We start from the raw sequence: 226,470 nt of genomic DNA, 5'->3' as shown, positions 1-226,470 counted from the left end.
TCACGCGGCGTAACGGCGTCTTGAAAGCTCCCAGTCTGGGGTGACGAAGGCGGGGATGGTGTCGCACACCCCGCGAGAGACATTGCGAGAGTGGCGAAAACCGCTGCGCAACGTCTCATCATTATCCCTACTCCGTCAGCCTGAAGGTCACGGGCGTGGCCGCTTCGGCGCCTGATGACGGCGCGATCCACAAGCGGAACTCGCCCGGCTCCCAGCCATGCGACATGTCGCCGCGGGTGAAGGCAAGGTCTGCGGGCTTCAGGGTGAAGCTTACGGTCCGGCTCTCGCCCGGCTGCAGGGCGATCTTTTCAAAGCCCTTGAGCTCCTGCACCGGCCGGGTGACCGACCCGACCAGATCGCGCACATAGAGTTGGACGACTTCCTCGCCCGCAACGTCGCCCGTGTTGGTGATGGTGGCGCTGGCAGTGATCGAACCGCCTGCCCCCATGGTCGGCGCGCTGAGCGTAGCCGGCGAGTATGCGAAGCTCGTGTAGCTCAGCCCGTATCCGAAGCGGTAGAGCGGGTCGTTGGAGGTATTGAGATAACGCGAGACGTATTTCGCGCCCGGCTCGCCCAGCTCGATCGGGCGGCCGGTATTCTTCATGTCGTAATGGATCGGCACCTGGCCGACCGTGCGCGGGAAGGTGACCGGCAGCTTGCCCGAGGGGTTGTAGTCGCCATAGACCACATCGGCGACCGCATGCCCACCCTGCGTGCCCGGGTACCAGGCGTGGAGGATCGCAGGGACGTTGTCGTTCGCCCAGGTGACCGAGTTGGGTCGACCGCTCATGAGTACCAGCACCACCGGCTTACCCGTGGCGACCAGCTTCTCGAGCAGCGCCTGCTGGTTGCCGGGCAGGTCGAGCGAGGTGCGGCTCGCCGCCTCGCCGGTCATGTCCCACTTCTCGCCCATCGTAGCGACGATGACATCCGATCGCTCGGCCAGCGCCAGCGCTTCGGCGAAACCGTCGGTCTTGCCTTCGTCGGCGAACTCGTAGCTCGCGCCCTTGGCGTATTCGACGCTCACGCCATCGCGCGCATTGGCCTGCATGCCTTCGAGTACGGTGACCGGACGCGTCCCGCGGTCGCCCGCTGCGGCCCAGCTGCCGATCATGTCGGGCTTGCTGTTGCCGAGCGGGCCGATCACCGCGATCCGCTTCGCCGAGGCGGCGAGCGGCAAGGCGTTACCCTCGTTCTTGAGCAGGACCATCGACTTGCGCGCCACGTCGCGCGCCGCTTCGAGGAATTCGGGCTTGTAGAGAGTCGCCTTCTCGCGCGCTTCATCGGCGTAGCGGTAGGGATCTTCGAACAGGCCCAGCCGGTATTTCATTTCGAGGATACGGCGCACCGCCCGGTCGACGGCGGCCATCTCGACCTTTCCGTCGGCGACCGATTGCGCCAGATGGTCCATGAACACCGCGCCCTGCATGTCCATGTCGACGCCCGCGTCGAGCGCCTGTTCGCCGGCCTGCTTAAGATCCTTCGCGTAGCCGTGCGGGACCATCTCGTTGATCGATGTATAGTCGGTCACGACGAAACCGTCGAAACCCCACTGGTCGCGCAGCACGTCGGTCAGCAGATAGCGGCTGCCGCTGGCGGGAACGCCGTCATATTCGTTGAAGGCGGTCATGAAGGTCGCGACGCCCTCGTCCACCGCAGCCTCGAAGGGCGGCAGATAGACGTCGCGCAGGGTCCGCTCCGAAATATCGACCGTGTGGTAGTCGCGGCCCGCCTGCGCGGCGCCGTAGCCGGCGAAATGCTTGGCCGTGGCAAGGATCGTGTCGGTCGCGCCCAGATCGTCGCCCTGATAGCCGCGAACCCGTGCGCGGGCGACCTGCGAGCCCAGATAGACGTCTTCCCCGGCCCCTTCGGAAATACGGCCCCAGCGTGCATCGCGCGCAATGTCGACCATCGGTGAGAACGTCCAGTGCAGGCCTTCCGCCGATGCTTCCAGCGCCGAAACGCGCGCGGCCTTCTCCACCGCCGTCATATCCCAGCTCGCCGCTTCGCCGAGCGAGATCGGGAAGATCGTGCGATGGCCGTGGATGACATCGTATCCGAACAGCAGCGGGATGCCGAGCCGGGTTTCCTCGACGGCCAGACGCTGCAATTCGCGGGTGTAGGCCGACGTATAGGCATTGAAGATCGCACCCACACGGCCCGAGCGGATATCCTGCTTATAGGTATCGCGCATCGTTGGCCCGGTCGATTCCCAGTCGCTGGTCAACAAGGTCAACTGGCCGACCTTGTCCTCGATCGTCATTCGCGCCATCAGCGCGTCGATGGTGCGGTCCATCTCCGGGTCGGGTGCGGCCCAAGTTGGCTCTGCAGGTTCGACCGGAACAACCTGTCCGCGCGCCTCTGTCGCGGCAGTCACCGGCGACGCTTCCATCGCAGCGGTCGCACATCCCCCCAGCACCGGCAACGCTGCAAGGGCCAGAAGCCGTACGCCAATAAGTGTCATCGTCTCTCCCATCTGTCGCCTGTTGGCGATCCTGTTGCGGCGCTCCGATCCAGGCAAGCGCCAATCCATTCAAGTGCTCTATACAGGCAAGATGAAACCGGTTACAAGACCGTTCGATTCGACCCACAGTATGGGCGAATGCGAAGGCCCTCGATTTGAGGGTAGCATGGGGGAGAGAGTATGACCTCGAAGGTTTCGAGCTGCGATTCGTTTGATTCGTTCCGGCTGCGGCGGCTCGCCGCAGCATTGGCATTCACCACTGCCGGCTCCGCGCTTGCGGTAGCGATGGCGGTGCCGGTCCACGCCCAGGAATCCACCGCTTCGCTGCGGGGTTCGGTTAGCGGCGCAACCCAGATTACCGCGGTCGACGTGGCAACGGGTTCGCGGCGCACCCTGGATGTGTCCCAGGATGGCCGATACAATTTCCCGCAGCTGCGCCCGGGGATCTATTACCTCGAAATCACCGGTGCCGACGGCCAGGTGCGGCGCACCGACGAATTCACGCTCCAGATCGCGCAGAACGCAGAACTCGACTTCGACGATATCGCGCAGGAGGAGACCGTTGCGGATCCGTCCGGTGCGCCGGGCGCAGAGAATGTCATCATCGTCACCGGTGGCCGGCTCGTCACCGACGAAGGCGGCGAGGTCGGTGCCAATATTTCGCAGCGCGAAATCGAAACTCTTCCGCAAAACAACCGCAACTTCCTGTCCTTCGCCGACCTGGCGCCGGGCGTTTCGGTCGAAAACCCCGATGGCCAGTCGCGCATCCAGGGCGGCGGCCAGAACAGCCGCACGGTCAACGTCTATATCGATGGCGTCGGCCAGAAGGATTACGTCCTCAAGAACGGCATCACCGGGCAGGACAGTTCGCAAGGCAACCCGTTCCCGCAGCTGGCGGTGGGCGAATATCGCGTGATCAGTTCGAACTACAAGGCGGAGTTCGATCAGGTCAGCTCGGTCGCCATCACCGCAGGGACAAAGTCCGGCACCAACGAGTTTCACGGTACAGCCTTCGTCGATTACACCGACACCGGTATGCGCGAAGAGACGCCGCTGGAAAAGTTTGGCGGGCGCGAGAAGGCGGAAACCAAGGATATCCAGTTCGGTGGCGCGCTTGGCGGACCGATCATCGAAGACACGCTTTTCTTCTTCGCAACTTACGAAGGCAAGCGTCGCCGTCTGCCTGTGGTGATCGAACCCGGCGCCGACTTCCCGGTCAGCTTTTTCCCCGCGGAGCTGCAGGATCTTTTCGGACCGACCCAGCAGGAATTCAACGAAGACCTGTATTTCGGCAAGATCAGCTTCCTGCCCACCAGCCGTGACGTGTTCGAAGTCTCTGGCAAGTATCGCAACGAGTCCGGGGTTTTCCTCGGGAATGGCAGTTCGGCGGTGGAAACGGCAGCGTCGCAGGATGTGGATGAGAAGCGCTTCCTCGTTCGTTGGGAACACAGCGGCGATGATTTCGTGAACGACCTGAAGGGGACTTACGAAAGCGCTTTCTGGTCGCCGCGTCCGCAGAACTTCACGCCCGGCCAAATCTATACGTTTGGCGGGGTCAGCCCTGTTACGGGCCAGAATCTTGTCCGCCCGCAAATTCTCCGCATTGGAGGAAGTGCGAACTTCCAGGACAAGGGCCAGGAAGGCTACGCGATCCAGAACGATTTCACCTGGACCGGTTTCGAGGACCACACGATCAAGGTGGGCGTGAAATCGAAGTGGGTGCGGCTCGACCGGGTCGAGCAGAACTTCTTCAATCCGCAGTATTCCTACAACGTGAACCTGACGCCGGGTGGCTTCAACACGACCATTCCCTATCGGGTTCAATTCGGGGCCGGCACCGGTCAGGGCACGCCCTCGGTCATCTCGGACAACTGGCAGTTCGGTGTGTACATCCAGGACGACTGGTTCGTGACCGATCGTCTGACGCTGAACCTCGGTATCCGCTGGGATTACGAGGAAACACCTTCCTATCTCGACTTCGTCACCCCGCCGGAAGTCGTCGCCGCCGTTTCGGAGGCAAACTATCCCAATATCTACCAGCCTGGCGTCGAATACGATATCAACGACTACATCTCGGACGGCACACAGCGCAAAGCCTTCACCGGCGCGTTCCAGCCGCGTATCGGCTTCAGCTACGAGATTCTGGAGCTGGGCAAGCTGACGGTCTTCGGCGGCTACGGACGCTCCTACGACCGTAACCAGTTCGATTTCATCGCGCAGGAAGTGAGCATCAACGCGTACAGCACACGCGAGTTCAACTTCATCACCGGCGATCCGAACAACACCTGCAACCCAAGCCCGACCTGCGTTCCGTGGGATCCGGTCTATCTGACCGAAGCGGGCCGGCAGCAACTGCTCGACAACGCAGGCGTCGGTGCTGGGCGCAGCATTCGCCTGATCAACAACGATCTGAAGGTCCCGTATTCGGATCAGTTCAGCCTCGGCCTGCGCAGCGATTTGAACCGGCTGGTAAACGTCGAAGTCGGCTACCGGCATATCAAGAGCCGCGACGGGTTCGCCTATCTTCTCGGCAACCGTCGACCGGACGGCTCGTTCTTCACGCCGGCTCCGGCCACTCCGGGCTCGCCGTTCGGCTTCGCCCCTCCGGGCTGGGGCTCGATCATCATCGGCACCAACGGTCTGAAGACCGATGAAGACGCGTTCCACTTCAAGCTGGCAAAGCGCTATTCTGCGGAATCTCCCTGGAATCTGGCCGCGACCTACACTTACACCGACGGCACCGAGAACCGGGCCTTCGGCGAGTATTTCTCGTTCGATTTCCCGACCCTGGACGATTACACCGTCAAGACTTCCAGCGGCCTGCGCAAGCACCGCCTGGTTATCGCCGGTGCGGTCGACCTGCCGACCGAAACGACGATTTCCGGCAAGTTCGTGCTATCGTCGCCTCGGTACCTCAACACCTTCGTCCGGACGCCCGGCGGCACGCCGCCGGTCGAGGTCGTAACGGTCGAAACCGCGGGCAATGGCGATCGCTGGGGCTTCCGTCAGCTCGATCTGGCGATCACCCAGAACATTCCGCTGAATTTCCTGGGCGACCGGACACGGGTCTATGTGCGTGCCGATATCATCAACGCATTGAACGACCGCAACTACAACAGCTTCAATTCGGTGACGGGTGAGCGCAATCCCAATGCCCTGGGCACCGACGGTCCGCCGCGGACGATCAAGCTCTCGGCCGGCTTCGAATTCTGATCCTTTATCCTGCGCCGCCGCTTCCTTAGGGAAGTGGTGGCGCTTTTCTTTTGTTCTCGGGTGATCGCCATTTCCCTTCGTATCGCTCTGCTCGCCCTCTCTCTGTCCGGATGCGCAAGTGCGCCACTCGCTGCGCCCCGTGCTGCCACCGATGCTTCTACCGCGTTAGGACAGGCAGCATTTGCCGAGGACCTGACCAAGCGGACCTTCGCGTATTTCTGGGAGACCACCGACACGGAGCGCTGTCTCGCGCCCGACCGCTGGCCATCCAACCCGTTCTCCTCGATCGCGGCGACCGGCTTCGCGCTGACCGCCTACGGGATCGGCGCGGAACGCGGATACGTATCCCGCGAAGACGCGGCCGCGCGCACGCTCGATTGCCTCGAATTCTACTGGAACGCGCCGCAGGGCCCGGCGGTCGAAGGCGTTTCTGGCCACAAGGGCTTTTTCTACCACTTCCTGAAAAACGCGGACGGCACGCGCTTCGGGAACACCGAACTTTCGACGGTCGACACCGCGCTTCTGCTTGGCGGCGTGTTGTTCTCCCAGAGCTATTTCGATCGCGACAATCCGACCGAAGCCGCGATCCGCGATCTCGCCGAACGGATCTACGCACGGGTCGACTGGACCTTCGTGCAGCGCGAGAACAGCGCCATTCCTTCGGCAAATGGCGGAAGCGGCAAGGCGATCGCGATGGGCTGGTATCCCGAACGCGGCGCGGGCGGCGATTTCGGGACCCACGACTGGGTCGGCTACAACGAGGGCATGCTGGTTTACATCCTCGCTGCCGGGTCGCCCACGCACCCGATCGGCAAGGAAGCCTGGGACACCGGCTGGGCGGCCAATCTGGAGAAAGACTGGGCCTCTTACTACGGGTACGAGTTCCTGCAGTTCGAGCCTCTGTTCGGCCACCAGTACAGCCATGTCTGGGTCGATTTCCGCGGCATCCAGGACGAGTTCATGGCGTCCAAGGGTATCGACTATTTCGAGAACAGCCGCCGCGCGACGCTGAGCCAGCGCGCCTACGGTGCGGACAACCCGAATGACTGGGTCGGCTATTCCGATCAGCTATGGGGATGGACCGCATCCGACGGACCGACCGCGGCCGCCAACGGTCGCGAGGTGAATGGCCAGCCGCGTACCTTCATGGGTTATTCCGCCCGCGGCGTCAGCGCCGAACGCGTCGTCGACGACGGCACCATCGTGCCCACGGCGGCAGGGGGTTCGATCGCCTTCGCGCCCGAGGTGACGCTGCCCGCCCTGATGAACATGCGTGCTGCCTATGGCGAGCGTCTCTATACGCGTTACGGTTTCAAGGACGCGTTCAATCCCAGCTACGTGTTTGTCGATGTGGGCAGCAGAAGCGGCACGGTGGACGCGCAATCCGGGTGGGTCGCGCGCGACCATCTCGGCATCGATCAGGGGCCGATCCTGGCCATGCTCGAAAATCATCGGAGCGAGCTGGTCTGGCGGACGATGCGAAAGAACCCACATGTCCGGCGCGGGCTCGAACGGCTCGGATTTACCGGCGGCTGGCTGGAACAGCCGGGCCCAAAGTAAGCCGGAGCGACACCAGGACCGGGTAATGGTCCGACGGCAATCGGCCGCCCCAGTGCTGTGTTACGACGGCGTGGCCGGTAACGGTCCAATCCGAGGTCGCGAAGATATGGTCGATCGGCGCGGCGGCGTTTCGCATGATGTCGAAGCCGGTGAAGGTCCCGGTCGGGCCATAGGGCGGAGACACGCTCGTCTCGCGCGTGTCGGTCAGTCCCGCCGCTTCGTGTCCGACAAGCCGCCGATAGGGCTCGCTTGCGGGATCCGAATTGAAATCGCCCATCACGATCGTCGGCAGGCCGGCCCCGGGTCCAGTCGCGACCCAGTCGGCGATCAGGCCGGCGCCTTGCGCCCGCGCTTCGCTGCCGACATGGTCGAAATGCGTGTTGAGCGCGCGAATATCCTGACCGCTTTCCCTATCGTGCAGGATCGCCCAGGTCGCGATGCGCGGAAGCGCGGCGTCCCAGTCCTTGCTCGGCTCGCCGGGCGTGAGCGAAAGCCAGAACGTGCCGGATTGCCGGAGCTCGAAGCGGTCTTTGCGGTAAGCCAGCGGGGAGAATTCGCCCGCCTCCTTCCCGTCGTCGCGCGCCACGCCCACCATCGCAAGGCCGGGCAGGGCCGATGCCAGATCGTCCTTCTGTTCCAGCAGCACTTCCTGCATGCCGAGGATGTCCGGCGCTTCATGCTCGATCAACGCCGCAACGATCGCCTTGCGATGGCGCCAGGCATTGTCTCCGTCTGCATCGGTTGCCAGTCTGATGTTGAACGTCATGGCCCGAACCGTCGTCGCTCCCGGCTGAGCAGCTGCAGGCGGATCGACTTGGTTCGAGGCGCAACCGGCCAGCGCCGCTAGAAGCAGCCCCGCAAAGGCAAGGGGCAGGAAGCGCAAGGCGGGTCTGCCGCGAGCCGTAGTCACTGTTCGGACGTCCGGCGCTGCTTGAGGAGCCAGAGATACAATTCCGCCTCTTCGTAAGCCGGATCCCACGAATTATGGCCCAGGTCCGGATAGATCGTGAGGCGCGACATCCGCCCGCCACAGGCCCGGATCGCGCGCGCCATCGCGAAGCTGCCCTCCGGCTCGACCACGTCGTCGCGATCGCCGTGGAAGGCCCACACGGGAATATCGGTTAGCGCGCAGGCCGTCGCCGTATCGCCGCTCCCGGCCACCGGTGCCAAGGCCGCAAAGCGACCCGGGTCCGCCGCGCCCCACCGCCAGGTCGCACGGCCGCCGCGGCTCAGGCCCGTCAGATACACCCGGTCCGGATCGATCGGGAGTGTCGCGAGCGCGTGGTCGAGAATGCGTTCGAGCTTCGCGATGTCCCAGTCCTGATCCGCAGGCAATAGCGGGGAGATCAGGATGAACGGAAAGTCCGGGTCACGGTCGGCGTGCTTGGGTGGCCCGTGGCGCTTGACCGCATCCACGTCGTCGCCGCGCTCGCCCGAGCCATGCAGGAACACCATCAACGGCCATTTCCGTTCGGGATCGGCGCTCGAGACCGCGCGCGGCACGAACAGCTGGTACGGATAATTGTCCTCATCGACGGCAGGTTGTGCGTGCTGCCCCGCTTCGGGTTCGGCCGCTGCGACCGGCTGTCCAGCTGCAGCCAGCGCGAAGCACGCGGCGACGACGACATGGCGTAGGACGAGAATTGCGCGCGGTTTCATCGGAGCTACTCCTTGATGTAATCGGTTTCATTGCCAGTCATGCCCGATCCCGGCTCCCGACGATACAATTGATCTGCCGTTTCAGTCCCGCTTCTCTCGGTCGATTTTGCAGGTCGACCCCCGAACGGCCAGCGTAGGCTTAATGACCAGGCTGTCTGTCGGCCCCTTTTGCTCGCCTCCCATCGCCTGCAGCAGAAGGCGGGCGGCCGAGGAACCCAGTCGCATGATGTCGGAGTGGGCCGTGGTGAGTTGCGGCGTGACATAGCGAGCGAGAGGAATATCGTCGAAACCGGCCACCAGAATGTCCCGCCCCGCCTCGATTCCGGCGTCGCGCAATTCCGCCATCAGGCCGACCGCCATCATGTCGTTACCTGCAAACACAGCATCGTATTCGAGCTCTTCGTGAAGCAATCGCCGGGCTGCTTCACGCCCCGCCTCTTCGTGAAAGTCGCCCGGCAGGACCAGTGGCTCATCCTGCCCCAGACGCGCGCGCAAAACGTCGCGAAAGCCTCGCTCGCGTTCGCCCGCATCGCGGTTGCTCTGAGGACCGGCGAGATGCAGGATCCGGCGTGCGCCGCAATCGATCAGGTGTTCGGTGACAAGCTTGGCGCCCGCGTAATTGTCCACCGTAACGAAAGGGATGGTCCCATTCTCGGCCCCCGCGCTGAGCAGCACTGTGGGAATGTCACGCAGCAGCGCGTCGGGGATGGTCTCCGCCGAGGAATCGGGCGGCATCACGAGCAACCCGTCGACCCGTCCGCGCATCGTTCGCAGGGCCTGCCCGGTTTCGACGGCGCTGCCATGCATATTGCCCAGGAGAAGTGTCTTGCCTGCTGCATGCACAACCAGATCGATCCCGCGGATCATCTCCGAAAAGAACTCTCCAAAGAGGTCGGGCAGGACAACCCCGATCGTATCGGTGCGCTGCCGCGTCAGGCTTCGCGCGCCGCTATGCGGGACATAGTCGAGCTTGCGCGCCGCCGCTTCGATCCGCTCGCGCGTGGGCCGGGTGACATTGGTCATCCCGTTCAGCGCACGCGATGCGGTCGCGACAGATACCCCCGCGGCTTTCGCAACGTCTCTGATTGTCGTCATCCCAAGCCCTGTTTTGATTCGCCCCCGAGCGCAGCCTAGCGCCGCGCGACGGTCGCCAGCAAGGCCGACTCGGTAATTGCCGTTCCCGCGAGAGAAGGGGGAACCAGCACGGTGCGCTCATCGGCGCCCGTAATCCGTCGAGTTCGACAGGGATGACGGGTCAGCAGCGGTGGACAAGCGACCTTACAGAGCGAGAGGCGGGCGCCTAGAGTCCGCCGAACCGGCCCGCTTGATAGTCGCGGATAGCCTGCGCGATCTCCGTCTCGCTGTTCATCACGAAGGGACCGCGCGCCACCACCGGCTCGCCGATCGGGTCCGCGTGGCCGAACAGGATCCGGCAACCGCCATCGCTCGACACCTCGACGCCATCGTCGTCGTCGCTAACTTGCGCTAGCGTATGCTCGGGCACGCTCTGGCCGTCGATCTTCGCCTCGCCGCCAATCGTGTAGAAGAACACGTTGCGCCCGGCAGGTGCGGGCAGGGCGGCGCTGCCGCCGGGATCGACCGAGACGATCGCCAGCATCACATCGGTCAGCGAGTGGATCGGCGCTTCGTCGGTGCCGGATACCGCGCGCATCGTCGCACCTTCGCCAAGCTCTGTTTCGGGGATGTCCGACGCCGCCACCGGGACATAGGCAGGGTCGGTCATCTTCAGCCGACCGGGCAGGTTGACCCATAGCTGGAGGATTTCGAGCGGACCGCCGGTGCGCTTGAACGCCTCGGGCGAAAGCTCGGCATGGACCAGCCCGCTGCCCGCGGTCATCCATTGTACACCACCCGCCTCGACCACGCTGGCGCCGGAGCCGCTGTCGTGATGGGCGAGGCTGCCCTCGAGGATGAAGGTCACCGTCTCGAAGCCGCGATGCGGATGCGGGCCGAAGGGCAGTCCGTGATTGTTCGGCAGGTAGGTCTGCGGTCCGTGATGGTTGAGGAACAGGAACGGGTCGACTTGCGACAGTCCCGGCCCAGGCACGGGCCTGCGCGTCACCAGATCCTGGATATCGTCGCGCATCGCGCGGTGGAGCGAGACCATTTGGCGGCTGCTCATGCCGGCATCCCCGGAACCAGCGGCTCGGGCCCGGCGGGCACGATGCCGTTCGGATTGATCCGCTCGTGGCTCTCGTAATAGTGATGCCTGATGTGGCGGAAATTGACCGTCTCGGCGATTCCGTCGAGGTCGTAGACCCGGCGTGTCAGCGCGGCGAGGTTCGGGTAATCCGCGATGCGGCGCAGATTGCACTTGAAATGCGTGTGGTAGACCGGATCGAACCGGATTAGCGTAGTCCACAGGCGGATATCCGCCTCGGTCAGCCTGTCGCCCACCAGCCAGTCATGGCCTTCGAGCCGCTCTTCCAGTTCGTCGAGCACGGCGAATAGCGGGGTCACCGCTTTATCGTAGGCATCCTGCGTGGTCGCGAAGCCCGCCTTGTAAACGCCGTTGTTCACGGCATCGTAGACCCGGTCGTTCAGCGCATCGATTTCTTCTCGCAAGTCTTCGGGATAAAGATCGAGATCGTTGGCGCCGCACCTGTCGAACGCGGTGCCGAGCATGCGCAGGATGTCCGCGCTCTCGTTGTTGACGATCGTTTCGGTCTTCGTGTCCCACAGCACCGGGACGGTGACATGGCCCGAATAGTCGGGCTTGGCGTGGGTGTAGAGCTGATGGAGATGATCCGCGCCGATCGCGGGATCGCCGGTCACGCATTCGCCCTCGCGGAACGACCAGCCGCCCTCCTTCATCAGCCAGTGCACCACGTTCAGCTCGATGGCATCGGTCAGCCCCTTGAGGTGCCGCGCGGCGTTGGCGCGGTGTGCCCATGGGCAGGCGAGGCTGATATAGAGCCGGTAGCGCCCCGGCTCGGCGGGGAACCCGCCATCGCCGGTCGGGCCGGGCGATCCGTCGGGCGTGATCCAGTTGCGAAACGCGCTTTCATCACGCTCGAACTCGCCGCTGTCCTCGTCGTTATGCGCCCATTCGTCGTGCCAGGTGCCGTTCTTCAGGAAGCCCATCGCTTAAAGATCCTCTGCCGAGAAGGGAAACTGGCGCTTGCCGTGCTGGACCGAGATCCAGTGCGTGGTCATGAAGGCCTCGATCGCCCAGCGCCCGTTGAACCGCCCGACGCCCGAGTTCTTGACTGCGCCGAAGGGCGCGAAGGGGCTGTCGTTGACCGGCTGGTCGTTGATGTGCGTCATCCCTGCTTCGATCTGCTTGGCAAAGGCGAGCGCGCGGCCCTCATCGCGGCTGAAGACCGAACTCGACAGGCCCATCTCGGTGTTGTTCGCAAGCTCCAGCGCATGCGCTTCGTCCCGCGCGCGCTGGATCGGTGCGACGGGGCCGAAGATTTCGTTCGCGACGAGGCAGTTGTCCTCGCCCACATCGGTGAAGACGTGGGGCGGGATGACGAGGCCGTCGGGCTCTCCGCCGAGCGCACAGGTCGCGCCCTGATCCTTTGCCTTGCCGATCATCTCCATGATCCCGTCGAACTGGTCGCGGTTCGCGACGGGTCCGATGAAGCAGTCCGCCGCATCGCGCTTGCCGACCGGCAGCTTCTTCACCCTTGCCACGAACTTCTCGACGAATTCGTCATGGATCGCGTCTTCGACGACGATGCGGTTGGCGATCATGCAGATCTGGCCCTGGTGCATGAACTTGCCCCACACGCTCGCCTCGACCGCGTAGTCGATATCCGCATCGTCGAGCACGACGATCGGAGAATTGCCGCCAAGCTCCAGCTCGAGCGACTTGATCCGATCGCCGTCGAGCGCGGCCTTGCCGACGCCGCGCCCCACGGGTGTGGAGCCGGTGAAGCTGACCACCGACGGAATCGGGTGGCGCACCAGCGCATCCCCGATGTCGGAACCGCCGCCGGGCAGGACGGAGACGAGGCCCTTGGGTAGGCCCGCTTCTTCGCAGATCGCGGCGAAGATCGTGCCGCCGGTAACCGGCGTGTCGCTGGCGGGCTTGAGGACGACGGCGTTGCCCAGCGCGAGCGCCGGGAAAAGCGTGCGAGAGGTCAGCTGGAGCGGGAAGTTCCAAGGGCTGATCAGCGCGACCACACCCGCCGGCTGGCGATAGGCGCGGCTTTCCTTGCCCGGAATCTCTTCAGGCAGGATCGCGCCTTCGACCATGTAGGGCAGGGCCGCCGCTTCCTGCCGCGCGACCTGGGTCACCAGCATCAGTTCGAGCGCGGCCTTCACCTGCGTCCCGCCGACCTCGCGCACGATCCACTCTGCGATCTCGTCCTTGCGTGCCTCCAGGATGTCTCCGATCGCCAGCATCTTGGCCGCTCGCGCGGATGGAGGCAATTCGGCCCATTCGCGCTGGGCTTCCGCGGCGGCATGGCAGGCCTCGCCGACGTCTTCCGGCTGGGCGGTCTTCATCGAGAAGATGACGCTTTCGTCCCACGGGCATATGTTTTTCAGCGTGTCGCCTTTTCCGGTGCGCCATTCACCGGCGACGAAAACGCGGTCGAGTTTTTCATAGGGTTTGGACATACGGGACGAACGGGCAGGGCCCACATTCGTTTCGCGCCGCGCTCGCGAAATCTGCCGTGATTTGTTCGGTGCCCAATGAGCTCCCTCAGACAAGAGAGACGACGTTGTGGGGACAGAGGACCGGCTGCTTGCGCACCAGACCTTCAACGCACTCGCACACTCAGGCACTTAGAAACGCGGGCCCACTCGATACCCACGCAAACCTTCCACCAGTTGCATTCAACCCGAGATTGAGCCGTGCTGCCCTACTTAGACCCTGGTGAAAGTTCAGCCGTGCATGCCTGCATCGACAAAGCAGCCGAATAAAAATATCATATCGCATGCTTTCGGACCGAACCTAGGCGGTGGCCCTTAAGAACGGGCGCTCGACTGGTGGTTGTTCTGGCTTGCGGGCGTGGAGGATCCATCCCCTGAAAAGGTGAAGCAATACCAGGGCTGGCGAGGTTGCGCGAGCAGCAGCAGAACGTCTTGATGCAGCCCCGCCCACCCTTGCTGGATTGGCGTTCGGATCCCGTTCCCGGAACGGCACAGCCGCCGATACTCGATGACACGCCCGCGGTACGGGATAAGTAATCCAAAGGACCCTCCAGTTAATCCGCTGTTCGGACACTCCTCCGCTCTCATGCCTTGGCGATAAACGCGACCGACGGCGCGTACGGCTCGGAAGGCGCAGCAGGCCCGTCCAACGCACAGTGGCATAGCCTAGCCGACGGATCGCGCCCACTAGTCTGCGCGGGAAAGCCGGACAGGCAGAAGCGGCTCCAAAAGCGGCTTGAACGGTCTGCGCAAATTACCCGGAAGGAAGGCTTCCCACTTGATGCCCACACAGCGAACACGCCGAACGCCAATTCGCTCAATCGCGGCGCAGGACAAACCTGGGAGAGGTGGTGCCGCTTACTGGACTCGAACCAGTGACCCCATCATTACGAATGATGTGCTCTACCAACTGAGCTAAAGCGGCGCCCGTTGGAGCGCGGGCCAATAGCGTCGCGCCGGGCGCTCGGCAAGCGCAAAGCGGGTTTCATGCAATCTATGGTTGACCTTGCTGCCCGAACGCCTATTTGCAGCTGCACTGTAACAATGTGCTGTAACGCTGTGACCGACCCGATGATCTCCGAATTGCCACCCGTGTTGCCCAGCCGCGACGAAAGCGATCTGCGCGCGGGGCTCGCCGATGCACTGCTGGTGCCGGAAACGCAGGCCGATATGCTCGCCCTGCTGACCGATTTGTGTACTCCGGCCGAATTGCATTCGCTGGCCGAGCGCTGGCATGTCGCACAGCTGCTCGACGGGACCGACCTGTCCTATCGCGACATCGCCGAAGGCACCGGCGTCTCCCCGACGACCATCACCCGCGTCGCGCGCTTTCTGAGGACCGAACCCCACCAAGGCTATCGCGCCACCATCGACGGCCTGGCCGCAAAGGAAATCCGCAATGTTCGCTGACCGAGACCGCTTGCACATCGCGCTGCAGAAATCGGGCCGCCTGTCCGACCGCAGCCGCGACCTTTTGAGCCGCGCGGGCCTGCGCATTCAGGACGGCAAGAACCGGCTGACCGCGCGGGTCGAAAATTTCCCGATCGACCTGATGTTCGTGCGCGACGACGACATCCCGACGCTGGTAAATGACGGCGTCTGCGAATTCGGTGTAGTGGGCGAGAACGTACTGCGCGAATTCGAACTCGGCCGCGAGACCATGCGGATCGAGACGGTGGCAAAACTCGGCTTCGGGAGCTGCACGCTCAAGATCGCGGCGCCGATCGGGTTCGACTACGCCGGGGCGCAGTCGCTCGCCGGACAGCGCATCGCGACGTCCTATCCGCGCATCACAACGCAATGGCTCGCCGATCAGGGCGTCGAGGCCGAAGTGGTGGAAATGAACGGCGCGGTCGAGCTCGCGCCCAAGCTTGGCATCGCCGGGTTCATCTGTGATCTCGTTTCCACCGGGCAGACCCTCGAGGCGAACAATCTTGCCGCAGTCGATCTGGTGATGGAAAGCGAGGCCGTGCTGGTGCGCGCCAAGCGCGAATTTCCGGCAGAGATGGAAGAGCTGTCCGAGAATATCCTCACCCGGATCGACGGCGTGCTCGCCAGCGCGGGGTCGAAATACATCCTGCTGAACGCGCCAGGAGAGGCGCTGGGCGAAATCCAGCGAATCCTTCCCGGCGCCGGCAGCCCCACCGTCACCCCGCTGCACGGCAAACCGGGCCAGTTCGCGGTCCACGCCGTGTGCCAGGAATCGGTGTTCTGGGAGACATTGCAGGAGCTGAAAGCCGCCGGTGGCTCGGCGATCCTGGTCATGCCGATCGAAAAGATGATGGCCTGATGCGAAGGATCGTCTGGAACCAAGCCACAGCGAGCCAGCGCGCCGACGCGCTCGCGCGGCCGGACCTGCGCGCCGATCCTGCGATGCGCAGGCGGGTGACCGCGATGCTCGATGCGGTGGCCGAGGGCGGCTGGGACGCGGTTGCGACGCTCGCGCGCACGATCGACGGAGCTGCGCCCGAACGTGTGAGTGTTGCGCCGATCGCCGCGCAGGCGCGTGCGGAACTCGATGCCGAGGCGGTCGCCGCGATCGAACTGGCGGCGAGCAATATTCGCACCTTCCACGAAGCCTCGCGCCCGCAGGACATCGCCGTCGAAACGATGCCGGGCCTGACGGTGCGAAAACTGTGGCGCGCGATCCCGCGCGTCGGCCTCTACGTGCCGGGCGGCGTGACGCCGCTATTTTCCAGCCTGCTGATGCAAGCGCTTCCGGCGCGCGCTGCCAGGGTGGAGGAACTCATCGTCGTGACGCCGCCGCGCAAGGATGGCGGCCTCGATCCAGCACTCGCGCTCGCTGCCGAGCTATGCGGCATCGACGCGGTGTGGACGCTGGGCGGCGCGCAAGCCGTGGCCGCGATGGCATTCGGTGCGGGTGAGATACCTGCCTGCGACAAGGTCTGCGGGCCGGGCAATGCCTGGGTCGCCGAAGCCAAGGCGCAGATCGCGGCACGCGGCATCGCGATCGATCTGCCCGCCGGACCCAGCGAATTGATGGTGATCGCCGATGCGGGTGCCAACCCGCGCGTTGTCGCTGCGGACCTGCTGGGGCAAGCCGAACACGATGCCCATGCGCAGGTCCTGCTCGCGACCGATAGCGCCGAACTCGCACAGATGGTCGAAGCCGAGGTCGAACGGCTGCTCGAAGAGCTGCCGCGTGCCGATCAGGCTCGCGCCGCGATCGACAATTCGCGCATCGTCCTTGTCGAGACGCTGGCTGACGCGGTGGGTATCGCCAACGACTACGCGCCCGAACATCTGTCGCTCGCCGTCGCAGCGCCCGACGCGCTGATCGACGATATCGTCAATGCCGGTGCAGTGTTCGTGGGCTATCAGGGTGCGGAGAGCTTCGGCGATTATTGCGCCGGATCGAGCCATGTCCTGCCGACCGATCGTGCCGCGCGGGCATGGGGCGGCATCTCGACCCACACTTTCATGAAGGCGATCAGCGTGCAGCACATCACGCCCGAACGCGCCGCCGCGCTTGCCGCGCCGACCGCAGCGATGGCGCGCCTCGAAGGGCTCGAAGCGCATGCCCGTTCGGCCGAGATGCGGGGGAACGTCTGATGAGCGGTGTGTCCTCGCTAGCAGAGCGCCTTGCGCGCCCGGAAATCCGCGCCCTCGCACCCTTCGATATTGCCGATACCGGCCCCGATCCCGATGCGATCCTGCTCGACAGTAATGAGAGCCCGTTCGCGCCGCTCGCAACGACCAGCGCGGTCAACCGCTATCCCGAGTCGCAGCCTGCGGCGCTCCGCGCGCGGATGGCAGCGCTCTATGGGGTCGAACGCGAGAACCTGTGGGTCACGCGCGGCGCCGACGATGCGATCGAATTGCTGATCCGCGCCTTCTGTCGTCCGGGAGAAGATGCGGTGGCGTATTCGTCGCCGACCTTCACCGCCTATGAGCGGTTCGCCGCCGTGCAGGGCGCGCGGGTGCTCGACGTGCCGCTCGATGACAATTTCGATTTGTGCGTCGACGCCTTGGCCGAAGCGATCGAGGCCGACGGCAAGGTCAAGCTCGTCTTCGTCTGCTCTCCCGCCAATCCGACCGGCAATGTCGTGCCGCCGGAAACGATCCGCGCGCTGGCCGATCGCCTGCCCGAAACGATCGTGGTGGCGGACGAGGCCTATATCGAATTCGCCGATGTCGAGAGCCTCTCGGGCGAAGCGGCGACGCGCGAGAATCTCGTGGTGCTGCGAACCTTGTCCAAGGCCTACGGGCTGGCGGGCGCCCGGATCGGCGCATTGGTGGGGCACCCCGATACCGTTGCGATGGCCTCGCGCTGTTCGCCTTTCTACCCGCTTCCGGTGCCGAGCATCGATGCGGCGCTCGCCGCTTTGGCGCCGTCGCGCCGGGCGTTGCACGAGCGACGGATCGCGGAACTGCTGGACGAACGCGCGCGGCTCGCCGCAGCGCTCGAGAATGCGCCGGGTGTTGGGTCGGTCCGCGTCGACGGAGGCAATTTCCTGTTTCTCGAAGTCGCCGATCCGGACGCGCTCGCCGATACCCTGCGGTCGCGTGCGATCCGGGTCCGCTTCCGGCCGCAGGCTGCACCTGGCGGCGTAAGGCTGACCGTCGGCACGCGCGAAGAAAACGACGCGGCATTGGCTGCGTTCGGAGTTTCGGGGTCGGGCGCGGGGTCTCCTTCAAGGCGTGCCGAAGTTGTGCGCGAAACGAAGGAAACCAGGATCGCACTCGCGCTCGACCTCGATTCCGATGGCCCGCGCCGGGTCGATACCGGCAATGCGTTTTTCGATCACATGCTCGATCAGATCGCCGCGCATGGCGGCTTTGCGCTCGATCTTACATGCCAAGGCGATCTGGATGTCGATGCGCACCACACGGTCGAGGATTGCGCCATCGCATTGGGCGAGGCGTTGCGGACGGCACTCGGCGACAAGCGCGGGATCGGGCGCTACGGCTTCGCGCTGCCGATGGACGAGGCCGAGGCAAAGGTGCTGATCGACCTGTCGGGTCGCCCCTACGCCAAGTGGGAAGGCGATTTCTCCGCCAGCCATATCGGCGACTATCCGACAGAAATGACGGCGCACATCTTCCGCAGCCTGGCGGATTCGATGAAGGCCGCGATCCATGTCGAGGTCGAAGGCGACAACGATCACCACAAGACCGAGGGTGCGTTCAAGGCTTTCGGGCGCGCGCTGCGACAGGCGATCCGGCTCGAGGGCGACACCCTGCCCAGCACCAAGGGCATGCTGTGAGGCGGCAATGAGACTGGCAATCATCGATCTCGATTACGGCAACATCGCCTCGATCCGGCACGCCTTCGCGCGGCTGGGGGTGGAGGCGGACGTGACCGCCGATCCCGACGCGCTGCGCGCCGCGAGCCATGTCGTGCTGCCCGGCGTGGGCGCTGCTGGGCACGCGATGGAGCGCCTCGAAGCGCGCGGACTGGTCAATACAGTGCGCGGACTCGATCGGCCGGCGCTGGGCATCTGCCTCGGCATGCAATTGCTGTTCGCAGCCTCCGACGAAACCGATCGGGCCTGCCTCGGCATCCTGCCCGGCGCCGTCGGCGCGATCGAACCCGGTCCCGATCGTCCGGTGCCGCATATGGGCTGGAGCGCGCTGGCCGTTACCGACGATGGCCTGGGGCTGGCCGAGGGCGACTATGTCTATTTCGCGCACAGCTTCGCCTGCCCCTCGGCGGAAGCGACGGTTGCCACCGCGCAATACGGCGCGACCACGATTCCCGCTGCGATCCGCCACGAAAACTGGTGGGGCGCGCAATTCCATCCCGAACGTTCCGGCGCGGCCGGGGCGCGTTTCCTTCAAGCCTTTGTGGACTGGCAGCCATGATTCTCTACCCCGCCATGGACCTGATGGACGGCGCGCCGGTGCGCCTCGAACAGGGCGATTTCGACGCACGCACCGATTATGGTGCCGATCCCGCCGCGACTTTGGCCGGCTTTGCCGAGGCCGGGGCCCAGTGGGCGCATGTGGTCGATCTCGACGGAGCGCGGGCGAAGGAACCGCGCCAGCATGTTCTGATCCGCACACTCGCCAAGGACGCGGCGCTCAAGCTCCAGGTGGCGGGAGGTTTCCGCTCGATCGAAGATGTCCGCGCGATGCTCGATGCCGGCGCGGCGCGCGTCGTTATCGGGAGCCTCGCGATCCGCGAGCCGCGTTCGGTCAATCGCATGCTCGACCTGTTCGGGCCCGACGAGATCGCGCTCGCGCTCGACGTCAAGCTGATCGATGGCGAACCGATCGTCGTCACCGCCGGATGGACCGAAACCAGCGGCGTGACGCTGTGGGATGCCGCCGCGCGCTTCCCCGCCGGACGCCATCTGCTGCTGACCGACGTGGGTCGCGACGGAATGTTGCAAGGGCCCAACTTCGAACTGCTGGCCGAGGCGGGCAAGCGCTTGCCAAGCTGGAAGATCCAGGCCTCGGGCGGGGTCGCCACGCTCGACGATCTGCGCGCGCTGGCAACCGATGGCGCGGTGGTGGGCAAGGCTTTGTGGGAAGGCCGTTTCGGCCTGTCGGAGGCGCTCGATGCCTGCGCGTAGGATCATCCCGTGCCTCGATGTGAAGAACGGCCGCGTGGTGAAGGGCGTGCAGTTTCGCGACCACCGCGATGTCGGCGATATCGTCGAGAATGCGACCCGGTATTCCGCCGAGGGGGCGGACGAGCTGGTGTTCTACGACATCACCGCCAGTCCCGAAGGGCGCAGCGTCGACACCGGGTGGATCGAGCGGGTCAGCCGGGTGATCGACATTCCCTTCGCGGTTGCGGGCGGGATCCGCGATCTCGCCACCGCCGGGGCGGTGCTCGACGCGGGGGCGGACAAGGTGTCGGTCAATTCGCCCGCGCTGGCACGCCCCGATCTGATCGACGAACTGGCTGCGGCCTTTGGCGCGCAATGCGTCGTGATCGGAGTCGATTCGATGCGCGGCGAGGGCGGCTATCGCGTCTGGCGCAACACCGGAGACCCGGATCGGGCGGACGAAACTGTCAATCATACGCTTGATTGGCTGCGCGAAGCGTCTGATCGGGGCGCAGGAGAAGTGGTGCTCAACTGCATGAAGCAGGACGGTGTGCGCGACGGCTACGATTGCAAGCATCTGGCCGAAGTCGTCGAGGCGGTCACGGTGCCGGTGATCGCCAGCGGAGGCGCGGGCGCGCCCGAGCATTTCCGCGCGGCGTTCGAACACGGCGCGAGCGGCGCGCTGGCGGCGACGGTGTTCCATGATCGCTTGATCGCGATCCCCGACCTGAAACGACAATTGCTGGCCGACGGCATCGAGGTGCGACCATGACCGAGAACGACATCGACAATCTGGCGTGGGACAAGATGGATGGCCTGTTGCCCGCCGTGGTGCAGGACGATGCCACCGGGCAGGTGCTGATGGTCGGCTATATGGACCGCGCCGCGCTCGCCGCGACGCTGGAGAGCGGAAAGGTCACCTTCTTCAGCCGCTCGAAGCAGCGCCTCTGGATCAAGGGCGAGACGAGCGGGAACGTACTCTCGCTCGTCTCGGTCATGCCCGATTGCGACGCCGATGCGCTGCTGGTGAAAGCGACCCCGGCGGGGCCGACCTGCCATCTGGGCACGCCCTCCTGCTTTGGTAACGAAGGGGCGACGGGCCTCGCCTTTCTCGCTCAGCTATCGCGCGTCATCGATGCGCGAGCCGGGGACTCGCCCGAGGGCAGCTACACCGCGCGGCTGCTGTCCGGAGGGCGCGAGAAAATCGCCCAGAAGATTGGCGAGGAGGGCGTGGAAGTCGCGCTCGCCGCCGTCACGCGGGACGATGACGGGCTGACCGACGAACTTGCCGATCTCGCCTATCACATCGCGGTGCTGCTCAAGGCGCGCGGCCTCGGCTGGGACGATATCGGCGAACGCTTGCGTCAGCGCCACGAAGCGTAACGCAACGAAGCCTAGGCGGCTTCGCTCTCGGTGCTGTCGTCGAGCTCGTGTTCGAGCCGCCCGATCATGTCGCGCGGACAAACCTGCCAGAATTCGCCCAGTGCATCGTCCCAGCGATCGAGCAGGTTGGCGGCGCGGGTGCTGCCGGTCAGCTCGACATGCCGGGTGAGGTGGTCCTTCAGGCGCTCGGCCCAGTAGTTGCTCGCCACGCGTTGCCACAGGATCGATTCGGGGTTGGCGCGCCCTTCGAAACCGCCGTCGCGATCCCACACGAAAGCCATGCCCCCGGTCATGCCTGCGCCGAAATTGCGCCCGGTGGATCCGAGGATGACGACGTCGCCGCCGGTCATGTATTCGCAGCCATTGGCGCCGCAGCCCTCGATCACCGCGCTCGCGCCCGAATTGCGCACCGCGAAGCGCTCGCCTGCCCGACCCGCGACATGCAGGCGACCCGAGGTCGCGCCATAGAGCACGGTATTGCCGACCAGCGTGTCGTCGCGATCGCTGCCGTTCGCGTCTTCGGGCGATCGCACCGCGATGGTGCCGCCCGAGAGGCCCTTGCCGACGTAATCATTGGCGTCGCCCCGCACGGTCAGGCGGATGCCGGGCACCAGGAACGCGCCGAGCGACTGCCCTGCGCTGCCGGTCAATTCGATGTCGAATGTGGCATCGGGCAGACCGTTCGCACCGTGATGTTCGAGCACGGCGGAAGACAGCCGTGTGCCGACCGCGCGATGGGTGTTGCGCACCCGGTAGCGCAGGCTTGCCGCCTCTCCGCCCGGGAGGCGCGACCCGAGATCCTGCACGATCGCGCCGTCGAGCCCTTCGGGCACCGGGTTGCGATGCTCTTCGATCGCGAAGATATTGCGACCCGGTTCGAGCGGGATTTTCACCAGCAGCGGGTTGAGGTCGAGATCGTCGAGATGCTCGGCCCCGCGGCTGACCTGGCGCAGCAATTCGGTGCGTCCGACGAGGTCGGTCAGTTTGGCGACGCCGAGCCGGGCGAGTGTCTCGCGCACGTCGCGGGCGAGGAAATCCATCAGCGCGACGACTTTTTCGGGCGTGCCGCCGAACTTGGCGCGCAAGGCTTCGTCCTGCGTGCACACGCCCACCGGGCAGGTGTTCGAATGGCACTGGCGCACCATGATGCAGCCCATCGCAACGAGGCTCATCGTGCCGATGCCGAATTCCTCGGCCCCCAGGATCGCACCGATCACCACGTCGCGCCCGGTCTTGATGCCGCCATCGACGCGCAGCTTTACCCGGTGGCGCAGTCCGTTGAGCGCGAGCACCTGATGCACTTCGGCGAGCCCCATTTCCCATGGCGTGCCGGCGTATTTGATGCTGGTCTGTGGGCTGGCCCCGGTGCCGCCATTATGGCCCGAAATCAGGATCGTGTCGGCATGGGCCTTGGCAACGCCGGCGGCAACCGTGCCGATCCCGGCCGCGCTGACCAATTTCACGCAGACCCGCGCACGCGGATTGATCTGCTTCAGATCGTAGATCAGCTGGGCGAGATCCTCGATCGAATAGATGTCGTGATGCGGAGGGGGAGAGATCAGCGTCACCCCCTCGGTCGAGTGGCGCAGCCGCGCGATCGTTGCGTTGACCTTGAAGCCGGGCAATTGCCCGCCTTCGCCGGGCTTGGCCCCCTGCGCGATCTTGATCTCGATTTCTTCGCAGGCGCGCAGATATTCCGCCGTTACGCCGAAGCGGCCGCTGGCGATCTGTTTGATCGCGCTGTTGGCGCTGTCGCCGTCGGGGCGCGGGTGATAGCGCTCGGGCGCTTCGCCACCTTCGCCGGAGACCGCTTGCGCGCCGATCCGGTTCATCGCGACCGACAGCGTCTCGTGCGCTTCGGGCGACAGCGCGCCCAGGCTCATGCCCGGCGTGACGAAGCGCTTGCGGATCGCATCGGTCGGCTCGACCGCTTCGAGCGAAAGCGGCTCGTCGGGCAGCGCGAAGCCGAGCAGGTCGCGCAGGTAGAACGGCGGCTGGGCTTCGAGGCCCTGGGTGAACTTGCGATACAGTTCGAACTTGCCGGTGCCGCAGGCGCTTTGCAGCAGGTGCATCAGGCGGGCCTGCCAGACATGGCGTTCCTCGCCGTCGCGCTGGCGATAATAGCCGCCGATCCGCAACCGCGCGGAGCCCTTGGCATAAGCGGCGCGGTGCCGTTCGGTCAGGTTGAGGTGGAGCGAGGCATAGCCTTCGCCCGAAATCTTGTTGGGCATGCCCGGAAACAGATCGTCGGTGATTGCCCGGCTTAGGCCCACCGCTTCGAAATTGTAGCCCGCACGATAGCTGGAGATCACCGAGATCCCCATCTTGGCCATGATCTTGAGCAGTCCGTCGTCGAGCGCCTTGCGGTAATTGCCGATCGCCTGTTCGCGCGAAACTTCGCCCAGCAGGCCGCGTGCATGCAGATCGACCAGCGCGGCTTCGGCGACCCACGGATTGACCGTGGTCGCGCCGACGCCGATCAGCACCGCGCAATAATGCGTGTCGAGGCATTCGGACGAGCGGACATTGACCGAGGTGAAGGATCGCAATCCGACCCGCGTCAGATGCGTATGCACGGCAGCGGCGGCGAGGATCATCGGCACCCCGATCCGATCGGCCCCGCAGGCCTCGTCGGTCAGGAACAGCTCGGAATGGCCCGCCCCCACGGCGGCTTCGGCCTCTTCGCGGATGCGGGCGATCGCGGCGCGCAGATCCTCCGCGGTGCCGTCGGCCGGATAGGTGCAGTCGATCGACGCCTGCGACGCGCCGAAGCCCGCCCGCAGGCGCTGCCAGTTCGCGCTCGAAAGGATCGGGCTTTCGAGCACCAGCACGTGATCGTTCTGGTCATCCTCTTCGAGGATGTTGGCCAGATTGGCGAAGCGCGTGCGCAAGCTCATCACATGCCGTTCGCGCAAGCTGTCGATCGGCGGGTTGGTGACCTGCGCGAAATTCTGGCGGAAGAACTGGCTGAGCAGGCGCGGACGGTTCGAGATCACCGCGAGCGGCGTGTCGTCGCCCATCGAACCGATCGCTTCCTTGCCCTCGGCCCCCATCGGCGCGAGGATCAGCTCCATATCCTCTAGCGACATGCCCGCGGCGATCTGGTGTCGCGCCAGCACATCGTCGGCGGGAAGCTCGACCGAATCCGCCGGAGGATCGGGGAGATCGGAGAGCGTTCGGAAGCCGCCGACCAGCTCGTCATAAGGGGCTTCGGCGGCGATCCGGCGCTTGAGCGCCGCGTCGTGCAACAACTCGCCGCGCGCGAGGTCGATCGCGATCATCTCGCCCGGGCCCAGACGTCCGCGCTCGGCCACCCGATCGGAGGGCAGATCGACCATGCCGCTTTCGGAGCCGACCACCAGCAACCCGTCATCAGTGCGGGCATAGGCGAGCGGGCGCAGCGCGTTGCGATCGAGCCCGGCAACTGCCCATTGCCCGTCGGTCATCGCCAGCGCGGCGGGGCCGTCCCACGGCTCCATCACCGAGGCCATGTATTTGTACATCGCCCGGACATCCTCGGGCATGTCGGGCGCGTTCTCCCACACTTCGGGGATCAGCATCGATTTCGCGGTCGGCGCTTCCTTGCCCGATCGCATCAGCAATTCGATCGCCGCATCGAGCGAGGCGGTGTCCGATGCGCCGACCGGGATCACCGGCTTGATGTCACGCTCGACCCCTTCGAAGGCGAGGCTCGCCATCTTGATCTCGTGCGTGCGCATCCAGTTCTTGTTGCCGCGGATCGTGTTGATCTCGCCATTATGCGCCATCGTTCGGAAGGGCTGGGCCAGCCACCATTGCGGGAAGGTGTTGGTCGAATAGCGCTGGTGCAGGATCGCGACGCGGCTGGTGAAGCGCGTGTCCAGCAGGTCGGGATAGAACTGCGTCAGGCTCTCGGCCAGGAACAGGCCCTTGTAGACGATCGAGCGGCATGACAGCGAACAGATGTAGAAATCGCGCAACTGGGCCGCGACGATGCGACGCTCGATCCGGCGGCGAACGAGATAGAGCTGCTTTTCGAACTCGGCGCGCGATTGCTCGTGCTCGCGCGGGCCCGCGATCATGACCTGTTCGATCCCCGGGCGGGTCTCCTGCGCCTTGCGCCCGATCACCGAGATATCGACCGGCACCTGCCGCCAGCCATAGACGGTATAGCCGGCCGCGATCAGCTCGGCCTCGACGATCGTGCGGCAGGCATCCTGCGCGGAAATATCGGCGCGCGGAAGGAAGATCATGCCCACCGCCAGCCGTCGTTCGCGCACGCGGTGGCCGCTGTCGCGGATCGCCTCGGCGAAGAAATCCGTCGGCAGGTCGAGCATCAGGCCCGCGCCGTCGCCGGTCTTGCCGTCCGCGTCGACGGCACCGCGGTGCCAGACCGATCGCAGCGCCTCGATCGCGGCATCGACCACGCGGCGCGAGGGTTTGCCCGAAATTTCGCCGATCAGGCCGACGCCGCAGGCATCGCCTTCGAATTCGGGACGGTACATGCCCTCGGCGGCGAGCCGGGCGGCGTCTTTGCGATGATCGGTCATGCTGCTTCGGCGTCCGTCCGGTTGGCCGTCAGATAGGCCTGCATCGTTTCGGCCACATCGCGTCCGTCGCGCACCGCCCAGACGACGAGGCTGGCCCCGCGCGCGATGTCGCCCGCGGCGAACACCCCGTCGAGCGAGGTCATCATCGTATCGGACGCGCATTCGAGCGTGCCCCAGCGATCGACCGCGAGATCGTCCGCCGCGAACAGTTCGGGCAAGGGCTCGGCTTCGAAACCGAGCGCGAGGATCACGAGATCGGCATCGAGCGCGAAGCTGGTTTCGGGATCGACCACCGGGCGTCGCCGCCCGCTGGCATCGGGCTCGCCCAGCGTCATGCGATCGGCGTGGACGCGTTCGGCCCGGCCATCGCCCTCGATCCGCGCGGGGCCGGACAGCCACAGGAATTCGACGCCTTCCTCTTCGGCATGGGCGACTTCGGCGCGCGAGCCGGGCATGTTGTCGCGATCGCGGCGGTAGAGGCATTTGACCGAGGCCGCGCCTTGCCGGATCGCGGTGCGCACGCAATCCATCGCGGTATCGCCGCCGCCGATCACCACCACGTCCTTGCCTTCAGAGCCCAGGGTGCCGTCGCGATGTTCGGGCACATCGTCGCCATAGCCGCTGCGGTTCGAGGCGGTGAGATAGTCGATCGCGCGGACCACGCCGGGCAGGTCGGCACCATCGACCGTGAGCGCGCGCGACTGGTAGACGCCGGTCGCGATCAGCACCGCATCGTGGCGCTTGCGCAGCTCTTCGAGTGAAATGTCGCGCCCGATATCGACCCCGCGATGGATTTCGATCCCGCCCTGTTCGAGCCGTTCGACCCGGCGATCGACCACCGTCTTGTCGAGCTTGAAGCCGGGAATGCCATAGACCAGCAAACCGCCGGGGCGATCGTGGCGATCGTAGATATGCACCTCGTGCCCGGCCTCGCGCAGATACTCGGCCGCGGTCAGCCCCGCCGGTCCGGCACCGACCACGCCGACGCTTTGCCCAGTGGGGGCGGCAGGTTCGAGCGGCGCGACCCAGCCTTCGGCCCAGGCCGTATCGCCGAGGAATTTCTCGACGCTGCCGATGGTGACCGCATCGTGGCCGGTAAACTCGAGCACGCAATTGCCCTCGCAGAGCCGGTCCTGCGGGCAAATCCTCCCGCAGATTTCGGGCATGGTCGAGGTGCGGGCGGAAAGATCGTAGGCCTCGCGCAACCGACCCTCGGCGGTCAGGCGCAGCCAGTCGGGGATATGGTTGTGCAGCGGGCAGTGCGATTGGCAGTAGGGCACCCCGCATTGCGAACAGCGGCTCGCCTGTTCGGCGGCTTCGGATTCGCGCCAGCGCGCGGTGATTTCCTCGAAATCCGCACGGCGCGCGATCGCATCGCGCTTGGCCGGGTAACGTTGTTCACGATCGACGAAACGGAGGGTGGAATCTTTAGCTATGGGTGTTTCCTGCGAGTTGAAATAAAATTACACAAAAGCGGTCGCGCACGTTCACTTAGTGTTTCAGCATTGGGGCGGTCGCGTCAATCCAAAATGCTGCAAATGCGAAGGTATGCGATGCTGGTTGGCGCCTCACACCGCTTCGGTCGTCGCCAATGACGCTAGGGCCGGCTATGTCTCGAGCGCGCTCGCTGCGAGGCATGCACGCAGGAATTTCGTCACGGCAGAGATCGCGGCGGTCCGATAGTTGTCGGCGTGCTGGACGAGCCATACCGGTTGACGCATCGCACCATCGCCTACCCGGTCCAGGCCGTCGGCGAGGAAGGTCGGCAGGGCCGCGAGCCCCGCTCCCGCACCAGCGGCGGCGAGCTGGCTTGCGAGTGATGTGGCGGTGATCGCGACACGCGCTTCGGGATACAGCCGCTTCAGCCACTGCGACGCTTCCAGGTCGAGATGGCCGTCATCCCACGCGATGAGCGTGTCTTCGGTGTGCTCACCGGCAAGGTAGCTGTCGGATGCGAACACTCCGCTTTCCATGGTCGCAACGCGTGAAACGACATACGGCCCGGTCTTCGGGCGGACGAGGCGCAACGCAATATCCGCCTCGCGCCGGCTGAGATTGGCGGTGCGTATGTCGGTCACGATTTCCAGTCGGAGGCCGGGATAGCGATCGAGGAACGGGCCGACCATGGGCAGGATCAGGCTGTTGGCGAAGTTCTCAGCCGTGGCGATGCGAACGCTGCCGGTCGCCGCCTGATCGCGATCGCGGCCCATCTCGGCGAAGGCGCCGATCGCGCGTTCGGCCTCCTCGGCGCGCACCAATAGATCGCGTGCTGCCGGGGTCGGCAGATAGCCCCTCGGCGTACGTTCGAACAGGAGCGAGCCGAGTCGGTGCTCGAGGCTCTCGATCTGGCGCGAGACCGAGGATGGCACCACGCCCAGCGCCCGCGCCGCGCCACTCAGCGTACCGGCGCGCATCAGAGCGAGGAACACCGGCACGTTGCTCCAGTCGAGCGCTTTCGATTTTTCGAAAGGCGCTTCGCGTTTCATCCCGTCTATTTCCATAATTCGAAATGGTACCGTCTCGCGCAATACAATCAACCCAAACCCAATCCCGGACCAATCAATGCAGACGAGGTACCACCATGACCAAAGCAGCCATCGGACGCCGTGAACTCTTCGCCATCGACGGCGCACGCGGCGATCAGACCGAAGCGTGGATCCGCGCGGCATCGCCGGCATTGGCCGATACGCTGATCGAACACGCATTCGGCTCGATCTTCGCCCTGACCACGCTTTCGCGGCGCGAGCGTGAAATGGCATCGGTCGCGATCCTTGCGGCCATCGGCGGCGCGGAACCGCAATTGCGCCTTCATGTCGAAGCCGCGCTGCGTGTGGGCGCCGATCGCGACGAGATTGTCGCGCTGGTCGAGCATCTGTCGGTCTATGCCGGCTATCCGCGAGCCATCAACATGCTGCGCATCGTGACCGAGGTGTTCGAGGAGCAGGCGATCCCCGCGGCGCTTCCCAGCCGTACGGTCACAATCGGAAACATGACGACGCGCATGTTCGACAGCGGCGGTGACAAGCCGGTGATGGTGCTGGTGCACGCGCTGGGTCTCGATTGGCGGATGTGGCGCGACGTCATCCCGCCGCTTTGCGACCGCTATCGCGTCGTCGCCTACGATCTTCGCGGCTTCGGCGGTGCGGTGGAGGCCGAACCGGCGAGCGGGGCCGCCCACTACGCCGCGGATCTTGCCGAACTGATCGAAAGCCTCGATGCCGGGCCGGTGAGCGTGGCGGGACTATCGCTCGGCGGAACGATCGCATTGGAACTGGCGCTCGCGCGGCCCGAGCTGGTGCGTGGGCTTGCCATCATAGCCGCCACAGCATGGCCGTTTCCCGCCTTTGCAGAGAGAGCGGACGCCGCGCGCGATCACGGGGTTGCCGCACAGCTTCGATCGACCCTGACGCGGTGGTTCAATCCCGCCGACCTGGCCGAAAACGACTGGTCCGTACGCTATGCGCGCGATTGCGTCTTGCGGGCGCAATTGCCCGGCTGGTGCGCGGGCTGGAACGCGCTGGATAGGCTCGACATCGCCGATCGGCTCGGAGAGATCACGTTGCCGACGCGCGTTATCGCGGGCGAATGCGATGCGTCGACCCCGCCCGGACTGATGGAGAAGCTGCTGACCATCCCCGGAAGCCGGATGGACGTTATTCCCGGTGCGCCGCACATGCTCGCGCTCACGCACGCCGCGCAATTGTCTGCGCTGCTGCTCGACCTGGAGAACTAGGTCGAAGGCACTTCCAGGCGCTCAAACAGGCGTCTGGAAAGAGTGGAGGCCCGAGCCGGAATCGAACCGGCGTGCAAGGATTTGCAGTCCTCTGCGTAACCACTCCGCCATCGGGCCTCAGGGGTGGTGAGGGCGCGCACTAACCGAGCGCCGCGATTATGGCAATCGCCTATTGGCGCGCCCGGCAGGCGACGTCGTGGACGCTGTGGCGGGCCGGACAGTCGGGGCATCCCGGATATGACGGACCCGTTTCGGCATCGGAAAGGATGCGGAGCAGTTTGGCGACCGGGCGGGGAACGCCGATTCGCCCGTCGAGCCACAGGCTGACGGTCGAACGATCGACGCCGATCGTCTTGGCCAGCTCGGTCTGCGTCGAGAGGTTCATCCGCGCCATTGTCGCGCGCAGTTCGGTTGGGTGCATGGAGGCAAGGGCGGGGTCGTTCACTGGCTGTCCTTCCCTTCCTCGTTCAGGCGGTCGCGCTGCGTGCGGTGCAGCATGAGGTCGGCAAAAGGACCGGCATGAATATTTCACGCGTACATCGCGACGTGGGATCGAAAACAGAATGCTTATTTAGCAATGACTTAACCCCCGTATTGGTTAACAACGACCCTGATTGACGAAACCTTTCCCGTTGTGCGATGCACAATAAATGACAAATCGGTTACGATGCAAGCGACGTTTTCGTTCGCCCAAGTGCCGTGTTGTTGAAATTTAACTGCGCAAAGGGGGGTGCATGAAACTGCTCATCGCAATCGTGAAGCCGTTCAAGCTGGAGGCGGTGCGCGAAGCGCTCACCGAAGCCGGTGCCAAGGGACTGACGATATCCGAGGTCCAGGGCTACGGCCGCCAGCGGGGCCATACCGAGATCTATCGTGGAGCCGAATACTCGTACGACTTCGTGCCGAAGATCCGCATCGAATCGGTCGTGCCCGACGATGTCGCGCCCGGCGCGATCGAAGCGGTGATCGCCGCCGCCCAGACCGGATCGATCGGCGACGGCAAGATCTTCGCGCTCGATGTCGCCTCCGCGGTTCGCATCCGCACCGGTGAAACCGACGAACACGCACTCTGAGAGGGGCCAGACATGATGTTTAGCTTGAGAAAAATTGCTGCCGCCGGGTTTGCCGCATTGGTGGCGACGCCCGCCTTTGCGATGGAGGCGCCTGCGGATACCGGCCCTGCCGTGGCTGCAGCCGAAGCCGCAGCGAGCATCGCCAAGGGCGATACCGCATGGATGATCGTCGCCACCGTATTGGTGATGGCGATGATCGTGCCCGGCGTGGCGCTGTTCTATGGCGGCCTCGCGCGGACCAAGAACATGGCGTCGGTGCTCACCCAGGTGCTGGGCGTCGCCTCGCTCGCGATGCTTATCTGGGTGACCTATGGTTACTCTCTGGCATTCGGCGGCGACAGCCACGTGGTCATCTCCGACTTCAGCAAGGTGTTCCTGAACGGCGTGACCGCGGATTCGGGGGCGGCGACCTTCAGCGACGGGGTCGAGATCCCCGAATACATCTTCATCGCCTTCCAGATGACCTTCGCCGCGATTACCGCCGCGCTGGTCGTGGGCGGCACGATGGAACGGGCCAAGTTCTCGACCATGATGGTGTTTACCGCCATCTGGCTGACGATCGTCTATTTCCCGATTGCGCACATGGTGTGGGCGACCGGCGGCCTGATCTTCGAATGGGGCGCGCTCGACTTTGCGGGCGGAACGGTGGTCCACATCAATGCCGGCGTCTCGGCGCTGGTCGGCTGCCTGATCCTGGGCAAGCGCGTCGGCTACCAGAAAGAACCGATGCCGCCGCACTCGCTGACGATGACGCTGGTCGGCACCGGCCTGCTGTGGGTGGGCTGGTTCGGCTTCAACGGCGGTTCCGAACTGGAAGCCGACGGCGTGGCCGCGCTTGCGGTGCTCAACACCTTCGTCGCGACCGCTGCGGGCGTGCTGTTCTGGATGCTGGGCGAGAAGCTGACCGGCCACAAGGGTTCGCTGCTGGGCGGCTGCTCGGGCGCGATCGCGGGCCTCGTCGCGGTGACCCCGGCGGCGGGCAATAGCGGCCCGTTCGGGGCGATCCTGATCGGCGGGATCGCAGCACTGGTGTGCTTCTGGTTCGTCACCAGCATCAAGCCCAAGCTGGGCTTCGACGATACTGCGGACGTGTTCGGCATTCACGGGCTCGGCGGGATCGTCGGTTCGCTGGGCACCGCGTTCACGATGCTGCCGGCGCTCGGCGGTCCGGGCGATGCCGATTACGCTGCCGGTGCGCAGTTCGTGATCCAGCTGCAGGCCGTGCTGGTCGCGATCGCCTGGGCCGGCGTGGGGGCTGCCATAGCGTTCTTCATCGCCAAGGTCCTGACAGGCGGACGCGTGCCCGAAGATGTCGAGCGCGAAGGGCTCGACCTCGGGGAGCATGGCGAACGCGCCTACAATTACTGACCGACGGGAATGGCCGCGATCCCGGCACAGACCGGGACGCGGCCCCAGGGGGCGGAGAGGAGACGATACCGAAAACAACAGGAGTAGCGTTATGCGTACGGGAAATCTCTTCGCCTCGAGTGCCCTGGCAGTCTGTGCCAGCCTTGCCCTGGCCGCACCGGCCGCGGCCCAGGATGAGGACGAGAGCGATGCCAGCGATCTGACCATCAGTGGCAGTGTCGACCTGGTCTCCGATTACCGCTTCCGCGGCGTGTCCTTTTCCGATGAAGATCCGGCGATCCAGGGATCGATCAATCTCGAACATTCGAGCGGTTTCTACATCGGTACCTGGGCATCCTCGCTCGAAGACAGCGGTTTGTATGGCAGCATCGAAGTCGATCTCTATGCCGGTTACGCCACCGAAATCGCGCCCGGCACGGGGCTCGATATCGGCCTGCTCTATTACGCCTATCCCAATGGCGACAGCGCATTCGGTGACGCCGAATATTTCGAACCCTATGTTTCGCTCACCCAGGCTCTCGGACCGGTCGACGCGACGATCGGTGCTGCCTATGCACCGAGCCAGGATGCGCTGGGCAATGCCGACAATATCTATCTCCATGGCGGGCTCGACGCACCGTTGCCGGGGACCCCGATCAGCCTGTCGGCGCATGCCGGCTATTCCGATGGCAGCCTCGCCTATGTCGGAAGCTATTGGGACTGGTCCTTGGGCGCGAGCGCGGACATCGGCCCGCTGACGGTCGGCATCGCCTACATCGACACCGATCTGCCCGACGTGCCCGGGCAGGATACAGCCGTGGTCTTCTCGATCAGCGCGGGATTCTGATCGCCTAACATCTTGTAACGGCGGCGGCGGACCGGCATGTGGGCCTCCAAACAGGAGACCCGAAATGAAAACCCGCGCCGCCGTCGCCTTCGAAGCCAAGCAACCGCTCGAGATCGTCGAACTCGATCTCGAAGGGCCCAAGCCGGGCGAAGTGCTGGTCGAAATCATGGCCACGGGCATCTGCCATACCGATGCCTACACGCTCGACGGGCTCGACAGCGAAGGCCTGTTCCCCAGCGTTCTCGGTCATGAAGGCGCCGGGATCGTGCGCGAGGTCGGCGCAGGCGTGACGAGCGTGAAGGAAGGCGATCACGTCATCCCGCTCTACACGCCCGAATGTCGCCAGTGCAAAATGTGCCTGTCGGGCAAGACCAACCTGTGCAGCGCGATCCGCGAGACGCAGGGCAAAGGCCTGATGCCCGACGGGACCACGCGGTTCAGCTACAAGGGCAAGCCGATCTATCACTATATGGGCTGCTCGACCTTCTCGAATTTCACCGTTCTGCCAGAGATCGCGGTCGCCAAGATCCGCGAGGACGCGCCCTTCCACACCAGCTGCTATATCGGCTGCGGCGTGACGACGGGCGTTGGCGCGGTGGTAAACACCGCCGATGTGCGCCCCGGCGACAATGTCGTGGTCTTCGGCCTCGGCGGGATCGGCCTCAATGTGATCCAGGGCGCGCGCATGGCGGGTGCCGACCGGATCGTGGGTGTCGACATCAACCCCGACAAGAAATCCTATGCCGAGCACTTCGGGATGACCGATTTCGTCAATCCGAAGGACGTCGACGACATCGTCGCCTATCTCGTCGACCTGCTTGATGGAGGGGCCGACTATTCGTTCGATTGCACCGGCAACACCGATGTCATGCGCCAGGCGCTAGAATGCTGCCACAAGGGCTGGGGCACCAGCATCGTCATCGGCGTGGCGGAAGCGGGCAAGACGATCGAGACCCGGCCGTTCCAGCTGGTGACCGGCCGCAACTGGCGCGGTAGCGCGTTCGGCGGGGCCAAGGGCCGCACCGATGTGCCCAAGATCGTCGACTGGTACATGGACGGCAAGATCCAGATCGACCCGATGATCACCCACGTGCTGAAGCTGGAAGAGATCAACAAGGGCTTCGACCTGATGCATGCGGGCGAAAGCATCCGTTCGGTCGTGGTATACTGATGACCTCGGCGGCGACGCCCAGGAAGGTCAATCTGGCGGAGAAATTCGCCAGGTTCGACGATCACTGGGCGCCGCGTATTGCAGGCAGATACAACAGCAACGAAATACGCCTCGCCAAGGCGGCGGGTGATTTCCAGTGGCACAGCCATGCCGATACCGATGAGATGTTCATCGTGATCGAGGGCACGCTGCGGATGGAATTTCGCGACCACGTTGAAACGCTGGGGCCGAGCGAGTTCATCGTCGTTCCGCGCGGGGTGGAGCATTTTCCGCGCGTACCGGAAGGCGAGGCGAAGCTTGTCATCATCGACCCGGCGGACACCGCCAATACCGGCGATCCGGCCACAGCCTATCGCCCTACCGACATTTGAGGAGAGACCCATGTTCAATCACATCATGATCGGCACCAACGACATCGAGAAATCGAAGGCCTTCTACGAAAAGGTCCTCGCCGTGCTCGGCGTCGAGACGACGTTCGAGAACAGCGCCGATAGCGGCCACAAGCGCGTGTTCTTCAGCCATGACGGCGATATCCTGGCGCTGAGCGAGCCGATCAATGACGAGATCGCGACCTGCGCCAACGGGATGACGATCGGCTTCAAGTGTTCGTCGGCCGAGCAGGTCAAGGAACTGCACGACGTCGCGATTGCCAATGGCGGCACCAGCATCGAAGACCCGCCCGGCCTGCGCGAGACCAGCATCGGCTCGGCGCATCTGAGCTATTTCCGCGATCTCGACGGACACAAGGTCTGCGGGATCTATCGTCCGAAATGAGCGCCGATGTGACCATGGAAACCGTCAGCGAGAACAAGGCCTTCGGCGGGACGCAGGGCGTCTATTCGCACGCTTCCGAAGAGACCGGGACCGGGATGAACTTCGCGGTCTATGTCCCGCCGCATGCCGACGGCGCGAAGCTGCCGGTGCTGTGGTTTCTCTCGGGCCTCACCTGCACCCATGCCAATGTCATGGAGAAGGGCGAGTATCGCGCGGCCTGCGCCGAGCACGGCGTGATCCTGGTCGCGCCCGACACGTCCCCGCGCGGGGACGACGTGCCCGATGCCGAGGATGAATACGATTTCGGCAAGGGCGCGGGTTTCTATGTCGATGCGACCGAGGAGCCGTGGGCGAAGCACTACCGCATGCGCTCCTATATCGAGCGCGAATTGCCCGAACTGATCGCGGCTCGTTTCCCCGCCGATATGGACCGGCAGGGCATCACCGGCCACTCGATGGGCGGCCACGGCGCGCTCACCATCGGCTTGCGCAATGCCGATCGCTTCCGCTCGGTCAGCGCCTTCGCCCCGATCGTCGCGCCGAGCCAGGTGCCATGGGGCGAGAAGGCGCTCGGCCGCTATCTGGGTGACGATCGACAGGCATGGCGTGAATACGATGCGGTCGCGCTGATCGAGGACGGCGCGCGGGTGCCGGAATTGCTGGTCGATCAGGGCACGGCAGACCAGTTCCTCGAGGAGCAGCTCAAGCCCGAATTGCTCGCGGCGGCTTGCAAGGATGCGGGCATCGAGGCCACCATCCGCATGCAGGAGGGCTATGACCACTCCTACTATTTCATCTCGACCTTCATGGCCGATCACGTCGCGTGGCATGCGGCGCGGCTGGGATAGCCATGCATCTGGAGCACGATCCCGCCAATCCGGCGGCCGAGACCATCGCGTTCGACGATTTCCTCAAGGTCGATATCCGTGTCGGCCGGATCGTCGCGGTCGAGGATTTTCCCGAAGCGCGCAATCCGGCGTTCAAGCTGACGATCGATTTCGGCCCGGCGATCGGACACAAACGCTCCTCCGCGCAGATCACCACGCTTTACGATCGTGAGGCGCTGGTCGGCAGGCTGGTGGCTGCGGTGGTCAATTTCCCGCCGCGCCAGATCGCCAACATGATGTCCGATGTTCTGACGGTCGGCTTCCCGGACGAAGACGGAAATGTCGTCCTCTTCGCTCCGGATCGGGACGTCCCGCTGGGCGCGCGGCTGTTTTGACCTCGCCTCAGGCGATGTACCGCGCGTAGATGATTCCCAGAACGACTGCATTATGCACTGCGTGGGCAGCGATCGGCGCGGCGAGTTTGCCGGTGAACACGAACAAGCCGGTATAGATCAGTGTCGGGATCAGGATCGTGATCCAGTCGAACCCGTTTTGCGGCAGGTGGCCGACCATGAACAACACGATCGATAGCGTCGCGGCGACCCAAAGGCCGAGGCGTTTGTCATCGAACACCGCACGCAGCACGTTGATGGTGAAACCGCGATTGAAGATTTCCTCGGTGATGCCGCCGCCGATCACGCCCCACACGAGGTAGCCGACCAGACCGATCACCTGGCTGTCGATATTCTCGATGATCCGCGCGACATTGGGCTCTTCCGCGCCGCCATGGGAGGGGATCAACACCAGCATTTCGAACAATGCCCAAGCGAGCCCGATTGCGCCGCCGATCGCAAACTGGCGCGGCCATTCGCTGAAATCCCACCCGATCGAGCGGAACGAGCCTCCGAGGCTGCGCACCGCCCACCACACCAGCGCGGTGACGCTTGCCAGCTGGAACAGCCCCACCCAAGCGAGGTTTAGCCCGGTCAGTCCGCCGCCCACCTTGAAGATTCCGAAAAACAGGTTGGGCGCGATGAACAGCGCATAGCCGCCGATCAGCACGGCGATATAGGTTAGCAGAATACGGCGCTTGCTCGCGGTGAAAGGCATCGGTTTTCCTCCCTCGGTGTATTGCAATAGTAATACAGCGCACGGAGGCCGGTCAAGTCGGCTGTGCCGTTCTGTCGGTTAGTCCTCGAACTTCCCCTTTCGCTTCGCCATCTGGCTGGCGACGGCTTCCATCTGGTTCTTCGTGCCCATCAGCCGTTGCTGGCGGACCGATTCCTCCATCAGGATTTCGTCCGGCGTATGGTTCAGGTAGCTGCCGAACAGGCCCTTGGCCTCGCGGATCGCGTCGGGGCTGCGATCGGCGATGGTGTGGGCGAGTTCGGTCGCGCGGGCGAGTGGCTCGTCTGACACCTCGGTCGCCAGGCCCAGCTTCAGCGCCTCCTCGCCGGTGAATTCTTCATAGGTGTAGACCAGCTTGCGCAGCACGTCGTCGCGCACCGTGCCCTGCCACAGGAGAAAGCCACCCATATCGGGCACGATGCCCCATTTCAGTTCCATGATCGCCATCCGCGTTTCGGGATGGGCGATGCGGATATCGGCTCCGCTGGCGATCTGAAGTCCGCCGCCGAAGCACACGCCGTGGACCGCCGCGATCACCGGCATCGGCAGCTTGCGCCAGCCGACCGAAACTTCCTGGTACTTGTTGGCATTGCCATAGGTGCGTTCGGTGATCGGCGTTATTTCATTCTCGCCGACCGTGGCCATGCTCGCGAGATCCAGGCCGGCGCAGAAGGCGCGCCCTTCACCCGAAAGCACCACCGCGCGCACGCCTTCGGATTTGGACAGCGCGAATTGCGCACGCAGGATCGCTTCGAACATGTCCGGATCGAGCGCGTTCATCTTGTCGCCGCGCACTAGGCGTACCTGCGCGACGTGGTCTTCCACCTCGATCGTGACGCGTTCGTTGTTATCGTAAGACAGTTTCATCGGGCATGCTCTCCTTGCCCGTACTCTCGCCCAGCCATGGTCCCGCGTCCAGACCCTTCAGCCGGTATCGACCGCTGCGATCGGTCTGGAGCATCGCGTCGAGGGCGTGGTGGCGGAGCTTCGCCCGGATGCGAAAGGCGTGGACGGCAACCGAATTGGTCTCGGGCTCGTGATGGACGTCCCACACCTCGCGCAGAAGCTCGGTACGGCTGGCCCCGACATCGCCGACTTTCGCCAAGTGCCACAACATCGCAAATTCGCGCGGATGGAGCACGAGTGCAGCAGACCCGACGAAACCGTCGCGGCGCTCGAGATCGAGTGTGAGCCCGCCGACCCTGCGATAGCGGGGCAGGCTGCAGGCCCGTTCCAGTGCGAGGCTTGCACGCGCCGCCAATTCGCCCAGCGATGTTTCCGGACTGAGCACATCGCCAAAGCCCCGGCGCAGCAATTGCGCACGATCCGGCGAGGATGCGACGCCAACCAGAACAGTGCAGGCGCGCGGATGGGAGATACGGCATTTGCCAATGAAATGGGCATCATCCGCCAGGATCACCGATCGATCCGATTCGGTGCCAGGCGGTTTGTCGCCATCGCTTGCCCAGCCGCAGCGTCGCAAGTCCCATTGGTGCGGCAGCGCGCGCGGCGAAATCCAGAGAAACGCTGCCCTTGAGCGGGGCGGAAGGAGGCGATCGTTATCGTCCAACGACCACGAACCATAGCCGTCGAAACGCGATCGCTAAGCGATAACGGGTCCGTTTCGGACCTCTCGCGAAATCGGCCTCAGCTCGCGAGGAATGCCTTGAGGTTGCGCGCGGCCTGGCGGATGCGCTGCTCGTTCTCGACCATCGCGATGCGCACGAAGCCTTCGCCGCGCTCGCCATAACCGACACCGGGAGCGACCGCGATCTTGGCTTCCTTCAGCAGCAGCTTGGAGAATTCGAGGCTCCCCATGTCGCGATATTTCTCGGGCAGCGGAGACCAGGCGAACATCGAGGCGGGCGGCGGCGGCACATCCCATCCGGCTCGCGAGAAGCTCTCGACCAGCACGTCGCGCCTTTTGTGATAGATCGCGCGGGTCTCGGCCGCGTAGTCGTCGCCGTGGTTCAGCGCCGCCGCGCTCGCCGCCTGGATCGGGGTGAAGGCGCCGTAATCTAGATAGGATTTCACCCGTGTCAGCGCCGCGATCAGCTGATGGTTGCCGACGGCAAAGCCCATCCGCCAGCCGGCCATCGAATAGGTCTTCGACAGGGTGGTGAATTCCACCGCGACATCCTTTGCGCCTTTGGCCTGCATGATCGAAGGCGTCGGATTCCCGTCGTAATAAAGCTCGGTATAGGCAAGGTCGGAGAGGACCCAGACCCGGTTCTCCTTCGCCCAGTCGACCAGCCGCTGATAGAATGCGGCATCGACCACTTCGGCGGTCGGGTTCGAGGGGTAGTTCACCACCAGCACGGTCGGCCGCGGCACGGTGTGCGAGATCGCATTGTCGAGCGCGCGCCAATATTCGTCGTCCGCCGTGGTCGGCACCGCGCGGATGGTCGCGCCGGCGATCAGGAAGCCGAAGGTGTGGATCGGATAGGAGGGATCGGGCGCCAGCACCACGTCGCCAGGCGCGGTGATCGCAGTGGCGAGGCTGCCGAGCCCTTCCTTCGAGCCGAGTGTCACCACGATCTCGGTCTCGGGATCGAGCTCGACATCGAAACGGCGCTGGTAATAGCCGGCCTGCGCTTTCCTCAGCCCCGGAATGCCGCGCGATTGCGAATAGCCATGCGCCGACGGCTTGCGCGCGACTTCGCACAATTTGTCGATCACGAAATCGGGCGGTGGCCGATCGGGATTGCCCATGCCCAAATCGATCACGTCCTCACCGCCCGCGCGCGCGGCGTGACGCATCGCGTTGACCTCGGCGATCACATAGGGCGGCAGGCGGCGAATGCGGTAGAAATCGTCGTTCATCCCTCCACCCATAATCGAAACTCGCGCCGCCCGGAACGGACTTTGTCGCGACGCACTGTTTCTATAAGAAGCACGGTTGAGGGGGAGAGGAGCGCGTATGTCGGGGAACGATACAAAGGGTAGCAAGGGCGATAGCGGGGACGAGACCGGCTTCGGCAGCGATCCGTTCGGCATGGACGGCTTTGCCAAGCTGATGCAATTCCAGGCCGAGGCCGCGCGCGACATGTTCGGCCAGTTCCTGCCCGGAGCCGGGGCCGAGCCGCCCAAGGTGCCCGACATAAACCACTGGACCGAGCTGGGCGGGCGGGTCAACGCGATGTGGACCGACTTCCTCCGGCACCAGACCGACAAGGCGCGCGATCAGGCCGCAGCGTTCGATCCCGCGCAGTTCGCCACGCTGATGCAGGGGTGGGCGAAGTCTCTGCCGACGGTCGATATGAAAGCCCAGCAGAAAGCCTGGGGCGAAGGCCTGGCGATCTGGGACAGCGTGATGAAGGGCTTCACCGGTCGCGGCGACGAGGCCGGCGAAGCGTCCGAAATGCCGAAGACAGATCGCCGCTTTGCCGATCCGGCATGGCGCGCCCACCCTGCCTATGCGCTGCTTCACCAGATGTACCTGATGCTCAGCGAATACTGGCTCTCTACGGTCGACAGTATCGACGGGCTGGATCGCGAACAGCGCGAGAGCCTGCGCTTCGCGACCCGCGCGATGACCGATGCGATGAGCCCCGATCATTTCCTGATGACCAATCCGGTGGTGCTGGAAAAGACCATGGCGACGGGAGGGGAGAACCTCGTCAAAGGTCTGCGCAATTTGATCGAGGATCTGAAGAAAGGACAGCTGACCCACACCGATCCCGATGCCTTTACCCTGGGCGAGAACATCGCGACCACGCCTGGCAAGGTCATCCACCAGACAGATCTGTACCAGCTGATCCAGTATTCGCCTTCGACCGACAGCGTGCTCGAAGTGCCGCTGGTGATCTTCCCGCCATGGATCAACCGTTTCTATATTCTCGACCTGACCGCGAAGAAGAGCTTCATCAAATGGGCGGTCGACCAGGGGATCACGGTGTTCGTGGTCAGCTGGAAATCGGCCGACGAAAGCATGGCCGACGTGGTGTGGGACGATTACATCCGCGCCCAGATCGAGGCGATCGATCATGTCCGCGAACGGCTCGGCGTGCCGGCCGTCCATACGATAGGCTATTGCGTCGCCGGGACGACGCTGGCCGCGACGCTGGCGATCCTCGCGCGGCGCGGGGAGGCCGACCGGGTCAAGAGCGCGACCTTCTTCACCGCGCAGGTCGATTTCGAGAAATCGGGCGAGCTCAAGAATCTCATCGACGACCAGCAATTGGAAACGGTCGCCAAGCTTTCGCCGCAGGGTTATCTCGATGGGCGCTATCTCGCCGCGACCTTCAACATGCTGCGCGGCAAGGACCTGATCTGGAATTACGTCCTCAACAACTACCTGTTGGGCGAGGACTATCCGGCCTTCGACCTGCTGCACTGGAACGGGGATGTCACCAACCTGCCGGCGAAATGGCACGGCGACTATCTGCGCAATCTCTATCGCGACAACAAGCTGGTGGTGCCCGATGCGCTGCGCGCTGACGGCACCCCGATCGACCTCACCCGGATCGAAACCCCGGTCTACATCCAGGCGGGGCGCGAGGATCATATCGCCCCTGCCGAAAGCGTCTGGCGATTTACCCGTCACCTCAAGGGCGACACGACCTTCCTGCTTGCGGGCTCGGGCCATATCGCCGGGGTGATCAACCATCCCGATGCGGGCAAGTACCAGTACTGGCTTGGCGATAGCGGCGCCGACACGTTCGACGATTATGTCGACGGTGCCGAAGAGCATCCGGGCAGCTGGTGGCCGCACTGGGTTGAATGGCTGCGCGCAATCGACGATGCCGAAGTCAAGCCTGCCGGAAAGCGCCGGCCCGGCGGCAAGGGCGACAAGGCAATCGAGGATGCGCCGGGCAGCTATGTGAAAACACGTTAGGGACCGAAATCTGATGAAACCTGCATTGTTCGCGCTGGTCGCGGGCGCGATCTTGCCTCTTCCCGCTGCGGCGCAGGAGTTTCGCGACAGCCCGTTCCTTGCCTTCGAATGGGAAGGCAAGCTCACCGCCGACGTCACTCTCGCCGATATCGACGGGGACGGCGATCTAGATGTGCTGGCGGCCAATGGGCGTCACTGGGCGCAGCAGGACTGGGCCTATCTCAATCTGGGCAATGGCCGCCTGCTCGAAGCGTGGCCGATCGGCACAGGCCTCGGCGCGAGCTATACGGTGGTCAGCGGCGACTTCGATGGCGATGGCGATCCCGATCTGGCGGTGGTGCGCGATAGTTTGCCCGTACTGGTCTATGCCAATCGCAGCGCGGAGGGCTTCGTCGAAGTCCAGTCGGTGGCCGGCACCGGCGGGGCCGCGCGCGGGGCCGTGATCGCCGATGTCGATGGCGACGGGAACGAGGACATCGTCGTGTTCCGCCGGCGCGGAGCCGATCTGCTGCTTCGTGGAATGGGCGACGGACGCTTCGCCGAAGCCGAGGAGATCGACGGATCCGGCGACGGGACGACCGGGGGTGATGCGGTCGATCTCGACGGCGATGGCGATATCGACCTGGTGCTTGCTTGCCGCGACGATAACGCAACGCAGGTGCTCGAAAACACCGGCGGAGGTCGCTTCACCGTCCATACGCTCGAAGGCAGCACGGGCGATCACCGCAAGGCGCTGGCGCGCGATTTCGATGGCGACGGTATCATCGACATCGTGCTCGGCGGCGCGGACGGATTGATCGAACTGTTCGTGGGTCGTCAGGGCTTGCGCTATTCCGCTCCTGCCACCGTGTTCGCGGGCGAGGGTGCTGTCCAGGCGCTGGCCGTTGCAGACTTCGACGGCAATGATGCGCCGGACCTCGTCATCGGGCGCGAGGGCATCAATGTCCTGCTCTCCGGCGATGGCAAAGGCGGGTTCACGGCCACGGAGTTGCCCGGCGGCGACGGCGACACATACGGCCTCGCGCTCGGCGACATGAATGGCGACGGGAAAACAGATATCGTGGTCGCCAATTCTGAGTCCGAAAACGCAGTCATTCTAGCGCGATAGGTCATTCCTCACCGGTTATTGTGCACTGCACAAAAACCTTGACTCGGGCCGCCTCAACCATTATTGTGCAGTGCAACATAGACGTTCGGAATGTTTCCGGGCGTATGCACTTAATCAGTAAGCGAGGCACCATGGCCGACCACAACACCACTGCCGAAACCCCGATCGCCGACAAGGTGGCCGAGGCCGTTGCGGCCGACGTTCCGGCCCAGGCCAAGGCTGACAAGCCCGCTGCAAGCAAGATCGCCGCCGCCGTAGAAGCGGCGAAGCAGGAGAAGGCAAAACCTGCGAAACGCAAAGCCGCTGCCCGGAAAAAGGCCGCGCCGAAGAAAGCCGTGAAGAAGGCGGCGCCCAAGGCGAAGAAGCCGGCAGCCACCAAATCCAACGAAACATCGAAGAAAACCAAGGAGCCGACAATGGCTACGAAGAAAACCACCACCAAGACCAACGCCGCCGATCAGATGACCGGCAAGGCCAAGGAAATGTTCGCCGACCTGTCGACCCGCGCCCAGGGCGCTTACGACAATGCCCGTGAATATGCCGGCGAAGCCGTCGAATTCTCGAAGGGCAATGTCGAAGCCATGGTCAACAGCGGCAAGATCCTCGGGGAAGGCCTCCAGGGCATGGCCAAGGGCGCCGTCGGCACCGGTCGCGACGCGGTCGAAACGATGACCGCCGACGCGAAGGAATTCGCCGCCGTGCGCAGCCCGAGCGAACTGGTCCAGCTCAACAGCAAGATCGCCTCGCGCAATTTCGACGCCATGGTCGCCCAGACGTCGAAGAACGTCGAAGCGTGGACCAAGCTCGCCACCGACGCATTCGCGCCGATCCAGGATCGCGTTTCGATTGCCGTCGAAAAGGCGCGCAAGGTCGCCTGAACCATTCGTTCGGACCCAAGCCGGTCCGAAACAGGTTAGTGCGGCCCGTCCGGCGACTCCTCTCCCCGCCGGTCACCGCATGAACCGCAGGCCGGGTAGCGCAAGCTGCCCGGCCTGTTTGCGTTCCGGTATGGCTCGGCCGTGACCGCTGCGGTGCCCGTTTGGAAACGCGCAAGGTTTCCCTGCGAAAGTGTCACCACTTGTTTTTCGCCGCTTCGATAAGATATTCTCACCACCGATGATCCAGACCATCCCCCTCTACGCGGCCAGCAAGCCGCCCAAAGGCCCCGATACCGACGACGAAACCGGTATCGCGACCAAGACGCGTGCGAAGCCCAAGCGGCCGAGCCAGTTCAAGGTGCTGCTGCTGAACGACGATTACACGCCGATGGAATTCGTCGTGATGGTGCTCAAGCGGTTCTTCAACATGGATATGGAAGAAGCGACGCGAGTGATGCTGCATGTCCACCAGCGCGGCGTCGGGGTATGCGGCATCTTTCCTTATGAGATCGCCGAAACGAAGGTCAACCAGGTGATGGACGCGGCGCGTGAGAACCAGCATCCGCTCCAGTGCACGCTCGAAAAGGCCTGAGCCACGCATGTGTAGGCGATCGGTTTCGTCTCCCCCTAGTGACGAAGCGCAAATGAGGTTCTAGGGAGACACTCACTCCTCCCTGCTACGGGCTCCCCTTGTTCAATTTCATCCCCGCCCTCGACCGTTATATATTCCGGCTGGTGTTCTGGCCGATGATCGGCGTGTTCGCGCTGGCGGCCTCGCTGCTGACGCTCGACAAGATGCTGCGGCTGTTCGATTTCGTCGCCAGCGAAGGCGGGCCGGTGTCGGTGGTGTTCGAGATGCTGGCGAGCCTGATGCCCGAATATGCCGGACTCGCGATTCCCCTGGGCGTGTTGCTGGGCATCCTGCTCGCTTTCCGCAAGCTGGCGATCAGTTCCGAGCTCGATACGATGCGCGCGGTGGGCCTGTCCTATGGCCGCCTGCTGCGGATGCCCTATGCGATCGCGCTGGCGATGATGGCCGTGAACCTCGTCGTGGTCGGCTGGCTCCAGCCTCTGGCGCGCTACAATTTCGAAGAGCTCGAATACGAATTGAAATCGGGCGCGCTCGGCGCGTCGATCAAGGTCGGCGAGTTCACCACGATCGAGGACAAGACCGCATTGCGCATCGAACGCAGCGAAGAGGACGGACGCCGTCTGCTCGGCGTGTTCGCCCGTGTGCGGAGCGATGAGGGCGATCTCACCATCTCCGCGACCGAGGGGCGCTTCCTCCGGCTCGACGAAAACCCCAACACGATCGTGCTGCGGCTGCGCGATGGGCAGATCATCCAGGAAGTCGAGGGAGGGAGCCCGCGGGTGCTCAACTTCTCGCTCCACGACCTGCCGATCGACCTTCCCGCGCTCGAGCGGTTCCGCGAACGCGGCGGCCGCGAGCTCGAATACGTTCTACCCGAATTGCTCCGGCTCGGCTGGGCCCCGGACACCGACCAGCAGACCCGCGACGAGATTCGCGCCAATTTCAGCTACCGGCTGGTCGAGGTGATCATGATGATCTTCCTTCCGCTGCTGGCACTCGCTTTGGCGATCCCGCCCAAGCGATCGACATCGGCGCTCGGCGTGTTTGTCGCGGTGGTGATGGTGGTCGCCTATCACAAGGTGAACGAATGGGGCGCCGGGGTCGCCGCACTGGGCCGGATCGATCCGTTGCTCGCATTATGGCTCCCATGCGTGCTGTTCGCATTGCTGATCTGGTGGATGTACTGGCGCACCGCCCATGTTCCGGGCGCGCAGGCTATCGACGGGCTCGAAGTGGTGTTCGCCAAGTTCGTCAAATGGCTGAAGTCGAAATTTCGCCGCCGCCGCAAATCGGATGCGATGACGCGCAACGACGCCCGCTTGGCCGAAGGCGACGAGGCTACCCATGCAGTTTGATTTCTTCCCCTCGAAAACGCTGACGATCTATCTCGCGAAGCTTTTCGTGGTCCGCGTCCTCGCCGTGCTGCTGATGCTGGTGCTGGTCCTGCAGGCGCTCGATCTGCTGTCGCAAAGTTCCAAAGTACTCGCCTATGAGGGCAACGGACAGGCCGAGCTGCTGCGCTATATCGGCTATCGCATGCCGCAACTGGTGGCACGTTTCCTGCCCTATTCGGTGCTGCTGGCGACGATCGTCACATTGATGACGCTCAACCAGAACTCGGAAGTGGTGGCGATGAAGGCGGCGGGTCTGTCGGCGCATCAAGTGCTTGCGCCGCTCCTGTTGGCCGCGATGGTCGTCTCGGCGGTGAGCTTTGCTTTCAACGAGCGGATCGTGACCCGTGCCTCTGCCGCGCTGAGCGCGTGGCAGGCGGTGGATTACGGTCCGGTGCCGGAGGAAAGCGGCGTGCGAACCAGCGTCTATTTGCGCGATGGCGACAATATTCTCGCCGCGCGGACACTGTCCGGCGAAGGCGATGCCATGCGGATGGCGGGGGTCGAGTGGTTCCGCCGCGATGCCGAAGGCCGGGTGGTCGAGACGATCTCGGCTCCGCGCGCGACCTACGCTTCGCCCGGATGGCTGTTCGAGGAGCCGCTGCGCTTCGATGTCGCCAGCGCGCAGCAAGTGCCGATCGACCCGGTCCTGATCGCCAAGGGAGTATCGCCCAGGCAGGCCGAGCTCGGCAAGATCGATCCGGAATCGATGTCGATCACCCAATTGGGCGCGGCGATCGACGAACTGTCGGATTCGGGCCGCAGGACCGCTGAACTCGAGAGCAAGTGGTGGCACAAGCTGGCCGGCCCGCTTTCGGCCTTGCTGATGCCGCTGCTGGGCGCGATCGCGGCTTTCGGGCTCGCGCGTTCGGGTCAGCTGTTCATGCGCGCTATCATCGCGATGCTGCTCGGTTTTTCCTACTTCGTGGTCGACAATGCTGCCTTGGCGATGGGCAATTTCGGAGCTTATCCGCCCTTCGTTGCGGCATGGGCCCCGTTTCTGCTGTTCCTCCTGATCGGCGAGACCGTACTCGTCCGCACCGAAGAGTGACCGACTGGGCGCTCCGCTTGGCGCGTCCCGGCGATGCGGCTGCCTTTCCCGATGTCGAACGCAGCGCAGCCCGCGCCTTCGCGACGGTGGAGGGGCTCGAAAGCCTGGTCGATGCCTGGCCGATGCCCGAAGAACGGCATCGCCTGCTGATCGCCAAGGGGCACTGCCTCACGGCGCTGGTCGACGAAGAGGTCGCGGGGTTCCTCGCCGGCGAACGGTTCGGGCGGGCCTTGCACATCTGGGAGATGTCGGTCGCCGACCCATTCCAGCGGCGCGGTATCGGAGCGGGACTGGTGCGAGCCTCGACCATCGATGCTGCGAATGTCGGCTGCCAGAGCGTCACCCTGACGACTTTTGCCGATGTGGCTTGGAATGCGCCGTTCTACAAGCGGTTGGGGTTCGAGCCGATCGATGACCTTGCTACGTGGCCGCGGCTCGCCGGGCTGCTCGCGGACGAGCGCGCCAGTTTCGGCGCGGTCCATGAACGGGTGGCGATGGTTCGCTTTTCAGGCCCCTAGGAAGCGCTGCGAATTCAGGGCCGCGGGCGCATGGTCGAGCGCGAGAGGCGAACGACCAGCGGACGCAGTCCGGGATAGTTCGCACCGTGATAGCTCGAATCCACCTCGAGACCTTCCTTCAACCGACGATGGGCCTCTCCCAGCGAATGATAGGGCATCGATGGCATCAGGTGGTGCAGCGCGTGATAGCGCAGGCCGACCGGCGCCCACAGCACCGCGAGCGGAGAAGGCGGCGGAACGTTGACCGAATCGAGATATTGCGCGGTCACTGTCATCGCTTCGCCATCGTTCTCCCACAGATGCGCAACCAGCGTGCGTATCTGGTTGGCCAGAGCGACGGCCGAAAACACCCCGAGCGCGACCAGCAGCGGCTTCCAGCCCAGCCAGAACGGGCTCGCAAGGACGAACCACGACCACAGCGTGCCGCCGATTTCCTGTTTGAGGACGCGTGGCTTGAGATCGCCTTCGGGCGGGCGGCGGCGAAAATCGGGATTGATCGAAAGCGCGGAAAAGCGCTGCCACACGATCTGGCGCAGCGGCGGGAAAATCACGCTCAGCGGGTTGAGCACCGCATAGCGGAACAGCAGCGCAACGGGGGCCAGCAACGCGACCAGCACGAAGACGGGCAGCGACCACCAGTTCATCAGCGCCAGCGGCAGGTATTCCGGATCCTCGATCGTCCCGTACTGCGTGCGCTTGTGGTGCAGCGTGTGGACGCCTTCATACATGAAGGACGGAGTCAGCAGCGGCACGCCGATCAGCCAGTTCCAGGCGGTGCGGAAGCCCGGCAGGGCGTTGCGATGGAGGTGGCTGATTTCATGGATGAACATCAGCGCACGGTAGATCGCCAGCATCGAGACTATGCCGAATGCGATGGCCGCCCAGAGATTATCGACCAGGATCGCACCGGCCAGCGCGGCATAGCCCACTGCGACCGAGGCCAGCATGTCCGGCCAATAGATGCGCGGATTGGCCGTGCCGAGGTCCTTGGTGATCGCCATGGCCGCGCGCAGCATCGGTTTGTCGTCGGCGATCCGTTCGCGGACCGGCGCGGCATCGCGCGGCAAGGTGCCTCGAGCGGCAAGGGGGGTGGTGGGTTCGCTGGCCATGTGCAGATCCGTCAATTGCGTGGGTGCGCCGTTCGCGCTCGCTTGACAAGCGAGCCTTCGCATCAGCAGGGCTAACCCAGGCTGAACGAGAGGGCTCGAATGAGCGACCAGATAAGGATCGAAGCGGTTTCGGGCAAGCGCGAGCTCTCCGCATTTATCGATTGTGCCTATCGGCTGAATGCATCTGACCCGAACTGGATCGCGCCGTTGCGCAGCGAGATGGTCGAGTTGCTGACGCCGGGCAAGAACCCGTTTTTCGAGCATGCGCGGGTGCAATTGTTCCTCGCACGCCGGGGCGGCGAAGTGGTCGGCAGGATATCGGCGCATATCGACGAGTTGGCGCTGGGGCAGCCTCCGGAGCAGGGCATGGGGCCGGGTACCGGCAATTGGGGGCTGTTCGAAGCGGTCGACGAGACGGTCGGCGCAGCTCTCATCACGCGTGCGGAGGAGTGGCTTCGCGAGCAGGGCATGACGCGCATTCTCGCCCCGATCTCGATGTCGGTGTGGGAAGAGCCAGGCCTGCTGGTCAAGGGGAACGACCATCCCCCGACGGTAATGATGGGGCATGACGATGTGCGTTACCAAGGCTGGATCGAAGCGCTCGGGTATGGTCGCGCGAAGTCGCTGCTGACCTATGAGCTCGACATCACACAGAAATTCCCGCTCTTGCTCCAGCGCATCATCGCCAGTGGCGAGCGCAACGAAAAGATCGTGATCCGCAAGGTCGACAAGTCGCAGTTCGAGCGTGACGCGCGGATCATCATGCACATCCTCAACGATGCCTGGTCGGACAATTGGGGATTCGTGCCCTTCACCGAGAAGGAGATTGCCTACACCGGCAAGAAGCTGAAACCACTGGTGTTCGCGGATCTGATCATGATCGCTGAGCTCGAAGGCGAGCCGGTGGCGTTCATGATGACCCTGCCCGATGCCAATGAAGTGATCGGCGGCCTCGACGGATCGCTGCTTCCCTTCGGTTGGCTCAAGATGTTGCGCTGGCTTCGCAAGCCTCGGGTCAAGACGATGCGGGTGCCGCTGATGGGCGTGCTCAAGAAGCTGCAGAGCTCGCGGATGGCGAGCCAGCTCGCTTTCATGATGATCGAATATATCCGCCGCGCATCGGTCAGCGAATACGGAGCCACTCGCGGTGAGATTGGCTGGATCCTCGAGGACAACAAGGGGATGATCGCGATCGCCGAAGCGATCGAGAGCCGGGTAAATCGCGAATACGTGATCTACGACAAGGCACTTTAGCAGCTTCGTTGCGGGAACGAAGCCGCGCGACCCGGCGTTCGGAAACAAAGCGGTATGGGGCCGCTGAAGGTTCGGGATTCGCGCTGCTCATGGGAAAGCCTGCTGCTTCGGGAAAAACTGCACGACTGGGTTCGATCCTGGTGGTGGAGGATGATCCCGTGCTCGCTTTGAACCTCGAAGCGGTGCTCAAGGATCGCGGTGCCAAGCAGGTCATGATCTGCCAGACCACCCAGCAAGCGCTCGAGGCGCTCGACGAGGCCTCGTTCGACGCGATCGTTCTCGATGTCCATCTGGCCGATCGCAGCGATGGATGGACCGTGGCCGAACTGGTCTGCGAACTCGGGCCGCGCCCGCCCGCTTTCATTTTCGCGACCGGCGCGCCCGATGCGATCCCCGATGAAGTCGCAGAACTCGGCATCGTGTTGGAAAAACCCTATGAGCCGCACGCCTTGGTCGACGAGATCGAGCGGCAGCGCAATTCGGGCGGCGTCCTCTCGCGCCTGCGCGATATTATCGCGCGGCGTTAGAAATCGACCGCACAGGTCACTCAAATGCATTATCGAAGCTTGAGCAGCACGCTGTGCTGATTGGCGCGCCAATACCGGCGTTGTCTGATCTAGAGTTCGGGAAAGACCGCAGGACGGAAAAAAAGGCCTCCATTCTCTTGGAATGGAGGCCTTTCGGGATCGTATCACCAGCCGCTTGGACGGGAGGGGGGTCTCGGCGGTGACATGAGGATAATGAGCGAACGCGAGAGGGGTTCCCGGCGGGCCCGAATTTTCGCGGAAAAATGAATTAAGTGCCTTTAGTCAAGCGCTTACAGGTAGGGGCGAGGCGCCCCGTTTAGTCCGTCGAACTTGGCGTAGTCGCAGGCGGCATCCATATCCTCGATGATGATCGTGTCGCTGTCCCAGTGCAGCAGGTTCGATTGTCGCAGCGCCTGCATGGTGCGGTTGGTGTGGACCAACGACAGGCCGAGCATATCGGCGATCTGCCTTTGCGTGATCGGGATCGACAGCCGCGCTTCTCCATTGTCTTGCGCGAGGCCTGTCTGGATGCCGCGCTGGACGAGATAGACCGCAAGATAGGCGACGCGTTCATGCGCGTTGCGTTTGCCCAACGCCACGAGATGGCTTTCGAGCGCGGATTCTTCTTTTGCTGCAAGCCAGATCACGTCGTAGGCGAAATGCGGCTGCCGGGCGATCAGATCGCTGAACTTGTCACGCTGGAACACGCAGAGGGTAGCATCGGTCAGCGCCTCGACCGAATGCTCCATATTCTGGTCGATTGCCGCCTGGAGACCGACGAGGTCGCCGGGGAACATGAAATTGACGATCTGGCGACTGCCATCCTCCAGCTTCACCTGCCGCAGCAGAACACCATCGAGCACGGTGTAGATATGGGGGCTTGGCGCACCCTGGTTGAGGAGGGCGGCATTGCGGCTGAGCTGGAGCTCGCCTTCCTTGAATTCCTGCAGGATGGCGACGCGATCCGGATCATGGGGGCGCAATCCCTCGCATGTTTCGAGCGGACACGCATTGCAGGGGACCCAACGCGATCGGTCGGACTTGATCGTATGCACGCTGTTAGCTTCCCCCTGCTTTGCAACGACCGAAGCCAACCGCTATTGATCCGTCAAGGAAAAATGGCTCCGGATTTCCGCGTTGGCGCAAGGGCTTTCCACAAAGTGCGCTAATCGCTACGCGGCGGGAACGCCCGTGCGCGAGGCGCGTTCAACGGGCGGACAACACATGCCCGGGAAGGGACTATACGAATATGACGATTGGCGAAGAAATTGCCGCCCACCTGCCGTACCTGCGCCGCTACGCCCGCGCACTGACCGGATCGCAAGCGACCGGCGATGCGTTCGTTCGCGCGACGCTCGAAGCGGCGCTGTCGGACGACGATTTGCGGGATTCGCTGCAGGGGGGCCGGGTGCCGCTTTATCGCGCATTCAACAAGGTTTGGGCGAGCGCCTATATCGACGATCGCGATGAAAGCGCGTCGGATGCGGATACCCGCGAAGGCGCGGTTCAATCGAGCCTAGCTGCGGCCACGCCGGTTAGCCGACAGGCCCTGCTGCTCACCACGCTGGAGGATTTCTCCGACGAGGAAGCGGCCGAGATCATGGACATGGACGAAGCCGATGTCCGCCGACTGGTGCAGGAAGCGATCGACGAAATCGATCGCGAAAGCGCGACCAGCGTGCTCATCATCGAAGACGAGCCGCTGATCTCGATGCAGCTCGAAGATCTGGTGAAGAACCTCGGTCACGATGTTTGCGGCACCGCCGCGACGCGCACCCAGGCACAGGAAGTCGTCGCCGAAAAGCGTCCCGGCCTCGTTCTGGCCGATATCCAGCTGGCCGATGGCAGTTCGGGTCTCGACGCGGTCGACGATATCCTCGCGCTGGGCGATGTTCCGGTGATCTTCATTACCGCCTATCCCGAGCGCCTGCTCACCGGCGACCGGCCCGAGCCGACCTATCTGGTGACCAAGCCGTTCAAGGAATCGACCGTGCGCGCGGCGATCAGCCAGGCGCTGTTCTTCAACGACAACGACGACGACTAAGCGCCAAGCGAAAACGCCTCACGGAGATTGGAAATTGGAAAAGGGTCGGTGCACTGCGGTGTACCGACCCTTTCTATTGCATGGGTCGCGCTGGAGTTACTTGCCTTCGGCAGCAGGCGGCGCTGCGGGAGTGCGCGGGGCGCGCAGTCCGAACTCGGCCGGTGTGCGGACCGGCACGGTAAGCGTACATTCGACACCCTCTGGCTCGAACCGCAAATCGACAGGGTTGCGCAATTCATGTGCGACGATCTTGCTTATTAGCTGGGTGCCGAACCCGCGCGCGCGGGCTTCGTCCTGCGGGACGGCAGGGCCGCCGCATTCGCGCCAGTGTACCCGGACCAGATTCTTTGCAACCAGCTCCCACGTAACGTCCAGCTCTCCATCGGGGACGCTGAGCGAACCGTATTTGGACGCATTGGTCGCCAATTCATGGACTGCAAGACCGAGCGAGAGTGCATCGTTGGGCGCGAGTTCGACTTCGGGGCCGTCGAGCCTCAGCTGTCCGCCCTTTTCCTGTCGGTAGGGCGCGATCTCGGCGGCGATCACCGCGCCGACGGGGGTGGTTCCCCAGTCGGATTGGGTCAGCAAATCATGGGTCGCCGAAAGCGCGCGGATCCGTCCGCCGAGGCTCTCGGCAAATTCGTCGATGTCTTCGGCCCGGCGGCGGGTGAGGGAAATGATCGACAGCACATTGGCCAGGGTATTCTTGACCCGGTGGTTCAATTCGCGGGTGAGCGTGTCGCGAATCGCGTTCTGCTCTTCGAGCCAGGTCAATGCTTCGCTGTCTTCGGTCGCCTGCGCCGTCAGGAGGCGCGCGATCGCAACGATCAGGATCGATGCCAGCAGCCCGAATAGCAGCGTCGCTAGCGAGAGGTTGGACAGAGCCCGCGTCGCGGGAGTCGAAATGTGCAGACGCCATTCTCGCGCTGCCACGAACAGCGTTTCGCTGGTGATCTCGAGATCGGCTTCCATGTCGACCGCGCCGGCGCGCGCCAGCAACTCCGGCTGCGGACCGCTTTCGTCACTCAGTTCGACCGATACCCCGTCAAGCGCTTCGCTTTCCAGCGCATCTTCAAGGAAGCCGCGTGCCTCGAACGGGCTGAACACATAGCCGGTCAGCTGGCGGTAGCCGAACTCGCTATCATAGACCGGCATCACCAGCATGAAGCCGGGGCGCGCGTCCCCATCGGGAGTGTTGCCGAGATTGATCGGGCCGCTGGCGGTCGTGCGGCCGGTTTTCTCTGCACTTTCGAGCGCCGCGGAGATCTGGGCGTCGGAAGAAATGTCGTAACCGACGAGATTGCGGTTGGAGAGCGTGGGCGGATTGATGAAGCGCACCGGCACGATATAGCCGTCGGCGTCGTCGCGCGGACGCTCGACCATGAAATCGGAGCGCCCACCATCGCGCACGGCATCCTGAAACGCCTCGATATCGTTGATTGCCACCCGCGGTGCCCAGCCGATACCCACGACGCCGCGATAGCGCGCATCTTCGCGCATCTCGGTGAAGAATTCTTCGAACCCCTGCGCCTCGAGCTCGTCTTCGGCGCCGACATAGGCGGCGCCTGCCCGCAGGTAGGCGACAGCGGTGAGCGATTGCGCTTCGAGCGCCGCGCCGAGCGCCTCTGCGGTCTGCTCGAGTTGCGCGCGATCGCGCTCCTTTTCGCTTTTCTCGATCGCGAAAACCGACATCAGCGATACAGCCAGAATGACGAGAAAAATCCCGATTGGGGCCGCGCGCGGAAAGCGCACATACCATCTCGCGGCGCGTCGCCCAGGCTTTATGAAAGGATTGCTCGCCGCCATCGATTGTTGTTTCTTGTATCCCGAATAGCCGACGCGCCTCCGTTTGGCGCACAGTTAACGTGTGGTTCGGGAACCGCGAAGCTTGCTTTTCGTTCCTCAAGTCACCAGTTAGGCGCCAAGAAAAGCGCCGCGCTGGCGAGTGAATTGGGATAGGCGCGCACTAGCGCCAAGGGAACAGGACGGACCACGCCGGATATGGCATCCAAGGATACCAAGCCTTCAGGCAAGTCGCACGACGATAAAGCGGGCGACGACAAAAAGGCGCGCGATGAGCAAAGCGGGCCCGAGTGGGCGCGCGGTCTGCGCGATCTTTACGACGACGTGGTCGAGGAACCATTGCCCTCCAGCTTCCATGATCTGCTCGCTAGGTTGGACGAACCCAAGAAATGAGCGAGCGTACCGCACAAGACGCCGCGGACTTCAAACGCGAACTGACCGAAGTCATCCCGCATCTGCGTGCGTTTGCACGCGGCCTTTGCGGACGGCCCGACATGGCCGACGATCTCGTGCAGGAAGCGCTGATGAAAGCCTGGGCGGCCCAGGAACGGTTCGAGCCGGGCACATCGATGCGGGCGTGGACCTTCGTGATCCTGCGCAATGCTTATCTCACCGACATGCGGCGCAATCGTTTTCGCGGCGATTACGACGACAAAGTCGCCGAACGTATTCTGACCGCCCCGGCCGGACAGGAAGACCCGCTGCACCTTTCGGACATGCATCGCGCGCTGCTGACCCTGCCGCCCGAACGGCGCGAGGCGCTGTTGCTGGTGGGCGCAGGTGGCTTTTCCTACGAGGAAGCGGCTGAAATCTGCGGATGCGCGATCGGCACGATCAAAAGCCGTGTGGGCCGTGCCCGCGCCGCGCTCAATTCGATGCTCGCCGATGGCGATATTCCCAATCGATCGATCGATGATGCCGGCGCACACCGCGCGATCCTCGAAGAGCTTGACGATGTCGCCGCCGGCGACGGCGTAACCGGCCGCAACTAGGCTATTGGACCGCGGTTAAGGTTCCGGCTTGCAAGCGGAACCCGCGCCGCGCATTGGTGGCGTTGGGCGTAACACGGAGGCGATCGCCAGATGGCCGGAGAGACGGTGAAACCGGGGAGCAGAGAAGAGGGCACACCCTCGGGCCAGCAACCCGCGTCCGCGTCTCCGACGAACCCTGCGCCTTCACCCACACGCCGCCTACTCGCCGAACAGGAATTGCGCCTGATCTCGACGCTGGTCGTGATGCTGGGCGTCGGGCTGTTTCTCGCCCTGCCATTCGTGCTGTCGATCGGCTCGGTGGTGTTCCTGCCGATCACGACGGCCTTAATCCTGACGATCATCCTTTCCCCGCTGGCCGACAAGTTCGGCGAGTGGGGTGTGCCCAACGTGCTGTCCTCGCTCCTCTCGATCACGCTGTTTCTTGCGCTCCTTGTCGCCGCGCTGCTGACCGTGCTGCAACCCGCGCTCGACCTGATCGACCAATTGCCCGCTTTCCTCGCGCGGATCGGCGAGCGCATCATGCAATTGCGTGGCGCTTTCGCCTGGATCGCCGATGCCGCGGCACAAATGGAACGCGTGCTCGGCAGCCCCAACGATCGCGAAGTGGTGGTCGCGTCGCCATCGCTGATCCAGCAACTCGCGCTCGCCACGCCTAGCGTGCTGGTCGAGACGCTCGTCACCTTCCTGATGGCGTTTTTCATGATCGAGGCGCGCGGGCGCTGGCGGCGGCAATTGCTGCTGGGCCGCACCGATTACGGCGCCAGCCTCAAGGCGGCGCGCGTGCTGCGCGACGTGCAGGATCGGGTGGCCCAGTATTTCGCGACTGTCGCTACGATCAATTTCGTCATTGGAGTGATCGTGTCGATCGGCGCCTGGAGTTTCGGCATGACGGCCCCGCTGATGTGGGGCGGGCTCGCCGGGCTGCTCAATTTCCTGCCCTATCTCGGGCCGATGGCGATGACGGTGTTCCTGACGCTTTATGGCCTGTCGAGCGACGGCAATGTCGCGGTCGCGCTGATCCCGGCTTTTGCCTATATCGGCCTGCACACGATCGAGGCCAATGTGGTGACACCCTCGGTGCTTGGCGTGCGCTTCACGATCAACCCGGTCGTGATCCTGATCGCGATCAGCTATTTCGCCTGGATCTGGGGCGTGGTCGGCGCGCTGCTGTCGGTGCCGATCGTCATCACGCTCAAGGCCTTGTTCCAGCATATCGGCAAGCCCAACCTGCTGGGCTTCGCTTTCGGCGAGACGCTGTTTCCGCAAGCGGCCGAGCGCGTCGATCCCGCATAGAAAACGGCGCGCCGTCCGGTGGGACGACGCGCCGCTTGAAGTTCGGTTGGGTGATCAGCCGGGGTAGGGCCAGGTTTCGCCGCGGGTCAAATTGCCGGCCGCGAATTCCCAGTTGAGGTGGTTGTCGACCACCGCGTCGAGGTAGCTCGGGCGCGCGTTCTGGTGGTCGAGATAATAGGCGTGCTCCCACAGATCGATAACGAGCAGCGGGTTGCCGCCCTGATCGGCCACTGTGTCGGCATCGTGGCTGTCGACCACTTCGAGCTTGCCGCCCTTTTCGACCAGCCAGACCCAGCCGCTGGCGAAATGGCCGGCGCCCTTTTCCTTGAGCTTCTTCTTGAGCGCATCGAGCGAACCGAAGGCTTCATCGATCTTGGTGGCGAGATCGCCGGTAGGATCGCTGCTCTCGGGCGTCAGCGAGTGCCAGTAGAAGCCGTGGTTCCAGGCCTGGGCCGAGTTGTTGAACAGCCCCTGGTCGCTGCCACGCGCTGCGGCGACGATCTCGATCAGCGACTTGTCGGCGTGATCGGTGCCTTCGATCGCGGCGTTGGTCTTGTCGACATAAGCCTTGTGGTGCTTGCCATGGTGATAGGAAAAGGTTTCGGCCGAGATGGCGGGGGCGAGCGCGTCGTCGGCGAAGGGAAGGGGGATAAGGTCGAAAGCCATGAGATCTCCGTCTCTTTACTGGTGTTGATCGCGGGATATTCCGTTTGCGACGGGCGCGATCGCGCTCGCCACTCATGTCCCCAACGCATGAAGCGCGCGAGGGTTGCAAGATGAATCCACCAGACGGGTGACATCCATGGCAAAACCGCGCATGGGACGCGGCATGCGGGTTTGCGCAGCCAAGGATAGAGACAGGCAAAGGCCGGATATGACACGACAATATTTCGGGACCGACGGCATTCGCGGTCGCGTCAACGCCGACAAGATGACGGCGGATATGGCGATGCGCGTAGGCCAGGCGGCGGGCTGCCATTTCCTGCGCGGCGGCCACAAGCACCGGGTGGTGATCGGCAAGGATACGCGCCTGTCGGGCTACATGATGGAAAGCGCGATGGTCGCCGGTTTCACCAGCGTGGGCATGGACGTGGTGATGACCGGGCCTTTGCCGACGCCCGCGATCGCGATGCTCACGCGCGAGATGCGCGCCGATCTCGGGGTGATGATCTCGGCCAGTCACAACCCCTATGAGGATAACGGCATCAAGCTGTTCGGCCCAGACGGGTTCAAGCTTTCGGATGAGGACGAGGCCGCGATCGAGGCGTTGCTGGCCAAGGGATGCCAGCTTGCCGACGCGGCCAATGTCGGACGCGCACGGCGGATCGACGATGCCCGTGGACGCTATATCCACGCGGTGAAGGGCTCGCTGTCGAGCGCGATCCGCCTCGACGGGCTCAAGATCGCGGTCGATTGCGCCAATGGCGCGGCCTATCATGTCGCGCCCTCGGCCTTCTGGGAGCTGGGCGCGGAAGTCGTCACCATCGGGACGAGCCCGAACGGCACCAATATCAACCTCAATGTCGGCTCGACCCACCTTGCAACGATCCAGTCGGCAACCGTTGCGAGCGGGGCCGATATCGGCATCGCGCTCGATGGTGATGCCGACCGTCTGATCGTGGTCGACGAGAACGGCAAGGTGGTCGACGGCGATCAGATCATGGCGCTGATCGGCAGCGAGTGGGCTGCGGACGGGCGCTTGCGCGGCGGCGGTGTGGTCGCGACCATCATGTCCAATCTCGGGCTCGAGCGCTCTCTCGCCGGCAAGGGGCTGGACCTCGTGCGGACCAAGGTCGGCGATCGCCACGTGCTCGAGACGATGAAGGCGCGCGGCTACAATGTGGGCGGTGAACAGTCGGGCCATATGATCCTGCTCGATCACGCCACCACCGGCGATGGCACCGTCGCCGCCCTCCAAGTGCTGGCCGCGCTGGTGCGATCGGGCAAACCGGCGAGCGAATTGCTGCATCAGTTCGATCCGGTCCCGCAATTGCTCAAGAACGTTCGCTACGCATCGGGCAGCAAGCCGCTCGAGGCCGACGCCGTCCAGTCGGCGATCTCGGCGGGCGAGGAGCGTCTGGGCGAGAACGGCCGCGTGGTGATCCGCGCATCGGGCACCGAGCCGGTGATCCGCGTGATGGCCGAAGGTGACGACGACACGCTGGTCGAGGATGTGGTCGACACGATCTGCGGCGCGGTGGAAAAGGCGGCGGGCTGATGCTCGCCATGCGGCCCGATTGCGAACGCTGCGGGGCGGACCTGCCCGCGCATCTGGGCGGCGGGTTCATCTGCAGCTTCGAATGCACCTTCTGCGCTTCGTGCGCCGACGAGCTCGACGAGCAATGCCCCAATTGCGGCGGCGAACTGCTCGACCGGCCCACCCGTGCGCCCGACCTGCTCGAACGGTATCCGGCCAGCACCGAACGAAAGCACCAGGCATGAGCGACGCGCCTCCGCGCATTCTGATCATCGCCGGGTCCGACAGTTCGGGCGGCGCGGGTATCCAGGCCGATATCAAGACCGTCACCATGCTGAACGGCTATGCGATGACGGCGATCACCGCACTGACCGCGCAGAACACCCAAGGCGTCCGCGCCGTCGAGCCGGCCTCGCCCGGTTTCGTGCGTGAACAGATCGCGGCCTGCGTCGAGGATATCGGCGTCGATGCGGTGAAGATCGGCATGCTGGGCGGCGCGGAGATCGCCGGGGTCGTCGCCGATGCGCTCGCCGAGATCGATGCCCCGATCGTGTTCGATCCCGTCATGGTCGCAACCAGCGGCTCGGCGCTGGCGGACGAGGCGACGATCGCCCAGTTCGCCCGGCTGATGGAGGTCGCCACACTGGTCACGCCCAACCTGCCCGAGCTGGCCGCGCTGACCGAAATGCCGATCGGCACCTCGGTCGAGATCGCGGAGGCCGCCGAACTTCTGCTCGACCGCCATGGCTGCGCGGTGCTGGCGAAGGGCGGCCACGGCGAAGGCGAGCAGATCAAGGACATCCTCGTGACCGAGGAACGGGCGGCCAGTTTCCAGGATCACAGGATCGACACTCGCCACACCCACGGCACAGGCTGCACGCTGTCGTCTGCGATCGCCACGCTGCTGGGGCATGGCCAACCGCTGGAGCATTCCGTCCAGCTTGCCCGAAAATTCGTGCGCAAGGCGATCGCGGCTGCGCCCGGTTTCGGCGCCGGACACGGCCCGCTGGGTCAGCAGGCGGTGCGCCGACTGGACGACTAGGTGGACCACCGACCGGGGGGTTTTGCAAAACTCCGCCATCACGCTTTCGCTGCTTCCGCCCGGACCGACGCCACGATCGCATCGTAGCGGCGGAGGACCCGCAAAAGCGCGGAATTGTCGGGTTTCCGGCGGATCGCGGTGAAGCGCCCGGCATAGATCACCGGCTGCACCCAGCCGGTTTCAACCCGCTCGACCAGCGTAGGATTTGTAACCTTCCGCCAATCGGTTCCGGGGCGCGCGATTTTCCCCCTGCCGGGCGGTACGAAGATATAATCCCAGGCGAAGGCGAAACTCTCCGCCCCTGCGCGACGCCGCAGCCGATAGGCGCCCATCCGCGACACGCCGACGCGCCGCGCTGCGACGGTCACCGACCCTGTGCAATACAGCTCCGCCAGGAACGCACATTGCCGCAACTCGCTCCACCCGTCGCGGCGATGCCGCAGCGGAACGGGGCGAAAGAACGGCGGCTTGCGACGCACTCGATGGGCGGGGGCTTTAGGCATGCGCCGAAGCTACGTCCGGCGCAGGCGTGTAGGAAAGTGGTTTTGGAGAGATGGCTGCTCGTAGGGTGGAAAGCGGACCTAGTTCGGTGCAGCAATGTCCTGTCGCCAAGTGACCCTATCGCCCCAAAGGCGGATAGTTCTTGGCTCATCGTCCAAGCGCAGTTCAAACCAGAAAACGTCGCCCCAGAGGACCTCACTTCCGTTTGTCATGCCCCTAAAACTAAGCCTGCATCCGTATCGATTTCAACGTTCAGAACGTCCCAGAGCATTTGATGCCCATGAATGGTGGTTTGGATTTGGCCGTCCCAGTCATCCAAAGGACGAAACTCTAGTTTGTACCGACCTTCAGGCGGTCGAACCACTGCTCAAAGGGTGGAGGAACTTTCGCTCGCATGGGAAGACCAATGCCGGTCAATTCCAGTGTCCGCAATGGGGTCGAAAGCGGACATGGCCTTATCCGTTAATCTCGCGACACGCCCGAACCGCTTGCCACGCCTCGTCAGCCATTTCGCACCAGTTGATGCGATCACGCCTGAAGATCGAAATCGAGATCGCACGGAACTGGTCAGGCGCGCGCTCGCGTGGCAAAGGCCTTGGTGAGAGGTCCGATGTCGCGTTTGATCCTGTTCAACAAACCCCATGGCGTGCTGTGCCAGTTTACCGACCGCGGCACGCAAGGGTCGAAGCGGCCGACCCTGTCGGACTTCATTGCCATTCCCGATGTGTATCCGGCCGGGCGGCTCGATCGCGATAGCGAGGGCTTGCTGCTGCTGACCGATGACGGGCGGCTGCAGGCGCGGATCGCCGAACCCAGATTCAAGATGCCCAAGACCTATCTGGTGCAGGTCGAGGGCGATGTGGCTGAAGACAGTCTCGACCAGCTGCGCAAGGGCGTGCGCCTGAAGGATGGCATGACCCGGCCGGCGGAAGTCGAACGGATCGAAGATCCCGACCTCTGGCCGCGCGATCCACCGGTGCGCTACCGCAAGTCGGTGCCCGATTGCTGGCTCAAGCTCACCATCCGCGAAGGCAGGAACCGCCAGGTGCGCAGGATGACCGCAGCGGTGGACCACCCCACCCTCAGGCTGGTGCGCTGGTCGATCGGGGACTGGTCGGTCGACGGATTGTCGCTGGGTGAGTGGCGCGAGATCAGCGTACCCTGACGACGGGCCCGACGCGCTAGTCTTCGCTTTCGAAAGCCAGACTGCCCTGGTCGAAAAGCGCCTGGAGCAGTTCGAGTACAGGCTGCGAAGCTACCAGCTCGCGGTCGAGTGTGAAGCGTTCGTTGGCGCAGAGCAGTTCGGCGAAAGAGGCTACCTCGTCCGAACATTCGAAGCTCTGCCCATCGACGAACAGCGACACCGAACTGGGGCCGCGCCGGACGAAGGAAAAGCGGCTGGCCGGATTGCGGATCAGCGGCAATCCTTCGGCAATCGCGGAGCGCAATGCTTCGAGCGGGGTAGGCTCGTCCGGTTGCCAGTCGATATCGGGATATTTGGGCGTCGTGGTGTAGCGGCCGAACCAATCGGCAAAAGCGGCGGGATCTAGCATCTTTTCGGCGATCATCGCATTCAGCCGCTTGAGCGCGGCCTCGGGAATCTCGCCTTCGTTGGCTTGCCGCTCCAGCCCCGGATCGCGGTACCGGGAATCGTCCCGCAGATTGGCGAGCACATCGTCGCAATAATGCGCGATCAGTTCGCTGCTCGAAGGCGCGCGAAAGCCGATCGAGTAAGTCATGCAGTCGTCGCCCACCGCCACGCCATTATGGGCAATACCCGGCGGCACATAGAGAATGTCGCCAGGCTCCAGCACCCATTCCTCGCTTGCCTCGAAATGGGCGAGCAAGCGCAAATCGTCATGCGGGAGCAGTTCGGTGCTGGAGTCGCACATCGGGCCAATCTGCCAGCGGCGCTTTCCCGCCCCCTGGATCAGAAACACGTCATACTGATCGAAATGAGGGCCCACGCCGCCACCGTCGCTGGCGTAGCTCACCATCACATCGTCGATCCGCCAATTGGGGATGAAACGAAACGGGGTGATGAGCGCGGCGACCTCGGGCACGTGGTGATCGACCGCCTGCACGAGCAGCGTCCACCACTGGTTTTCGAGCTGGTCGAAACGCGATTCAGGCAACGGGCCATGTTCGACATTCCAGCCGCCCTGCGGCGCGACGTTTTCCTGCCGGATCAGGCGCGCTTCGATACCTTCTTCGCAAGCGAGGCCGGCCAGCTCATCCCCTTCGAGCGGGTTGCGCCAATGGTCCCACGGATTGCGGATGAGCAATGGCTTGCGCTGCCAGTAATCGCGCAGGAAACCGTCGATGTCGAAATCTCGAAATTGCATAATTGCTCACGTGGAAAATCGCATCCCGACGGTTGTGCGACCAGGATGATCCCGCCGAAAGCGGCGGGGCGCGCCACCTTATGCGCGCTTTCCACGCGAAAAGCAGCCCCTCGGTGACGATCCGCGACGTCGTTGCCGCAGTGTACGAGCGGGCTCCTGAAGGAATTCACGGAAATGAGTTGATGACGCTGACCGGGCTGAAGTCCGCCTCGCTCTGTCAGCTTCTGATACGGATGAGTGATCGCGGCTTGCTCGCCCCGAAATGGGCGGCGGCGGCGCCGCTTCGAGAAGCGCAGGTGGACCACCGACCGGTGGGTTTTGCAAAACTCGCGCGTCATGCTTGCGCCGCCCGGTTATCGTCCGCTCCCGCGATCGCGTCGCAGTGGTGGAGGACCCGAAAAAGTGCAGAATTGTAGGGTTTCCGGCGGATCGCGGTCAGCTTTCCGGCATAGAACAGCGGCTGCACGAACCCGGCCTCGACCCGCTCGATAACCGCAGGATCCGTAACCTTCCGCCAGTCGGTCCTAGGCCCAGCGCGTTTGCCCAAGCCGGGCACGACAACGATGCGGTCCCATGCATGCGCGAAAATCTGCGCCCCCTCGCGCCGCCGCAGCCGATAGGCGCTCATCCGCGACATCCCCACCCGCTGCGCGGCAGCCGTCACCTATTCGGTCAGATAGAGCTCGGCGAGGAACGCGCATTGCCGCACCTCGCACCGCCCATTGCTACGATGGCGCACCGGTGCGGGCCGGAACCGCGGCGGCTTGCGCCGGACACGATGAGCAGGGGTTTTTGCCATGTGCCGAAGGTAAGCTCGGCGGGAGTGTGTAGGAAAGTTGTTTTGAGGAGGTGACGGCTATCGCGAGCAATTTAGATCATTGCCGAATGAACGGCTGTCCAGTGTCTTCCTCGTAATCGTATACGTTCCATGGCGCAGGCAATCCGGGCAAGTGAGCCTCAAAACACGCGATGTGGCACCACCATGTCTTGGTGACTTCGTTACGTGTTCCAACGGTCATGCTTGTCGGATCGACTCCCGAATAGTCGAGCTAGCCGCAAAAACAGCAGGGCGTGATGGGCTTCACTTCATCGCTCATCATCTGACTCTGATTTAGAGTTACATGCGTCGCAAGTGAGTATGACAATCGTAACCGAGTTGAAGCGGAATCAGCCGAAGACGAAGCCACGCTAGGATTATCCCTGCAGCAGTCGCTGATACCTTACCTCGTCATTGCGAGGAGCCGGAGGCGACGCGGCAATCCATCAACCGGCATTGCATTATTCGGCGCCGGTAGATGGATTGCTTCGCTACGCTCGCAATGACGAATTTATATCTCGTAGAACTCGGAAATCGCCGCCCACGCTTCGTCGGCGGTTTCGCACCAGGTGATGAGGTCGAGGTCCTTTTTCGAGATCGTACCTTCATCGGCCAGCGCTTCGAAGTTCACCACGCGGTTCCAGAAGTGTTCGCCGAACAGCAGGATCGGCATCGGCTTCATCTTGCCGGTCTGGATCAGGGTGAGAAGTTCGAAGAATTCGTCGAACGTGCCGAAGCCGCCCGGGAACACCGCGACCGCCTTCGCGCGCAGTAGGAAGTGCATCTTGCGCAGTGCGAAATAGTGGAAATTGAGCGACAGATAGGGCGTCACATACGGGTTGGGCGCCTGCTCGTGCGGCAGGATGATGTTGAGCCCGATGCTCTCCGCCCCCGCCTCGCTGGCGCCGCGATTGGCGGCTTCCATGATCGACGGGCCGCCGCCGCTGGTGATGACGAACTGGCGCTTGCCATCCTCGATGATCGCCTTTTCGCTGACCATCTTGGCGAGCTTGTAGGCCTCGGTGTAATACTTGCTCTTGGCGACGAGGTTCTCGACCACGCGGCGCTCGTCCTCGGGCAGGTCCTTCGCACTTTCGAGCGCTTCTTCGGCGGCTTCGGGCGGGGGAATGCGGGCGGAGCCGTACATCACCAGCGTCGATCCGACACCGGCTTCGTCGAGCAGCATTTCGGGCTTCAGCAGCTCGAGCTGGAAGCGGACCGGGCGCAATTCCTCGCGCAGCAGGAAGTCGGTGTCGCGGAAGGCAAGGCGATAGGCCGGGTGCCGCGTCTGCGGTGTGCCCGGCACGGCCTTGTCGGCGAATTCGGCTTCCTGCGAAGCATGGTAGAACTTGTCGTTCGAAAGTTCGGACTGTTTCTTTTCTTCGTCTGTCATGCCCTTCGCCCTAGGCAGGCGCGCGCCCGGCGACAAGCGGCAACGTCTCTTGCGCGCGGCCAAACGACATGCGCGCGCTTGAGGCGCGGCGCGCCACGTTCTAGGCTTGCACCAAAGGAGAGAGGATCATGGCAACCGCAGCTAAAGCGCAGGACAATTGCAGCCCCGAGGAATGGGAGGCGCGCGTCCAGCTTGCCGCCTGCTATCGGATTTTCGAGCATCTCGGTTGGTCGGAATCGATCTACAACCACATCTCGGTGAAGGTGCCGGGAGAGGATGGAGCGTTCCTGATCAATCCGTTCGGACTGCTGTATGACGAGGTGACGGCCTCGAACCTCGTGAAGATCGATGTCGAGGGCAACACGCTGTCGGGCAATTATCCGGTCAATCGTGCGGGCTTCACCCAGCATGCGCATTTCCATCGCAATATCGAGGATGCGCACGCGATCTGCCACGTCCACACCACCGCCACTATGGCGGTGTGCAGTATGGAAGACGGGCTGCAGCCCACCAATTTCTATGCCTGCAGCTTCATCGGCCAGATCGGCTATCACGATTTCGAAGGCGTCACGATCCGGCCCGAGGAAGGCGATCGGCTGCTCGCCAATCTCGGCGACAAGCGCATCCTGATGCTGCGCAACCATGGCCCGGTGGTGATCGGCAAGACGATCCCGCAGATGTTCCAGACGATGTGGGCGCTCCAGCGGGCCTGCGAAATCCAGGTCGCGACGCTCTCCATGGGCCAGCCGCTGCATGTCTCGCAGGACGTCGTCGACGTGCACCAGCGCGATATGCAGGTGATGCAGGGCGATAGTGGCGGCGGCGTGTTCGATTTTGGCGCGTGGATGCGCAAGATGGACCGGATCGACCCCGGCTACCGCGACTAGGCCCGGCTCCGACCGACCCGAATGGCCGCCGTTCCGCTCACCATCAACGACCGCCCGCTCGGGATCGACATGGATCCCGAGACCCCGCTGCTGTGGGCGCTGCGCGACGAGGCGAACCTCACCGGCACCAAGTATGGCTGCGGTAACGGGGATTGCGGATCCTGCATGGTGCTGATCGACGGCACCGCGCTCAGGTCGTGCCTCGTCACACTGGGAGAGGCCGAGGGGCGCTTCGTGCAGACGATCGAGGGCCTGTCGCGCGGCGGGCTCCATCCGGTCCAGCAGGCGCTGGTCGATGAAGGCGCGATCCAGTGCGGCTTCTGCACCCCGGGTGTGGTGATGGCGATCGTCGGCTTGCTCGCACGCAGCCCGCGGCCGAGCGAAGAGCAGATCGCCGAGGCGATCCCCAATATTTGCCGGTGCGGTACCTATCCGCGTATCAAGCGCGCTATCCTGCGCGCCAGCGGCCAGCGCATTCCCCGGGTCGAAGCCCGTCCTGCGCCAGCCGAAGCCACGCCGGACACCGCGCCTGCGCCTGGTTTCGAGATCGCGCCGGGCGAGGAGGCCTAGCTCTTCATTATCGCAAGGCGGGGCTGTCACCGCGCCTTTGGGGCTCGCTTCAACGAATTCTCTGGGGACCTAGAACCGGATCCGCGCGGTCACGCTGGCATTGAGCGGGCGCGCGGGCTGGATGTTGTTGTCGCCATGGGCCGAGGCGTAATAGGTCTCGTCGAACAGGTTCTCGACATTGGCCTGCAGCGACAAACGCTCGGTCGGGTTCCAGAACACCGCGAGGTCGACGCGGGCATAGCCGGGCAGCGTCACGGCATTGCTGAAGCTCGCATACTGGTCGGATTGGGCGATCAACCCGGCACCGAAGCCAAAATTGTCGGTCAGATCGTAGCGCGCCCAGGCCGCGACGTGATGCTCGGGCAATTGCTGGAGGCGCGTCCCGGCAGCGGCGAAATCGCTGTCGCTGGTGATCTCGCCATCGAGATAGGTATAGCCGAGATTGACCTGCAGCCGGTCGGCCAGCTCGCCCGCCACCGACAGCTCGACGCCGCGCACCCGGCTCGCACCGGTCGGCACGGTGACGGCCGGATCGGCAGGATCGGCGGCGCGGGTGTTCGAGCGATCGAGCTGGAACACGGCGGCGGTCACGAACAGGTCTGCCGCAGGTGCCCATTTCGCGCCCACTTCGATATTTTCGAACTTCTCCGGCTCGAGCGCGGCGGTGGTGGTCGACAGCGCGTAGAACTGGTCGCCCGATTGCGGGAGGAAGCTCTGCGCGTAGCTGGCATAGAGCGAGACGCCCTCTGCCGGGTGATAGACCACGCCTGCGCGCGGGCTGACCATCTCGTCCTCGCGCGCGATCGTACCGCCGCCGATCAGATCGGTGGTTTCGAGGTCGAAGCGATCGTAACGCAGGCCCGCGATCACTTCGAAAGCGCTCCCGATATCGAGCTGGGCCTGGGCATAGGCCGACTGGGTCGACAGATCAGATTGCCGGTTGCGGGTCAGCGGAGTGGTCGACACGGCGGGGATGGCCAGCGTCTGCGCCAGCGGTATGGTCACGCGGGAAACCGGGCCGGTGGCGCTGGCGAATTCAATCCCGTTGCGGCCGTTGCGGGTGTCCTGCCAGGCGGCCTCGACGCCGCCGAGCAGCATCAGCTCGTAGCCTTCACCCGCGATATCGTAGACGAGATTGCCCTGGCCGATCCAGTTGCGGCGCTCGGTCTGGTCCTGATAGCCGCCCAGCGTCACCGTGGTGGCGGTGGCGGAGGAGGGCACGACATTGGCGTAGACCTTGTCGAAGTCGGCGAATTTGAGCGAGGCATTGGCGGTCAGCGCGGGCGACAGTTCCAGATCGAGCCGGGCGCGGGCATTGTGGGCCTGCACTTCGGCATGGTTGAACTCGCGGCTTCCGAACAGCGTCTCGTCATAGCCTTCGATCGGGCGGCCGCCGAGCGAGGGGACGCCGCGATCGGTCAGCCGCTCATCGTCGTCATAGCTGTAATTCAGCGTCAGCGCGGCTCCGGTTCCTAGGCCGATGGTTGCGGTCGGCGCGATGCCGATGAAGCGGCCGCCGTAGAACTGGCGATGGCTGTCGAACTCCTGGTAGATCGCATTGACCCGCGCGCCGCTATCGGCGCCGAACGGCAAATTGGCATCGACCGCGCCATGGAAGGCGCCGAAGCTGTCGACCGATCCTTCGAGCCGGGTGAACGCATCGCCGCGATTGGCGACCTTGCTGACGCGGTTGACCACGCCGCCGCCGCCGCCGCGGCCGAAGATCAGCGCGTTAGGACCCTTCAGCACTTCGACGCGCTCGATATTGTAGAGCGGACGGTAATATTGCGCATCGTCGCGCAACCCGTCGAGATAGAAGTCGGCGCTGGTTTCCTGTCCGCGGATGAAGACTTCGTCGCGGTGGCCTTCGCCGGTTTCGAGACTGATGCCCGGCACGAAGCGAAGCGCCTGGTCGAGCCGGGTCGCATTCAGATCGTTCAGCAGGTCTTCGGTCAGCACATTGACCGTCTGCGGCACGTCGATCAGCGGAGTCGGCGTCTTGGTCGCGGTCGATCCGTCATCCTCGGCATAGGTATCGCGCTTGCCGAGGATGGTGAGGTTGCCCGGTGCGTAGTCGGGATCGCTGCCCGATTGGGCTGCGGGCGCGTCGGCTGACGGCTCGGCATCGCGCGCATGAGCGGCTCCGGACGCGAGCATGGCGGTAAGGGCGAGCGTCGAGGCGGCGGCGCGAAGGTACATTTTAGAGAGCCATTCCAATGATATCGATCCGCCCGATCGCGAATCGTTCGCCGCGCTCTATTGCGAGCGATTATCATGTACAAGCCCTTGCGGGCGACGATCGGCACAACCACGTGGCCGCCCCGATCGCCGCCCGCCTCGGTCTCAATAGTCTCCGTTCGCGCCCGCGACCTTCGCCGCGGCCGCAACGCCGGGCGCGGTGGCTTCGGTGATGAGTGTGCGTGCTTCGGCGATCGCGTCGGCCTCGCTCATCTCGCCCGCCTGGATCGCGTTGCCCATGGTCAGCAGGCGCCCGCTGATGACGGTGCCGGTCTGCGCTTCCTCGGCAATGGTGATGCCGCCATTGGCCGCGGCGACCTCGTCCCACATGCCGCGCACGGCTTTCCAGTAATCCCTGGTCGCCGCCCAATAGGCATCGGCGGCGCCGGTGTTGTAGCCATCGAAGCGGGTGTAGGTGTTGAGAACGTATTCCTGCACCACCGGGGCCAGCCCGTCTTCGGCATTGGCATCGGGCATCATCTTGGTGTTGTCCTGCCAGTGGATCCAGCCGGTGGGGGTCAGCTGATGGCGGTTGATCCCTTCATAGCGATCGTAGACCGGATCGCGCACCGCATCGCGGCGGGCGAGCGGCCGCGTGGTCCAGTTGGAGCGCCAGCGGCGAATGCCCTGGCTGTCCTGCCATTCGCCCCATCCGGCATAGCGGGGGCTGTCATCGACCTGATAGACGGTTTGCGACCAGCGCCCGTTGCGCAGCCGCTCGGGCATTTCGACCCATTCCCATGTGTCGGGCCCGGTATAGGTGAGGATCTTTTCCGGTTCGTATTCCCAGTCCTGCCGCCAATGCTTGATGACGAATTCCTCGCCCTCGTCGCCGACCACGAGCAGGTGCTGGAGAACGATCCTGGTTCCGGTATCCTCGATCACGCGGACAGATTCATAGCCGCCCGAAATCTTGCGATCGAGCGGTTCGTAGCCGTCCATCCACGGGGTCGATTCCTGCATGTCGAAGCGCACCTTGTAGTCGCCCGCCATGGCGAGGATGGTTTCGCGGTCGCGCTGGAAATGCGCTTGCTCGACCGCTTCGCCGCGATCCTTGATCGGACCGTCGGCCATGGCCGGCGTGCCGACCAGCGCGGTGGCAAGCAGCGCCGACCGGATGAGATTTTTCGTGAGTTTCATTGGTGTCCTCCCTTAGAACCGGAAACTGAGCGAGACGCTCGCATTGCGACCGGGCCGGGTGTAGGCGTCGGTCGTGCTGGATGTTGCCGACAGGCCGCGAACGTCCTGCCAGTAGGCGTATTTTTCATCGGTGATGTTGAAGATCCCGGCGCGCAGCTTCAGCGCATCGGTGATCGCGAGATAGGCCGTCGCATCGACGACCAGGAACGCACCGGGCCGGTAGCATTCGGTGCTGCAGGCATCGATCGTGTCTTCGATATCCTTGCGGGTGTGGTGGATGACGATCAGTTCGCCGCCGAAGCTTCCGCCGGGCGCGGCATAGCCGATCCCCGCGACGAGGTTCAGCGGATCGATCGAATCGAGCGGCCGCGGGTCCGAGCCCGGCGTGGTGATTTCGCCATCGGCATAGGCGATCGCGAAGCGCCCGTGGACGCCGTTGTCGAACCGCAGGCCGGCCTTGGCCTCGACCCCGCTGATCTCGACCGAATCGTAGTTCACATATTGGTATTGCGCCGGGTCGGACGGGGTGAACGATCCGCCGACCACCTGCTGGCTGATGAAATCCTCGTATTCGGCGGCGAACCCGACCACCTGGAGCGAGAGCGTATCGCCCGCATAGCGCACGCCGCCTTCCCAGCTTTCGCTCCGCTCGGGCCCCAGGTCGGGATTGGGCAGCGAGGTGTAGCCATAGGCCAGGTTCTCGAAGAAATTGTTGACCTGGAACGGCGTGGGCGCGCGGAAGCCCTGCGCGTAATTGCCGAACGCGACGACGTCTTCGGCGAGGCGTGCTGTCACACCCAGCTTGGGCGAAACGCGGCTGTCGCTTTGCGCCGCGCCGGCAAAGCCCGGCAGCAGCGGATCGTCGGTCGGATCGAGATCGTAGAAGTCGAACCGCAGTGCCGGGAAGATCGTCAGCGCTCCATCGAACAGCGCGAATTCGCTGGCCAGGAACACGCCGCCCAGCATGAAGTCGGTCGCCGGGAAGGCCCGGGTCGGATAGACTTCGCCCGCCGGGGGTTCGGTCCCGTCGCGCAGGCCTTCCTGGCGGGTGAAACTGACGTCTCCGCCCAGCGCCAGCGTGGCGCGGAACGCATCGCTGCCGAGCACGCTGCGGGCTTCGGCGGCAAGGCCGAAGACTTCGTTCTCGAACGTGTTGAGCCGCTCGCGATCGGGGCGCGGTGTGGCGCCTATGGGAGAGCGATCCTCGTCGGTGAACTGGACGTCCTCGCCGCTCTGGTAATAGGCGGCGAGATGGGCGTAATCGATCACGCCCTCGCCGCTCGCGGAGCCGGAATAGGTCCAGTCGAGCGACACCCTGCCACGCTTGGTCGTGTCGTGGGCGGTCAGGTCGTCGACGGTATAGCTCGGGCTGGGGCCGAACAGGAATTGCGGCCCTTGGCCAGACAACACATCGGTATCGACTTCGCTCTCGATATACTCGCCGGTCAGCCGGAGGCGGTGCGCGCCGCCCTCCCACACCAGCTTGCCGAGCACGGCGTTCGACTCGCCATCCTGCGGGTTGGGCAATGTGCGGCTTTCGCCGATGCCGCCGACCGTGCCCTTGTTCTCGAGCTCTGCAAAATCGCGGCGCGTATAGGCGAGCATGGCCGAGACATCGCCGAACAGGCCGGCCACTGCCGCCGTCTCGGCGAACTCCTCGTCGGCGCTCGAATAGGACGCGCGGGCGAAGCCGCCGATCGTGTTGCCTGCATCGACGAGGTCGACCGGATCGCTGGTGGTGAAGCTGATCGCGCCCGCCAGCCCGTCGCTGCCGTAAAGCGCAGAGGCGGGGCCGCGTAGAATCTCGACCGACTTGACCAGGCCGACATCGGTGTATCCACCGCGGCCCGCCTCCTGTGCGCCGAACGTGAAGCCCTGCGGGGTCCGGATGCCGTCGACTTGGATCAGCACGCGATTGCCGCCGATCCCGCGAATCACGAAATCCTCATTGCGGGCCCGCCCGGTGGTGCCGAGCGCGGCGCCGAAGCGGGCCGGGCGGCGCGGTACCGATACGCCGGGTTCGTAGCGCACCAGGTCCTTGATGTCGGTCACCAGCTCGTCGGCGATCTGTTCGGCATCGATCACGGTGACGGTCGCCGGAACGTCTTCGGCTTCGACCGGGGTGCGCGTTGCGGTGATCACGATCTGCGTATCGGATTCGGCACCCTCCGGCGGCGGAGCATCCTCCGCAGCGATGAGCGCGGAAGGCGACAAGGCGCAGGTCAGCAAGAGAGCGGTGCGGAGTGGGTGAAGGGTCATGGCATCCTGTTGCGAGTCGTTATCAATAAACCATCGGCTAGTGATAATGAGTCGCAAAAGCAACCCGCCAATCGCACTTGGCGTCGATCGGGCGTCCGGCTAGGGCGCGGGCACGGTTGGGATAGCCCATTTATGGAGAGCGAAAATGAAGGCGACGATCTGGCACAATCCGAAATGCGGCACTTCGCGCAACACCAAGGCGATCCTCGAGGAACGCGATGATGTCGAGCTGACCGTGGTCGAGTATCTCAAGAATCCGCCTACCCGCGAAAAGCTCGCCCAGCTTTATGCCGATGCCGGGATCACGCCCAATGAAGGCCTGCGCCTGCGCGGCACCGATGCCGAGGAACGCGGCCTGCCCGATGCCAGCGCCGACGAGGTGCTCGACGCAATGGTGGCGGAACCGATCCTGATCGAACGCCCGCTGGTCGAAACCGAGAAGGGCGTGCGGCTGTGTCGTCCGAAGGAAAAGGTCGAGGACATCCTCTGACCGGTCAGTCGTCGGCGTCGTCGAACACCTCGTCCGAGCCAATTCCGCGCCAGCCGAGCACCAGCACCGCGACGCACAGTCCGGCGATCACGCCGAAGCCGACCACCGGATCGTGGTTGTAGAGCCACACGCCGAGCGCCGGTGCTAGGATATAGGCCGCGCCGCTGAGCGAGGCGACGATGCCCGCGACTTGGCCTTGCTCGGCGCGCGATACGGCGAGCGAGGCTCCTGACGTAAAGCCGGGCCGGAACAGGCCGAAGCCGAGCGACGCGACCGAGAAGCCGAGCGCGATCGTGTGCAGGTCGTCGGCCACCGCGATGGTGAGTACCCCGACCAGCGCGAGCGCCATGCCCCACAGCGTCGATCCGCGCGGGCCGAGCGTCAGCATGGGAATCAGGCCCCATTGCGCCAGCAGCGTGGCAAACGCCCCGGCCATGAGGACGAGCCCTGTCGGTGCGGCACCGAGCTCGGGCGTGGCGCGCAGGCCCAACCGGTCGAGGATGAGAAAGCCGATCAGGCCCAGGATCGCCGCCTGCGCATGGCCGCCGATCAGGCCGGCGATCAGCCACGGGCGCAGCCGCCGGTCGCGCCACGAGAGCTTGGGCGGATCGGGATCGGGCACCACGCCAGCGACGACGCCGTCATACTCGTTGTCTTCCTCGCCCATTCGCGGGTTCGATCCGGCGCTGAACGGCGCGCTCACCACCCGGCTTTTGGCAGCATAGGCGGGATCGTCATTGGGCAGGCGGAGCCGCAGCAGCGCCAGCACCGCAATGCCGATCAGCGCGGAGGCGATGAACGGGCCGATCAGCCCGACCACCGGGAAGATCAGCAGCGGCGCGATCGCCGGGCCGATCACGGTGCCGAGGCCGAAGCTCGATGCGATCAGCGCCAGCACGCGCGTACGGTTGGCGCGGGGCGTGCGGCTGGCGACATAGGCCTGCACCGCCGGCGGCGCAGCCGAACCGAGACCGCCGTAGAACGAGCGGAACGCGGCGAACAGCAGCAGCGTCGCGGTCGCGCCGAGCCATCCGTTGAGGCCGAACCACAGGATGAGGCCGCACAGCGTGAAGCTGGCGATGAACCCGCCCAGGCCCAGCGCCATCATCGCCTTGCGTCCGCGCCGGTCGCTGCGCGAGGCCCAATAGGGGGCGGTCATGACCCACAACAGCGCCGACCAGCTATAGGCGAGGCTGATCCACACATCCTCGACACCCAGCGCGGTGCCGATCGACGGCATTACCGATTGCATCGCCGTATTGCCCGCCGCGGTGACGAGCATGACCATGAACAGCAGGGCCATCCGGTCGCGCGGAATCGCGGTGTGCGAGGCGTCGATGCCGGGGGAAGGGGTGCGGTCTGCCATGGGATTTCTGAGCTAGGCCGCGCAGCGCGACCTTGCAACGCTGGCGCGCACCTGCCAATCAGCCCCCGCAACGGGGTATGTGGGAGTTTATATGTCCGGTCGTGATGCCGCGCGCGAGGCGCCTATGGGTGGTCTGCGCCGCAAACTGGAACGCACGCTCGGCGCGTGGGGCGTGTTCTTCAAGGGATTCGTGCGCGAGCCGGTGATGGTCGGTTCGATCATTCCGTCGTCGCGCTTCACCGTGAACAAGATGCTCGATCCCGTGAAGTGGAACGAATGCGACCTGTTCGTCGAATATGGTCCGGGCGTCGGCACGTTCTGCCAGCCGGTGCTCGACCGGCTGAAACGCGATGGCACGCTGATCGTGATCGACACCAACCCGCTCTATATCGACTACCTGAAGCGCACGATCACCGACAGCCGTTTCCACGCGGTGCTCGGCTCGGCCGAGGATGTCGAGGCGATCGTCAAGGCGCACGGGCACGACCATGCCGATTACGTGCTTTCGGGCCTGCCGTTCTCGACCCTGCCCGATGGGGTGGGCGAACGCATCGCCGCCGCCACCGGCCGCGTGATCCGCAAGGGCGGCGCGTTCCTGGTATATCAGTTCTCGAGCGCGGCGCGCGACTTCATGGAGCCGCATTTCGACCGGATCGACAGCGGTTTCGAACCGCTCAACGTGCTGCCCTGCCGCCTGTTCTGGGGCTGGAAGGGCTAGGCCTTACTCGCCCGATTTGGGCACGCCCGCGGCGCTCGCCTTCGGCGCGGCAAGCTGGCGGTAGATCATCGCGACGCAGGCGATCACCACCACGGTCACGGCGCTTTCGAGCACCGCGACGACGATGGTCGTGAGGTTCTGACCGATATCCGCGCCCGCGATCGCGATGAAAATCAATCCCAGGATGCTGCCGACAACGGCCAGCGCGATCATCGCCCCGATGGCGATCAGGATGATAAAGAAGAAAATCCTGAGGCTGTTGCCCTTGGTGATCGCAAACGAGCGCTTCAGTGCACGAACCGGATTGAGATCGCCTTCCGCCATCAAAACCGGCCCGGCGAGCATCATGCGCATCGACAGCCAGATCGCGAACGGGATGGCGAACAGGACCAGCAATATGGCCAAGCCCCCTATGCCGAAAATGAGTCCGAACAGCAGACCGATCGGCAGGCCGACCAGAAGCGAGGCTGCTACCATCGGAAAAAACCCTCTCAGCGCATCGTGAAGCGCCCCGCTCACCGTCCGGTCGTCGCGCGAGGCGGCTAGCCGATAGATCGACAGCGATCCGAGCGTCGAAAGGATCAGCGCGATCAGGTTCACCCACCAGGTCTCGCGCCAGAACTCACCGATGATGTCGAGCTGTTGTTCGAGGGTCGCGCCATCCGGTATTTCAGGCGGCTGGTAGAGAACCCCGAAGATCGCCGAGGGCAGGAAGAAGGTGAGCCCGCCGATCACCATCAGCAGGCTGGCATTGTTGCGCACGAAGCGGACGCCCGCCTGCCATGCCTTGTCGAGATCGAGTTTCATGCACTTCCTTCCGTTTGCCCCTTGATAAGCGGTTAGAGCCGCGCCACGCAATCGGCGATGGAAGAGAATGCCGATATTGAATGGCTCGCCGAGCGGCAGCCCGTCCCCTATCGCGCGGCGCTGGCCGAGATGACCGCGCGCAATGCGGCGATCCGCGAGGAGGGCGCGCGCGAACTCGTCTGGCTGCTCGAGCACCCGCCGGTCTACACCGCCGGAACCAGCGCGGCGGAGGATGAATTGCTCGATCCGCGCTTCGAAGTCGTGACCGCTGGACGGGGCGGGCGCTACACCTATCACGGACCGGGGCAGCGGATCGGCTATGTCCTGCTCGACCTCACCAGGCGCGCGCGCGATGTGCGCGGCTTTGTCCACGCGCTCGAAGGCTGGGTGATCGCGACGCTGGCCGATTTCGGAGTCGAGAGCTGGCGCGCCGAGGGGCGGATCGGAATCTGGACGCGCGACGTTGACGGGGCCGAAGCCAAGATCGGCGCGATCGGCGTGCGGGTGCGACGCTGGGTCACGATGCACGGCTTTTCGGTCAATCTCGATCCGGACCTGTCGCATTTCACCGGCATCGTCCCGTGCGGGATTGAAGAATATGGCGTGACGAGCCTCGCCCGGCTTGGCAAAAGCGTTTCGGCAGAGGAATGGGACGCGGCGCTGCTGCGCCATGCCGACGAATTCCTCGCCGCGCTGGGCAAGCCGTGCCCGCCGACGCAAACCGGAGTGAACGCATGATCCGCTACGCCCTGCCACTGCTGGCGCTCGCGCTTGCCGCTTGCGGAGAGAAGGATACCGAGGTTGCGGAAGGCACGGCCTCAGGCGAGGTCCTGCCCGGCTCGATCAGCGACGACATGATCGCGCTCGACCAGCTGCGCAGCGAAGCGCCGTCCGATCCGACCGGGGAAAGTGTTCCGGATACGGGAAGCGACGATGATGCTGTCGAGGCGGACGATGTCGGTGGCGACGCGCCCGCTGCGCCGGCGCCTGCCGCCCCCGCGCCGGAACCATCGGCCCAACCACAGCCGAAGGCGCAAGCTCAGCCCAAAGCCGCGCCGAAGGCAGCCCCCAGCGAAGCGCCGCCGCCGCCGGTCTCGGTCCTGCCGAAGAAGACCGACGACAACTGAGGCTTCGCCCGGAAAATTATTCCGGTCTAGCTGTCCATCCCGAGAATGCGCCGCGCCAGCTGCAAATGCGGCTGGTCGAGCATCTTGCCGTCGAGCGACAGCGTGCCGACACCCGGCTGGCTGGCGAAGGCGGCGACGATACGGCGCGCGTCCTCGACTTCTTCCTCGCTCGGCGTGAAGGCGCGGTTGATCACTTCGACCTGCTTGGGATGGATCGCGAGCATTCCGGCGAAGCCATCGGCGCGGGCGTTGCGGGCCGCGTTTTCCAGGCCTTCGAGATCGGAGAAATTGTCCCACAGCGTGTCGATCGCCGGGATTTTCAGCGCATGCGCGGCAAGCAGCATTTGTGAGCGGACCATGCGGAACGCGTCGGTCCAGTTGCCGTCGGCATCGCGCTTGCGCGACGCGCCGATCGCGGCGGAGAGGTCTTCCGCACCCCAGGTCAGCCCGCCCAGGCGCGGCAATTGCGCGCTCGCATATTGCGGAATGCCGAGCGCGGCCTGCGGCGTCTCGGTCACCAGCGGGAGGATGCGCGTGGTGCCCTTCTGCGCACTGCCCGCCTGTTCGAGCTGGTAAAGCTCACCCGCAACCTGGCTGATGCTGTCGGGCCCGAGCGCCTTGGGCAGCACGATACCGGCAGGCGCCCCCGGCATGACCGCGCGCAGATCCTCGGCCCACCACTGGGTGTCGAGCGCGTTGATGCGGATCCAGCGTTGCGGCGCCTCGGGGGCTTCGGCCTGGGCGTGGGTGCGTTCGAGCCAGTCGCGCGCCATCTGGCGACCCATCGCCTTGTTTTGCGGCGCGACCGAATCCTCGAGGTCGACGATGATGACATCGGCCCCCAGATCCATCGCCTTGCCCAGCTTCTTCTCGCTGTCGGCGGGGACGAACATCCAGGAGCGGTGCTGTTTCATCAGGCGGCCTCTTCGTTGAGCGTGGGGTAATCGATATAGCCTGCGGGGCCGGGCAGATACCAGCTTTGCGGCACGTTGACGTTCTCGGCCAGATCGGCGCCCTTCTCCAGCCGCACATCGAGATCGGGATTGGAGATATAGGGGCGGCCGAAACTGATCGCGTCGCAGCGACCCAGCCGCACGTCGCGATCGGCATCTTTGCCTGCATAATCGCTGTTGAAGATCAGCGGGCCGGTGAAGATGTCGCGGATCATTGGGCCCTGCTTGGGGACCCCGGTTTGGCCGAAGGTGCCATCGACGCCGGGCTGGCGCAATTCGAGATAAGCGATGCCCAGCTCTTCGGCGACGCCCGCCGCGGCACCGAACGTGTCGGCCGGGCTCAAATCGTCGCAGCCTTGCGTTTCGCCATTGGGCGAGAGGCGCAGGCCGACCCGGTCGGCACCGATCTCGCCGATCAGCGCGCCCAGCACTTCGCGCAGGAAGTGGGTGCGGTTTTCGGTCGAGCCGCCATATTTGTCATCGCGCAGATTGGTCGAGCGGCGCAGGAACTGGTCGACCAGATAGCCATTCGCGCCGTGGAGTTGCACGCCGTCGAACCCGGCTTCCATCGCGTTTGCCGCGGCCTTGGCATAATCGGCGACCACGCGCGCGACCTCGTCGGTACCGAGCGCGCGGGCGGGCTGGTAATCCTGCCGGCCGGTGGGCGTGTGGGCATGGCCGGGCGCGCAAGTGGCCGAGGCCGAAACCGGCGGTTCGCCGCCGAGGAAATCGGGATGGACCAGGCGGCCCATATGCCACATCTGCAGTGCGATCCGACCGCCTGCATCGTGAACGGCGTCGGTCACCATCTTCCAGCCTTCGACCTGCTCTTCGCTCCAGATGCCGGGCGCGGCGGGCCAGCCGAGGCCTTCGCGGGTAATACCGGTCGCTTCGGACAGGATCAGGCCCGCGCCTGCGCGCTGGCGGTAATAGGTCGCCATCATCTCGTTCGGGACCGAGCCGGGCAGGGTCGCGCGACCACGTGTCAGCGGGGCCATGAGGATGCGGTTGGGGATCTCGATCGCCCCGAGCTTGATCGGCTGGAAAAGACTGTCGTTCACGAGTGGCGGGTCCTTTTGTGACTTGGCTTCGCTTGGTGCTCGGCTACGGGAGCGAGATGGTCAATGCAACGCAGCAGACAAGGGCGGGATCGCAGGAGAGCGTGGCTGCCTCCTCATCGACCAGCCTCGCCTTCGCGGTCCTGCTGATCGGCAATGCGACGCTCGCTGCGGGGCCGTGGTTCGTGCGCATGGCCGACAGCGGACCGGTCGCCGCCGGGTTCTGGCGGTTGCTGATCGCCCTCCCTTTCCTTGCGCTGCTCGCCTGGCGAGAGCGCAGCGGAGAACCATTGCCGAGCCGTGCGATCGTGTGGCTGGTGGCCGCCGCGGGCGTGTTCTTCGCGCTCGATCTGGCGAGCTGGCATGTCGGGATCGAGCGCACCCGGCTCGGCAATGCGACGCTGTTCGGCAATTCGGGCAGCATCCTGATCATGGCCTGGGGCCTGATCCTGCTGAAACGCTGGCCGAGCGCCAAGGAATGCGCGGCGGTGGTCGCGGCGCTCGGCGGTGCCGCGATCCTGCTGGGGCGAAGTCTCGAGATCGATCCGCGCTATTTGACAGGGGACCTGTTCTGCATCCTCGCCGGGTTGTTCTACACCTTCTACATCCTGTTCCTCCAACGCGCGCGGGCCGCAGCGGGGAACTGGATGCTGCTCACCATCGTGAGCCTCGCCGGCGCGCCGATCCTGCTCGCCATCGCGCTGGCTTTGGGAGAGCCGGTGTGGCCGGACGATTGGTGGCCCAATATCGGGCTCGCGCTGTCGAGCCAGGTGATCGGGCAGGGGTGTCTGGTATACGCGCTCCGGTTCTTCCCGCCACTGGTGATCGGGATGGCGCTGCTGACCCAGCCCGCGATCGCGGCGGCCATCGGCTGGTTCGCTTTCGGCGAAGCGATCATGCCGGTCGATGCGCTGGGCATGGCCTTGGTGGGCGGCGCGTTATTGCTCGCCCGTTCGAGCAAGGCCGCCGATCCGGCGCGGATCGTCGATGAAGTCGTGTCCGATGAGGACGACGAGGATCGCTCACCCTAGGAGAAGGCGTGGTCGAACCTTGCATAGCGCGCTTCGACCGTTTCCAGTTCGGGGCCGAGCAGATGTTCGCGGGCCTGCCGCACCAGCAGTTCGCCTTCATCGCGCAGGATTTTCTCGCGGCTCTCGTTCTTGAGCGATCCGCGCGCATTGAGCAGCGCATCGAACATGGCGAGCGCGGCGATCCGGTTGGTCGCGACGCCAGAGCGGATCGAACCGAAGCCGCGGCGGACGTAATGCGAGAAATCGTCGTCGAGCGTGACGACGCGATCCTCATGCGGATCGTCGTGGCCGTTCACCCGGATGCGCAGGTCCCGCCCGCCCAGCTCTGCGGTGGCTGCGCCCAGCCAGTGTAGCGCGGTGATCGCGGTGAAAGGATCGTTGATCCCGGGGGAGAGCGCGCGCAGCCCGATCTCGACCAGTTCGTCGATCAGGAATTGCAGGTCCTGCCCCGGCGTACGGCGGCTGCCGAGCGCGAAACAGTCGCGCACTTCGCCATCGGGGCATTCCTCTTCGGCGTCCTCATCGCTCTCATCCGCCCAATAGGCGATGATCATCTCGTTATGGACGAAATCGCCGGTCCGCACCGCCATCACGATATGGCAATCGCGGTCGCCCGCGATCTGGTCGAGCGCATCATAGTCGATAATCTGGATATAGCCGGTGCCGTGGGCGCGGATCGGGATGCCTTCGGGCCGGTTCTCGGGCTCGATCCCGCTATCCTTGTCGGGGAACCGGTCTTTAACCTTGGCGATCAGCCGCGCGCCGATATCCTTGAGCACGGTGTTGATCCGGATCGAGGCGGGGATGTGGTTGAGGAAGAACACCAGCACGGCCACCGATAGTCCCATCAGCGCGTAGGCGACCAGCAGCGACAATTGCGGGACGAAGCCGGGAAGCGACGTTGCCACCGCATCTTCTATACTGGCGGCCGCCTCGTCCTCGGCGCGGACGGAGCGCAGCACGGTGATCGCGTAGACGAAGGTCGAGATGAAGATCGCGAGGCTGAACTGGTTGCCGCGATCCTCCATGAAATTGGTCAGCAGGCGTGGTCCGTAATTGCCGCTGGCATAGGCCACCGCCGCGATCGTGATCGAGAACACCGTTGCCGCAGTGCCGATCATGCTGCCGGCGATCACGGTCAGCATGTTCGATGCCCCTTCGGGCCGCGCGGGGATGATCTGGGGCAGGTCGGTCAGCCGTTCGGACCATCCGATCCGGTCGAGATAGATCGTGCCCAGTGCAAGGAACAGCGCGAGGACCGAGAACAACGCGGGCAGGAACCAGTAGCTGGCGTTGATGTCCTGCCACCACTGGCGAAGCTTGGTCATGCCGCCACCTTCAATGGCGATGCTTCGTCGAAACGGGCAAAGGCAGTTTTCACGGCGTTGCGGTCCTTGTCATGTTCGGCATTGTCCATTGCGTGCTGGCAGATCTCCTGCGCCCGCTGCTTGAGATAGTCGCGCAAGCCGCAAGGGGCGTCGTCGCGTTCGAGGAGGGCATAAAGCCGCCCGAAATTCTCGATCATGCGGATCGAGACCGAGGGGTAGTCGGCGGCGGCCTGGCGGAACTGGTCGAGCGGAGCATCGAACAACCCGCGGAAATCCTGTCCCGGCAGTTCGAACCGCGGATCGTCTACCCAGCAGGGCATCATCCCCTCGTCGATCCAGTTTTCCGCCTGGCCCGCCATGGCGGTGGCGAGCCGGTCGGCACAGGCGAGCGCGGTGTAGAAATCGTTGATCCCGGGTGAGAGTGCGCGCGCCGCGATCTCGACCAGCAGCCGGATTTCGAACACGGTAGACTGAGCCCCCGAACGGAACGCGCCGAGCGGGATCGCCTTGCTGATCGCGTTGACCTTGTCAGGTTCGCTTTCGAACATCGCGATTGGCTCGCCGCGCAGGACATGGCTGCCCGGTGCCGCACACAGGCGCGCCCTGGCACAGCTGCTGCCCAGCAGTTCGGCGATGCGTTCGAGGTCGATGCCCTCGACATAGCCTTCGCGTGGTGCGGGCAGGAAATAGCCCCATTCCCCCGAGTAAGGCGGATGGGGTTCGAGCTTCACGCTCACCTGCGCCGCAGCGGTGCCGATATGGTCGATCGAGCGATCGATGAACATCGTGCGCCCCAGATCGTGGATCGCGACGCCGAGCATGCTGATATTGACGAGTTGCAACACCAGCATCGTACCGAGTGCGAAATGCGGCAAGTCGATCACAGGGCTTTGCGGGTCGATCCGCGCGAGGACGAAGATCGAGAAGACGAGGCAGAAGGTCAGCCCGGCCATCGATAGCCGTACCAGGCCTTTCTGGAGCCAGCGATCGACCAGCCGCACGCCGAGATTGCCGGCAGCCAATGTCAGCACGATCAGCGTGATCGACCAATAGAGCGTGAGAAATGCCGCATCGACCCCGACGATCGCGATCGTGAGGTCCTGGGCAGTGTCGGAGGATGTCAGCAGGCCGAGGCCGCGTTCGTGCATCCACGCGCCCGCTCCGGCGCGATCGGCGACCAGCACCAGCGCGGCCACCAGCGGGGCGACCAGCACGGCGACGGCGGGCAACGACCAGTAATTCGCCACCAACCGGTGGAGAATCCATGCTCTCAGACCTTTGAGCGGTGTCCCGCCAGCCAAGCGTTGCTCCCCTGTTGCGTGCGCTTACCGGGGATGAACGCGCGGGAGGCTCAAGGGTTGCCTACTCGGTTTCGCTTTCGCTGCCGATCTCGCGATTGAGGAAAGCGAGCAGCATCGCCGCGCGCTTGGCATCTTCCTCGTGATCGGCACCGACCGAGTGGCCGCCTTCGCGATATTCGTGGAAGTAGAAGGTCTGACCGAACTGTTCGAGCTTGGCTGCAGCCTTGCGCGCATGGCCGGGATGGACCCGGTCGTCGAGCGTCGAGAGATAATAGAACACCGCCGGATAATCGGGATCGGGCTGCATATTCTGATAGGGCGACCATGCGCGCATGAAGGCCCAGTCCTCGGGCACGTCGGGATTGCCGTATTCGGCAATCCACGAAGCGCCGGCCAGCAGCTTGTTGTAGCGGCGCATGTCGATCAGCGGGCTGCCGCTGATGATCGCGCCGTAAAGGTCCGGCCGCTGGTTCGCGACCGCGCCCACCAGCACGCCGCCATTCGAGCGGCCCGAGGCGGCAATCCGGCCCGGCGTGGTCAGGTCTTGCGCCACCAGATCGTCGGCCACGGCGTGCAAATCGTCGAAGCTGTTCTGGCGCTTTTCACGCAGCGCTTCCTCGTGCCAGCGCGGGCCATATTCGCCGCCGCCACGGATATTGGCGAGGACATAGGCATTGCCGCTTTCGAGCCAGAAGAGGCCCAGCGGACCGCTGCGATAGGGTTCGGCGGTAAGATATTTGGGCGTCTGCGCCGCGCGGAAACCGCCATAGGCGTGGATCAGCGTGGGCAGCGGTCCAGCAACGCCCTTGGGGCGGAGGAGGTAATAGGGAACCTTGGTTCCGTCTTTCGACGTCGCGAATTTCTGTTCGACTTCGAATTTCGAGGGATCGAACTGCGCCGGTTCGCTGGCGATCGCGGAGGGCGTGCCGTCGCTCGACACCGCATAGAGCGTCGGAGGGGAGAGCATGCTTTCGACCGTGACGAAGGCGGTGTCGCCCTTGCCGCTGGTCTGCGCGATCTGGATCGTGCTGTTGGCCGGCAGATCGATGTCGCGCTGGGTCCAGCCCTGCGCGCCGGGGGTGATCTCGATCAGCTTGCCCGAGACATCGTCGAGCACCTTGACCCAGAGCTTGGTTTCGGAGGTCGCAACGCCTTCCACCGCCTGGCTTTCGCTGGGGCGGAACACCACCGTGGGCGTTGGCTTTTTGCCTGCCGCGATATCGTTGAGATCGAATGCCACCAGCGCCCCGGCAGGCGCGGACCAGCCCGCAGACGATGCCGCAACCGAATTGAGGCGAGCGATGACCTGCCCGTCCAGAACGGATTCGAACACCATGTCGTTGGTGAACGGCAGCCCCACCAACGTGCCGTCATCTTTCACCAGCGAATATTCGTTGGTCCAGAAGCTCGGGCTGCGATTGACGAAGCGCCAGCGCGTGTTCCCGTCGAGCACCGAGAAGCCGCTGATCGAGACATCGGCCTGCTCGCCTTCTGCGATCTGGGTCGCATCGGCGAAATCGGTCCCGCGTTTCCACACTTTGACGAGACGCGGATAGCCTGAATCGGTCAGCGATCCCTCGCCCTCGTCGGTGCCGACGAACAGCGTGTCCTCATCGAACCAGGCGACGTTGGATTTGGCCTGCGGCAGGGTGAACCCGCCTTCGACGAAGGTGCCGGTGGTGAGATCGAATTCGCGCACCACGTCGGCATCTGTGCCGCCGGGGCTAATCGAGACGAGGCAGCGTGTATATTCGGGCGCAAGGCAGTTCGCGCCATGCCAGACATAGCTCTCACCTTCGTCGCGGCCCAATTGGTCGACATCGATCAGCGTGCGCCATTCGGGATTGCCTGCGCGGTAGCTTTCGAGGCTGGCGATCCGCCAGATGCCGCGCGGATTGTCCGCATCGCGCCACAGATTGGTGACCATGTCGCCATAGATCGCGCTGGGCATGGCGATCTGGCGGGTGTCGTCGAGGATCTGCTTGGCCCACGCCTTGGCGATCGGATACTCCGGCTGCGCAGTCAGCACCGCCTCGGCTTCCGCATTCCATTCATCGACCTGTTCCAGCGCCCGCTCGCCCTGGATTTCCTCGAGCCAGATATACGAATCCTCGGCGTCGGTTTCCTGCGCGGCGATGGGGGTGGCGGCGCAAACAAGCGCGGTGGCGAGGGCTAGGCGTGCGATCATTGTGTGTTCTCTCCGGAAGTTATCCCAAGCGACTCTGAATTGCCGGGTGGCCTTTCGGGCCGTCTGCGACTCCGTCTGCGGCTCCTCGCGATGACGATTTGGGGATCAAGCCCTGCCCAGATCGCCCTTGCCGATCGTGCCACTGGCCATTTCGAGCATCTTGTCGAGGCTCTGCTTGGCCTTGAGGCGCAGCCCTTCCTCGATCTCGATGCGGGGTTCGAGGTCGCGCAGGCAGGTGTAGAGCTTTTCGAGCGTGTTGAGCGCCATGTAGGGGCAGATGTTGCAATTGCAGTTGCCGTCCGCGCCGGGCGCGCCGACGAAGTTCTTTTCCGGCAGCGCCTTTTCCATCTGGTGGATGATGTGCGGCTCGGTCGCGACGATCAGCGTCTCGCCTTCGAAAGTGCGCGCGAATTGCAGGATGCCGCTGGTCGAGCCGACATAATCGGCGTGGTCGACCACATGCGGCGGGCATTCGGGATGCGCGGCAACGGGGGCGCCGGGATATTGCGCCTTCAGCTTCAGCAGCTCGGTTTCGCTGAACGCCTCGTGGACGATGCACACACCCGGCCACAGCAGCATGTCGCGATTGTATTTGCGGTTGAGATAACCGCCCAGGTGCCGGTCGGGGCCGAAAATGATCGGCTGGTCCTCGGGGATCTGCGAGAGGATCGTCTCGGCGCTGGAGCTCGTCACGATCACGTCGCTCAAGGCTTTCACCTCGGTCGAGCAATTGATGTAGGTCAGCGCGATATGATCGGGGTGCGCCTCGCGGAACGCGCGAAACTTGTCGGGCGGGCAGCTGTCCTCGAGGCTGCAGCCGGCATCCATATCGGGCAGCACGACGATCTTTTCCGGGCTCAGGATCTTGGCGGTATCGGCCATGAACTTGACCCCGCAGAACGCGATCACATCGGCATCGGTCTCGGCCGCCTTGCGCGACAGCTCCAGCGAGTCGCCGACGAAATCGGCGAGGTCCTGGATTTCCGGGCGTTGATAATAATGCCCCAGGATCACCGCGTTGCGCTCTTTGCGCAGACGGTCGATCTCGGCGAGCAGGTCGTCGCCGGTGGGCAGTTTGGTGTCGATTGCGGTCATGTCGTCTTTTCCCGTCTGGCGCGGTGTGGCAGCCTCTATAGAGCCAACGGGGCGATGTGCGAGCAGGTTCCTGCGATTGGCAAATCCACGCCGTCTGCGCTATCGCGCCGATCCCCGCACGACGTGGCCGCATGATAAACGACGGAGAAAGCGTGAACGATCCAGTCCTGACCGAAGCCGAACTTCCCCCCAAGCGATGGCGGATGGACGTCAATCCGCCGGTATTCTTCATCTCGGCCGGGCTGATTCTCGCTTTCGCGATTTATGGTGCGGTGTTCTCCGAACACGCGGCCGCGCTCTTCACAAAGGTCCAGGCGTTCATCGTCGCCGATTTCGGCTGGTTCTACATCGCGGTGGTCGCGGGATTCCTGCTGTTCGTCATCTTCCTGATGGTCAGCCGTTACGGCGATATCCGCCTCGGGCCGGACGATAGCGAGCCCGACTACAGCTATGTCTCATGGCTCGCGATGCTGTTCAGCGCGGGGATGGGCATCGGCCTCGTTTTCTTCGGCGTGGCCGAGCCGGTGCTGCATTACTCCAATCCACCGGTGGGCGAGGGCGGCACGCTTGATTCCGCCCGCCAGGCGATGGTGCTTACCTTCGTCCACTGGGGCATTCATGCCTGGGCGATCTACGTCGTGCTCGGTCTAGCGCTGGCCTATTTCGCGTTCCGGCGCGGTCTGCCGCTGACGATCCGGTCGGCGCTCTATCCGCTGATCGGGCGCAAGATCGACGGGCCGATCGGCCATGCGATCGACATCTTCGCCGTGATCGGCACGATGTTCGGCGTGGCGACCTCGCTCGGGCTGGGCGTGATGCAGGTCAATGCGGGCCTTGCCGATCTCTTCGGGGCGCCGATCTCCGTCTATGTGCAGCTGGTCCTGATCGTGGTGATTACCTTGCTGGCGACGGGTTCGGTCTTCCTCGGGCTCGACAAGGGAATCAAGCGGCTGTCCGAACTCAACATCACACTGGCCATCGGGCTCTTGCTGTTCGTATTGGTGGCGGGATCGACGGTGTTCCTGCTTCAGGCCTACGTCCAGAACATTGGGGCCTATCTCGGCGCGGTCGTCCAGCGGACGTTCCGACTCTACGCCTACGAACCCAATCCCTGGCTGGGCAGCTGGACGCTGTTCTACTGGGGCTGGTGGATCGCGTGGTCGCCCTTCGTCGGCATGTTCATCGCGCGCATTTCCCGCGGTCGCACCATCCGCGAATTTATCAGCACCGTGCTGATCGTGCCGGTGCTGTTCACCTTCGCCTGGATGACGGTGTTCGGAAACACCGGCATCGAAATGGACATGGCCGGGGTCGCGCCGATCGCACAGGTGGTGAACAGTGACGTCTCGCTGGCACTGTTCGAAGTGCTCGGCCATTTGCCCTGGTCGACGATCACATCGGCAGTCGCAACCCTCCTGGTGATCACCTTCTTCGTCACCTCGGCGGATTCGGGCGCATTGGTGATGGACATGATCACCAGCGGCGCGGCCGAGAATTCACCGGTCTGGCAGCGCATGTTCTGGTCGCTCGCGGCTGGCGGTGTCGCCAGTGTGCTGCTGGTGGCCGGCGGACTGGAGGCACTTCAGACCGCAGCGATCGCCAGCGCCCTGCCGTTCGCAGTCGTGATGATCTTCATCTGTTATGGCTTGCTGCGCGCCTTGCAGACCGAAGGCGTGGCCAGCGCGGTGGATTTCGCCTCGATCCCGCCCGCGCCGCTCGATCCCGAAATGCGCTGGACCCAGCGCCTTCGGGCGATCACCCATTCGGCCCGGCGCGACGAGATCTCCGAGTTCCTGAAAGGGCCCGCGCGCGAAGCGCTCGAGAAGGTCTCGCGCGAGCTCGAAGAGCGTGGTCTGGTGCCGCAGATCGAGGAATCTGAAGGCTATCTCGGCCTGGTGGTCCCGCACGGCGAGTCCGGCGATTTCCGTTACGATCTGCGCTCCAAAAGCTATCTCACGCCGGAATTCACCTGGGCCTCTCCGCGCAAACCGTCGGACGATACCAAGAAGCATTATCGGGCGATGGCGAGCAGTTCGGAAGGTGAACATTCGCACGATGTGACCGGTTATTCGCAATCGCAGCTGATCCATGACCTGCTCAATCGCTACGCCCATTTCCGCCGGGTGTCGTTCCTGACCTGACCGGCGTGCCGGACGGCGGGGTGCGGCCTCAGCTCGAGCGCCACGCCTCGCCGTCGCGCGCGACCTCGCCGCGTCGTTCGAGATCGATCAGGTGGGCTTCGACCGATTTGCCCGCCGCGCCGACGAGCCGCTCGTCCAGCCCCTTGTACATCCTGGCGACCAGTTCGGGGATCGCATGGGGTTCGTGGGCCAGCAGCTTCAGGATCTGCCGCTCGCGCTGGCGGCGGTGGCCGATCATCCCGCGCACCAATTGCTGCGGTTTTTCGATCGCCGGGCCGTGGGCGGGGTAATAGACTGTGTCTTCGCGGCGGTAGAGCCGGTCGAGGCTTGCCATGTAATCGGTCATGTCGCCATCGGGCGGGATCACCACGCTGGTCGACCAGCCCATTACATGGTCGCCGGTGAACAGCGCGCCGCCTTCGTTCAATGCGAAGCACAGATGGTTCGAGGTATGGCCGGGCGTGTGGACCGCGGTGAGCGTCCAGCCTGCGCCGGACACCGTGTCGCCATCTGCCAGCACTTGGTCGGGCACGTAGCTCGCGTCGAACGGGGCATCGGCGCGGGGGCCGTCGCTATCGAGCACCAGCGGCGCGCAACCGATTATCGGCGCATCGGTCCGCGCCTTGAGCGGGATTGCGGCGGGCGAATGGTCGCGGTGGGTGTGGGTGCACATGATCGCCACCACTTTGGCCTTGCCGATCGCATCGACCAGCGCGGCGATGTGGTCGGAATCGTCAGGGCCGGGATCGATCACCGCGATCTCGGCCCCGTCACCGACGAGATAGGTCTGCGTCCCGGTATAGGTGTAGGGCGAGGGATTGGGCGCCAGCACGCGGCGCACCAGCGGCTCGATCTGCTCGGAGGTGCCGGTCGGCCAGGGCTTGGGAGGAATATCTGCCATGGCAGCGATATGAGCAAGCGAGGCGCGCAAGTCACGCTCCTCCCGCTTGCCGGAGCGCGCGGCGGTGGGCAGAGTGCGCTTCCGGCCCCCCCTAACCCCTCCCGCAACCGGTAGGGGATGGAGATTGCATGACCGACTATATTCTCGTGCTCGATGCGGGCACTACCTCGACCCGGGCGATGCTGTTCGACCGCAAGGGCGCGCTGCATCACACCAGCCAGCGCGAATTCGAACAGCATTATCCGCAGCCCGGCTGGGTCGAACACGATGCGGGCGAGATCTGGGACGAGACCCGCGCCTGCATGGGCGAAGCGGTGGATGCCGCCGGCGGAGCCGACAGGATCGCCGCGATCGGGATCACCAACCAGCGCGAGACGGTCGTCGCATGGGATCGTGAAACCGGCGAGCCGCTCGCCCGCGCGATCGTGTGGCAGGACCGTCGCACCGCCGAATATTGCGCCACGCTCAAGCGGCGCGGCGAGGAAAGCGCGGTCTCGGCGAAGACGGGGCTGCTGCTCGATCCCTATTTCTCGGCCACCAAGATGCACTGGCTGCTGAAGAACGACGATGCCGTCGCCGCGGCTTGTGGCGAGGGGCGGCTCGCATTCGGTACGATCGAAAGCTGGCTCGTGTTCAAGCTGTCGGGCGCGCATGTCACCGATGCGAGCAATGCGAGCCGCACGCTGCTGCTTGGGCTCGACGGGGCGGAATGGGACGACGATCTGTGCACCCTGTTCGAAGTGCCGCGCGAAGCCTTGCCCGCGATCGTCGACAATGCCGGTGCGCTGGCCGAATCCTCGGCCGGCCTCACCGGAACGCCGATCGCGATCTGCGGCCTGGCGGGCGACCAGCAATCGGCCACCATCGGCCAGGCCTGCCTCGCGCCGGGAGAAACCAAGGCGACCTATGGCACCGGGGCCTTCGTGCTCACCAATCAGGGCACGACGGTGCCGACGTCGACGCACCGTCTGCTCGGCACCGTGCTGTATCAGCTGGGTGGGCGGCGCCATTATGCGCTCGAAGGCTCGGTGTTCGTTGCCGGTAGCCTGATCCAGTGGCTGCGCGACACGCTGGGCCTGATCGGTAGCGCGAAAGAAACCGAAGACATGGCACGCTCGGTCGAGGATAGCGGGGGTGTGGTGGTGGTCCCGGCGCTGTCGGGACTTGGCGCGCCGCATTGGGATCCCGATGCGCGCGGGGTCATCGCGGGGCTCAGTTTCGCGAGTGGCCGCGCGCAGATCGTGCGCGCCGCGCTCGAAGCGATGGCGATGCAGACCCGCGATCTCGCCACCGCCTTCGCCGCCGACGGGGCGGAGTGGGAAACGCTGCGAATCGATGGCGGCATGGCGGCGAACGACTGGATCGCGCAGGACCTCGCCGATATTCTCCAACTTCCGGTCGAGCGCCCCGGCATGGTCGAAACCACCGCGCTCGGCGCGGCGATGCTGGCGGCGGTGGGATATGGGTGGTTCGAGACGCTCGAAGCGGCTGCGTCGGCGATGACGGGCCAGCGGCGGCGGTTCGATCCGGTGATGAAAGAGGCACGTCGCGAAAGGCGGATTGCGGCCTGGGACAAGGCGCTGCAGGCCGTCTGACGGACCGGTGTCAGGACGCCTTGCGGAAGGCCTCGGCGATCTGGCGCTGCATCGCATCGACGGCGGGGGGCGGGCCGCTCTCGGCGGCGTTCCATTGGGCCTGGAGCCGGAGCAGTCGATTATAAAACGCTTCGGTCTGCTCGACGAGCGCGCGCAATCGTGTCGGCAGCAGGGCAATCCGGTTCGGGTCACGCTCGGGCAGGCTGGTCAGCCCGCCGGTGCGGCGCAGCTGGAATTCCGACATTTGGCCGCGATGGAATGCGCGATTGTTGAGCAGCCAGGCCACCGCATGCATCATGCGCGTGGTCGCCCGCAGTGCTTCGCAGGAGAGGGCCAGCTTGTAGGGATCATCGACCGGCGCCGCGCGGGCTTCGGCGTCGCTCAGGTCGAAGCACTCGCGCACCACGTCCGACAGCTCGATCGCTTCGTGATAAAGCGTCTCGACAAGGCGGGGGCGGAAGGATGCGGCGGCGTGCATTCGGGCATCGTTACCGTGGGCGATCCCTTCCGTGCAAGCGCAAGGAGCCGTGTATGGGGCGCTCGCTGGCCGGTGTCCCGTTAAGAAACAATTTACCAATATTTTATCGGCTTGGGCTCAGGCGATGATGTCGGGCACCAGCGCGTCCTCGATCGCCGAAATCTGGTCTTTCATCGCCAGTTTGCGCTTCTTCAAGCGCATGATCCGCAACTGATCGGGCGTCGCGGAAAGCGCCAGCGCATCGATCGCCGCGTCGAGATCGCGATGCTCGATCCGCAATTGCTCGAGGCGTCGCCGCAGCTCTTCTTCGTCCATCGCCTCGTCGTCGCTCCCCTGGTCGCAGCCCGCTGTCCATTCGACGCGGGGCGAAAATTCATCGCTTGCAAGATATGTTTAATCTGCTTGCATGACAATCAGTCGCATCGCCCGAGGGCGAGTCGGAATACGATCATTCCTCGGGCGTCGGCAAACGTCGGCACGTGCATCCCGCACGGGCTGCCATGACGAGGAGTTATAACCATGGACACATCCCACGCATCAGCATTGCAGGCCAAGCACGCCCGGGTCGAAGCCCGATTGCGCGAAGAGCAAAGCCGCCCCATGCCGGATGACGCGGTGATCCATGACCTCAAGCGCAAGAAGCTCGCATTGAAGGACGAGTTGACGCGACACTAAGACGCTGTCGCATCTTGGCTTTCTAATCGTGTCGGCATTGGGCTAGTATCGGCCCATGCCGACATCCGCCGCCTCCTCCGCCCGATCGATCCTCACCCGCCTGCACGAGGTAATGGCCGGGCGCGACAGCGCCCAGGCCAAGCTCGACCGAGTGGTAGAGGTGATCGGCGAGGAACTCGATAGCGAAGTCTGCTCGATCTACCTGCTGCGCGAAGGCGAGCTAGAATTGTTCGCCACGCGCGGTCTCGACCAGAGCGCGGTGCACGTCACCCGGCTTGGCACCGGCGAAGGCCTGGTCGGATCGATCGCGGTCAATATCGAGACGCTCAATCTCGCCGAAGCCGCGTCGCATCCCGACTTCAGCTATCGCCCCGAAACGGGCGAGGACAAGTTCCACTCCTTCGCCGGTGTGCCGATCGTGCGCCGCGAACGCGCGGTGGGCGTGCTCTCGGTGCAGCATACCGATCCCCGCCGCTATGAAGAGGTCGAGATCGAAGCGCTCCAGACTGTCGCGATGGTGATGGCCGAACTGATCGACAATGCCGACCTCGTCGACGAGGAATCGGTCTCGCGCGAAAACGAGCATCTGACCGAACCGGTCCAGCTGTTCGGCCAGGCCCTGGTGCGCGGCCTCGCCGCAGGGCGCGCCGTGTTCCACCAGCCGCGCATCACCATCGAACACACCGTGGCCGAGGACACCGAGGCCGAACGCCAGCGGGTCTATGTCGCCTTCGACAAGATGCGCGAGCAGATCGACGACATCGCCAAGCAGGCCGAATTCGGCGTCGGCGGCGAACATGAAGAGGTCCTCGCGACCTACAAGATGTTTGCCTACGACGAAGGATGGGGGCGCCGTATCAACGAGGCGATCGACAGCGGCCTGACCGCCGAGGCGGCAATCGAGCGCGTGCAGCAGCGCACGCGGATGCGGATGCGGCAGATCGACGACCCGCTGCTGGCCGACCGGATGCACGACCTGGAGGATCTCGCCAATCGCCTGTTGCGGATCGTGTCGGGCCAGCTCGGTACCGCCGCGAGCCGGGGGCTGCGCGAGGATGCGATCCTGGTCGCGCGCAATCTCGGCCCGGCCGAACTGCTCGAATACGACAAGCGCAGGCTCAAGGGTGTGGTACTCGAGGAAGGCTCGCTGACCGCGCATGTCGTGATCGTGGCGCGGGCTATGGGGGTGCCAGTGCTCGGCCGGGTGCGCAATGTGCGCGGTCAGGTGCGCGAGGGCGACGAGATCCTGCTCGACGCCAACAACGCCACGGCCTTCGTGCGCCCGGCGCAAAGCGTGGTCGATGCGTTCGCAGCGCGGTTCACCAAGAACAAGGAGCGCCAGGCTGCTTACGCCAAGCTGCGCGATGTCGAACCGTTCACCCGCGACGGCACGCGCATCACGGTGATGATGAACGCCGGCCTGCGCGACGACATGCCGACGCTGGCGCTCACGGGGGCGGACGGGATCGGGCTGTTCCGCACCGAATTCCAGTTTCTCGTCTCTTCGACCCTGCCGGCGCGCGAACGTCAGCTGCGCCTTTATCGGGACGTGCTCGATGCGGCTGGTAACAAGCCGGTGATTTTCCGCACGGTCGATATCGGGGGCGACAAGGCGCTGCCCTATCTCCACCACGAAGACGTTGTCGCGGAGGAAAACCCGGCAATGGGCTGGCGCGCCCTGCGGATCGCGCTCGATCGCGAAGGTCTGATGAAGGCGCAGTCGCGCGCGCTGCTCGAAGCGGCGGCGGGCCGCACGCTCAGCGTGATGTTCCCGATGGTCTCCGAACCGTGGGAATTCGACGCCGCGCGCGAAATCTTCGAGAACCAGCTAAAATGGCTGCGCGAGCGGCGCAAGAAAGTGCCCGACGAGGTGCGCTATGGCTGCATGCTCGAAGTGCCCGCGCTGGCCGAATGCCTCGACGACCTGATCCCGCGCCTGTCGTTTCTCTCGGTCGGGACCAACGATCTGACGCAATTCCTTTTTGCGGCCGATCGCGCGCATCCGCGCCTCGCCGAACGCTATGACTGGCTGAGCCCGGCGATCCTGCGCTTCCTCAAGCGGATCCAGCTGGCGACGGTCGGTCACCAGATCGATCTGGGCGTATGCGGTGAAATGGGCGGGCGAAGGCTCGAGGCGCTGGCGCTGATCGGGCTCGGTTATCGCCGGCTTTCGATCACCCCGGCTGCGGTTGGTCCGATCAAGGAACTGGTGCGCCGGATCGATGTCGCGGCGATCGAATCGGCGATGGCGCAATGGCTCGCCAATCCGCCCGCCAGCATGCGCGATTCGCTCTCGCAATGGGCTGTGGAGCATGAGATCGACGTCGATTGACCCGTACAGGCCCGGCCCCGGGCCGAGTCGTCCGGTAATCCCAACCACTTGGCGCAGCGCCCGGGATGCGGCGTTGACTCTTTTTTATCCACAGCCTCTCATAGTGGCGGACGTATAACTTGGCGGGGACTCAATGACGGCGCAAAGCGCTCCGGATTTTCCGGAAAACGAAGGGGACGAACTTGTGACTGGCACCGCCGATGGCGGCGCTGCCGGCGCAGCGGGATTGCAAGCGCATGAGCGGCTGGTTGCCGCGCGCGAGGAGATGGGCGTCAGTCGAGACGACCTGGCCGAGTCTACCAAGATTCCGTCGCGCTCTCTCGTGGCGATCGAGGAGGGCGACTATGGCGCACTGCCTTCGCGCACGTACGCGATCGGTTTCTCGCGCACCTATGCACGGGCTGTCGGGCTCAACGAGAACGAGATTGCCGAGCAGGTCCGCGTCGAACTCGACGGGGCGGTGGCCTATGCCGCGTCGCAAAAGCAGGACAGGTTCGAGCCGGGCGACCCCGCCCGTGTTGCGAGCCCCAAAATCGCCTGGTTTGCCGCGCTGGCCGGTATCGTCATCGCGGTCGTCGGCGCGCTGACATTCTGGCGCAGCTATTTCGCCCCCGGTGCCGATTTTCCGCCCCTGCGCAGCGACGAGCCCACCGAGCAGGGCGAGACTGCGCAGACGGCAGATGCCGAGGGTGCGGACACACCCGACGGCCCGATTGCCGAAGACGATGCGGTGGTCTTCACCGCGCTGGCCGACGAGGTCTGGGTCAAATTCTATGATGGCAATGGTCGCCAGCTGATGCAGAAGATCATGAGCAAGGGCGAACGCTATACCGTGCCGGACGAGGCCTTCCGGCCATTGCTGTGGACCGGTCGACCCGAAGCTCTCGGCATATCCGTGGGCGGTCGCGAATTGCCGCGCCTTTCGGCCGAGCAGGTGACAATGAAGGACGTGCCGGTCTCGGCAATCGCACTCGGTCAACGGTTCGGGCAACCGGTCGATGCTCCGACCGCCTCGGCTGAAGATTCCACTACCGAGGGCTGACCGCCGCTCGACAGCGGCACCTGCTTTTGGTTACCCAATCGTTCATCGCGCGTTTGTCGTTCCTGCGGCATGATACGCCTTCCATTTTTGCGCATTCGAGGAACCGGCCATGATCCGCTTTTCCGCCTTCCGCACTCCGTTTGGCGCCGCGCTGGCGCTTGGACTTTCGCTGTCTGCCATGCCTGTCCAGGCGCAGGACGATGCCGAAGTCCGCATCCGCGCCCTCGAAGCGCAGGTCCGCGCCTTGCAGCGCACGGTATTTCCCGGCGGCGACGGGCGCTTCTTCGAACCGCAGGTCGATCGCGGGGGCACCCAGTCCACGCCGCAGGCCGGCACGCCGGCGACCGGCGCCGTGACCGATATCCTCGCGCGGCTCGATACCCTCGAATCCGAAATCGCGCGGCTGACTTCGCTGGTCGAGGAAGATCGCAACGATTTGCGCAATTTCGATAGCCGCCTGACCGCGCTCGAAACCGGCGCAGCCGCCGAAGCGCGCGAAGAACAGGCCCAGGAAACCGCGACGGCCGAAGCCACGATCGAGGAGCCCGAGGAAGAAGCCGTAGCGGCACCGTCTCCCGCGCGGGTCGCCGCCGTTGCTGCGGTCGTCAAGCCGCAGTCGAGCGACGCCGGTGAAGACGAATACACCTACGGTTTTCGGCTGTGGGATGCAGGCTTCTATCCCGAAGCGCGCCAGCAGCTGAAAATCTTCGTGCGCGATTATCCCGATCACCGCCTCGTCAGTTACGGACGCAACCTCATCGGGCGCGCCTATCTTGACGATGGCGATGCGGATCAGGCGGCGGCGTGGTTCGTTGAGAACTACACCTCGAACAAGGCCGGTGCGCGGGCGGGCGACAGCGTGCTTTATCTCGCCATCGCGATGATCGAGCGCGGCGAGACCGAACGCGCCTGCACTGCGCTGGGCGTGTTCTCGCGCGAATATGCTTCGGAAGCGGTCGGGCGCCTCGAATCGCTGTATGATTCGACCCGCGACCGCGTCACCTGCAGCTAGGGGCCAGCGCCGATTGATACGTCCGACCCCGCCCTCTTCGCTCGTTTTGCGGACAGCGTCCGCCGGTTAAGCGGCGGCGCCGACGGCGCGCTGGGCGTGGCCATTTCGGGCGGGCCCGATAGCCTTGCCCTCCTGCTGCTCGCCGGTGCCGCATTCCCGGGCAAAGTGCACTGCGCCACGGTCGACCACGGATTGCGGGCCGAGAGTGCGGACGAAGCACGCTTCGTAGGCGAGTGCTGCGGCGAACTCGGCGTGCCGCATGCAGTGCTTCCGGTTTCGATCGGCAAAGGCAACACTGCCGACCGCGCCCGCGCCGCACGCTACGAGGCGCTGGCTTCCTGGGCCTCGGACCGTGACATCGGCCGGATCGCCACGGCGCATCATGCCGACGACCAGGCGGAAACGTTGATGATGCGCCTCAACCGGGCGTCGGGTGTGGGCGGATTGTCAGGCATTCGCGAGCATGTGTCGATCGCCGGGGCCGAGATTATCCGGCCTCTGCTCGACTGGTCCCATTCCGAACTGGCCGCGCTGGTCGAGGCCCGAGGGTGGGCAGCAGTCGACGATCCTTCGAACCGCGATCCGCGTTCCGATCGGGCTCGCATGCGCGCGCAACTGGCGGATACTGGCTGGCTCGATCGACCGGCCATCGCGGCCAGCGCGGCGCATCTGGCCGAGGCCGACGCCGCGCTCGACTGGATGGCAGATCGGATCGTAGCCGACGATGTGTGGATGGATGGCGACCGCCTTGCCATGCAGCACGACCTGCCGCGCGCGCTGGCGCTGCGTGTGATCGAGCGCATCCTTGCTCGGGTGGGCGAAGGCAGGCCCGGGGTATCAGAGATCGCGCGATTGCATGATGCCTTGGTGCGTGGGGATGTGGGCACCTTGGCCGGCGTGGTGGCACGCCCCGGTCGACACGTCTGGCGGTTCGGAAAAGAAGCCTCGCGCGCAGACCACACGCGGGGAAACTAGACGAGCGGGTCGCCCACGCCGATACGCTTGCCGTCGGTCACGATGACCTTGTCGCCGAGCTTGGCGACCGAGAACAGCTTCTCGGCAAAGCCGTTGGGCGTGCCGACGCAGCCATGGCTGGCATAGCCGTTTTCAACCGGGCTTCCGTGGATCGCCACCCCGTCCCAGGTCAGTCGCATCATATACGGCATCTCGGCATCGTAGAGATTCGAGACGTGATCCTTGTTCTTCTGCAGGATCGGGAACACGCCCACGGGAGTGGGATGGTCGTCCGTGCCCAGCAGCACGGCGGCCGCGCCGATCTCGTAGCCGTCGCGGAACACCGAGATCACGCGGGCCTGCAGATCGACCGTGACCACCAGCGGCCCGTCGGGCACACCCTCGTCGTCCCAATGCCACTCGCCGTATTTGATCGGGCCGTTGATCGGAAGCACGCGCTTGATGACGAAGGAATCGTCCGGATAGACCTCGGGGGTCGGATCGGTTTGCTGGATCACGGGGGCAGAGGTCGGGGCCTCGCCCATCGCATCCTGATAGGGGATTTCCTGCGCGGCGGCATCTTCCCCTTCGGCAAGCAACACCGCACCCCCGGCCGAGATGCCGAGGGCTAGGACCAGTCCGCCGAAAGCGGCCAGCCGTTGGGAGGGCGAAAGGCTTGCCATAGGTGTGCTTCGAAGCACCATATAGCGACATTTGGTAAAAAATGTGAGTCGGTTGTCCGATGCGCTTGCACCGTCCGGACCATCGGCCCGGATCGTCGGCCAGTAGCGACGTCAGCCGCGCGTCACGGAAACGGTCTTGTCGCGCAAATTCAACTGCCCGAAGCTGGTCAGGAAACTGACGTCTGCGGCATCGCGGCCAACCCCGATCTTCACCATTTCCGCCGCTTCGACCATGCCCGTCGCATCGACCGGCTGCCATTCGCCGCCTTCGCCATCGTCGCTGGCTAGGAAAACTTCGGCGACAGCGTGGAAATCCTGCGGATCGACATCGGGTCCGTAGAGGCTGACATAGCGCGCCGGGATCATCGAGGCGCGGGCCATTGCAATCGTGACATGCGCATAGTCGCGGCACACGCCGCGGCGTTCGACGAAACTGTCGAGCGCGGTGGTGTGCGGCCCGCTGGCTCCGGGAACATATGCGAACTTGCGCGTCAGCCACTCGCGGATCGCCTCGACACGCTGGCCGCCCTGGCTGTCACCGAATTCGGCATCGACGAAGGCCTGGAAGCGATCGGCTTGGCAGTAGCGGCTGTCGAACAGGTAGGGCACGACTTCGCCGGGCAGCAGGTGGGTGGGCAGCGGGTCGAGCGAGGGGACGGGCGACAGGTCCCGACACGGCTCGACGCTTGCGCGGTAGTCGATCGACACTTCGCCCTTGGCGCGCATCCAGGTTCTTTCGCCGATCATGTCGTTCGCCGGAACGCGGGCGAAATGCTCGCCTGCGCTGTGGTCGAGCGAGCAGGAGAGGATCTCCTGCTCCGGGATATGGGCAGCTTCGATTTGCAGCAGAACATCGGTCGGCTGGTCGAGCGTGAACGTCAGGTGGGTTTCGATATCGAGCTTCATACCAGTCCAATGCGCAGAACCCCCGAAGTGTCCGGAGCCATGGACGAGATGCAATATTCAACGCCTATTGAATAAATTCGCGATCGGCTTATGTAGCGTCGTGCAAAGGACAATTCGATGACCGACAGGCGTGGCCGCGGACGGCCCAAAGACACAGAAACCGATACGGACACCAGCGCCGCGATTGCGCGTGCGGCGGTGCTGCGTTTTGCCGACAAGGGGTACGAAGCTGCCTCGCTGCGTGAGATCGCGAGCGATGCGAAGGTCGATGTGGCGCTGATTTCCTACCGTTTCGGCGGAAAGAAGGGGCTGTGGAAGGCGATCGTGGCGAAAGCGGCACTCGATCTTCTCGCGGCGCTCGATCGTGCGCTCGCGGATGTGTCGGACGCGAATCCGCACGACCGGTTGCGGCATGCGATGAAGGCCTATCTCGCGCACCTGCTCGCCTGGCCCGAAGTGCCGCGCCTGCTGCTGCGCGACATCACCGTCGACAGCGAACGGTCGCAATTTCTGCTCGAGGAGCTTTCGCAGCCCTTGCACGAGTTCTTCCTCGCTTTGGCGCAAGCGGCGCTGGAGGAATGCAAGGGCGAGGTCTCGCACCTCCAGTTCCGCATCGCCGATTTCATCTACTCGAGCGCCAGCAAAGTAGCGCGACGGGACCGGCTGGCCAAACTCGTCGCGGGCATGGAGGACGACGCAACGTTCGAAGCCGCGCTTCACGACACGCTGATCGACGGAGCATTTCGCTGTGGCTGATCACGATGTCCTGATCGACGAGATCGACGGCTACCGGTTCAAGCCGCACGAAATGCCGATCCTGCCCGGATCGCCTGCCAATCCCGATCACCCGGGCAGACGGCGCGCGGCCTATCTTGCGATTGGCGTATCCATGGGTCTCATCGGCGGGTCGCAGAACGGCTTTCTGCTCGCCAATAGCGCGGCGCTGCAAGCCGAGTTCGCGATCACGCCGGTCGAGCTCGGCTGGCTGACGGTCGCCTTCTACACGACCTATGCGTGCATGAGCATGATGCTGTTCCGGGTGCGCCAGGAATTCGGCATCCAGCCTTTCGTCCGCTGGGCGATGGCTGCGCTGGTGGCGGCCAATTTCGTCCAGATGCTCGAGCCGGGCTATTATCCCGAACTGGCCGCGCGGGCGGTAGCCGGGATTACCGCCAGCGGGCTGTCCGCGCTGGCGATTTATTACCTCATGCAAGGGCTACCCGCCGCGATGCGGGTGGCGGGCCTCGTGATTTCGATCGGGCTGTCGCAAATCGCGATCCCGCTCACCCGCGCGATATCGCCGGCACTGCTGGTCGATGGCGACATGGGCAACATCTTCGAGTTCCAGTTCGCGCTGTCCCTGCTGGGTCTCGGCATGGTCTACCTGCTGCGACTGCCACCCGGCGTGCGCAAGAACACATTCGAAAAGCTCGATATACCAAGCTTCGGCCTGTTCATCGTGGGCGTCGGTGCGCTTTGCGCTTTCCTGATCCAGGGGCGCATCCAGTGGTGGGACACACCGTGGCTCGGCTACGCACTGGTGGTTGCGATCATCGGCATCGGCGGCTGTCTGCTGATCGAGGCGCATCGTAAATCTCCGATGCTCGATCTCAGCTGGCTGTCGAGCCGCGCAATCCTGAAGCTCGCCATTGTCGGCGCGACCGTGCGCGTCCTGGTGGCCGAGCAGGGCTTCGGTGCAACCGGGATGTTCACCACGCTCGGCTTGGGCGGCCAGCAACTGGCATCCTATTTCTGGATTCTCGCCGGGGCGACCATGGGCGGGATGCTGCTCTCGGTCATCCGGCTCGATCCGAAGGACTTGACCCGCCCGGTGCTGTTCGCGGTGCTGGTCATCTGCATCGCCGCATTTCTCGATACGCGCTCCGGTGTGATGAGCCGGCCGCAGGATCTCTACTTCACCCAGGCTGCGATCGCTTTTGCCGCCGTGTTCAGCATGGGCCCGATCATGATGGAAGGGATGCTGCGGGCGCTGACCGCAGGGCCGAGCTACGTCATCAGCTTCATCGCGATCTTCTCGCTCTCGCAATCGATCGGCGGGCTCGGCGGCATCGCGATCCTCTCGGCTTTTCACAAGGTGCGGGTGAAGACGCACATGATCGATGCAGGCAGCACCCTGACCATGGGCAATCCGCAACTCGCCGAAGCGATGGCGAATGCCGGGCGCGGCGTGGCAGCGACGCAGGCCGATCCGGTCCTGCGCCAGCAGGCGGCGGCATCCAGCATATCGCAGGAAATTGGGCGCGAGGCTGCCGTGCTCGCCTTCAACGACGTCTTCTTTCTGATCGGCACGCTCGCCGCGATCACCTTCGTGGCGATTTGCGTGCCGTGGATCATCAACAAGATTCGCGGGCATAATCCGCTCGCCAAGGAACTGGCCTTCATCGAGGCCAGGCTCTCGAGGAACAGCCAATGACGAACCCTACCACTCAAACCGACGCCGAAGTCGAAGCGATCGAAGAACAGGAAGCTCCGCCCGCAGCCGATCATGGCAAGGGCTGGTCGCCCAATCTCTCGCGCCGCCGGATCGGCGTCGGCTTCTTCATCCTTCTGGCCGGCGTGCTGGCCGCCCTGTTCGCGTGGGGCCTGCCGCCGTTCGATGGCGGCGACCAGACCACCAACAACGCCTATGTCCGCGGCCGCACCACGGTCGTGAGCCCACAAGTGGCCGGGTATCTAGTCGAAGTGCCGGTGACCGACTTCCAGCGCGTGAAGAAAGGCGATCTGCTCGCCCGGATCGACGATGCGCCCTACCGCGAGAAAGTGCAGCAGGGGGCGGCCAACACCGCTGCCCAACGCGCCTCGCTGGCCAATAGCGCGCAGAGCCTGCGATCCGCCCGGGCGCAGCTCGAATTGCAGGATGCAGCCGTCGCCAGCGCACAAGCCGGTTTGCAAAAGGCGCAGGCCGACATGAAGCGGATCGCCGAACTGGTGGATGAAGGCTCGGTCTCGTTGCGCGAGCGCGATCAGGCGCGCGCGGCCTTGCAACAAGCGCAGGCAGGCGTGCGACAGGCCAAGGCCCAGCGCGCGATCGCGGACGAGAATGTCCGCTCGGTCAATGTCGGTCGCGGCGCGCTCGAGGCGCAGGTCTCCGGCGCCGAAGCTTCGCGCGGACTCGCCGAGTTCGAATTGTCGCGCACCGAAATCCGCGCGCCGCGCTCGGGTCGGTTGAGCGAAGTCACCGCACGCGTGGGACAGCTCGTCTCCGCCGGAACGCAGCTGATGTATATCGTGCCCGACGAATTGTGGGTGGTCGCGAATTTCAAAGAAACGCAGACCGCCAAAATGGCCGTCGGCCAGCGCGCGACGCTCTCGATCGACGCGCTGGGCGGGATCGAGCTGACCGGCCGTGTTCAGAGCATCGCGCCCGCGGCGAGCAGTGAATTCAGTCTGGTGAAGCCGGACACCGGGGCGGGCAATTTCGTCAAGGTGCCGCAGCGGATCGCGGTGCGAATCGTGCTCGACGAGGGTCAGGCGGCCGCCAAGCGGCTCGGTCCCGGCATGTCGGTCGTCGCCACCGTGCACACGAAGGAGTGATCGCCATGCGCAAGCCACTGACCATTGCTCTCTCCTCGCTTCTGATGCTTTCCGCCTGTGCGCCGGCCTTGCAGGAAGTACCTGCCGGCGTTGCGGTTGCGCCTCCGATCGAATGGCGCACCGATCTGGGTGTGACCGCGCCGGTCGACGCCCATTGGTGGGATGCGTTCGGCGATCCGCAGCTCACGGCGCTGGTCGAAAAGGCGCGCGCCAATAATCCCGATGTGCGGATCGCTGCCGCGCGGGTCGAGGAAGCGCGGGCCACCGAACAGGCCTCGCGCGGCTATCTGATGCCCTCGCTTGGCGTTGGGGCAGAAGGCGGCATCCGGCGAGAGGTGTCGCCTTTCGGCACGGCCCGCGAAGCCGTCGTTGCCCAGCCCGCCTTCCGTGCGTCGTATGAGCTCGACCTTTTCGGCAAGAACGCCTCGCGCATCGACGCCGCCGAGGCTGGCGTGGCCGCGAGCATGGCGGCCGAGGATGCGGCGCGGCTCGCCGTCACGGCCGCGACCGCCAGCGGCTACATCACGCTCCTGTCACTCGATGCGCGGCTCGGCGTGCTCGAAGACACGCTGGATGCGCGCGCCAAGGCGCTCAAATTCGCGCGAGACCGGGCCGAGGTCGGCTACACCTCGCAGCTCGAATTGCGGCAGGCGCAGGCCGAGTATCAGGCCACCGCGCAACTCGTCCCGCAATTGAAGGCGCAAATCGCAAGGCAGGAAAATGCGCTCTCGGTACTCACGGGCGAACTGCCCGGTGGTATCGAGCGCGGGGGGCGCTTTGAGGATCTGCGTGCCCCGGCAGCTCCCGCCACCCTGCCATCCGAGCTTTTGCGCCGCCGTCCGGACGTCGCGGCGGCGGAATTCCGCATTGCGGCTGCCGATGCGAAGATGCGCATGACACGCGCCGATTTCATGCCGTCGATCGATCTTGGGGCAAGTGCGGGGGTCGCGCTTTCTGACTTGCTGGCCGATCCTATCGGCGTCTGGTCGCTCGGCGCCAGCATCCTCGCCCCGATCTTCCAGGGCGGGAAGCTGGACGCCCAGCTGGCGAGTGCGACGGCGCAGCGCGATCAGGCGGCCTGGGCCTATCGCTCGACCGTGCTCGGCGCTTTTCGCGAAGTCGAGGACCGGATGGCGGTGTTGGCCCGGCTCGACGAGCAGGAGGCTGCCCTCCAGGCGCAACGCGATGCGGTGGCCGATGCGCTGCGACATGCGCGCAACCGCTATCGGGCGGGATACACGCCCTATATCGAACAGGTCGATGCCCAGCGCGCACTGCTTGGGGTCGAACTGTCGCTGGTCCAGAACCGGGCGGACGAACTGACCGCGCTGGTCGGGCTCTACCAGGCAGTCGGCGGGGCTCCGCGCTGATGAAGTGTGGCGCGGGGCTCTCATCCGTCCCCGGCCACGCCTCGCCGCTAAAGTGAGCGGGCGCAGGATAGGCCGCGGTGATCGCCCGTTGGGAAGGCAAACCCCATCAGGAGATTACCATGAATATTCTCGTCGCAGGCGCTGCGGGCGCCGTTGGCAACAAGCTCGTCCAGGAACTCGCCGATAAAGGCCATACGGTCACCGGGCTGGTCCACTCCGAAGACAAGATCGCCAAGGTCGACGCCGCGGGCGGCAAGGCCGTGTTGGCTGACGTTACCGACAAGTCGACCCTTCAGGATCCGGTGTCTGGGGCCGACGCCGTTGTCTTCGCAGCCGGATCGGGCGGGAAGGCCGTCGAAGCGGTCGACCGCGACGGAGCGATCAACCTCGTCGACTTGGCCAAGGAGAATGGTGTCGAGCGTTTCGTCATGCTGAGTTCGATGGCGGCTGGCGAGCCCGACAAGGGCCCGGACGAATTGCACGATTACCTGATCGCCAAGGGCAAGGCCGACGATTACCTCAAATTGAGCGGGTTGCGTCATGCGATCGTGCGTCCCGGCAGCCTGACCGACGATGGCGGCACCGGCCGCGTCCAGGTCGGCAATGCCGGCGATCTCGACAGCGGCGAGATCGCCCGCGCCGACGTGGCAAAAACGCTCGCAGCCTGCGTCGAGCAGGACTTCGGCCAGGATGTAGCGTTCGATGTCGTATCGGGCGAACAACCGATCGGCGAAGCGATCGCCAGCTTTCCAACTTGACGCAGCGGCTGAATAGCGGACTCGCGCGCTGCTGAATTGGCTGCGCGCGGGACGCCACGCATAATACAGAACCATGGATCGGTCAGGAACGTTCGTGTTCCTGACCGATCCTTTTTTCCGCGTGCACGATTTCGTCAGGCTCCACGACAGTCGGGCCAATTGGCGGGCGTTTTCAACGTTCTTAACAAAGTGGTAGCACTTTGTCTGGCAGACGTATGTCTGTGTTTATTATTGGAAATACCGGATCATGATCCTGGTCGTAGAGGATGAAGCCGACGTTCGAGAGGAGCTGGTCGAGATGCTCCAGCTTCGCCGTTTCGACGTTCGCGGAGCCGCTCGGGTCGCTGAGGGGCTGGATCGGGTGAGGAGCGCAAGTTTACCGCTCACCCTGCTCACCGATCTTCGCCTGCGGGAAGGCAGTGGGCTGGACCTGATTCGCGAGATCAAATCGGATGCTACACTCTGTCAGAAGGTAGAGCGTTCGATCCTGATGACGGGCCATATCGATCTGACCGAACAGGTTCAGCGGGACATCGCGAGGTACAATATCCCGCTTCTTTTCAAACCGGTCGATTTTGAAGAACTTCTGCCGTTGCTGAAACAGCATGCGGCAGCTGATGGGTGAGTCCATGTCGCGATATCCGGCAGTGGACTATACATCCTCAAGCCAAGTGTCTTTCGATCACATGACTGTGCGGGGGTGGCTTATGGCGTTGGCGTTTTTCGCCATCGCGATCGCCGCGAGTTCGTTCCGGATCGTTGTCGCGCCGGGATTCGAACTGTATCTCGGGCCGCTATTCTACCTGCTCGCCTACCGGCTGGGCGGCCTGCGCCTGGCGCTCCCGATGGTTTTGCTGACCATGGGAGCGACTTTCTTCTGGTGGGGCCACGTGTTCAGCATCATGGTGGCGATGGCGCACGTGCTGTTCATCGACCGGGCGCGATTTGCCGGTCGGTCGCTCGCGATCGCTACCGTCGTCTACTACGCGACGATCGGCGCGGCGGCGACTTACCTGATCCTCCATTTCCATTACAGCGCATCGACCACGATCATTTCCCTGATCATCATTCGAAAGCTTCTCAACGAAGTGCTGCTGGCGGCGCTTGTCGATCTTGCACTGTCGTTGCTGACGGTGGATCTGCACGCCGGGCGCGTGTCCAGGCAAAGGAGTATTAAACTTGCGGAGTTGCTCCCCGCCTCCATCACTCTGATCGTTCTCGCATCGGCGGTTGTACTTTTCGTCGGCAGCGTCAGCCGGTTTCCCAGAGATTTCGGAAACTTTCAGGCCGAAACGGCGCTCCAGGTGGAACTGCAAATCGGCCGTGGCCTCTACCGCCAGGAGCCGTTCATGGGCCCGGTAGAGCTGCGCAATGCGGGGATCGATCGCCAGAAAGTGCTGATATCGGACAAGGAGAGCAGACTGCGCTCGCCTGCCGCCATGGAACTGTTCGGGTGCAGGCGGATCGATGACGGATCGCAGGTGACCGGCCCCAATGATCGCAATACCTTCGACTACTGGGTTTCCGCATGCCAGCTTGCCGATCTGGAAATAGCAGGTGAAACCTATTTCTACTTGTACTCGACCCGCCCCCTCGCTGAGAGCGCGTACCGTGGGGTCTTGCTGCAGATGATCGGCCCGGGGCTGATCCTGACCCTCGCGATCCTGCTGCAACTGCTCGTCACCCGCTCCCTGAAGCGATCGCTGCGGGCCTGGAAAGGCGTCGCCGAGGGGTTCGGTCACCCCGGTCTTTCAGCCCCGCACAAACTCGCGTTCTCCGAATTCGAGCGCCCTATCGAAGCAATCGTCGCGGCCAACAACAGCTTTGCCGGGCTGGTCGAAGAGCGCAAGCGGATTGCCCGCACGGTGAACGAACTCAAACAGGAAATGGACCTGACCTTCGCGTCGAACATCAGCTTCGACGAACAGACGTGCTCCCTTCGTTTCGATGACATAGGCATCGACCGGGAGGCGGAGGCGCGATCCGCACAGGTGCATCCGAACGATTGCATGGCCTTCTCGGACGTGAGCCAGGCTGCCGACGCTTTCATCGAGTTTCGTTTTTCGGACGCAAACGCGGGCGACTGGTACCTGCTCGTGGCGAACGACCTGCTCGCGCCAGGCCATTGGCGTTCCGGCTGGATCGTGCGCCTGCGCCAGTCCAAGCTGGCTCAGAACCGGATGCTGCAGCAGGCAAGGCTGGTCGAGCTCGGCGGCATGGCTTCAGCCCTGAGCCACGAACTCAAGCAGCCGCTCTTCACCATTTCGCTGTGCGCAGAAAACAGCCGCCTGCTGCTCGATCAGGACGACGAAGAAGGCGCGGCTCGTGCGCGCGGCAAGCTGGATCGGATCAGCGAACAGGTCGACCGCGCGCGCGATATTATCGGCCGCATTTCGGGCTATGCACGCATTGAGGACAGCGACCCCGAACCGCTGGTTCTCTCCGAAGTGGTCAGCGCGGCGCTTTCCTTCATGCGCCCGTTGCTGGTGCAACACGATGTCGGCGTGAGGGTAGTGATGCCCGACGGCCCCGTCCTGCAGCTGCTCGCGCCGCGTGTCGGCCTCGAACAGGTGCTGGTCAACGCGATCCAGAATGCCATCGATTCGATCGCCATGCGGCGTGAAGCCGAAGAGCCCGGCCTGGCAGGAATGATCGAACTTGCCATCGAAGTCGTCGGGGGAGGTATCAGGATCAGTGTTACCGACAACGGCGGCGGGCTTTCGCTGGGCCGCTCTCAAGAGGCTTTCGACGCTTTCACGACGACGAAGGATTCCGATCGCGGAACGGGCCTTGGGCTCTATATCTCTCGCCAGATCGTGATGGAAATCGGCGGCAAGATCGACATCTCTTCGCGACCGCTGCCCGAAAGGGGAGCGCTACTGACAATCGATTTCCCCGAATTCGTCATCTTGCAGCCCGATGCCGCCTCTCTGGACGTGCCGGAGAAAGCAGCGCGTGCCTAGGCCATTGCTGCATATCATTGATGACGATGAGGAAATCTGCGCCGAGATATCCACTGCGTTGCGCGCGTCGGGATGCGATTGCTCCTGGTCGACGACCGCAGCATTGCGTCCACGATCGAAGGCATAGAGACGATGGCGCATCTCGATTATGCCGTCGCGCTCGGCGCTCAACGCGGACAGGGGTATTTCTGGGAGCGTCCGAGCCCGGTCGCGGGCTTATCAATGCAGCGACCGGGTGGGACATCAAGCAACGAAGTGATACAGTGAATTCGAACCGATTTTCCGAGTTAGAGCAGACGGCATGCGCAGCATCTACATAGTCGACGATGACAACGAGATCCGTTCGGAGCTCTATTCCCTGCTTTCGATCTATCCCGATACGGGTCTACGATCGTTCGGCTCCGGGGACGATTTCATCGCGGCTCTCGACGAGCTGCAAGCATCGGTCATCCTGCTTGATATGAACATGCCGGGGGCGAGCGGTCTCGATGTCCTTGAGGCCATTCGCGACCGGAAGGATCTGTTTCCGATTGTTCTGACCGGAGAAGGGGATACCCAGCTGGCCGTAAAGGCCATGAAAGCTGGCGCGACCGATTTTCTCGAAAAGCCGTGCGAACCCAAGTCCCTCCTGCGAACGATCGACCTCGCGTTTGAAACGCTCGAAGAAACCGAGCAGGTCATCGCCCGCACCGGCGAGGCACGCGACAAGCTGTCGCGTTTGTCATCTCGCGAACGGGACGTCCTGGAAGGGTTGATCGAGGGGAAATCGAACAAGGTGATCGGTTACGAACTCGATATCAGCCCACGCACGGTCGAGGTCTATCGCGGGAAGATGATGGAAAAGCTCGAAGTGCAGAGCCTGCCGGAAGCCTTGCGCATTGCGTTCGCAGCCGGCCTCATAGACGCTTAGGTAAACAGGACCGCGCCACAGCGCGGCCCTGAAATGCGTTTATCAGAAGCTGACGGTCACGTCCGAAACGATGTACCGCGTGTCGCCGGTGGCGGGTGCGTTCACAGCATCTTCGAGGAACCGTCCCTTGCTGAGGTATGCTCCGCCGAGACTGAGACGAACAACCTTCGGAACGACCCAGTAACCGACCGAGGCTTCGAATTGGGCGCCGGCAAAACGACCCGCGTTCCCCAAGGGATCCGATACGCCGGTTTTGGCGAAGGAGTCGCTGGCTGTCTGCAGCCACGCAAGGCGAACCGAAGCCGATCCGTCCACGCGCTTGTTCGGCTTTGCAGAAACCAGCAGACCCGGCGAAACGATGTTGGAATAGGAAAGCGGTCCGAAATTGGCAGTCTGTCCGAATGTGCCGCGGCGACCACCGAAGAGCGGATCGAAGCGGGTGTAGTCGCCACCTTGACTGTCGCCCGACCCGGCGTCGAAAACGGCTGCAATGCGTAAGCCTGCCTGCCCGCGCAGCGCGTGTCCGACCTCGGCGTGCAACATCCAGGCCGAAACATCCTGCCTGGCGGCATTGTCTGCCTTGCTCGTGCGGATCGTGCCAGACTGATAGGCAGCCTCGAAATCAAAATCGAACGTGCCTTCGCTTGGTTTTCGGGCCAGTCGCAGCCCCGGCGTGAAGAGATGCCGGTTGCGCGTTGCGCGATCTGAACGATCCTTTTCGGTCAGTCCGTAGCCATAAAGGTCGAGAGTTGCGCCAATTCCGTCCAGCCTGGTCTGGTAATAGGCGCCGAAGAACTGGAGGTCGCTTCCTTCGCGGTCGAGCTCGAACTCATTGTCGCGAATGGACGCGGCGTCACGGGGAAGCCGCTCCTGCGGCATCGTCCAGAAGGCGCTGATCTTGTCGCCGCTTGCGCTAGCGAGATCGACCCTGGTGCCGGTGAACGATGTCGGGACATTCGAAAATCCCACGCGGGTCACGAGGCGTCCCGAACCGTATTTCATGGTGAAGCGGCCCGCCTGCAGGCGGGTATTCCAGCCGTCCGCTACGTCGCCCAGATCGAATGCCGCATAGGCCTGGATCGGCTCGATTACGTTCACGGTGGATGTGCTCGCAGTCGAACCCGGGTCGATCCCGTAGGCCCGCGCGTCGAGCAGCTCGCCAGCCAAGCGCACGGGGCCGGTCGAATATTCGGCCTTCACCAGCGTACGGCTCGACCAGATCGTTTCGTCGGGAAGCTTGCTGGGACGAAATTCTTCTTCGATCCGTTCAACCCGCGCGCGAACGCTGCCTTCGACCGAGAGGCCGTCATCGTTTTCTGGTTCGTCCGCCGCCAGCGCAGAAACAGGCAGGGTAAGCAGCACGGCAATCGCAACGAGGGAGGCGTGACGATGGGGAAGTGCGCCGAAAGTCATAATCTACTCCAACTGAAACCTTTGCTGGTTTTATAGTTGGATCGAGCCTCTTCTGGTGCCCAACGGCGCTTATTTCCGTTGCGACGGGGGCTCGACTGTTATCCCGTTGGTCGTCGCAAAATTTAGCGTGCCCCTCGCGACCTCGTTTACTCCTCCTCGTCCTATAATGGACGCGGAACTGTCCGGTGTACTGCCGACAACAGAATGGAGTGAGACATAAATGCTTAGTCGCCTCAACGACTGGCCCCTGTCGCGCAAGATGATGCTCGCCTTTGGCGTGCTGTTCATCGCGTTCGCGTCTGTAGCCACAATTTCCTACATCGCCGAGAGATCCGCGCTGGATTACGCCGAGAATTCGAACAAGCGCGGCCTTGCCGCGACGACGGCGCTTGCTCGCGTGCAGGACCAGATCAAGCAATATCGCATCCTGGTATTCGCCCACGTCAACCGGATCAGCGAGCAAGACCGTATCAACACCGAAGAACGCATGGTCAAAGCGGGCAACACGCTGCGCACGGCGACGGCCGATTATGCGGAAGCTGCGGAACTGTCGGAGCGCGAGGGCGAGCAGGTGACACGCGACTTCGCACAGCTTGAGAGCGCGATCGATGAGCTTGAGTCCACGAACGCCGAACTGATCGCGATCAGCAGCGCCCAGCCACGGGCGGAAGCCATCCAATTCCTGCGCAGCGACGCCAAGGAAGCGTCGCATGCCGCCATTGAGGCTGTCGAAACCTTGTTCAGCGAAGTGATCGACGCCCGTCAGGCCGCCTTCGACGAAGCTGACGCATTCGGCAGCCGCATGCTGATGTTCTCGATTGTAATCTCCGTGTTGGGGGTAGGCGCGCTTGTCGGGATCTGGTTCGGTTTGAACCGGAGCGTTGCGGCACCATTGGCGACCCTCGCCGACACCACACAGCGTCTTGCCGATGGCAACGACCTTCCCGTTCCGTCGACGCACCGCTCGGATGAGGTCGGCAAGATCGCCCAGGCCGTCGACAGCTTCCGCATCGCTGCAGCAGAGCGCTCCGAAAGCGCGATCCGCGAGGCAGAGGAACAGCGAGTCGTGACCACCGCTCTCAGCGAGGGACTGACATCGCTGTCCGAAGGTGATCTGACAAGCGATGTGCAGGTCGACTTCCCGCCCGCCTATGCCGAACTCAAGACCAATTTCAACGAGGCCGTCGCGCGCCTGCGCGAGATGATCTCGGCCGTGGCAGACAGTGCCGAGGCGATCGGCACCGGCTCGCGTGAGATATCCCAGGCATCGGAAGATCTCGCTCGCCGCACGGAAAGCAATGCTGCCAGCCTTGAAGAAACCTCCGCCTCGCTCGCGCAAATCGACGAGCGACTGCGGGCAACTGCAGGGGCCGGTCAGAAGACCGTCGAGCGAGCCGATTCCGCGATCCAAACGGTCGCAGGCGGACGTTCGATCGCCGATGAAGCCGTCCAGGCCATGGGCCGGGTCAGCGAAAGCGCCAAGGGTATCGACGCGGTTATCGAAGGCCTCGACAAGATCGCCTTCCAGACGCGCGTCCTGGCGATGAACGCCGCCGTGGAAGCGGGCCGTGCCGGTGAGGCGGGGCGTGGTTTCGCGGTCGTCGCCGATCTGGTCAGTGCGCTGGCCATGCGCGCCGAGGAAGAAGCCAAGCTGGCCCGCGATCAACTCACCGTTACCCAGACCGACATCGGCACCGCTGTGAATGCCGTGGAGCGTGTCGACGGAGCGCTGGCGGAGATTACCGAGGGTGTGAGCGAGGTGCACGATCTGCTCGGCACGATGGCGGCCGACAATCAGACCCAGTCTTCGTCGGTAACCGAAATCACTTCGGCGATTTCCAGCATGGACCAGTCGACGCAGCAGAACGCGGCGATGGTGGAAGAGACCTCGGCCGCGGCTCGTAACCTGCTGAGCGAAGTCGGCTCACTGTCGGAGCGGGCCTCCCTGTTCCAGACCGGAAATGCAGCGTCCGCCAAGTCCAAGGTGAGCGTTACCGCGCCGGCCTCGAAGGCGCGTTCGCTCCCGGCCCCGGTCGACAAGCCGGCCAAGAGCTACGTCTCGCCGGTGCCGGCCCTTCCCGTGGACGGCGCAGTACAGAACGGCGCAGACGACTGGAACGACTTCTAGGTCGAGAGCTCCGTACACTCGGGCATGACGGGCCGTCGCTTCCAGACAAGCGGCGGCCCGTTGCGTTTGTCCCATGTCGAAGCTCGGGCTGGCTTGTCACAGGCTCAATGTGCCGGTTCGTCGTGCATGGCCGACGCTTGGGATGGGCCGCCTTTCGTGCAAAGGCGTGCCACCTTCTGCCGAACGCTGAGACGTTGCTGCCCGCAGGCATAAAAAAGGGAGCGACAGGCTGGCTGTCGCTCCCCGATTGCCTAAAATTGTGGGCGTCAGGCGTCTGCGAGGCGGTGCGTGGCGAGCCCTTCCATCACCGTGCGATTGACATCGATAAGATCTTCGATGCTCTCGCGACCGGCGATGACCTCGCTCGAAAAACGATCGACCCACAATGCTAGCGATATGAGCGAAGCGCGAAGCTGATCGGGAAGCTGGTTGCCGGGTGCAGCGCAATCGGCCGAGAACAAATTCCACATTTCGCGGTTGCGATGCAAGGGTTCGGCCAGTTGGGCCCCTTCCTTTTGCGCATCGCGAGCATTGATCATCTCTCCGGTGATCTGCCCCATCAAGCGATGCTCGGTATCGCGGGGCGCTTCGGAGAGCCGGCGAACACTCTGGTAAGCGGCAAGCGACATGAAAAACTCCTCTGGAGGTGTCTTCCTATTCTAGAGGGAAGACTGCTTTTGCGTGGTTTGCCGAGGTATTTTCCGCGGGTTGCCGCCTTCGTGCCCATCGATCCTCCTATAATCGAAACGTGCGAGCCGTTCGTACGAAAGAGAGGATTTTCGCCAATGGACCTGCCCGCCCACCCTCTCGCCGGTTTGCGGCTTGCGATCAGCGAGACGCTCGATACGGCCAGAGTGGACCGGGTCAGCGTTATCGGTCCCATCGACCCGATCACGAGCGACGTTCTCGCCGAGTTCGAGGAGTCGGGCGGCGCGCTCGAAATTCTCGATTGCGCTTGTGGCGCGTCGCCTTTTTCCACCGGCGTCGGTTTCCGCGCCTGGATCATGCCCACGGTCGCCAATTATTACGACGCCTATCGACTGCTGTACGGCATCCGCGCAATGTGCGTGACGCAATCGACGCCGTTCCTCGTCTTGCGGCCTCAACTGGCGAGCGCAAGCGCGCGCCGGGATTATTACGGCGGCATGCCTGAGGTTCCGAAGGCCTGGCGGCACTGCTCCGAAACCTGCCTGATACACGGAGAAGCAATCGAGCGCGCTACCGTCAACGGCGGTTTGCGCAACGGTGTCGTGACTGCAATCGAGGATTTCATCCAGGAAATGTGGGATGAAGGCACGGCGCTAGCCTACAGTTGCCTTCCCCCGATCGGCGGGTTTTGCGCGCTGTTCGATGTGGACGCCGATTGGGCAGCCGAACTCGCCTATCGGCTGACCAAGTTCGACCACAAGCCGAACATCGCTGCCATGAGTGAAAAGGACCTGAAGAACTACTTGGAGATCGTCGATCGGTCTCGCAGGCACACAAACGGGTCCGCGCAATAAACACCCACGGCAGTGCCCGGGGCCAGTCCGACTACCCTATAATTCACCACGTAGCTTCGTTCACGAAAGCGATGGAGAAACCATGCTCAACGGCATCGGCCTAATCATAATCCTGGCTTGCGTATTCGGCAGTTTTATTCTGGCCGGCGGCAAGATGGACATTATCGCACATGCCTTGCCGCATGAGTTGATGGCTATCTGTGGCGCAGCGATCGGTGCGTTTCTGGTCGGCAATTCGATGACCATCGTGAAGAAGGCCGGCAAAGGCCTCATCCGTTCCTTCAAGGGGCCGCGGTGGAAGGAAAGCGATTATCGCGACCTTCTGACGATGCTGTTCACGCTGCTGACCACGTTCCGCAAGGGTGGAGCCACCGCGGTCGAGCCGCATCTCGACGATCCCGAAGAGAGCCCGCTGTTCGGCCGATATCCGCGCATTCTCGCCGATCATCACCTGATCGAGTTCATCTGCGACTACCTGCGGATGATGACGGTCAATTTCGAAGACCCGCACCAGTTGACCGAGGCGATGGAGAACGACATCGAGCGACATCACCATGAGGAGATGGAGCCGCAGCACGCTCTCCAGGTGATGGCCGACGGCCTGCCCGCGATCGGCATTGTCGCCGCCGTACTGGGTGTGATCAAGACCATGGGCTCGATCGACCAGCCGACCGAAATACTCGGCGGCATGATTGGCGGCGCGCTCGTCGGAACGTTCCTGGGCGTTCTCCTGTCCTACTGTTTGGTCGGTCCGCTGGCGACCAAGCTGCTCGAAACAATCCAGGCCGACGCCAAGCCGTTCACCATCGCGAAGACAGCGATCATCGGCCATGCCCAGGGGCTGCCCACGCAGGTGGCCATCGAAATCGCGCGGCGCATGACACCTTCGGGTTTCGCGCCCTCCTTCCCACAGCTCGAGACCGCACTTGAGGAGGCGAACAGTGAACTCAACGCCCAACCCGCCTGAAGAAAAAACCGCCGCGCCCGCAGACAAGGAGCAGGCGCAAGGGCCGCTCAAGCTCCCTGCCAATGGTACCACCGCTTCTGCGGAGGAGCTTCGGATCCAGCTGGTTCTGCTCCTCGATGGAGAGGACGCGGAGGAAATCGACGCCAGCGAGGTGGACAACGCCGGGCAGGCCGTCCTGCAGCTGCTGGTCGCCGCACAGGCGGAAGCCCGCGAAGCCGGACGACCGCTGTCTTTTGTCAATCCGAGCGCAGCTTTTCGCGACCGCGTCGAACGCTGCCGACTGACCGACCAGATCGGCCTGGATCCTGAAGGAGTTGCCGCGTGACGAAGCGCATTCTGACTGTCGATGATTCTGCGAGCATGCGGATGCTCCTGAAGGCATCGCTGACCAAGCAGGGTTTCGCCATCGAAACCGCGGACGACGGAGAGCACGGGCTTTCGCGCATGTGCGAGCTGAGCCCCGATCTGCTGATCACCGACATCAACATGCCCAAGATGGACGGCTTCGAGCTGATCGAAGCGGTTCGCGGCATGCCGGAATTCCGTGGCACCCCGATCCTCGTCCTGTCGACCGAGTTCTCCGACGAGAAGAAGGCGCGGGCTCGCAGCGCGGGCGCGACCGGCTGGATCACCAAGCCTTTCGATCCTGACAAACTGGGGGCGGCAATCCGCAAGGTGTGCCCATGAGCGACGATCTCGACGACATCCAGGCAATCTTCTTCGAAGAATGCAACGAAGGCCTCGCGGTTGCCGAAGCCGGCCTCAGCACGATGGCCGACGGCGACACCTCGGCCGACGTGATCGCGGGCGTGTTCCGCGCGGTCCATTCGATCAAGGGTGGCGCGGGCGCCTTCGGGCACGAGGCGCTGCAGAGCTTCTCGCACATCTTCGAGAATCTGCTCGACGAAGTGCGCGCAGGCCGCATCGAGCCGACCGCGGACACCTGCAAGAACATGCTGCTGGCTTTCGACGTGCTTTCGGATCACGTGCAGGCGGCGCAGGGCTTCGTCGCCGTGCCCGACGATGCCGCGATGCTGGCCACGCTCGAAGCTCTGCTGGCCGAAGGGTCGGGCGACGCGCCTGCCGGAGATGCAGCCGCCTCGCCCGAAGCGAGCGCGCGCGCGGCCGAAGGCGAAGCGGACGAGTTCGGCTTCATGCCGGTCGTCGTGGATATCGAAGATCTCGACCAGGAACCCGATGCGTTCGTGGATCTGGGCGATGGCGACGCGCAAGAAAGCGCAGCCGATGCCGGCTGGTCGATCCGCTTCGCCCCCTCGCGCGATGCGATGGCCAATGGCAGCGAGCCCCTGCTGGTCCTGCGCGAACTCGAGCGGATGGGCGGCGAAGTCGTCGGCGTGGAAACCGCGCCGCTGCCGCCGCTGCGCGAGCTCGATCCCGAAGCCGCCTACTTCACCTGGTTCGTCAGCGTGCCCGCCACCGTGACGCGCTCCGACATCGAGGAAGCGTTCGATTTCGTCGCGCCGGATTCGGGTATCGATATCGTCGAAGGCGTCGCGCCGTCCGCGCCGGAGAGCGAGCCCGAGCTGCAGCCGGAGCCTGCGCCTGAGCCCGCACTCGAAGCGGACGAAAAATCCGCCGCGAGCGATGCTGCCCCCAGCACGCCCCCGGTCGAGAACATCCCGCCTGCGGCCGCCGCGAAAGCCGCACCGCCCGCCCCGCCGGCGGAGGCCAAGGCGATCGAGCCGCCACAGAACATTCGTGTCGATGTCTCGAAGCTGGACATGCTGCTCAACCTCGTGGGCGAGCTCGTGATCCGAAACTCGATCCTGGCGGACCGCCTCGATTCGGCGGACCAGCAGCGGGTCGAGCTGCCCGAACTCGCCCGCCTGACGCGCGAGATCCAGGACAACGTCATGTCGCTGCGCGCGCAGCCCATCCGCCAGGCCTTCTCGCGCGTGCCGCGAATGCTGCGCGAACTGTGCTCGGCCACTAACAAGGATGTCGTGCTCGAGGTGTCGGGCGAGGCAACCGAAGTCGACAAGAGCGTGATCGAGAAGATCGGCGAACCGCTGACCCACATGATCCGCAATGCCGTCGATCACGGGATCGAAGGCACGGAGGAGCGTGTCGCGAAGGCCAAGCCTGCCCAAGGCAATCTGAAGCTCTCCGCTGAACAGCGAGGTGCGCGGATCTTCCTGCGTGTGGCCGATGACGGGCGGGGCATCGATCGCGAACGCGTGCTCGCCAAGGCGGTCGAGAAGGGCATCGTGGCCTCCGACGCCACCCTGAGCGACGAAGAGATCGACAACCTGATCTGTGCCCCCGGCTTCTCCACCGCCGAAACGATCTCGTCCATTTCCGGACGCGGCGTGGGCATGGATGTCGTGCGCAGCAATGTCGAAGCGCTCGGCGGCCGGATCGAGATCAGTTCGACGCCTGGAAAGGGCACGACCTTCACGATGATCCTGCCGCTGACGCTGGCGATCCTCGACGGCATGGTCGTGCGCCTGTGCGGCCAGCGCTACGTGCTGCCGCTGTCCAACGTGGTGGAGACGGTCCAGCCCGAGCCCGGGCAGATGCGCCCGGTCGCCAACAGTTCGGAAGTGATCGACATGCGCGGCACCTACGTGCCCGTGAAGCGCCTGTCCGAGCTCTTCCAGCTGCCTCCCGCCGATCGGGAGGACGAGGATAGCGTGGTCATTATCGTCGAGACCGACGCAGGCAATGTCGGCCTGATGGTCGACACGATCGAGGACCGCCGCGAGGTGGTGATCAAGAGCCTCGACCAGAACCTCTACCCGATCCGCGGGCTGGGTGGTGCGACCATCCTGGGTGACGGCTCTATCGCGCTGATCCTTGATATCGAAGCGCTCGTGGCCTCGGCGAACTCCCCCAGCAAATTTGTCCTGAAAGGAATGGCAGCATGAATGTGAATGAAACCGCCGAGCTCAGCACGATGGCGGCCACGGCCGCAGCGGCGACCGAGACGGAGCATGTCGACGATACCGAGCGCAAGATCGTCACCTTCCTGCTCGGCAAGCAGACCTTCGGCATCGACATGTCGGCGCTGATCGAGATCCGCGAGTGGGAAGATCCCACCCCGCTGCCCAGCGTGCCGCCGTACATCAAGGGTGTCACCAACCTGCGCGGCCATGTCGTGCCGGTGGTCGGCCTCGCCGAGCGCCTCGGCTGGGAGCCCAGCGTGCTGCATGCCCGCTCGTGCATCCTGGTGGTCAACATCGAAGGCAAGCATGCCGGCTTCCTGGTCGACGAAGTGGCGGACATCGTGTCCGTCGCGGACAGCGCCATCCAGCCTGCTCCCGAGGTCGAAGTGACAGAAACCAGCGTGATCCGCGGTCTCGTGGAAATCGGCCAGCGCAGCAAGGAAAGCTCCGACCAGAAGGACCTGATCATGGTCTCGCTCCTCGACCTCGAAAAGCTCAGCCCCACCCGTCACATGGACCTGGTCGCCTGATGACGCTCGCGGCCTCCCACCCTGCTGGCAATCCATCGGCAGTTATGCCCGAAGAAGTGCGGCTGGATCAGCGCGATTTCGCGAAGGTCGCCGCCATCGTGGACCGCGAGGCGCGCATTGCGCTTCAGCCCACGAAGGCGACCCTCGTCTTTTCGCGCCTTAGCCGCCGACTGCGCGAGCACGGCCTGAGCTCGTTCCGCGATTACCTCACCCTGGTCGAGGCCGATGCCGTGGAACGCGCGGCGATGGTCGAGGCGCTGACCACGAACCACACGCACTTCTTCCGTGAGAGCCATCACTTCGACCACTTCCGCGAGAGCGTGCTGGGCGAGCTGCAGGAACGCGTTCGCGCCGGGCATTCCGTCCGGCTGTGGTCGGCCGGGTGTTCGAGTGGCGAGGAAGTCTATTCGCTGATCATGTGCATGTTCGGCACCTCGCGGTCCAAAGCACGCTGGGCGGTGGACGGCGACGTCAAGGTGCTCGCCACCGATCTGTCGGCGCGCGTCGTGGCGGCAGCGCGGAACGCGGTCTATTCCGAAGCGACCGTGAAGCCGATTCCGGACGCCTACCGGCGCCAGTGGCTGCGTGAAGAAGGCGCCGACTTCGCGGTCGTCGACGATGCACGCCGGATGGTCACCGCGCGCGAGCTGAACCTGTTCGGCGAGTGGCCGATGCGCCAGCAATACGACGTCATCTTCTGCCGCAACGTCATGATCTATTTCGACGATGCCGCGACCTCGGAACTGATTTCCCGGTTCTCGCGGCTCCTGCGCCCCGGCGGGTACCTGTACATCGGCCACTCGGAACGCCTGATCGGGCCCGGGGCCGAGGGTCTCGTCCCGTGCGGGCAGACGATCTACCGCAAGGAAGGGTCTCAGTGATGACCTCCCCGGTCCGAACACTGGTAGTGGACGACAGCGCCACGATGCGCTCGATGCTGACGGCCGCGCTCAACGCCGATCCCGGCATCAAGGTCGTCGGCGTTGCGCCCGAACCGCATACCGCGCGCCAGATGATGCGCGAGCTCGACCCCGATGTGGTCACGCTCGACGTCGAGATGCCCGGCATGGACGGGCTCTCCTTCCTCGAGAAGATCATGCGCCTGCGGCCCACGCCCGTGGTCATGTGCTCCTCGCTCACGACCCGCGCGGCCGAGGTCACGATCGAGGCGCTGCGCCTCGGCGCGGTCGACTTCGTCGCAAAGCCGACCGGGGTAGACGATGACATGGCCCGGGTGACTGCCGAACTGTGTGCTAAGGTCAAGGCAGCAGCACGCTCCAATATTCGGCAACGCCGCGGCGCGACGCCACCCGGTCCGGTATCCGCTGGCGGGGGCGCTTTCCCCGAAGATCGCGTGATCGCAATGGGTTCTTCCACTGGTGGTGTCGATGCGCTGTTCTCGATCCTGCCAAGACTGCCAAAGGACGCGCCGCCGGTGCTGGTGGTTCAGCACATGCCACCGACCTTCTCGAGCAATCTGGCACGGCAGCTGGACGAAACGTGCGCGATGAAAGTGGTCGAAGCGCATGATTGCGCGCCGCTCGCGCACGGAACCGTCTATATTGCTCCGGGAGGGGCGCACCACATGGTCCTTTCCGGCAAAATGGTTCGTCTGATCGATGGGCAACGGGTGTCGGGTCACCATCCGTCCGTGGATATGCTGTTCCGGTCGGTGGCACCTCTCGGCCGCAAGGCGGTCGGCGTCATCCTGACGGGAATGGGCGAGGACGGCGCGGCCGGCTTGCTGGCTATGCGCAAACAGGGTGCCCGCACCCTCGGCCAGGATGAAGAGTCCTGTGTCGTTTACGGGATGCCGCGCGCCGCCAACGAGCTGGGCGCAGTCGAACGAGAATTAAGTCTGTCTGCGATGCCGATGGCCATCATCGGCGCCTGCCGCAGCAAGTAAGGGGAACCATTATGCCGGCAGCATCCGCAATCAAGGTAATGGTGGTCGACGATCAGACCAGCATGCGCGCGATGATCCGTCGCACGCTTCAGGATTTGGGCTTTCGGGACGTGCGTGACAAGGCGGACGCCGCCGAAGCGCTCGACGATGTGCGCGTCAATCGCGTCCACCTTATCATCTCCGATTACAACATGCCCGACATGGACGGGCTCCAGTTTCTCCAGGAAGTCCGAAAGGATGCGGTGATCGGCAAGACCGTCTTCATCATGCTGACCGCCTCGGCGGAAAAGGAGATCGTGCAGAAGGCCGCCGAAATGGGCGTCAACAACTACGTCGTGAAGCCCTTCACCCCTGCAGCCCTCAAGGAAAAGATCGAACGCGTCTTCGGGGCCCTGACCTGACGCTATGCGCCGCGTCTCGATCATCCAAGGCCAATATCGGGTTCTTGCCGAGCCCGGCGTCATGCTGACCACCGTGCTGGGATCGTGTGTGGCCGTATGCCTGCACGACCATGTGGCGCGCATTGGCGGGATGAACCACTTCCTGCTCGGAGAGCCCAGCGCCAGCCAGAATGTAAGACCCGACGAAATGCAGCGCTACGGTGTGCATGCGATGGAACTGCTCATTAACGGTATGATGCGGGCAGGTGCTGTGCGCGAACGGCTATGTGGCCACCTTTACGGCGGTGCCAACATCATTGCAGGGCTCGGTTCGATCGGTAGCAGCAACGCCGCGTTTGCCCGCCAGTTTATGGAGACAGAAGGCCTGCAGGTCAGGCGTTGCGATCTGGGCGGGAACCGCGCGCGCAAAGTCGAATTCCTGCCGTTCGATGGCAAGGTGCGATCGGTCACCGTCAATGACCCACCGCCAGTATTAGAACGCCCGCAACCGATCCCGACCAACGATGTCGAGTTGTTCTGAGCGTCTTCGCCAGAACACCCGTCTGTCTTCCTATGGTGAACTATGGACATTCTCGAAAAACAAACTGCTGAGCTCTGTCGGGCCATCGCGGATGAAATTCGCCAGGTAAGCCTGTTGGTGGAGGAACTCGCCAAGGTGCTCGTGGACGACGAGGAGGTCGCGCTCAAGCACATCCACCGCCTGCAGGCGTTCGATCTGGTCATCCAGCGCGCCGGCGAAAGCGCGCGGGTTCTCGATCACCTGGCCGCCGGCGTGCATACGCATCAGGCTATCGATGCCGTCTGCCTCGAAGCGTTGCAGGATCGTCTGCGCGCGGCAACCCAGCTGAACTGACTATGCCGACCAAGGTCTCCGAACGGCCCATCGTCATCCGGCGGGTGAAGAAGATCGCGGACGGCGGCCATCACGGCGGAGCGTGGAAGGTCGCCTATGCGGACTTCGTAACGGCGATGATGGCGTTTTTCATGCTGCTGTGGCTGACCGCCAATCCCGACAAGGAAATGCTCAAGGGGCTGGCCGAGTACTTTTCGCCCGCGGCTGAAGGTGCGATCGGGCCGGGCAGCGACGGACCTGCTGCGGGCGCCGGCAATAGCCGCGCGTCGCAGTCGAGCCGGCAACAGCCATCCGGAACGCCGGCCATGGAAGCAGCGACCGCGGGCGCCGCCAGAGGGGGGACCGCGAACGTGCCCGATGCTTCGCTTCGCGTGCTGGCACAGGAACTGCGCCTCGCGATCGACAGCGGATCAGACAGCCGCGACGCTGACAACGTGCAGTTTGAAGAAGATGCCGATTCTCTGACCATCAGCCTGATGGACACAGCCAGGCGACCGATGTTCGGGGGGGGATCGGGCGAGCCCAATGCCTACGCTACCAACTTGCTATCGCGTATCGCGCGAAAGGTGGCCGGAACCGGGGTCAGCATTGCGCTGGAAGGGCATACCGACGCAGGCGGCGGGCTCAGCGAAGCGAATTGGAGGCTGTCTGGCAACCGGTCGCAGGCTGCCCGCAGGATTATGCAGGCCGCCGGCCTCTCGTCCGATCGCATCACACAGGTCTCCGCGATGGCGAGCACACGCCCCGTGTATCCCGACCAACCACTCCGGCCCGAGAATCGTCGTATCGCGATCATCATCAAGGCCGAAGGCTCCGCTTTGCCGCCTGACACCAGTTTTCAATTCTAGCGAGAGAGGGCCGATGCCGAATATAAAAAAGATGATCATGCCGGTCGTCCTGCTGGCAAGCGGTGCGGGGACCGGCGTCGGCGCAGCCTATGCTGCAGCCGCGATCCTTGGTCCCATCGGGGGCGAGAATAGTTCGAGGTCGAAGGGCACCACGCTCGTCGAAGTCAACGATGTGATGGCCCCGCTGGTGCTGCCCGACGGGCAACGCCTCGCAGGCTATGTATCGTTCGAGCTCGCGCTTCAGGTGCCGGAAGATCAGGCGGAAGACGTTGCTGCGCGTCTCCCGCTGCTGCGACACGAGATCAACATGCGGACCTATCGCAAGCCGATGGCGAGCGGACCCGATGGGACTTTGCCCACACTCGAGGTTTTCCGGGCAATCGTCCAGGAATCGGCGGACGCCGCGTTCGAAAAGGGCACCGTGAGCGCCGTCGCCATAGCCAGTGCAAGGCCCGCCTGACATGAAACTCACTCCGATCAAGTTAACCTCGCAGACCCAGCCTGCCGGTCTGTCCTTCGACCCGAACGCCAATGGTGGACGATCCGAGATAGCGCGCGTCGATCGCATGGTGACCTTGTTGATGCTCGGTCGCCTGGGGCGACGGGGCAGTGATACGATCTGCCGCATTCGCAACGTGTCGTCGGGGGGAATGGGCATCGAAACGATTTCTCCGCTCGAGAAGGGCGAGAGAATCGCGATCGAGGCGCGGAGCGGCGTATGCCTGGAAGGACACGTCGCGTGGACGAACGATCTTTCTGCGGGAATCGCTTTCGCCGGGCAAGTCGATCAAGAGATCCTTCTCTCCGCGCCTGTCGGTCCTTCGGGCGCTAGGCTGATCGCGCGAAGCCCGCGCTTCGCGGCCAGCGCTTCTGCACGCCTCGATATCGATGGTTGTCCGACCGAGGTGCATCTCGTCAATATCTCGCTCGGAGGCTGCCGGGTGGCGGCCGACTTTTCCATTCCGCGTCACGCGGAGGTCTTCCTCACTTTGCCAGGCATGGCGCCGCTTGCTTGCAGCAGTCGATCGAGCACGGACAACAATGTCGGACTGGTTTTCGCCAACAAGATCCAGTTTGCGAGTTTCGCGCAATGGCTTGAAAGCCCCGAGCTCCGATTTGGTGTCGCTCCGGCCTCTGGCATCGGAGCGCCCGACATATCGGCGAGTCTCGGCTGAACGAATGCCGTTCAGCCGCTGCCGAAGCTTCTGACCAGCGACCCCGCGACCAGCGCCCAGCCATCCACCAGCACAAAGAACACGATCTTCATCGGCAGCGAGATCGTGGGCGGGGGCAGCATCATCATACCCATCGCCATCAGTACGGCAGAAACCGCGAGGTCGATGATGAGGAACGGCAAAAGCAACAGGAAACCGATCTCGAAACCTCGCCGCAGTTCGGAAACCATGAATGCCGGCACCAGTGTCGCCATCGAGAGCTCCGCGCGGCTTAGCGCAGGCTCCCCCGACAGCTCGACGAACAGTTCGAGATCGCTTTCGTTCACCTGGCTGAGCATGAACTGTCGGAACGGCGCTGCGGTGCGCGTGAACGCATCTTCCTCGCTGATCTCTCCCTGTGTGTACGGCGTGACGCCGTCTTCCCAGGCTTTCTCGAAGGTCGGTGCCATGACGAAAAAAGACAGGAACAGCGCGAGACTGATGATCACCGGATTTGGCGGAACGCCCGGCGCCCCGATCCCCGTGCGCAGCAGCGACAGCGCTACGACGATGCGGGTGAAAGAGGTAACCGTCATCAGGATGCCGGGCGCAAGGCTCAGCACCGTCAGCATCAACACCAGCTGGATCACGCTTCCCGACATCGATCCGCCGCTGCCGAGATCGATCGTGGCGCTTTGTGCGAGAGCATCCTCCGGTACGAGCATTGTGGCCGCGGCGATTGCGGCGCGCAGGAGATAGCGAAGAGTCATGTCAGCGATCTCTCTTCGGAGGTCGGGATCCACCGCGTGGGCACGCACACTTGGCACCCGTCAGCTTGCGATCGAGAAGCGCGGTGAATGAGTCCGGAAGGGGCGGGATGTCTCGCCGGTCGCTTGTCTTCTGGCGGGCGCGCGCGTCCGGTGCGGGGCATGACAGCGTCTCCACCACGGTCTGGCCTTCCGGTGAGATGATCAGGAGGTGTTCGCGATCGTCGCGACGGATCAGGATCGCCGAGCGGCGCTGATCGATGCCCAGACGCTCGACCAGCTCCAGCCGCCGTTCGGATTGGCGAGCGACCGCGCCGGGAAGACGAATCTCGAACCGGCGAACGATCCATAGCGCTCCTGCAAGGAGGCCGATCAAGAGCGCCAGTGCTCCGAAGGTGCGAAGGAGAATGAGGCTGTCCATCCCTAGCGAGCCCGTTTCACCAGATCGGTGATCTCGAGCAGCATCTTTTCGTCGTCGACGAGAATCTGGCCCTTCGCGATTAGCTGACCGTTGATGAAGATCAGCGTGGGATCGTCCTCGTCGCAATCGAGCGGGATCGTGGCGCCGCGCGACAGTTTGAGAATCTGCTTGATAGGCAGCGTCGTCGATCCGAGCGCGATGGTGCATTCGACCGGAACGTCATTGAGTGCGGACATCGAGGGTTCCTCCTAGCCTGCATTCTAGGAACAAAAGTTCGCCCACCTGACCGCGGCTAGGCAAAATTTTCCTATCAGTAATCTGACAGCGCCAGCTGGCGCACCACAATTAGGGCCAGATCATGTCTCTTGAGAATTCGATTGGAGTTTCCGCAGCGGGCCTTCGCGCCCAATCGCTTCGCATGCGCGTCATCGCCGAGAACCTGGCCAATGCCAGCTCCGTGGCCGATACGCCCGGCGGCGATCCCTACCGCCGCAAGGTGCCGACTTTCAAAGCCGCGCTGGACAGGAGCACTGGGACGACGACGGTCGAGGTCACCGGAATCCAGGCCGACCAGTCCGAGTTCACCCGGGTTCATCAGCCAGGTAACCCGGCAGCCGACGCCGACGGTTACGTGAAGATGCCAAACGTCAATTCGCTGGTCGAAAGCGCCGACATGAAGTCGGCCCAGCGATCCTACGAAGCCAATCTCAACGCAATCGAATCCGCGCGCAGCCTGACCATGCGCACGATCGATCTGCTGAAGTAAGGAGCGGAAGATGTCGATCAATGCATATGACGCAGCGTCTGCCTATGGCAGCGGCTTCTCCGGAATCCCTGCCTCGAAGGTCAAAGGCCCGGCTGACACCGGGACGGCAAATAGCGCGGAAGGCGGCTTCGGAGCCCTCGTGTCGGGCATGGTCACCGATACGGCAGACAAGCTGCAAGCGGCCGAGCAGGCGAGCATCCGCCAGGTCGCGGGCAAGGGGGACCTCATCGACGTTGTAACGGCCATCGGCGCTGCCGAAACCGCTCTCGATTCAGTGGTTGCGGTTCGCGATCGCGTGGTCGGCGCCTATAGCGAAATCATGCGGATGCAGATCTAGGCAGATCCGGGGCAGCACCCATGACGTCCACCGATGCCATCCAGATCGCCCACGCGGCATTGATCGTGATCCTGACGATCTGCGGCCCCATGCTGCTTACCTCGCTGGTGATCGGTGTGGCGATCGGTCTGTTCCAGGCGCTCACGCAGATTCAGGAAATGACGCTCACCTTCGTGCCCAAGCTGTTCGTGATGGGGTTCGTCCTGTTGCTTTGCCTGCCGATGATCGGCGACGCGATGGCGAACTTCATGACGCAGATATCCGACCGGATTGTGGCTGGTTGAGGTCATGGAGCAATTGCCTGGTCAGGTGGAAGGTTTTCTGCTGGTTTTTGCGCGCCTTGGGGCCGTGATGATGATGTTGCCCGTTTTTTCGGACACCGCGGTCCCCGTCCGCATCCGCCTGCTGGTCGCGCTGGGCATTTCGCTTGCATTGTTCGGTCTGCTCGGACCGCAGGTCCCCGCAACCGGCAGCACCATGGGCCTGGCAGGGCTGGCTGCGGGCGAAATCCTGACGGGGCTGGCATTGGGCGCGATCGTGCGGATCATGTTCCTCGCCATCACCATCGCCGGCTCGATCATCAGTCTGCAAACTGGCCTGACCTCGGCGGTTATGCCCGATGCGGCGCTCGGCGGACAGCTGCCGGTGATGGCCAAGCTGGTGAGCGTGGCAGCGGCGGTGGTGTGCTTTTCGCTCAGCATTCATCACATGTGGATCGCGGCGATGGTAAACAGCTATCTTGTTTTTCCGGTTGGCGGTTTGCCGCCCGCCGCCGATTTCGCCCAACTCGCCATTGCCACGACCACCCTATCGATGGATCTGGGCTTTTCGCTTGCGGCTCCGCTCGTTGTCTACGGGATCGTTTTCAACGTCGCGCTGGGCCTATCGGCACGGCTAGCGCCGACTATCCAGGTCTTCTTCATCGCCCAACCGCTCAACATCCTGCTCGGCCTCGCGCTGTTCGCCGCAATCCTCGGGGCGGTGCTGATGGGTTTTGCGACGGCTATGGCGGACTGGCTCCAGCAGGGGTGGGTCTGACCGATGTCGCAATCCGATTCCGGCGAGAAAACGCACGACCCAACCGACAAGAAGCTGGAGGACGCCCGCAAGAAGGGCGAAGTCGCCAGTGCGCCCGAAATGCGCCATGCGAGCATGTTCGTGGCTGCCGTCGTGGTGATGGGAGGGATGGGAGCGTGGACGGTTTCGCGCATGCTGACGATTTTCGTCGGCTTGTGGGGCGGAGCGGACGATCTCGATCTTGCAGGGAGCGGGTTGAGTTTTGCGGCCGTCGTGATGGGCCAGGCCGCGCTGGCGCTTGGGCCGCTGCTGGGGATGCTGCTGATCTTCGCCCTGCTGACGATGTTCCTGCAGGGCCGTCCGACCCTGGCGTGGTCGCGGCTGAAGCTGAAATGGAACAAACTCTCTCCGGCTTCGGGGATCAAGCGGTTGTTCGGCAAGCAGGGGCTGGTGGAGTTCGTCAAGACACTCGCGAAATTCGGACTGGTCACGGGCGTCGCCCTGATCGTGGTGTGGCCGCACGCGCGGGGAATCGAAACGCTAGTTGGCGTCCCTTCGCACGAGGTTGGCAAGCTCGCGGCAGACCTGGTGTTCAGGATGATCAAGGCCGCGACGATACTGGTCGCGGCACTTGCGCTTTTCGACTTCGTCTACCAGCGGCGTGCGTTCATCAAGAAGATGCGGATGTCGCTTCAGGAGATCAAGGACGAGCACAAGAACACCGAAGGCGACCCGCAAATCAAGGCCAAGGTCCGCGCGATCGGGATGGAACGCGCCAAGCGCCGGATGATGACCAAGGTGCCGCAGGCCAGCGTCATCATTACAAACCCGACCCATTATGCGGTTGCGCTGCAATACGATCATGGCGCGATGGCGGCGCCGGTTGTGGTGGCAAAGGGGGTCGACGCGGTCGCCCTGAAGATCCGCGAGATCGCGGCAGGGCACGACATCCCGATCATCGAGAAACCGCCGCTCGCGCGCGCGCTGCATGCCAGCGCCAAGCTCGATCAGCCGATCCCGGCCGAGCATTATCTCGCCGTCGCCGAAATCATAACCTATGTGATGAAGCTGGCCCGGGGCGGCCGCTAAAAACGGGCATCGCCTCGCTCGCAGCGACGCAACGGGCGCTAGACCTCGATATCGAACTTCGCCAGCTCGACCCGAACGCGCAATTCGATGTCGGCAACGATGCTGGCGAGGACCGGATCCGTCGGCTGTTCGAGCTGCGCAACCCACTCGGCAAGCTCTTCGAGCCGATCCGGCGTGGCACCGCCGGTCGCCAATTCCACCTGCAACGCCTCGAGTTCGTCGAGACCTTCGGCTCCTTGCTCGGCCATCTTCCGCCGTCGCTCCTTGTCGGGATCGTAGGCGGCGAGGGTTACCAGCATCTGGACCGAGCCCAGTGGCGGGGTTGGCTGTACGGGAGCTGGCGGTGCGCTCTCGCCGGCCGCAGCCTGTCCTTCCCCTGCGCCCAGCAGCGCGGGTTTGCGGGTGATCGCCGCAAGTATGGCCGGGGCTGGCAACAACGTGCCGATCCGCACGATAAACTCCTACAAGAGTGCGATTCTCCTACCTCTCTATTCTATAAGAAAAGGAAGCCATTGGGGTAATCAGGAGCGAGAATATGCGGATCGTGACAATGCTATGTGCCGCTTTGGCGCTGCTTTTCGCAGCGCCGGCACAGGCGCAGGCAGGTTCGCGGATCAAGGACATCGTCGATGTCGAGAACGTGCGCTCGAACCAGCTGGTGGGATACGGGCTCGTGGTCGGTCTGGCCGGGACGGGAGACCGCACCCGCAACGTTCCGTTCACCGAGGAATCGCTTCAGGCCATGCTCGAACGCATGGGCGTGAGCGTGCGCGATATGCAGTTGCGCACGAAGAACGTCGCCGCGGTGTCGGTCACGGCTACCTTGCCGCCCTTTGCCCGTGCGGGCTCCAAGATCGACGTGCAGGTCGCGGCCATGGGCGATGCGACCAGCCTGCAGGGCGGCACACTGCTAATATCCCCGCTTCGCGCCCTCGACGGCGAGATCTATGCAGTGGCGCAGGGGCCGCTTGCCGTATCGGGATTCAAGGCGCAGGGCGCCGGTGCCAGCATCAGTCGCGGGGTTTCGACGTCGGCGAGGATTGCGTCGGGCGCGATCGTCGAGCGCGAGGTCCCGTATGCGCTAGGCGCTGCCGATACGCTCAAGCTGGCGCTGAAAAACCCGGATTTCACGACCGCCAAGCGCATTGAGCAGGCAATCAACCAACGCTTTCCCGGCGCGGCGCGAATGCTCGACCCGGCGACGGTCGAATTGAGCGGAGGATCGGGCTTTCAGGGATCGCTGGTCGAACTTCTGCCGCAGATCGAAAATCTCGCCGTCGATGTCGACCAGCCTGCCCGGATCGTCGTCAACGAAGCGGCCGGAACGGTCGTGATGACGGCGGACGTGAAGATCAGCCCGGTCGCGATCGCTCAGGGCGGCCTGACGATCAGCGTCGCCGAGAGCCCCATTGTTTCGCAGCCGGCACCGTTTTCCGAAGGGGAGACGACCGTCGTGCCGCGCACCCGGATCGAGGTCGATGACGGCGGGGGCGCGTCGCTTGCGATGCTGGACCAGGGCACCTCGCTCCAGTCGCTTGTCAATGGTCTCAACCGTTTGGGCGTCTCCCCGCGGGATCTCATCACCATCCTCCATGCGCTCAAAAGCGCAGGCGCATTGCAGGCGGAGATCACGATCCAATGACGACGTCCTTCGGCCTGTCCGCACCCTTGCCCAACCAGCCGGACCTCCCTTCGACCGCATCGCTGCCGGGCCAATCGCGCAGCGATATCGCCGAAACAGCGGAGCAATTCGAGGCGGTCTTCCTAGGCGAGATGTCCAAGCTGATGCTCGAAAGCGTCGAGCTGGGCGACGAGTTCTCCGGTGGCCATGCCGAGCAGATATTCCGTGGGCTCATGGCAGAGAAGCTGGGCGGAGAAATTGCCCGTCGCGGCGGCATTGGGCTCGCTCCGACGGTGATGGAACAGATGATCAGAATGCAGGAGGGTATGCAATGATTGCTACGATACTCGATATAGCCGGTTCGCTTGCGTCGATGATGAGCGAGGAGACCGTGTCGCTCGACGAACGTGGCGGCTATGTCGATCATGCAGAGATGGTCGGCGCGAAGCGTCGCCTGGTGGCGCAGATGGAAGCCGAGATTGCGCGGCTCAACCGTGAGGCCCCGAGCTGGTTGCAAGATCTGGACGAAGAGCAGGACGCGGCCTTGTCCGAGGCGATGGCCACACTGCGCGACGCGGCGGCGTCCAACGCTACCGTGGTGAAGCGCCATCTGGAGCTTTCCAGCGACCTTATCGACGCGGTGGCTTCGGAAGCGAAGCGGCTGACCGGCAATGCCGGGTGCAGCTATCGCGACACGGGTACGATGATGCTTCGCGGCGGCACTAGCCCGATCTCGGTCAACACCAGCCTCTGAGGCGAGGTGAGAAAAAGGGGGGGCGATTGCATTGCGCGATCGCCCCCCTTTCATATCGCCGATGTGCGAGGACTAGCCGTTGCCGCGCCCTGTTGCGCTTTTGAGCAGTTGCATCTGTTTGCGATAGAGGTTGGTGAGCGCCGTGAATTCCGATTGCACGGCACTGAGCTTCAGAACTTGTTCTTCCAGCGTGACGTTGTTGCCGTCGGGCTTTGTCTCGACGGTATTCTCGTCCAGCACGATGGCGCTCGAGGTCTGTGGCCGGGCGCCGAGTGCGCGCATTTCGGAACTGACCTGGACGGTCGGCCGCGCAACGCGCCTCGCGCCGCCTGCATCCACCATTCCCGCAAAGCTCGGCGCTTCCACTTCGCGCGCCTTGTAACCCGGCGTGTCGCCGTTGGCGATGTTCTGCGCGATCACCTGCTGGCGATCGGAAAGATGCCGCATGGCAAGACCGATGCCGCGCATCAGGACTGGAGTCGTATCACTCATATAAAGTTCCCTGCTCGGAGTTTCAGAAGAAGCCGCCGGAATTGAATCCTGCGGTCAGGCTGCTGATGCGCGCGAGCGCATCCTGATAGTTTGCGATCTGCGCCAGTTGGCGAGGGGACGCGCCGCCGGTGCCGGCAGCGCCGCCATTGACGATCGACGCTTTCCCCGTGTCCCAATAGAGCGAGCGATAGGCGGTCTGCGTCATCGAGATGGCGCTCTTGACCCGGCCCAAAGCTAGCGCGGCACCCTCGCGCGTCGAGATTTCGAGCGCATGCGTGAGGTCCAACCCGTAGCTTCCGCCCGGTACGACCTTCGGCGCACTTTTGTCGAAGGGCGGCGGCGCGACCAGCCGGGCGGCGGGCAGGCCCAGCTTGGACAGTGCATCGCGTCCCTCGCCGCCGCCGATCAGCTCGATCGTGTGCCCGGACTTCGCTGCAATGCTCAGCGTGCGCCCGTCATCGCCCGAAGGCGAGGTGATGGTCGCCTTCGTACCGGTGATCCGGCTCACCTTCTCAGACAGGGTGGCGAGCGTTTCGTCGGCATCGATGATGATCCGCCGGGCCACCCCGTCGTTCACCTTGATGGCGAACTGGTCGCCCGCGCGCAGGCTGGTCTGTGCGGTCAGCAGGGAGGAATCGGTATCGTCCAGTCGCCCGCGCTTCAACCCAAGTGCGCCGAGCACGGTGGAACCGCCTGTCGCCGCCGCAATGCGCACTGGCTCGGTGTTGCGGGTGGCAAGGCCGAACTGCTGGATATCGGCGATGGCTCCGGTGCCGGCATCGATCCGGGCGACGAAGCCATCGGACGTTCCGCGGCGCGTGCCCGAAAGATCCCCGGACGTCCGACCACCGGCGTAGATATTGCCGTTCATGAAAGTGATGCTGTCCACCCGGTCGTCCGCTCCGGTCGCGATGTAGCTGACGTCGCTGCTGGTGAGATCGGCGCTGACCCGCGCGACGAAACCGTCGCGTCCGCCGCCCGTGGCATTGACCTGATTGCCGTCGACCGCGCTGGAGGCCGATCCGCCGATCCCGATGGTCCCATCCGAAGCAACCGCCAGCGCGCGGGCATCTACCTGGCCCAGTTCGATCGAGCCGAGATCGTTGACCAGCGAGGCGCTGTCGATCCGTCGCAGGGTGCCCACGCCGCCTTCACTGGTGAGCGCCAGCAGTTCGCCATTGCTCCCGATGGCAAGCGCGTTGACCGTGTCGCTGCCGCCGCTGTCGATCCGGCGGCGTTCGCGCAAACTGCCGTCGGCATCGAGCCGAGCGATGAAGGCGTCACCGCCTCCGGTTGCGCCGCGACCGCCGACGAAGATCGAACCGTCCGCGGAGACGGCGAGGGCGTTGGCCGTGTCTTTCCCGACGGCGCGGATTAATGTCGAGGAAAGTTCCGCACCTTCGGCATCGAAGCGCGCGACGAGCATGTCGCCATCGGTATTGGCGCCATCGAAGCTGCCTTCGACGGTGCCGGCAACAACCACGTGCCCGTCGGGACCTAGGGCGACGGCTGCGCCGCTGGCAGATCCGCTCGCGCCGAGAGCGCGTTGCCAGACTACCTTACCCTCGCTGTCGAGCTTGGTCAGGAACAGGTCTTGCGAACCTGCCACCCGATTGGCGTCGAGGTCGCCCGCGGTGGTGCCGACGACGAAGCTGGAGCCGTCTGCTGCGGTGACGACAGATTGCGCGGAGGTGGTTGCGAAGCGCTCGAGCGAGGGTTTTTCGACACCTTCGATCGGCGCATATTTCGGCGCATTCAGTTCGGCGCGTTCGGTCGCGAGCCGGTCCAGGCCGGCAATCTGCGACAAGGTCGATCGCTCGGCTGTCCCGGCCGGATCGGATATGCGCATGACCTGCGTCGATGCCGGACTGTCCGGATCGGTCAGCCCGGTCACCACCATCAGCGCATCGGGCGCATCGACCTGATCGATCGACACTTCTTCCAGCCCCGGGTTCTCGATCTTAAAGCCCCAGCTGCCGGTGCTTTTGTCGGGCAGGAAGCGGACTAGCCAGCGGGGCACGGGATTGCCGTTCTCGTCGAGATTGACGCTGCCGTCGGGGCCGCGCAGCGGTACGGCGGCGATGGCGTCGTTGATCGAACTCGAGATGGAATCGAGCGTCGGCGGCTGCGGCCCTCCGGACAGATCAACGCTGATTGTGTCGCTTGCATCGCCGCGCTTGATCGTGATTGCGAAACGTTCGGTCCCCGACAGCTTCAGCAGCGGAGCATCGCGCGCTTCGGCCACGCCCTTGCCGGCGATAGTGCCGACAGTGCTTTCCGGTTTGATCGCGACAGAACGTACGGTGCTACTGGGCTGGTCGAAAGCCAGCGACAGCTTGTCGCGCGGCGAGGATGCCACGAAGGTCTCGAGATCCTGAAGCCCCTCGGCGAATACACCTTGAAGTGTTTCTCGCACGGAGGCGGTTGGCCCGGAAACCGCGGCTTCGGCCAAGGCACGCAGCCGGTCGAGAGCGCGGTAAGTGGTGAAGGCGGATGACACATCGTCGGGCAATTTGCGGCTGGTGATGGGCCCTGCATCGACGATAGAGGACAGCCGCCGGATGGCCGAGACCTGCGAAGACAGCGAACCTGCTTGCCCCGCCTGTTTCCAAGGCGGCGTGGTGTCGGGCGTGGTGAAGGCCGCCTTGGCCCGACGGACTGCGAGGGTCTCGAAAGCCGGTGTACCGCCCGAGAACAGCGAGAAGCTGTTTGTCCCGCTCAGCAGGCTGAGCCCTGCAAGGCTGCTGTTTAAATTGAGTGTCACCTTCTTGCTGCTTCCGTCCATCCGGCTGGTCTTGCCTCTATAATAGGACGAGCGCCGCCATCATGCGGTAGGGCGCAGGGATTTCTTTAGTGGGGAAACTGAAATGACGATCGCCGCCCATCTTGCGGAACCACCCGAGCTCAAGAAGTACTCGGGCCCGCAACGTGCTGCCGCGTTGATGCTTGCGCTGGGCGAGACATATGGAACGCCGATCTGGGAGCAGTTGAGCACCGACGAAATCAAGGATCTTTCTTCCGGAATCGCGCAGCTTGGACGCTTGCCCGCAGTCGCAGTCGAACACCTGCTGGTGCAGTTCAGCAGCGAAGTTTCGAGCATGGCGTCATTGCATGGCTCCTTCGAATCGGCGGAGCGTTTGCTCAGTGGAGTCATGGGCGTAGACAAGGTCAGGGAGATCATGGAGGACATCCGCGGTCCGTCTGGCCGGACGATGTGGGACAAGCTTTCAAATGTGAACGAGACGGTGCTCGCGGCTTATCTTCGCAATGAATATCCGCAGACCGTGTCGGTGATCCTCACCAAGTTGCGACCGGAACATGCTGCCCGGGTGCTCGCAGAATTGCCCGGCGACTTCGCGACCGATGTCATCCAGCGAATGCTGCGGATGGAGCAGGTGCAAAAGGAAATCGTCGTCGAGATCGAGCAGACGCTCAAGAACGAGTTCATGTCCAACCTGGCGCGTTCTCGAAAGCGCGATCCGCACGAGATGATGGCCGAGATGTTCAACGCGCTCGATCGGTCCGCCGAAGAAAGGATGCTCAGCGCGCTCGAGGAGTGCAACGTGGAATCGGCCGAGCGCATCCGCGCGCTGATGTTCACGTTCGAGGATCTGGGGAATCTTTTGCCCGCCTCCGTGGCAACTGTCGTCAAGAATGCCGACAAGCGTGAAATGGCGCTGGCGCTGAAGGGCGCGCCGGAAGAAATACGACGATTGTTCCTGGGCGCGATGACCGAGCGCGCTGCCAAGCTCCTGAGAGAAGATATGAGCGCGATGGGGCCGGTGCGGGCGCGCGAGTGCGACGAAGCGCAGACCGCCCTCGTTCGCCTGGCCAAAACGCTCGCGGATCGCGGAGAGATCATTCTGGTCGATCCCAAGTCTGACGAATCGATGATTTACTGATCCCATGACCATGCAAGACGATCTTCAGGTTCGCCCCTTCGACTTCGACCGCACATTCTCCTTTCCGCCGCGCGAGTCGGCAAGGCAATATCGGCGAAAGACGGATGCGGCCGAACTGGCGCGCGAGGCGGAGGCCTTGCGCGGCCAGATCGCCCGACTGCAACAGAACCACGAGGAAGAGCTGGCCCGAACCCGCACCGAAGCATTCGAAGCCGGGTGCAACCATGCGCATGAAGAGCGCGAGGAGGCGATCCTCTCGGCCGTCGATGCTGTCCAGGCATCGCTGGACGAGTTTTCCGAGCGATATGGCGAATTGCGCGCGCAGGCAGAGGCCGATGCCGTCGAGGTAGCATTGGTCGCGGCGGAAACCCTTGCCGGTCGTGCGATCGCCGAGGAGCCCGGCGGCGCCGTCGACGAGGCGATCGGGCGCGCACTGTCGCAAGTCGCACGGGGCCAGGAAATCGAAGTGAGGGTTCATCCCGAACTGGTCGAGGAGATCGAGGCTCGGATCGCCCAACGCCAGAGCGAGGATCGTCGACGTCTGGCGCTTATCGTGTCCGCCGATGCCGGTCTCGCACCCGGCGACGCCGTGTTGAAATGGGATCGTGGCGGCGTGAACGTCGACGCACAGAGCCGACGCCAGGCAGTGCTCGACGAGCTTGCTCCGCTGATGGCGCAGACGGCGGATTGAACGCTCCAGCGCATCCCGCTCGGCAGCGATATACGCACCCGGCAAAAATTTCCCACCGGCAGAAAATGCCGACCCTCCGGCCTCCTATAATGATCTCGAAAGCCGGCAATAATGCCGACGGTATCGGACGGGGTCACCTTGGAAGCACTGCGCAACTTTGCCGGACAACTCGGACCACGCCGGGTGCTGCTGATGGGAGGCGTCGCCTTTGCCCTGCTGGCGACGTTGGCGGCTGTCGCTATGAGCAGCGGCTCGTCCGACGAGATGGGCTATCTCTATACCGATCTCGATCCGACATCCGCCCAGACGATCACCGAAAAGCTGCGCGCGCAGAATGTACCGTTCTCGCTCTCGGGCGACGGCACCGCGATACTCGCGCCCGAGGATCGCCTCCCCGAACTGCGGATGAGCATGGCGGGCGAACAGCTGGGCGGTGCGATCGGCTATGAAGTGCTCGATACGCAACAAGCCTTCGGTGTTTCGTCCTCGCGCGAAAAGCTGAACGAGACGCGCGCGATCGAAGGCGAACTGGGGCGCTCGATCGCCAGCTTGCAGTCGATCGTGAATGCGCGCGTGCATATCGTCATGCCGGAGCGTGCCCTGTTCGCTCCAGAAGCACGCAAGGCCAGCGCCTCCGTAACAGTCAAGACACGCGGCAAGCTGTCGTCCGGCAATGTCGAGGCTATTCGCTATCTGGTGGCCGCCGCCGTGCCCGAACTCGCTCCGGAAGCGATTTCGATCGTCGATCAGACCGGCGCGCTGTTGGCACGGGCGGGCGAGACTGGGGAGGCAGGCGCCACCCAGGCCGACGAACGCCAGATTGCCACCGAAGCGCGCATCCGCAGCCAGATCGAAGCCCTGGTCGAACCGATCGTTGGCGTGGGCAAGGTGCGGGCGGAGGTGTCCGCCGAAATCGATCGCGACCACACGCGCGAGGAGGCCGAGGTCTTCGACCCGGATACACAGGTCATCGCGCGCCAGATCTCGGTCGAATCGGGCGACCAGAACCGCGAGAATGCAGGGGCAGACCAGGGTGTCACGGTCGGCGCGCAGCTGCCCGAAGGCAACGACATCATGGGGGGCGGGGGCGAGACCCGTGAAAGCGCCCGCAACGAGACCTCTGAAGACGTCACTTTCCAGAACAGCAGCCGTCGCACGCTGACCACGCGCTCGCCCGGCAAAGTTTCGCGCCTGACGGTGGCGGTCATGGTCGATGGTGGTGAGCAGGGCCTCCCCGACGAACAGGTTCAGCGCCTCACAAGGCTCGTGGAAAATGCCGTCGGCTTCAATGCCGAACGCGGCGACAGCGTGATCGTCGAAAGCATGGCCTTCGCGCAGCCCGATGAGCTTGCCGAAATTGACGAGGGGCTGTTTTCCGACCTTCCGTTCGGCTCGATTTTCGATTTCATCAAGTTGCTCGTGATTGGCGCTGTGGGCCTGATCGTCCTGCGCATGCTCCGGCCCAAATCGGAGCTGGTCGCCGGTGAACTGCCGGCTCCCAAACGAGACACCATCGAACTGACGCCCGAGCCCCATGAGGGAGAGGCGCCGAATGCCGAACGATCGGAAAACGATGGGCCCCCCTCACTTGGCGGTCCAAAGCTGGATGACGAGATCGCGCTCGCCCAAGTGGAGGGCAACATCAAGGCCTCCGCGCTGAAGAAGATCGGCGACGCCATCAATAGCAGTCCCAGTGAATCCGCCGCTGTCGTCCGCCAATGGCTCAGTGCTTAAAGGAGAGTTCCATGACCGAAGTGGGAAATGATGTTGCCGAGGCCCAGATCGAGCAGAATAGCGAGGCTTTCGTGGATCTTCCTTCGCTTGGCGAGACCGCACCGTCCGACGCGCGCGAGGGTTTGAGCATCAATGAAGACCATGGCCATGAGCTAGGACTCGACGCCGTTCACGATGTGCCGGTCAAGATGCAGGTTGTTCTCGGACGAGCCCGGATGACGGTCGCCGAATTGATGCAGGTCGCGCCGGGGCGTGTCGTCGAGCTCGATCGCAAGGTCGGCGAGCCAGTCGACATATTCGTGAGCAATCGTCTGATCGCCCGCGGCGAGGTCGTCCTCATCGAACGGGCACTGGGCGTGACGCTCACCGAGATCGTGCACGAAGAAGACTGATGACCGAATCGCTCTCCACCCCGGTGCGTATGACCCTGGTCGGCGCGCAGCATTCGATCTTTCGCCAGGCCGCGCAAATGGCGCGCGAGACGGGCGCTCTGGTCACCATGGCGGATGACGAGAAGGCCGCGCTGGAATCGCTTCGTCGCGCGGGCGGTGATCTGGTCATGATCGACGTGTCGCTGGACGTGCCAGGTTTCATTTCCGCGCTACGCGCCGAACGCATTGCGGTGCCGACCATCGCCTGCGGGATCGATGCGACCGCCGAACGGGCCGTAGCCGCAGTGCGGGGCGGCGCGCGCGACTACCTGCCGCTGCCTCCGGACCGGGATCTGATCGCCGCCGCGATACTGTCCGTCGCCCGTCCCTCGCGAGACATGATCGGTGCGAGTGAGGCGATGCGGCAGGTGACCGATTTCGCCAAGTCGATGGCCGCAACAGCCGCACCGATACTGATCCGCGGAGAGCCGGGTACGGGCAAGGAAGTCATGGCCCGGATGATCCACGCATGCTCCGGGCGTACGGGGCATTTTGTTACCGTCGAATGTCATGGCGTTGCGACGGCAATCCTTGAATCAGAGCTGTTCGGCCACGAGCCGGGAGACTTCCCCGGGGCAATTGCGCGACGTGTAGGCAGGATGGACGAGGCGGGAGGCGGCACGATTTTCCTGCGCGGTGTAGAGGCGCTTTCCCCGCCGCTGCAGGCTCGATTGCTCGATTTGATACAGGGCCAGACCGCTGAGAACGGGCTCCCGGCAACACTGCATCAAGGCGCGCGCCTGATCACCAGTTCCACGTCAAATCTGCATAGTCTCGTCGAGCAAGGCCGCTTTCGCGCCGACCTGTTGGCGCGTCTGGATCTTGCTGAAATCAGGCTGCCGTCGCTGCGGGAAAGGGGACAAGACATCTTGACCCTCGCCCATCATTTCGCCGCGCAATTCGCCACCCTTTACGGCACGCGCGAGCCCGATTTTGACGATGCGGCCGGCAGTGTTCTCGAGACCTATGTTTGGCCTGGAAATGTGAGCGAACTCGAGACGACCATTCATCGCGCGATCTTGCTTGCGCAATCACCCGTCATCGGCACCGACGCGCTGGTAAAGGTCGACGGCACCCCGCTGGAGCTATCTCCGGAAGACCAGGAAGATAGTATGCAGGTCGAGCCGCTGATCGGTCACACCGTCGCGGAAGTCGAGCGCGAACTGATCCTCCATACGCTTGAACGGTGCGGCGGAAATCGCACCTCGGCGTCCTCGATCCTGGGCATTTCAGTGCGCACCATGCGCAACAAACTGAAGAGCTTCGTCCAGGCGGGCATCAGCGTCGCTCCGTGCAAATAACGTCCTCGAACCAAGTCGGCACTCCCATGTCACAGTATCTTACAGGCTTTCTCGATCGTATCGGCGCCAATCGCGATCTCGCGCTCGCGATAGGGGTGATCGGCATCATTGCGATGCTGATCCTGCCGATGCCGGCCTGGCTCCTGGATTTCGGTCTGGCGATCTCGATCACGTTGTCGGTGATGATCCTCATGACCTCGCTGTTCATCGAGAAGCCGCTGCAGCTTTCGGCATTCCCGACAATCCTGTTGATCGCCACCATGCTGAGGCTGGGGTTGAACCTCGCTTCGACCCGGCTGATTTTGGGCCATGGGCACGAGGGGCCACAAGCGGCCGGAGGGGTCATAGCGGCGTTCGGGCATTTCCTGATCGGCGGTGAGACGGTCATCGGGCTGACCATCTTCATCATCCTCGTCGTCATCAATTTCGTTGTGATCACCAAGGGCGCGGGCCGTATCGCCGAAGTCGCCGCTCGCTTCAGCCTCGACGCGATGCCGGGCAAGCAGATGGCGATCGATGCCGATCTGGGCGCAGGCATGATAAGCGAAGAACAGGCGCGTTCGCGGCGGCAGGAGCTGGAAGCCGAAAGCGGTTTCTTCGGCGCGATGGACGGTGCCTCCAAGTTCGTGAAGGGTGATGCCATCGCCGGGCTGCTCATCACTGCGATCAACGTCTTGGTCGGGCTCGTGGTCGGCGTCGCGATTCACGGTGTCGCTTTCGGTGAAGCCGTCACCACCTACACGCTGCTGACGGTCGGTGATGGGCTGGTCAGCCAGATCCCGGCGCTGATCGTGTCGACCGCAGCGGGCCTCTTGGTTTCCAAAGGCGGCATGTCGGGCAAGACCGGCAATGCGCTGGGCGAGCAGCTGGGTCGATACCCCAAGGCTTTCGCCATGGTTTCGGTACTGATGGGTGCATTCGCACTGATACCCGGCTTCCCGTTCCTGCCCTTCGCCGTCACGTCGGTTGCGAGCGGCTATTACGCTTGGTGGATCAGTCGCAAGCACCAGGCACAGGAGGCCCATGAAAAGGCCGAGCAGGCCCAGGCGGAGATCGCCTCGGCCGAAGTCGAGGAACCCATCGCCAACACCATCGCAATCGACGCGGTGCGGGTGGAGCTCGGCTATGGCCTGCTGCCGATCATCAAGGGCTCGGCCGCCGAACCGCGTCTCGACGATCAGGTTCGCGCGCTGCGCCGCCAGATGGCGAGCGATTACGGCTTCGTCCTGCCCGCCGTGCGCATCATCGACAACATGACGCTGGGCGCGCACGACTACCGCGTCTTTATCCGCGAGACCGAAGTCGCCGCGGGCGAGCTGCGGCTCGACAAGCTGATGGTGATCAATCCGGGCGGCGGGGATGTCGGCCTACCCGGCGATCCCGCACAAGAGCCGGTGTTCGGCCTTCCGGCGCTCTGGATCGACCGCGAATTACGCGACGAGGCGGGGCTACGCGATCTCACGGTGGTCGATTGCGGAACCATTGTGACCACGCATCTGGCCGAGCTCGTCAAGGACAACGTCGCCGAACTGCTGTCGTATGCCGAAACCCAAAAGCTCCTGAACGAAGTGCATAGCGAGGCGGAGAAACTGGTTGCCGATCTGGTCCCTGCCAAGATCAGCATTTCCGGCATCCAGCGCATCCTGCAGAACCTGCTGGCCGAAGGCGTGTCCATTCGCGACATGGCCACTATTCTGGAAGCGATCGCGGAAACGGCACCGCTGACGCAGAACCTTACCCAGATCACCGAGCATGTGCGCGCACGCCTCGCGCGCCAGATCTCGGCTCAGCAGACCCGGGACGGCGCTATCCCGATCCTGACGTTGTCGCCCGATTGGGACCAGCAATTTGCCGAAAGCATTCTGGGCGAGGGCGACGATCGCCATCTCGCCATGGCTCCCTCGAACCTGCAGCGGTTCATCTCTCAGGTGCGCGAACTGTACGACACTCTCGCTGCGAAAAACGAGATTCCCTGCCTTCTCGTCAGTCCGACGATCCGCCCCTTCGTCCGTTCAATCATCGAGCGGGTGCGCCCGGCGACCGTCGTTTTGTCGCAGAACGAGATCCATCCGCGCACCCGAGTTCGCTCGGTCGGCAGTATCGGACAACAAACTGCGCTCGAAGCCCCGTAATCGCCACTCCGCCTATATAATACGTTCAGGCGCCCCCGAGGGCGAAAGGAAAGCATGAACCACCTCCTATCGCTCGCACCAGGCAAAAGCTCCCCCCTAGGCTTGTCCGGGGGCGCCACCCGATTTGCCGAACGCGGCCCCTCCTTCGCCGATCTGCTGAGCGCCCACGTCCCGCGAGGAGCCGCGCATCCGCAGTTGGCCGCTGGCGCGCTCGCGGCCGCACCATTTGGCGGTAACGAGGCGTCTGTTCCGCCGCGCAACGGTACGGCCGATACGGCCGCTGCCCTGCGCGCGCTGCTTGGCCAGCAGCCGAAGGCGGGACCAGAAACACCGACCCAGCACGTGCTGGGCTCGGTGAACCCAGCATCTCCGATCGTGAACGCAGATGCCGCGTCAACGCCATCAGAGGCCCTCGATGCGCCGTCGAGCGTGATCGAGGATTCGTCAAAAGCCGGGGGAGAGCTGCCAGGCGATCTCCCCGTACAGGCGGATGGCGAGAGTGTGCCGGGGCAATCGGCTTCGCGGGCGGTCGATGCGTTTGCGCGCGACACCACCTCGCCTGCCGAGCCTGCGGCACGGTTGTCCGACGCGTCTCAACCCGATACTCTCATCGAACCTATCGACCGGTCGAATGCGCAACAGAGCGGGGACGCCGCCGCCGATCAACCGTCAGACGACGAGCCCGGCAATGTGCCCGCTTTCACCCCAGCAGAGGCTACCGCTTCCATCGTCGGACAGGCACCAGTTCCCCCGCCCGGAAGCAATCCGGTGAGCGGATCCTCAGCGCTTTCAAATCGCGGCCCGGCAAAGAAGCCCGAAGCCATGCGGGCGGAACCCGTTACGCAGGCGGACAATGCCCGGGCGATGATACCGCGGGACAGTGAACCCCCTGCGGAGCTGCTTCCGTCACGCACGTCGGCGGGGATGCCATCTCCTGACGCCGGAGCGAGCGATTTCGGCAAGCTGATGCAAGCCGGCGCTGCCGAAGGGCCTGCGCCGGCGATCGACAATGCGCCGGCAATGGGTGAGCTTTTGCCTGCAACGCGCGCCGACTCCGCGAAGGTTTCGGCAGGTACGACCGGCAGCTCCGGTTCGGTGCCCGGAACCGTCTCGGCGCGGCCGGGAGAGATCGGACAGCAACTCGGCCTCGAGATCGTGCGGCAGGTCAAGGACGGAAAGGACGCCTTGACCATCCGGCTTGATCCGGCGGAAATGGGCGAGATCCGGATCAGGCTTCAATTCGATGATCGCGGCACCATGCGGGCCCACGTCGCCGCGGAAAGCAGTGTGGCGTTGGAAATGCTGCGCCGCGACAGCGCGGAGCTCGCTCGCGCGTTGGGCGATGCGGGCGTGCGAACCGATCCCCAATCGTTCCAGTTCGAAGCGCGCAGCCAGGGGCGTGGCGATCAGCAAGGCCAGCATGGCCGCCCGGAGACGCCGCAGCGACAAGACGCCACCCACGCTGAAACCGACGTCGATAATGACGAACCGTCGCCGCGTTCGAAGCTCCGCAACAGCGGCAGCCTAGATCTTTTTGCCTGAGGCCCAACTATGACAGAAATTTCCTCGATCACGCCCAATCTGCAGGGCAATACCGAAGCCAACCGGGCGGGCGCCGAGCTGAACGCCAATTTCGACATGTTCCTGAAACTGCTGACCACGCAGATGCAAAACCAGGACCCGCTCGATCCGATGGACACATCGGATTATACCCAGCAGCTGGTGCAGTATTCGCAGGTCGAACAGTCGATCCAGCAGACGGGCACGCTGAAGGACATTCTGGCCGCTCTTTCGACCCAGGATCTCGCCCAGTCGGCGAATTTCATCGGTCAGCGCGCCGAACTCGATAGTCCGACATCCGCCCTGTCCGATCAGAGGCCGGCGCAATGGTCATGGGAGGCCGAGCGCTCGATCGCGGCGCTGACGGCGACGATTACCGACGTTCGCGGGCGTGTGATCGAAACACGTGAGCTCGATCCGTCCAGTGCCGGCGAGATGGCCTGGGACGGTTCGCTTTCGGCCGGCGGTGGCACTGCGGCTGCCGGCGCCTACACCTTGTCGCTGAGCGCAACCGATGCCGCCGGACAGGAAGTGCCCGTCGCCATTCGCAGCACGGGAGTCATCGATGAGGTGGCGACACGCAACGGCACCGTTATGCTAGGTATCAACGGGCTCAACTTTCCCACCACTAGCCTGGTTCGCGTGATCGCCGAAAAATAATCGCCCAAGGCGCGCTCCGCGTGCCGATGCGGCTCCTATAAGAATATCAGTATCGGCGGTAAGATAGTCTCCCACCGCCAGATCGCGACTCCCGGGGCGTGCTCTTCCCCTCCATTAGCGACACGTCGTCAATCGTGTTGCAGCGCGCCCCGGAAGTCCACTCATCCTCCCCTCTCATGCCGGATAGCGAGCGAAGCGCGCCATGCACTCGCTCGCTCAGAATGGCTAAGTCCATATCCGCGACAGAGCAGAGCCGGCCTCTGTCAGTGCAGCGACGACTGGCGCTTGCGCGCGAGCTCGCGTGCATGAGCGCACACGATGCACAGATCCGCATAGATGCGGTCCCACAGGGTCACGGGAATCCTGAGTGGCTCTTCATCGTTCAGCTGGTCCACGATGATCGCCGCCTCCGGATGGGGTTCGAGCTGGAAGCGGGTTGGAAATGCGCCGCCGATCTCCTCTTCCGGCATCTCGTCCGGCACGGCCAGCCTGGCGGACATGATATATCCGAGCAATATGTCGGCGCCGTAGGTGTCGAGAGTGACGTTGGCCGGCGTCTCGGCGTCAGGGCGATCGATCACCACCAGCGCGCCGCCTGGTCGCGGCTCTATGCTGATCCTCACGACTCCGCCAAACGGATCGGCGATTTCGCGGACACGGGGAAAGATCGTAGCGATAACGGTACCCGACTCACATTCGCGCCACAGAAAACCGCAGCATGCGCGATACTTCATGCATCGTGCGACGCGAAAACAAAAGGGGCCGGGCTTGCGCCCGGCCCCAGGATGCTCCGCCCGATACGGGAAGAGCTGCTTCGACCGGATTAACGGAAGAGCGAGGTGATCGTCTGCGGCGCCTGGTTGGCGATCGACAGAGCCTGGACACCCAGCTGCTGCTTGACCTGAAGGGCCTGCAGCTTGGCCGATTCCTTGGCCAGATCGGCATCGACAAGGTTGCCAATGCCGCTCTCGATCACGTCGGAAAGCTTGCTGTTGAAAGAAAGCTGCCCTTCGATCTTCCGCGATGCCGAACCCAAAGTGCTCAGCGTCGACGTCACCGTGGAGGTCACGGTGGCGATTTCGGTCAGTGCAGTATCGGCATCCGCTTTACTAGCGAGGCCGGTACCAAGTGCGGTGGTGACGTTGGTATCGAAGGCCTGGTTGGCCACGCCGATCGTGCTCGTAGTATCGAGCGACTGCAGCGCAGACACCTTGCCCGTAGCAGTTGCGTCATCCTTCAGAACGTTCGTGCCGTTGAACTCCGACGAAGCGATGATCGTGGTGATCTGCTCCTTCAGAGCCGTGTAGTCGGCATTGATCGCGGTACGGCTTTCGGCATCCAGGCCGTCATCCGACGCCTGAATGGCCTTGGCCTTCATCTGATTGAGGACGTCGGAGATTTGCTCCGCACCCGCAATCGCCACATCGACGGAGCTCTTGCCTCGGTTAAGCGAGGAATTGACCGCCGAGAGACCACCCACGTCGCCGCGGAGAGACTGCGCAATCGTGAACGATGCTGAATCGTCCTTGGTAGATGCGACGTTCAGGCCGGTGTTGATGCGGTTCTGAACCTGCGACAGACCCTTGTTGGTCTGGTTCAGGCTCTGCAGAGCTGCCATGGCACCGTTGTTTGTATTTACTGAAAACGCCATTACTTGTTTCCTTCTTGGATAGTCGGACCGCATTCTGCAGTCCGGGCCAGAGACGCTGGCCACGACGCACAAGAAATTTTGGTGCGCCTTTCATACTGGGAAGAAATGACACCCTATCCCAAGCGGGTCGGCGGTTTTATTTGCCTCCGCCGGTCCGACGGGCGTCAGAACGGAAACAGCGCGTCGTAAATCTGCTGGCCCCAGCGCGCCTGCTGAACATCGGTCAATTGCCCGCGTCCTCCATAGCTGATCCGCGCTTCTGCAATCTTGCCGTGCTGAATTGTGTTGCCCTTGGCGATATCCTGCGGCCGCACGATCCCGGTCACGATAAGTTCGCGCAGTTCGAAATTGACGCGCATCTCCTGTCGGCCGCGGATGACCAGGTTCCCGTTGGGGAGCACATCGGTGACAATCGCCGCCATCTTCATGTTGATCGTCTCGCTGCGGCTGGTGCGCCCTTGGCCTCCCGAAGCCGAAGTCGACGAAGTGTCGACCGTCTGGCCCGGATCTCCCGGGAGGATATTCTGCAGGCCGAGCAGCGCGGCGATGCCGACACTTTCCGATCCATTGCGTGAACGGGAGGTCGAGTTGCCGAACTCGGCCTTGTCGGAGATGTTGATATCGACGGTCAGAATGTCGCCGACACGCGAGGCGCGCTGGTCCTGGAATAGTTCACCGGCGCCAGAGCGGAACAGCGAAGCACTGGGGGCCTGGCTCACCGGAGCTGCAGCGGTCGGAAGGGCACTTCGTTGCCGGGCAGGGTCCCGGCTGGCGATCGAGGGCTCGTAGGCCGGTACGGTGATAGGAGCGGTCGGTGACATGGCAGGTGCCTTGCCGACATTTTTGAGGCGGTCTAGCGTGCCGCAGCCAGAGACCAGCGACGCCGCGGCGACGATCAAAACGTATTTCTTCATCGGAGAATCCTTGGTGTTGGCTCAGGGAGCCAGAATGCGGACGACGCCAGAGCCCTCGACGACACCGGCGAGAGTCTGGTTGGTCGCTTCGCTGAAGACGCGCACTTGCTCGCCCATGGCGCCGTCGCCGAGGGCTCGGCCAAGGACGCTGATCGTCAGCGCGCCTTCGCGCAGGGTGAGCTTGACCGGTTCGCCGCGCTTGACGAGGCGAAGCTCGGCCAGATCGCTCGCGCGCACCGGCATCCCCTTGCGGAGGGTACGCCGGGCCTCGAGCCCCGCAGCTTCCTGAGCCGAGACGATGCCGCGAGCACGCGCAGCAGGGATCTCCTCGACGGCGAAGTCGCGCTCCGAGACCAGCTCACCGCGCTGTATCGTTCGTGCGAGAACGTCGGCCGCCACGCCATCGTCGGCGCTTTGCGCATGGAGCGAACCGGACGGGATGAGGGCCAGACACGCGAGAAGCGGAACGGCGAAGAAGAGGTGCCGTACCATCAACGAAGCTGGCTCGTCGTACCGAGCATTTCATCGGCGGTCTTCACGACGCGGCTGTTCATCTCATAGGCCCGCTGTGCGGTGATGAGTGCGGTGATTTCGGCGACCGGATTGACGTTGGACGCTTCGACGAAACCCTGTGCAACGCTGCCGAAGCCTGGTTCGCCCGGCGGCGCTACATTCGGCTCGCCCGAAGCCCCGGTCGCCAAGAAGAGGTTGTCGCCCTGTGCTTCCAGCCCGGCTTCGTTGATGAAGGTCGCCAGTTCGATCTGACCGACGGTCTGCATTTCGATTTCGCCAGCGATCTTGACCTGCACCTCGCCCGTTCGCGAGACCACGACATCGACCGCCTCCTGCGGGATGGTAATGCCCGGTTCGACCGGCAGACCCTGTGAGGTTACCAGCTCTCCCTGATCGGAGAGCTGGAACGTGCCGTCCCGCGTGTAGGCGACCTCGCCGTTGGGCGTCTGTACCTGGAAATAGCCGAGGCCCTGGATCGCGAGGTCGAAGCGGTTGTCGGTCTGCACCAGCGCCCCCTGTTCGGAGATGCGATAGACGCCGCCGGTGCGCACCCCCGCGCCGATCTGGATGCCCGAGGGCACACGGGCTTCGGGCCCACCGGACGCAGCGCCGGGCCGCGAGACTTGCTGGTAGAGCAAATCCTGGAACTGGGCACGCTGACGCTTGAACCCGGTGGTGTTCATATTGGCGATGTTATTGGAAATCACGTCGACATTGGTCTGCTGGGCAAGCATGCCGGTGCCGGCAATTGAAAGCGATCGCATGGCTGTTGTCCTTTCTGAAAGGTGGGGTGGGCCGGATCAGCCGATGCGGCCGAGGCGGTCGAGCGCACGCTTGCGCATCTCGTTGAGGCTTTCGGCCATGCGCACGCTGCTTTGGTACGAGCGCAGGATTTCGACCATTGCGGTGGTCTCGACGATCGGCTGGACGTTCGATCCTTCGACGCCGCCGCTGCGAAGCTTGGTTTCCTCGGCCGCGAGAACACGGCCCTGCGCGCCGACGTATAGGCCATCGCCCCGCGGCGCGAGACCGCTTTCATCGGCGAACACGGTTACTGCGAGTCGACCGAGGGGACCGTCTGGCCCCATTACGCTACCGTCTCCGGCGATCGAGAGGCGATTGGCCTGTTCGGGTGGAACGATGATCGGCTGGCCGGTTTCGTCGAGCAGTGGCTGGCCGCCGGCTGAGGCCAGCTCGCCGGTCTGGAGCACGTTTACGAAGCCCGCTCGCGTATAGGCTGTGCCTGCGCCATCGGGCAGCGCGACCGCGAGGTAACCCGGTCCGTCGATCATGACGTCGAGCGGATTGCCGGTTGGCTGGAAAGCGCCTGGCGACATGTCGTGGATCGCGCGGAAGTCCAGCACGAAGGAGGTCGGCTTCGCATCGTCGACAATCGCCTCGTCGGCCCGTTCCACATATTCGCGGAACATCGGCTGTTCGCGGCGAAAGCCGACGGTCGACGTGTTGGCCAGATTGTTGGCGACGATGTCCATGCGCCGCCTCAGCGCCTGTTCCTGGCTGAGCAGGACATAAGAGGAAATATCCATCGGCTTGCCGCTCCGAAAAAACTGCTTCGAAAAAGCGGACCAGGCAAATCTTGCCGGGTCACCATCCTATAATAGGAGAGAAACCCAGCTGGCGGGGCGACCGCAGACTTTTGGTAAAGGAAGGCGGTAGAACCGTGACCACCGAGATCACCAAGGCCGAAGAGAAGGCCAAGACGGGCGAGGGCGAAAAGACCTCGCGCTTCTCGAAAAAGCAGAAAATCATCGCCGCCACGGGCGCGGTGCTGCTGTTTGGCGGCGGTATGGCGGCTTATCTGATGGGCGGCGATCACGCGGGTTCAGACACGGATGGCGAGCACGGCGATACCTCTGGCGAAGGCACTGACGTTGCGCTGGTCGCAGTCGAGCCGCTGCTGGTGAACTTGCGGACCAACGACGGTCAGGCCCGCTTTCTGAAGCTGCGCATTCTTCTTGCTGCAGAGTCTCCCGACGACGTGGAGACAATCGAAACCAAGCTTCCGCTGATCATCGATCGCTATCAGCCCTTCCTGCGCGAATTGCGCCCCGAAGACCTGGCCGGCTCGGCAGCCGTCTACCGGCTCAAGGAAGAACTGATCCTTCGTGCCGCCGATGCGGTGGGCAAAGGTGTTGTAGCCGATGTCCTCATACAGGACCTGATCCAGCAATGATGGCCGACGACGACTTCGTGGACCTCGATCTTCCCGATCCGCCGGCGATGGATATACCGGAGGATTCGACGTTTGATCAGGCGAGCATCGACGCTCTGTTCGGAGACGCGAATGCGGATATCCAGCAAAAGAGTGGTCTGCGCGCGGTGATCGAATCGCGCGTCGTCAGCCATGGTAGGCTGCCGATGCTCGAAGTGGTGTGCGAACGCATGGTGCGCTCGTTCGCCACCAGCATGCGCAACCTCACATCGGACGCCATCGAGGTCTCCCTCGAAGATATTGCCTCCGTGCGGTTCGGAGACTTCATGAACCGTGTCCCGCTGCCTTCGATGCTGGCGGTGTTCAGGGTTCCCGCCTGGCAGGATTACGGCCTCGTCGCCGTGGAGGCGAATCTGATCTACGCAGTGGTCGATGCGCTGCTGGGCGGGCGCAAGGGCGCCGCCCCACGCAAGATCGAGGGACGCGGTTTCACCACGATCGAGACGACGCTGGTGTCGAAAATGATCGAACTGGTGCTGCGCGAATTCAGCACAGCGTTCGAGCCCATCGCCCCCATTACGATGGAGATGGAGCGGATCGAAACCAGTCCGCGCTTTGCCGCGATTGCCGGGCCTACGAACGTCGCTTCCGCGGCGACCTTTGCGGTCGACATGGATGGGCGGGGCGGCAATTTCACCATTCTCCTGCCCTTTGCCACGCTCGAGCCCGTGCGCGGCAAGCTATCGCAGCGTTTCATGGGCGAAAAGCTGGGCGGCGATACGACCTGGCGCGATCATATGCGCACCGAGATTCTCCGCACCGAAGTCGAGCTGTGCGCCGTTCTGGGTGAACGGGATATGCGGCTCGCCGACGTTCATTCACTGAAAGTGGGCCAGACGATCGCATTCGACGTGACGCCCGACGATCCGTTTGAAGTCAGCTGCGGCGGGGTGCCGCTTGCCCGGGCGCAGATCGGTCGCCAGCGCAATCACGTCGCAATCGGCATTGTCGAAACTTTCGCAAAGGGGTCGCCAAAATGAGCTTCACTGCCTTCACCAACGTCATCACGATCCTGTTCTGCCTTGCTGTGCTGATCCAGAGTGTACGGATGCTGCGCAGTCTCAAGCAAATGCGCGAAGCTCAATTCGACCGCACGGTCGGAGCTCTCGACACGGCAACCGCCAAGGCGAGCGCTGTCCTCTCGGAACTCAAGGGGACGCTCACGACCGACGGTGCGGCAAACCTGCGCGCCCTGTCAGAGGCCCGTGAAGTGCGCGAAGAACTCAACCTCATGGTCGGCATCGCCAATGCCATGGCAGAGCGACTGGTCGAGGCCGCGTCCGACGGTTCGGATGGCAAAGGCTCGCCAGCCTCCGCGCCGGCAAAAACGTCCCGCAAGCCTCGCACTGCGCCCGCGCGGAAGGCCAAGGCGACGAAGCCCAAAGCCGATAAACCCGCCACCGGCCGGGCAAAAAGGGTTAAAACTCCAGAAACAGGCGGCCCGGCGGTCAACAAAGCCCTATCGAAGAAGCCCCCGCGTCGGAAATCGAGCAAATCGACCACGCTACCGGCTGATGCGAAGGAAGCGGCATGATCCTCAAGCGCCCCCCCTTATTGGTGCTCATGGCGGGAGCCGCTGCGCTTTCGGCGGTCGCGCACGGTGTCAACGCGGCTGGTCCGCAGCAGGAGGAAGCTCCCGCCAAGGCTCCGCCAACCCGGCTGGGTTCCGCGATCCAGTCGGAAATCAACGAGAACGACAAAACCACTCGGGAGCGCAAGCGCGCGCTCGATCTGCGCGAACAGGCGCTCAAGGCTTCCGAAAAACGGCTCAAGAACAATCTCGAGAACCAGCAAGGCGATGCCAAACCTGAAAAGGCTGGAGCCGGAGCAAGGAATGGCGAGGGTACGGACGAGGAAACCGAAGAAGCTCGGACATACGATCAGCTGGCTCGCATCTACCAGGCGATGAAGCCGAAGAAAGCTGCGGTGGTGTTCGAGCAGTTGGACCTCGATGTGCAGATCGCCGTCGCGCGTAGGATGCGCGAGCGCTCTATCGCACAGATTCTCGCCGCCATGACACCTGCGGCTGCGGCTCGCGTCAGCATGGCGCTCGCCGGGAAGCGCCCGGCGCCCAGACGCGGCAAGTCGCAACCCGCCAACTAACCGACCTGCCCGCCATGCGGCCATCGCATCTATGTATCAGGAAGTCTTGGCTGCAACCTCGACTAGGAGGACTTTGGCGATCCCTTCATCACGCGCGCGCAAGGCCTCCATCAGCTCAACCGACAGACGGCGGGCGTCCACGGCGAGGAACGGCGAGGCGCGCAGGCGGGAAAATTCCGCTCCCGCGGCCAAGGCTTCTGCGCGCAACCCCGGCAAGTCTCCGGCAAGTCGATCGGCGGCAGCGCTGTCGCGAGCTTCCAGGACGATCCGGAAGTGCAGCGCGCCCTCCAGTCTCGCCCCGTCTATGATCGGGACAGTGATGGCTTCCATCGCAACCAGCGGGCCATCGCTTGCCTCGCTCTCGTCTCCCTCTCCCGCTGCATCGGTCAGCGGAGCGGCCGCGAGCAGGACAGAGCCCAGAACAAGGAATTTGCCATTCATATCGTTTTGCCCAGTCAGCCGAAAAAGGAGTCTACAGGCGGCCGGAGGGCCGCCTCTTTCCCTATAATAGAGGATGTCCCGACTGGAGCGCACATGAGCTACGACCAAAAACCATCCCGCATCAAGCTCGTCAGTGGCGGCAGACCGCCGCGCCTTCCCGACTCAGCGGACGCTGAGTCGCTGAATGATGCGGATGGAGAAGCGATTGAGGATAGGGTCGCGCTTCCGCAGCCGAAAGGCCGATCGGGCCTGATCAAAGCGATGCTATTCCTGGCCGGATCCGCAGCAGGGGGCGCCGGTCTTGCCGCGTGGCCGCATATTGCGGGTTAACCGCAGAATGCGCACGGCCGTTTTCCTGTCTGCCGTCTCGGTTCTGGCGGTGAGCGGATCGGCCTTGGCCGAGGATGCCACACAGGCCCGCACCTCAGTCACTGAAACACAGCTGGAGGCGGACGAGGAAGACGGCGATCGGCGAGACGAAGCTCCCGAGCAAGACGGGCGCGCTCCTGCAGTTCTCTTGCCCGGCTTCGCTGCCGTCCTGGCGAATCGGCCCGTGACCGAGGATGAGTCGGGCTGGCAGACCGTGCTGGAAGCAGAAGCGTGGGCGGCGATCGCCGACAGCACCCCTGGTACACGCCAGGAGGCGCGTTGGCGCTATGCCAGCAGCCTCATCGCAGAAGGGCGTTCGGCGGAAGCCTATGGCGTGCTGGTGACGATGGCGCAGGATGATCCGGATCTCTCACTCGTTGCTGCTTACAGGCTCGCGCTCGGGGCTGCGCTGGTCGGGCTCGACCGGCATTCGGATGCGCTCGACGCGCTTTCCGCCGAGCAACTGACGCAGAATCCCGAAGCTTGTGCCTGGCGCATGCGGGCGCTGGCAGCATTGGAAATGAGCGCCGAGGCAACCGACCAATGGTCTTGCGCGCGTTCGGCCATCGCGTCGCGTACCGAGCGCCAGGGCTTGGCTTTTCTCCTGGCCGCCGCGCAAGCTGCGCTCGACGAAGAAAAAGCACGCAGGGCATTCGAACTTCTGGAGCCCCTTTCCGATTCCAACGCCGCCGCCAATCTGATCCGTGGTCGCGCGATGTTCGGGCTCGGCAGCGAACAAAATGCAAGACTGCGGCTGGATCGCGCTGCTGAAAACGGCACGCTGGAACAGCGGATCGATGCGCGCATCTCGCTGCTCGAAGGATTGGTGGCGCACAATCGCGCGAAGCCGCGCCAAGCCGCCGAAGAGCTTGCGCAGATCGCCTATGCCTGGCGTGGTGGGCCGCTCGAACGGCGGGCGCTTGCGCTACGCTTTAAGCTCGCGGAAGAATTGCAGGATGATCGCGCAGCGTTGGCCGCCGGCGCGGCGCTGCTGCGCTATCACCGCGTGGCAGGCGATACTGGCTCGATGCTCGTGGCTCTTCAGGGGCGGCTCGCTTCGATCCTGTCAACAGAAAGCAAGGTGTCGCTGGCAGAGGCCGCGGGACTGTTCTGGGATTATCGCGATCTCAGCCCAAGCGGGGCGGGCGGCGACTTCCTGGTCAGCGGCCTTGCCGACCGGTTGCAGACCGCCGGACTCTACGAGCGTGCGGCCGAACTCTTGGATTATCAGCTGATGGCCCGGGCCAAGGATGTGGCTCAGGGTCCTCTCTCGGTGCGTGTGGCCAAGTTGTACATATTGGCCGAAGAGCCGGACGATGCTCTGCGGGCGCTTCGCGAAACAAATGACAACATTTACCCCAAGCCGATGTTGTGGGAGCGGCTGCAAATCGAGGCCGTGGCGCTTCACAAGCTGGGCCGAACCGACGAGGCGCTTGCGGTTCTCGAGGGCGTGCCTGAAGGCGCTGCGATTCGAGACGAGATCGAATGGCAGCGCCGCAACTGGCAGGCCCTGGCCGGCTCGGGCAATCTGCCGCCCGCCAAGGGTCCGCTGACCGAGGCGGAGCAGACCGTTATTCTGCGCCGCGCCGTCGCTCTTGCCATGTTGGGTCGCGAGACCTCTCTGGAAGGTTTGCGAGAGCGATATTCGGCTGCCTTTGCCGCGGAACCGACCGCTGCGGCCTTCGCCATGCTGACGGGCCCGATCGAGGGACTTGATCCCGACGCAGTCGCCAAGGCGATGGCGGCGATGCCGGCCGTGAGTCCGGCAGGCGGTTTCGGCGACTTGCTGACGGGCGAGGCGCGCAAGGGCAAGACCAAGAATTCCTGAACGGCGCCAACCCTCGACTGGGTAGGGCGACCATGCGTGCGCGCCCCGCATGATCGCAAAGGGGGCGCTCCAGCCTACAGGAATTTGGTCAGGTTGAGCTGGCTGAGCTGCGCGAAAACCGAATAGCTTGCTTCCAGCGTTGCTCGCTGCTGAGCGAGGTCCACCGCCACCTGACCCAGATCCGCGTCTTCGTTGGCGGCGATGATGTCGTTGAGCACCAGCGAGCGCTGTTCGGCACGTTCGCCCAGCGTTTCCACGCGGGCCTGCTTGCGGCCATTCTCGGCGTTCGCGGCGCGCAATCCAACAGAGCCGGCGTCGATCTGTGCAACCGCGTTCTGCAGGGCAGTTTTCTGCGCATCGGTCAGCCGTTCGCCGATCGGACCCGCGGCTGCCAGAGTGCGGAATGCCTCGTAGATTTCTGCACCGAGATCGCTGGCCGTGATGCCATAGGTTACCGAAGTGCCCTCGGCGAGATGCGCGACGGCGCGCACATCATCGTTCCTGAACGCGTCGGACGCCGGCGTGGCGGCCACGTCGGCCAGACTTTCCGGGGTGAAGGGCAGCACGTCGGTGCGCGAGCCACCGAACAGCGCGATTCCACCTTCCTTCGCATTGAGGCTGCTGCGGAATTGTTCGAACGCGCTTTTGATCGTTTCCTTAAGACCCGAGGAATCGTCGGTTCCTATCGCGGTCGCCATACGGGTGCGCAGATCGATGAAGGCGTTGTCGAGGCCGGTGACATGGGTATCGTAGATAGCGAGAGTGGTGGTTACGTGCTTGGAGACGATCGCCTGCGCATCCTGCTTGGCGAGCATGGAGCGGGCCGACATCGTGCGCACCGCCTCGGTCCCCAGGCCGGCGTAATCCTGCGCCTTCTTGCCGGTCGACAGCGAGGTCTGCGTCTTGGCGAGGCTTTGCTGCGCGCGCTGGATGGCATCGGCCATCGTGCGTTGCAGCGGAATGGTGGCAACCCGGGTCATAGGATGTCCTTTCAGCGGACCATATCGAGGAGAGTGTCGTACATCTGCGTGGCGGTCGTCATGACGCGCGCGGCGGCGGAATAGCTGTTCTGGAGGACCACCATTTGCGACAGTTCCTCGTCGAGATTGACGCCGGAGAAGCTGTCGCGCCGGTTGATCGCGTCGTCGCGCCGCGCAGCGGCATCGACCAGCATGTCCTGCGCGCGCGCAGCCTGGGTTCCGGCGCGGCCCATCAGCAGACTGGAGAAACGCTCGATCGTCGCCGAGCCGGCCTTGCCGAAGTCGATCGGCTTACCCAGCGCCTCGACAAGGGCACCGGCAACCCGCGTGTCGGCGCCGCCCAGCGCGGACTCGCCGACGGCGGCGTCCGTCCGCAGGCGGGAGAGCGGCAACCGGTCGGCGCTGGCCAGAACGTCGCTCCGCACGCCCGCTTCGTTCAGGCCGCTCGCACTACCGGTCAGCCCGGTAAGCGCGGTAAAGGATACGCCGGTGCCGAAGCGGTCGGTCGAATCCGTAGGGATGGAGAGCAGCGCACCGCTCGCCCCCGGGCTGGGCGTAAAGGCTATCCGTCCCCGGTCATCCAGCGCGAAACTGCCGAACTGGGCGAGTTGGCTCTGCCCCAGCTCGGTCACCAGATCGCCCATGGTGGGGCCGACCGAGCCGGTAAGCGTGGTGGTCGCAAGGGAGCGGCCGGTGGCATCGCGCAGCACCAGCTGTGCGGACTGGCCGGCGCCAAACCCGTGTGGATCGCCCGCAACAAAACCCGGCGCGACGAGCGTTGCGGACTCGCTGCGGACGACGTCGTTGAGGCCGAAATAATGCGAGAAGCCGTTGCCTGCGCGCGCGCTGGGCGGATCGCCCTGCGCCACGGCGACCCCGTTGCTACCGCTTGTCGCGACGAAGGACAGGCGCCCGTCCTGCAGAGCGACACTGGCATTGCCAGCCAGGCCGCCATTGATCGCCGCGATGGCATCGTCGATGGTCGCCAGCGGCCCCAGTGCGTCGAAATCGACCCTCGTACTCGCAACCAGAATGCCGCTTTTGTCGGTCACCGCGAAGGTGGCTTGCCCGGTGAACCCCAGGCGGTCGCCGCCGATCAGCCCGGTCGGCCGTCCGTCCAGCCGGGTAGGAGGCGGGACGGCAGTGCCCGAGTTTGACACCGAGTTGAGGGTTTCGGCGAGCCCGCCGAACAGCGAACCAAGCTGGTCGGAAAACTCCGGCAAAGCACGATCGCGCAGGTCGAGCAGCCCGCCAAGCTTCCCGCCAATGGCAGAGGAATCGAGCTTCTCGCCCGTCGCAGTGGTAGGCTCACCCGCCTCGTTGGTGAAACGGATGTCGATCACGGGGTAGGTGGGCTGCGCGACCCCGTCGCCGGGGCTGGGGTACGACAATTGGCGAAGTCGCCCGTCGAGCAGGACTGCGCCATTGGCCGCATCGATGTTGACCCGGCCATCGGGCTGTTCGCGGATCGAGACCTTCATCAGTCCGCTCAATTCCTCTAGCGCGGACATGCGCTGATCCTCGGCCCCACCGGCGCTGCGACCAAGGCCGCGAAGCTGCGCGACCGTGGCGTTCAGCCCGTGAATGCGTTCGAGCAGGTCATTGACCGTTTCGATCGAGTAGCCGACCTCCGATTCAACATCGCCGCGCAGCACCTGGATATCGTCGTCGAGCTGCCGAAGCGAGCCGATGGCATCCTGCACCTCGGCGACGAAGCTCGCCGCGTTCTGCGGCGCGCTTCGCCCACTCGTCAGCGCGATTGCCGACGCGCTGATCGCGTCGAGCCGGGCAGGCACGCCGCTTTCCGCGCCCGGTGCGCCCAGGAAAGATTGCAACCGGTCCATGTAGTTTGCCGTGACTTCCGCCCGGCCCATGTCGCCGGCGCGCAGGTAAACCGTCTGCTCGAGAAAACGGTCGGCGATCCGGGTGGGCTCGCCGATGACGACGCCGTTTATGCGCCCCTGGGTCACACCGGTCGCCAGCGACACACGCTCGCGCGCGTATCCCGGTGTACCGATGTTGGCGATGTTGTTGGATACCGATTTGATCCCGGCCTGCGATGCCGCCAGGCCGGACACCGCCGTTCCCAGGATATTGCTCAGCGACATTCAGTCAGCTCCGGCCAGAACCAATGCTAGCGCTTCAGCGCGCTGACTTCCTGGAGCATGTCGTCCACCGTGGTGATGATCTTGGACGATGCGCTGTAGGCGCGCTGGAAGCGGATCATGTTAGTGAATTCCTGCGCCAGGTCGACATTGGAAGCCTCCAGCGTGCCGGACGCGATCGTGCCGCTGCCAAGCTCGCCCGGGCGACCGATGGCGACATTGCCCGATTGCTGCGAGACGCCGTAGGCATTGCCCGGCAGTCGCGTCAGGCCATCCGGATTGGCGAACGTCGCCATCGGCAGCTGGAACACCGCACGGGCCGTGCCATCGTCGAAGATCGCGCTGACGATGCCTTCCTTGCTGACTTCTACGGAAACCAGATTGTTGAGCATTCCGCCATCGGTGCTCGACGCGATCAAGGCGGAGGCGCTGCCGAACTGGGTGAGCCCGTCGAGTCCGTCCTGGCTCCCCAGGTTCAGTTTGATCGGCGAGGAGCCAGCCTGATTGGTCCAGGCGACATTGAGCGTATCGAACAGAGCCGGGGAGGAATTGGCGAGGTCGAGGCTGCCGTCCGGATTGAACGCGACCGTGCCGCTGGCGAGCAGGCCGTTGGCGGCGGTGACATCGGCCGGATCGCCATAGATCTCGGCTACCCACTGGTTGGGGGCCGTCTTTACAAAGCCCATCGTCACCTGATGGCCGCCACCTTGAGCGTCGTAGATTTCGAACGTGCGCGAGAAGTGCGGCTCCAGAGCGCCGGTGGCCATGTCACCTGCGGCATAGGCGCCGGTGAACGGCTCCTGAGTCGATTGGAGGTTCGCACGGACCTGCAATCGGGTGGTGGCCGCTGCAGTGCCGGTCAGCCCACTCAGTCGCACAGGCTCAAGTTCGGTCAGGGCACCCGTGCTGGTGAAGCTACCCGCCGAGTCCAGGCGCCACCCTTGGAGGTAGTAGCCGCTAGTGTTGCGCAGATAGCCCTGTTCGTCGGGCCGGAATGCACCGGCGCGGGTGAAGGCGACGCCGCTATCGACATCATCGCCCTTGCGCGTGACGAAGAAGCCGCCACCGTCAATGCCCAGATCGGTCTGGCTTCCCGAGGCTTGAAGCAGGCCCTGCTTGGATATCATGGCGCGCGGCGCTGCGGCGACCCCGCCTGCCGAGTAGCTGCTTTTCAGCCGTCCGTCGGTGACGAGCGAGCGGAAATCCGCTTCCGTGCCCTTGTATCCCACGGTGTTGATATTGGTGATGTTGTCGGCAACCGTTGCCATTGCGCTGGATTGGGCGCCGAGACCGGACACGCCTGCGTATAGGGCGGAATATAGGCTCACTGAATTGCAACTCCTGCTTTGCGGGCAACGCGCCCCTAAACTCACATCTGCATTGTAGGAGAGCCGACCACACGAACCCAAAAAGGAGCAGTTTTTTCCGCCTTGGGCCCGCCGACGGTCGCGCCTCTCTATAATGGGGGCATCCAATCAAGGGGGACGCGCAATGCTCCACATCAATCTTCGCGACGGTGAAAAAGTCGTCATCAACGGCGCGGTTCTGCGCTCTGTCGGCCGCGCCGAGATCGTGGTCGAGAACACCGCGGCAATCCTGCGCGGGCGCGACGTCATGACGCCCGAGGAAGCGAACTCGCCGGCACGTCGGCTCTATCTCGCCTGCATGCTGGCCTATCTCGATCCTGCCAATCTGAGCCAATATCAGGATCAGATACTCGCGCTCTTCGGAGACTTCATGGACGCTGTGGAAGCGCCCGAAGCGAAGGCGCACTGCATCTCGTTCGCGACCCATGTGGCCCAATGCGATTTCTATCGCGCGCTCAACGACTGCCGCGCCTTGATCGCCTATGAAAGCCAGGTCCTTGAGCGTCTGGCCCCGGCGGACGCGGCCTGACGGACTGGCGATGCAAACGCTGGTTTCCGCCGCGCGGGCGATCCGTACGCTCCCGCACGATCGGCACTTCGGCTCGGTCGCGGCGGTGCACGGGGCGCTGATCGAAGTCGACGGCCTGCTGGGTGCGGCCCGGATCGGTTCGCGCATCGCGATCGACTGCGATGGCGGGACCATCGACGCCGAGGTCACCGGGCTCGACCGAGACACGGCGCATTGCCTTGCTTTCAACGATTCTCACGGCATCGCCACCGGTTGCCGGGCCGATCTGTTGCAGGGCCAATCCATACTGCGCCCCACCGACCAGTGGCTCGGCAGGGTGGTGGACGGGCTTGGCCGACCGATCGACGGCAAGGGGCCGCTTGCAATCGGTCCCGAGGCGCGTCCCTTCAAGGCCGGCCCGCCTGCTGCCGCCAACCGCACGCGTGTGGGCCGAAAGCTCGAAACGGGCATTCGTGCGTTCGACATCTTTGCGCCGCTGTGCCGCGGGCAACGTCTCGGTCTGTTCGCAGGATCAGGGGTGGGCAAGTCCACCCTGCTTTCGATGCTGGCGCGATGGGTCGAGACCGACGTGGCCGTGATCGGCCTGATCGGCGAGCGTGGCCGCGAGGTGCAGGAATTCATCGAGGACGATCTCGGGCCCGAAGGCCTCGCGCGCAGCGTCGTCGTGGTGGCCACTTCGGATTCCCCCGCCTTGATGCGTCGGCAGGCTGCCTGGACCACGATGGCGGTTGCAGAACATTTCCGCGATTCCGGTCGCGATGTGATGTGCCTGATGGATTCGATCACACGCTTCGCCATGGCGCAGCGAGAGATCGGACTGGCCAATGGCGAGCCCCCGGCGACCAAGGGCTACACGCCCACGGTGTTCGCAGAATTGCCGCGCCTGCTCGAACGCGCAGGGCCCGGAGGTCCCGGCCAGGGGTCGATTACCGGCCTTTTCAGCGTGCTGGTCGATGGCGACGATCACGACGAGCCGATCGCCGATGCCGTGCGCGGCATCCTCGACGGCCACATTGTCATGTCGCGCAAGATCGCGGAGCGAGGGCGCTTTCCTGCGATCGATATCCTCAAATCGGTCTCGCGCATGCTCCCCGAGTGTCACGATGAGGAGCAAAACCGACTTCGCCTCGCAGCCCTTGCGCATCTCTCGACCTATGGAGACATGGAGGAACTCGTCCGGCTTGGCGCGTACAAGTCCGGTGCCGATCCCAGCGTCGACGAGGCGATCCGCCTCGCGCCGGCGATCGAGGACCTGCTGAAGCAAGCCACAAGTGATCGTGGATCGCTGGATCAGGCCTTTGCCAGTCTCGGCGAACTGATGAAAGAGACTCCGCAATGAAGACGCCTTTCGACACGGTCCTGCGCTTGCGCCGAAGGGAAATCGACGAGACGCGAATCGCTCTTCATACCCGGACCGCGCAGCTGGCCGAGATCGATCGCGACAGCGAAGCGCTCGAACAAGAACTTGCGCGCGAACGCAAAGCATTTGGCGAAAGCTGGTCGGCCTCCGCCGAGGCCTTCATCAAGCGCAGAAAGTTCCAGCACGCGCAACTCGCACAGGAGCGCGCAACCATATCGCAGGACGTCGATCGCCTGCGTCAAGCGGCGATCGACGCCCATGGCTCCCAGCACGTGCTCGAGACCGCTGTCGAGGCATTTCGCGCCGACCACGATCGACGGATGGCGCAGGCTGCACAGCGCGAAACCGACGATCTGTGCGCCGCCCGGCACACCTCTTCCTTTCGCCAAATAGGCAAACCCGAGCCTCTCCGGCCATCAACGCGGTGATACCACATGCAGACGGCAGGTCTTGAATCCCTCTCTCCGCAGGATCGCGCGCGCGTAATCTATACGCAGGCCCGCGCTGAAATGACCGACCGCCTCTGGCAGGCGGCCATCGGCAATGCGCAAGACAAGCACGCGGGTGCGGAAGCACCCTGTCGCCATGCCGCGATGCTGATGCCGATGGGGGTGGGGGGCTTGCTCGGCACCGGGCGCCAGTCACCCGCGCTTCCCCCTGTGGCCGATCTTCTTCCTGTGACGCCCGAAAGCGTCAGCCCGGCGATCCGGGTGGACGCGCCCGCGGGTCCGGTCGTTGATCGGTCTGTTGGCTCGCTGACCCGCCTTGGCTCCGAAACCGGCATCGGTGCCCTTTCCACCCTCGGTCCCAATGCCGGGCATGCCGCGACGCTGCAGGCAGCTGCGGAGCGTAGCGGATTGCCGGCGTCCACTCTTGCCGCGATAGTCGATGCCGAAGCGGCTAAGCGTCCCGACGGCAGCTGGAACCTGAGGTCGCGCAACCCGCGCTCGAGCGCGGCGGGGCTCGGCCAGTTTCTCTCGGGCACCTGGATCGGGATGGCGCAGACGGCCGGCACCTGGCTGCACGACGTAGCGCGACAGAAGGGCTGGATCGATCAGAATGGTCGGGTGGCCTCCTCCGCGCGTGGCTCGCTGCTTGCGCTGCGATACGATGCGACCGCGTCGATCAATAGTATTGCCGATTATGCCCGGTCCAACATCGCCACTATCCGCAAGGCGGGGATCCGCACGGGCGACAATCCGGACGCGCTCGCGAAAATTGCCTATCTCGGTCACCACCTAGGTCCGGGCGATGCGATACGTTATCTCAAGGGCGGCTTGGCCGACGGACGCGCCTCGCGCCTGCTCAAGGCGCAGATCGGCGCGGCCCCCGCGCTCGAACGGATCGCGCGCATTGGCGATGCGTCTGCCGCGCATCGCGATTGGCTCGACACCTATATCGCGCGCAAAATTCGTCCCGATCGATTCGCCGGTGCGTCGCTGCCGAACAGCTCCTGAACGGCCTCTCCCCTTGGGCGCAAGTCGTTGGAAAACGAGCTGCTGTCCGGGGGCAGCGCAGCAAAGCGTCCTGCAGCATAATATGGCATGCCCGATCAAGGTTTCCCTGCCTCTGGAGAACGGTGCGCTCGCCTTACGTAGATTCCCGGAAGGGGGGTGCCGTAAGACTGCTTAGAGTAGAATACCCTAAGATACATGAGGGAGGTCCGATCCTAGAAAGTCCGTATCGCGCCATCAAAACAAGATGGCTTCAAACATACGGGGGATTGCAATGTCCAAAGCTACCGAAGCACTAGAAGTCGCCGTCGCCGAAGTTATCGTGAATAAAAATGAGGATAGTTCGCGCGGTTCCGCAAAGCAGCGTGCCAATATCGATCGGGCTTTTGCCAGAATTCTCAAGCTCGCAGCGCCTCGTATTCGTCATTTCATTCGGCAATACGGCCTGGTCGCCCATTACGAGGACGCCGAACAGGCTTGCGCCATCGCGGTTCACCGCGCGATCGAGGCCTACGACCCGACCAAGGCCAAGTTCACCACATTCCTCAACTGGCAGATCCGCGGCGAACTGCAGAGCCTGCGCTTCCGCGTGATGACCGACCAGCGGCCGTCGGCGCGCAAGGTCGGCGCCGTCACCGTCACGATCCATGCGGGAACGAGGACCGAGGACGGTGAGGAAACCAGTCTCGAAGCGCTGATCGAAGACGAAGAAGCGCAGGAACGCACCGAGCAGTCTGCTGCCGAGCATCTCGCTGGTCAGACCTGCAAGGCACTGGTGCACGCCTATATCGAATCCGAACGCAAGGCGGGAGTCGAGCAGCTGCGAAAGCGCGCCCGTGCCCGCCGTCCGAAGCGCGACATTCGCGAAGTCCGTCCCGATCTTCCGGCCAGTTTTCGCGCGCATGTGGCTGGCCCCGATCCGATCGAACTGGCGCGGCTGCACGAACGGCTCGAGCGCGATCGCGCCATCATCGAGCGCAGCATGTACTCGGGCGATACCCGCCTGGCACTGAGCCTCGATACGAGCCTGACCCGCGAACGTATCCGTCAGATCGTGCGCCGGGCCAGCAAGAAGATGGCGCAACTGGTCAGCACCGATCCCCGCTTCGCCATGCTTGCCGAACAGGCCGGTATCCAGAGCGATACGGTTGCGCAGACGCCTGGAGCCGCAACCACTCCCGCCGAGATCCTGCCGGCCATGCATCAGCCGCACAACCGGATGGTCACGGTGTCGCGCCCGACCGAACCGGCATCCGAACGGCACCCGAACGCCAACCTGCCGGTTGCCACGGCACCCCACCAGTCGGGCGGTTTGTTCGCCTGAGGCACTCGAAACCCGGTCCCGGCGGAGAGGTTCTTCGCCGGGACCACCCGCCTTTTTCGAAGCGCGCTGGCCTGCACCGGTCGGCGCGCTTCGCCGCATTTGCGCAGCCACCGGCTGACACTTGCACGGCCGCATTCTAAGGCGCAGCCCTGATGCAGTCCTTGCGCGCCTCGATTCGGGAACGCCGCCATTTTGCGTTGGCGTTGCTTGTGCTGGCGTTCTTCATCAAGGCGACCATTCCTGCCGGCTTCATGGTTGCGCCATCGCCCGATCGGGTGCTCACCGTAACGATCTGTTCCGATGCGACCGGGGGCCTCAAGCAGGTCCGGATAGTTATCCCAGGCAAGGACACTGGCAGCGAGCAATCGCATGGCGCGAAAAAGGGGGAGCATTGCGCCTTCTCGAGCCTGGCCAAGGTCGTCGATAGCGGCGCTGATGCGGTGCTGCTGGCGCTGGCGGTCGCCTTCATCCTCGTGCTCGGCTTTGCGCCCGGGCGGCGTCTGCCGGTCCGGCCAAATCCCTATCTAAGACCGCCATTGCGCGGCCCTCCGTCAGCGGCCTGACCATCATCACCTGAATTGTCAGCATGCCGACGCGCGCCCGAAATGCGCGTGCCGGTTTGTCGGAGTAGAGAATATGCATATCAAGACGACCCGCCCGATGGGGCGGACCATCCATTCGGCGCTTGCCGCCCTCGGCGCTGCGGCGCTGATCCTTGCAACCGGAGCGTGCAGTTCCGAAATCGAAGCCGATCCTGCAGCGAGCGAAAGCGCCGCGAGCGAGATCGCCATCACTGCGCCGTGGTCGCGTGAAACCGCCGAGGGCCAGGATGCCGGTGGCGCCTTCATGACCATAGCCAATAGCGGCGCCGGCGGAGACAGGCTGATCGGCGGATCGACGCCCGCAGCACGCGAAGTGCAGGTCCATACGGTCGACATGACCGATGGGGTGATGCGCATGCGCCAGTTGACGGACGGTTTGGAGATTCCCGCAGGCGGCACCGTCACCCTTAAGCCGGGCAGCTATCACATCATGCTGATGGGGCTGGCACAGCCGCTGACGCAGGGCGAGACCGTGCCGCTGACGCTTACCTTCGAGAAAGCCGGTGCGGTCGAGGTCGAGCTCGCGGTGCAGCCGGTCGGCTCGCAGGCGTCGATGGGCGACGCGTCGGATGGCGACGATGGCTGATCCGTTTCCCGAGCTCGAGGAAGAGCAGACCCCGGAGGAACGCGCCGCGGGACAGAAGACCTTTCACAAGGTCGTCTGGGTGCTGGTGGCGATCTTCGCCGGGATCGGACTGCTGGCGCTGTTCGGCCCCGATCGGCCGTCTGCGCCCGATCAGCCGACCAATTATGGCGATACGGTCGGCGGCGCGTTTTCGCTGACCGCGCCTGATGGCTCGACCGTTACCGACCAGACGCTGAAGGGGAAGCCGTTCGCGATCTTCTTCGGTTTCACCCGGTGCCCGGACGTGTGCCCGACGACGCTGGCCAAGATGGCCCGTCTGCGACAGCAGCTGGGCGAGGATGGCGACAGGTTCGAAATCGTGTTCGTCTCGGTCGACCCGGGCTATGACAGCCCCGAGGATGTCGGGCGCTATGTCGACCTGTTCGGCACGCCGATCATCGGGCTGACCGGCTCCGACGAGGATATCGCCAAGGTGACCAAAGCCTACCACGCCTATTACGAGAAGGTCCCGGTCGAGGGCGGCGATTACACGATCGACCACACCGCCGCGGTCTATCTGATGGACCGCGAGGGCAAGCTGCAGAGCATCATCGATTATCAGGAAGGACCCGAAGCCTCGCTCGCCAAGCTCGAACGACTGGTCGGGTGACGCTGAAGCACAAGGGGCGCTGGAAGGCGCCCCTTTTTGCATGTCCGGCCGGATGCCTGGACCATCCCTCTAGCAGGGATGTTGCGAACCCTCGGGCGGCACCGGGTGATCTTTGCCGCGATGGACGGTGGCCCGGCCCAGACGCACCAGGAGCACGGTCAAAGAGCGATAGTTCGCCTCGTGATAGGCAGAGGGCGCGGGCAGCGTGGCCTTGAGACGGCGATGCGCCTCGGGCAGCGCATGATAGGGCAGCCGCGGCAGAAGGTGGTGCAGTGCGTGAAAGCGCAGCCCGACCGGTGCCCAGAGCGCGCCGGGGAAGGCGGGCGGCACATTGGTGCTATCGCGATACTGGTCGGTCAGCGACAATTGACCGCCATCGTTCTCCCACAGATGCGCGACGAGCGTGCGGGTCTGGTTGAGCAGCGCGACGCCCGCGACGACGACGCAATAGAGCGCGAAGGCCCGCAGCGGCATGATTCCGAGCGCGGCGGTGGCGAGGATCGCGATCGCAACCACGCTGGCGGCCGCCTCCTGCGCGACCCAACGGCGCGCGAACGCGCCTTCCGGCGCTGGGCGGCGATAGGCCGGGTTCACTTCGAGCGAGGAAAACCGCTCGACCAGCAGACGGCGCAGCGGCGGGATCACCCACGACAGCGGGCCGAGAATGCCGAAGCGCAGGAGCAGCAGGGCCGGCATCAGCACCGCGGCCAGCGTGAACAGCGGCAGCGTCCACGGGCGCATATGCGCGAGCGGAAGATATTCGGGATCGCGCTCGGTCCCGTAATGCACGCGCGAATGGTGGACCGCGTGAATGCCCTCGTAAAGGAAAGAGGGGAGCAAGACGGTCGCGCCCACGCCCACATTCCAGGCCGTCCGGAAGCCTGGCAGCAGCCGATGGTCGAGATGGGTGATCTCGTGAATGAACAGCACCGCGCGATACAGCGCCGAGATCGAAAGCAATACCAGCGCGACGGTGAGCGCGGCATTGCCGCTGGCGATCGCGCCCAGCAGCGCGGCATAGCCGATCGCGGCAGAACCGAAGCAATCGATCCAATAGATCAGCGGGTTGGGGCCATGCAGGTCGCGGGTCAGCAAGGCCGCCTGGCGCAGCATGTCGTTGTCTTCGGCGCCGGGATGAAGCGGATGTGGAGGCATTGCAGGTTACTCTTCGATGGAAGCGATGCGCAGTCGCCCGCCGGTCAGTGCCGCAGCACCATCCGGGTAATTGCGGAATTGATCGGGGAGAGCCGCTCGGCCGCGACGAGAGCGACCTGGCGCGCGAAGCGGGCGCGGCGATGCTCGGTGGTATAGAGCCGGACGAGCAGATTGGTGCCGCTGTACAGCACGCGGGTCGCAAGGCGGTGGCGGGCCTCGTAGCGTCGCAGCAACAACAGAGTGGCGATCGGGCGGTGTTTCGCGGCGGCGTCGCAAAGAAGCCGGGCGAGCGTAGCGGAGGATTGCAGGCCGAGATTGAAGCCGTGTGCGGTGACCGGGTGCATCCCCACCGCCGCGTCGCCGATCAGCGCCGCACTGTCGCTGGCGAAATGGCGGGCATAGGTGGTGGCGAGCGGATAGACGTGCGGGCCCGAAACGAAGCGCATCGCACCGAGGCGGCCGCTGAAGCGCCGCTCGATCTCGGCGGCGAGAATGGCGGGCGCATAATCCGCGATGCGCTCGATCGCATCACTCGGCAGGGTCAGCACCGCCGAGGATTGGTGCTCTCCCAGCGGCAGCATGGCGATCGTCTGGCCGTAATCGAACCACTCGGTCGCGATCCCGCGATTGGAATGCTCATGCTCGAGCCGGGTGACGAGCATCGAGCGTCCGAGCTGGTTTATCTCTGCCGGAATACCGAGCTGGTCGCGCGTAGCCGAAAACCGCGAATCCGCGGCGACGAGCATCCGGGCGGTGAGAGTGCGCCCATCGGCGAGCGTGATGCGCGCGCCCGACCGATCGGCATGGACCTGTTCGACCCCGGCGCCAGCAAGCAGCGTGATGCCTTCCTGCCCCTCGATCGCCGCGAACAGACTGCGCCGGATCAAATGGTTCGATATGAGGCAGCCGAGGCGATCCTGCGGGCCCCCACCGGGATCAAAATGGAGTGCCAGTGACGATCGGCCATTGAAAACCTGCGCGCCGCGAAGGGGGTAAATCTCCGCCGGGTCGATCCGGTCCCAGGCACCGAGCCGCTCTAGCGTATCGACCGAGCGCTGGGTGAGCGCAATCTCACGTCCGTCGACGGGCGGCGCAGCCAGCACTTCCGCCGGCTGGCGCTCTATCAGTGCGACCCGAAGTCCGCTGCCGTCGAGCGCACGCGCAAAGGCGAGCCCGGTGGGCCCGGCGCCCACGGCGACGATATCGAAATCCTGCATTGCCTGTCCCGATTCTGCCAGTTCGGGACAAAGCCTAGCGAGCGTGAACCCCGCCTTCTTTGCGGAGGATCAAACGATGGCCACCTTTGCCTGCGGGCGAATCGCCGAATTGCACGCGGGCTCGGTTTCCTTCTCCAACAAGCCGGACCGAGGGGCTCCTCCGCGCACGATCGGCGCACCAGCCGCCGTCCCTCCAGGCAATATCGGGCAGCAGCTACCGCTCAACTGGCTGCCGACTGCCATTTCTCCAGCTTCCGGTAGAGTGTGGAGGGGCTGACATCGAGGACCTTCGCCGCTTTGGTGATATTTCCGCTGCATCTCTCGATCGCCGCGTGGATTGCCATGCGCTCGATCTGGTCGAGCGTCATTCCCTCCCAGCTGTCCTGCGTCGCAGTCCGTTTGTCGTCACCGACAGGATCCGGCGTCGCGAGAGCGGCCCGCGCATTGCTGACATTGCCTGCCTGCTGTGCGAGCGCCCCCGTGTGTCGAGGCAATGCCAAGTCCAGTGTCGGACCGGACCCGACGACCACGGCGCGGCGGATGGTATTCTGCAGTTCGCGGACATTTCCGGGCCATTGATGCTCGTACAGCGTCGCGCGGCTTTCCTCGCTCAGTCCGGTCAGTTCACGCCCTTCTTCCTTGCCGAAACGATCCATGAATAGGTCGGCGATCAGTTGCGCGTCTTTGCCGCGCGCTCGTAGAGGCGGCAGTTCGAGCGGGATGACGTTGAGGCGATAGAACAGATCCTCTCGGAACCGGCCAGCCGCGACTTCGGCGATCGGATCGCGATTGGTAGCGCACACGATCCGCACATCGACCGGCTCGACCTTGCTCGACCCGACGCGCTGGATGGTCGCGGTTTGCAGGAAGCGCAACAACTTGACCTGCAGCTTGAGCTCCATCTCGCAGATCTCGTCGAGAAACAGCGTGCCGCCGTCGGCCGCCTTGGCAGCGCCGATCCGGTTCTCGACCGCGCCGGTGAAGGCGCCTTTTACATGGCCGAACAGTTCCGACTCCAGCAGGCTTTCAGGAATGGCACCGCAGTTGATCGCCACGAAGGGGCCACTGCTGCGCGCGCCTGCCGCATGGATCGCTTCTGCGGTCACTTCCTTGCCCGTCCCGCTTTCGCCGGTGACGAAAACAGTCGCCTTGGAACTCGCGACACTCTCGATCACCTCATAAACCTGCAGCATGGCAGGCGACTTGCCGATGAAGCCGTAATATCCGTTCGACGTATCTTTGGACTTGGCCGCCTGTGCCTTGCGTGCGGGCCGGCCGCGTTCGGCGGCATTGCGCACAGTGGTCAGCAACCTTTCGCCCGCCACAGGTTTGACGAGAAAATCGTAGGCGCCCAGCCGCATCGCATCGATCGCGCGCGTCAGAGAGCCGTCTGCGGTCACGATGATGAACGCAGGAGGCGGCTTGTTGTCAGACGAGTTCCCGCTCAGCAGGTCCATGCCATTGCCATCGGGCAATTGCAGGTCCAGCAGAACGACATCGAAATCGTTATCGCGCAGGGCGGCCTTCGCGTCGGCCAGATTTTCGCTGACATCGACCTCGTGCCCGGCGCTTTGCAATTGCGCGGCGTAACCAAGTGCGATGGACGCACTGTCTTCGACGATCAGAACCGAATTTGCCATTATGATGCTATCCTGAATGTGGCAGCGTCACCACTCTCGCTGCAGTTGACCCATTCGATCTTTCGCTCGTCACCAAAATGCTCGAGGCATCCGCGGATCAGGCCGCATGCGATATGCGCAAGCGGCCGGTGCGAGCGATATTCGACGACGCAATCGCCATCCTGGGTCGTCGCCGTCACTTCGGGCGGGGTGGCGTCGGGATAGAGCACTTTCACATCCTCGTGGATGTGCCCGCGGACATGTTCGAGCAGGCTCTCGGCGGTAGAATAGGATGACATGATCTCGGGGTAGAGAATCGTGAAGCGCCCGAACAGGTAACTGCCGAAAGCCTCGCACAAGGCGGCAACCGGAATGCCCGAGAGTTTGGATGCCTCCCCCACGAGCAACAAAGCATGGGCGGTGGGGTAAACGCCGATGCGCGAAAACGCTGCGTCGTTCGGCAGTTTTGCGGCAGCGATTACCCGTTCCACAAATAGCGGGTCCTGCTGTTCTTCCATGAACCGGATAAGCTCGGAGAATATCAAACCTTTCACGAAGGGCTCCTTTTCGACTGGGCAGCGCTTGCGCGCAGACTCGCTACGCCTTGCAAGTTGCGTGCCGTTTTGGAGACGCGGAAAACCGCAAATCTTTCGCATTGGTCGATGCATAATGCGAAAACCTTTGCAAATTGCGAACATCGGCCGTCGCAAATTGCGAATATGTTGCCGCCGGTTGTCAGGAGGCTCCGGAAAACGCGGCGCGCGCGATCTGGCACGGTCCTTGAAACGCTAGACCCAAATGCAAACTGGAGGGTCCGTTTCGATGTCTTTCAATTTTGATCGCCGTATTTCCGTTCTTGCCATGGCGGCCTCGCTGGGCGCCTGCGTGTCGGGACCTGCCCCGTCCAATATTTCTGGTTCGGCCTGGCTGCCTGGTCAGGACCTGGCGACCGGCAGCGGTCACCCCGAAGGCGACTGGGTCATGGCCACGCCTGCTGCGCGCGGCGCCCCGACCTGTGACTGGCGCGCGCCGCGCGAACTGAGCAACCTGCGCCGTGCGCGTCCCGAGGAATTCCTAGCGAGAACCTCCCCCCTGTCCCAAGGCGACCGGCTCAGCCTGCGCCTGCTGGGCGATGAGGACGAGCTTGGCGGCACCTATGTGATCGAGAGCAACGGCACCATCGTGGTGCCCGGCCACCAGCCGCTGATGCTGGCAGGCCGCTCGGTTTCCGAAGCCGAGCAGGCAATCCGCGCCGAGCTGGTCCGATCGGGCGTGGTCCGGCCGCTTCGCAATGCCGTGTCGCTGTCGCTGATCGAAGCGGCGGGCGTGCCTGTCGCGGTATCGGGCGCGGTGTTCATGGAAGGCGCGGTGCGTGCCGGGGAGCGGACGCCGGAAAGCCGGATCGGCCTGAAGGAAGGCGATGTGCGCGGCGACGACAACGTGTCGCGCAGCGTAGCCACCGCGATCCGTGCGGCAGGCGGCGTGCGGCCCGATGCCGACGTGCAGCGGATCTACCTCATTCGCGGCGATGCCTACGTCGAGCTGGACCTTTCAGGCCTGGCGCGTGGCTGGACCGCGAACGATGTCTCGGTTGCCGCAGGCGACCGCGTGATCGTGCCCAGCCGCGGCTGCTTCGATCCATCGCTGGCGCGGCCGACCCCGCTCACCCCTCCGGGGATCAAGGTGTTTATGTCGAACCTGACGAAGGGCGCCAACAACAATGCGGGAGCCGCGATTGGCGCGGAAACCACTTCTCTGCCGTACGGCACGCGGCTGTTGCAGGCGCTCGTCGCCATGAACTGCGTGGGTGGTTCCTACATGCAGTCGGATCGGCGCGCGGTGCTGATCTCGCGCAATCCGCTTAATGGCCAGAGCATCGTCGTGGAACGCGACATCGAGAAGCTCGTGCGCGGAGCGGGACGCGATGCGGCCAATCCGCTGCTGATGCCGAACGATGCGATCGCCTGCTATGACAGCCGCCTGTCGAACCTGAACGAAGTGATCGGCTCGATCGGCAATGTTGCGGGCAGCGTTACGCCGGCCATTCTATTGAGTGGAGCCGAATGATGGACAGCACCGATCCCTATTACAAGCCGACGCCGCGATGGTTGCTGCGGGTATGGACCTTCGTTCGCGACGGCATGCCCGCGGTCGGCCGCTATCGCCGTTACATCGTCACCATGGCGATCCCGCTGGCGGCGATCTGGATCGTCACCATCGCCTATCTCGCGCTGGTGCCGGACCGCTTCGACAGCCGGATGACGCTGATCCTACCCGGCTCGGGAGTGGGCGGCTCGGTCAATCTGGAATCGATCGGCCAGGCAACCGTCAATTCGGCTTCCGCGTTCTCCAGCACCACGCTGAGCCCGACGGAAAACTACAAGCGGTTGATCACCTCCGATATTGTGTTGCGCGATGCGGCGCATCGGGCGGGCGAGGACGAAGACGCCTTTCCCGCACCGCAGGTCAAGCTGATCGACCAGACCAACCTCATCGAACTGACCATTCCCGGTGCCTCGCCCGAGCAGGCGCGCCATCGGATGAAAAAGGTACAGGTGGCATTCAAGGCCGCTCTCGACATTCTGCGCGAGGACGAAGCCGCGACCCGCGAAAAGGCGGACGCGAACCGAATCGCGGAGCTGGAGCAAAAAGTCGATGCCGCGCAGGCCGCCCTGCTGCAATTCCAGGGCGAAACCGGGCTCGTCTCGCTCGACCAATTTGCCGGGCGGGTCTCAGGTCTCGACCAGATGAAGGCCGCAGAACGCGACCGGCGCGTGCTCGTTGCGGAAAGCGGGGGTACTGCCGGTCGTCTGGCATCCTCGTTGCAGATCACCATTCCGCAGGCCCGCCTGGCGATGCAGCTGAAGGCCGATCCGGTCTTCTCGCAGCTGCTCACGCGCTACGCCGAGACGGTGGGCGAAGAGACGCAGCGGGGCGGCACGCTCGGGTCGGCGCACGGTTCGATGGAGCGGCTCGGTGCAGAGCGCACCGAACTGCGCGACGCGCTGGTCCGCCGTGGCGCACGCCTTACGGGCGCTGCCAACAAAGACGTACTCGCTTTCTCCGATCTCGCTGTATCCGACACGCGCGAGCGCCTGTTCGAAACGCTGACCAATCGCGACAGCATGCATGCCGGCAACCAGGCTGCGCTGGCCGAGTTGCGCCGCCAGATCTCGCAAGAATCGGGACGGAGCGACGAACTTGTCGCTCAGGCGTCGACGCTTGCAGGGCTGGTGCGTGACCTGCGCGTGGCCGAAGCGGTGTTCAGTTCGGCATTGGCCCGGCTCGACACGAACAAGGCCGATCCGTTTGCCTCCTACCCGCTCGTGCAGACGCTGGAAGCGCCGTCGCTTCCTCGCGGTCGCTCGGCACCATCGCCGATCATTGCCGTCGCTGGGGCCCTTGGCGCCAGTATCTTTGTCCTCTTTGGGTTCCTGCTGCTGTGGCTGCGCCAACCGATCATCCGCAAACTCCTGCCGAACGCCTGATCTCGGTCGCGATACAGTCCACCTGGCTGCTCTGGCTGGTGGGTGGACTGTATATCGCCGGACCGGTGATCGGCTGGACGCTCGCGCTGATGGCGTGCTGGCTGGCCTATGTCGATACCACGGTCAGCGAGCGCTTCGCCCGATTGCCGGTGACGATCTGGCTGTGGTTGCTGGGCATGGCGGCGATGTTGCTGATCCTGTGGGCAGGCCACGCGAATTTCGATCTGGGCACGGCCAAGACGATCAAGTCTTCGATCGGCTGGGCCAAGGGCTGGGCCCTGATCGCGCTTTTCCCGCTAGCTGGCGCGCTATTGCAGGTGCGCGAGGAAGTGATCTATCGCGCGGTGTGCAAACTGGGCGCGCAGACGCTGATGCTGTTGCCGTTGTTCCTGCTCGCCCCCTTTATCGGCTTGCCCGAAACGCTGTGGGTCTCGCCCCTCAAGGTTGTCGGTGGCCCGGGACCCGAGTATTTCGCCACCACTCTTTACACGATCGAACCAGGCGTGGGCACGCCGCGCTGGCAATTCTTCGCTCCATGGTCTCCAGCGGCAGGGATGATCGCGGTGATCTTCGTACTGCTCTCCGCGCGCGAGAAAAGCGCGGGATGGCGAACCGTGGGGATCATAGCCGGGTTGGCCCTCGCCATCCTCTCGCAATCGAGGCTCGCGCTGGTCGCGCTGGCGGTGATCGCGCCGATCGTCTGGTGCCTCGGCCGCATGGATCGTGCGTGGATGTGGTATCTTGCCGCGCCGGCTATGGTGCTGCTCGGGATATTCGGACCTTCGCTGCTCGAGTTCGGCGAGGCGCTGATGAACGATTTCTCCGCCGCGCGTGCAGATTCCAGCCGGGTGCGGGCGGCTCTGGGCCGGATCGCCATGGAGCGCTGGCAGGCAGAGGCCTATTGGTTCGGCCACGGCATCGTCGAAAACGGGCCTCATCTGGTCGAATACATGCCGATTGGCAGCCATCACAGCTGGTACGGTCTACTGTTCGTAAAAGGCTTGGCCGGTGCGATCGCCTTGGCTGTGCCGCTGTTCATCACGCTGCTGGTTCTGTCATGGCGCGCACGACACGGAAGGGTCGAACGTGTCGCGCTGTCGATGGTGTTCGTCATGGTACTCTATAGCTTTGGCGAGAATCTGGAGATCCTCGCCTACCTCTATTGGCCCGCACTGGTTCTGGTAGGCAAGGTATTGGCGATGCGCGAACCTGCGGACGAGCGTGAGTTGACGCAGTTTCCCCAGGCAGAACCCGCGTAAAGCTGACTGCCTGCTGGAAATACCGAAGCGCCGGGCGTATTTCCGACAAAGCGATTAGCGCGCTGGATGTACCGGCTACGCAGACGATCCATAGCTAGCTTAATGCGTCCAAATCGCTGAACGCGAGGAGAAGCGCTTTGCGAGTGCGCTAATTGGCCAATCCATAGCTGGCGGGTGCCGCGCGGGGAAACTGGACTGGCGCGATGTTACCTCGGCAAAGAGCCCTTGCCTCAATCACGGCCCGCGAGCGCTTGCGAAAGCACTCGTCTCGATTTCTTAAGCAATGCTTCGACCCGCGCTTCCAGGTCTCGAGGGCTGAATGGCTTGGTCATGAAGTCATCCGCTCCTTCGTAAAAGGCGATGTCCTCATCCGTTTTGCCCGACATGGCGGTCAGCATCAGGACCGGGACCAACACCAGGTCTTCTTCCTTGCGCATTTCCCGCAGGACATCACGGCCGGATCGTTCGGGCATATGGTGGTCCAGTATGACCAGATCGGGGATTTTGCGCCGGATGACGGACAGCGCCTCGTCACCATTCTGCAGCCAGCCTACGGCATGTCCGGCGTCCATCAGATGGTTCACCACCAGTTCGCCGACAATGTCATCATCTTCGGCCAGGATTATTCGTGCCATAACTAATGCCTTCGTCTGGGACGCGAGATGACGCCCATTGCCATATCATTCTTTTAAAAGCCAAAAGTACCATAGGTGGAGCTTGGCGGAAACCTTAAGATGAGCATGCGGCCTGTCTCCTCTGAAAGGTTGCGACGCCACTCTTGCATTATAGAGACCACGCGAGGTGTTCAGTCGCACAGACGGAAAAGGCCACCCTGCCGCGAATTGCAGCAGGGCGGCGAGAGCGAGGCCGATAGGGGGCCGTAGCTCGCTTCAGGCAGCCTTTCGCACAAACGGGATGATTTTTTCGTCCGCCGTCCTACTTCCGGCGGCGACGAATACATCCTTCCAACCCGCCAATATTTCGCGTGCTTGCCCTACCACCGCCCGCCGCCCCGAGAGGCCCATCTCGCCAAACGGCGACGTGCGGACATCGCCAATCGCTGTGGCGATCTCGTCCGGCGTGCGCATGGGTCGCACCAGGCCACCCTCGCCTACCTGTTCGGGCAGTCCATCTACATCCGCGACCAGAATGGGCCGGGCCGCCATACGGGCCTCGGTCGCGACGAGGCCGAACGCCTCATAGCGCGACGGCACGACCACGGCATCGCAGTCGCCCAGGAATTGCGTGGGATCGTCGATCCGGCCCCTGAACACAATGTTCGGCGCGCCAGCCGCAGCTTCGCGCATGGCGGCCATCTCGGGCCCGTCTCCGATCAGCTGCAGTTCGATCTCGGCCGGCGGGAACATGCGAACCGCCTCGATCAGCTGCACGAAGTTCTTCTCCTTGGCGAAGCGTCCATATGCCACGAGGCTCAGGGGCCGCTCGTAGTCGCTTGAAATCGACCGGAGCGAGAACAGATCCTCCCTCCCGCACCACGGATGGATGACGCGCAACTTGGCTTCGGGGATGCCGATGTCCCCGGCAAGCCAGTCGCGCTGCGCGTGCGAAACGCAGACAATTTCGTCGTACAGCGAATAGGCGAGGCGCAGCAGCGCCGTGAACCTGCCCGGAGACGGCACGCCCTCGCGGACAAACCCCTCGGTATAGCTATGCTCGACATGGACGAGCCGAGCATCGCGATTGCGCAGGCGCAGCGAAAGGAGAAACCCGAGCCGCGACCAGCAGGGCGGGACATGCGTGACCAAAAGATCCGCATCGAAGCTCTCGGCCAGACGGTCCTTCCCGATGGCTACGGTTCGCGAGCGTGCATGCTCGGTCAAATCGGGGTGGTCGAACACGGTAAGAGCCCGCGTCACTCCGCCAAATGCGAAATCGTCGAGCAGATGGACCACGTCGATCATGCCGCGGCGTCCTTCAGATAGATTTGGGAAATCGCGCGGAATCGTTCGGGGCCCAGCACTTTGGCCGCCATGACAGCGCCGGCAGTCGTAGCGCTCTTGATCGGCTCTGCCACCAGCATGCGCGGTTCGAGGCGAATGGCTTGACCGAACAGATCGGCGGCCAGCTCGACATTGCCAAGCTGAACAGCGCGACGGGCCAGGTACCGCAATTGGTAGGCGCGCGCCGAATCACCATGCTGCTCCACCAGATCTGGCGCGTAGAGCTTGGCCTTGTCCAGCATTCTGGTCCAGCTGAGATATTGCTTCACGATGTTGGCCGAGAGCGCACCGCGGACGATACGGTATTTTGTCAGCTCGCCTGCAATTCCTTCGAAACGGACACCATGGGCTGCTGAAAGGCGCATCCACAGATCGATGTCTTCGGATTGGCGGAAATCCTCGTCGAACCAGCACTTGCGCGATGGTTCCTCAGGATGGGAGAACATTGCCAAGTCGATAGCAGAACGGCGGAGGACCGGAGCGCTGCCATTGCCGACCGGGTTTCGGCGAAAGATGTCTTCTGTCCGGATGCCGGTCAGCTTGGGGCGCATTGCCACCGCCAACTTGTTGCCCGACTGATCGATCATCCGCGAGCCCGAGAAACTGACGCCGATCGACTTGTCCGCCTCGAGGTGCACATAGTGCAAGCGCAGCTTCTCCGGGTGCCACCGATCGTCGGAATCGAGCAGCGCGATATAGGGCGCGCGCGCCTCCGCGATGCCGGTGTTTCGGGCACCGGCAAGACCGCGGTTGGACTGGGTGACGATGCGGATACGTTTGTCGTAGAAGCTGCGCACGATGTCCATCGAGCCGTCCTGCCCGCCATCATCGACGATGATCAGTTCAAAGTCGGTGAAGGTTTGCGCAAGAACGGACTGTATGGCTTCGGCAACATACGCCTCGACATTATAGACGGGCATCACGACGGACATTTTGGGGTTGGTCATCGGTAGTCTCCTCGAAAAATCATAAATCAGGCAAACATGCTGGTGCGCACTGACTGGGGCAGCATGGCGCTGCAGACCGCGGCGCTGAGCGTCAGCGCGCCGCGGCGCACATCGGAAAAGAAGGCGCGCCAGTCGGCCCGCAGGCCATGGAAGGCCATGCGGCGGGCGAGCAGGGCGGATCCCCCTGCGCGCAGGATTCGACGCGTGAGGTAGCGGCAGAAGATCGCTTCCCCTCGCCGTACGTCGAACCGACCGGCGAACTGGGCAGACAGATCTCGCCAGCCCGCCAGCATGGCCTCGTAATCACACGACAGACCGTCGGGGCTCAGGCGATAGTCGACCAGCGTGTGGTTCAGGCCGACGATCTTGCGCCCTTCGTCCACGAAACGGGCGAGAAACTCTTGGTCCTCAGCGTGATTCATTCCGGACCGGAAGCCGCCCATCTCATGGAAAGCTGTCCGGCGGATCACGAAGTTGGAGGTGGTGCAGACGGGATTTTCCGACAGGATCGTTTCGAGATCGAGCGGACCGTCGCCTACGGTCGAAAAGGTGATCGGCTGAGCTAGCGTGCCGTCACTGTGCTCGGACCGGAAGGCAATCTTCGCAAAGCTCGCGTCGATATCTGGTTCACGCATGTGCAGGCAGAAATGCTCGAACAGTTTCTTGGAATGCCAGCAGTCGTCGGCATCGAGGAATGCGAGCAGTTCGCCCTGGGCCAGTTCGACTCCGAGATTGCGGGTGGCCGAGACGCCTTCCTGGCTCTTGGCGATCATTTTCACGCGCTCGTCCTTGCCGGCGTAGGGGAGCATCGCCCGGATGCTGCCATCGGTAGAACCATCGTCGATAAGGATGATCTCGAAATCCGTGAATGTCTGGGCAAGGACGCTGTCCAGCGTTGCCGCGATGGTCCGTTCGGCATTGTGAACCGGGATGATCACGGAAAATCGGGGGTTACGTATCATCAGACTTCTCCTCTGAGCGGAACGGTTTGATTGGTGGGAGAAAAGAGCTGTGCGATGGCCGCGGGCAGCATCACCAGTGCGAGGCCGGCTGCGTAGGCAGCGCAAGCTGCGGCAAGCGAGTGGGTCGAGCCTGCGGCAAGCCCGGCGAGACCAGTTGCCGTGGCGGCCAGCGCCAGGCGCGTTTCGACGAAGGGCTGTTTGCGGGCGCGCAGCCAGGCACCGATCAGCGATCCGGCATAGAGCGGCAACGCGGCGAGCGAGAGCAACGCGATGTAGGGGGCGGCGTCGATCCACTCTGCGCCGAACACCAGCGGGACGTAGAACGGTGCCAGCAGCGCCTGCGCGGCGACGACCGGGGCCAGCAGCACCAGACCCAGAACGAAGGACTGGCGAAACAGTCGGGCGCGGTCGTCGTCTCCAGCCTGCTTGCACAGCAAAGGGAAGACCACCGTGTTGCAGGCCGCGACGAATGACAAGGTGATGCCCAGCCCGGCATTGAAGGCGAAGTAGTACAGGCCCAGCGCTTCGCTCCCCAGCAGAGCGCCGATGACCAGCTTGTCGGCGTGGATGCGCAGCGCGGCGATCAGCTCCGACCCGAGAATGGCGGGGCCATAGGCAGCGAATTCGCGCACCGGCGCATACCCGGAGGCGGGGTTGGCCGACCACTTTCGGGCGCGGCGCGTCAGCACGGTCCACAGCGGTGCCGTCAGCAGTTTCGGCAGCACGATCGCCCATGCGCTCGGCCAAACGACGACCAGCGCAAGCGTCAGGCAGTGATCCGCCATGGCCTGTGTTGCGGCGATCCTCGCCGTGGTCGTCAGGCGTCCGTCGCGCATCAGCAGGAAAACCTGCACCAGCGCAGGAGGCATGCAGACATAGACGCCCGAGAGCACGGCCAGCATCAGCGCCGCTTCGGAGAGGTTCCAGATCAGGAACAGCACGGAAGCTGCGGCCAGCTGCACGCTCGCCACGGCCAGGCAAACGGCCCAGAACAGGCGCGCAGCCGTATTGCACAGCGCGGGCAGTTCTTCGTCGGTCGCGGCGATGATGCGCTGGCCGATACCGGCATTGGCGAGCACGCGGATCAGTTCGAACAGCGTCAGCGCCAGCGCCGCCGTGCCGAGCAGTTCGGGCGACGTGCGCCGCGCAATCACGAGGATCGCGAGGATGCGCACGACCCGGGTCGCCGCCTCGGCCGAGCCATAGGCGACCAGGCCTTTGGCAATCGGCGCGATGCCTGCGGGCAGCCGGTTGAAGATTGTACGTGCAAACATTGAATGCGGGTCCTCGAATGGGTTCCCCGCAATCATTTCAAATACCGTGCCAATCCCTGATTTCTGCGCTTTCCGACGGTCTGAGTGTCCTCGCCGGCCATGCGAGCATCGCATTTTCGCATTATGCAACGCTATGCATGGCGATCTGCGAAAACGGGCTCACGCAAGTTGCGAAACGTGGTCCGATAACGCTGGGGCTGACGATCAACGTATGGCTCAAGAGCTTGTAAATATTGCGTTTTATAAATTTGGCACGGCATTTGCTGAGTGGAGGCTGCCCAAAAGAAGGAAGGCCTCATGAAACATAATCCGACAAGCGAATTCACCAGCTACGATTTCGCTGCGTTCATGCAGCGCATCAACGCCGCCGAGGCGCAGCCGACCGTCGAACTGTTCGGCCAGACCCTCGTCAAAGGCACCTTGGAAGATACGGCACGCGAGATCGTGTCACGCGCCGCCCGTAAGCAATCGACGGTCGTGAACTTCGTCAACGCGCATTGCGTGAACACTCTTTCCAAGGATGACGAATATCGTCGGGCACTCGCCACCAGCGACCGCATCCTGCCCGATGGCAGCGGCATGTCGCTTGCTGCACGCATGGCCGGCGTCAAGCTGGGCGAGAATCTCAACGGTACCGATCTGTTTCCGCACATCTGCGAATTCGCGGAATACAGCGGCCAGGCGATCTTCCTGCTGGGCGGCGAACATGGGGTGGCGGACGGCGCTGCAGCATGGGCCGCGCGCAGCTTTCCGCAGATCGATATTGCGGGAACCTGGCACGGATATTTTGATGCTGAGGAGGAAAACGCACTGATCGAGCGCATCAATCGCTCCGGTGCGTCGATCCTGTTCGTCGGTTTCGGCGTTCCGCTACAGGAGAAGTGGATCGCCGAGAATCGCCATCGCATCGACATACCCGTGATCCTCGGGGTCGGTGGCCTGTTCGACTATTATTCGGGCCGTATCCCCCGCGCGCCAAGGATGGTTCGCGCCATAGGCTGCGAGTGGGCGTGGCGCCTGGCAATGGAGCCCCGTCGCCTCGCCAAGCGTTATATCGTGGGAAATGGGGTCTTCATGGCCCACGCCGCCCAGCACGCGTTGGAGTCCGGTGGTCTGCTCGACAAAGCATCCGCGATGAACAAGCGTGCGATCGACATGACGATAGCGTTGATGGCGCTTGTTGCCCTCTTCCCGGTGTTTCTCGCAGTGGCCCTTGCAATCAAGATCGAGGATCGCGGCCCTGTCTTTTTTCGCCAAACCCGTATTGGTGAGCGCGGACGCAACTTCAGCATGATCAAGTTTCGCTCAATGTACAACGATGCCGAAGCGCGGCGCGCAGCCCTGCTCGCCCATTCGGAGCGCGACGGGACATGCTTTAAGATGAAAGAGGACCCGCGCATCACCCGAGTGGGGCGGTTTATCCGGCGCACCTCGATCGACGAATTGCCGCAGCTCATCAACGTGCTGACGGGCGAGATGTCGCTGGTTGGCCCGCGCCCCGCGCTGCCCTCCGAGGTAGCGACCTATGTTGGGCAGAGCTGGCGGCGGCTGGGTGGCAAGCCGGGCATCACCTGCATCTGGCAGGTGAGCGGACGCGCCGAGATTCCGTTCAAGCGCCAAGTGGCGATGGATTGCGCCTATCTGCGCCAGCGTGGCTTCCTGACCGATCTTTCGCTGCTGCTGCGTACGGTTCCGGCCGTCGCTTCGGGACGGGGGGCTTACTGAGCATGCGCCACGTGCTCACCATAAAGGTCGTCGCAGGCCATCAGGCTTGCGGCGATCTTCTCCCTCAAAGGGGCGAGCATGCTCTCGCGCTGATCGACCGGGGCGTTTCGAATCTGGGCGAGCTGATCCACCATCGCGACAGCGCCCACGTTGAGGCAGATACCCTTGAGACTGTGTGCAAGCCGGCCCGTCCGTTTATCATCGCCGGCCATGATCGCATTGGCCAGTTCTTCGCCGTTCGTGCGAAGATCCTTTCGAAACGCTTCGAGCATTTTTTCACGGAAGGATTCCGGCAGGACCAGGAATGCTTCGAGGAAGACCTCGAGATCGAACATTTCCCCTTCCTCCGCTCCGTCGGCAGCCAAAGCGGCGCGCAAGGCGGCATTGAGCGCATCGCGCCTGATCGGTTTGACGAGGCATTGCGACATTCCCGCAGTCAGCAAGCTCTCCCGTTCGGCCTGCAGACTGTGAGCGCTGATGCCCACGATCGGAACTCGTGCTTCCGGACCGGGCAGCGCCCTGATGGCGAGGGTTGCCTCTTCGCCGCTCATGATCGGCATCATCACATCCATCAGCACCGCGTCGAAGTGGCCATCACGGACGGCATCGACCGCGTCGCGCCCATTGGTGACCGCAGTGACCTCTCCTCCCAGCATCTCGACGAGCTGGGTGATGACGAAAGCATTGCTCTCGGTGTCCTCGGCCAGCAGTATCCTTGGGGCTTTGCCGTCCGCCGCGCGGAGCGCAGCGACTTCGCCGGGTGGAAGGCTGGGCGGAACCAGACAGTCTTCTGTCTTCCTTGTCCCGGTTTCGTCCGCCATCGTAATCAGCTGGTCGGCGATCGCCGCCAGACTGTCCGCCGCCTCCAGTCCCCTCTTGGCCAGCTCGTCGCCGGGATATCGTTGCACAAGCAATTCCATGGCGCCGGTCAGCCCGCCCATCGGAGTGCGAACGCGGTGAGCCATCTCGGAGATGAAGCGGTTCCGCCTATCCAGAGCGACCGCTGTCTCCGCCTGAGCCTGGCGCAGCGCGTCGGTAAGTCGGTCGAGTTCTTTCACGCGACGCTCGGCGCGCAATTGCAGAGCCCGAACGCGGCGGGCATTGATCCGGCTTTCCGTCACATCTCGCACCGTGGCAAAAACCACGAACTGGTCTTCGGCGCCGGCACTCTCTCGCCGGACGTGCCAATCGAGCCAGCGCACCTCCCCATCCGGACGCCGGATGCGGTGCTGGAAGGAGTGATCCCTGTCCGGCTCCAGCGAGGCAAAAGCGTTTTTCGCGACAGCCCTGAAACGCTCGCGGTCCAGCGGATGGATCGCTTGCCCCAGCCGCTTCTTGCTGACGATCGTCCCCTCGGGATAGCCCAGGAGTACCGCGAAGCTGGCCGACGCAGTGAAATGGCGATCCGGCTCGACGTAGATCGTCGCCAACTCTGCGAGGCGCTGCGCACTCAGGAGCTGCTGATTTTCGATATCGAGCCGCTCCACAAGCTCGCCTTCGCGCTCGCGCAGCTCCACATTGGCGCGGCTGAGCTCGCGCATGCGCTTGTCGAGCATCGTCTCGGCGTCCTCGAGCGCCCTTTCAGCGCGTGCAAGACGGCGAGACAACAGGTCTATCTGCATTTCGGCTGGAAGATCAGCCATTTCTCCGACCATCGGCAATCTCCGTATCGGGACCTACAGCATTGCGCCTATTCGTCGCCGAGGCAATGTCCTGCTCCGGTAAAGCGCCGGATTGCGCCGCCGTCGAGCTTGCAGCAGGTGCGCATTTTCAGTCGACGACCCGGAATCGGGTTTAGGGCTGTCGATACCGTCAATCTCCTGCGGGATAACAGTCGCATGGAAGCCTTAACCGCTTGTTTCTAATCGCCATCTAAAATGCATCGTAACACGAGGAAAATCATGGCTTACATACTGGTCGCGGACGACGACGACATCCTGGCCGAACTGGTACAGTTCCGGCTCGAAGGGTCTGGTCACGAGGTTCAGATCGCCGAAGACGGCGAGGCCGCACTGGAGCAGACGCGAGCCCGCACACCCGATCTGATCGTGCTGGATTCCATGATGCCGATCTTGTCCGGCCCCGAAGTCCTGCGCACCCTAAGGGCTGAAGAACGGTTTGCGAAAATTCCCGTACTCATGCTGACAGCACGCAATGGCCAAGAGGACATCGTCGGTGCGCTACGAGGCGGCGCCAGCGAATACATGACCAAGCCATTCATTCCGGAAGAGTTGCTTGCCCGGGTGGAGAAGCTGCTTGCGTCTGCGGCCTCGTCCGATGGCTAGCAGGGCCGCCATCCTCGCCGCACTGGCATTATACGCCACCCCCGCCTTTGCGCAGGAGGATGCTCGCGAGCAGGCCAGCGAAGCGCTGGCCTCGGGCGATCCCGAGCGCGCGGTCGAAATTCTCGAACAAGCGTCGGACACCGCACCCGAGGATGCCGACCTGCTGAGGCGACTTGCCAGCGCGCAGGCCGCATCCGAGGATCTGCCAGGCGCTCTCAGGACAATCGATCGCGCCTTGCAGCTTGCTCCGCAAGACAACGATATCCGGCTTGCCCGCGCGCGTATCCTTTTGTGGATTGATCGACCTCACGAAGCGCGGCAACAAGCGGAGGAGGTCGCTGCCCAGGATCCAGACTATCCCGAACTCGGGCAGGTTCTTCGCTCCATCGACAGCACGTTGCAACCACCGCGACGCTTTGGCGTGGGGCTGGCGGTTGGGGCGTCGCGCATCGAACTCGAAAGTGGTACCAGCAATACCTGGAAGTCCCTCGGCATGGATGCCTTCGGACAGGTTGGCGCAAACACGCTGGCCCTATCTGTCCAGCACGAGGTGCGCGCCGGCTCGGATACACGACTGGCTTTGCGGATGGACCACCGGGTCGGAGGAGGCACGATCTATCTGGCGGGAGCGGTCACGCCATCTGCCGATTTCCGTGAAGAATGGAGCGTGTCTGCCGGGGGTGCGCTAACGCTGGGGGACAATGTTACGGCCCTGCTGGATGTGCGCCATTCGGAATATGCGGCAACTTCGGTCACGTCGCTTCAGCCTGCGCTACGCGTTTCTCCAACCGGCGATCTCGACCTGACCGCGCGCGCGATCGTACTTTTCCAAGAGCGGGACGATGCCAGAATTGGTGCGACCGTGCGAGCCGATTACCGGCTTGCGACAGGCCCGTCGCTATTTGCCGGCGCGGCGGTCTATCCGGATACCGAAGCGGGCATTACGCGACAGGTCCGAGGCGTGTTCGGTGGGGTTGCCCTGCCACTTACCCAGCGATTGGCCCTAACGCTGGTCGGAGAATACGAAGAGCGACGGCAGAGCTATACGCGTAAAGGGATGGCGCTTGGTTTGAGTTGGCGGTTTGGTGGCTAGATGGTCCAGGCGATCATCTTTTTCTCTACAGCGATCGCGCTTGGCATGTGCCTTTACATGGCGTGGCTGCTTTTTGGGCGCTGGCGTACCGAGAGGATGGCCAGTCGCCTGAAGACGGTCCAGCGCGAGATCACCAGACACTATCTGGCACGCGCAACCGAGGTCAATACGGAGGCCTCGGTGGACGTGGCACCCAGAGCCTGGTCACCTGCTTTGCGCCTTCAGTCGGTGTCGCATCTGCTCCATCTGCTCCGAGGTGGAGACAAAGAGCGCTTGCTCGATATTGCCGAGGCCGACGGCCTGTTTCAAACGGCGCTTACCCGTGTAAAGAGTCGGAATACCGCCACTCGCCGGAGCGCGATCCGGGTGCTGGAACAGTTTGGAAGCCATCAGTGCGTTGCCTCTCTCACCGGGGTGATGGCGAACGATCCGGTGCCGGAAATCCGTGTCGAAGCCGCCGGCGCGCTCGCGAGCCTCGGTCGCCTGCCGTCGGTGCGCGATACGATTTCGCTGCTCGAGCTGAGAAGCCTCAAACCCTTGCCACTCCACAAGGCTATTTTGCGTTCAATTGCACCGCGCGATGCGGCGCAATTCGCACACTTGCTCGCGACAGATCTTCCGGTGGACCTGCGCGTTGTTCTCCTCGACGCGCTTGGCTGGAGCGGGAAGCTCGAAATGGTGGACAAGCTGGTAGAGGCCAGCCGCGATGAAGACCTCGCCGTGCGCGAGGCCGCACTACTCGCCGTGGGCCGCCTGGGTCATGCAGGAAGGGGCGAGTGGGTTATCGAGCGATTGGGAGATCGTGAACCGCGCGTTCGTGCTTCGGCGGCGCAGGTATGCGGAGCCCTGGGCCTTGTCCGCGCGATCGATCGGTTGCGAGAGCTCGAAAGCGATACTTCCAGCTGGGTGCGGATGCACGTCGAAGAGGCGCTGAGAAAATTAACCCCGATCACCTCTCGCACGGAGGCGAGCTGATGTCCGATCCTTGGGCTATCACCTTGTCGTCGGTGGTCTTGTGGCTCGCTTGGGGGTGTTTTCTCATCGTGGCTTTGCGCAATCTGGTGAGCGTGGTGCAGCTGATCGTCGCGGCGTATGTTTTCAAGACCCGAGTTCCGCCTGCGGCCCGCTCGATCGATCTTTGGGCCCGCTATTCCGATGTGGCGCCGCCCATCTCGGTCCTCGCACCTGCTTATAATGAAGAATTGTCGATCATCGAGAGTGTCAGAGCTCTGCTGGGCCTCGAATACCCGGAACATGAAGTGATCGTCATAAACGACGGCTCTACCGACGCGACGCTGGATATTCTTATCCGGGCGTTTGCGATGAAACCTGCCAATCTCCCGCAAGTGGCAGAACTGCAGGTCACGAAGATTGTCGGGACGTACCGCTCAACGACGCATCCGAACCTGATCGTGATCGACAAGGAAAACGGACGCAAAGCCGATGCGGTCAATGCAGGGTTGGGCTTTGCCAGAACGCCGCTGGTTTGCATCATCGACGCCGATTCCATCATCGAACCGGATGGCCTGCTGCGCTCTGCCGAACCTTTTCTGAGTGATGACGGTTCGCTTGTCGCGGTAGGCGGTGCGATCCGGATTGCGAACGGCTGCGACGTCAAGGGCGGCTCGCTGCGCAAGATCGGCGTGCCCAAGGCGTGGATTCCGCGCTTCCAGGTGGTCGAGTATCTGCGCGCGTTTCTGACCGCTCGGGTCGCGAACGCGCACTTCGATGCGCTGACGCTGATTTCAGGTGCGTTCGGCCTTTTCCGGCGCGATGTGCTCGTGGAGATTGGCGGCTATCATCATGATACGATTGGCGAAGATCTGGAACTCATGATTCACCTCCATCGCTATCTGCGGGACAAGCAGGTTCCGTACTCGTTCGACTTTGTGCCCGAGATCGTGTGCTGGACCGAAGCCCCGGCGACCCTGGGCGGGTTACGCAACCAGCGGGCCCGTTGGCAGCAGGGGGCGCTCGAGACGCTCAACCGCCACCGGTCGATGCTGTTCAACCCGCGCTACGGACGTATCGGAATACTGATGATGCCACAGATCGTGCTGGAGGACGTATTGGGGCCACCAGCCGAACTTATCGGCTACATCGTATTCCCCGCTGCTTACCTGCTCGGTGTCCTGTCAGGCGAAGCGGCGCTGGCCTATCTGTTTCTCACTTTCGTATTCGGCACAGGGCTGAGTGTCGGGACCCTCGCGCTGGAAGAAACGCAGCTTCGCCGTACTCCGAACGCGCGCGATCTTGCGCGTATCGCGGTTGCGGCGGTGGTCGAGAACTTCGGATACCGACAGGTCAATCTGGTATTCCGCCTCATCGGCATAAAGCGTTACTTCCGCGGCGAGAAGGGCTGGTCGGCCGTGCCACGTGTGGGCTTCAACGGCTGAAGTGTTGGCGCGCGAGAGGTCGCGGGCAGTATTCATCATCTCAACGCCGAGAAAGCCTGCTGGGCCTTGCGAACGGCATCGCTGATGGCATCTCCCTCAGCCTCGAGCATGGCTTTCTGCTGCGCCCTTGCGGCTTCGCCTAGCTCCGCCTCGCCGAACATTCCTGCCGAGCCCGCCAATTGATGCAGCATCATTGCGACCGCTTCGACTTCGCCCCGGTCGATCGCGCTCGTCGCATCCAGCCCATGGAGTGCATCCAGAGTCTTGTCGCGCCGCTCGGCATACCGTTTTGCCAATGCCTCTCCCGGATCGGGCGGAGTTATCTTCGCCGATGTGGCGTTTGAGTCGCTGAAGATTTCTTCCGGCAGCCACTCCTTGATGGCGGCTTTCAAGCTGCGCATACGGATCGGCTTGGCCAGATGACCCTGCATTCCGGCGGCAAGGCACCGCTCGACGTCGTCGCTATAGGCATTCGCGGTCTGTGCCAGGATCGGCATTTCCTTCCCGCTGATGCCGGCTTCACGCAACGACCGCGTGGCTTCCAGACCGTCCATGATAGGCATCTGGACGTCCATTAGGACCAGATCGTAAGGCTTGCCGGCTTCTCGCGCATCCGTCACTATCCGCACCGTTTCCTCACCATTTGCGGCAATGTCGAATGCGAGCCCGATGCGGCTGGCCATCGAAAGGATGAGCGCCTGGTTGATGTCATGGTCTTCCGCCACAAGAATGCGCGGCGGCCTGGCGAAAGCCAGTTCCCGCTCGCCGGATAGCTCGGTGTCCAATGCCACCTGAGTGGCCTCGGCCCGCAGCAGCGGGAGCCGCAGGGTGAATACCGAACCATGGCCCTGCTCGCTGCTGACCACCAATTCGCCGTCCATCATCTTCGCCAGCTCGTTGCTGATCGTGAGGCCAAGTCCTGTCCCGCCGAATATGCGAGCGGTGGATTCATCGGCCTGGCTGAATTCGCGAAAAATGGCTTCGAGCCGGTCCGCAGGTATGCCGATCCCTGAATCCTCAACTGCAATACACAGCGTATCCTGATCATTCAGCCCCGGCTCGACCGAGACACGGCACCTGACCATCCCGTCCGAAGTGAATTTGATCGCATTGCCGACCAGATTGGTAAGGATCTGCCGCAGCCTGAGCGGATCGGCCATCACCCTCGAGGGCACGTCGTCTGCAACCACGAGTTCGAAATCGAGACCCTTCTGGAGGGCAGAAGGCTCAAGCAGCTTAATGGCCGAGTTGAGTTTGTGACGCAGGTCGATCGGTTCGCGGACGATCTTCATCTGGCCGGCATCGATCTTGGAAATATCGAGAATATCGTTGAGGATCTGCATCATCGCACGGCCAGATTCGCCGATGAGCTGCGCTTTCTCGCGTTGGTCAGGCGACAGTTCGCCAGCCAGCAGCAATTCGGTGAAGCCGACCACTCCATTCATCGGCGTGCGAATTTCGTGACTCATATTGGCGAGGAAGGTGGCCTTGGCCGCTGCTGCGGTTTCTGCCGTCTGGCGGGCGGCGACGAGATCCAGCTCCATTTTCTTACGGTCGCCGATGTCGCGGATGGAGACCGAAACTTCTTTCGCCGCATCGCTCTCGTCCTCCTTGACCAGGCCCGCATTGGCCTCAAGCCAGCGATATTCCTCCTCGTCCGTCAATCGCCACCGGTAGGCCACTACGATCTGCTCGATTCGTCCCGATCGCAGCTTGTCGAACAAGGACGCCACGCGTTCCTCGTCGTCCGGGTGCAAGCCATCGAGGGCATTGGTGCCGATCAAATTCTCGCTAGGCGCGCCAAGCACGTCTTGCGCCGACGGAGAAGCATAAAGACACGTCCCGTCGAGCGCGACGCGGAACACGGCGTCTGTTGCGTTTTCCGCCAACAGTGCCAGCTGATTGTCACGCTCGGCGATTTCTTTCTCGAAGCGCTTGCGGTCGCTGACGTCGATCACGACGCCGATATAGCCGCTTACAATTCCTTCGTCGTCCGAAACGGGTTGGGCCACGGCATCGCACCAGACGATCGAACCGTCCTGATGAAGCCAGCGGAACTCGCCGCGGAATGGTTCGCCTTTCTCGACCGCTGCAGCCCATGCCTGCGCAAGCCCGTCAAGATCGTCTGGATAGACGGCCTTGCTCCAGCCAGCCCCGAGTGCTTCCTGCTCGGGAAGGCCTGCCATCAAGGACCACGCGGGGTTGACGTAATTGAGGACCCCGTCCGCATCCGTGCGGAAAATGCCTGCTGGCGAAGAACTCGCGAGCGACTGGAACCGCTTTTCGCTTTCCTTCAGCGCATCGACCGCCAGTTTTTGTTCGGTGACGTCGATCGCGACACCGATGAAGCCCTGCATCTCGCCATCGGAGGCGATCCGCGGCGCCGCGATCAGGTCGATCCACCTCGGCGTGCCATCCGAATTCACGAATTGCAGTTCGCTACGCCAACGCTTTTCCGCTGCGACAATCGCGAGCCATTCCTGCTTTACAGCCTGCCGGTGATCGGGATGCACCGCATCGAGCCAGCCAGCCCCCATCGCCTGCGACGCACTCAGTCCTGTTTCGCCGAGCCAGGCTTCGTTGACATAGGTGCAGAAACCGTATGGATCGGTGCGGAAGATGCCTGCCGGAGAGAGGCCGGCGAGATCGCCGAATCGCCGTTCGCTTTCACCAAGCGCGGCCACGGTCTCCTCAAGCTCGCGAGTGCGTTGGTCGACTTGCGTCCTGACATAGGCTTCGCGACGTGAGCCGCCGAGCAGAAGTGCGGCAAAGATGATCGTCAACATCAGGCCGGAAACCAGTATGAGGTTGGCCGCACTCGTCACCATCCCACGTTCGAACGCCGGCGTGCTGGTCCACACGACGGTCCAGGTCTGCTCCATCACCTTGAACGTGCGCTCGACCGTAAAGTCGGGAGACGCTTGGCCGCCGCCTGCTTCGGAACTGCTGAAAATCAGATTGTCAGGATCGGGCCGCGCTCCGTCATAGACAGAGATTTCGAACAGTTCTCCCTGACTGGGCGTCAGGCCGGTCATGAAACGCGGGCCGATGAAGGGAGCATAGATCCACCCCTCGAAAGCCGCACGGCGTTCCTCTACGGTAGTTGTCGGCATTCCCGCTTTGTAGAAGGGGCGCAGCAAGAGAAATCCGGGGCTTTCCGTCTCGTCTTGAACGAGAAGAATGCGCTTCGTAATCGTGGCCCGCCCGGTGTCGCGCGCGTTGCTTGCCGCATTTCTGCGATTTTCCTCGAACGCAATGTCGAGGCCGACGGCAGCGAGGTTGTCCGCTTTTGGCTCGATGGCAACGATAACGAATTTCTCGCCCCGGTCGGTCAGTGGACGAATGTCGAAATCGTCCAGCCCCCTCGCAGCGAGGCTTTCGAGGAAGGCCGGTTCGTCACCCGCGCGAACGGGTTCGATGAACCCGATACCACTGATGCCGGGAAGTGTTTGTGCCAGGTCGAGAACCGAGGTGTAGACTTGCCATTTCCCCAGCGTGACCCCGTCGGATACCTCGAAAAGCGCCGCGCCGCCGTCGAGCGCCTGCCGGTAGGACTGCAGACGATGATCGAGTGCCTGCTCGCTGTCGGTCGCCAGCGATTCGAAAGACGCCTGGCTGCGTTCGAAAGCCGCCTGCATATTCAGTCGCCACGCCGCCAGTGTCGCGCATAGCAGGATCAGGATGGCGATGAATGCGAGCGTCGAGAAAGGCGAAATTGCCTCTCCCCGCCACCGCACCGTTCCGTGGTTCCAGGGCGCGAGCAACAGGAGCGGGACGATAAGCAGCACACCGCCCGTGTCGCCTGCCCACCAGTGCAGCCAGAAGCTCAACAGACTGCTCTGCGCCACGACCCCGGTCGCAAAAAGCGCGCTCGTTCCGAAGGTCGCACCGACAAGACAGGTCAGCGGAGCGACGAGCAGAACGAGCCGCATCGTCTCGCTCGGGCCTGCGAGCTTCAGCGGAAAGCCTGCACGACTTCTTATCCAATACCCGCCGAGAACTGCTTGCAGCGTGGATCCGGTCGCAATGACCGTTGCATTCAGCAAGACGGTTGCGTCAGGGGGAAAGACGACCGAGCTGACCGCCAGGGCGTTGACCAGAAAGGCACCCAGGAAGACACCCGGCCAGACCCGGTAGCCCCAGGCTGCGATGGCTGCGATGGCGAGTCCCGCCGCAGGCCAGATCAACGAGGCGAAGCCGGGCGGTGGTGCCAGCTGCTGACCAGCCCAGCCCAGAACTGCATATCCCAGCGCAAGCCCAAGGATCCGGACCGGGAGCTTGGCCAGCAGCCCGCTCGGTCGTCTCGAACCTCTAACTCCGTTTTCACGAAAATATGCGCTTCCACTCATATGCTATCCGGATGACGCCATCTCTTTTGTCGAAGCGAGAATCCGGCTGACCTCTGCGGACAGCTTGGCCAGGGCTTCCATATCAGTCTCGCTGAAATCATGCCTTGGCTTGCGATCGATGACACAGATCGTGCCCAGTTTCTGCCCGCCTTCTCCGGTGACCGGAGCGCCCGCATAGAAGCGGATCGAGGGATCATCGAGAACCAGGGGATTGCGACTGAAGCGCTCGTCCTGGGTGGCGTCCTCCACGACCATCACGTCGTCGCCCTGGATGGTGTAAGCGCAAAATGCGACAGAGCGCGGTGTTTCTTCGACATCCAAACCGACTTTCGCCTTGAACCATTGCCTGTCGGCGTCGACCAGCGACATAAGCGCGATCGGGGTGTCGAACCGTTCGGCGGCGCGCCTTACGATATCGTCGAACTCCGGCTCCGGCAGGGTGTCGAGCAGGCGGTATCCGTGGAGCGTCTGCAGGCGCTTCTGTTCACGATCTTCCATGGGATTTCCAAAGCTTGGTGCTTCTCGATGGGTATAGAGTGGAGGTTTCCGAACCATTAAGAGTGACCTTCATCATGGGCCGCGATTCAGCAATCCGCGGGCGCCTCGTAACGTCTCGTCCCTCGGCACTCGAAACGGCGAGCGTCATTCACTGGCGTGCAGCAACAACGCGATCGGTCAGGCGCGCGCGAGAGCAAAGGGCAATAGAATAATAGAGGTTTTTTCCGTGCATATCTGCAGATATTGGGATTTTGATACGCTACCGCTTGCCAGGATCGTATGACGGATCCTCTTTGCTGGCGATGCCATCGCGTCGTCCTGACATCGGGCATCGATGTAGTGGCGATGATATGCGCGGCAGCGATCCCCCAATATTTCCAGCGGATTCCACTTTATGAGGCTCGATTCTCCCTCCAAAATGCCCTCCAGGATCAAAGGGAGGGGAATTTGGAAGCCCGTTATTTACGCGCCGTTTCTTGATCGGCACCGTGGATTAAATCTATATGCACCGGCGTAAGTAGGATCACGGCGCCTTCAGCCCCATACGCGCCTCGCAATTGCACGATCGCAGCTACCAGATCCTCGGTTTCGCCACTATTTGAAATGAACCGCGAGGTAAGTCGGCGCGCTCCGTTTCCTGCCATGGCCTCTTGCAGTTGGGCTTTGAAAGCCACCCGGTTCTCCCGGGTGATAAGATCGATCAGCCTTGCTCCCAGAAGCCGCTTTGTCGGGAGCCCCAGAAGGTCGCAAAACGGTTCGTCTACCCGTTCGATCAGTCCGCTTACGTCGACGCGCACATAGCCGATCGCGTTATGAACCGACATTGCTTCTATCAAGGCAGCTTTGACGTCGGCCAAGCGGTGCCGTTTCACCTCTTCGGTTATGTCCCGAAACATGAGCACATTGCGCCCGTGAAGCGGGAAGCTCTGCAATCGCAGCCAGCCTTCCTCGCGTAAAGGTGACGGGATATCTGCCGATGTCGACTCGTTCGCTTCAACCGTTCGCATCAGATGAACGTCGAATAGCGTGCCACGCAATTTGGGCAGGCAATCGTAGAGCCTTCGGCCGACGCACTGCGAAGCGGATATCCCGCAAGTTGCTGAGGCGATGCGGTTCATCGATTCGATAATTAGATCGTTATCGCAAATGATGACCGCCTCATCGATCCATTCCGCAAGTTCGAACGGATTGGCCTCTCTGTCATGTGTCTCGACAGGGAGCTCCTCGTTCATCTCCGCGTACCGGTCAATATTGATCAACGCATGGGTGATTCGGCCATGTTTGGTAACGAACACAGGTTTTGTGAGAGCTTTGTCGCACCACCTCGCAAACCCCCTGACGAAGTTCGCCGCTGGCACCGCAACGTCTTTCGCTGCTTCGGGCTCGGGCATACCGTGTAAATCCTCGGGCCCGCCACGACGACTATGTTCGCTCTGGTTCCGTTCTGCGCCTTCGGACTCCATATTCGCCTCCCGTATCGGAATGCTTTCCCTTGGGGCACTTAGCCCAAGGGCCTCACACGAGCATAAGAACCAAATCCTAAGATATTGTCCACCAGACCGCCGAAATTCTGCAATTTGCGTAATTTTTGCCAGTATTCGGGTCGTTGCAGCGGTGTCCCAGCTGCAAAGCTAGCGTGATTATTTCCTGGCTTGCGAGTGGAATGGCGCAGAAAACGTAGGGGGACGATGGGTTTGACACCAATCAGGAGGAGCCACACATTTTGTGTAATTCGCTTTTTCAGATTCCTCGTATTCGCTTAACTCGGCGCAGATAGCTTTCCCTCTCATCGGCGATCGTAAATCGAAGACCGGGAATAGAGAGAGGATTCAAAGCACTATGGCTCAATGCACAAGTACCCGTTTGCGTATCAACCTATTGGCGACAGCTGCGGTCGCGACAGCTGGGAGCGCGGCCCTGCTATCCACTCCGGCGCAGGCTCAGGAATTGCAGCCAGTAGTTGATGTCTGCACCGGTATCAGCCTCGAGCCGTCGGCGGTTACCGACATAGTTGGCGATGCTGTGGTCCCCACAGCCGAGGCGCTGGAGGCATTATACGACGCGTTGCTCAGCGTCTCGATCGTGGGGGCACCATTGCTCACGCTCGATGACGTAAACCTTGGTGCGGCAGACACGTTGCAAGCCTATGCCGATGGTGATCCAATTGCGCTGCGTGTGGCAGATACCAGCGGGACGCTGCTCGCCGCGGACTCCGAATGTAACCTGACGGCCGACGGCTATGCTATGAACAACGAGGCAGGCATTTCCATCGGCGGCAACCAGATCACCGGTCTGGGCGACGGGCAGGCCGCCTCGGCCGGTGAACTCGACGCCATCGCTTTTGGCAACAATGCCAGCACTGCGGCCGGAGCCACCGGTGCCATAGCGATCGGCACCAACGCCAACGCAACTGCCGCAAACAGCGTAGCGTTGGGCAATGGCGCGCTGGCCGATAGGGGAGCCCTGATCGGCTATTCCGCTCCGGGCCTGGCGGGCACCTACACCTCGATCGGTACAGTTTCCGTCGGTGCGCCGGGAAGCCTGCGACAGATCACGAATGTCGCGCCGGGTACGGAGGCGACAGACGCCGCGACCGTTGGCCAGGTTCAGGGCGCGGTCGCAGCCCTCCAATCGGAGCTGGGCAACGGCGTGCAGTACGACGGTGCAGCGCAGACGAGTGTGACGCTCGCCGGCGCGGACGGAACGACCCTCACCAATGTTGCGGATGGAACGCTGTCCGGCACCTCGACGGACGCGGTCAATGGATCGCAATTGTTCGCGACCAATCAGCAGGTGGCGAACAATACTGCCGATATCGACGGTCTCGATGACCGGGTCAGGATCAATGCTGAGAGTATCATCGATATCGATGACTCCGTAGCCGCCATTGATGTGCGCGTGACACAAAACACGACGGATATCGCGGCACTGCAAACGTCGGTCGCCAACGTGCCTGTCGGATATGTGAGCGATAGCGACCCCACTGTCGCCAGCACCACTCCGACCAACAGCGCGGCATTGATCGGTGCCACCCCCGGCACCGTAACCCTCAACAATGTGGCGGCCGGCGAACTGACTGCGGGCTCTACGCAAGCGGTCAATGGGAGCCAGTTGTTCGCTACAAATCAGCAGGTTGATACCAACACGGATGCTATCCAGGCCAACGCCGATGCGATCGCGTCGCTCGGAGACGGAAGCAGTGGCAACGCGCTGGCCGTGCTCTACGACGATGCGTCGCGCACATCGCTGACGCTGGATGGCGCTGGAGGTACAACCGTGTCGAACGTGGCCGATGGAGAGATCAGTGCGACTTCCACCGATGCCGTGAATGGCGCTCAGCTGTTCGCAACAAATCAGGCGGTCGCAGCCAATGGCGACGCTATTGACAGCCTCGACGGGCGCGTCACGACCAACGAAGGGGCCATAGCCAGTCTCGATACGCGCGTTACCACCAACGACGGCGACATCGCCAATCTCGATGGTCGCGTAACCGTGAACGAGGGGGACATCGGCACCTTGAACACGGCGGTCACCGATATCGACACGCGGGTTACCAACAATTCCACCCAGATCACGCTGGTGCAGAATGAGCTCGCCAACGTTCCGCTAGGCTACGTTTCGGATACCGACCCGACTGTGGCCGCCGATGTGCCGACCAACACGGCAGCGCTGATTGGAGCGGGCAGCGATCCGGTTACGCTGACCAACGTGGCGGCGGGGACACTTGCAGCGGGGTCCACCGAGGCGGTGAATGGCGCGCAACTCGCTGCGACCAACGTTGAAGTTGCACGCAATCGCAACGATATCGACGAGAACACTGCAAATATCGCAGCCATCAACAACAATCTGGCGGGCAGCACCACGGTGGCGGTTCAGTATTCTGACCCGGACAATCCGACCGTCAGCAATGGCGGAACGTTAACCAACGACGTCGCACTGGTTGGTGCCGACGCGACTGCCCCGGTTGCACTTCACAATGTCGCTGCAGGAACAAGCAGCACCGATGCAGTCAATCTTGGCCAGCTACAAAGTGGTCTGGCCTCGGCAATGGCAGATTCGCGGGCCTATACCGATCTTCGCTTTAACGACCTGCAGGCTGATATCGCACAGCTCGACTTCGATTTAAGCGAACTCGGACGGGATGCTGCGGGGGGGACCGCCAGCGCGATGGCTGTATCGAGCATTCCGCAGACCATCAGCGCTGGTCGATCGATGTTCGGCGGCGGCGTCGCTCATTATCGCGGCGAGACGGCCTTTGCGATCGGCATGTCGACGACCTTCGACGATGGGCGTGGCGTGGTGAAAGCCGGGGCGACACTGGATAGTAGAGGAAAGGGCGGCGTGAGCGCCGGGGCAGGCTTCAGCTTCTGATCCCAGATGCTCCTAGAGGGTCGCACTTTGCGGACCGCAGCGCTCGACGTTGCGGTCCGCTTTGTCATGCATTGTTTGATAAAAAGGTCTTGCACGCAAAAGCTGTGATGAAGAGCTCGGCTGCATCCCCGCAGCTGATCCCCAGGGTCCCTTTGAAAGGCTCTCTTTGTACCCAGTTCTGCGAAAGCTGACGCCGCCTAGTCTGGATTTTCATCGATTGCCTTTGGATCATGTCGACTCTTAAGACGTCTCAGTGACCGCTCGGCTAGTGAAGGCGCAAACGCCAACTAGCGAGCACGGAATGCTCGTTCCTGTCAGGTCTTATCGAAATCCCAAGGCGGGCACTCGAGCGCGGGCCGGCGTTTTCATAGCCCACTGCAATGCGCGGGGAGATCCTGCCCGAAAAGTCGATCTGGCGTGAGGTGTGGCGAAGGGAGCGGCTGGCAAGATCGTAGCTTGACCCAACCGTGACAGAGCCGGAGCCCGAAAGTGCCACGAGCGGTTGCGACAAGCCGATCCGGAATCGTCCGCCAAGCAGTTCGCGACTGAGGTTAATACCGAATCGGCCAGTCCCGATAGCACTTGCATCGGTGAAGATGGACTCGGGCCCGAGCGATATTCGAGTGGTTCCAATGCTCCCATACGCTTCCATGAGCCAATTGCCGATGGAAGCTTCGCTTGACACCTGTGTAAAAATGGTTCGCGCGCCCTTCCCGAACCGTAACAAGCCGGATCCAGTAACGGTGCCGAACAGCGAGCCCTGCTCCAACAGAAGGCCGACTTCGAGCAGCGTCCCATCCCGGCCCAGCGAGGCTTGGATGGCCTTTGCCGCGGCGTCGCCTGAGAGGTCTGATCGAGCGGAAACGCCGAACCTAAATTCTCCCACCGGCCGGTGATAGGACAAACTTACCCCTCCTTGGGGCAGATAGGCGTCCAGCACTTCGGTGGGCACGGCGTAACCGAGCGCGGTGTCATCGACATGCTGTTTGGTTTGGAAGTCCGCCGCAATGGTACCGGGCGCGAATTGCAGAGGAACAGAAATCCGGGCGTCTGTGAGCACACTACCCGTGCGCGACGAGAAAGGAGACATCCACCCTGCCAGATAGCCGACTTGCACGGCCGCAGAGCCTCCTCGAAATGTCGCGCGCCTAGCATTTATCATCGTGTCGAGTTGGCTACCCAAGAGGCCACCCGGCGCGCCGACACGTTGTATAAAGCCTGATAGATCGGCCTGATAGTTCCGGCCGAATGAATCGATCAGCGTAACGTCGGAAACCGCAGCCGCCAGCAAGCTGTCGGCTCCTTCTCCTATCGCAATCGGTAGGACCATGGAACTGAGCCCAACGGTGCTTGCCATGGTGCCGTTCGACAGGGTCGGGTTCACCGGCGAAAGCGCGGCGTACACGTCGATGAGGCCGTGGCCGTAGATCGGGTCCACGCCCTCCTCCCCAATATCGCGCGCCGTTGAGAGAATGACGTTCCCCGCATCCACGCCTGTCAATTGCGGCCATTTCTGGAGAATGAGTGCAGCCAGCGCCGAGACTTGAGGAGCTGCAGCGCTCGTCCCGGAGAATTTTGCGATATTGCCTGAGGCATCGGTCGTAACGCTGGTTCCCACGCCCGTAACGCACCTGCTCATAGCGGCCCCGCAACGATTGGAATAACCGGCTAGTGCATAATCCGAGCTATTCGGATCGATCGCGACAACGAACAGCCATCCCTCCGCGTTCTCGGGCGTCAGATCGATCGCGTCGTTGGGATTTGCACCGCTGCTGTTGCCCGCGGCGTTGATCACCAACCCACCCATTTGCCGGTAGTCGTTGACGGCGTCCTGCATCAGCCTGTTCGAGATGTTGGGGTTTGCCTTGCTGAGCGAACGGTTGACGATCAGTACGCCGTTCTCGCCAGCGTACCGCAGCGCATCGTGCCCGTTGAAACCGACCGTGGCCGCCCCGGTGTCGAGGTCTTGCACATCGCTTCGCAAAACCACGATGGAGGCACCGGGCGCCAGGCCTTGCGTTCCTGTCCCGTCATTGCGAGCAGCGATGATCGAAGCGACCTGAGTGCCGTGGCTGGAATTCCGCCCTCCCAAGGACGAATGCGGCGTTCGCACACCATCCTCGATGATGCCTCCGAAGTCCCGGCTCAGCGACGAAATCTGCCCCTCGAGCGCGGAGGTTTCCTCGACTCCTTCATCGAGAACTCCGACCAGAACACCGCTCCCGTCCCAGCCATTGTCGATCGCGTAGAACGCGTTGACCAACTCCGCAGCTACGTAATTCTCGCGGTATTCGATGTCATCCTGCGCCGAGCGCTGAGACACCTCGCTAAACGAAGGAACACCAGAGCCCGCCCACGAGCTGGGTGCGGCTGGCGGTGGGGGCGGCGTTGGAGTCGGTGTTGGCGTTGGTGTTGGTGTTGGTGTTGGGGATATCACTGCGGATGGTGGGGGAGGTATTGAGGTGACTCCACCTCCCGCGCATGCACCGAGCGATAGAGAAATCGTGGTACCAAACAGCGCCGCGAAAGAGCGGCTTCCCCTAAACGGCGACACTTTATCGAACGGGGTTCTTCCATAGAGCGCGGCTCGGCGAGCGATGCATTTCCTGCTGAAGGAGGCGTTTTGTACTCTCGTGCCGAAGCAAATTGCAGGATCGGATTTCCGAGGAAGCGTCGAATTGATGAAATCCAACCAAGGTATGAATGTTCGAGGCATTTCTTAACCTTCCGGAACGCATGAAGCTCTAAGGTAAAAGCTGCCGCCCACAGACAGGATCATTGGGACGGATGCTCTGCTCTCCCATTATAGCTAGAGATCATCCGATCTATTTCGCCGCTCTGGAAATTTTCGCCGATGCCGGTAACAACGAGATGCAGATCGTTTTCGGCAAAAGACTTGCCGAAACCACCCAACTCCTAGTTCAGCGAGATTATGCTGTTCTCACGCTCGACCTTCTACAGCTTCTGCCACGTTCTGCGGTGGGCTGTCATGGACAGGTCAAAACGATAAAGTGCGGACAGCCCGGACTTTTCACAGTCCGCCGCGGTTCGCACAAGTTTGGGAAGCATGGCCGGTGGCGGAGACGGAGGGATTCGAACCCTCGATACCGCTATAAACGGTATGGTCCCTTAGCAGGGGACTGGTTTCAGCCACTCACCCACGTCTCCGCATGTCCGATCGGTTGTCGCCCCGGACAGGCGAGGGCGCGCTATAGCGGCGGGTTTCGCTCGCCTCAAGGGGCGTTTGCGACTCGTTTCGCCGCGAATCGGATTCGGTTCATCGCGGGTTACTTGCCGCTGTTCCACATCGGGACTCAGCTTTTTGATCGCAGGATCGCGTCCGAGGGGTTTTTGAAATGGCGAAAAGAGAGAAGTCGCGCACGATCGGCGGCATGTGGCTGGCATTGGCCGGGGCGCTTTCGCTCGTCGCCAGTCCGGCGATCGCGCAGGTGCAGGATGTCGATCCCGATGCCGCGATCGATGGAGATCTCCAGGGCGAGCCAACCGATGCACCCGCGAGCGACCCGCAACAGACGCCGAGCTCCACCCCGAGCGCCCAGCCTGTCGGACCCGAAGCCGATTCGGTGCCGCCTGCACCGTCGGAGATCGATACCTGGCAAAACGAATATCCCACCCAAGCGCAGGACGCGCCGTCTCCCGATCCTTCCGCCAACCCGGTGCCCGGCACCGCACCGGCCGATCCGGTCGATGACGGGACCTACCAGCAGGACGATCTGATCGGTGCGGCGAGCGACGTGTTCGGCGACGGCGCGCAGGAAGTCGCCGGGTTGATCGAGCGCATCCTCAAGGACCAGGGACGCCCCAACGGCTATATCATCGGTCGCGAAGGCAGCGGCGCCTTCATCGTCGGGCTGCGCTATGGCTCGGGCACGCTCTATCACAAGGTCGAGGGCAAGCGCCCGGTCTACTGGACGGGGCCGTCGATCGGCTTCGACGCCGGAGCCAATGCCGGCAGCACCTTCGTGCTGGTCTACAACCTTTACGACACGCAGGATCTCTACACCCGCTTCCCCGCCGCTGAGGGCCAGCTCTATTTCGTCGGCGGACTGACCGCGAGTTATCTGCGCAAGGGTGATATCGTGCTGATCCCGATCCGGGTGGGGGCGGGGCTGCGCGCCGGCGTGAATGCCGGCTACCTCAAACTGAGCGAAAAGCAGAGCTGGCTGCCGTTCTGAGGCCGCACGACGCTTGCAGGAGCGCGCGCGGGGCGGCATAGCGCGCCCATGCTCGAACGTCTCGACCCCCAGGCCCCCGATGCGCTGCTGGCGCTGATCAAAATGTTCAACGACGACCCGCGCGAGGACAAGATCGACCTCGGCGTCGGCGTCTATCGCGACGAGGAAGGGCGCACCCCCGTCTTCCGCGCGATCAAGGCCGCCGAGGAAAAGCTGCACGAGACGCAGGACAGCAAGTCCTATCTCGGCCCCGAAGGCGATAGCGGCTTCGTCAACGGGCTGATGCCGTATATCTTCGGCGACGATGATCCGACCCGTGGCGGTCGCATCGCAGGGATGCAGACGCCCGGTGGCACCGGCGCGGTCCGACTGGCATTCGCGCTGGCGCAGGCGGCGGGCGGCAAATCCGTGGTGCTGGGCGAGCCGAGCTGGCCCAACCATCGCCAGATCGCCAAGGATATCGGGCTCGACATCATTGGCTTCGATCATGCTGCCGATGCCGCGACCACCGATTTCGGCGCGCTCGAAGCGGCGATCGAAAAGGCGCAGCCGGGCGACGTGCTGCTGCTGCACGGATCGAGCCACAATCCCACCGGGATCGATTATACGGTCGAACAGTGGGAGCGGATTGCCGAGCTTTCGAAAGCCGCCCAGCTCGTTCCCGTGCTCGATATCGCCTATCAGGGCCTCGGCGAAGGGCTGGAGGAAGACGTCGCCGGGATGCGCGCGTTCCTCGCCGCGGTGCCAGAGGCGATGGTCACCTATAGCTGCGACAAGAATTTCGGCCTCTATCGCGATCGCGTGGGTGCGTTCTACGTGCTGGCGGCCGATCGAGACATTCTCGACCGCGCGATCAGCAATGCCAATTCGCTGGCCCGCGCAAACTGGTCGATGCCGCCCGATCACGGCGGCGCAACCGTGCGGGTGCTGCTGCGCGATGCCGATCTCACGGCGCAGTGGAAGGAAGAACTGACCGCGATGCGCGGCCGCCTGCGGTGGATTCGCGATACGCTGGCCAAGGCGGGAACGACCGGTGCGATCGACCTCACGCCGCTGGGCGAGCACAACGGCTTGTTCTCGATGCTGCCGGTCGATTCCGATCAGGTTGCGGCTCTGCGCAAGGATCACGGGATCTACATGGCCGGTTCGGGGCGTATCAACATCGCCGGCCTCAATGAGAGTAATATCGATCGCTTCATCGCGGCGCTGGCCGACGTCACCGGCTAGGCGGGCGGGCGCAGGATGGACCGCCAGCCGACGCTCGAGAATGAACGCATTCTCCTGCGTCCGCTGACGGCTGACGATCGCGAGGCGCTCTATGCCGTCGCGTCGGATCCGATGGTGTGGGAACAGCATCCGATCCACGATCGCTGGCGGCGCGATGTGTTCGATCCCTTCTTCGACGATTGCCTGGCGAGCGGCGGCTCGCTCGTCGCGATTCGCAAGGATCAGGAGGACCGGATCGTCGGCTCCTCGCGCTTCGACGGCTATGACGAGGAGGAGGGCGGCAGCGTCGAAATCGGCTGGACCTATCTCGAGCGAAGGCAGTGGGGGAAGGGCGTAAACACGTCAATCAAGCGTATGATGCTGGCCCATGCGTATGATTACGTGTCTCGCGTCGATTTCCGCGTTGGTGACACCAATTGGCGCTCGCGCTATGCGCTCGAACGGATCGGCGCGGTGCGCAGCAAGCGCTACGAACTGGAGCGGTATCAGGGCAAGCGCGTGGTGCATCTCGTCTACGAATTGACCCGCGAGGATTTCGAGCGCGGGCCGCTCAACGTTTAAACCGTTCGATACTACGCCAGTCGCGGATCCGGTCCGAACCGATTCTCACCCAGAGGTGGCGGCAGCAGGCTCAGAATGACAACCCATATAATCGAGGCCAGGCCGATCAGTGTCCACGGCATCCCCCAGGCGTCCCAGCTGGTCATGGGCCGATTGATGAGGCCATCGTAGATGCTCACGATCCAGAGCAGAACACCCGGCAGGGATAGCCATCCCGAGAAGCCCGCATCCTGAGCGCGGCGAAACAGCAATGAAACAAGGGGCAGCGACACCACCGCATCTATGGCGAGGTAAAGCAGCCAGACGCCGCTATCCTGGGGCAGCAACCAGTCGAACGCCCAAAAAAGGAGCCACAGGAAGAGGCTTGTCAGGACAAGATATACGAAAAGCTCGGTCCTGCTCGACCGGCCCGAAAACTCGAACGTCCTGGAAATTGTCCTGCTCGGCATAAGCCGAAGAGGGGCCCATTTCCGATCGGTCATCCTCACCCCGCCAGCGCCTGCATCCGTTTCAGATACCGCGCGAGCACGTCGATCTCGAGATTCACGCTGTCGCCTTCGGCGAGGTCGCCCAGCGTGGTCACATCGCCGGTGTGCGGAATGATGTTGAGGGTGAAATCGCAGGTGCCGTCGTCGCGGTCGGTCACGTCGTTGACCGTGAGCGAGACGCCCGCGACGGTGATCGAGCCCTTGGGCGCGATGAACGCGGCGATGTCCTTCGGCGCGCGGATGGTGAGTTTGGTCGAGCCGCCGATGTCTTCGCTGTCGACCACCTCGCCTACCGCATCGACATGGCCGGTGACGATATGGCCGCCCAACTCGTCGCCGAGCTTGAGCGCGGTTTCGAGGTTGAGTCGTGCCCCTTCGTTCCACATGCCCGGCGCGGTGCGGCTGACGCTTTCGCCCGACACGTCGACCGCAAACCAGGAATCGCCGGCCGCTCCGCCTTTCTCGACCACGGTCATGCACGCACCCGAACAGGCGATCGAGGCGCCGATCGCGATCGTCGCGGGATCGTAAGGACAGGCGACGCGCACGCGAAGATCGCCGCGCTCCTCGCTTTTCGTGACGGTGCCGATGGCGGTGACGATTCCGGTGAACATGAGCAGGCCCTAGCGGATGCGGGTGTAGGTTTCGAGCATGTCGTCGCCCAGCGCGCGCCAGTCGCTGCGCTGCCAGCGGCCATGGGCCGAGGCGAGATCGGTGAGGCCGAGATCGCCGACGCTCGCGCGCCCCGCGCCGATGATGATCGGGGCGCGGTATATCAGCAGCGAATCGACGAGGTCGCGTTCGAGGAACGCCGCCGCCGCCCCGCCGCCGCCTTCGACGAGGAGGTACTGGATATCCGCTAGCGGCGAGAGATCGTCGATGCCGGACAGCGCGTGCCAGCCTTCGGGTGCGGCGCCCCGTGTGAGCACCCAGCGTTCGGGTGAGCGGTGCTCCAGGCCGGGCAGGCGCACGTCGAGCGACGGCGAATCGGCACGCAGCGTCTCGCCACCCACGAGGATCGCATCGACCGCCGCGCGCTGGCGGTGGCCGTGCGCGCGCGCCTGTGCGCCGGTGATCCACTGGCTGGTCCCGTCGGTGAGCGCAATTCGCCCGTCGAGCGACATGGCGAGCTTGAGCGTGATATGCGGGCGGCCCGCAATGCGTTGCAGCAGATAGCCCGACAGACTTGCGCGGCTTGCCGGATCGTCGACGAGTTCGACCTCGATCCCGGCAGCGCGGAGTTTGGCAATGCCCCTGCCTGCGGTGCGCGGATCGGGGTCGCCGACGCCGACGACGACGCGCGCGACGCCTGCGTCGATCAGCAGGTTCGCGCAGGCGGGGCCGCGTGCGCTGTCATGCGCGCAGGGCTCGAGCGTGACATAGGCTGTTGCCCCGCGCGCCTTCTCCCTCGCCTCATCGAGCGCCATGGCTTCGGCATGGGGGCGACCGCCGGGCTGGGTCCATCCGTGCCCGACCAGCACACCGTCGTTCACGATGACCGCGCCGACGGCGGGATTGGGGCGGCTCAGCGGGCGGGCGCGGGCAGCGAGGCGTGCGGCCTGTGCGAGCCATTCGCCGCTGGACGGGGCCTTCACCATCGGTGCGGGCTCAGTCTTCGATCCGCTCGAAGGCTTTTTCCTGCCGTTCGGCCAGGATACGCCGGCGCTCCTCACGCTCGGCTTCGGCGCGGGCGGCTTCGGCCTTGGCCTCGGCGTCGACCGAATCGACATCCATCCCGCTCGCGCGGCCAAGTGCGCGGTAGACGTCCTTCACCTTTTCGTCGCGCTCGGCCTGTTCGGCGGCGAAGCGGTCCATCTGCTCCTGATGGGCGATGTTGTCGGCGATGATTTCCGCATCGGTGCGATCGGAGGGTAGCGTTTCGATGATGTCGATCTCGGGCCGCTCGGGCGGAATCAGCACGCGTTCCTGTGCCATCACGCCGAACAGGGTGAAGGTGATCGCGGCGGCCAGCGCCATGAAGCGCCAGCGGTTTTTGCCCGCGACCCGATAGACTTCCCTGAAGTCCTCGATCGCGCCCACGGGATTGACGTTTTTCATGAAACCCATGGGTGCAAGATAGGCGAACTGCCTTAACCTTGCCAGTCCGGCTTCAAAGAGGCTCAATTGGCGTAGGAAACCTCGATCGGGATCCGTCCGCGCAGTCGGCCACTACCCATGCCGTTGACCATCAGCGTGCCGCCGAACTTGAATTCGAGATTGCCGGTCGCGTCGAGGGTGGGGAAGGAACCGAGATCGGTCCGCATGTCGATTAGCTCTGCCTTCGATCCGTCGGGCGCGCGGAGCCATACCTTTGGCGGAAGATCGATCCGCACTGCGCGCAGCGGTTCGCCGGTGACCCGCGCCTTGCCTTCGAACACGCGCCCACCGAGATCCTGGACATTGCCCTCCATCTCTCTCGAGCCGGTGGCGGGATCGATGCTGACGCTGCCCCAGCCATCGCGCGAGAGGGCGAGGCGGGAGAATTGCAACCCGCTGGTGATTTCCAGCTTGAGCGGAACGCGGCCATCGTCGAAGGCCTGTTTCTCGTCTTCGAAGCAGAGGCGGCACTCTTCGCCCCCGGAGGCGGGGGCCACCGGAAGCGCGAGCGCAACGAGCGCGATGAGAAGCCGAGGGCCGATCATGCAGTGACCATGGCTGAATAGGGTTAATGCCGCGCTAACCATGGCGCTGACGGGTGTTACCCAAAGGCGGCGTGGAGCGTTTTGCCTTTCGCGCGCAGCCAGCGGTCGGACGGATCCTGCAAACCGGGCGCGAGAGTTTCGCACAGCGCGTGGAAGGCCGGCGAATGGTCGAAATGCACAAGATGCGCGACTTCGTGGGCGACCACCGAACGGCGGACGAAATCGGGCGCCATGACCAACCGCCAGTTGATGCGCAGCGTGCCGGCCGAAGAGCACGACCCCCAGCGCCGTCGCGCGCTCGTCAGACGGCAGGGCACCGGTTCGATCCCCGCGGCGGCGCAGAAATACGGCACATCCTCGGCCAGCAGTGCGAGCATCTGCGCGCGCAGCCAGCGTTCGATCCGCGAGGCAAGGTTCTCCGCCGGGCCGCCGGTAACCAGCGTCGCGCCTTCGCGCACGATCCGGCGCGAGCGGGCGGGATCGTGGTCGATCAGCAGTTCCTCACCGCGAAAGGGCAGGCGCGCGCCGTTGCGGATCGCCAGCGGTTCGGGCCGGGCAGCGAGCTGGCGCGCGATCCAGCTGCGGCGCTCATTGGCAAACCGCAGCGCCTCGCGGGTGCGGCCCCAGCGCGGAATCGTGATCGCCACCGCCTTGCCGTCGCTCGCGATGCGCAGCGTCATGCGCTTGGCAGTGGGATGGCGACGAATGCGGATCGGGACTTGCTCGCCGCCCAGATCGAGCGCGTGGTCGCTCATCCCGGTGTGCCGTCGCGATCGGGGTCGATGATATGGTCCTCGAGCGGACCGGCGTCCTTCTCGCTGATCACGCGCCCGGCGACGCCGACGCCGGCACGATGGACCGCCTCGCGATCGCCGCTCAGCAGGTAATGCCATTCGGGCAGGGGTTCGCCGCGCGCGCGGACCCGATAGGCGCAGGTATCGGGCAGCCAGCGATATTGCCGGGCGGTGCGCGGGGTCAGGCGCAGGCAGTCGGGGACGAAAGCGAGCCGGTGGCGATAGTTCGAACACACCGCCTTGTCGGTATCGAGCAGTTTGCAGGCGACATCGGTGTGGAGGATCTCGCCGGTATCCTCATCCTCGAACTTGTGCAGGCAGCAATTCCCGCACCCGTCGCACAGGGCTTCCCACTCGGCGCGGGTCAGCGCGTCGAGCGGCAATTCCCAGAATCGTTCGCGCAAATCCTTCAGCGAATCCACCGCTGCAACTCCGCGACCGTCTGCTCGACGCTTTCATCGACCGGCAGCAGGGCGATCGGCTCACCCTCCGGGCCGAACAGATAGGCCCCGGGCGGGCCGTGCTGGACCAGGTAAAAACCGTATTCGTCCGGTTCCTCGAGCGCGCGGTAGGCGGCGAAATCCTGCGTCACCTTCGCGATCTCCTCCTCGCTGCCGGTCAGGCCGACGAGATCGGGCGAGAAGGCGCGGGTGAACTGGGCGATCGCTTCGGGCGTATCGCGGGCGGGATCGACGGTAATGAAGATCTCGGCCAGCTTTCCGTCCATCTCTGGGCGGGCGGCCAGGAATTCGTCATGCGCCTTGGCCATGCGTTGCACGTCGAAGGGGCAGATATCGGGGCACGAAGTGTAGCCGAAATAGACCATCCGGTACTGGCCTTCGAAATCGGACCAGCTGACCTTGCTGCCGTCGCCCGAGGTCAGGGTAAAGGGGGTGCCGATCCTCGCGCCTTCCAGCGGAGGTTCTTCCGACGGGGTGGACGGCGCACAGGAGGCCATCAGGGCCGCGGCGAAAAACAGGCTAATGAAGCGAAGCATGGCAGAGGCGTTCATGGTCTGCTAAAGCGCGGCCCGCAAGGGGTCGTTCGCATCGGCGACGGCGCCGTGATGATTTTCGTGCAATCGGGGAACGACAGGTGATTTTCGGAATTCGCAAGACCTTGGTTCTGGCGCTCGGCGCGTTGGCGGTGGCAGTTTCCACCCCCGCCGCGGCGCAAAGGTATTCGCAAGGGTACAAATTCCTCGAAGCGGTCAAGAAGAGCGAGGGCCAGGAAGTCATCGACATGCTGGCCGAGAGCAATAACAACATCGTCACGGCGCGCGACGTGACGAGCGGGGATACCGCTCTGCATATCGTCGCTCGCCGTCAGGATCTCGAGTTTCTCAAGTATCTGACCCAGAAGGGCGCCGATGTGGATGCCGAAAACAAGGCAGGCGAAACCCCGATGTCGATCGCGGTGAGCTTCAACTGGCTCGAAGGAGTCGAATATCTGATCCAGCGCAAGGCGAAGCTCGATTTCACCAATTCGACCGGTGAGACGCCGCTGATCCTGGCCGTCCACCGCCGCTCGCCAAAGCTCGTTGAAATGCTGGTAAAGGCGGGCGCCGATCCCGATCGCAACGACAATTCCGGGCGTTCGGCGCGCGATTATGCAAAGCTCGACACGCGCGGTTCGCGCATCCTCGCCGCGATCGAGGACAACGAGAAGAAAAAATCCTCCGCAGGAGCGTATGGCCCCGATGTCCGATGATTCGCTCGACGATCTGACGCTCGACGAGCTGCGGCTCGCGCTCGCTCCTGCGATTGCCGACGAGGCGATCTTCGACGGGTGGAGCGATACCGCGCTGGTTTCCGCCGCGACGCGCAAGGGTGTCGATCCCGATGTCGCGCGCCTGGCCTTCGATGGCGGTGCGATCCAGATGGTCGAAAGCTGGATCGACGCGATCGATGCGGCGATGATCGTCGAACTGCCGCGCGAAAAGCTCGCCGAGATGAAGATTCGCGAACGTATCCGCGCGCTGGTGCAGTTCCGGCTCGACCAGGCCCTCGGTCGCGAAGAAGCGCTTCGCCGCGGTCTTGCAATCATGGCATTGCCGCAGAACGTCGCGCGATCGCTCAAGACCGGCTGGCGTAGTGCGGACCTGATGTGGCGGCTCGCCGGCGACACCGCCACCGATTACAATCATTACACCAAGCGCACGATCCTCGCCGGCATCTACTCGGCTACGCTCGCCGTGTTCGTGGAGGATACCAGCGAGGACAAGGCCGATGCGCGCGCCTTTCTCGACCGCAGGATCGAGGGCGTGATGAAGTTCGAGAAAGCCAAGGCCAAATGGCTGGGCGGCGATCGCGAGCATTTCGACCTGATGCGATTCCTCGGACGGCTGCGCTACCCGGCGAAATAGAGCTGCGCGCTTCCCCCGCCGCCCGCAACGACAAGACGTTATTGAGAACCGATTGCAATTAGGCCCGGGTCTTGCCATAGCGCCCCCGATGACACTCGATACGCTCAAGCCCGGCCAGCGGGCGCGGATCACCGCGCTCGACACTTCCGCCCTTTCGCCCGAAGAGGCGCGTCGCTTGCTCGCGCTGGGCCTCGGTCAGGGCGCCCGCGTCGCGATCGCGCATAAAGGCGTGTTCGGCGGATCCGATCCGATCGCGGTGATCGTCGGTCGGATGACCGTGGCGGTGCGGCGCGCGCATGCCCGGGCGATGAGCATCGAACCGGTTTCCCATGAAGCAGATGAGGCCGCTTGAGATGAGCCGCCAGCAACGCCTCGTTGCCCTCGCGGGCAATCCGAATGCCGGCAAGACCGCGCTGTTCAATGCGCTGACCGGCGCACGCCAGAAGATCGCCAATTATCCCGGCGTCACCGTCGAACGGAAAGCCGGGCGGCTGACGCTGCCCTCGGGTGAACCGGTCGAACTGGTCGATCTGCCGGGTAGCTATTCGCTCGATCCGTCAAGTCCCGACGAGGAAGTGACCCGCAAGGTCGTGCTCGGCGAATTCGAAGGCGAAGCGCGCCCCGATGCGATCGTGATCGTGATTGACGCGGCCAATCTCGAACAGCATCTGGTTTTCGCGCAGGAAATCCTCGCGCTGGGTCTGCCCACCGTGGTTGCGCTCAACATGGTCGATCTCGCCGAACGCGACGGGCTGGTGCTCGATCCCGCGGCGCTGTCCGAAACGCTCGGCGTTCCGGTAATCCCCACCGTGGCAGTGCGCCGTCGTGGTCTCGACGAATTGCGCGAAGCGATCGCCGGACTGGCGGAAGCCCCGGCCCGCGAACCACGCCCCGCGATCGGCGTGACCGAGCGACGTGTCAGCGCGCAGGCGATTGCCGATGGCGCGATCCTGTCCGAAACCGCGACCCGGCGGCTGCACGCCCATCTCGACCGCGTTCTGCTCAACCCCTGGGCCGGGCCGATCATCCTCGCGGTGCTGTTGTTCTTCATCTTCCAGGCGGTGTTCGCCTGGGCGACGCCCTTCGCAGACGCGCTGGAAGGCGCGGTCGGCTGGCTGAGCGAGCTGGTGGTCGCCAACATGGGCCCCGGCCTGATCCGCGACATCATCACCGAAGCGCTGCTTGCCGGCGTCGGCTCGGTGGTCGTGTTCCTGCCGCAGATCGTGATCCTGTTCGCCTTCATCCTGATCATGGAGGCGACCGGCTACATGGCGCGTGCTGCCTTCCTGATGGATCGGATGATGGCGTTTGTCGGCTTGTCGGGCCGCAGTTTCATTCCGCTCCTGTCGAGCTTCGCCTGCGCCATTCCCGGCATCATGGCCACCCGCAGCATCGCCGACCCGAAGGACCGCCTTACGACGATCCTCGTCGCCCCGCTGATGACCTGTTCGGCACGCCTGCCGGTCTATGCCGTCATCATCGCCGCCTTCATCCCGCGCACCACCGTGGGCCCCGGGATCGGATTGCAGGGTCTGGTGCTGTTCGCGCTCTATATCGCGGGGATCGTCGGCGCGATGATTGTCGCGCTGGTGCTGCGTCGCTCGGTGACCAAGGGCGCGGGCTCGGGCTTCATCATGGAAATGCCCAAATACCAGCTGCCGCAACTGAAGGACCTCGCGATCGGCCTGTGGCAGCGCGCCTGGATTTTCCTTCGTCGCGCCGGCACGATCATCTTCCTCGCCACCGCGCTGCTGTGGGTGCTGCTGAGCTTCCCCAAGGCGGGGCCGGGCGAGAGCCAGGTCGATGCCAGCATCGCGGGCAAGATCGGCAGCGCGATCCATGTCGTGGTCGAACCGATCGGCTTCAATCGCGACATTTCATTGAGCCTCGTGCCGGCCATGGCCGCGCGCGAAGTGGCGGTTAGTTCGCTCGGCACGATCTACGCGGTCGATAGCGACGACGAGGACGAGACGGCCCAGGCCGTGACCGCCAGCGTCGCCAATCGCTGGACCCTGCCAACCGCGCTCGCGTTCCTCGCCTGGTTTGTGTTCGCGCCGCAATGCGTCAGCACGATCGCAGTGACGCGGCGAGAGACCAATTCGTGGAAATGGCCGACCTTCATGGTGGTGTACCTGTTCGCGCTGGCGTACGTGTTTGCGGGAATCACTTACTGGAGTGCCATCGCACTCGGACTTTAGAAGGACAGGACATATGGCGGGCTCGCTCAACAAGGTGATGCTGATCGGTAATCTCGGGCAGGACCCGGAAATCCGCAGCTTCCAGAATGGCGGCCGCGTCGCCAACCTACGCATCGCGACCAGCGAACGCTACAAGGATCGCGACGGCAACCAGCAGGAAAAGACTGAATGGCACACGGTCGCGATCTTCTCCGACGGTCTTGTCGGTGTTGTCGAGCGCTTCCTGAAGAAGGGCTCGAAAGTCTATGTCGAAGGCCAGCTGCAGACCCGCAAGTGGCAGGACCAGACCGGCAATGACCGCTATTCGACCGAAGTGGTGCTGCGCGGCTTCAACGGTACGCTGACCATGCTCGACGGACCCGGCGGCAGCGGTGGTGGCAGCGGTGGCGGCGGCGGTGGCGGTGGCCAGCGCTCGGGCGGCTGGAACGACGGCGGTAACGGCGGCAGCGGTTCGGGTGGCGGCTTCGGCGGCGGCGAGTCCTCGGGTGGCGGCAACCAAGGTGGCGGCAGCTATTCGGACGATCTCGACGACGACATTCCGTTCTGATCTGCACGATCTGCCCCAACCCGATGTAAATAAGTCTTAACATCTCTCCGGCAATGTAAAAAGGTTCTTACATTGCCGGAGCGAACCAATGTCGAAAACCTATTCCGAGAACATGTCGCGTCGTGCGGTCGCGTTTGTCGTCATCACGCTGGCGGTCGCGTTGGGCGCCAAAGTCGCGATGGAAGAATGGGGCCGTAGTGACGGGGGATGGCTTGCATTCGGCCTCGTCCTCCTCAGCTTTTCGACTTTCATGGTGTTCGGGGTCCGCTTCTGGAGGTCGCTGGACGATCTCCAGCGCCAGGGTCATGCAGCCAGCTGGTATTGGGGCAGCATGGCAGGCCTTGCGCTTACCGCGTGCCTGATTGCCGCGACTGGACTGAGGCAAAGCGAATTCACACTGGGCGTCGCTACATTGCTGGTATCGCAGTTGGGCTGTTACCTGGTTCTTTATGCGCTCTGGTCGCTGAAGGGGCGGGGCTTCGGCTTCCGGTCGGGAAAATGAAGAACGGCTTGCGCGGCTACCGAACCCACCGTGGCCTGAGTCAGCTGGAGCTGGCCGATGCAGTCGAGGTGACCCGGCAGTCGATTATCGCGATGGAGGCAGAGAAATACGCCCCATCATTGCCAATGGCCTATCGGCTTGCGGCCTATTTCAACGTCCCAGTCGAAGCGATCTTCCCCAACCCATGGCGCGAGGCGGTTACTTCTTTCTGAGTGCCTCCAACGCCTCGGCCATGGGTCCCGTCGGCCCCGGCTCGGTCAGCCCCTCTTCGGAGCGAACCTTCTCCGCCTCCGGCCCTTCGGCATAGGGATCGATCGCCAGCGCCAGGCTCTGGGCGATCGCTTCGCCGAGGTCGATCTGCTGGCCTTCATATTCGATTTCGTCGAGCTCGTCGGAGCCGACTTCGACCGGTTCTTCCACCGATGCGAAATGGCGCGGGGGGACGAAGGTGAGGTCCATATCCTCGGCGATGCGGTGCTCGAACGGCTCGCCCGAGACCGCGCAATCCTGCACCACTTGCGCTTCGAACGCGCCCGTCGCGGCGATGTTGGCGCCTTTCTTGGTCAGCGTCAGCGTGCCGCTGAGCGACCGGAGCGCCGGAATGGCAAACCGTTCAGCCAGCGCGACGCGTTCGGCCTCGGTCGCTTCGTATTCGAGCGTGCGACCTTCGCAATCGCCGATCCCGACGAGGCGCGAAAATTCGGGCGTCGCGCTCACGTCAGGTCGCCTTCGAGCAATTTGCGGCTGTCGAGCCGCGCGAGGCGATCGTGCAATTCGCGCGTACGCACGGCGACCTTGGTCGCGGCACGCTTGCCCTCAAGCGTCACATTGCGCTCGATCGCGTCTTCGAGCGTGGCATTGCCACCCTCTTTCTCCAGGCCTTCGCGATAGGCGTCGATCCGGCCGGCCAGAGTTCCGACCAGCATGCCCACCTTCTTGCCGACCACGAGATCGCCGACCCCGCCTTCGCGCAGCTGGCCTTCCATGTCGGATACGAAGAGTTCGGTCAGGCGCGCCGAACGTTCGTGCAGCGGCGGATCGCGATCCATCCGGATCATGACCAGCGCGGTCACCAGCGTCACCGCATCGAACCGCCCCTCGATCGTATCGGCGATGCCGCCGCCTTCGTACCATGCCGGATCGCGCGCTTCACGGACGATTGCATGCCATAGCGGACGCAATTCCTCCGCAGGATCGGGGCGGGACGAGAACAGGCGGGCAAACAGGCGTTTCAAGGCTGGGGCTTTCGTTCAGCGGGAATTCAACGGCTAACGGCCAGCGAAACGTCTGCGCAACCGTATTGTTGCGAAGCCGCGTCGAGCCGCGTAAGGCTTGCCGCCAGATAGGGCCGCGACCTTGCGATGGCAAACGGCGGCATGACAGGAGCTTTTTCGAACATGACTGTGAAGCCGGTTCTCGCGCTTTGTCTCGGCACAGCGGCGCTGGCCCTTTCGGGCTGCAATTCGATCCGTGGACAGAACGGTTTTGTGGGCGATTCGACGATCACCAACTCGGTGCTGCCGGGGACGGACAACCAGGCGTCGGTCGAACGCACAATGGGGCGTCCGACCTTCGTGTCGCAATTCGGCGAGCCCGTCTGGTATTACGTCACCTCGACCACCGGCCAACCTGCCTTCGGCACCGCGCGGATCACCGATCAGCGCGTGATCGCGATCCGGTTCGATCCGAAGGGCAATGTCGCATCGGTCGATCGCACCGGTATGGAACTGGTCGCGCAGATCGATCCCAATGGCGACAAGACGCCGACGCTTGGCCGCGAACGCGGCTTTCTCGAAGATCTGTTCGGCAATATCGGTCAGGTCGGCGGCGTGGGTCCGGGCGGCCCCGGCGGTCAGTAAGCGGGCCGCGCTTTCGGGCGCGAACTTGAACCAGCGTCCGCGCGCCATATATCCGCGGACATGACATCGCATAATGAAAGCCACGGGCTCACGCCCTGGCACGGCACCACTATCATCGGCGTCAAGCGGGGCGACAAGATCGTCGTTGCGGGCGACGGTCAGGTATCGATGGGCAATACGGTGATGAAACCGAATGCCCGCAAGGTCCGCCGGATCGGCGAAAAGGGCACCGTCGTCGCCGGTTTCGCCGGAGCGACCGCCGATGCCTTCACCTTGTTCGAACGGTTGGAGCGCAAGCTGGAGCAATATTCCGGCCAGTTGATGCGCGCATGCGTCGAGCTCGCCAAGGATTGGCGGACCGACAAGTATCTGCGCAATCTCGAAGCGCTGATGATCGTGGCGGACAAGGACACGCTGCTGGTGCTGACCGGCAATGGCGATGTGCTCGAACCCGAAGGCGGGATCGCGGCGATCGGATCCGGCGGCAACTACGCGCTCGCCGCCGCCCGCGCCCTGTCGGATTACGAGGACGATGCCGAGAAGATCGCCCGCCGCGCCATGGCGGTTGCGGCCGAGGTATGCGTTTTCACAAACGACCAGGTCACGCTCGAGACGGTTTGAACCTCTGCCGTTCGTGGTGAGCCTGTCGAACCACGCAAGCGCGGCACTCACGTCCTTCGACAGGCTCAGGACGAACGGATTTCTATTGTTATGACCGAAGCACTCACTCCCAAGGCGATCGTCGCTGCATTGGACGATCACATCATCGGACAGAAGGATGCCAAGCGCGCGGTTGCCGTGGCGCTGCGCAACCGCTGGCGGCGGCAACGCCTCGCGCCCGAATTGCGCGACGAGGTGACGCCCAAGAACATCCTGATGATCGGCCCCACCGGCTGCGGCAAGACCGAGATTTCCCGCCGTCTGGCTAAACTCGCCGATGCCCCGTTCGTGAAGGTCGAGGCGACCAAGTTCACCGAAGTCGGCTATGTTGGCCGCGATGTCGAACAGATCGCGCGCGATCTCGTCGAGGAAGCGATCCGCCTCGAAAAGGACCGCCGCCGCGATGCGGTGCGCGAATCGGCCAGCAAGGCTGCGATGGACCGGCTGCTGAATGCGCTTGTGGGCGAGAACGCTTCCGAAGCGACGCGCGAAAGCTTCCGTCAGCGCATCACCGACAATTCGATGAACGACACCGAAGTCGAGATCGAGGTCGAGGAAGCGCCGCAAATGCCGTTCGATCTGGGCGGTGCTGGCGGCAATGTCGGCATGATCAACCTGTCCGACATGTTCGGCAAGGCGATGGGCAAGGCTCCCAAGAAGCGCCGCAAATTGAAGGTGCCCGATGCGTGGGACAAGCTGGTCGAGGAAGAGGCCGACAAGCGGATGGACCAGGATGACGTCAATCGCGTCGCGCTGGAAAATGCCGAGCATAACGGCATCGTCTTCCTCGACGAGATCGACAAGATCGCGGTGAGCGATGTGCGCGGCGGCTCGGTCTCGCGCGAAGGCGTCCAGCGCGACCTTCTGCCGCTGATCGAAGGCACCACCGTTTCCACCAAATACGGCCCGATGAAGACCGACCATGTGCTGTTTATCGGCTCGGGCGCATTCCACGTGGCCAAGCCGTCCGACATGCTGCCCGAATTGCAGGGCCGCTTGCCGATCCGGGTGGAGCTTCGCGCGCTGACCGAGGAGGATTTCGTGAAGATCCTCACCGAGACCCGCGCCAATCTCCCGCAGCAATATACCGCGCTGCTCGGCACCGAGGACGTCACCCTCGAGATCACCGACGAAGCGATCGCCGAAGTCGCGCGCATCGCTGCGCAGGTGAACCAGGGCGTCGAGAATATCGGTGCCCGCCGGCTTCAGACGGTGATGGAAAAGCTGCTCGAGGAGATCAGTTTCGACGCCGAAGAACATTCGGGCGAAACCGTGACGGTGGACGCCGACTATGTCCGCGAGCGCCTGACCGAACTCGCCAGCGATACCGATCTGAGCAAGTACATCCTGTAACGAACGTCGCTCGTCGAGAGCATGTGTCGTTCGTCGTGGCGGGGGCTGACTGCTCTCGTCCGCTCGATAGGACTGGCGCATGACTACACTTGTACGCGCAATCGCGCCTATCGCCGTCCTTTTCGCAGCGTTTTCTGCGCCGGCCTCATCTACGCTTGCGCAAGACGGGGGCCATTCGGCAGCGGAGCAGAGCGAACAAGGGGCGACCGATTGGGCGGATGTCGCACGCCGCGACGTGCTGGCGGCCTACGATGCCTACGTGCGCAATCATCCGGGAATATACGACCTCGCCAATCCGGGCTTCCCGGCGCAACTGTCCCAAGCGCGGACCCGCGGGCTCGAGGCGGCCTCAAGGGCGCAGGATCGGCGCGGGTACGCGCGCGCACTCGCTGAATTTTCGGCGGTCCTGCAGGATGGACACGCGGTGCTCGCCGTCCGTTCGAACGACGCCGAAGATACGGTGCCGGTCTGGCCTGGCTTTATAGCGGTATGGCGGGGCGATTCGCTGTTCGTGCGGACGCAAGACCGGGCGGCCCCGCTCTATGGAGCGCGGTTCGTTTCCTGCGATGGCGAACAGATCGATGCGTTTCTGCGCGATCGTCTGGTCACGCAGTACTTTCGCCCGGACGAGGCGGGGCAGTGGTGGGTGCGGCCTATGCAGCTGTTCTATGCCCATGCCGGCCTGCAGGATTCTCAGCCGCGTTCGTGCACCTTCGCGCTCCCGGACGGCTCTCGGGCGCAAGAGACTCTCGACTGGCAGCCCCTGACCGAGGCTGAGGAAAAGTGGCGCAGCTTTGGCTTCTGGGGCGATCGCGAACCCACTGCGCTGAGCGAGAAGCGCGACGGCATCTTCTTCATCGGGTTGCAGGATTTCGCTCTGGATGAGGACGTCGGCACCGATTTCGCCGCGCTTTACGACGATGTGCGCGACCGCCGTGACGAGCTCAAGCGTGCAAAGGCGCTCGTGCTCGACCTGCGGCGCAACAACGGCGGCAATTCACGATGGAGTCGTCAGCTGGCCGATATCCTGTGGGGAGAGGACGCGGTCGGTGCGCGCACGGCATCCTCGGAAGACGTGCTATGGCGGACCAGCCCGGACAACACTGCCCATATCGCCTCGGTCGAGGACGAATTCCGTGCCAATGGCGACATTGAAGTGGCCGACTTCATCCATCGTTTGGCCGAAGGCATGCGCGCGGCGCACGAGCGCGGCGAGGTGTTCTTCGCCGAAAGCACACTGGGTGCCGAGCCCGGAGAGGAGCCGGCTTCCGCTACCGCCAACCCCGAAACCGATTTCGACACCCCCGTCTACGTGATCGTATCGGGCAATTGCGCGAGCGCGTGCCTCGACGCGCTCGACTATTTCACGCCGTTCGAGAACGTGACGCTGATCGGCGCGCCGTCCTCGGCCGATTCGACCTATATGGATGTGCGCGTCGAAGACTTGCCCGCCGGCCCGGGCTACGTCGTGATTCCGAACAAGGTCTATGTCGGACGCAAGCGGGCTTGGGGCGAAGTGTATCGTGCCGCTATCGAAATGACCGATCTCGACTGGTTGACGGGCACGTTTCTCGACTGGATCGAGCGCGACCTAGACGAAAAATAGCGGAACGCTCGCGGCTCGCAAGCGCGGCCCAGCTCCGACAGCAAAAGCGCGGGACGGCTGGTGCCATCCCGCGCTTTTTCTCTGTTCCGGCTTGAAGCAGCTTACAGCCCGTCGACCGCCTTGCTCACCAGCACGCTCACTTCGACGCGACGATTCTGGGCGCGGCCGGCTTCGGAGTAATTGTCTGCCGTCGGATCGGCTTCGGCCATCCCGGTCGGCGTCAGCATCCGCCAGGGCTTCCAATCGCATTCCTGCTGGAGGAAGTTGACCACGCGGCCTGCGCGGCGTTCGCTCAGCGTCTGGTTGAAATCCTGGTCGCCGGTCGAATCGGTATAGCCGACCACGAGCAACAGAGCGTTGTCGGTGCCGTTCGCTTGCGCTGCAGCCTGGCACAGCTTGCGCTGGTCGGCCTGCGAAAGCTGCCACTTGCCGGTATCGAAATAGACCGCGGTGGTGCTCTGCACGTTGTAATTGTCGATGTCGCCCACCCGGCTGCGCAGCGCGTCGGTCGCCGCAGTCTGCTCGGCAAAGCCTTGCGCGGTGCCGTTGCGGATCATCCGCGCCATGGCCAGGTCGTCATTGGCAAAGCTGATATCGTTGGCGATCAGGCCGCCGTTCCAGCGCACGGTGGTGACCTTGACCGGCAGGCCGTTGAGCAGCGCCGCATTGGTCTTTTCGGTGCGGCCCATGCCGAGGAAGCCGCCGCGTTCGCGAATCGTAGTTCCGCCGGACACGCGGATATCGGTCGGCGTGCCATCTTCGGCCATCACACGGATGGTATTGTCGTTGCGGGCTCCGATCATGCCGACGATTTCGGGACCTTGCTCCAGCCCTTCGAGATCGGTGGGAACTTCGCCGTAGATCGAGACGCGCTGATCGGCAGGCGTGTCGTCTTCCTGCGCTAAGGCGGCGCCGTCGGGCAGGGCCAGTGCGGCGATCAGTGCGGTACCGGTGGCAAGGCTGGTCATGGCATTCATCGGTTTCTCCTTATTACTGCCCCCGAAATGACACGATCATCCGGCCACGCATGGCGGACGTCCGTTGGGGATGAACAAGAGGCCTAAGGCCGCGTTCCGACCGCCCGATGAACGGCGCAGGGGAGTCGAGCCGGACGAGCGGCAAGCCGAAAAAGCCGTGCGAAAAGTGCGATGAATCGTGGCGGTGCGCGTGCTCTGCCGGGTCAGTCGTGCACGCGTCGGGCGTGCCAGCCATGGATCATCGCGCTTTGGAAAAACGGGATTGGTTGCGCGAAACCCGCCTCGATCCATAACGCTTCGGTCTCGGCCGGCGATACGACTTGCAGCGTCCCTCTAAGCGTATCTTCGAGCGCATCGAGCGATTCCTCGTTCGCTCCCATCAGCCGGTGAACCTGCTTCCAGTCCTCAAGCCTGCCGGGGAATTCAGGGGAGCCGAAATCGGCACTGATCTCGGCGCTGACGAAATGTCCTCCCGGTGCGAGCCGATCGTGAATCGCACGATAGAAAGCGGGGCGATCGTCCCGCTGGACGAAATGCGCGACCAACAGGCAGAGCGCGGCATCGAAGCCGGTCTGGTCCACATCATCGACATAGCCGGTTACAAGCTCCACCCGATTGCTCAGCTCCGCTTCTTCCACGCGCCGCCGGGCTATTTCGATCATTTCCGGTGCGGGATCGCTCGCGACGAAGGTCATATCCGGGAAGGCATCGGCAAGCGCGAAGATATCCGCCCCCGTCCCGACGCCCACACACAGCACTCTGGATCGGGCGGGGAGATCGGCCAGCACGAGCCGGATGAGGAAATGGAGGGCGTCGCTGATCGGTTTCAGCCCGCTATTGCGGCGGTCGTATGCCTCGGCCAGTTCGCGATTGAAAAAGCCTGATGGGGTGAAGGTCGCGTGTTTTTCCATCCCCATGATAAAATGTATCATAGTGAATTTGTCATGAGACTTTCAGTGGCGTGGTAAATGGCACGGGAAGAACGGCCCTCTGCGCTTGACCGCGCCGCGTCCTCCACCGAAGGCGGGCAAGTATGACCGAACCGGCCCGCCTCACGACCGCACAGGAATACTGGCTTGCCGTCGCCGCGGCGGTGGTGACGGCCAATGCCTATTACATCCATCCGATCATTGGCGACGTGGCGCGCCATTTCGGCGTGAGCGCGTCGCAGATCGGGTGGGTGCCCGCGCTTAACCAGCTCGCACTGGCGCTGGGCATCCTGTTGCTGTTGCCGCTGGGCGATCGGTATTCCAACCGTACGCTGACGATCCTGTTCACCATCGGCCAGTGCGCAGGACTGATCGTGATGACGCTGGCCGAAGGATATGGACTGTTCACCGCCGGATCGACCCTGCTCGGCTTCTTCACCATCGCGCCTTACCTACTGCCCGCATACGCATCGAAACGCGTCGCGCCCGAGCGGCTGGGACAGGTCACCGCGCTGCTTACCGCGGGCATCATTTTCGGCATCCTGGTGGCGAGGGTGGGGGCAGGCGTCGTCGCCGAACATTACGGCTGGCGCACGGTCTACTGGTTCGCCAGCGGGCTGATGATCGCGATCACGCTCGCACTGCCCACGATCATGGAGAAGGGGGTGCGCGACAAGGATCCGAGCCGACTGCCCTATCTCGGGCTGATCGCTTCGCTGCTGGTGCTGCTGCGCGAACGCCGCGAGATCGTGCTGTCGGGCGCGATCCAGGGACTGGGCTTTGCGCAGTTCATTGCACTCTGGCTCGCGCTGGCGCTGCACCTGACCGGCCCGGAGATGGGCTATGGCACAGATGTGGTGGGTTACCTCGCCGGATTTGCTGCCGTCAGCGTGTTCTCGACCCCCTATTGGGGGCGCCTGGCGGACCGGATCGGGCCGCGCAAGGCGCGGGTGGGCTTTGCCGTAGTGCAGGCGGCGGGGATCGCGCTGCTGATTCCGTTCGGTTATAATCTCTGGCTGCTGATGATCCCGCTGCTGCTGGGCAACATCGTCGGCCCGGCGATCGACGTCACCAGCCGGATGACTTTCCTCTCGCTGGAGCCTGAACTGCGGACCCGCCTGACGACGATCTACATCGTGATGATGTTCATCGGCGGCGGCATTGGCAGCATTGCGGGCACTGCCTTGTTCGAGGCCTTCGGCTGGACCGGCGCGGCGCTGGCCATTCTAGCGTCGTGCGTGACGCTCACCGTGATCGCCATCGTCGGCTACCGGATTTACGGTCATCGCGATGGCAAGGGGTGAGCCGATCGTCGGGATCTCGCCCGCCCGCTATCGAGAGCAATGAGCTTCAAGACTTGGTCCGGCATCGCTGGTTAGACCGGCGCCAATACCGCAAACGAGGAACCGCCCGATGATGAACGACAGGCCGATCTCCGGCACTCCCATCCCCACTCACGCTCTGCGCCGCTCCGGTATCCGGACTGCGCTTTCGGCTTGCGCCCTGTTCGCCGCAGGAATGCTGTCTGCGTGCCATACGCTGGCCGACGAGAGAATCGCCTCGTCCCAAGACGAGCAGCGCAATGCGGCAGCCGCATTCCTCGCGAAGTACGTTGCGTGGGCGAAACTGATCGAGGTGCAGGGGCAGGAGCGGGGTGTGCCACTTACCCCCGCGGAGCGTCGGCTTGCCGCCGAGGTCGGGATTGCGCGCCCTGACAAGGTACGGCTGGTCTACGTCGATGCGGTGCCTTTTCCGGCGGACGACCCCGAAATGCGCGCAGTCGGAGAGAGCATGGGCTTCATCGGGCCGGGCGTGATCAACAACGCCCAGGCGTTCGGTTATACGATCTGGGTGCGACGCGGGTTCACGCTCGACACGCCACTGCTGGCGCACGAACTGGTGCACGTCGCGCAGATCGAACGAAGCGCCAGCTTCGGCGCATATGCCGAGCGATATATGCGCGAATTGATGGAATTCGGGCACACCGGCATGCCGCTCGAGATCGAAGCCCACGAAGCCAATCGGAAATATGCCGCTGCCGACTAGGGAACGAGCAAAACACCTCTACGCTGACGGCCGCCTTGGGTGGTCCGGTTTACGGACACTGCTTCCCCTTGCGGCCGCTGATAGGCCTACGGATGCGGGGCGAGGCCGATCTCGACACCGGTCTTGTCGGTCAGCGCGAATTTGTCGACCAGGTCGCTGCTCGCGCGGTTCAGGCCCTTCACCTGTACGCTGCGCCCGTTGCGGCGCATGCGTTCGACCACCTTGTCGAGCGCGGCGATACCCGAAATGTCCCAGAAGTGGGCCTTGCGGACGTCGATCAGGATGTGATCGGCCGGATCCGGGCGCGAACTTTCGGGGGCGAAGGCGGCTTCGAACCGCTCGACGCTCGCGTAGAAGATCTGGCCCTTGGCGCGGTAGATGGCGGTATCGCCATCCCGTTCGCGCACGACTTCGAACATGGTCATCACCTTGTGGGTGAAGAACGCGCCCGAGAGTAGCACGCCGACGAGCACGCCGATCGCGAGGTTGTGGGTCGCGACGACGACTGCGACGGTGCTCAGCATCACCACCGAGCTCTGCCACGGATGCACGCGCAGATTGGGGATCGAGTTCCACGAGAAGGTCCCGATCGAGACCATGATCATGATCGCAACCAGCGCCGGCATCGGCACCTGGCCGACCAGCGATCCCAGCGCGGCGAGCAGGACCAGCAGCGTCACGCCCGCGGTCAAAGTGGAAAGCCGCCCACGGCCGCCACTGGTGACGTTGATCACCGACTGTCCGATCATCGCGCAACCGCCCATGCCGCCGAACAGCGCGGCGACCACATTGGCCGCGCCCTGGCCGGCGCTCTCACGCCGCTTGTTCGATCCGGTGTGGGTCATGTCGTCGACGATCTGCGCGGTGAGCAGGCTTTCCAGCAGGCCGACCGCCGCCATCGTCAGCGAATAGGGAGCGATGATGCGTAGCGTTTCCCAGCTGAGCGGCACATCGGGCAGCGCAAAATAGGGCAGTCCTTCGGGCAGCTCGCCCATATCGGCAACGGTGTTGACGGGTGCGTTGAGCCAGATCGAAAGCGCGGTCAGAACGATGATCGCGATCAGCGGGCTGGGGACGGCGGTGGTCAGCTTGGGCAGGAGATAGATGATCGCCAGTGCACCGGCGACCATGGCGTAGGCTTCCACGCCGACGCCCGGATTGCCGGGGATCAACTGCGGCAGCTGCGCCATGAAGATAAGGATCGCCAGCGCGTTGACGAAGCCGGTGATGACCGAGCGGCTGACGAATTGCATCAGCAGGTCGAGCCGCAGAAGCGCCGCGATGCCTTGGAACACGCCCATCAGGATGGTCGCGGCAAAAAGATATTCGACGCCATGATCGCGCACCAGCGGCACCACAACCACTGCGACGGCGGCGGTCGCAGCCGAGATCATGCCCGGACGCCCGCCAGTAAACGCGATCACGATCGCGATCGCGACCGAGGCGTAGAGCCCCACGCGCGGATCGACGCCCGCGATGATCGAAAAGCCGATGGCCTCTGGGATCAGCGCCAGTGCGACCACGATGCCTGCAAGAATGTCGGCGCGAATATTGCCGAACCAGTCGCGCCGCAGCGCGCCAGCATTTGCCATAACCAATACCTGTGAGATTGCCGGGCGCGAAAAGCGCCGCCTGTTTGACATAGATCATTAGGCAATTGTGCAGTGCAGCACAACCCCGAGGCAGGTCGGGAAAGCCGCCCCGCACCTAGCCGTGGGCGCCGAACTCGTTGGCGATGGCGGTGGAAATGCGGAGGTTGAGCGCATGGGCCTGTTCGATCGGGTCGATATAGTCGCGCCGGATCGCTTCGTAGCCTTCGCCGCGTCCGCGCGGATAATCTCCCGCTTCGTCGATGGAGAAATCGTCCTTCTGCGGGAAGCTGGTCGGGAAGGCGCGGCGCAATTGCGCGAGCGCTTCGTCGATCCGCAAGGTGAAGACCATCTCGAACACGTCTCGGCGGCTGATATCGTTGGCGCGGCTGAAGGCCGGGACGGAAACGACCTTCAGGAACATGTGCTGCAGCAGGGTTAGCCGCACCGCCTGAAGCACGCCGATGGTGCGGCGCACCGATTCGCGCTCGGGATGCGGATCTTCGTCGGGCACCAGTTCGAACAGCCGGTGGAGCTTCAGCGCATCGACGCGAAGGCGCGAGGCGAGGCGGCGAAACACGCCGTTGCGATCGTCGGCAATCAGATACTCCGCCAACGCCTCGCAGGCCGGGCCTAGCGCCTGCTCGGTACCGCGATAGGGGCGGCTGGCCCAGTACGCGGAATTGAACAGCTCACCATAGGCGGCCGCAGTCTTGATACTCGCGAGTGCGTTGGAGGCGCGAACCAGGCGCATGATCTGCCGACCGCGCGCGCTCTCCGTCATCAGCGCGGCGATATCCTCGATGTTGTTCTGGGCGGCGCTGCCGATCCCGGCGATCACGTGCACCGGATAGCCCAGCTGCTGGAGGATCGCATTGTGCGGGATCGCGCGGATCTGGCGCAGGCTCATGTCGCGATCTGCGGATAGGTCCGACTGGCGGCGCGATTTGCGGCTGCCGGTTTCGTTGAGCAGGCCCAGGCCGAAGGCGGTGATCGCGCGGGCATAGGTCCGGCTTTCGAGATGGGCGTGCTGGTGATCCTTCACCGCGCGATAGAAATCGAGGCTGAGATCGGTGCGTCGGTAGAACGGATCGGTCGGCACATCGGCATCGGTCCGCGCGGGCGTGTGCGCCAGCACCTGGGTCAGCGTGGCAAGCGCCAGCTCGGGGCTGCCGAACGGCAGATAGCCGTCGCCCCCTTGGAAACTGGCTTCGGGCTCCAGCCGGATGCCGGCCCGTGCGAAGCGGCGCTGCGACCACGGGCTCAGCGGCCATTCGATGCGGTCGGCAAAGCTCGAGGGGTGCGCGCCGCGGCCCATGCTTTCGCCATGCGTGTTGAAGATGCAGGCTGCCAGACCGGTAAGGTGGTTGGCCGCCATCGCTTCGGCCAGCCGCCCCTGCAGGCGTTCGATCGCTAGGCTTGCGGGCACCTGGCCCACGAAGCGTCCGGCATCGGAAAAGCCGGTCTGGATCGCCACGCGCCCGCGCCTTTTCGCATAGGCCCGGTACTCGTCCTCGGCCAGCAGCGCATCGAGGAAGCGCCCGCCATGCTCCAGTGCGGTCTCGGTTTCGAACAGGGGCGACACGTCGACCTTGTCTTCGATCCCGAACAGGCGCGCGAAATAGAGCGCGGCGAGGACGGTAGCGGGCTGCTCGCATTCTGCGATCAGCATGCGGATCGCCGCGTCTGCGTCTACGTGCTTGAGGATCTGCGTCATGACGAGGAACTGCCGAACCGCGCTTGAACTCTCGATTGCGAGCGAGGCGAAATTGGCTGACATCGGCTCGGCTTCGGCCAGCAATTCACGCAGGGCGGTGAGCGCGCCGCGACTGCCCAGATCGATATCTCCTGCATCGCCCAGCCGCTGGCGAATGGCGTTGTGCAATTGCTTGGCATTCACGCGGAAATGGACCCGGCCCATGCCCAGCCCGTCGGCCCGCATCGCCGCCGCGAGCGTCCGCAAGGCCAGAGCATGCTCGGACGAATCGGCTGCGTCCCGCTCGATCGCGTCGATGATCGGCGCGAGCGAGAGCAGTTTGTCGGGATCGTCGCAGGTCAGTCGATTGGCTGCGGCGCTGAGATCGGCCGCATCGGAAAGGTCGCTGGCGAAATCCGCTTCGGACCGCTGCGCATGGGCAAGGCCGGCGCGCAAGGGCTCTAGTTGTGCGTGGTCCGGATCGATCGCTTCGAGCGAGTCGATATAGCGCTGCAGCCGGCGGACCTTTTCCGCCAGGCGGAAGGCAATGGAGGTGTACCATTTGATGTCGGTGCGCCCGTCCATGTCGTAGCCGACCCAACTGGCGAAGCGGAACGGCACCAGCTCCAGTTCGGCGGCGCGATCGGGCCATCGCTCGTGTGCTTGCTCCAGCACCGCTCCTACGATCCGGTCGCGCGCGTCCTGCGCATTCTCGATCGCCGCCATCGCGCGATCGTGTTCGTAGCGGAGCGTGACAGCGGGTCGATCGCCCAGATTACGCGTCGGCACGGGCGCGCCTTCGCTTGCAGCACGAACGACCGCTTCGCTCTGGTCGGGCGAGAGGAGGAAGGTCGGGTGCGCGGTGAACACCACATGCATGTGCGGCTGCTGCCAGAAATCGCGGAACGCATCGAAATCCTGAGGGGCGGAAATGGCGTCGGCGAGCCGTGCCTGGGCACTCTCCGGTTCGAGCATGTGGCGCAGGTGCTGCGCCCTCGTATCGAGCGATTGCGCTTCCAGCTCGTCGATCAGCTTCGCCAGATCGGCAATCGCGATTTCGCCGCTCTCTAACTGCCGCGACAGGTCGATCGAAAGCTGGAATACTGGGTTGAACAGCGGGGTCTCGCGTGTCCGCTCGTGCAATTGGCGCAAGCGTTCGATCAGGGCCGGTGCGGTGATTTCTAGCGGTTGTTCGGTCATGCTGCTCCCCGGGGGTGCCCAGACGGGCATTGGAATTCGCGGGGAGTGTCGGGGATGTGCGGCGACCCTGCAAGGGCGTTTCGTTCGCAGGTGCACAACAACCGTGTCAGGCGGCCACTTCCTCGGCTTCGGATTGCTGGCGCGCCCACATCTCGGCGTAGAGCCCGCGCTTGGCCAAAAGTTCGCGATGGCTACCGCTCTCGACCAGCGTGCCGTGATCGAGCACCAGGATTGTATCGGCATCGGCGATGGTGGAAAGTCGATGCGCGATCGCCAGCGTGGTACGATCCTGCCCGACAGCGTGGAGCGTTTCGAGGATATCCTGCTCGGTGCGTGAATCGAGTGCACTAGTGGCTTCGTCGAACAGCATGATCGGCGGGTTCTTCACCAGCGTCCGCGCGATCGCGACCCGCTGCTTTTCGCCGCCCGACAGCTTCAGACCGCGCTCGCCGACTTCGGTATCGAACCCGTCGGGCAGGCGTTCGATAAAAGGCAGGATCGCGGCGCGCTGCGCTGCGTCGTGGATTTCTTCGGTGGTCGCGCCGCCGCGGCCATAGGCGATGTTGTAGCCGATGGTTTCGTTAAACAGCACGCTGTCCTGCGGGACGATGCCGATCGCTTCACGAAGGCTCGTCTGCGCGACCTGCGAAATGTCCTGCCCGTCGATCAGGATGCGCCCGCCCTGCGGATCGTAGAACCGGAACAGCAGCCGCGCGATGGTGCTCTTGCCCGCGCCCGAGGGACCGACGATCGCGACATGGCTGCCTGCCGGGGCCTCGAAGCTGAGACCTTTGAGGATATCGCGTTCCGGGTCGTAGCCGAAGCGGACATTGTCGAACATGATCGAGGGCTGGCGCACGATCAGCGCGGGTGCGCCTGGCACGTCCTTCACTTCTTCCTGCTCGTCCATCAGGCGGAACATGTCGGCCATGTCGATCAGACCCTGGCGGATCGTGCGATAGACCCAGCCGAGCATGTCGAGCGGGCGGAACAGCTGCATCAGATAGGTCTGGATCGCGACGAGATCCCCGACCGAAAGCCTGCCCTTGCTCCACTCCCACGCGACGAAGCCCATCGCGAACAGCATCAGACCGTTGGTGATGAAGGCCTGCACGATGTTGAGCATGCCGAGCGAATTGTCGGATTTGATCGCGGCGGCGGCGTAGGCGCGCGCGGCGCTGGCATAGCGATCCTGCTCGCGCTTCTCGGCGCCGAAATATTTGACCGTCTCGTAATTGAGCAGCGAATCGACCGCGCGCGACAGGGCGGTGCCGTCGAGGTCGTTCATCTGGCGGCGTAGCTTGGTGCGCCATTCGGTGATTGCCTGGGTGGTCCAGATATAGAGCACCACGGTGACGGCGGTCGCCGCAACCAGTTCGAACCCGAACATCGAGTAGAAAATGAACCCGACCGCGACGAGCTCGATGATCGTCGGCGCGATATTGAAGAGGAGGAAATAGAGCATCGAATCGATGCTCTTGGTCCCCCGCTCGACCGTCTTGGTGACTTCACCGGTGCGACGCGAGAGGTGAAAGCGCAGCGAGAGCCGGTGAAGCCGCGCGAACACGTCTTCGGCCAGCTTGCGGGTCGCATCTTGCCCGACCTTCTCGAACACGATGTTGCGGATATTGTCGAACGCCGTCGCCCCGAACCGGCCGAGAACATATGCGAGCAGGAAGCTGATCGCGACCCACAGCGCCGGATTGCCCTCCGCCGCCATGGTGTCGACCACGCGCTTGTACGCCAGCGGCAGCGCGAGCAGAACGCCCTTGGACGCCAGCACCAGCAGCAGCGCGACGACGATCCGCCAGCGCAGGCCGGGATTGTCGCGCGGCCACAGATAGGGGAGGAAACGCCGGACCGTGGCCCAGCCTTCATGGTTTCCCTTCCCTGTTCTGTCTGGCGGCATGCGCCATCAAGTGGGGCGCGACTACGCCGAGGGCAAGGCTTGACCGGGCGTTAGCTGCCGAGCGAACCGACCAGGGCGCGCAAGGCGCTCTTCGGGTCGGCAAGCAGGTGTTGCGCTCGCCCGCCGGTGGCGCGGGCTTCCGGGGAGCCGAGCATGCGCCAGTATTCGGCCCATCCTTGGCGCGACGCGAAATAGCGCACCGCCGCTGCCTGCTTGGCGATCGCGCGGTCGAGCCAGGGGGTGTGGCGCGCCGCGATCGCAACGTGATCGTTGTTGCGCACCTCGATCAGCGAGGCGAGGGTCCGGCAGGCATTGGGGTAGTCGTGCGCGGTGCCGGTCAGATTGTCGTCCTGGCGGTGGATGATGGCGCAATCCTCGAAGCGGACGAGGAATTCACCTTCGCCTGTCAGGCGCAGGAAAAACAGCCAGTCCTCGCCATAGCGCTTTTCCGGCATCAGCCCGACGTCGAGCGCTGCCTGACGGCGAAACACGGCGGCAGAGGGGGAGACATAGCTGGTGGTCAGCAATTCGCCTTGCGGATCGTCGAGCCGGTAAAGGCCGTCGTCGCCCGCGATTTCGGTCGCGCCGTTTCCCGGCGTCAAATTGCGTGCGACATGGCGAAAGCCCTGCGTTCGATCGGCAAAGCGCACCTCGGCCTCGCCGAAGCTCACCACCGCGTCGGGATGGCGGGCGAGGGGCGCGGCGAGCATCGCGAGCGCACCCTTCAGATACTCGTCATCCGAATCGAGCAGCGCTATCAACCTTCCGCGCGCCGCGCGCATCGCGATATTGCGCGCCGCGCCCACGCCGCGGTTTTCGGGCGATACGATCAGATTGACCGGCAGCGGTGCGCTTTTCGCCCAGCTCGCGACCACATCGGGTGTTCCATCGGACGAGCCATCGTCCACCACCACGATCTCGCGCGGGAGCACGGTCTGCGCAGCTACGCTGTCGAGCGCGCGGGCGATCAAATTCGCCCGGTTGTAGGCCGGAACGACCACGGAAAGGTCGAGCGTTTCGCTCATGCCTTGGAGGCTTTCGCGCGGCGGAACCGTTCAAGCGCGAGGTCGGCAAGATCGGCGGCGCTGGGATGGCGGGTGACTACCAGCGCGGCATACCACAGCGCCACCCCCATCACCGACAGCAGCGCCATCAAGCCGAGGCCCATCGATTCGGGCGCGACCCAAAAGCGGTAGGCGAGCAATAGCGGGACGGTCGATGCGGCGGCGGCGATTCCCGATTTGAAATAGATCGAAAACAGCTTGGCCCACGAGAACTTCACCAGGCTTTGCAGGAACACAGATTGGATCATCCACCAGATCGCGCCATGGACGACGCGCGAGGCGGCGGCCGCGATCAGACCGTATTGCGCGGCGTAGAGCAGGATCGCGATCGACAGGAACCCGTCGAGCAGGGTCAGGCGGATCACCCGCGACCAGCCGCCCATCAGATAGCCGATATCGATATGCATCGGCACGGCGATCAGCAGGATCTGCGCCATGGCGATCCACACCAGCACCGGAGCGACGCCGGCCCAGCGCTCTCCATAAAGGCCCAGCACCAGCGGTTCGGAAGCCGCCGCAAGGCCTGCCATCGCCCCCCAGGTGACCGCGCACAGTGCTGCCGTCAGCCGCAGATAATGTTCGGCAATATCCTCTTCTCTATCGCGCGCGCGCGCGAAGGAGGGGTAGAAGACCGATGCGATCGGCCCGCCCACCAGCAGGCGGAATTGCATCGCCAGCCCCGTGGCGCGGCTGAACAGGCCAAGCGCGGCTTCGCTGATCAGCTTGCCGACCACCAGATCGGGCACGCGCGCGGAAATCGCGCCGGTCAGCGAGAGCACGCCCGACCAGCCGCCGTA

The 226,470-nt window shown here is 63.7% G+C and carries 218 protein-coding genes and 3 tRNA genes (2 of these 221 running past the window's edge); 128 read left to right on the top strand and 93 right to left on the bottom strand.

Features of this window, described 5'->3' with window-relative positions:
* Positions 1-83: the 5' end (the start) of a sulfatase family protein gene (locus GRI68_RS10260; protein ID WP_160617945.1), read on the bottom strand. 1,567 nt of this gene lie to the left of the window's left edge; the window shows 83 of its 1,650 coding nt (coding positions 1-83); the start codon lies at positions 81-83; its stop codon lies beyond the left edge, outside the window.
* A gap of 44 nt (positions 84-127) precedes the next feature.
* Positions 128-2,464, bottom strand: coding sequence for a beta-glucosidase BglX (gene bglX, locus GRI68_RS10255; protein WP_160617155.1), 2,337 nt, complete (start codon positions 2,462-2,464; stop codon positions 128-130).
* A 180-nt stretch (positions 2,465-2,644) separates the two neighbouring features.
* Between bglX and GRI68_RS10250 the strand changes: the two genes are divergently transcribed.
* A complete protein-coding gene (locus tag GRI68_RS10250) occupies positions 2,645-5,677 on the top strand; it encodes a TonB-dependent receptor (RefSeq protein ID WP_160617154.1) in 3,033 nt (1,010 codons plus the stop codon).
* Positions 5,678-5,737: 60 nt separating this feature from the next.
* On the top strand, positions 5,738-7,237 hold the full coding sequence (locus GRI68_RS10245) for a glucoamylase family protein (protein WP_160617153.1): 1,500 nt from the start codon (positions 5,738-5,740) through the stop codon (positions 7,235-7,237).
* Here GRI68_RS10245 and GRI68_RS10240 read toward each other — a convergent pair.
* The 7 genes from GRI68_RS10240 to GRI68_RS10210 form a co-directional block, all read right to left on the bottom strand.
* Positions 7,200-8,003, bottom strand: coding sequence for an endonuclease/exonuclease/phosphatase family protein (locus tag GRI68_RS10240; protein ID WP_160617152.1), 804 nt, complete (start codon positions 8,001-8,003; stop codon positions 7,200-7,202). The genes GRI68_RS10245 and GRI68_RS10240 overlap by 38 nt on opposite strands.
* A 140-nt stretch (positions 8,004-8,143) precedes the next feature.
* The gene (locus GRI68_RS10235) at positions 8,144-8,896 is read right to left on the bottom strand and encodes a carboxylesterase family protein (RefSeq protein WP_160617151.1); all 753 of its coding nucleotides are present in this window, start codon (positions 8,894-8,896) and stop codon (positions 8,144-8,146) included.
* A gap of 81 nt (positions 8,897-8,977) precedes the next feature.
* Positions 8,978-9,991: a LacI family DNA-binding transcriptional regulator gene (locus tag GRI68_RS10230; protein WP_160617150.1), complete on the bottom strand. Its 1,014-nt coding sequence runs from the start codon at positions 9,989-9,991 to the stop codon at positions 8,978-8,980.
* Positions 9,992-10,196: 205 nt separating this feature from the next.
* A complete protein-coding gene (locus tag GRI68_RS10225) occupies positions 10,197-11,039 on the bottom strand; it encodes a pirin family protein (protein WP_160617149.1) in 843 nt (280 codons plus the stop codon).
* Positions 11,036-12,001, bottom strand: coding sequence for a glutathione S-transferase family protein (locus GRI68_RS10220; protein ID WP_160617148.1), 966 nt, complete (start codon positions 11,999-12,001; stop codon positions 11,036-11,038). The genes GRI68_RS10225 and GRI68_RS10220 overlap by 4 nt, the downstream gene beginning before the upstream one ends.
* 3 nt (positions 12,002-12,004) lie before the next feature.
* On the bottom strand, positions 12,005-13,486 hold the full coding sequence (locus tag GRI68_RS10215; RefSeq protein WP_160617147.1) for an aldehyde dehydrogenase family protein: 1,482 nt from the start codon (positions 13,484-13,486) through the stop codon (positions 12,005-12,007).
* Positions 13,487-14,371: 885 nt separating this feature from the next.
* Positions 14,372-14,447 (bottom strand) — tRNA-Thr (locus tag GRI68_RS10210).
* A 134-nt stretch (positions 14,448-14,581) separates the two neighbouring features.
* Between GRI68_RS10210 and GRI68_RS10205 the strand changes: the two genes are divergently transcribed.
* From GRI68_RS10205 to hisIE, 8 genes are read left to right on the top strand one after another with little or no spacing between them, the layout of a single operon-like run.
* Complete coding sequence (locus tag GRI68_RS10205; protein WP_199799747.1) at positions 14,582-14,932, top strand: Trp family transcriptional regulator; 351 nt, start codon at positions 14,582-14,584, stop codon at positions 14,930-14,932.
* Positions 14,922-15,812 carry an ATP phosphoribosyltransferase gene (hisG, locus tag GRI68_RS10200; RefSeq protein ID WP_160617146.1) on the top strand — a complete coding sequence of 297 codons (891 nt, stop codon included), beginning with the start codon at positions 14,922-14,924 and terminating at the stop codon, positions 15,810-15,812. The genes GRI68_RS10205 and hisG overlap by 11 nt, the downstream gene beginning before the upstream one ends.
* Positions 15,812-17,095: a histidinol dehydrogenase gene (gene hisD / locus GRI68_RS10195; protein ID WP_160617145.1), complete on the top strand. Its 1,284-nt coding sequence runs from the start codon at positions 15,812-15,814 to the stop codon at positions 17,093-17,095. Before hisG ends, hisD begins: the two co-directional genes overlap by 1 nt.
* Entirely contained in the window at positions 17,095-18,750 is a 1,656-nt protein-coding gene (hisC, locus tag GRI68_RS10190) for a histidinol-phosphate transaminase (protein WP_160617144.1), read from the top strand. The genes hisD and hisC overlap by 1 nt, the downstream gene beginning before the upstream one ends.
* Before the next feature lie 7 nt (positions 18,751-18,757).
* The gene (gene hisH / locus GRI68_RS10185) at positions 18,758-19,348 is read left to right on the top strand and encodes an imidazole glycerol phosphate synthase subunit HisH (RefSeq protein ID WP_160617143.1); all 591 of its coding nucleotides are present in this window, start codon (positions 18,758-18,760) and stop codon (positions 19,346-19,348) included.
* The gene (locus tag GRI68_RS10180; protein WP_160617142.1) at positions 19,345-20,061 is read left to right on the top strand and encodes a 1-(5-phosphoribosyl)-5-[(5-phosphoribosylamino)methylideneamino]imidazole-4-carboxamide isomerase; all 717 of its coding nucleotides are present in this window, start codon (positions 19,345-19,347) and stop codon (positions 20,059-20,061) included. The genes hisH and GRI68_RS10180 overlap by 4 nt, the downstream gene beginning before the upstream one ends.
* Positions 20,048-20,812: an imidazole glycerol phosphate synthase subunit HisF gene (gene hisF, locus GRI68_RS10175; RefSeq protein ID WP_160617141.1), complete on the top strand. Its 765-nt coding sequence runs from the start codon at positions 20,048-20,050 to the stop codon at positions 20,810-20,812. Before GRI68_RS10180 ends, hisF begins: the two co-directional genes overlap by 14 nt.
* The gene (gene hisIE, locus GRI68_RS10170; RefSeq protein WP_160617140.1) at positions 20,809-21,423 is read left to right on the top strand and encodes a bifunctional phosphoribosyl-AMP cyclohydrolase/phosphoribosyl-ATP diphosphatase HisIE; all 615 of its coding nucleotides are present in this window, start codon (positions 20,809-20,811) and stop codon (positions 21,421-21,423) included. The genes hisF and hisIE overlap by 4 nt, the downstream gene beginning before the upstream one ends.
* Positions 21,424-21,434: 11 nt before the next feature.
* Here hisIE and gltB read toward each other — a convergent pair whose 3' ends face one another.
* From gltB to GRI68_RS10155, 3 genes are all read right to left on the bottom strand, one after another.
* Positions 21,435-25,952: a glutamate synthase large subunit gene (gltB, locus tag GRI68_RS10165; RefSeq protein ID WP_160617139.1), complete on the bottom strand. Its 4,518-nt coding sequence runs from the start codon at positions 25,950-25,952 to the stop codon at positions 21,435-21,437.
* Complete coding sequence (locus tag GRI68_RS10160) at positions 25,949-27,388, bottom strand: NAD(P)-dependent oxidoreductase (RefSeq protein WP_160617943.1); 1,440 nt, start codon at positions 27,386-27,388, stop codon at positions 25,949-25,951. Before GRI68_RS10160 ends, gltB begins: the two co-directional genes overlap by 4 nt.
* A 171-nt stretch (positions 27,389-27,559) precedes the next feature.
* On the bottom strand, positions 27,560-28,438 hold the full coding sequence (locus GRI68_RS10155) for a LysR family transcriptional regulator (RefSeq protein WP_160617138.1): 879 nt from the start codon (positions 28,436-28,438) through the stop codon (positions 27,560-27,562).
* Between the two features lie 95 nt (positions 28,439-28,533).
* On the opposite strand from GRI68_RS10155, the gene GRI68_RS10150 reads away from it, so the two are divergent.
* Positions 28,534-29,685, top strand: a complete 1,152-nt coding sequence (locus GRI68_RS10150; protein ID WP_160617137.1) for an alpha/beta fold hydrolase — start codon at positions 28,534-28,536, stop codon at positions 29,683-29,685.
* A 43-nt stretch (positions 29,686-29,728) separates the two neighbouring features.
* Here GRI68_RS10150 and GRI68_RS10145 read toward each other — a convergent pair.
* Positions 29,729-29,802 (bottom strand) — tRNA-Cys (locus GRI68_RS10145).
* 52 nt (positions 29,803-29,854) lie between these two features.
* Entirely contained in the window at positions 29,855-30,130 is a 276-nt protein-coding gene (locus GRI68_RS13665; RefSeq protein WP_199799746.1) for a helix-turn-helix domain-containing protein, read from the bottom strand.
* A 289-nt stretch (positions 30,131-30,419) separates the two neighbouring features.
* On the opposite strand from GRI68_RS13665, the gene GRI68_RS10135 reads away from it, so the two are divergent.
* The 8 genes from GRI68_RS10135 (at position 30,420) to GRI68_RS10100 (ending at position 36,119) form a co-directional block, all read left to right on the top strand.
* Positions 30,420-30,758: a P-II family nitrogen regulator gene (locus GRI68_RS10135; RefSeq protein ID WP_160617136.1), complete on the top strand. Its 339-nt coding sequence runs from the start codon at positions 30,420-30,422 to the stop codon at positions 30,756-30,758.
* Positions 30,759-30,770: 12 nt separating this feature from the next.
* Positions 30,771-32,126, top strand: a complete 1,356-nt coding sequence (locus GRI68_RS10130) for an ammonium transporter (protein ID WP_160617135.1) — start codon at positions 30,771-30,773, stop codon at positions 32,124-32,126.
* Between the two features lie 91 nt (positions 32,127-32,217).
* Complete coding sequence (locus GRI68_RS10125; protein WP_160617134.1) at positions 32,218-32,952, top strand: TorF family putative porin; 735 nt, start codon at positions 32,218-32,220, stop codon at positions 32,950-32,952.
* A 64-nt stretch (positions 32,953-33,016) separates the two neighbouring features.
* Positions 33,017-34,123, top strand: coding sequence for an S-(hydroxymethyl)glutathione dehydrogenase/class III alcohol dehydrogenase (locus GRI68_RS10120; protein ID WP_160617133.1), 1,107 nt, complete (start codon positions 33,017-33,019; stop codon positions 34,121-34,123).
* On the top strand, positions 34,123-34,494 hold the full coding sequence (locus GRI68_RS10115) for a cupin domain-containing protein (protein WP_160617132.1): 372 nt from the start codon (positions 34,123-34,125) through the stop codon (positions 34,492-34,494). Before GRI68_RS10120 ends, GRI68_RS10115 begins: the two co-directional genes overlap by 1 nt.
* A 10-nt stretch (positions 34,495-34,504) precedes the next feature.
* Positions 34,505-34,897 carry a VOC family protein gene (locus GRI68_RS10110; protein WP_160617131.1) on the top strand — a complete coding sequence of 131 codons (393 nt, stop codon included), beginning with the start codon at positions 34,505-34,507 and terminating at the stop codon, positions 34,895-34,897.
* Positions 34,898-34,911: 14 nt separating this feature from the next.
* Positions 34,912-35,745 (top strand): S-formylglutathione hydrolase, encoded by an 834-nt coding sequence (gene fghA, locus GRI68_RS10105; RefSeq protein ID WP_199799851.1) that lies wholly within the window; start codon positions 34,912-34,914, stop codon positions 35,743-35,745.
* A gap of 2 nt (positions 35,746-35,747) precedes the next feature.
* On the top strand, positions 35,748-36,119 hold the full coding sequence (locus GRI68_RS10100) for a tRNA-binding protein (RefSeq protein ID WP_160617130.1): 372 nt from the start codon (positions 35,748-35,750) through the stop codon (positions 36,117-36,119).
* A gap of 7 nt (positions 36,120-36,126) precedes the next feature.
* Here the strand turns inward: GRI68_RS10100 and GRI68_RS10095 are convergent, their stop codons facing one another.
* From GRI68_RS10095 to GRI68_RS10080, 4 genes are all read right to left on the bottom strand, one after another.
* Complete coding sequence (locus tag GRI68_RS10095; RefSeq protein ID WP_160617129.1) at positions 36,127-36,834, bottom strand: CPBP family intramembrane glutamic endopeptidase; 708 nt, start codon at positions 36,832-36,834, stop codon at positions 36,127-36,129.
* 78 nt (positions 36,835-36,912) lie between these two features.
* On the bottom strand, positions 36,913-37,719 hold the full coding sequence (locus GRI68_RS10090; RefSeq protein ID WP_160617128.1) for a crotonase/enoyl-CoA hydratase family protein: 807 nt from the start codon (positions 37,717-37,719) through the stop codon (positions 36,913-36,915).
* Complete coding sequence (locus GRI68_RS10085; RefSeq protein ID WP_160617127.1) at positions 37,700-38,272, bottom strand: winged helix-turn-helix domain-containing protein; 573 nt, start codon at positions 38,270-38,272, stop codon at positions 37,700-37,702. Before GRI68_RS10085 ends, GRI68_RS10090 begins: the two co-directional genes overlap by 20 nt.
* A 227-nt stretch (positions 38,273-38,499) precedes the next feature.
* The gene (locus GRI68_RS10080) at positions 38,500-39,675 is read right to left on the bottom strand and encodes an LL-diaminopimelate aminotransferase (protein WP_160617126.1); all 1,176 of its coding nucleotides are present in this window, start codon (positions 39,673-39,675) and stop codon (positions 38,500-38,502) included.
* Between the two features lie 172 nt (positions 39,676-39,847).
* Here GRI68_RS10080 and GRI68_RS10075 point away from each other — a divergent pair, with 172 nt between their 5' ends.
* The 7 genes from GRI68_RS10075 (at position 39,848) to GRI68_RS10045 (ending at position 47,227) form a co-directional block, all read left to right on the top strand.
* A complete protein-coding gene (locus GRI68_RS10075) occupies positions 39,848-41,689 on the top strand; it encodes a PHA/PHB synthase family protein (protein ID WP_160617941.1) in 1,842 nt (613 codons plus the stop codon).
* Between the two features lie 13 nt (positions 41,690-41,702).
* A complete protein-coding gene (locus GRI68_RS10070) occupies positions 41,703-42,797 on the top strand; it encodes an FG-GAP repeat domain-containing protein (protein WP_160617125.1) in 1,095 nt (364 codons plus the stop codon).
* 131 nt (positions 42,798-42,928) lie between these two features.
* A complete protein-coding gene (locus GRI68_RS10065) occupies positions 42,929-43,675 on the top strand; it encodes a phasin family protein (protein ID WP_160617124.1) in 747 nt (248 codons plus the stop codon).
* A 238-nt stretch (positions 43,676-43,913) separates the two neighbouring features.
* Positions 43,914-44,267, top strand: coding sequence for an ATP-dependent Clp protease adapter ClpS (gene clpS / locus GRI68_RS10060; protein ID WP_160617123.1), 354 nt, complete (start codon positions 43,914-43,916; stop codon positions 44,265-44,267).
* Between the two features lie 98 nt (positions 44,268-44,365).
* On the top strand, positions 44,366-45,622 hold the full coding sequence (locus GRI68_RS10055; RefSeq protein WP_160617122.1) for an LptF/LptG family permease: 1,257 nt from the start codon (positions 44,366-44,368) through the stop codon (positions 45,620-45,622).
* Positions 45,612-46,709 carry an LPS export ABC transporter permease LptG gene (lptG, locus tag GRI68_RS10050; RefSeq protein WP_160617121.1) on the top strand — a complete coding sequence of 366 codons (1,098 nt, stop codon included), beginning with the start codon at positions 45,612-45,614 and terminating at the stop codon, positions 46,707-46,709. The genes GRI68_RS10055 and lptG overlap by 11 nt, the downstream gene beginning before the upstream one ends.
* Positions 46,706-47,227, top strand: a complete 522-nt coding sequence (locus tag GRI68_RS10045; RefSeq protein WP_325063796.1) for a GNAT family N-acetyltransferase — start codon at positions 46,706-46,708, stop codon at positions 47,225-47,227. The genes lptG and GRI68_RS10045 overlap by 4 nt, the downstream gene beginning before the upstream one ends.
* A 14-nt stretch (positions 47,228-47,241) precedes the next feature.
* Here the strand turns inward: GRI68_RS10045 and GRI68_RS10040 are convergent, their stop codons facing one another.
* Complete coding sequence (locus tag GRI68_RS10040) at positions 47,242-48,336, bottom strand: fatty acid desaturase family protein (protein WP_160617119.1); 1,095 nt, start codon at positions 48,334-48,336, stop codon at positions 47,242-47,244.
* A 99-nt stretch (positions 48,337-48,435) separates the two neighbouring features.
* Between GRI68_RS10040 and GRI68_RS10035 the strand changes: the two genes are divergently transcribed.
* Both GRI68_RS10035 and GRI68_RS10030 read left to right on the top strand, forming a co-directional pair.
* Positions 48,436-49,590, top strand: coding sequence for a GNAT family protein (locus GRI68_RS10035; RefSeq protein WP_160617118.1), 1,155 nt, complete (start codon positions 48,436-48,438; stop codon positions 49,588-49,590).
* Between the two features lie 89 nt (positions 49,591-49,679).
* Complete coding sequence (locus GRI68_RS10030; RefSeq protein WP_160617117.1) at positions 49,680-50,117, top strand: response regulator; 438 nt, start codon at positions 49,680-49,682, stop codon at positions 50,115-50,117.
* A 290-nt stretch (positions 50,118-50,407) separates the two neighbouring features.
* Here the strand turns inward: GRI68_RS10030 and GRI68_RS10025 are convergent, their stop codons facing one another.
* Positions 50,408-51,100 (bottom strand): Crp/Fnr family transcriptional regulator, encoded by a 693-nt coding sequence (locus tag GRI68_RS10025; protein WP_160617116.1) that lies wholly within the window; start codon positions 51,098-51,100, stop codon positions 50,408-50,410.
* A gap of 266 nt (positions 51,101-51,366) precedes the next feature.
* On the opposite strand from GRI68_RS10025, the gene GRI68_RS10020 reads away from it, so the two are divergent.
* A complete protein-coding gene (locus GRI68_RS10020; RefSeq protein ID WP_160617115.1) occupies positions 51,367-52,161 on the top strand; it encodes a response regulator in 795 nt (264 codons plus the stop codon).
* Positions 52,162-52,257: 96 nt separating this feature from the next.
* On the opposite strand, the gene GRI68_RS10015 is transcribed toward GRI68_RS10020, so the two are convergent.
* The gene (locus GRI68_RS10015; RefSeq protein WP_234028772.1) at positions 52,258-53,853 is read right to left on the bottom strand and encodes a CHASE domain-containing protein; all 1,596 of its coding nucleotides are present in this window, start codon (positions 53,851-53,853) and stop codon (positions 52,258-52,260) included.
* 309 nt (positions 53,854-54,162) lie between these two features.
* Between GRI68_RS10015 and GRI68_RS10010 the strand changes: the two genes are divergently transcribed.
* The 3 genes from GRI68_RS10010 to GRI68_RS10000 all read left to right on the top strand — a co-directional run bounded on the left by GRI68_RS10010 (position 54,163) and on the right by GRI68_RS10000 (position 56,249).
* Entirely contained in the window at positions 54,163-54,357 is a 195-nt protein-coding gene (locus GRI68_RS10010) for a NepR family anti-sigma factor (RefSeq protein ID WP_160617113.1), read from the top strand.
* A complete protein-coding gene (locus GRI68_RS10005) occupies positions 54,354-54,956 on the top strand; it encodes a sigma-70 family RNA polymerase sigma factor (RefSeq protein ID WP_160617112.1) in 603 nt (200 codons plus the stop codon). Before GRI68_RS10010 ends, GRI68_RS10005 begins: the two co-directional genes overlap by 4 nt.
* Before the next feature lie 90 nt (positions 54,957-55,046).
* Positions 55,047-56,249: an AI-2E family transporter gene (locus GRI68_RS10000; RefSeq protein WP_160617111.1), complete on the top strand. Its 1,203-nt coding sequence runs from the start codon at positions 55,047-55,049 to the stop codon at positions 56,247-56,249.
* A gap of 54 nt (positions 56,250-56,303) precedes the next feature.
* Here the strand turns inward: GRI68_RS10000 and GRI68_RS09995 are convergent, their stop codons facing one another.
* Entirely contained in the window at positions 56,304-56,915 is a 612-nt protein-coding gene (locus GRI68_RS09995) for a superoxide dismutase (protein WP_160617110.1), read from the bottom strand.
* Between the two features lie 208 nt (positions 56,916-57,123).
* On the opposite strand from GRI68_RS09995, the gene glmM reads away from it, so the two are divergent.
* From glmM to thiD, 3 genes are read left to right on the top strand one after another with little or no spacing between them, the layout of a single operon-like run.
* Positions 57,124-58,467 (top strand): phosphoglucosamine mutase, encoded by a 1,344-nt coding sequence (glmM, locus tag GRI68_RS09990; RefSeq protein ID WP_160617109.1) that lies wholly within the window; start codon positions 57,124-57,126, stop codon positions 58,465-58,467.
* Positions 58,467-58,691, top strand: a complete 225-nt coding sequence (locus GRI68_RS09985) for a DUF1272 domain-containing protein (RefSeq protein WP_160617108.1) — start codon at positions 58,467-58,469, stop codon at positions 58,689-58,691. The genes glmM and GRI68_RS09985 overlap by 1 nt, the downstream gene beginning before the upstream one ends.
* Positions 58,688-59,488 carry a bifunctional hydroxymethylpyrimidine kinase/phosphomethylpyrimidine kinase gene (gene thiD, locus GRI68_RS09980; protein WP_160617107.1) on the top strand — a complete coding sequence of 267 codons (801 nt, stop codon included), beginning with the start codon at positions 58,688-58,690 and terminating at the stop codon, positions 59,486-59,488. The genes GRI68_RS09985 and thiD overlap by 4 nt, the downstream gene beginning before the upstream one ends.
* A gap of 38 nt (positions 59,489-59,526) precedes the next feature.
* On the opposite strand, the gene GRI68_RS09975 is transcribed toward thiD, so the two are convergent.
* The gene (locus tag GRI68_RS09975) at positions 59,527-59,991 is read right to left on the bottom strand and encodes a hypothetical protein (protein ID WP_160617106.1); all 465 of its coding nucleotides are present in this window, start codon (positions 59,989-59,991) and stop codon (positions 59,527-59,529) included.
* 608 nt (positions 59,992-60,599) lie between these two features.
* On the opposite strand from GRI68_RS09975, the gene GRI68_RS09970 reads away from it, so the two are divergent.
* On the top strand, positions 60,600-61,154 hold the full coding sequence (locus tag GRI68_RS09970) for a pseudouridine synthase (protein WP_160617105.1): 555 nt from the start codon (positions 60,600-60,602) through the stop codon (positions 61,152-61,154).
* Positions 61,155-61,170: 16 nt separating this feature from the next.
* Here GRI68_RS09970 and GRI68_RS09965 read toward each other — a convergent pair whose 3' ends face one another.
* The 4 genes from GRI68_RS09965 to GRI68_RS09955 all read right to left on the bottom strand — a co-directional run bounded on the left by GRI68_RS09965 (position 61,171) and on the right by GRI68_RS09955 (position 64,544).
* Positions 61,171-62,334 carry a ribosomal protein uL16 3-hydroxylase gene (locus GRI68_RS09965; RefSeq protein WP_160617104.1) on the bottom strand — a complete coding sequence of 388 codons (1,164 nt, stop codon included), beginning with the start codon at positions 62,332-62,334 and terminating at the stop codon, positions 61,171-61,173.
* Positions 62,335-62,668: 334 nt separating this feature from the next.
* Entirely contained in the window at positions 62,669-62,962 is a 294-nt protein-coding gene (locus tag GRI68_RS09960) for a hypothetical protein (RefSeq protein WP_160617103.1), read from the bottom strand.
* Between the two features lie 36 nt (positions 62,963-62,998).
* On the bottom strand, positions 62,999-63,133 hold the full coding sequence (locus GRI68_RS13890; RefSeq protein ID WP_267902103.1) for a hypothetical protein: 135 nt from the start codon (positions 63,131-63,133) through the stop codon (positions 62,999-63,001).
* 529 nt (positions 63,134-63,662) lie between these two features.
* Complete coding sequence (locus GRI68_RS09955) at positions 63,663-64,544, bottom strand: LOG family protein (RefSeq protein ID WP_160617102.1); 882 nt, start codon at positions 64,542-64,544, stop codon at positions 63,663-63,665.
* 128 nt (positions 64,545-64,672) lie between these two features.
* On the opposite strand from GRI68_RS09955, the gene GRI68_RS09950 reads away from it, so the two are divergent.
* Complete coding sequence (locus tag GRI68_RS09950) at positions 64,673-65,431, top strand: class II aldolase/adducin family protein (protein WP_160617101.1); 759 nt, start codon at positions 64,673-64,675, stop codon at positions 65,429-65,431.
* Between the two features lie 21 nt (positions 65,432-65,452).
* Positions 65,453-66,001 (top strand): (2Fe-2S)-binding protein, encoded by a 549-nt coding sequence (locus GRI68_RS09945; RefSeq protein ID WP_160617100.1) that lies wholly within the window; start codon positions 65,453-65,455, stop codon positions 65,999-66,001.
* Between the two features lie 69 nt (positions 66,002-66,070).
* Here the strand turns inward: GRI68_RS09945 and GRI68_RS09940 are convergent, their stop codons facing one another.
* From GRI68_RS09940 to GRI68_RS09930, 3 genes are all read right to left on the bottom strand, one after another.
* Positions 66,071-68,200: a TonB-dependent receptor gene (locus GRI68_RS09940; protein ID WP_160617099.1), complete on the bottom strand. Its 2,130-nt coding sequence runs from the start codon at positions 68,198-68,200 to the stop codon at positions 66,071-66,073.
* Between the two features lie 144 nt (positions 68,201-68,344).
* Complete coding sequence (locus GRI68_RS09935; protein ID WP_160617098.1) at positions 68,345-69,379, bottom strand: DUF6607 family protein; 1,035 nt, start codon at positions 69,377-69,379, stop codon at positions 68,345-68,347.
* A 12-nt stretch (positions 69,380-69,391) separates the two neighbouring features.
* Positions 69,392-71,638, bottom strand: a complete 2,247-nt coding sequence (locus GRI68_RS09930; RefSeq protein ID WP_160617097.1) for a TonB-dependent hemoglobin/transferrin/lactoferrin family receptor — start codon at positions 71,636-71,638, stop codon at positions 69,392-69,394.
* 145 nt (positions 71,639-71,783) lie between these two features.
* Between GRI68_RS09930 and arsC the strand changes: the two genes are divergently transcribed.
* Positions 71,784-72,128, top strand: coding sequence for an arsenate reductase (glutaredoxin) (gene arsC, locus GRI68_RS09925; RefSeq protein WP_160617096.1), 345 nt, complete (start codon positions 71,784-71,786; stop codon positions 72,126-72,128).
* A 4-nt stretch (positions 72,129-72,132) separates the two neighbouring features.
* On the opposite strand, the gene GRI68_RS09920 is transcribed toward arsC, so the two are convergent.
* A complete protein-coding gene (locus GRI68_RS09920; protein ID WP_234028771.1) occupies positions 72,133-73,494 on the bottom strand; it encodes an MFS transporter in 1,362 nt (453 codons plus the stop codon).
* A 91-nt stretch (positions 73,495-73,585) separates the two neighbouring features.
* Between GRI68_RS09920 and GRI68_RS09915 the strand changes: the two genes are divergently transcribed.
* Positions 73,586-74,212 carry a class I SAM-dependent methyltransferase gene (locus tag GRI68_RS09915; RefSeq protein ID WP_160617095.1) on the top strand — a complete coding sequence of 209 codons (627 nt, stop codon included), beginning with the start codon at positions 73,586-73,588 and terminating at the stop codon, positions 74,210-74,212.
* A 3-nt stretch (positions 74,213-74,215) separates the two neighbouring features.
* Here the strand turns inward: GRI68_RS09915 and GRI68_RS09910 are convergent, their stop codons facing one another.
* The gene (locus GRI68_RS09910) at positions 74,216-75,019 is read right to left on the bottom strand and encodes a glycerophosphoryl diester phosphodiesterase membrane domain-containing protein (protein WP_160617094.1); all 804 of its coding nucleotides are present in this window, start codon (positions 75,017-75,019) and stop codon (positions 74,216-74,218) included.
* A 57-nt stretch (positions 75,020-75,076) separates the two neighbouring features.
* Between GRI68_RS09910 and lipB the strand changes: the two genes are divergently transcribed.
* The gene (gene lipB, locus GRI68_RS09905) at positions 75,077-75,757 is read left to right on the top strand and encodes a lipoyl(octanoyl) transferase LipB (protein WP_160617093.1); all 681 of its coding nucleotides are present in this window, start codon (positions 75,077-75,079) and stop codon (positions 75,755-75,757) included.
* Entirely contained in the window at positions 75,754-76,146 is a 393-nt protein-coding gene (locus tag GRI68_RS09900) for a hypothetical protein (protein ID WP_160617092.1), read from the top strand. Before lipB ends, GRI68_RS09900 begins: the two co-directional genes overlap by 4 nt.
* Positions 76,147-76,172: 26 nt before the next feature.
* Here GRI68_RS09900 and GRI68_RS09895 read toward each other — a convergent pair whose 3' ends face one another.
* Together GRI68_RS09895 and GRI68_RS09890 are read right to left on the bottom strand one after the other, a co-directional pair.
* Complete coding sequence (locus GRI68_RS09895) at positions 76,173-77,060, bottom strand: HpcH/HpaI aldolase/citrate lyase family protein (RefSeq protein WP_160617091.1); 888 nt, start codon at positions 77,058-77,060, stop codon at positions 76,173-76,175.
* Positions 77,060-78,160 carry an alkene reductase gene (locus tag GRI68_RS09890; RefSeq protein WP_160617090.1) on the bottom strand — a complete coding sequence of 367 codons (1,101 nt, stop codon included), beginning with the start codon at positions 78,158-78,160 and terminating at the stop codon, positions 77,060-77,062. Before GRI68_RS09890 ends, GRI68_RS09895 begins: the two co-directional genes overlap by 1 nt.
* A gap of 17 nt (positions 78,161-78,177) precedes the next feature.
* On the opposite strand from GRI68_RS09890, the gene GRI68_RS09885 reads away from it, so the two are divergent.
* Positions 78,178-79,188: a DMT family transporter gene (locus GRI68_RS09885; protein ID WP_325063795.1), complete on the top strand. Its 1,011-nt coding sequence runs from the start codon at positions 78,178-78,180 to the stop codon at positions 79,186-79,188.
* Here the strand turns inward: GRI68_RS09885 and GRI68_RS09880 are convergent.
* From GRI68_RS09880 to nadA, 4 genes are all read right to left on the bottom strand, one after another.
* Positions 79,185-80,516 carry a DUF2254 domain-containing protein gene (locus tag GRI68_RS09880; RefSeq protein WP_160617089.1) on the bottom strand — a complete coding sequence of 444 codons (1,332 nt, stop codon included), beginning with the start codon at positions 80,514-80,516 and terminating at the stop codon, positions 79,185-79,187. The genes GRI68_RS09885 and GRI68_RS09880 overlap by 4 nt on opposite strands.
* Positions 80,513-81,817: a DUF2254 family protein gene (locus tag GRI68_RS09875; protein WP_160617088.1), complete on the bottom strand. Its 1,305-nt coding sequence runs from the start codon at positions 81,815-81,817 to the stop codon at positions 80,513-80,515. Before GRI68_RS09875 ends, GRI68_RS09880 begins: the two co-directional genes overlap by 4 nt.
* A gap of 61 nt (positions 81,818-81,878) precedes the next feature.
* A complete protein-coding gene (locus tag GRI68_RS09870; RefSeq protein ID WP_160617087.1) occupies positions 81,879-84,005 on the bottom strand; it encodes a prolyl oligopeptidase family serine peptidase in 2,127 nt (708 codons plus the stop codon).
* Positions 84,006-84,110: 105 nt separating this feature from the next.
* Positions 84,111-85,100, bottom strand: coding sequence for a quinolinate synthase NadA (nadA, locus tag GRI68_RS09865; protein ID WP_160617086.1), 990 nt, complete (start codon positions 85,098-85,100; stop codon positions 84,111-84,113).
* Positions 85,101-85,303: 203 nt separating this feature from the next.
* Here nadA and GRI68_RS09860 point away from each other — a divergent pair, with 203 nt between their 5' ends.
* Positions 85,304-87,241 carry a BCCT family transporter gene (locus GRI68_RS09860; protein ID WP_456107184.1) on the top strand — a complete coding sequence of 646 codons (1,938 nt, stop codon included), beginning with the start codon at positions 85,304-85,306 and terminating at the stop codon, positions 87,239-87,241.
* Positions 87,242-87,269: 28 nt separating this feature from the next.
* Here the strand turns inward: GRI68_RS09860 and GRI68_RS09855 are convergent, their stop codons facing one another.
* On the bottom strand, positions 87,270-88,142 hold the full coding sequence (locus tag GRI68_RS09855) for an MBL fold metallo-hydrolase (protein WP_160617084.1): 873 nt from the start codon (positions 88,140-88,142) through the stop codon (positions 87,270-87,272).
* 128 nt (positions 88,143-88,270) lie between these two features.
* On the opposite strand from GRI68_RS09855, the gene glpK reads away from it, so the two are divergent.
* A complete protein-coding gene (glpK, locus tag GRI68_RS09850; protein WP_160617083.1) occupies positions 88,271-89,737 on the top strand; it encodes a glycerol kinase GlpK in 1,467 nt (488 codons plus the stop codon).
* Positions 89,738-89,747: 10 nt separating this feature from the next.
* On the opposite strand, the gene GRI68_RS09845 is transcribed toward glpK, so the two are convergent.
* On the bottom strand, positions 89,748-90,215 hold the full coding sequence (locus tag GRI68_RS09845; protein ID WP_160617082.1) for a DUF1465 family protein: 468 nt from the start codon (positions 90,213-90,215) through the stop codon (positions 89,748-89,750).
* A 117-nt stretch (positions 90,216-90,332) separates the two neighbouring features.
* Positions 90,333-90,530 (bottom strand): YdcH family protein, encoded by a 198-nt coding sequence (locus GRI68_RS09840; RefSeq protein WP_160617081.1) that lies wholly within the window; start codon positions 90,528-90,530, stop codon positions 90,333-90,335.
* 204 nt (positions 90,531-90,734) lie between these two features.
* Between GRI68_RS09840 and GRI68_RS09835 the strand changes: the two genes are divergently transcribed.
* From GRI68_RS09835 to tilS, 5 genes are all read left to right on the top strand, one after another.
* Positions 90,735-90,890, top strand: a complete 156-nt coding sequence (locus GRI68_RS09835; protein ID WP_160617080.1) for a YdcH family protein — start codon at positions 90,735-90,737, stop codon at positions 90,888-90,890.
* 55 nt (positions 90,891-90,945) lie between these two features.
* On the top strand, positions 90,946-93,222 hold the full coding sequence (ptsP, locus tag GRI68_RS09830; protein WP_160617079.1) for a phosphoenolpyruvate--protein phosphotransferase: 2,277 nt from the start codon (positions 90,946-90,948) through the stop codon (positions 93,220-93,222).
* Between the two features lie 133 nt (positions 93,223-93,355).
* A complete protein-coding gene (locus GRI68_RS09825) occupies positions 93,356-94,264 on the top strand; it encodes a helix-turn-helix domain-containing protein (protein ID WP_160617078.1) in 909 nt (302 codons plus the stop codon).
* 109 nt (positions 94,265-94,373) lie between these two features.
* A complete protein-coding gene (locus tag GRI68_RS09820) occupies positions 94,374-95,276 on the top strand; it encodes a tetratricopeptide repeat protein (protein WP_160617077.1) in 903 nt (300 codons plus the stop codon).
* A gap of 12 nt (positions 95,277-95,288) precedes the next feature.
* Complete coding sequence (gene tilS / locus GRI68_RS09815) at positions 95,289-96,251, top strand: tRNA lysidine(34) synthetase TilS (protein ID WP_160617938.1); 963 nt, start codon at positions 95,289-95,291, stop codon at positions 96,249-96,251.
* Here tilS and GRI68_RS09810 read toward each other — a convergent pair.
* Both GRI68_RS09810 and GRI68_RS09805 read right to left on the bottom strand, forming a co-directional pair.
* Positions 96,248-96,913 (bottom strand): L,D-transpeptidase family protein, encoded by a 666-nt coding sequence (locus tag GRI68_RS09810; RefSeq protein WP_160617076.1) that lies wholly within the window; start codon positions 96,911-96,913, stop codon positions 96,248-96,250. The two genes, tilS and GRI68_RS09810, sit on opposite strands and share 4 nt — an antisense overlap.
* 111 nt (positions 96,914-97,024) lie before the next feature.
* Positions 97,025-97,819 (bottom strand): transglutaminase-like domain-containing protein, encoded by a 795-nt coding sequence (locus GRI68_RS09805; RefSeq protein WP_160617075.1) that lies wholly within the window; start codon positions 97,817-97,819, stop codon positions 97,025-97,027.
* Positions 97,820-97,936: 117 nt separating this feature from the next.
* Here GRI68_RS09805 and GRI68_RS09800 point away from each other — a divergent pair, with 117 nt between their 5' ends.
* The 8 genes from GRI68_RS09800 to GRI68_RS09765 all read left to right on the top strand — a co-directional run bounded on the left by GRI68_RS09800 (position 97,937) and on the right by GRI68_RS09765 (position 107,375).
* Complete coding sequence (locus tag GRI68_RS09800) at positions 97,937-98,575, top strand: TetR family transcriptional regulator (RefSeq protein ID WP_160617074.1); 639 nt, start codon at positions 97,937-97,939, stop codon at positions 98,573-98,575.
* Positions 98,568-100,253 (top strand): MFS transporter, encoded by a 1,686-nt coding sequence (locus GRI68_RS09795; protein ID WP_325063794.1) that lies wholly within the window; start codon positions 98,568-98,570, stop codon positions 100,251-100,253. The genes GRI68_RS09800 and GRI68_RS09795 overlap by 8 nt, the downstream gene beginning before the upstream one ends.
* Positions 100,250-101,374, top strand: coding sequence for an HlyD family secretion protein (locus GRI68_RS09790; RefSeq protein ID WP_160617073.1), 1,125 nt, complete (start codon positions 100,250-100,252; stop codon positions 101,372-101,374). Before GRI68_RS09795 ends, GRI68_RS09790 begins: the two co-directional genes overlap by 4 nt.
* A gap of 5 nt (positions 101,375-101,379) precedes the next feature.
* Positions 101,380-102,744 carry an efflux transporter outer membrane subunit gene (locus GRI68_RS09785; protein WP_160617072.1) on the top strand — a complete coding sequence of 455 codons (1,365 nt, stop codon included), beginning with the start codon at positions 101,380-101,382 and terminating at the stop codon, positions 102,742-102,744.
* A 119-nt stretch (positions 102,745-102,863) separates the two neighbouring features.
* A complete protein-coding gene (locus GRI68_RS09780; protein ID WP_160617071.1) occupies positions 102,864-103,502 on the top strand; it encodes an SDR family oxidoreductase in 639 nt (212 codons plus the stop codon).
* Between the two features lie 247 nt (positions 103,503-103,749).
* Positions 103,750-104,127, top strand: a complete 378-nt coding sequence (locus GRI68_RS09775; protein WP_160617070.1) for a response regulator — start codon at positions 103,750-103,752, stop codon at positions 104,125-104,127.
* A gap of 88 nt (positions 104,128-104,215) precedes the next feature.
* Positions 104,216-106,465: a sensor histidine kinase gene (locus GRI68_RS09770; protein ID WP_160617069.1), complete on the top strand. Its 2,250-nt coding sequence runs from the start codon at positions 104,216-104,218 to the stop codon at positions 106,463-106,465.
* 301 nt (positions 106,466-106,766) lie between these two features.
* Complete coding sequence (locus GRI68_RS09765) at positions 106,767-107,375, top strand: response regulator transcription factor (protein WP_160617068.1); 609 nt, start codon at positions 106,767-106,769, stop codon at positions 107,373-107,375.
* Positions 107,376-107,417: 42 nt separating this feature from the next.
* On the opposite strand, the gene GRI68_RS09760 is transcribed toward GRI68_RS09765, so the two are convergent.
* Entirely contained in the window at positions 107,418-108,788 is a 1,371-nt protein-coding gene (locus GRI68_RS09760; RefSeq protein ID WP_160617067.1) for an alginate export family protein, read from the bottom strand.
* 220 nt (positions 108,789-109,008) lie between these two features.
* Between GRI68_RS09760 and GRI68_RS09755 the strand changes: the two genes are divergently transcribed.
* Positions 109,009-110,916 carry a methyl-accepting chemotaxis protein gene (locus GRI68_RS09755; RefSeq protein ID WP_160617066.1) on the top strand — a complete coding sequence of 636 codons (1,908 nt, stop codon included), beginning with the start codon at positions 109,009-109,011 and terminating at the stop codon, positions 110,914-110,916.
* A 266-nt stretch (positions 110,917-111,182) separates the two neighbouring features.
* Here GRI68_RS09755 and flaF read toward each other — a convergent pair whose 3' ends face one another.
* Positions 111,183-111,545 carry a flagellar biosynthesis regulator FlaF gene (gene flaF / locus GRI68_RS09750; RefSeq protein WP_160617065.1) on the bottom strand — a complete coding sequence of 121 codons (363 nt, stop codon included), beginning with the start codon at positions 111,543-111,545 and terminating at the stop codon, positions 111,183-111,185.
* A 156-nt stretch (positions 111,546-111,701) separates the two neighbouring features.
* On the opposite strand from flaF, the gene GRI68_RS09745 reads away from it, so the two are divergent.
* The 14 genes from GRI68_RS09745 (at position 111,702) to GRI68_RS09680 (ending at position 122,004) form a co-directional block, all read left to right on the top strand.
* On the top strand, positions 111,702-112,418 hold the full coding sequence (locus GRI68_RS09745; RefSeq protein ID WP_160617064.1) for a hypothetical protein: 717 nt from the start codon (positions 111,702-111,704) through the stop codon (positions 112,416-112,418).
* An 82-nt stretch (positions 112,419-112,500) separates the two neighbouring features.
* A complete protein-coding gene (motA, locus tag GRI68_RS09740; RefSeq protein WP_160617063.1) occupies positions 112,501-113,385 on the top strand; it encodes a flagellar motor stator protein MotA in 885 nt (294 codons plus the stop codon).
* Positions 113,360-113,710: an STAS domain-containing protein gene (locus GRI68_RS09735; protein WP_160617062.1), complete on the top strand. Its 351-nt coding sequence runs from the start codon at positions 113,360-113,362 to the stop codon at positions 113,708-113,710. The genes motA and GRI68_RS09735 overlap by 26 nt, the downstream gene beginning before the upstream one ends.
* Positions 113,707-114,072 (top strand): response regulator, encoded by a 366-nt coding sequence (locus GRI68_RS09730; protein ID WP_160617061.1) that lies wholly within the window; start codon positions 113,707-113,709, stop codon positions 114,070-114,072. The genes GRI68_RS09735 and GRI68_RS09730 overlap by 4 nt, the downstream gene beginning before the upstream one ends.
* Complete coding sequence (locus GRI68_RS09725; protein ID WP_160617060.1) at positions 114,069-116,273, top strand: chemotaxis protein CheA; 2,205 nt, start codon at positions 114,069-114,071, stop codon at positions 116,271-116,273. Before GRI68_RS09730 ends, GRI68_RS09725 begins: the two co-directional genes overlap by 4 nt.
* A 29-nt stretch (positions 116,274-116,302) precedes the next feature.
* The gene (locus tag GRI68_RS09720; protein WP_160617936.1) at positions 116,303-116,821 is read left to right on the top strand and encodes a chemotaxis protein CheW; all 519 of its coding nucleotides are present in this window, start codon (positions 116,303-116,305) and stop codon (positions 116,819-116,821) included.
* Positions 116,821-117,702, top strand: a complete 882-nt coding sequence (locus tag GRI68_RS09715) for a CheR family methyltransferase (protein ID WP_160617059.1) — start codon at positions 116,821-116,823, stop codon at positions 117,700-117,702. Before GRI68_RS09720 ends, GRI68_RS09715 begins: the two co-directional genes overlap by 1 nt.
* Positions 117,702-118,727 carry a protein-glutamate methylesterase/protein-glutamine glutaminase gene (locus tag GRI68_RS09710; RefSeq protein WP_160617058.1) on the top strand — a complete coding sequence of 342 codons (1,026 nt, stop codon included), beginning with the start codon at positions 117,702-117,704 and terminating at the stop codon, positions 118,725-118,727. Before GRI68_RS09715 ends, GRI68_RS09710 begins: the two co-directional genes overlap by 1 nt.
* Positions 118,728-118,738: 11 nt before the next feature.
* Entirely contained in the window at positions 118,739-119,128 is a 390-nt protein-coding gene (locus GRI68_RS09705) for a response regulator (RefSeq protein WP_199799744.1), read from the top strand.
* 4 nt (positions 119,129-119,132) lie between these two features.
* Positions 119,133-119,648 carry a chemotaxis protein CheD gene (locus GRI68_RS09700; protein ID WP_160617057.1) on the top strand — a complete coding sequence of 172 codons (516 nt, stop codon included), beginning with the start codon at positions 119,133-119,135 and terminating at the stop codon, positions 119,646-119,648.
* Positions 119,649-119,690: 42 nt separating this feature from the next.
* Entirely contained in the window at positions 119,691-119,981 is a 291-nt protein-coding gene (locus GRI68_RS09695) for a hypothetical protein (RefSeq protein ID WP_160617056.1), read from the top strand.
* A gap of 2 nt (positions 119,982-119,983) precedes the next feature.
* Positions 119,984-120,829 (top strand): flagellar motor protein MotB, encoded by an 846-nt coding sequence (locus GRI68_RS09690; protein ID WP_160617055.1) that lies wholly within the window; start codon positions 119,984-119,986, stop codon positions 120,827-120,829.
* Between the two features lie 13 nt (positions 120,830-120,842).
* On the top strand, positions 120,843-121,289 hold the full coding sequence (locus GRI68_RS09685; protein WP_160617054.1) for a hypothetical protein: 447 nt from the start codon (positions 120,843-120,845) through the stop codon (positions 121,287-121,289).
* Position 121,290: 1 nt separating this feature from the next.
* Complete coding sequence (locus GRI68_RS09680) at positions 121,291-122,004, top strand: PilZ domain-containing protein (RefSeq protein ID WP_160617053.1); 714 nt, start codon at positions 121,291-121,293, stop codon at positions 122,002-122,004.
* 11 nt (positions 122,005-122,015) lie between these two features.
* Here GRI68_RS09680 and fliP read toward each other — a convergent pair whose 3' ends face one another.
* From fliP to GRI68_RS09665, 3 genes are read right to left on the bottom strand one after another with little or no spacing between them, the layout of a single operon-like run.
* Positions 122,016-122,753 (bottom strand): flagellar type III secretion system pore protein FliP, encoded by a 738-nt coding sequence (gene fliP / locus GRI68_RS09675; RefSeq protein ID WP_160617052.1) that lies wholly within the window; start codon positions 122,751-122,753, stop codon positions 122,016-122,018.
* Between the two features lies 1 nt (position 122,754).
* A complete protein-coding gene (locus tag GRI68_RS09670; protein ID WP_160617051.1) occupies positions 122,755-123,171 on the bottom strand; it encodes a flagellar biosynthetic protein FliO in 417 nt (138 codons plus the stop codon).
* 2 nt (positions 123,172-123,173) lie between these two features.
* Positions 123,174-123,407, bottom strand: coding sequence for a FliM/FliN family flagellar motor switch protein (locus GRI68_RS09665; protein WP_160617050.1), 234 nt, complete (start codon positions 123,405-123,407; stop codon positions 123,174-123,176).
* A gap of 122 nt (positions 123,408-123,529) precedes the next feature.
* Here GRI68_RS09665 and flgC point away from each other — a divergent pair, with 122 nt between their 5' ends.
* Genes flgC through flhB form a run of 5 tightly spaced genes read left to right on the top strand, consistent with a single transcriptional unit; the run spans position 123,530 to position 126,380 of the window.
* On the top strand, positions 123,530-123,937 hold the full coding sequence (gene flgC / locus GRI68_RS09660; RefSeq protein WP_160617049.1) for a flagellar basal body rod protein FlgC: 408 nt from the start codon (positions 123,530-123,532) through the stop codon (positions 123,935-123,937).
* 10 nt (positions 123,938-123,947) lie between these two features.
* Entirely contained in the window at positions 123,948-124,274 is a 327-nt protein-coding gene (locus GRI68_RS09655) for a flagellar hook-basal body complex protein FliE (RefSeq protein ID WP_160617048.1), read from the top strand.
* 20 nt (positions 124,275-124,294) lie between these two features.
* Positions 124,295-124,558 (top strand): flagellar biosynthetic protein FliQ, encoded by a 264-nt coding sequence (locus GRI68_RS09650; protein ID WP_160617047.1) that lies wholly within the window; start codon positions 124,295-124,297, stop codon positions 124,556-124,558.
* A 4-nt stretch (positions 124,559-124,562) separates the two neighbouring features.
* Positions 124,563-125,312, top strand: a complete 750-nt coding sequence (fliR, locus tag GRI68_RS09645; RefSeq protein ID WP_160617046.1) for a flagellar biosynthetic protein FliR — start codon at positions 124,563-124,565, stop codon at positions 125,310-125,312.
* Positions 125,313-125,315: 3 nt separating this feature from the next.
* Entirely contained in the window at positions 125,316-126,380 is a 1,065-nt protein-coding gene (flhB, locus tag GRI68_RS09640) for a flagellar biosynthesis protein FlhB (protein ID WP_160617045.1), read from the top strand.
* Positions 126,381-126,418: 38 nt separating this feature from the next.
* On the opposite strand, the gene GRI68_RS09635 is transcribed toward flhB, so the two are convergent.
* Positions 126,419-126,832, bottom strand: a complete 414-nt coding sequence (locus GRI68_RS09635; protein ID WP_160617044.1) for a flagellar assembly protein FliX — start codon at positions 126,830-126,832, stop codon at positions 126,419-126,421.
* A gap of 83 nt (positions 126,833-126,915) precedes the next feature.
* Here GRI68_RS09635 and GRI68_RS09630 point away from each other — a divergent pair, with 83 nt between their 5' ends.
* From GRI68_RS09630 to GRI68_RS09620, 3 genes are read left to right on the top strand one after another with little or no spacing between them, the layout of a single operon-like run.
* Positions 126,916-128,022, top strand: coding sequence for a flagellar basal body P-ring protein FlgI (locus tag GRI68_RS09630; protein WP_407643345.1), 1,107 nt, complete (start codon positions 126,916-126,918; stop codon positions 128,020-128,022).
* The gene (locus GRI68_RS09625; protein ID WP_160617043.1) at positions 128,019-128,336 is read left to right on the top strand and encodes a rod-binding protein; all 318 of its coding nucleotides are present in this window, start codon (positions 128,019-128,021) and stop codon (positions 128,334-128,336) included. The genes GRI68_RS09630 and GRI68_RS09625 overlap by 4 nt, the downstream gene beginning before the upstream one ends.
* Positions 128,333-128,755: a hypothetical protein gene (locus tag GRI68_RS09620; RefSeq protein WP_160617042.1), complete on the top strand. Its 423-nt coding sequence runs from the start codon at positions 128,333-128,335 to the stop codon at positions 128,753-128,755. Before GRI68_RS09625 ends, GRI68_RS09620 begins: the two co-directional genes overlap by 4 nt.
* Positions 128,756-128,827: 72 nt before the next feature.
* On the opposite strand, the gene GRI68_RS09615 is transcribed toward GRI68_RS09620, so the two are convergent.
* Positions 128,828-129,247, bottom strand: a complete 420-nt coding sequence (locus GRI68_RS09615) for a flagellar basal body rod protein FlgB (RefSeq protein WP_234028769.1) — start codon at positions 129,245-129,247, stop codon at positions 128,828-128,830.
* A 22-nt stretch (positions 129,248-129,269) separates the two neighbouring features.
* Positions 129,270-132,011 carry a WD40 repeat domain-containing protein gene (locus tag GRI68_RS09610; RefSeq protein ID WP_325063793.1) on the bottom strand — a complete coding sequence of 914 codons (2,742 nt, stop codon included), beginning with the start codon at positions 132,009-132,011 and terminating at the stop codon, positions 129,270-129,272.
* A 103-nt stretch (positions 132,012-132,114) separates the two neighbouring features.
* On the opposite strand from GRI68_RS09610, the gene GRI68_RS09605 reads away from it, so the two are divergent.
* The 8 genes from GRI68_RS09605 (at position 132,115) to GRI68_RS09570 (ending at position 141,658) form a co-directional block, all read left to right on the top strand.
* Complete coding sequence (locus tag GRI68_RS09605; protein ID WP_160617041.1) at positions 132,115-133,149, top strand: flagellar motor switch protein FliG; 1,035 nt, start codon at positions 132,115-132,117, stop codon at positions 133,147-133,149.
* A gap of 4 nt (positions 133,150-133,153) precedes the next feature.
* Entirely contained in the window at positions 133,154-133,840 is a 687-nt protein-coding gene (locus GRI68_RS09600; protein ID WP_160617040.1) for a FliH/SctL family protein, read from the top strand.
* A gap of 111 nt (positions 133,841-133,951) precedes the next feature.
* The gene (fliF, locus tag GRI68_RS09595) at positions 133,952-135,574 is read left to right on the top strand and encodes a flagellar basal-body MS-ring/collar protein FliF (protein WP_234028767.1); all 1,623 of its coding nucleotides are present in this window, start codon (positions 133,952-133,954) and stop codon (positions 135,572-135,574) included.
* Positions 135,575-135,585: 11 nt separating this feature from the next.
* Positions 135,586-135,966, top strand: a complete 381-nt coding sequence (gene fliN, locus GRI68_RS09590; RefSeq protein ID WP_160617039.1) for a flagellar motor switch protein FliN — start codon at positions 135,586-135,588, stop codon at positions 135,964-135,966.
* Entirely contained in the window at positions 135,966-137,306 is a 1,341-nt protein-coding gene (locus GRI68_RS09585) for a sigma-54-dependent transcriptional regulator (RefSeq protein WP_234028766.1), read from the top strand. The genes fliN and GRI68_RS09585 overlap by 1 nt, the downstream gene beginning before the upstream one ends.
* Positions 137,307-137,332: 26 nt before the next feature.
* Positions 137,333-139,438 (top strand): flagellar biosynthesis protein FlhA, encoded by a 2,106-nt coding sequence (flhA, locus tag GRI68_RS09580; protein ID WP_160617038.1) that lies wholly within the window; start codon positions 137,333-137,335, stop codon positions 139,436-139,438.
* Positions 139,439-139,492: 54 nt separating this feature from the next.
* A complete protein-coding gene (locus tag GRI68_RS09575) occupies positions 139,493-140,980 on the top strand; it encodes a flagellar hook-length control protein FliK (protein WP_160617037.1) in 1,488 nt (495 codons plus the stop codon).
* Between the two features lie 9 nt (positions 140,981-140,989).
* A complete protein-coding gene (locus tag GRI68_RS09570) occupies positions 140,990-141,658 on the top strand; it encodes a flagellar hook assembly protein FlgD (protein WP_160617036.1) in 669 nt (222 codons plus the stop codon).
* A gap of 263 nt (positions 141,659-141,921) precedes the next feature.
* Here the strand turns inward: GRI68_RS09570 and GRI68_RS13740 are convergent, their stop codons facing one another.
* The 6 genes from GRI68_RS13740 to GRI68_RS09540 all read right to left on the bottom strand — a co-directional run bounded on the left by GRI68_RS13740 (position 141,922) and on the right by GRI68_RS09540 (position 146,283).
* On the bottom strand, positions 141,922-142,392 hold the full coding sequence (locus GRI68_RS13740) for a hypothetical protein (RefSeq protein WP_234028765.1): 471 nt from the start codon (positions 142,390-142,392) through the stop codon (positions 141,922-141,924).
* 89 nt (positions 142,393-142,481) lie between these two features.
* Positions 142,482-143,309, bottom strand: a complete 828-nt coding sequence (locus tag GRI68_RS09560) for a flagellin (RefSeq protein WP_160617035.1) — start codon at positions 143,307-143,309, stop codon at positions 142,482-142,484.
* A gap of 164 nt (positions 143,310-143,473) precedes the next feature.
* Positions 143,474-144,223, bottom strand: a complete 750-nt coding sequence (gene flgH / locus GRI68_RS09555) for a flagellar basal body L-ring protein FlgH (RefSeq protein ID WP_160617034.1) — start codon at positions 144,221-144,223, stop codon at positions 143,474-143,476.
* A 21-nt stretch (positions 144,224-144,244) separates the two neighbouring features.
* Complete coding sequence (gene flgA / locus GRI68_RS09550) at positions 144,245-144,715, bottom strand: flagellar basal body P-ring formation chaperone FlgA (protein WP_160617033.1); 471 nt, start codon at positions 144,713-144,715, stop codon at positions 144,245-144,247.
* On the bottom strand, positions 144,715-145,500 hold the full coding sequence (flgG, locus tag GRI68_RS09545) for a flagellar basal-body rod protein FlgG (protein ID WP_160617032.1): 786 nt from the start codon (positions 145,498-145,500) through the stop codon (positions 144,715-144,717). Before flgG ends, flgA begins: the two co-directional genes overlap by 1 nt.
* A 36-nt stretch (positions 145,501-145,536) precedes the next feature.
* Positions 145,537-146,283, bottom strand: a complete 747-nt coding sequence (locus tag GRI68_RS09540) for a flagellar hook basal-body protein (protein WP_160617031.1) — start codon at positions 146,281-146,283, stop codon at positions 145,537-145,539.
* Positions 146,284-146,417: 134 nt separating this feature from the next.
* On the opposite strand from GRI68_RS09540, the gene GRI68_RS09535 reads away from it, so the two are divergent.
* From GRI68_RS09535 to GRI68_RS09520, 4 genes are read left to right on the top strand one after another with little or no spacing between them, the layout of a single operon-like run.
* Positions 146,418-146,930 carry a flagellar basal body-associated FliL family protein gene (locus tag GRI68_RS09535; protein ID WP_325063792.1) on the top strand — a complete coding sequence of 171 codons (513 nt, stop codon included), beginning with the start codon at positions 146,418-146,420 and terminating at the stop codon, positions 146,928-146,930.
* Positions 146,930-147,949 (top strand): flagellar motor switch protein FliM, encoded by a 1,020-nt coding sequence (gene fliM / locus GRI68_RS09530; RefSeq protein ID WP_160617927.1) that lies wholly within the window; start codon positions 146,930-146,932, stop codon positions 147,947-147,949. Before GRI68_RS09535 ends, fliM begins: the two co-directional genes overlap by 1 nt.
* The gene (locus tag GRI68_RS09525) at positions 147,946-148,503 is read left to right on the top strand and encodes a DUF6468 domain-containing protein (protein ID WP_160617030.1); all 558 of its coding nucleotides are present in this window, start codon (positions 147,946-147,948) and stop codon (positions 148,501-148,503) included. Before fliM ends, GRI68_RS09525 begins: the two co-directional genes overlap by 4 nt.
* Positions 148,500-149,072, top strand: coding sequence for a MotE family protein (locus GRI68_RS09520; RefSeq protein ID WP_199799743.1), 573 nt, complete (start codon positions 148,500-148,502; stop codon positions 149,070-149,072). The genes GRI68_RS09525 and GRI68_RS09520 overlap by 4 nt, the downstream gene beginning before the upstream one ends.
* 36 nt (positions 149,073-149,108) lie before the next feature.
* Here GRI68_RS09520 and GRI68_RS09515 read toward each other — a convergent pair whose 3' ends face one another.
* Positions 149,109-149,513, bottom strand: coding sequence for a hypothetical protein (locus tag GRI68_RS09515; RefSeq protein ID WP_160617029.1), 405 nt, complete (start codon positions 149,511-149,513; stop codon positions 149,109-149,111).
* 93 nt (positions 149,514-149,606) lie between these two features.
* Between GRI68_RS09515 and GRI68_RS09510 the strand changes: the two genes are divergently transcribed.
* Positions 149,607-149,843 (top strand): hypothetical protein, encoded by a 237-nt coding sequence (locus tag GRI68_RS09510; protein ID WP_160617028.1) that lies wholly within the window; start codon positions 149,607-149,609, stop codon positions 149,841-149,843.
* Between the two features lie 7 nt (positions 149,844-149,850).
* Entirely contained in the window at positions 149,851-151,710 is a 1,860-nt protein-coding gene (locus GRI68_RS09505; RefSeq protein ID WP_160617027.1) for a hypothetical protein, read from the top strand.
* A gap of 74 nt (positions 151,711-151,784) precedes the next feature.
* Here GRI68_RS09505 and GRI68_RS09500 read toward each other — a convergent pair whose 3' ends face one another.
* Genes GRI68_RS09500 through GRI68_RS09490 form a run of 3 tightly spaced genes read right to left on the bottom strand, consistent with a single transcriptional unit; the run spans position 151,785 to position 156,123 of the window.
* The gene (locus tag GRI68_RS09500) at positions 151,785-152,690 is read right to left on the bottom strand and encodes a flagellin (RefSeq protein ID WP_160617026.1); all 906 of its coding nucleotides are present in this window, start codon (positions 152,688-152,690) and stop codon (positions 151,785-151,787) included.
* An 11-nt stretch (positions 152,691-152,701) separates the two neighbouring features.
* A complete protein-coding gene (locus GRI68_RS09495) occupies positions 152,702-154,798 on the bottom strand; it encodes a flagellar hook-associated protein FlgK (protein WP_160617025.1) in 2,097 nt (698 codons plus the stop codon).
* A gap of 26 nt (positions 154,799-154,824) precedes the next feature.
* Positions 154,825-156,123 (bottom strand): flagellar hook protein FlgE, encoded by a 1,299-nt coding sequence (locus tag GRI68_RS09490; RefSeq protein ID WP_160617024.1) that lies wholly within the window; start codon positions 156,121-156,123, stop codon positions 154,825-154,827.
* Positions 156,124-156,286: 163 nt separating this feature from the next.
* Here GRI68_RS09490 and GRI68_RS09485 point away from each other — a divergent pair, with 163 nt between their 5' ends.
* The 8 genes from GRI68_RS09485 (at position 156,287) to GRI68_RS09450 (ending at position 162,666) form a co-directional block, all read left to right on the top strand.
* Positions 156,287-156,691: a flagellar biosynthesis repressor FlbT gene (locus tag GRI68_RS09485; RefSeq protein ID WP_160617023.1), complete on the top strand. Its 405-nt coding sequence runs from the start codon at positions 156,287-156,289 to the stop codon at positions 156,689-156,691.
* Between the two features lie 10 nt (positions 156,692-156,701).
* Positions 156,702-158,030 (top strand): flagellar protein export ATPase FliI, encoded by a 1,329-nt coding sequence (gene fliI / locus GRI68_RS09480; RefSeq protein ID WP_160617022.1) that lies wholly within the window; start codon positions 156,702-156,704, stop codon positions 158,028-158,030.
* A complete protein-coding gene (locus tag GRI68_RS09475; protein ID WP_160617021.1) occupies positions 158,027-158,479 on the top strand; it encodes a hypothetical protein in 453 nt (150 codons plus the stop codon). Before fliI ends, GRI68_RS09475 begins: the two co-directional genes overlap by 4 nt.
* Before the next feature lie 81 nt (positions 158,480-158,560).
* Positions 158,561-159,508, top strand: coding sequence for a peptidoglycan-binding protein (locus GRI68_RS09470; RefSeq protein ID WP_234028764.1), 948 nt, complete (start codon positions 158,561-158,563; stop codon positions 159,506-159,508).
* A gap of 271 nt (positions 159,509-159,779) precedes the next feature.
* Complete coding sequence (locus GRI68_RS09465; protein ID WP_160617019.1) at positions 159,780-160,829, top strand: sigma factor; 1,050 nt, start codon at positions 159,780-159,782, stop codon at positions 160,827-160,829.
* A 152-nt stretch (positions 160,830-160,981) separates the two neighbouring features.
* Entirely contained in the window at positions 160,982-161,392 is a 411-nt protein-coding gene (locus GRI68_RS09460) for a DUF2946 family protein (protein WP_160617018.1), read from the top strand.
* A 73-nt stretch (positions 161,393-161,465) separates the two neighbouring features.
* Positions 161,466-162,017: a copper chaperone PCu(A)C gene (locus tag GRI68_RS09455; RefSeq protein WP_160617017.1), complete on the top strand. Its 552-nt coding sequence runs from the start codon at positions 161,466-161,468 to the stop codon at positions 162,015-162,017.
* Entirely contained in the window at positions 162,010-162,666 is a 657-nt protein-coding gene (locus GRI68_RS09450) for an SCO family protein (RefSeq protein ID WP_160617016.1), read from the top strand. The genes GRI68_RS09455 and GRI68_RS09450 overlap by 8 nt, the downstream gene beginning before the upstream one ends.
* A 69-nt stretch (positions 162,667-162,735) precedes the next feature.
* Here the strand turns inward: GRI68_RS09450 and GRI68_RS09445 are convergent, their stop codons facing one another.
* The 4 genes from GRI68_RS09445 to GRI68_RS09430 form a co-directional block, all read right to left on the bottom strand.
* Complete coding sequence (locus tag GRI68_RS09445; protein ID WP_160617015.1) at positions 162,736-163,821, bottom strand: fatty acid desaturase family protein; 1,086 nt, start codon at positions 163,819-163,821, stop codon at positions 162,736-162,738.
* Positions 163,822-163,865: 44 nt separating this feature from the next.
* Complete coding sequence (gene ubiM / locus GRI68_RS09440) at positions 163,866-165,038, bottom strand: 5-demethoxyubiquinol-8 5-hydroxylase UbiM (RefSeq protein ID WP_160617014.1); 1,173 nt, start codon at positions 165,036-165,038, stop codon at positions 163,866-163,868.
* Positions 165,039-165,259: 221 nt separating this feature from the next.
* A complete protein-coding gene (locus tag GRI68_RS09435) occupies positions 165,260-166,678 on the bottom strand; it encodes a sigma-54-dependent transcriptional regulator (protein ID WP_160617013.1) in 1,419 nt (472 codons plus the stop codon).
* Positions 166,678-167,211 carry a heme NO-binding domain-containing protein gene (locus GRI68_RS09430; RefSeq protein WP_325063791.1) on the bottom strand — a complete coding sequence of 178 codons (534 nt, stop codon included), beginning with the start codon at positions 167,209-167,211 and terminating at the stop codon, positions 166,678-166,680. The genes GRI68_RS09435 and GRI68_RS09430 overlap by 1 nt, the downstream gene beginning before the upstream one ends.
* A gap of 268 nt (positions 167,212-167,479) precedes the next feature.
* On the opposite strand from GRI68_RS09430, the gene GRI68_RS09425 reads away from it, so the two are divergent.
* Genes GRI68_RS09425 through GRI68_RS09415 form a run of 3 tightly spaced genes read left to right on the top strand, consistent with a single transcriptional unit; the run spans position 167,480 to position 171,404 of the window.
* Positions 167,480-168,724 (top strand): polysaccharide biosynthesis/export family protein, encoded by a 1,245-nt coding sequence (locus tag GRI68_RS09425; RefSeq protein ID WP_160617012.1) that lies wholly within the window; start codon positions 167,480-167,482, stop codon positions 168,722-168,724.
* The gene (locus tag GRI68_RS09420; RefSeq protein WP_234028763.1) at positions 168,721-170,145 is read left to right on the top strand and encodes a GumC family protein; all 1,425 of its coding nucleotides are present in this window, start codon (positions 168,721-168,723) and stop codon (positions 170,143-170,145) included. The genes GRI68_RS09425 and GRI68_RS09420 overlap by 4 nt, the downstream gene beginning before the upstream one ends.
* A complete protein-coding gene (locus GRI68_RS09415) occupies positions 170,100-171,404 on the top strand; it encodes an O-antigen ligase domain-containing protein (protein ID WP_160617011.1) in 1,305 nt (434 codons plus the stop codon). Before GRI68_RS09420 ends, GRI68_RS09415 begins: the two co-directional genes overlap by 46 nt.
* 230 nt (positions 171,405-171,634) lie before the next feature.
* Here GRI68_RS09415 and GRI68_RS09410 read toward each other — a convergent pair whose 3' ends face one another.
* The 5 genes from GRI68_RS09410 to GRI68_RS09390 all read right to left on the bottom strand — a co-directional run bounded on the left by GRI68_RS09410 (position 171,635) and on the right by GRI68_RS09390 (position 176,548).
* Positions 171,635-172,039, bottom strand: coding sequence for a response regulator transcription factor (locus tag GRI68_RS09410; RefSeq protein WP_160617010.1), 405 nt, complete (start codon positions 172,037-172,039; stop codon positions 171,635-171,637).
* Positions 172,040-172,294: 255 nt separating this feature from the next.
* The gene (locus tag GRI68_RS09405; RefSeq protein ID WP_160617009.1) at positions 172,295-173,326 is read right to left on the bottom strand and encodes a glycosyltransferase family 4 protein; all 1,032 of its coding nucleotides are present in this window, start codon (positions 173,324-173,326) and stop codon (positions 172,295-172,297) included.
* Positions 173,323-174,312 carry a glycosyltransferase family 2 protein gene (locus GRI68_RS09400; RefSeq protein WP_160617008.1) on the bottom strand — a complete coding sequence of 330 codons (990 nt, stop codon included), beginning with the start codon at positions 174,310-174,312 and terminating at the stop codon, positions 173,323-173,325. Before GRI68_RS09400 ends, GRI68_RS09405 begins: the two co-directional genes overlap by 4 nt.
* A gap of 26 nt (positions 174,313-174,338) precedes the next feature.
* On the bottom strand, positions 174,339-175,274 hold the full coding sequence (locus tag GRI68_RS09395) for a glycosyltransferase family 2 protein (RefSeq protein WP_199799742.1): 936 nt from the start codon (positions 175,272-175,274) through the stop codon (positions 174,339-174,341).
* Entirely contained in the window at positions 175,274-176,548 is a 1,275-nt protein-coding gene (locus tag GRI68_RS09390) for an oligosaccharide flippase family protein (RefSeq protein WP_160617007.1), read from the bottom strand. Before GRI68_RS09390 ends, GRI68_RS09395 begins: the two co-directional genes overlap by 1 nt.
* Before the next feature lie 348 nt (positions 176,549-176,896).
* Here GRI68_RS09390 and GRI68_RS09385 point away from each other — a divergent pair, with 348 nt between their 5' ends.
* On the top strand, positions 176,897-178,273 hold the full coding sequence (locus GRI68_RS09385; protein WP_234028762.1) for a WecB/TagA/CpsF family glycosyltransferase: 1,377 nt from the start codon (positions 176,897-176,899) through the stop codon (positions 178,271-178,273).
* Here the strand turns inward: GRI68_RS09385 and GRI68_RS09380 are convergent.
* Entirely contained in the window at positions 178,267-179,916 is a 1,650-nt protein-coding gene (locus tag GRI68_RS09380) for a response regulator (protein ID WP_234028761.1), read from the bottom strand. The two genes, GRI68_RS09385 and GRI68_RS09380, sit on opposite strands and share 7 nt — an antisense overlap.
* 258 nt (positions 179,917-180,174) lie before the next feature.
* On the opposite strand from GRI68_RS09380, the gene GRI68_RS09375 reads away from it, so the two are divergent.
* Genes GRI68_RS09375 through GRI68_RS09360 form a run of 4 tightly spaced genes read left to right on the top strand, consistent with a single transcriptional unit; the run spans position 180,175 to position 184,047 of the window.
* The gene (locus GRI68_RS09375) at positions 180,175-180,558 is read left to right on the top strand and encodes a response regulator transcription factor (protein WP_160617004.1); all 384 of its coding nucleotides are present in this window, start codon (positions 180,175-180,177) and stop codon (positions 180,556-180,558) included.
* Positions 180,551-181,651: a YaiO family outer membrane beta-barrel protein gene (locus GRI68_RS09370; RefSeq protein WP_160617003.1), complete on the top strand. Its 1,101-nt coding sequence runs from the start codon at positions 180,551-180,553 to the stop codon at positions 181,649-181,651. Before GRI68_RS09375 ends, GRI68_RS09370 begins: the two co-directional genes overlap by 8 nt.
* Complete coding sequence (locus GRI68_RS09365) at positions 181,652-182,626, top strand: HEAT repeat domain-containing protein (protein WP_160617002.1); 975 nt, start codon at positions 181,652-181,654, stop codon at positions 182,624-182,626. It begins immediately after the preceding gene.
* Entirely contained in the window at positions 182,626-184,047 is a 1,422-nt protein-coding gene (locus GRI68_RS09360; protein WP_199799741.1) for a glycosyltransferase family 2 protein, read from the top strand. The genes GRI68_RS09365 and GRI68_RS09360 overlap by 1 nt, the downstream gene beginning before the upstream one ends.
* 35 nt (positions 184,048-184,082) lie before the next feature.
* On the opposite strand, the gene GRI68_RS09355 is transcribed toward GRI68_RS09360, so the two are convergent.
* The 3 genes from GRI68_RS09355 to GRI68_RS09345 form a co-directional block, all read right to left on the bottom strand.
* A complete protein-coding gene (locus GRI68_RS09355; RefSeq protein ID WP_160617001.1) occupies positions 184,083-188,396 on the bottom strand; it encodes a PAS domain S-box protein in 4,314 nt (1,437 codons plus the stop codon).
* Positions 188,397-188,399: 3 nt separating this feature from the next.
* Positions 188,400-188,894 carry a GAF domain-containing protein gene (locus tag GRI68_RS09350; protein WP_160617000.1) on the bottom strand — a complete coding sequence of 165 codons (495 nt, stop codon included), beginning with the start codon at positions 188,892-188,894 and terminating at the stop codon, positions 188,400-188,402.
* A gap of 458 nt (positions 188,895-189,352) precedes the next feature.
* The gene (locus GRI68_RS09345; protein ID WP_160616999.1) at positions 189,353-190,357 is read right to left on the bottom strand and encodes a PAS domain-containing protein; all 1,005 of its coding nucleotides are present in this window, start codon (positions 190,355-190,357) and stop codon (positions 189,353-189,355) included.
* 400 nt (positions 190,358-190,757) lie between these two features.
* Here GRI68_RS09345 and GRI68_RS09340 point away from each other — a divergent pair, with 400 nt between their 5' ends.
* Positions 190,758-193,265: a YadA family autotransporter adhesin gene (locus GRI68_RS09340; RefSeq protein ID WP_160616998.1), complete on the top strand. Its 2,508-nt coding sequence runs from the start codon at positions 190,758-190,760 to the stop codon at positions 193,263-193,265.
* A gap of 265 nt (positions 193,266-193,530) precedes the next feature.
* Here GRI68_RS09340 and GRI68_RS09335 read toward each other — a convergent pair whose 3' ends face one another.
* Positions 193,531-195,588 (bottom strand): S8 family peptidase, encoded by a 2,058-nt coding sequence (locus GRI68_RS09335; protein ID WP_160616997.1) that lies wholly within the window; start codon positions 195,586-195,588, stop codon positions 193,531-193,533.
* 752 nt (positions 195,589-196,340) lie between these two features.
* Positions 196,341-196,433, bottom strand: a tRNA-Ser gene (locus GRI68_RS09330).
* 188 nt (positions 196,434-196,621) lie between these two features.
* Here GRI68_RS09330 and GRI68_RS09325 point away from each other — a divergent pair.
* The 3 genes from GRI68_RS09325 to GRI68_RS09315 are packed head-to-tail and all read left to right on the top strand — an operon-like array spanning position 196,622 to position 199,249.
* Positions 196,622-197,461 carry an EipA family protein gene (locus GRI68_RS09325; RefSeq protein WP_234028759.1) on the top strand — a complete coding sequence of 280 codons (840 nt, stop codon included), beginning with the start codon at positions 196,622-196,624 and terminating at the stop codon, positions 197,459-197,461.
* A 48-nt stretch (positions 197,462-197,509) separates the two neighbouring features.
* Positions 197,510-198,688 (top strand): amino acid aminotransferase, encoded by a 1,179-nt coding sequence (locus GRI68_RS09320; RefSeq protein WP_160616996.1) that lies wholly within the window; start codon positions 197,510-197,512, stop codon positions 198,686-198,688.
* 15 nt (positions 198,689-198,703) lie between these two features.
* The gene (locus GRI68_RS09315; RefSeq protein ID WP_160616995.1) at positions 198,704-199,249 is read left to right on the top strand and encodes a GNAT family N-acetyltransferase; all 546 of its coding nucleotides are present in this window, start codon (positions 198,704-198,706) and stop codon (positions 199,247-199,249) included.
* An 11-nt stretch (positions 199,250-199,260) separates the two neighbouring features.
* Here GRI68_RS09315 and GRI68_RS09310 read toward each other — a convergent pair whose 3' ends face one another.
* From GRI68_RS09310 to GRI68_RS09275, 8 genes are read right to left on the bottom strand one after another with little or no spacing between them, the layout of a single operon-like run.
* On the bottom strand, positions 199,261-199,731 hold the full coding sequence (locus tag GRI68_RS09310; RefSeq protein WP_160616994.1) for a DUF805 domain-containing protein: 471 nt from the start codon (positions 199,729-199,731) through the stop codon (positions 199,261-199,263).
* Positions 199,732-199,733: 2 nt separating this feature from the next.
* Positions 199,734-200,351, bottom strand: a complete 618-nt coding sequence (locus GRI68_RS09305; protein ID WP_160616993.1) for a riboflavin synthase — start codon at positions 200,349-200,351, stop codon at positions 199,734-199,736.
* A 9-nt stretch (positions 200,352-200,360) separates the two neighbouring features.
* Entirely contained in the window at positions 200,361-201,335 is a 975-nt protein-coding gene (ribD, locus tag GRI68_RS09300; protein ID WP_160616992.1) for a bifunctional diaminohydroxyphosphoribosylaminopyrimidine deaminase/5-amino-6-(5-phosphoribosylamino)uracil reductase RibD, read from the bottom strand.
* Positions 201,336-201,345: 10 nt separating this feature from the next.
* On the bottom strand, positions 201,346-201,804 hold the full coding sequence (locus GRI68_RS09295; RefSeq protein ID WP_160616991.1) for a hypothetical protein: 459 nt from the start codon (positions 201,802-201,804) through the stop codon (positions 201,346-201,348).
* Between the two features lie 53 nt (positions 201,805-201,857).
* Positions 201,858-202,379, bottom strand: a complete 522-nt coding sequence (locus GRI68_RS09290; RefSeq protein WP_160616990.1) for a DUF4402 domain-containing protein — start codon at positions 202,377-202,379, stop codon at positions 201,858-201,860.
* Positions 202,380-202,435: 56 nt separating this feature from the next.
* On the bottom strand, positions 202,436-203,134 hold the full coding sequence (locus tag GRI68_RS09285; protein WP_160616989.1) for a M48 family metallopeptidase: 699 nt from the start codon (positions 203,132-203,134) through the stop codon (positions 202,436-202,438).
* Positions 203,131-203,586: a YcgN family cysteine cluster protein gene (locus GRI68_RS09280; protein ID WP_160617920.1), complete on the bottom strand. Its 456-nt coding sequence runs from the start codon at positions 203,584-203,586 to the stop codon at positions 203,131-203,133. Before GRI68_RS09280 ends, GRI68_RS09285 begins: the two co-directional genes overlap by 4 nt.
* On the bottom strand, positions 203,583-204,170 hold the full coding sequence (locus GRI68_RS09275) for an SCO family protein (protein WP_160616988.1): 588 nt from the start codon (positions 204,168-204,170) through the stop codon (positions 203,583-203,585). The genes GRI68_RS09280 and GRI68_RS09275 overlap by 4 nt, the downstream gene beginning before the upstream one ends.
* 98 nt (positions 204,171-204,268) lie before the next feature.
* On the opposite strand from GRI68_RS09275, the gene GRI68_RS09270 reads away from it, so the two are divergent.
* The 7 genes from GRI68_RS09270 (at position 204,269) to GRI68_RS09240 (ending at position 208,997) form a co-directional block, all read left to right on the top strand.
* On the top strand, positions 204,269-204,883 hold the full coding sequence (locus tag GRI68_RS09270) for an ankyrin repeat domain-containing protein (protein ID WP_325063790.1): 615 nt from the start codon (positions 204,269-204,271) through the stop codon (positions 204,881-204,883).
* Positions 204,873-205,538 carry a COQ9 family protein gene (locus tag GRI68_RS09265; protein ID WP_160616987.1) on the top strand — a complete coding sequence of 222 codons (666 nt, stop codon included), beginning with the start codon at positions 204,873-204,875 and terminating at the stop codon, positions 205,536-205,538. The genes GRI68_RS09270 and GRI68_RS09265 overlap by 11 nt, the downstream gene beginning before the upstream one ends.
* Before the next feature lie 88 nt (positions 205,539-205,626).
* On the top strand, positions 205,627-205,890 hold the full coding sequence (locus GRI68_RS09260) for a FeoA family protein (RefSeq protein WP_160616986.1): 264 nt from the start codon (positions 205,627-205,629) through the stop codon (positions 205,888-205,890).
* A gap of 1 nt (position 205,891) precedes the next feature.
* Positions 205,892-207,736, top strand: a complete 1,845-nt coding sequence (gene feoB, locus GRI68_RS09255; RefSeq protein ID WP_160616985.1) for a ferrous iron transporter B — start codon at positions 205,892-205,894, stop codon at positions 207,734-207,736.
* A 13-nt stretch (positions 207,737-207,749) separates the two neighbouring features.
* Positions 207,750-208,283 carry a single-stranded DNA-binding protein gene (ssb, locus tag GRI68_RS09250; protein ID WP_160616984.1) on the top strand — a complete coding sequence of 178 codons (534 nt, stop codon included), beginning with the start codon at positions 207,750-207,752 and terminating at the stop codon, positions 208,281-208,283.
* An 88-nt stretch (positions 208,284-208,371) separates the two neighbouring features.
* The gene (locus tag GRI68_RS09245; protein WP_160616983.1) at positions 208,372-208,785 is read left to right on the top strand and encodes a hypothetical protein; all 414 of its coding nucleotides are present in this window, start codon (positions 208,372-208,374) and stop codon (positions 208,783-208,785) included.
* Positions 208,782-208,997, top strand: a complete 216-nt coding sequence (locus GRI68_RS09240; protein ID WP_160616982.1) for a helix-turn-helix transcriptional regulator — start codon at positions 208,782-208,784, stop codon at positions 208,995-208,997. The genes GRI68_RS09245 and GRI68_RS09240 overlap by 4 nt, the downstream gene beginning before the upstream one ends.
* Here the strand turns inward: GRI68_RS09240 and GRI68_RS09235 are convergent.
* Together GRI68_RS09235 and GRI68_RS09230 are read right to left on the bottom strand one after the other, a co-directional pair.
* A complete protein-coding gene (locus GRI68_RS09235; RefSeq protein ID WP_160616981.1) occupies positions 208,984-209,502 on the bottom strand; it encodes a YceD family protein in 519 nt (172 codons plus the stop codon). The two genes, GRI68_RS09240 and GRI68_RS09235, sit on opposite strands and share 14 nt — an antisense overlap.
* On the bottom strand, positions 209,499-210,020 hold the full coding sequence (locus GRI68_RS09230) for a ubiquinol-cytochrome C chaperone family protein (protein ID WP_234028758.1): 522 nt from the start codon (positions 210,018-210,020) through the stop codon (positions 209,499-209,501). The genes GRI68_RS09235 and GRI68_RS09230 overlap by 4 nt, the downstream gene beginning before the upstream one ends.
* A 162-nt stretch (positions 210,021-210,182) precedes the next feature.
* On the opposite strand from GRI68_RS09230, the gene GRI68_RS09225 reads away from it, so the two are divergent.
* The 4 genes from GRI68_RS09225 to GRI68_RS09210 all read left to right on the top strand — a co-directional run bounded on the left by GRI68_RS09225 (position 210,183) and on the right by GRI68_RS09210 (position 214,263).
* On the top strand, positions 210,183-210,644 hold the full coding sequence (locus GRI68_RS09225; RefSeq protein WP_160616980.1) for an outer membrane protein assembly factor BamE: 462 nt from the start codon (positions 210,183-210,185) through the stop codon (positions 210,642-210,644).
* Between the two features lie 60 nt (positions 210,645-210,704).
* A complete protein-coding gene (hslV, locus tag GRI68_RS09220) occupies positions 210,705-211,265 on the top strand; it encodes an ATP-dependent protease subunit HslV (RefSeq protein WP_160616979.1) in 561 nt (186 codons plus the stop codon).
* A 90-nt stretch (positions 211,266-211,355) separates the two neighbouring features.
* The gene (gene hslU, locus GRI68_RS09215; RefSeq protein WP_160616978.1) at positions 211,356-212,657 is read left to right on the top strand and encodes an ATP-dependent protease ATPase subunit HslU; all 1,302 of its coding nucleotides are present in this window, start codon (positions 211,356-211,358) and stop codon (positions 212,655-212,657) included.
* A 79-nt stretch (positions 212,658-212,736) separates the two neighbouring features.
* Complete coding sequence (locus GRI68_RS09210) at positions 212,737-214,263, top strand: S41 family peptidase (RefSeq protein ID WP_160616977.1); 1,527 nt, start codon at positions 212,737-212,739, stop codon at positions 214,261-214,263.
* 101 nt (positions 214,264-214,364) lie between these two features.
* Here GRI68_RS09210 and GRI68_RS09205 read toward each other — a convergent pair whose 3' ends face one another.
* Together GRI68_RS09205 and GRI68_RS09200 are read right to left on the bottom strand one after the other, a co-directional pair.
* Positions 214,365-215,240, bottom strand: coding sequence for an OmpA family protein (locus GRI68_RS09205; RefSeq protein WP_160616976.1), 876 nt, complete (start codon positions 215,238-215,240; stop codon positions 214,365-214,367).
* 203 nt (positions 215,241-215,443) lie between these two features.
* On the bottom strand, positions 215,444-216,172 hold the full coding sequence (locus GRI68_RS09200) for a class I SAM-dependent methyltransferase (RefSeq protein ID WP_234028757.1): 729 nt from the start codon (positions 216,170-216,172) through the stop codon (positions 215,444-215,446).
* 101 nt (positions 216,173-216,273) lie between these two features.
* On the opposite strand from GRI68_RS09200, the gene GRI68_RS09195 reads away from it, so the two are divergent.
* Together GRI68_RS09195 and GRI68_RS09190 are read left to right on the top strand one after the other, a co-directional pair.
* Entirely contained in the window at positions 216,274-217,473 is a 1,200-nt protein-coding gene (locus GRI68_RS09195; RefSeq protein ID WP_160616975.1) for an MFS transporter, read from the top strand.
* A 109-nt stretch (positions 217,474-217,582) separates the two neighbouring features.
* Positions 217,583-218,215: a hypothetical protein gene (locus GRI68_RS09190; RefSeq protein WP_160616974.1), complete on the top strand. Its 633-nt coding sequence runs from the start codon at positions 217,583-217,585 to the stop codon at positions 218,213-218,215.
* 86 nt (positions 218,216-218,301) lie between these two features.
* Here GRI68_RS09190 and GRI68_RS09185 read toward each other — a convergent pair whose 3' ends face one another.
* The 5 genes from GRI68_RS09185 to GRI68_RS09165 form a co-directional block, all read right to left on the bottom strand.
* A complete protein-coding gene (locus GRI68_RS09185; RefSeq protein ID WP_160616973.1) occupies positions 218,302-219,807 on the bottom strand; it encodes a SulP family inorganic anion transporter in 1,506 nt (501 codons plus the stop codon).
* Positions 219,808-219,922: 115 nt separating this feature from the next.
* Positions 219,923-222,700, bottom strand: a complete 2,778-nt coding sequence (locus tag GRI68_RS09180) for a phosphoenolpyruvate carboxylase (RefSeq protein WP_160616972.1) — start codon at positions 222,698-222,700, stop codon at positions 219,923-219,925.
* A gap of 106 nt (positions 222,701-222,806) precedes the next feature.
* Positions 222,807-224,609 (bottom strand): ABCB family ABC transporter ATP-binding protein/permease, encoded by a 1,803-nt coding sequence (locus GRI68_RS09175; RefSeq protein WP_160616971.1) that lies wholly within the window; start codon positions 224,607-224,609, stop codon positions 222,807-222,809.
* Positions 224,610-224,659: 50 nt separating this feature from the next.
* The gene (locus GRI68_RS09170; RefSeq protein WP_160616970.1) at positions 224,660-225,634 is read right to left on the bottom strand and encodes a glycosyltransferase family 2 protein; all 975 of its coding nucleotides are present in this window, start codon (positions 225,632-225,634) and stop codon (positions 224,660-224,662) included.
* Positions 225,631-226,470: the 3' portion of a lipopolysaccharide biosynthesis protein gene (locus tag GRI68_RS09165; RefSeq protein WP_160616969.1), read on the bottom strand. The gene runs 648 nt beyond the window's last position; the window shows 840 of its 1,488 coding nt (coding positions 649-1,488); its start codon lies off the right edge, out of view; the stop codon is at positions 225,631-225,633. The genes GRI68_RS09170 and GRI68_RS09165 overlap by 4 nt, the downstream gene beginning before the upstream one ends.

This window comes from Alteriqipengyuania halimionae (genome assembly GCF_009827575.1).
Lineage (GTDB): Bacteria > Pseudomonadota > Alphaproteobacteria > Sphingomonadales > Sphingomonadaceae > Alteriqipengyuania_A > Alteriqipengyuania_A halimionae.
The sequence above is the reverse complement of the archived record's forward strand: the minus strand, read 5'-3'. Positions and strand labels throughout refer to the sequence as shown.

Bases quoted from the DNA above. Each gene is read 5' to 3' on its own strand.
- bglX (WP_160617155.1), bottom strand. From the start codon at position 2,464: ATGACACTTATTGGCGTACGGCTTCTGGCCCTTGCAGCGTTGCCGGTG.
- GRI68_RS10250 (WP_160617154.1), top strand. From the start codon at position 2,645: ATGACCTCGAAGGTTTCGAGCTGCGATTCGTTTGATTCGTTCCGGCTG.
- GRI68_RS10240 (WP_160617152.1), bottom strand. From the start codon at position 8,003: ATGACGTTCAACATCAGACTGGCAACCGATGCAGACGGAGACAATGCC.
- GRI68_RS10235 (WP_160617151.1), bottom strand. From the start codon at position 8,896: ATGAAACCGCGCGCAATTCTCGTCCTACGCCATGTCGTCGTCGCCGCG.
- GRI68_RS10230 (WP_160617150.1), bottom strand. From the start codon at position 9,991: ATGACGACAATCAGAGACGTTGCGAAAGCCGCGGGGGTATCTGTCGCG.
- GRI68_RS10225 (WP_160617149.1), bottom strand. From the start codon at position 11,039: ATGAGCAGCCGCCAAATGGTCTCGCTCCACCGCGCGATGCGCGACGAT.
- GRI68_RS10220 (WP_160617148.1), bottom strand. From the start codon at position 12,001: ATGGGCTTCCTGAAGAACGGCACCTGGCACGACGAATGGGCGCATAAC.
- GRI68_RS10215 (WP_160617147.1), bottom strand. From the start codon at position 13,486: ATGTCCAAACCCTATGAAAAACTCGACCGCGTTTTCGTCGCCGGTGAA.
- hisG (WP_160617146.1), top strand. From the start codon at position 14,922: ATGTTCGCTGACCGAGACCGCTTGCACATCGCGCTGCAGAAATCGGGC.
- hisD (WP_160617145.1), top strand. From the start codon at position 15,812: ATGCGAAGGATCGTCTGGAACCAAGCCACAGCGAGCCAGCGCGCCGAC.
- hisC (WP_160617144.1), top strand. From the start codon at position 17,095: ATGAGCGGTGTGTCCTCGCTAGCAGAGCGCCTTGCGCGCCCGGAAATC.
- hisH (WP_160617143.1), top strand. From the start codon at position 18,758: ATGAGACTGGCAATCATCGATCTCGATTACGGCAACATCGCCTCGATC.
- GRI68_RS10180 (WP_160617142.1), top strand. From the start codon at position 19,345: ATGATTCTCTACCCCGCCATGGACCTGATGGACGGCGCGCCGGTGCGC.
- hisF (WP_160617141.1), top strand. From the start codon at position 20,048: ATGCCTGCGCGTAGGATCATCCCGTGCCTCGATGTGAAGAACGGCCGC.
- hisIE (WP_160617140.1), top strand. From the start codon at position 20,809: ATGACCGAGAACGACATCGACAATCTGGCGTGGGACAAGATGGATGGC.
- gltB (WP_160617139.1), bottom strand. From the start codon at position 25,952: ATGACCGATCATCGCAAAGACGCCGCCCGGCTCGCCGCCGAGGGCATG.
- GRI68_RS10155 (WP_160617138.1), bottom strand. From the start codon at position 28,438: ATGAAACGCGAAGCGCCTTTCGAAAAATCGAAAGCGCTCGACTGGAGC.
- GRI68_RS10150 (WP_160617137.1), top strand. From the start codon at position 28,534: ATGACCAAAGCAGCCATCGGACGCCGTGAACTCTTCGCCATCGACGGC.
- GRI68_RS10135 (WP_160617136.1), top strand. From the start codon at position 30,420: ATGAAACTGCTCATCGCAATCGTGAAGCCGTTCAAGCTGGAGGCGGTG.
- GRI68_RS10130 (WP_160617135.1), top strand. From the start codon at position 30,771: ATGATGTTTAGCTTGAGAAAAATTGCTGCCGCCGGGTTTGCCGCATTG.
- GRI68_RS10125 (WP_160617134.1), top strand. From the start codon at position 32,218: ATGCGTACGGGAAATCTCTTCGCCTCGAGTGCCCTGGCAGTCTGTGCC.
- GRI68_RS10120 (WP_160617133.1), top strand. From the start codon at position 33,017: ATGAAAACCCGCGCCGCCGTCGCCTTCGAAGCCAAGCAACCGCTCGAG.
- GRI68_RS10115 (WP_160617132.1), top strand. From the start codon at position 34,123: ATGACCTCGGCGGCGACGCCCAGGAAGGTCAATCTGGCGGAGAAATTC.
- GRI68_RS10110 (WP_160617131.1), top strand. From the start codon at position 34,505: ATGTTCAATCACATCATGATCGGCACCAACGACATCGAGAAATCGAAG.
- fghA (WP_199799851.1), top strand. From the start codon at position 34,912: ATGGAAACCGTCAGCGAGAACAAGGCCTTCGGCGGGACGCAGGGCGTC.
- GRI68_RS10100 (WP_160617130.1), top strand. From the start codon at position 35,748: ATGCATCTGGAGCACGATCCCGCCAATCCGGCGGCCGAGACCATCGCG.
- GRI68_RS10095 (WP_160617129.1), bottom strand. From the start codon at position 36,834: ATGCCTTTCACCGCGAGCAAGCGCCGTATTCTGCTAACCTATATCGCC.
- GRI68_RS10090 (WP_160617128.1), bottom strand. From the start codon at position 37,719: ATGAAACTGTCTTACGATAACAACGAACGCGTCACGATCGAGGTGGAA.
- GRI68_RS10080 (WP_160617126.1), bottom strand. From the start codon at position 39,675: ATGAACGACGATTTCTACCGCATTCGCCGCCTGCCGCCCTATGTGATC.
- GRI68_RS10075 (WP_160617941.1), top strand. From the start codon at position 39,848: ATGGACGGCTTTGCCAAGCTGATGCAATTCCAGGCCGAGGCCGCGCGC.
- GRI68_RS10070 (WP_160617125.1), top strand. From the start codon at position 41,703: ATGAAACCTGCATTGTTCGCGCTGGTCGCGGGCGCGATCTTGCCTCTT.
- GRI68_RS10065 (WP_160617124.1), top strand. From the start codon at position 42,929: ATGGCCGACCACAACACCACTGCCGAAACCCCGATCGCCGACAAGGTG.
- clpS (WP_160617123.1), top strand. From the start codon at position 43,914: ATGATCCAGACCATCCCCCTCTACGCGGCCAGCAAGCCGCCCAAAGGC.
- lptG (WP_160617121.1), top strand. From the start codon at position 45,612: ATGCAGTTTGATTTCTTCCCCTCGAAAACGCTGACGATCTATCTCGCG.
- GRI68_RS10040 (WP_160617119.1), bottom strand. From the start codon at position 48,336: ATGGCCAGCGAACCCACCACCCCCCTTGCCGCTCGAGGCACCTTGCCG.
- GRI68_RS10035 (WP_160617118.1), top strand. From the start codon at position 48,436: ATGAGCGACCAGATAAGGATCGAAGCGGTTTCGGGCAAGCGCGAGCTC.
- GRI68_RS10030 (WP_160617117.1), top strand. From the start codon at position 49,680: ATGGGAAAGCCTGCTGCTTCGGGAAAAACTGCACGACTGGGTTCGATC.
- GRI68_RS10020 (WP_160617115.1), top strand. From the start codon at position 51,367: ATGACGATTGGCGAAGAAATTGCCGCCCACCTGCCGTACCTGCGCCGC.
- GRI68_RS10015 (WP_234028772.1), bottom strand. From the start codon at position 53,853: ATGTCGGTTTTCGCGATCGAGAAAAGCGAAAAGGAGCGCGATCGCGCG.
- GRI68_RS10010 (WP_160617113.1), top strand. From the start codon at position 54,163: ATGGCATCCAAGGATACCAAGCCTTCAGGCAAGTCGCACGACGATAAA.
- GRI68_RS10005 (WP_160617112.1), top strand. From the start codon at position 54,354: ATGAGCGAGCGTACCGCACAAGACGCCGCGGACTTCAAACGCGAACTG.
- GRI68_RS10000 (WP_160617111.1), top strand. From the start codon at position 55,047: ATGGCCGGAGAGACGGTGAAACCGGGGAGCAGAGAAGAGGGCACACCC.
- GRI68_RS09995 (WP_160617110.1), bottom strand. From the start codon at position 56,915: ATGGCTTTCGACCTTATCCCCCTTCCCTTCGCCGACGACGCGCTCGCC.
- glmM (WP_160617109.1), top strand. From the start codon at position 57,124: ATGACACGACAATATTTCGGGACCGACGGCATTCGCGGTCGCGTCAAC.
- GRI68_RS09985 (WP_160617108.1), top strand. From the start codon at position 58,467: ATGCTCGCCATGCGGCCCGATTGCGAACGCTGCGGGGCGGACCTGCCC.
- thiD (WP_160617107.1), top strand. From the start codon at position 58,688: ATGAGCGACGCGCCTCCGCGCATTCTGATCATCGCCGGGTCCGACAGT.
- GRI68_RS09975 (WP_160617106.1), bottom strand. From the start codon at position 59,991: ATGCCTAAAGCCCCCGCCCATCGAGTGCGTCGCAAGCCGCCGTTCTTT.
- GRI68_RS09970 (WP_160617105.1), top strand. From the start codon at position 60,600: ATGTCGCGTTTGATCCTGTTCAACAAACCCCATGGCGTGCTGTGCCAG.
- GRI68_RS09965 (WP_160617104.1), bottom strand. From the start codon at position 62,334: ATGCAATTTCGAGATTTCGACATCGACGGTTTCCTGCGCGATTACTGG.
- GRI68_RS09960 (WP_160617103.1), bottom strand. From the start codon at position 62,962: ATGAGCGCCTATCGGCTGCGGCGGCGCGAGGGGGCGCAGATTTTCGCG.
- GRI68_RS13890 (WP_267902103.1), bottom strand. From the start codon at position 63,133: ATGGCAAAAACCCCTGCTCATCGTGTCCGGCGCAAGCCGCCGCGGTTC.
- GRI68_RS09955 (WP_160617102.1), bottom strand. From the start codon at position 64,544: ATGACAGACGAAGAAAAGAAACAGTCCGAACTTTCGAACGACAAGTTC.
- GRI68_RS09950 (WP_160617101.1), top strand. From the start codon at position 64,673: ATGGCAACCGCAGCTAAAGCGCAGGACAATTGCAGCCCCGAGGAATGG.
- GRI68_RS09945 (WP_160617100.1), top strand. From the start codon at position 65,453: ATGGCCGCCGTTCCGCTCACCATCAACGACCGCCCGCTCGGGATCGAC.
- GRI68_RS09940 (WP_160617099.1), bottom strand. From the start codon at position 68,200: ATGTACCTTCGCGCCGCCGCCTCGACGCTCGCCCTTACCGCCATGCTC.
- GRI68_RS09935 (WP_160617098.1), bottom strand. From the start codon at position 69,379: ATGAAACTCACGAAAAATCTCATCCGGTCGGCGCTGCTTGCCACCGCG.
- GRI68_RS09930 (WP_160617097.1), bottom strand. From the start codon at position 71,638: ATGACCCTTCACCCACTCCGCACCGCTCTCTTGCTGACCTGCGCCTTG.
- arsC (WP_160617096.1), top strand. From the start codon at position 71,784: ATGAAGGCGACGATCTGGCACAATCCGAAATGCGGCACTTCGCGCAAC.
- GRI68_RS09920 (WP_234028771.1), bottom strand. From the start codon at position 73,494: ATGGCAGACCGCACCCCTTCCCCCGGCATCGACGCCTCGCACACCGCG.
- GRI68_RS09915 (WP_160617095.1), top strand. From the start codon at position 73,586: ATGTCCGGTCGTGATGCCGCGCGCGAGGCGCCTATGGGTGGTCTGCGC.
- GRI68_RS09910 (WP_160617094.1), bottom strand. From the start codon at position 75,019: ATGAAACTCGATCTCGACAAGGCATGGCAGGCGGGCGTCCGCTTCGTG.
- lipB (WP_160617093.1), top strand. From the start codon at position 75,077: ATGGAAGAGAATGCCGATATTGAATGGCTCGCCGAGCGGCAGCCCGTC.
- GRI68_RS09900 (WP_160617092.1), top strand. From the start codon at position 75,754: ATGATCCGCTACGCCCTGCCACTGCTGGCGCTCGCGCTTGCCGCTTGC.
- GRI68_RS09895 (WP_160617091.1), bottom strand. From the start codon at position 77,060: ATGAAACAGCACCGCTCCTGGATGTTCGTCCCCGCCGACAGCGAGAAG.
- GRI68_RS09880 (WP_160617089.1), bottom strand. From the start codon at position 80,516: ATGACCAAGCTTCGCCAGTGGTGGCAGGACATCAACGCCAGCTACTGG.
- GRI68_RS09870 (WP_160617087.1), bottom strand. From the start codon at position 84,005: ATGATCGCACGCCTAGCCCTCGCCACCGCGCTTGTTTGCGCCGCCACC.
- nadA (WP_160617086.1), bottom strand. From the start codon at position 85,100: ATGACCGCAATCGACACCAAACTGCCCACCGGCGACGACCTGCTCGCC.
- GRI68_RS09860 (WP_456107184.1), top strand. From the start codon at position 85,304: ATGGACGTCAATCCGCCGGTATTCTTCATCTCGGCCGGGCTGATTCTC.
- GRI68_RS09855 (WP_160617084.1), bottom strand. From the start codon at position 88,142: ATGGCAGATATTCCTCCCAAGCCCTGGCCGACCGGCACCTCCGAGCAG.
- glpK (WP_160617083.1), top strand. From the start codon at position 88,271: ATGACCGACTATATTCTCGTGCTCGATGCGGGCACTACCTCGACCCGG.
- GRI68_RS09845 (WP_160617082.1), bottom strand. From the start codon at position 90,215: ATGCACGCCGCCGCATCCTTCCGCCCCCGCCTTGTCGAGACGCTTTAT.
- GRI68_RS09840 (WP_160617081.1), bottom strand. From the start codon at position 90,530: ATGGACGAAGAAGAGCTGCGGCGACGCCTCGAGCAATTGCGGATCGAG.
- GRI68_RS09835 (WP_160617080.1), top strand. From the start codon at position 90,735: ATGGACACATCCCACGCATCAGCATTGCAGGCCAAGCACGCCCGGGTC.
- ptsP (WP_160617079.1), top strand. From the start codon at position 90,946: ATGCCGACATCCGCCGCCTCCTCCGCCCGATCGATCCTCACCCGCCTG.
- GRI68_RS09825 (WP_160617078.1), top strand. From the start codon at position 93,356: ATGACGGCGCAAAGCGCTCCGGATTTTCCGGAAAACGAAGGGGACGAA.
- GRI68_RS09820 (WP_160617077.1), top strand. From the start codon at position 94,374: ATGATCCGCTTTTCCGCCTTCCGCACTCCGTTTGGCGCCGCGCTGGCG.
- GRI68_RS09810 (WP_160617076.1), bottom strand. From the start codon at position 96,913: ATGGCAAGCCTTTCGCCCTCCCAACGGCTGGCCGCTTTCGGCGGACTG.
- GRI68_RS09805 (WP_160617075.1), bottom strand. From the start codon at position 97,819: ATGAAGCTCGATATCGAAACCCACCTGACGTTCACGCTCGACCAGCCG.
- GRI68_RS09800 (WP_160617074.1), top strand. From the start codon at position 97,937: ATGACCGACAGGCGTGGCCGCGGACGGCCCAAAGACACAGAAACCGAT.
- GRI68_RS09790 (WP_160617073.1), top strand. From the start codon at position 100,250: ATGACGAACCCTACCACTCAAACCGACGCCGAAGTCGAAGCGATCGAA.
- GRI68_RS09785 (WP_160617072.1), top strand. From the start codon at position 101,380: ATGCGCAAGCCACTGACCATTGCTCTCTCCTCGCTTCTGATGCTTTCC.
- GRI68_RS09780 (WP_160617071.1), top strand. From the start codon at position 102,864: ATGAATATTCTCGTCGCAGGCGCTGCGGGCGCCGTTGGCAACAAGCTC.
- GRI68_RS09775 (WP_160617070.1), top strand. From the start codon at position 103,750: ATGATCCTGGTCGTAGAGGATGAAGCCGACGTTCGAGAGGAGCTGGTC.
- GRI68_RS09765 (WP_160617068.1), top strand. From the start codon at position 106,767: ATGCGCAGCATCTACATAGTCGACGATGACAACGAGATCCGTTCGGAG.
- GRI68_RS09760 (WP_160617067.1), bottom strand. From the start codon at position 108,788: ATGACTTTCGGCGCACTTCCCCATCGTCACGCCTCCCTCGTTGCGATT.
- GRI68_RS09755 (WP_160617066.1), top strand. From the start codon at position 109,009: ATGCTTAGTCGCCTCAACGACTGGCCCCTGTCGCGCAAGATGATGCTC.
- flaF (WP_160617065.1), bottom strand. From the start codon at position 111,545: ATGTCGCTTGCCGCTTACCAGAGTGTTCGCCGGCTCTCCGAAGCGCCC.
- GRI68_RS09745 (WP_160617064.1), top strand. From the start codon at position 111,702: ATGGACCTGCCCGCCCACCCTCTCGCCGGTTTGCGGCTTGCGATCAGC.
- motA (WP_160617063.1), top strand. From the start codon at position 112,501: ATGCTCAACGGCATCGGCCTAATCATAATCCTGGCTTGCGTATTCGGC.
- GRI68_RS09725 (WP_160617060.1), top strand. From the start codon at position 114,069: ATGAGCGACGATCTCGACGACATCCAGGCAATCTTCTTCGAAGAATGC.
- GRI68_RS09720 (WP_160617936.1), top strand. From the start codon at position 116,303: ATGGCGGCCACGGCCGCAGCGGCGACCGAGACGGAGCATGTCGACGAT.
- GRI68_RS09715 (WP_160617059.1), top strand. From the start codon at position 116,821: ATGACGCTCGCGGCCTCCCACCCTGCTGGCAATCCATCGGCAGTTATG.
- GRI68_RS09710 (WP_160617058.1), top strand. From the start codon at position 117,702: ATGACCTCCCCGGTCCGAACACTGGTAGTGGACGACAGCGCCACGATG.
- GRI68_RS09705 (WP_199799744.1), top strand. From the start codon at position 118,739: ATGCCGGCAGCATCCGCAATCAAGGTAATGGTGGTCGACGATCAGACC.
- GRI68_RS09700 (WP_160617057.1), top strand. From the start codon at position 119,133: ATGCGCCGCGTCTCGATCATCCAAGGCCAATATCGGGTTCTTGCCGAG.
- GRI68_RS09695 (WP_160617056.1), top strand. From the start codon at position 119,691: ATGGACATTCTCGAAAAACAAACTGCTGAGCTCTGTCGGGCCATCGCG.
- GRI68_RS09690 (WP_160617055.1), top strand. From the start codon at position 119,984: ATGCCGACCAAGGTCTCCGAACGGCCCATCGTCATCCGGCGGGTGAAG.
- GRI68_RS09685 (WP_160617054.1), top strand. From the start codon at position 120,843: ATGCCGAATATAAAAAAGATGATCATGCCGGTCGTCCTGCTGGCAAGC.
- GRI68_RS09680 (WP_160617053.1), top strand. From the start codon at position 121,291: ATGAAACTCACTCCGATCAAGTTAACCTCGCAGACCCAGCCTGCCGGT.
- fliP (WP_160617052.1), bottom strand. From the start codon at position 122,753: ATGACTCTTCGCTATCTCCTGCGCGCCGCAATCGCCGCGGCCACAATG.
- GRI68_RS09670 (WP_160617051.1), bottom strand. From the start codon at position 123,171: ATGGACAGCCTCATTCTCCTTCGCACCTTCGGAGCACTGGCGCTCTTG.
- GRI68_RS09665 (WP_160617050.1), bottom strand. From the start codon at position 123,407: ATGTCCGCACTCAATGACGTTCCGGTCGAATGCACCATCGCGCTCGGA.
- flgC (WP_160617049.1), top strand. From the start codon at position 123,530: ATGTCTCTTGAGAATTCGATTGGAGTTTCCGCAGCGGGCCTTCGCGCC.
- GRI68_RS09655 (WP_160617048.1), top strand. From the start codon at position 123,948: ATGTCGATCAATGCATATGACGCAGCGTCTGCCTATGGCAGCGGCTTC.
- GRI68_RS09650 (WP_160617047.1), top strand. From the start codon at position 124,295: ATGACGTCCACCGATGCCATCCAGATCGCCCACGCGGCATTGATCGTG.
- fliR (WP_160617046.1), top strand. From the start codon at position 124,563: ATGGAGCAATTGCCTGGTCAGGTGGAAGGTTTTCTGCTGGTTTTTGCG.
- flhB (WP_160617045.1), top strand. From the start codon at position 125,316: ATGTCGCAATCCGATTCCGGCGAGAAAACGCACGACCCAACCGACAAG.
- GRI68_RS09630 (WP_407643345.1), top strand. From the start codon at position 126,916: ATGCGGATCGTGACAATGCTATGTGCCGCTTTGGCGCTGCTTTTCGCA.
- GRI68_RS09625 (WP_160617043.1), top strand. From the start codon at position 128,019: ATGACGACGTCCTTCGGCCTGTCCGCACCCTTGCCCAACCAGCCGGAC.
- GRI68_RS09620 (WP_160617042.1), top strand. From the start codon at position 128,333: ATGATTGCTACGATACTCGATATAGCCGGTTCGCTTGCGTCGATGATG.
- GRI68_RS09615 (WP_234028769.1), bottom strand. From the start codon at position 129,247: ATGAGTGATACGACTCCAGTCCTGATGCGCGGCATCGGTCTTGCCATG.
- GRI68_RS09605 (WP_160617041.1), top strand. From the start codon at position 132,115: ATGACGATCGCCGCCCATCTTGCGGAACCACCCGAGCTCAAGAAGTAC.
- GRI68_RS09600 (WP_160617040.1), top strand. From the start codon at position 133,154: ATGACCATGCAAGACGATCTTCAGGTTCGCCCCTTCGACTTCGACCGC.
- fliF (WP_234028767.1), top strand. From the start codon at position 133,952: ATGCCGACGGTATCGGACGGGGTCACCTTGGAAGCACTGCGCAACTTT.
- fliN (WP_160617039.1), top strand. From the start codon at position 135,586: ATGACCGAAGTGGGAAATGATGTTGCCGAGGCCCAGATCGAGCAGAAT.
- GRI68_RS09585 (WP_234028766.1), top strand. From the start codon at position 135,966: ATGACCGAATCGCTCTCCACCCCGGTGCGTATGACCCTGGTCGGCGCG.
- flhA (WP_160617038.1), top strand. From the start codon at position 137,333: ATGTCACAGTATCTTACAGGCTTTCTCGATCGTATCGGCGCCAATCGC.
- GRI68_RS09575 (WP_160617037.1), top strand. From the start codon at position 139,493: ATGAACCACCTCCTATCGCTCGCACCAGGCAAAAGCTCCCCCCTAGGC.
- GRI68_RS09570 (WP_160617036.1), top strand. From the start codon at position 140,990: ATGACAGAAATTTCCTCGATCACGCCCAATCTGCAGGGCAATACCGAA.
- GRI68_RS13740 (WP_234028765.1), bottom strand. From the start codon at position 142,392: ATGAAGTATCGCGCATGCTGCGGTTTTCTGTGGCGCGAATGTGAGTCG.
- GRI68_RS09560 (WP_160617035.1), bottom strand. From the start codon at position 143,309: ATGGCGTTTTCAGTAAATACAAACAACGGTGCCATGGCAGCTCTGCAG.
- flgH (WP_160617034.1), bottom strand. From the start codon at position 144,223: ATGAAGAAATACGTTTTGATCGTCGCCGCGGCGTCGCTGGTCTCTGGC.
- flgA (WP_160617033.1), bottom strand. From the start codon at position 144,715: ATGGTACGGCACCTCTTCTTCGCCGTTCCGCTTCTCGCGTGTCTGGCC.
- flgG (WP_160617032.1), bottom strand. From the start codon at position 145,500: ATGCGATCGCTTTCAATTGCCGGCACCGGCATGCTTGCCCAGCAGACC.
- GRI68_RS09540 (WP_160617031.1), bottom strand. From the start codon at position 146,283: ATGGATATTTCCTCTTATGTCCTGCTCAGCCAGGAACAGGCGCTGAGG.
- fliM (WP_160617927.1), top strand. From the start codon at position 146,930: ATGGCCGACGACGACTTCGTGGACCTCGATCTTCCCGATCCGCCGGCG.
- GRI68_RS09525 (WP_160617030.1), top strand. From the start codon at position 147,946: ATGAGCTTCACTGCCTTCACCAACGTCATCACGATCCTGTTCTGCCTT.
- GRI68_RS09520 (WP_199799743.1), top strand. From the start codon at position 148,500: ATGATCCTCAAGCGCCCCCCCTTATTGGTGCTCATGGCGGGAGCCGCT.
- GRI68_RS09515 (WP_160617029.1), bottom strand. From the start codon at position 149,513: ATGAATGGCAAATTCCTTGTTCTGGGCTCTGTCCTGCTCGCGGCCGCT.
- GRI68_RS09510 (WP_160617028.1), top strand. From the start codon at position 149,607: ATGAGCTACGACCAAAAACCATCCCGCATCAAGCTCGTCAGTGGCGGC.
- GRI68_RS09505 (WP_160617027.1), top strand. From the start codon at position 149,851: ATGCGCACGGCCGTTTTCCTGTCTGCCGTCTCGGTTCTGGCGGTGAGC.
- GRI68_RS09500 (WP_160617026.1), bottom strand. From the start codon at position 152,690: ATGACCCGGGTTGCCACCATTCCGCTGCAACGCACGATGGCCGATGCC.
- GRI68_RS09495 (WP_160617025.1), bottom strand. From the start codon at position 154,798: ATGTCGCTGAGCAATATCCTGGGAACGGCGGTGTCCGGCCTGGCGGCA.
- GRI68_RS09485 (WP_160617023.1), top strand. From the start codon at position 156,287: ATGCTCCACATCAATCTTCGCGACGGTGAAAAAGTCGTCATCAACGGC.
- fliI (WP_160617022.1), top strand. From the start codon at position 156,702: ATGCAAACGCTGGTTTCCGCCGCGCGGGCGATCCGTACGCTCCCGCAC.
- GRI68_RS09475 (WP_160617021.1), top strand. From the start codon at position 158,027: ATGAAGACGCCTTTCGACACGGTCCTGCGCTTGCGCCGAAGGGAAATC.
- GRI68_RS09470 (WP_234028764.1), top strand. From the start codon at position 158,561: ATGACCGACCGCCTCTGGCAGGCGGCCATCGGCAATGCGCAAGACAAG.
- GRI68_RS09465 (WP_160617019.1), top strand. From the start codon at position 159,780: ATGTCCAAAGCTACCGAAGCACTAGAAGTCGCCGTCGCCGAAGTTATC.
- GRI68_RS09460 (WP_160617018.1), top strand. From the start codon at position 160,982: ATGCAGTCCTTGCGCGCCTCGATTCGGGAACGCCGCCATTTTGCGTTG.
- GRI68_RS09455 (WP_160617017.1), top strand. From the start codon at position 161,466: ATGCATATCAAGACGACCCGCCCGATGGGGCGGACCATCCATTCGGCG.
- GRI68_RS09450 (WP_160617016.1), top strand. From the start codon at position 162,010: ATGGCTGATCCGTTTCCCGAGCTCGAGGAAGAGCAGACCCCGGAGGAA.
- GRI68_RS09445 (WP_160617015.1), bottom strand. From the start codon at position 163,821: ATGCCTCCACATCCGCTTCATCCCGGCGCCGAAGACAACGACATGCTG.
- ubiM (WP_160617014.1), bottom strand. From the start codon at position 165,038: ATGCAGGATTTCGATATCGTCGCCGTGGGCGCCGGGCCCACCGGGCTC.
- GRI68_RS09435 (WP_160617013.1), bottom strand. From the start codon at position 166,678: ATGGCAAATTCGGTTCTGATCGTCGAAGACAGTGCGTCCATCGCACTT.
- GRI68_RS09425 (WP_160617012.1), top strand. From the start codon at position 167,480: ATGTCTTTCAATTTTGATCGCCGTATTTCCGTTCTTGCCATGGCGGCC.
- GRI68_RS09420 (WP_234028763.1), top strand. From the start codon at position 168,721: ATGATGGACAGCACCGATCCCTATTACAAGCCGACGCCGCGATGGTTG.
- GRI68_RS09410 (WP_160617010.1), bottom strand. From the start codon at position 172,039: ATGGCACGAATAATCCTGGCCGAAGATGATGACATTGTCGGCGAACTG.
- GRI68_RS09405 (WP_160617009.1), bottom strand. From the start codon at position 173,326: ATGATCGACGTGGTCCATCTGCTCGACGATTTCGCATTTGGCGGAGTG.
- GRI68_RS09400 (WP_160617008.1), bottom strand. From the start codon at position 174,312: ATGACCAACCCCAAAATGTCCGTCGTGATGCCCGTCTATAATGTCGAG.
- GRI68_RS09395 (WP_199799742.1), bottom strand. From the start codon at position 175,274: ATGATACGTAACCCCCGATTTTCCGTGATCATCCCGGTTCACAATGCC.
- GRI68_RS09390 (WP_160617007.1), bottom strand. From the start codon at position 176,548: ATGTTTGCACGTACAATCTTCAACCGGCTGCCCGCAGGCATCGCGCCG.
- GRI68_RS09385 (WP_234028762.1), top strand. From the start codon at position 176,897: ATGCAGCGCATCAACGCCGCCGAGGCGCAGCCGACCGTCGAACTGTTC.
- GRI68_RS09380 (WP_234028761.1), bottom strand. From the start codon at position 179,916: ATGGCTGATCTTCCAGCCGAAATGCAGATAGACCTGTTGTCTCGCCGT.
- GRI68_RS09375 (WP_160617004.1), top strand. From the start codon at position 180,175: ATGGCTTACATACTGGTCGCGGACGACGACGACATCCTGGCCGAACTG.
- GRI68_RS09370 (WP_160617003.1), top strand. From the start codon at position 180,551: ATGGCTAGCAGGGCCGCCATCCTCGCCGCACTGGCATTATACGCCACC.
- GRI68_RS09365 (WP_160617002.1), top strand. From the start codon at position 181,652: ATGGTCCAGGCGATCATCTTTTTCTCTACAGCGATCGCGCTTGGCATG.
- GRI68_RS09360 (WP_199799741.1), top strand. From the start codon at position 182,626: ATGTCCGATCCTTGGGCTATCACCTTGTCGTCGGTGGTCTTGTGGCTC.
- GRI68_RS09355 (WP_160617001.1), bottom strand. From the start codon at position 188,396: ATGAGTGGAAGCGCATATTTTCGTGAAAACGGAGTTAGAGGTTCGAGA.
- GRI68_RS09350 (WP_160617000.1), bottom strand. From the start codon at position 188,894: ATGGAAGATCGTGAACAGAAGCGCCTGCAGACGCTCCACGGATACCGC.
- GRI68_RS09345 (WP_160616999.1), bottom strand. From the start codon at position 190,357: ATGGAGTCCGAAGGCGCAGAACGGAACCAGAGCGAACATAGTCGTCGT.
- GRI68_RS09325 (WP_234028759.1), top strand. From the start codon at position 196,622: ATGGCGAAAAGAGAGAAGTCGCGCACGATCGGCGGCATGTGGCTGGCA.
- GRI68_RS09320 (WP_160616996.1), top strand. From the start codon at position 197,510: ATGCTCGAACGTCTCGACCCCCAGGCCCCCGATGCGCTGCTGGCGCTG.
- GRI68_RS09315 (WP_160616995.1), top strand. From the start codon at position 198,704: ATGGACCGCCAGCCGACGCTCGAGAATGAACGCATTCTCCTGCGTCCG.
- GRI68_RS09310 (WP_160616994.1), bottom strand. From the start codon at position 199,731: ATGACCGATCGGAAATGGGCCCCTCTTCGGCTTATGCCGAGCAGGACA.
- GRI68_RS09305 (WP_160616993.1), bottom strand. From the start codon at position 200,351: ATGTTCACCGGAATCGTCACCGCCATCGGCACCGTCACGAAAAGCGAG.
- ribD (WP_160616992.1), bottom strand. From the start codon at position 201,335: ATGGTGAAGGCCCCGTCCAGCGGCGAATGGCTCGCACAGGCCGCACGC.
- GRI68_RS09295 (WP_160616991.1), bottom strand. From the start codon at position 201,804: ATGGGTTTCATGAAAAACGTCAATCCCGTGGGCGCGATCGAGGACTTC.
- GRI68_RS09290 (WP_160616990.1), bottom strand. From the start codon at position 202,379: ATGATCGGCCCTCGGCTTCTCATCGCGCTCGTTGCGCTCGCGCTTCCG.
- GRI68_RS09285 (WP_160616989.1), bottom strand. From the start codon at position 203,134: ATGAGCGACCACGCGCTCGATCTGGGCGGCGAGCAAGTCCCGATCCGC.
- GRI68_RS09275 (WP_160616988.1), bottom strand. From the start codon at position 204,170: ATGCTTCGCTTCATTAGCCTGTTTTTCGCCGCGGCCCTGATGGCCTCC.
- GRI68_RS09265 (WP_160616987.1), top strand. From the start codon at position 204,873: ATGTCCGATGATTCGCTCGACGATCTGACGCTCGACGAGCTGCGGCTC.
- GRI68_RS09260 (WP_160616986.1), top strand. From the start codon at position 205,627: ATGACACTCGATACGCTCAAGCCCGGCCAGCGGGCGCGGATCACCGCG.
- feoB (WP_160616985.1), top strand. From the start codon at position 205,892: ATGAGCCGCCAGCAACGCCTCGTTGCCCTCGCGGGCAATCCGAATGCC.
- ssb (WP_160616984.1), top strand. From the start codon at position 207,750: ATGGCGGGCTCGCTCAACAAGGTGATGCTGATCGGTAATCTCGGGCAG.
- GRI68_RS09245 (WP_160616983.1), top strand. From the start codon at position 208,372: ATGTCGAAAACCTATTCCGAGAACATGTCGCGTCGTGCGGTCGCGTTT.
- GRI68_RS09240 (WP_160616982.1), top strand. From the start codon at position 208,782: ATGAAGAACGGCTTGCGCGGCTACCGAACCCACCGTGGCCTGAGTCAG.
- GRI68_RS09225 (WP_160616980.1), top strand. From the start codon at position 210,183: ATGACTGTGAAGCCGGTTCTCGCGCTTTGTCTCGGCACAGCGGCGCTG.
- hslV (WP_160616979.1), top strand. From the start codon at position 210,705: ATGACATCGCATAATGAAAGCCACGGGCTCACGCCCTGGCACGGCACC.
- hslU (WP_160616978.1), top strand. From the start codon at position 211,356: ATGACCGAAGCACTCACTCCCAAGGCGATCGTCGCTGCATTGGACGAT.
- GRI68_RS09210 (WP_160616977.1), top strand. From the start codon at position 212,737: ATGACTACACTTGTACGCGCAATCGCGCCTATCGCCGTCCTTTTCGCA.
- GRI68_RS09205 (WP_160616976.1), bottom strand. From the start codon at position 215,240: ATGAATGCCATGACCAGCCTTGCCACCGGTACCGCACTGATCGCCGCA.
- GRI68_RS09200 (WP_234028757.1), bottom strand. From the start codon at position 216,172: ATGATACATTTTATCATGGGGATGGAAAAACACGCGACCTTCACCCCA.
- GRI68_RS09195 (WP_160616975.1), top strand. From the start codon at position 216,274: ATGACCGAACCGGCCCGCCTCACGACCGCACAGGAATACTGGCTTGCC.
- GRI68_RS09190 (WP_160616974.1), top strand. From the start codon at position 217,583: ATGATGAACGACAGGCCGATCTCCGGCACTCCCATCCCCACTCACGCT.
- GRI68_RS09185 (WP_160616973.1), bottom strand. From the start codon at position 219,807: ATGGCAAATGCTGGCGCGCTGCGGCGCGACTGGTTCGGCAATATTCGC.
- GRI68_RS09180 (WP_160616972.1), bottom strand. From the start codon at position 222,700: ATGACCGAACAACCGCTAGAAATCACCGCACCGGCCCTGATCGAACGC.
- GRI68_RS09175 (WP_160616971.1), bottom strand. From the start codon at position 224,609: ATGCCGCCAGACAGAACAGGGAAGGGAAACCATGAAGGCTGGGCCACG.
- GRI68_RS09170 (WP_160616970.1), bottom strand. From the start codon at position 225,634: ATGAGCGAAACGCTCGACCTTTCCGTGGTCGTTCCGGCCTACAACCGG.